Below are 219,857 nucleotides of genomic sequence, written 5' to 3' on the forward strand. Positions count from 1 at the left end.
GCCGTGCCAACGCCGTTGCCGAACGCCACAAAGCCACCGCCACTGCTTACCGCCCCGCCGTTCGAAATCGTTAGCGCTCCGGTGCCGGAGCCGCCGATTAAAAGCTCCAAGCCGGCGGTCCAGGTCGAGCCGGCGCCGCTTACCGTTACCGCGCCAGCAGAACCTAAGGAAAAGCCAATATAGCCTGAGTCGCCACTCACCCCACCGCCGTTCAAGACGTTCAGCGTGCCAGCGCCAGCAGACCCGACAGCGAGACTCAAGCTGTTTGTCCAGGTCGAGCCCGTGCCATCCACGGTCACCGCACCGATCGAGCCCGCTTGCGCGCCAATAGTTCCAGAGTCATTACTGACTGTGCCACCGTTCGAAATCGTCAGCGTGCCCGTGCCGAATTCGCCGACATCAAGGTCGCCGGTGTTGGTCCAGGTCGAGCCAGCGCCGTCGACCGTCGCCGTGCCAACGCCGTTGCCGAACGCCACAAAGCCACCGCCACTGCTTACCGCCCCGCCGTTCGAAATCGTTAGCGCACCGGTGCCGGAGCCGCCGACCAGAAGCTCCAAGCCGGCGGTCCAGGTCGAGCCCAGGCCGCTTACCGTCACAGCGCCAGCAGAACCTAAGGAAAAGCCAACATAGCCCGAGTCGCTAGTCACCCCAGCGCCGTTCGAGACATTCAGCGTGCCAGCGCCGGCATAGCCGACAGTGAGGCTCAAGTTGTTGGTCCAGGTCGAGCCGGCACCGTCGACGAACACCATGCCGGTCGAGCCGGCATTCGCGCCAATAACCCCAGAGCCGTTGCTGACGGCGCCGTGCGAGATCCCCAGCGTGCCCGTGCCCAAATCGCCGACGGTCAGCGATCCGCTGTTTGTCCAAGTAGAGCCCGCGTTGTCGACAAACACCATACCGGTCGAGCCTGCCTCCGCGCCAATAGTCCCAGAGACATTGTTGACCGTGCCGCCATGCGAGATCGCCAAGGTGCCTGTGCCTTGGTTGCCGACGAACAGGTCGAAATTGTTTGTCCAGCTCGAGCCTGAGCCATCGACGAACACCGTGCCGGTCGAGCCCGCCGAGTTGCCGACGTAGGCCGTGTCGTTGCTGACGGCGCCGCCTTGGCTGATCGCCAGGGCGCCTTTACCGAAATCGCCCACAATCAGCTTGGAGCTGTTTGTCCAGGTCGAACCGGCGCCATCGACCGTCGCCGTGCCGGTGGAGCCTTCATGCCAACCAATCGTACCGATCGCGGTGGTGGCTGAACCGGCGTTGGTGATTGTCAGATGGCCAATGCCGTTGTCGCCCACGGTCAGCGAGCCGCTGTTGGTCCAGGTGGAGCCGGCGCCGTCGATCGAGACCGTGCCGTTCGAAGCAATGCCCTTGCCGATGGACCCATCGGTGTCGCTGACCGTTCCGCCATTGGAAATGTTGAGCGTGCCGGTGCCGAAACGCGCAACCGCCAAGGTTGAGCTGTTGGTCCAGGTCGAACCCGCGCCGTCGACGGACAGGACCGCAACGGCGTCGTCGCTGTCGCCCAGGATGCCTCCCACATTGCTGATCAAGCCACCATTGAGAATGGAGACCGTCCCGGTGCCTTCGGCCCCGACATAGAAATCATCGGCATGCAGCCATGCCGATCCCGCGCCGTCCACCATGACCGTACCGGTAGAGCCTGCGAATCGGGCAACGGCCCCTTGTGAATCACTAAGAGTTCCGCCGTTGGTGATTGTCAGCAAACCGACGTCACCGGCATTCCTCCCCACGAAAACCACGAGCCCGTTGGCGCTAAGCCCGCTTATCACGGTGGGGTTCGGCGTGAGCGTGCCGAGCGTAACCCAAGTAGCTGCGTCGGGCAGCCCATTCGGAGTCCAGTTGCCGGGATCGGACCAATCGCTTGACGTTGCGCCGCTCCAGACCGCGTCCGCCGCCGCTGCCGGCAGCATCGCTCCCGCGGTGGCGATCATCAGCGCGAGCGAACTGACGCTGGCCATATGCTGAGGATTGCGTAAAGGATTGAGGTAACTCGTCAGCGCGGTCGAAGTTGGCGTGGCCTTGCGGCCGGCAAATGTATTCCGCAGCATTCAATCCCCTGAGATGACTGTTGTTTCGCCCTGAGGTCGATATGTCATTGGAGCCAGATACTGTCTTGGGCGGGACAGCACCGGAATTGGACTGGAGAGAAGTGCCATGGACTTTCTGCGCGTCGTGGTGGTTCTGCATCATCGATCGCGTTAGCGTCGCCCATTGCCTCGGCGCAGAGGGAACCTGAATCGCGTCGCCTGGCCATTGCCGGAGCCGTCCGCATCTATCTGGCGCTCGTCGGCGTGTAGCCGAAGCGACGGCGGAAGCAGCGATTGAAGTAGGACACGTCGCTGAAACCGCTCATCATCGCAATTTCGCTGACCCGCATACCGTCTTTGTGTCTTTGGGCGAGCATCTTATGTGCGCTTTGCAAGCGCAGCTCGAGCACACGCTCGGAGAAGCTGATACCCGTCTCCTGGAGGATGTCGTGGATATAGCGCGTCGACAGACGGAGTTCCTTTGCGACGCCCTGCGCGGAGATTTCTGGATCGGTGAAGCCGCTGCGAATTTTAGTCAGAATCGCTTGCGTCCGTACCGCACGTAGACCTCGCGCGTCCGCATTGTCGTCCGCCGTCACAGGTGCGGTAGGGGAAGCGGTGGCGGCGATCAGATCGGCAATATGATCGGCCACGAACTGCATGGTCAGTTGAGACTCGGCTTCTTTCTCATGGGCCAGAACGCCGACATAGGCACGAACAAGGGCGTTGATCATCATGGAGCTAGACACGGCCGTCATCAGGCGATCCTCAAACCCTGCACATCGCTGATGCACGCGTTCGCGATCGGTCTGCACGGCGATCAGGCCGCATTGTCCGTCGCTCACTCGGATGATTGACGGAGCGCTCTGCTCGACAAGAACGGACGCGCCTGGACTCAGATCGACGCTCCTTCCCGACTGGTCGACGCTGAGCGCGGAGTGTCCGGCATTGAGAAGCAACACGACATTGTTGGTACTCTGGGCCACAATGTCTTCAGTGGTTCTCGATATCGATTTGACAGTGCCGTGGATCGTGCCCACCGAAACGTCGCAAGTTCGAACAATCCTGAGTTCGCCTTCGAACGATCTGCCGACGGCCGGATCGGCACGCAGACGGGCGTAACCGGATGACAGCGTTGAGATCCACTGCTCTTTCTGGATTTGTTCGCCGCCGATCAGGTCGCTGGAATTGTAGATAATCCTGTGCAAGCATCCCTCATACTGCAAGCACGTTCCCCTGCCTGCATCGTAACAGCATCAAGACCTCAACCGGCGAGCCGATGAAAACACCGTCTTTCGTGACAAGGAAGCGCCCGCTAAAACCCGCAGTCTCAAAAAAATCGAACGCGACACTTTCCATTCCAGGAGTTACCAGCAACATTGAGCGGTCGGCGTTCAGCTGATTGAGCCCCTTAATCGAGCCCACCACGCTTGGCGTCACCCGAAAGTATGACGCCAGCAAAATCCTCCAGGCGGGATCGGTGTCCTTGCACCGGGCCGCTGTCAAAGTGCTGGTTTCATTTTTGCCCGCCATCCATCCTGTGAGGGGCGGGGCATGCCTGGATTAGGAGAAACGGTGGAAAGGCTTAGCAGCGAAGTCCTTTATTCGATTATCGGTGAAATTTATGATTGCGTTTTGAATCCGGAAGGCTGGACCGGAGTGATGACCCGGATCACCGAAGCTGTAGACGCTGCCTATACCACTGTCGCGCTGGCCAGCACTGCTGACAATCAGGGCCGTTTCGCGGCTCAATCAGCTTGGGATCCGGTGCAAATGCGCGCGCTCCAGGAGGATTATGACTTTGACGAAATTCCCGGATTGAAGGCCGCGGTCATTGGCGACATCGACACGCCTGTTGCGACGCTGTCGCATATGAGCGAGGCCGAGCTCCAGCAAACGCCGTTCTTCCAGAATTGGGCCGGACCGCAGGGATTGCGCGAGGCTTGCATCACCAAATTCGTTCACACGCCGGACCGGATTGGTCTCATGGGCTGCACCACGCGTGCCAACAGGGGTATCATAACCGTTGAAGAGCAGCGGTTCCTGGCATTGCTCTCGCCGCATCTGCGTCGCGCTTCCCTGATTGGAGATCTGCTCGATCAGACCCGCATTACCGCCAATTTCTATCGCGAAGCGCTCGACCATCTCGCCGTGCCTATCGTTTTTGCCGGCGCCGACGGAGCAATCCTCCATGCGAATGGGGCTGCCGACCGGATGTTTTCCGGGCAGGGTCCCATTCTTTCCAGGAAGGGCCTGCTCCAACCGCAGAATCCGGTGGTCGCCCGCGCTTTGGCGGAAGCATTAGCCAGCGCTGCCGGCGCAGATGCTTCGCTTGGCTCTCGCGGCATAGGGCTGCCCGTTTCAGCGCCGGGTCAACCGCCCGCCGTAGCCTATGTGTTGCCGCTGACCGAAGGAACTGCGCGCGCGGCTTTCCGGCCCGCCTGCGCTGCCGTCTTCGTATCGACCACGACGTCCTCTTCTCCGCTGCCGGAGGCCGTTCTCACGACGCTGTTCGATCTTACTCCCGCGGAGGCACGGGTCCTCCTGCGGATCGGCAGCGGATTGCCCGCGTCCAGGAGCGCCTCGTTGCTCGGCATCAGTGAAAACACGTTGAAGACCCATCTCAACCGGATATTCGCCAAGACCGGCACGAGGCGCCAAGCAGATCTCGTCAAACTGATTTCGGACATAGGCATGCCTTTCGTAACTGATCAGGCTGCCGCCCGCCGCTGAGCTGGCCGCGCCGAATTCCTCGTCGGCGCCGGGCGGTGCCAGGTAGAGTCTCACCCAACCGTTGCGTCCAGACCGGCAATCGACTGAGGCTGTATGGCCACACCGACCGGGAAAGCGTTGCGGCGCTCTCCAGGACAATTCAGGTGCGGTCCAGCCCAAGACGTCGCTGGCGAACAATGCAAAACCTCGACGACACCCGGATCGCCGCCGAGCATTTCGCGGCTGGGGAAGCAACATTGGGATAGCAAACAGTGAAAACGGTTCTTCTCGCCACGGCCTTCATTCTCGCGCCTGTCGGCATCGCGTCGGCGGCGGACATCAATGAAACCTTGCCCGTTGCCGCCGACTACGACTGGTCCGGCCTCTATGCTGGCGCTCACTTCGGTTACGTAGCGGCAAACTCCGATCTTACCGTCTTCAACTATGGCGGCGGGAGTGCCGATGTTGTCACCCCCATGGATTCGGACGGTTTTATTGGCGGCGTCCATATCGGCTTCAATCAGGAAATGGCAAACCGCTTCGTGCTCGGTGCCGAGGCTGACCTTGCGTACAGCAATGCAGAGGGACTGACGATGTTCGCCGGCGGCAGCACGTTGCTCAAGAGCGAACTCAAATGGTCGGGCTCGGCGCGGCTGCGGGCTGGCTATGCCTTCGATCGGACATTGCCTTACATCACTGGAGGCGTAGCAGCGGCAAAGTACGAAATCACCGGGACTACCGGCAGCGACAGCACGCTACTCCACGACGAAACCCATGTCGGCTGGACGGTTGGAGTTGGCATTGAGCACGCCTTCACCGAGAGGTGGATCGCTCGGGTCGAATATCGCTACTCCGACTTCGGCACTAAGGATCTCTCGGCATCGGATGGTATCAACACGGTGGCGGATGTCGATCTCCAGACGCACGATCTGCGGGTCGGCCTCAGCTACAAGTTCTGATCTGACAGACCGAACAAATCCCGGCCTCGCGCCGGGGTTTTGCTCGTGTCGTAAAGGCATTCACGCCGCCGACGCGGGCCGAGAAGATGATGCCGCGCGCTCGGCCCGTCGGCGCGACACCTGCCGCCGGCCAGGGCGGAGGCCGTCCCTGGCGTCGACCTCAGATCAGCTTCTCCAGCGTGATCGGCAGATCCCGCACCCTTTTCCCTGTCGCGTGGAACACTGCGTTGGCAATCGCCGGCGCGATGCCGACGATTGCCAGTTCGCCCACGCCCTTGCCCCCAAGGGCGGAGGAGTGCGGGTCGGGGATGCCGACCGAGATGGTCTGGATGTCTGGGATATCGGCATTGGTCGGCAGCATGTAGTCGGCGAAATTGCCGTTGACGATGCGGCCGTGGCGACGGTCGATGATGCCTTCCTCGAGCAGCGCCTGGCCGATGCCCATGATGATGCCCCCCTTCCACTGGCTTTCCGCCAGCTTCGGGTTGTAGAGCCGGCCTGAATCCAGCGCCGACACCACGCGCGACACGCGCACCGTGCCGAAATCCTCGTCGACGCGCACCTCGACGAAATGCGCGCACCAGGAATGGCGCGAATAGTCGCCCTCGGTGTGCGGGATCGACATGGCTATAGTGGTGTAGTTCTTGTAGCGCTCTTCCGGCGTCGTGCTGGCCGGCAGCGTGTCGCCCTTGGCTTCGATTTGGTCGCGGCCGATCGCCATCATGAAGTCAGCGATCGACAGGTCCGGCCCTTCGCCGCGCGGCGAGGCGATGCGGCCGTCCCTCACTTGCAGCGTGTTCGCCTGCAGCTGCTGGAACGGCGAGCGCGGGTCGGAAAGCGCCAGCCCGATCAGCTCGTCCAGCGCCTGGCCTGCCGCCTTGTGGACGGCGCCGGTCATGACGCCGGCAAGTCGCGAGCCGCCGGTGACGCCGGCGCGGGCGAAATGCGAGTCGCCGAGCTTCACCGACACCCGCTCCACCGGCACGCCAAGCGTCTCGGCGGCGGTCTGCGCCAGGATCGTGTAAGTGCCTTGGCCCATGTCGATAGACGAGCTTTCGACTTCGACCGAACCGTCGGAAAGCAGCTTCACCACCGCCTCGCCATGCGCGCGTCGCACCGGATAGGTGCCCGCCGCGACACCCCAGCCGATGAGCTGGCGGCCGTCGCGCATCGAGCGCGGCGCGTTGCTGCGCTTCGCCCAGCCGAACGCTTCCGCGCCGGCGGCAAAGGCCTCGCGCAACTGGCGTGTCGACCACGCCTTCTTCGCATGCGGGTCCTGCTCGGCATAATTGATCAGCCGCATCTCCAGCGGATCGATACCGAGCTCATAGGCAAGCTCGTCGATGGCGCTTTCGATACCGAAGGCGCTCGGGTTCTCGCCCGGCGCGCGTTTTGCGCCCGGCACCACCGTATTGACCCGCACCACATTCTGCTTCGAGGAGAAGTTGGGCGTGGCATACATGATCGAGGTGACCGACCCGAGCGGCTCAACCCACATGCCGTCGACCGCCGTCTCGTTGACGCCGCGATGCACGATCGATTGGATTTTGCCATCCCTGTCGGCGCCGATCGCAACGGTCTGACGCGTCGCCGCGCGACCGCCATAGGACGTAAAATTTTGCGGGCGGGTGAGCACCAGCTTCACCGGCCGGTCGAGCATCCTGGCGGCAGCCGCCGCCACCGCGCTGTGCGCCAGGGCCAGCGCCTTGGAGCCGAAACCGCCGCCGATATAGGGCGAGACCAGCCGCACATTCTCGAACGGCAGGCCGAACCACTCGGCATAGGTGCGCGCCATGCCATCGAGCCATTGGCTGGGCTCCCAGATGGTCAGCTCGTCGCCTTCCCAGCGCGCGATCAGCCCATGCGGCTCCATCGCGGCTTGGAATTCGCGCGGCGTGTTGTAGGCCGCGCAGATGCGCACAGGCGCTTCGGCGAAGGCGGCTTCAGCGTCGCCCCATTCCTTGGTCATGGCGTCGATCGGGATGCCGTCGCCCGCCTTGCCGTCGCTCAGGTCGACGATGGCCGGCGTCTCGTCATACCACACCTTGACCAGCGCCGCGGCGGCGACCGCCTGCTCGAATGTCTCGGCCACCACCGCCGCGACATGCTGGCCGGAAAAGGTGACCTCGCGCACGAGCGGCGCGTAGGTCGGCTGCGAGGGCGGGTTGCCGAGCCAGTCCGATGCGCCCCTCAATTCCATGATGGTGTCGGGCGTCAGCACGGCGAGCACACCGGGTGCGGTCTCGGCCGCGCGGGCGTCGATCGCCGTCACCTTGCCGGCGGCAATCGTTGCGCCGACCAGCACCGCATGCGTCAGCCCCTCGAGCTGCTGCTCGAAGGCATATTTCGCTGCGCCCGTGATCTTGGCCGGGCCGTCGACGCGCGACAGCCGCCCGCCGACCGCTTCGAGACGCGCGCTGTCGGACGCGGCGTGTTTCATGTCATGAACGGTCATGCCGTCTCTCCCAATTTGAGAATGGCGCGCGCGATCACGCGCGGCGCCAGCGCAATCTTGTAGTGGTTGGCGCCATGGTCGACGGCGCCGTCCATGGCGAGCTCGCTCGCCTTGCGGATCGTGGCTTCGTCGTGCGGCTTGCCTTTCAGCGCCTCTTCGACGGCGCGCGCCCGCCACGGTTTCGTCGCGACGCCGCCAAGCGCGACGCGGATGTCGCGGATGGTGCGGCCGTCGCCTTCAAGCTCCAGTCCGACCGCGGCGCTTGCCGCCGCGAACTCATAGGACTGGCGGTCGCGCACCTTGATGTAGGTCGAGCGTCTGGCCGCGGCCGAGCCTGGGATCTCTACTGCGGTGATCACTTCGCCGGGGCGGATGTCGTGCTCCTGCTCGGCGGTGGCGCCTGGCGCAAGGAAGAAATCCTCGACCTTGAGCTTGCGCCCGCCGAGATCGACCTCGGCGTCGAAGGCAACGAGTGCCACGGCGAGATCGCCCGGATACGTGGCGATGCAGGCCTCGCTCACGCCGAGCACCGCATGGCCGCGCGTCACGCCGCCGATCGCCGAGCAGCCGCTGCCGGGCGCGCGCTTGTTGCAGGCCGGGAAGTTTTGCGGATCGCGGAAATAGGGGCAGCGCGTGCGCTGCATCAGGTTGCCGCCGATGGTCGCCATATTGCGCAACTGCGCCGAGGCCGCCTGCCACAGGGCTTCCGATACGGCCGGGAAGCAGCTCTTCACGGAAGTATGGTCGGCGACATGGCTCATCCTGGCCAGCGCGCCGATCACGGCGCGGTCGGCGGTGACATCGATGGCGTTGAGCCCTTCGATGTGGCTGATGTCGATGACGGTCGAGGGTTCGGCGACGCCGCATTTGGCGAGGTCGATGAGCGTGGTGCCGCCTGCAAGCAGCATGGCGCCGGGAAGAGCGGCGGCATTGCGCGCGGCCTCGACGCTGTCGGCGCGTAGATAGGAAAAATCTCTCACGAGCGCAGCTCCTGTTCGGCTTGGCGAATGGCGGCGACGATGTGCGGATAGGCGCCGCAGCGACACAGGTTGCCGGCCATGTATTCGCGGATCTCCTCGTCGGAGCCGGCATGGCCCTCGCGGATGCAGGCCACCGCCGACATGATCTGTCCCGGCGTGCAATAGCCGCACTGGAAGGCGTCCTGCTCGAGGAACGCGGCCTGCACGGCATGCAGCGTGCCGTCCTCGCCGGCAAGGCCCTCGATGGTGGTGATCGAGCGCCCTTCGACTTGGGCCGCGAGCGTCAGGCAGGCCAGCACGCGCTCGCCGTCGACGTGCACGGTGCAGGCGCCGCACTGGCCCTGGTCGCAGCCTTTCTTGGTGCCGGTGAGGTGGAGCCGTTCGCGCAGCGCATCGAGCAGCGTCACGCGCGGTTCGATTTCCAGCGCGTGGGTCTGGCCATTGATGGTGAGGTGGAGTGAAAGCGTGGTGGGACTAAGGGTTGAACCGTTGGCGGCAAGACCGTTCCTGAAATGGCCGTCTTCGGGAGGATCGATGATGGTCTGGCTGGTCATGGGGCGTCGGGCTCCGATTGCTGGACGCTAGGGATGGAAATGGGACTTGGCAGGGGAGGGGCAAGGGCAACGTTTGAGGAAGGCGCCGTCGGCGGGGAGACTAATCTCCCCCGCAAGGAGGAGATCAGCAGCCTCATCGCCGCGCTCCACCGACCAGGGTGCGTTTCCCGTCCTTCTCTACGTGACATACCGCTTCCCCTGGTTATATGATAAAAGCACTCCACTAAAACGGAGGCGCCTCCGTTTATTTACGTGGGGTCTGGCCGGTCATGGTTCAACCCCCATATTGCGTTCGGTGGAGAAAAAAGTGCCTGACCAGGAAATGACCGCTGAAGCGAAGCGCGACGCGCATGCGCCAAAGCCGCTGCGCGCCGATGCGCAACGCAACCGCGACAGGCTGGTCCAGGTGGCGGCGCAGGCTTTCGCCACCGATGGCGTCGACGCCTCGCTGGAGGAGATCGCCAAGCGGGCAGGGGTCGGCATCGGCACGCTTTATCGCCATTTCCCAACCCGCGAGCATCTGGTCGAGGTCGTCTATCGCCGCGAGGTGGAAGGACTTTGCCACGCCGCCGAGGAACTCGCCCGGGAGCACACTGCCGATGTCGCACTGGAGCTCTGGATGCAGCGCTTCGTCGACTACATCGCCACCAAGCGCGGCCTCGCCACCAGCCTGCGCCTGTTGCTCACCACCAACTCGACGCTGTTCTCCGACACGTCCGGCCGCGTCTCGGGCGCCATGCGAAGCCTGATCGAGGCCGCCGCCGCCTCGGGAAAAATCCGCGCCGACGTCGACGCCTCCGATGTGATGCATGCGCTGGGCGGCATCTACTCGGCGCCGAACACGCCAGACTGGCGCGAGCGGTCGGGGCGGCTGGTGAAGCTCTTGATGGATGGGCTGCGGTTCGGGGCGAGGGGCTGAGGCGCGGGAACTGCTAATCTCCCCCCTCGTGGGGGAGATGTCCGGCAGGACAGAGGGGGGCGCCGTAGAGTAGAAACGTTGGTGACCCAACCCTTAGCTTGGTTGCGACCATGCCGCATACACCTCTTCCGCCCACACATCGCAACAACGCGAAATCTATGCGCAAGGTCATGACCGACGCAGAGTTGAAGCTTTGGAATGAGCTTCGTGCACATCGGCTGATGGGCCTGGGTTTCCGAAGGCAGTTCCCGATAGCTGGCTTTATTGTCGACTTCGCCTGTCCGGAGAAGAAGCTGGTCGTAGAAGTCGATGGCTCGCAGCATAGCGATGCAGACCGTGCGAATGCCGACGAGATCAGAACCAAGCGCTTGGAGCAGGATGGCTGGATCGTTCTACGCTTCTGGAATGACGACGTCACCCGAGATATCGACAATGTGTGCCAGCATATTGTTATAACGGCGGGACTGGCATCGGCGACCTGAGACGCTGGCGGGACAGCGCCCCCCTCTGTCCTGCCGGACATCTCCCCCACGAGGGGGGAGATCAGCAGCTTCGGCGCCGCGCCATCTTCCCTCTCCCTGACTGGCATTCCCCGACCCGTGGCCTACATAGTCGGCACCACCCTCCCTTCCAAAAGGAACCTCCCATGCCCGAACAGCTCAAATTGAACGACGGCGCCACCATCCCGCAGATCGGGCTGGGCGTCTGGCAGGTCGATCCGGAGATCACGGCCAAGGTTGTGCGCTGGGGCATCGAGGCCGGCTACCGGCTGATCGACACCGCCGAGGGTTATCGCAACGAGGAAGGCGTCGGCGAGGCGATCCGTGCTGCCGGCGTCCCGCGCGCCGAGCTGTTCATTACCTCCAAGCTGCGCAACGGCGCGCATCAGCGTGACGCGGCGCTGCGCGCCTTCGACGAGACGATGCAGAAGCTCGGCATTGACCAGATCGACCTGTTCCTCATCCACTGGCCGGTGCCCAGCCAGAACAAATATATCGAGGCCTGGAAGACGCTGATCGAGCTGCGGAAGGCCGGCCGTATCAAGTCTGTCGGCGTCTCGAACTTCAACCAGGACCATCTGGAGCGCATCATCGGCGAGACCGGCGTGACGCCGGTCGTCAACCAGATCGAATTGCATCCGCGCTTCCAGCAGCGTGACAAGCGCGATTTTCACGCCAGGCACAACATCCGTATCGAGAGCTGGAGCCCGCTGGGCAGCGGCCGGCTGCTGGCCGATCCGACGCTGGAGAAGATCGCGAAGAAGCACGGCAAGTCGGTGGCGCAGGTCATCATCCGCTGGCACCTGCAGGAGGGGCTGGTCGTCATTCCGAAGTCGATCCACCGGGAGCGCATCGCCGGCAATTTCGACGTCTTCGGCTTCGAGCTGGACGCGGACGATATGCAGACCGTTCACGGTCTGGATTCGGCCGACGGCCGGACGGGACCCGATCCGGCCACGGCGGCGTTCTTGTTCTGACGATTAGGCTCCACCTTCTCCCCTTGTGGAACCCCTGGGGAGAAGGGCGCTTAAATTCCCTCCCCGTCCACCAGCGGCACGTCATCTCCCTCCCACGGGCTGGGCATTGTCCCGCGTCCTGCGGTCGGCAGCGGCATCCAGCATCTGAGTTCCGGTTCTGCATATTCGACGATGCGGCCGGGCGAGGAGTCCGACGCCCGCCAGCCTTCCTCGCCGAACTGGTCGGCGCGCGACCAGTAGGCCATGTCGACCTCGGCCGGTCCCTGCTCGGAGGAACGCACCGTCACCAGGATGCGGCTGCCGTCCCGCGGCGCGCTCGCCATATTGCGCCACTGTTCGGTCTCGTCCATGCGATCTCCTCCTGCTGAACCAATTCCAGAAAACCGGCCGTCGCAATAGTCGCCGCCCGCCGGGAAGGGGTCAACCCGAACTTGGAGCGCGACAGGCAATTCATTCACAGCTAATATGTCATTGGCCGCAATCGGACAGACGACGATGGATGATGGATTGCTGTCTCCGGTGACCCGTCTCGGGCCGGTCCATCTCAAGGTGACCGACGTGCCGGCGGCCTTGAATGTTTGGCGCGACGCGCTTGGGTTGGCGCTGCTTGGCGAGGACGCCACCATGGCGAAGCTTGGCGCCGGCGGCCGGACGCTGATCGTGCTCCATGCCGGCGCGGAGGCACCGCTGCCGCAGAAGGCGCGCGATCTCTTCCACGTCGCCATCCATATCACCAGCCGCCGCGATCTCGCGCATACGGCCGCCCGCCTCAAGGCATCTGGCCTACGGTTCAGCGCCCAGGATCACCTGGTTTCGGAATCGCTTTATGTCTCCGACCCCTCCGGTAACGGCATCGAGATCTGCTTCGACACGCCGCAGCGCTTGCTGCGCCGCAACGTGTCGCCCAATGGCCGCGTGACTCTGATTGCCACCGACGGCAGCGGGCATTCGGGGCTCGAGCCGCTGGACGTATCGGGCTTGCTGCGCGACCTCGGCAATTCCGGCCATATCGAGCCGAAGATGGCGCAGGAAGCCTTTATCGGCCACATCCATTTGCGCGCCCGCGCGCCCGAGATGCTGATGAAATTCTATCTCGGGGTGCTCGGCTTCCGGCCGCATATCCAGTCCCGGACTTTCGGCATGTTCGACTGCGGCACGGCGCGCCGCGCCCATATGGTGGCCTTCAACATCTGGGCGCGCGACGAGCTGCGCGAGCCGCCGCCGGGTGCAGCCGGCCTCGACCATTTCACCATCGAGCTTGGCTCCGCGCAGGAGCTCGCCGCCGTGGAGCGCAGGCTCGAAGCGGCCGACATACCGGTGAAAAGGGACGGTCGCATTATCTCGACCGCCGATCCGGAAGGCAACCGCCTGCGGCTCGTGGTCCAGGGAGATTGATCGCAACGAAGGAGGAGGGGAAATGTCGCTCAAGGTGATTGGAACCGGCTTCGGCCGGACCGGGACGGATTCGATGCGCGAGGCGCTGACCATGCTGGGTTTCGGCCCTTGCCATCATATGTCGGAGGTGATGGCGCATGAGGAGCAGAAGCTGCTCTGGCGGGCGCTGGCCAAGGGCGCCGCGCCCGACTGGGACAAGCTCTTTGCTGGTTATAAATCCTGCGTCGACTGGCCCTCGGCGCATTACTGGCGCGAGCTGATCGAAATCTATCCGCAGGCGCGCGTCATCCTGACCTGGCGCTCGCCTGAAAGCTGGTGGGAGAGTTTCGAAAAAACCATCCTGCCGGCGATCGTCGGCAGCACGGACCAGGAGTCGCTCGGCATCTCGCTCATTTCGAAACAGGCTTTTGACGGCCGCCCGCAGGATCGCGCCCACGCGATCGCGATCTATCGGGACAATGTCGAGGCGGTGCTGAGTACCGTGCCGGCCGAACGTCTGCTGGTCCACAAGCTCGGCGACGGCTGGCCCCCGCTTTGCGCCCATCTAGGCGTTCCCGTGCCGGAAGAGCCTTATCCCGCCCGCAATTCGACCCAGGAGTTTCGGACGGCGCTGTCGCTGTAGGTGAGGGAGTAGGGGAGTAGGTCAAGAGTCTCAGGCCACGTAGACGCCGCGAACTCCCATCGCAAACTTACTCCCTACTCACTACTCCCCTCCCTCACACATGCACGTCGCCGAAGGACAGCTCGCCGTCATCGGCGCGGACCAGGAACGCCGCGGCGAGCAGCGCGAGGTAGCAGCCGGCCACGCCGCACACGACGACGACGCCGGGGATTGGGCCGAGCGTCGCCACCCGGAACGTGTCGACGAGCGAGGCGCCGAAGCCGAGGGGAGAGCCTTCGCGCGACAGGCTCGGCGTGGTGATCTTCAGGATCCAGGCAAGCAGCAGGATCGTGTACATGAAGATGTAGTTGCGGCGCAGCCGGCGGATCAGCGCCGCGCGCTGCGTGATCAGGAAACGCGGCGAGCGCAGGCCTTCGCCGAGGATCGCGAGCCAGTTGGAAGCATAGTCCGGCTGCGGCGAAAAGATCTGCGCGAAGTAGTAGCGCTCGAATTGCCGCACACGGGCGCGGTAGACGTCGAAGAAGCGGTAGCGCCTCGCCTCGATCCACAACAGCAGCGTGATCAGGAGCATGGCGAACAAAAGGACGCCATGATGCGCGCTGGGCGTCGACAGCGATACCGACAGCATCGCCGCCACCACCGTGATCGCCCAGTTGCTGGTGCGGTCGAGCCGGTCGCGCCAGCCCGCCATGCGCGCGATCTCGGCGCGATGGAAATGCGACAGCGTCGTGGTGAATTCAGGGGAGCTGAGCTTCAGCGCCAGCGTGTCGGAAGCGCGCGGCGGCGCGGCCTTCTCGGTGGATCTTGCCGGCGCAGCTGTCTCTGTCGGCCTTGCCACAGCTGCATCTGTGGATTTTGCGGCATTCGTCTGGGACATTCTGCCGGGCGCCTCCCACCGCCATGGCCGGTCCTCGCCTTGACATCGACCGGCCACACCCCTGTCGCTTCAACGTGCGGCCGGCCGGAATGTTCCCGCCTTTTCAGGCAGATAAGTCAGGTTGCAAGCGGGGGACACCACCATTCGCGCGCCGTGGAAAGGGCAGCACATCGGCCATCGGCCTGGCATGCTGGGCTGCCGCCACTGCCTCGATCACAAGGTCGAGCGCCGCAAGCGCCGCGCGGCTCGTTTCATCGTCGCCGCGCAGGTAGTGGCAGGCCCGGTCGAGGTGCAGGTGGGCGGCGGCAAAGTCGCTTTTCATTAGCTTCTCCTTATTGCCCGCCACGGCGCGAACATCGCCGAGTCGCTTTACCGGGAAGCAAAAATCCGCGGCGGCATTTGATTAGAATTGTAGGAAACGGCGCCCGAACTGCTGATCTCCCCCTTGTGGAGGGCAGAGGGGCGCCGTCTTGCTGCATGTCGCACGCCGGACCTGCAGATGTTAACGCTTCTGGCTGTGAAGCCGCGTTCCTTCGCGCCCCCCTCTGTCCTGCCGGACATCTCCCCCACGAGGGGGGAGATTGGCAGCTCCGACGCCGTGCAACCGAACCACCGGCCAAACCGTTATGACGCGAAATCGAGGGGAGACAGCTTGTCCAAAATACTCAATCGGCGCCGGTCGGTCGTGTTAGCCGCCGCTGCACTTCTGCTGATGCCCGTCGTCGCCTTCGCCGCCGAGAAGACCGGCATGTCCTCGGAAGGCATTTTCGTCGCCGAACTCATCCTGCTCCTTGTCGTCGGTCGCGGCATCGGCGAGGTTCTGGAAATACTGGGCCAGCCGGCGGTGATGGGACAGCTGATCGGCGGCATCCTGCTTGGGCCTTCGCTGCTTGGCTGGGTCTGGCCGGCGGCCGAGCGGCTGGTCTTTGCCGGTGACGCCTCGCAAAAGTCGATGATTAACGCCATCGCCCAGCTGGGCGTGTTGATGCTGCTCCTGCTCACCGGCATGGAAACGGATCTGCGGCTCGTGCGCCGCGTCGGCCGCGCCTGTTTTTCCATTTCGGCCGCCGGCGTGGCGGTGCCCTTCGCGCTCGGCTTCGTCGCCGCCCAGTTCATGCCGGCCACGCTGCTTGCCGCAGGCAGCGAACGAATCGTCGCCGGGCTGTTCCTCGGCACCGCGCTCTCCATCTCCTCGGTCAAGATCGTCGCCATGGTGGTGCGCGATATGAACTTCATGCGCCGCGACCTCGGCCAGATCATCGTCTCGTCGGCCATCATCGAGGACACGATCGGCTGGGTGATCATCGCCATCACCATCGGCATCGCCACCCAGGGGCGGATCCAGATCGGCAACCTGGCCTTCACGGTTGCCGGCGTCGCCCTCTTCATGGCGTTTTCCTTCACGCTCGGGCGCCGCATCGTCTTCGACGCCATCCGCTGGACCAACGACACTTTCCGCTCCGAATATGCGGTCGTCACCGTCATCCTCGCCATCATGGGCGCCATGGCCTTGATCACCGATCTGATCGGCGTGCACACCGTGCTCGGCGCCTTCGTCGCAGGCATCTTGGTCGGCGAGTCGCCAATCCTGTCGCGCCACATCGAAGGGCAGCTGCGTGGCATCATCACCGCCCTTTTTATGCCGGTGTTTTTCGGCGTCGCCGGACTATCCGCAGACCTCACTGTGCTTCTCGATCCTCAGCTTGCGCTGCTGACGGTGGCGCTGGTCATCATCGCCAGCATCGGCAAGTTTCTCGGCGCCTTTATCGGCGCCGAGGTCGCCGGCATGAGCCGCGCCGAGGGCGTCGCGGTGGGCTGCGGCATGAACGCGCGCGGTTCCACGGAGGTCATTGTCGCCTCGATCGGCCTGTCGATGGGCGTGCTGTCGCACAACCTCTTCACCATGATCGTCACCATGGCGGTCATCACCACCTTGGCCATGCCGCCGACATTGCGCTGGGCGCTGCGCCGCCTGCCGATGGGCGAGGGCGAGCAGAAAAGACTGGAGCGCGAGGAGATCGACCAGCGCGGATTCGTCGCCAATCTGGAGCGGCTGCTGGTTGTGGTCGACGAGGGTATCGTCGGACGCTTCGCCGCCTATCTCGCCGGCGTCATCGGCGCCGGCAAGCCGACGACGGTGCTGCATTCGAGCGGCGAGACCGATGCCGAACCGACCGAAGGGTTGCATCTGGAGGAAATCGAGAAAGGCGCCGAAGACAGCCGTGAGGCGGCGAAGCAAGGCGACGAGACGCCGGTGCGCGAGGCCCCGGTCACCCGCCGCCAGCATGAGGAGCTCTCGGCCGAAGCTGTCATCAAGGAGGCGCGCAAGGGCTACGGCATGCTGCTCGTCGGGCTCGGCCGCGCCGTCACTTCCAAGGGGGCCTTCTCGCATCGGCTGAACGAGGTCGCCGGCGCCTTCGACGGGCCGCTCTGCCTGGTGTTGAAGCCGGCCACCGCCGGCCGCCAGATGCCTCGGCTCGGCCCGCGATCGGGCAAGATACTGGTGCCGGTCAACGGCACGGCCGTTGCCCGCCGCGGCGCCGAACTGGCTTTGGCCGTCGCCGCCGTCACCGGCGCGCCCGTCAAGACGCTCTATGTCGCACGGGCCGGCCGCGACGAGCTGCGCGACACCGTCTCGCACCGCCGCAGGGAAGCCGTGCTGAAGGACATCGTCGCGCTTGCCGACCGCTACGGCGTCGAGATCGAGACGGCGATCCGCAGCAGAGCCGCCGCCGCCGACGCCATCGCCCGCCAGGCAGGCCGCAACGTGGCGTTGATCGTCATGGGCGTGGCGCGGCGCCAGGGCGAGGAGCTGATCTTCGGCGAGACGACGACGGCCGTCCTGCGGCGCAGCCCATGCCCGGTGGTGCTGATCTCCGACGAGCGGGTGAAGCGCGACGAGAGCGACCGCGAGGCGGTACGCACGGGCACGGGCACGGGGTGAGAGGACTGGCTAATCTCCCCCACAAGGGGGGAGACCATCAGCAGTTCTCAAGCCATCTGCAGTTTCTGCCGGCTCGGCTGCGGCGGGAAGGCGATCGCGATCCCGGCCGCGCCCAACCCGATCAGCGCCGAGCCGATGAACAGCCAGCGATAGCTGGCAGTGGCGTCGTAGATCATGCCGCCGGCGAGCGGCCCGAGCGACATGCCGAGGCTGGAGAGCATCGTGGCCGCGCCGAGGACGGTGCCGATGATGCGCAGGCCGAAATATTCGCGCGCCAGCACCGCATAAAGCGGCATCACGCCGCCATAGGTGGCGCCGAAGATGACGGCCAGAAGGTAGAACTGCTCGAGCTGGCCGACGGTGAGATAAGCGGCGATCACCAGGCCCTGGATAGCAAGCCCGGCGACCAGCACAGGCTTGACGCCCAGCCGGTCGCCGAGCACGCCGTAGAGCACGCGCCCGCCAAGGCCGGCCAGCCCCTCGACGCTGTAGATCGACACGGCCGCCATCGGCGCCACACCGCAGGACATGGCATAGCTCACCATGTGGAAGATCGGGCCCGAATGCGCCGCGCAGCAGGCGAAGAAGGTGAGGCCCAGCACGATGAATTGCGGCGAGCGCAGCGCCTGGCCGACGCTCATGCCTGGATCGTCGGTGACCGGCGCCGGCGTGCCGTCGCTGGCTGCGACCGCCGCCGGCGGCTGGCGCACCAGCAAGACGGCGGGCAGCAGCAGCACCCAGGCCATGACGCCGATATCGAACATGGCGGTGCGCCAGTCATAGGCCGTGATCAGCCAGCGGGCGAAGGGCGAGATCGTCATCGGCGCGACGCCCATGCCGGCCGAGACCAGTGAGACGGCAAGGCTGCGATTGGTGTCGAACCAGGCGGTGGTGAGCGCGATCATCGGCGCGAAGAAGGCGCTGGCCGCCAGCCCGACGATGACACCGTAGCTGAGCTGGAAGACCAGCAGCGAGGTCGCCCGGCTCGCCACCACCAGCGACAGTCCAAGCAGCACCGCGCCCGCAAGCACCACGGGCCTGGCGCCGACCCGGTCATAGATCGCGCCCCAGGCGAAGCCGCCGAGGCCCATCACCAGGAAATTCAAGGTCATGGCGCTGGAAATGCCGGTGCGCGACCAGTTCGTGTCGAGCGACATCGGCTCCAGAAAGATCGCCAGCGAAAACATGGCGCCGAGCGCCACGCAGGTCATCAGCGCGCCGGCCGCGACGATGACCCAACGATAGGAATGGTTCATGGTTTTCTCCATGCCGTAAGGCATCCTGTTTGATGCGGCACGGTTTTTCCAGTCCACCGGGCCGCTTGCGTCCGAAGGACGCCGGAGCGGGAGCCGATCCTACAATCTGGTTGCATTTTTTATCCGGATTTTTTTTGAGGGCCGATTTCGTTGTCCCAGGCCCTGTCCCGCGAGTGGCTGAAGTGTCAGCAGCCGGCAGTACCCGTCATTGACCGCACACCCGTCCCATCTAGATTTACCCTCTCAACCAGGAGCATCCCATGGAACTCTATCGCGGCCGGCTCATCGATCACCTTCACCTGGTGGTGCGCGACATCGAGGCCAGCCGGCGTTTCTACAGCAGCCTATTCGAAGTGCTGGGCATCCCCATCGGCGGTGGCGCTGAGGACCATTTCTGGGCTGACGAGCTGTTCGTCTCGACCCCCGACAGCCGTTCCGCCCAAGGCGTGCTCACCGGCCGTCACCATCTCGCCTTCCAGGCGAAGGACCGCGCCATGGTCGATGCCTTCTACCAGGCCGGGCTCGCCGCCGGCGGCAAAGACAATGGCGCGCCGGGCGAGCGGCGCTACCATCCGGGCTACTACGCCTGCTTCCTGCTCGACCCCGACGGCAACAACATCGAGGCGGTGTTTCATGGGCCGGCCAAGCGAAGCGCGGATGCGGTGGTGGTGAGTTTCTGAGGCCTATCGGCGCCAGAACGGTTTAGCGAGCTCCTCCCGCACCTCGTCCATGGTCAGACCGATATCGCCGATCAGATATGGCGTATAGCGTGCCTTGATCGCCAGCTCCTCGCGGAAGCAGGCTCGTTCGTGCCACACGGCCAAAAGGCCGAACACCCCGGGATGACGCGTCAAGCTTTCTCCGGCCGGCGGGTCGCGGAGGTCGAGCTGCACGGCGCCGTAAAAATCGGAAATCGTGTTCAATATGGGTTTCATCGTCGGCTCCTCGGAAGAACGGCCCTCATCGAGGGCACGCCGGGAGCCTGAACCGCCACGCTCGGTCGATCCATCGGCTGCATGCAGTGTTTTGGGTCCTGCATTTGTAGTATTTTGCGGGGGGCGGGGCATTGATAATGTCGCCGTCCGCGGGCAGGGAATCGAGATGAATCACGACGCTGCGTCCATACCGGCCGCGCTTTCAGCGCGCCAGCCTGTGCCGGCCTTGTCCGAGCGCGAGCGTGCGGTGGCGGAAAGGTTCGCGGCTGGCCTGACCTATCGCGAGATCGGCGAGGCGCTGTTCATCGCGCCATCCACCGTGCGCACCCATCTCGCCGCGATCTACGAAAAGCTCGGCGTTCGCAGCAAGATCGCGCTTGCCATGCATATCAACCCCGTCACAGCCATGCCGGCCGTGCCCGACACTTCGCCGGTCCTTGCGATATTTCCCATCGAATGCCTGAGCGCCGACGAGCAATGGCGCCGCTTTGCTCGCGGGCTGTCATCCGACATCACCATCGACCTTGCGCGCTACGCGGATCTGCCGGTCATTGCCTTCCACACCATGAAGGCGCTGGGCAGCAAGCCGGCCGATTTCACCACCGACGGCAAGGCCCTGGGCGCGGCCTATCTTCTGTCCGGTCAGTTGCGCGCCGACACCCAGCGAGTGCGGCTTACGATGGAGCTGGCCGATGCGCGAACCGGCGTCAGCCTGTGGAGCGAACGTTTCGACCGGCCCGTCGAGGACATCTTCGCGTTGCAGGACAGCTTGACCGAAAGCGTGATCAACGTGCTTGCCGGCTGTTTCGGAGCGATCGCCACGGTCGGCCGCAATGCAATCCTTCGCAAGCCGCCGGCCAGCCTGCGCGCCTATGACTGCTATCTGCTGGGCGTCGAGCAGCACAACACCTTCAGCCGCAGCGGCAACAGGGAAGCCATCAGGCTGTTTTCACGCGCGCTCGAGCTTGACCCGACCCTGGTCAAGGCCTGGACCGAACTTGCCTACGCCTACTCGATCGAGGCGTGCAACGGCTTCGGAGACAATCTGAACGCCTCGATCGCCAAATGGCGATGGGCGGCCGAGAATGCGCTGCGGCTCGACCCGAGCGACAGCACTGCGCACAACTGCTTCGGTGATCTCATGGGTTGCCTCGGCGATTTGGAGGCAGCTGAAAGGGCGCACCGGCGCGCCTTCGAATGCGGTTCCAACCATGCCGACACGCTGGCGCTGCTTGCCGGCAGCAAGGCGCTGGTCGCCGGCGATCCGGCGGAAGCCATCCCGCTCATCGAGCGCGCCATGCGACTCAACCCGCTTGCCCCGCCCTGGTATTTCGGCATGCAGGGGCGCGTCCTGTTCACGGCCGGCAGGCACCGGGAAGCCATAGCCGCGCTGCGACGGAGCACGCCGGATTCGCCGCACGTGCTGATCTTCCTGATGCTTGCCCACGCAACACTAGGCGAAGCTCGCGAGGCCGCAGCCATCGCGGACCGTCTGCGCACCGAATTCCCCGGCTTCTCGGTCGAGGGCTTCATCTCTGGCTATCCGGTCAGCAATCCGGGCGCCGCGCGAGCCATCCGCGAAGCGGCGAAGTTGGTGCCGCTCTGCTAGCCCGGTCACTAGCCCGACGCCACGTGCCAGGCGCTGATGCACTTCTATTCCTTCACCGCGCCCGTCATCGATGAAACATAGTGCTCGACGAAGAAGGAATAGAGCACCACCACCGGCAGCGAGCCGATCAGCGCGCCGGCCATGAGCGCGCCCCATTCATAGACGTCGGAGCGAACGAGTTCGGTGAGCACGCCGACCGGCACCGTCTTCTTCTCCGAAGACTGGATGAAGGTCAGCGCATAGATGAACTCATTCCAGGACAAGGTGAAAGCGAAGATGCCGGCCGAGATCAGGCCGGGCACCGACAGCGGCAGCACGATCTTGGTGAGGATCTGCCAGCGGCTTGCGCCGTCGATGAGCGCGCATTCCTCCAGCTCGAAGGGTATCGAGCGGAAGTAGCCCATCAGAAGCCAGGTGCAGAACGGGATGAGGAAGGTCGGATAGGTGAGGATCAGCGCGAACGGCGTGTCGTAAAGACCGAGATTGAACACCATCACCGACAGCGGAATGAACAGGATAGAGGGCGGCACGAGATAGGCGAGGAAGACGGCGAGGCCAACCTGCCGTGCCCCCGAAAACCTCAGCCGCTCGATCGCATAGGCGGCAAGCACGGCAGCCGCCAGCGACAGGAAAGTCGCGGCGGTCGAAATGATGATCGTGTTGAGCAACCAACCTGGATAGGAGGTCTCGAAGAGCAGGTAGCGGATGTGCTCCAGCGTCGGATGCACGACCCAGAACGGATTGTAGTTCACATAGTCGGTCATCTCGATATTGGGCTTAACCGCCGTGATCGTCATCCAGTAGAACGGAAACAGGAGGACGATCAGAAACACCAGCAGCGGCAGATAGACCGTCACCACCCGCCGCGGCAGGCTTTGCAGGTAGCCCATGCCGCCTTCGTCGGTGTCCAGGCGCTCGACTTCCTTGATCGCGGCCATGTCAGTCTCCGCCGCCTTGCTGCCATCTGCGCCGTTGCAGTCCGAAATAGCTGAACAGGATCGCGGCCAGCAGAAAGGGAATCATGGCAACCGCGATTGCCGCGCCTTCGCCCAGTTGGCCGCCGGCAATACCGCGCTGGAAGGACAACGTTGCCATCAGATGCGTGGCGTTCACCGGCCCGCCGCGGGTCAGCACGTAGATCAGCTGGAAATCGGTGAAGGTGAACAGAACCGAAAACGTCATCGTGATGGCTATGATGGGCGTCAGCAACGGCAGGGTCACGTAGCGGAACAGCTGCCACCGGCTGGCGCCGTCGAGCGTAGCGGCCTCGTAGAGCGATTGCGGAATGGTCTGCAGTCCGGCAAGCAGCGTGATGGCGACGAACGGAATGCCGCGCCACACATTGGCCGCGATGACCGAGGCGCGCGCATTGGTCGGGTCACCGAGAAAATTGATGCGGTGGTCGATCAGGCCCATCTGCTGCAACGCCCAGGACAGGATCGAAAACTGCGAGTCGTAGATCCACCAGAAGGCAATGGCCGACAGCACCGTCGGCACCACCCAGGGCAGCAGCACGACGGCGCGGAAGAACGACTTGAAGGGCAGGTTCTCGTTGAGGATGAGAGCCAGCCAGAGGCCGAGCACGAATTTTAGGATCGAAGCGCTGACCGTGTAGAGCAGCGTGTTGAACACCGAGAGCCAGAAGACGCTGTCGCTCCACAGATATTCGTAGTTCTCGGCGCCGATGAAGATGCCCGGCCGGCCGATGCGCGTGTCGGTGAAGCCGAGCCAGACGCCGAGCCCGAGCGGATAGGTGAGAAAGACCAGGAGCAGCGCCGCCGCCGGCAGCATGAAGCCGAAGCCGAGAACGTTCCTGCTCTCGGCGAGCCTCGAACGGATCGACGGGCGCGTCTGAACGGCAACGGACGGCACGGCCATGGCGCGGGCTCCTTCTTATGCGGGTGGAACTGTGGCTGACCGCGCTTGGCTCGAGTAAGCCGCAAAGCGCGGTCATCCTGCTTCAAACTGCGCCAGGATCAGACGCGGTAGTAGCGATTGGCGCGTTTTTCGGCCTCCTCCATCGCTTCCTGCGGCGTCGCCTGGCCCGTCACCGCCTTGGCGAACATGTCCACCAGCACGTAGTCAGCCATTGTCGCGGCGGATGCATAGCCGAGCGGCCCGGCATAGCCGTTGGGGCGCAGCGTCGCCGAGGCTTTCGCGTAGGCTGCATTGTTAGGATCGGCCTTCCAAACCGGGTTGTTGTCGAAGGCTTTCAGCGTTTGGCAGCAATAGCCCGCCGACGAAGTGATCCAGTCGGACATTTGCGGGTCCTCAAACATGAACTGCAGATAGGCTTTGGCGGCATTGGGGTAGGGCGTGTAGTTGAAGATGACGGCCGTGGTCACCTGGAAAAGCTCGACCGATTTGCCGACCGGACCGATCGGCATGTTGGTCGTGCGGATGTCCTTGGCGATCTCGGCCAGCTTCGGGTCCTTGTCCTTGTTGATCTTCGCTGTGTTGTAGGCTGAGATGCCGTTGGCGATCACGCTCACTTCCCCGGCCAGGAATGCGCGGTTGTTGTTGACGTCGAGCCAGCTTTCGGTGCCGGGGATGAAGGTCTTGTAGAGCTCCTGCGCATACTGGATCGCCTTGAGCGTCTCCGGACTGTTGATCGTCACCTTGCCGGCTTCGTCGACCATCTGGCCGCCGTGGCTCCACAGCAGCCAATGCGCGTAATTGTTGCCGTCGCCGACGCCGTGGCCATGGGTGAAGCCGGCGGGATGGCCTTTCGCCTTCAATGCCTTGCAAAGTTCCAGGAAACTGGCCGTGTCCTTGGGGAATTCGGAGAAGCCTGCCTCCTTGACCCAGCTTTCGCGGTAGACGATGGCGTTGCCGATGGTGGCCAGCGGCAAGCCGATGAACTTGCCCTCGCGCGTGGCATATTGTTTCGGGCCGTCGTACCAGCCGCCATGCTTCTTGCCGAGATGATCACCCAGTTCCGTCACATCGAGCAGCTTGTCGGGATACTGGTGCGGGTCGTCGAACCAGACGAACATCAGGTCGGGACCGGAGCCGACATTGGCGGCGACCGCCGCCTTGGGACGGATGTCTTCCCAGCTTTCCTTGTCGACGCGCACCTCCACGCCCGTCGCCTCGGTGAACCGCTTGGTATTCTTCAGCCACTGATCCTCGTCGCCCTGCACGAAGGGCGACCAGCGCAGCAGCCTGAGCTTGGCGCCTTCCTCGGGCTTGTAGGTCACGCCTTCCTGGGCGAATGCGCTCGAGCCGACGAAGCGGCTGCCCAAGGCTCCGGCCGCCGCGGCTGCGGTCGTGCGGATTACATCGCGTCTGGTGAACTTCATACTCGTTTCCTCCTGTTGCTCTGCCGTTGCCTGGTTTTATCGCGCCGTCTCGATTCGCTTGCCGGTCTCGCCGTGGAACAGGTGGATCGGACCAGGGTCGACCGACAGCCGAATGGTTTCTCCCGGCGCGAAGGAATGGCGCTCGCGGAAATTGGCGACGATGTCCTCCCCGCCGACCGTGCGGCCGATGATCTGCACTTCCGACCCGGTCGGCTCGATCACCGCCACCTTGACTGGAATGCCGTCGTCGGCCAGCCGCAGATGCTCGGGTCGTACTCCGAGCACCATGGCTTCGCCGTTGCCAATCGAGAGAGGCTTCGGCAAAGGCACGGAAATGCCTCCTGCACCCCTGAACAACGGTGGGCCATCATTGGCGAATGCGCCCTTGAGCAGGTTCATGGCGGGCGAGCCGATAAAGCTTGCCACGAACAGGTTGTTTGGCCGGTCGTAGAGCTCGAGCGGCGGTCCGATCTGCTCGACGAGGCCGTCATGCATGACCACGATCTTGTCCGCCATGGTCATAGCCTCGACCTGGTCGTGGGTGACATAGACCGTCGTGGTCTTCAGCCGCTGGTGCAGTTCCTTGATTTCGGCCCGCATCTGCACCCTCAGCTTGGCGTCGAGATTGCTGAGCGGCTCGTCGAACAGGAACACCTGCGGATTGCGCACGATTGCCCGGCCCATGGCGACGCGCTGGCGCTGGCCGCCCGAAAGCTGGCGGGGATAGCGCGACAGAAGCGGCACCAGCCCGAGGATTTCGGCCGCCCGTTTCACCCCGGCATCGCTTTCAGCCTTCGGGACGCCCTTGAGCATGAGCGAGAACGCCATGTTCTCGGCAACCGTCATGTGCGGATAGAGCGCGTAGTTCTGGAAGACCATGGCGACGTCGCGCTCCTTCGGCGCAACGTCGTTGACGATACGGCTGCCGATCGAGATATGGCCGCGCGAAATCTTTTCCAGGCCGGCGATCATCCTGAGAAGGGTCGATTTTCCGCAGCCTGAGGGCCCCACCAGCGTGACGAACTCGCCGTCGTCTATGTCGACACTGACGCCATGCAGGATCTGGGTGGCCCCGAACGATTTGTAGACATCGCCAATCGCGACAGACGCCATCGAACTCCTCCCGATGGTCCCTGCGAATCTCGCGGGGAGCCGTTCCAATCAAGGTGTGGCTGAAACGGGTGCCGGCAAGCACCCACCACTGGCGTCGGCGACGTTTGCCCCTATTCCCCCGGGGTCACGCGACTGTGAAACGGTAGCGCTACCACATCCACCTGTAAAGCGGCGGCGCGCCTTGCTTACTTCCATCGTTGAAGACAGTTGAGCGAAGGCTGCGCTGAAGCGAAGTGGATCCAGCCAGTCGCCGGAGGGCGGCCGATTGATCTTCAAACGCCGCCGGTAGATATTAGACATCGTTAATGTAATAGATTTCAGCGTGTCCGAGAAAAGCCGAATCCTGCCGATTTACATCGCCAACGGGATTGGTCGTTATCCATCCAGGACGCGCGCATTACTTCCGCCATAGCGCAAGGAGCAGGGCGGTCGCTGCCGCTCTTGCCTTCGTTGTCAGCCTCCGCCCAGAAACGCCGCGATCAGCTTCAGCATGTTGCCGTCTCGGCCGAACTCTATCTTGTCGAAATCGCGGCTGCCCTGGCGCTGCGCCTTCGAGAGTTGGTCGAGATAGGCTGTCAACTCCGCCCGGACCTTCTTGCAGCCGGGATCGTTCTGGGCTGTGAGGCCGGTGCTGAAGGCGACGATCTTGTCCACCATGTCGACGATGCCGGCGCCATGCACCTTCTCATGCGCGATCAGCCCGGCGGCGAAGGCGTCCCAGCGCGTTTGCAAGGCTGAGCCAAGTTTCCGCGCCGGCTTGGGCAGCGTATAGGTGATGATCAGCTTCGGCCGCGCCGTCCTCAGCACGCAGGCGCCGCCTTGCGGCTGGTAGTCGCGCTGCCAGGTCAGCTTGAAGAAAGTGTGCGCGATGACACGCCGTTCGTTGCCGGCCGAATCCTTGCCGATCACCGGGCCCTTCTTGCCGATCGAGAGATAGAGCTGCTCCGCGCTTTCGCCCGAGACGGCATAAGTCTCGATTTTCTCGACGGGCTTCCAGTCGGCGAGCGCCGGCGTGGACGAAAGCAGGGCGGCGAGGAGGAGGGCGGGCTTCATGGGCGAGCCATAGCATTGGGCCTCGTTTGGTAGAAGCCGGCCCGCGGATTTTCGGAACCGGCTTCACCGGTCGATCGTTTTCCTGGGCAATCGACCCATGGGGAAGGACAAGATGACCCGCAACGAGATCATTTCCGTGCTTGGACCGGTCGACGAGGCCGTCATCGCCGATATCGCGCTCACCGGCGCCAGCCTCGAGGAATTGCGCGAGGCCTTCGCCTGGATTGGCGCCGACGAGGCGCTAGTCAATGAAGGTCGCGCCATGCCTGGCGCCCGTGTTGCGAAACTGATCGAGATCCTCGAACCGCCCGAGGATGAGCCCGAGACGCCGGGCGCGATGGAGTAGGGCGGCTGCCCATAGGTGCTTCTCCCTACTTGCCGCTCGAACCCCTCCTGTCATAGCTTTTGCCGCCTTGGCGGGAGGAAAGCCATTTGGACACCAATGTCGTCATCATCGGCGCGGGTCCTGCCGGGCTCGCCGTTGCTGCCTGCCTCAAACAGGCGGGGCAGGACTTCATCATCCTTGAAAGGGCCAATGAGGTGGCGCCCGCCTGGCGGCGGCATTACCGGCGGCTGCACCTGCACACGGTGAAGTCCTTTTCGTCACTGCCGTTCGTGCCGTTCCCGAAAAGCCACCCGCGCTACGTGCCACGCGAGAAAGTGGTCGCCTATATCGATGCCTATGCCGGGCGTTTCGGGCTCAGGCCGCGCTTCGGCGTCACCGTCAAATCGGTCCGCCGCGAAGGCGAGCGTCTGCTGGTCCAGACCGACGCCGGGCTGTTCAATGCCCGCAAAGTGGTGGTGGCCACCGGCAACAATGCCGAGCCGATCACACCAAGCTTCCCGGGCATCGAAGCCTTCAAGGGCAAGGTGCTGCACAGCGCCGCCTATACCGAGGCCGCGCCTTATGTCGGCAAGGACGTGCTGGTCGTCGGCATGGGCAATACGGGCGCGGAGATCGCGCTCGACCTGGCTGAAAGCGGTGCCAGGCCCACAATCTCGGTGCGCAAGGGCGTCCACATCGTGCCGCGCCAGCTGTTCGGCGTGCCGATCCAGATGGTGGGGATCGCCAGCCGGGCAATACCGCAGGCGCTGAACGACTGGGTGTTCCCAAAGATCCTCGATCTGGCGCTGGGCCGGCTGGAGAGCTACAGCATCGTGCGGCCGCGGCAGGGCATCATGCGGGGGATCGAAGCCGGCCGCATTCCGGTGATCGACGTCGGCACGGTGGCGGCGATCAAGGCCGGCCGGATCGGCATCGCACCGGATATCGCAAGCTTCACCCCGGACGGTGTGAAATTCGCCGACGGGTTGGAGAAGAAATTCGACGCGGCTATTTTCGCCACCGGCTACCGCCCGGCCTATGACAGCTTCCTGCCGGCGGAGCTCAGGCCGGACAAGAGCGGCGTGAACGCCCGCGCGACGGAGCTCGGCGTCTATCTCGTCGGCTTCTACAATCCGGTCACCGGCCTGTTGCGCGAAATCGGCATCGAGGCGCAGGCGGTGGCGAAGGATATTGCGAGACGGTGAGGGTTCACGCGGCCACCATGATAGGCCGAGTTCCGTCACGGCGCAGACCTTTCTGCGTTGATCTGCGCCCCGCCTGAATCGGGTGGCGCCGTCATTCGCCGCATGGCAAGCCAATCCACCAGCGAGGAATGCACTCCATGCTCACGCTCTACGATTATCTCCCGTCGCAAAATGCCTGGAAGGTTCGCGTCCTGCTCGGGCTGCTCGGCATCGCCTACGACACCCGCATCATCTCGATCTTCGAGGGCGAGTGCCGCACCGAGACGTTCCTGAAGCTCAACCCGGCAGGCGCAGTTCCGGTGCTCGGGCTGGACAATGGCGAGGCGATCGCCGAGTCGAACGCGATCCTCGCCTATCTCGCCGAGGGCACACCCTACCTTCCGTCGGACCGCTTTGCCCGCGCCAAGGTGATGCAATGGCTGTTCTTCGAGCAGTACCATATCGAGCCGGTCATCGGCTCGTTGCGCTACTGGACGCTGACCGGTCGGCTGGAGCGTAACCAGGCGATGGTTGCCGGCAAGCGCGAGGCGGGCGTGCGCGCGCTTGGCGCGCTGGAGCGCAGCCTGGCCGACACGCAATTCCTGGTCGGCAACGCGCTCACCATCGCCGACATCGCCGTCTACGCCTACAGCCACCGAGCCGAGGACTGCGGTTTCTCGCTCGCCGACTATCCCGCTGTCGATGCTTGGATGGGACGCGTCAGCGAGACGATCGGCCCGGATTATCCTGTGCATCCTTACAGCATCGATCCGCATTCGCACGCCTGAGCCGCCGGAACACAGCGGCGGACAGGGCGTTTTCCAAAGGCAGCGTGTCGTGCGTCGCCCAATCGGCGCCCGCCTGTTTCGCGTTGCGTTCCAACCAGAGCCATGGAGGTCCGCAATGGTTCGCACCATCCTCGCCGCAATCCTCGCCACCGGCATCATGAGCCTACCGGTCATGGCAGCCGAGCAATACTGGGTCGCCAGAGACGCCGTGTCGAAGCAGTGCGAGATCGTGCCGAAGAAGCCCGACGGCACGCTTGTCGTCGATCTCGGCAAGAAGAAATACGCCAGCGAGGGTGAGGCGAGGAAGGCGATGGAGGCGATGTCGGACTGCAAGAAAAAATAGGGCCGTTGCCCAATCCTCCCGAGGGAGATTAGCCAGCTTCTACCGGTCCACCAGAGACATCGTCCGCTCGTTGTAGCGCGGCCCTGACACCTTGTCGGGCGTCAGTGCCATGTCGAGCCCCAGCATCTCGGTGGCGTCGAGCGCGATATCGGCCGCCGCGACGTTCTCTTCCAGATAGGCCCGGCGCTTGGTGCCGGGGATCGGCACGATGTCGATGCCGAAATCCGGGCCTTTGGCGAGCAGCCAGGCGATCGCGATCTGGCCGGGTTTGACGCCCTTTGCCGCGGCGATGTCGCGCACCGTGGCGGCCGCCGCGATATTCAGGTCGAAATTCTCGCCTTGGTAGCGCGGATCGCCGCGACGGAAATCGCCTTCGGGATACTCCTCCGCACGCCTGACGTCGCCGGCGAGGAAGCCGCGGCCGAGCGGAGCGAACGGCACCAGGCCGATGCCGAGCTCCTTCAGCGCCGGGATGATCTCGGGCTCGAGGTTGCGCTCCCACAGCGAATACTCGCTCTGCAGCGCCGAGACCGGATGCGCGGCATGCGCGCGGCGGATGTTGGCAATGCCCGCCTCCGACAGGCCGAAGAAGCGCACCTTGCCCTGCGCCACCAGTTCGCCGACCGCGCCCGCGACATCCTCCATCGGCACGGCGGGGTCGACGCGGTGCTGGTAGAGGAGGTCGATGCGGTCGGTGGCAAGTCGCGAGAGCGAAGCGTCGACCACCTCGCGTATATGCTCGGGCCGGCTGTCGAGCCCGGCCTGCTTGCCGTCGGCGATGCGGAAGCCGAACTTCGTCGCGATCGTCACCTGATCGCGCCGGCCTTGCAGCGCGCGTCCAAGCAGCTCCTCATTGGCGAAGGGGCCGTAGACCTCGGCCGTGTCGAGAAAGGTGCAGCCGAGCTCGATCGCCCGGTGGATCGTCGCGATCGACTCCGCCTCGTCGGCCGGGCCATAGGCCTGGCTCATCCCCATGCAGCCGAGGCCGATGGCAGAGACTTCGAGTCCCTGGCTGCCGAGTTTCTGTTTGCCGAGGCTCATGCGTCTTGCTCCGCCGAATTTTCGATCCGGCTAAATTATAGGGCCGGACATGAATGCGTCCAGCGCTGGCCCTATTGGCGGCGCAATCGTCGCCATCCTTGCCGGTGGCGATTCCACTGTGGTGACGGCCAATGCGGCACGACAGGCTTGTCCTAATATTGCTCTGGCGCGAGTTGGTCGCCGGCCTACGCGCAACGCGGCGCCGCGATCTCGCCTGGATTGCGCTCGGCGGCGGTGGACTTCTGGCCTATGCGATCGCGGATATCGTCGTCGCCCTGCATGCCGCGGGTCCGAAGCTGCGGCACGACCAGCTTCTGTGGATGCTTGGACTGCCAGTCGCTTTCGCCGCGCTGGGATGGCTGGCGGGCAATGCAATGTCGCGCCTTTGCCTTTCTCGCGCCTTTGCCCCCTTCCTCAAGGTACTGCCGCTCGCTTCGGCGGAGCGCCGTCGCATGGCGGCGGTGGGAGCTTTCGCGCTCGGCCTTCCACTCACGCTGATGATCGCCACGGCGGTCGGCTTCGCCTGCGCCGTCATCGGAAAGCCGTTGGCACCGGCCTGGGGCTTGGGCGCGGCCACCCTGTTTGCCTTGAGCTTCGGCACGGCAGGCCTTTGGCGCCTCCGGCGGCCACGCCTTCTCGTCGATGTGGCGGCGAGCGAGGCGGCGCCGGTCGGAAGGCCCTGGCTGCGTCGCCTCGACCGGGCGCGTCCAAGCTGGCTTTCCAGCTGGGCCTGGAAACTGCCGGCCGGCAATATACGGCCGTCTTGGAAGCTGGCGGCGGCCAGCCTGCTGCTCGGGCTCGCCACCATTCTTGGCGCCTGGGCCAGCCTGGCCGGCCATACGGCTGGGCCTGCGGCCGTCGCGGGCCTGGCGGGCGGCATTCTTGTTTTCATGCTCAGCCTGCGCTGCCAGCCGCTCGGCTCGCCGGTGCTGCGCACAGCGCCCATCGGTTTTACACGGGTATGGCTGCGGCTTGTGCGACTGCCGCTGCAATTGTCGCTCGCCTTCTTCCTGCTGCCGGCCGGCGCGGCGCTCGCGGCCGAACCGTCGGCCTGGTCGGTGCCGGTCGCGAGCGGCCTTTGGCTACTGGTGCTGAACGGCGCCTATGCGGTGTTCGGCGCCTTTTTCCTCAACACGCCCTTCGTCGCAATGCTGAGCTTCGCCGGCGCACTCGCCTATGCCGGCTACGAGACCCTCGAATATGGCCGTACCGTTCTGATCGGCCTGGCGGCGCTGGTGTTTTTCTTGTGGCACCGAACCCGACAGAGATATCGCAATGGCTGAAGTCCTCACCGTTAAAGAGCTCAGCGCCGGCTATCGCGGGCGCATTGTCGTTCGCGGCATCGATCTTTCGCTCCGTCGGGGCGATATAGTCGGTCTGCTCGGTGCCAATGGCTCGGGCAAGTCGACGCTCATCAGGGCGATCACCGGCCAGATCCCGTTGATCGGCGGCAGCGTGGTGATTGACGGCACCGATCTCGCCGCCGCGCCGGAACGCGCCAAAGCCGGCTTCGGCCTCGCCATCGAGCCGCACGAACTGCCGGCGCCGCTTTCGGGACGCCAGTACATCGAGCTCGTCGCCTCGATCCGTGGCTGCGCGCCAAACGACCTGCCAAGCGGCGACCTGCCGGGCGGCGATCTCCTGGAGCGACTAGACCTTGGACGCTGGATCGACCGCCCGATCGCCGAATATTCGCTCGGCACGCGAGCCAAGATCGCCATCGGCGCAGCGCTTCTCGGCGGGCCGCCACTTCTGATCTTCGACGAGACGCTGAACGGCCTCGATCCGGTCGCCGCCTGGGAGGTGAAACGCGTGATCACCGCGCTCTGCGCGAGCGGGCGGCATGCCGCCATCGTCTCGACCCATGTGGTGGAGGCCGTGCCGGCGCTCTGCAATCGCGCGGTGCTGATGGCCGACGGCAGCCTGAGCCGAAGCTGGGATGCGGCCCAACTGGCCGAAGCGGCCAGGGCGCCTGGGGTGTTTGAGGAAAGCGTCATGCAGGCGTTGCGCATGCGGGCCGCCGCCTGATCTAGAGCAATTCCAGGAAAAGTGTGAGCGGTTTTCCGCCTGGAATTGCGGCAAAACAAAGCTCTAAGCCATCGGCAGCATGCGGCGCATGATCAGCGAGGCGTGACCGCCGACACCGTGGGCCGCTTCCCGGCGTTCGACCACCTCGAAGCCGTGCTTGCGGTAGAAGGCGATCGCGCGGTCGTTGCCTTCTATCACCTCCAGCGCGATGCTGGGGATGCCGGCATGGGCGGCAAGCACAGCGTGCAGCAGGTCGACCGCGAGGCCGCTGCCGAACGCCTGCGGCTCGATGTGGAGCCGCTGCAGCATCACATCGCCTTTTCCGTCCATTGCCGCCATCGCATAGCCGGCAATCGAGCCATCGGCGCGCTCGGCGACGAAGGACATCTTGTCCTCGTCATCGAGCTCAGCCGCGAGCCTTTCCGGCGCGTGCCTTTCATCGGAGAGCCTGGCCACGGTCTCGTCGCCCATGATCGGCGCATAGGTCCGCCGCCACGATTGGCCGAGCAGCCGCGACACATCGGCCAGGTCGTTTCTCGTCATCGCCCGGATGCGGGTCATGGTCGCCATCCTTGTTGGAGTCTGAAGATAGGGCGAAGCGATGGGTACAGCCAATCTCCCCCCTTGCGGGGGAGATGCCCGGCAGGGCAGAGGGGGGCTGTCCCGCCAGCCTATCCGCGCTTGGGATCTCCGCTTTACGCCGCGCTCGGCGCCGGCAATTCTTCGCGACGGCTTATCTTGCGGCCCAGAATCACAAGCTGGCGCGCGGTGTTGTTGCGCAGGCGCGCCCAGCCGCCATTCGAGCCCTGTTTCCATGGCGATGCGCCTGGCGTAGACGCTGGAACGCATGCTGGCTTTGCCGGTCGCGACCTTCACCGGGTCCTCGTAGGATAATCCGCTTTGTGAGAGTCGCCATTCGATAGCCCGCCGCCGAACCGATAAAGGTGGCGGCGGGCCATTGGAGCGACGGGCGTGCTGTCCCGCCGAGCAGGAGACACTGCTCGCCACGATCTAAACCGGCTTTGCCAGGGACCGCGACTTACGGATTGGTAAGATCGCTCACGATCATGTTCCCAGGCCGGCCGGTGCCTTGCTGGTTTGGTCGAAAGCAGTTCCCTCTGGGCCAGGTCCGGCGTCACCCGATTTTCCCGCCTCGCGGAATCGACGGGCAAAGATCATCAAGCGCCGCGCGGTGTTGTTGCGCAGGCGGCGCAGCCGCCATTCAAGCCCCGTCTCGGTGGTTATCCGCTTTGCATAGATGCTGGCGCGCATGGCCCTGGCGTCGGCGGCGATCTTGGCAGGATCGTCGTAGAAGGCGCAGATCTTGTCGGCCGCCATGCCGGGCGTCTCGAGCCAGGCGGGGATATGCGTCGAGCTGAGGCAATAGACATCGGTCAGTACCCGGTGGATGCCATCGCCTTGCGCCGGGCAGGTCGTGGCGAACGCATCGCCGATGAGGACGACACCGTCGCGCCGATGGCCCTGCGTCGTTGTCAGGCCGACCTGCCTCACCTCGACCTCGCTGGCGACGACGAAGTTGCCGCATCGAGCCGCGATCTCCGGCATCAACGCCAGGAGCATCCTTTGCGGATCCTCACGGAACGACCGCACCCACGGATCGGCGACGGTCCGGTAGACGAACATGTTCGCGCGCATCCGCTCGCCGATCCGGAAGATGGTAAGAAAGGCAATGCGATCGGCGATCCGCCTTCCGTAGAAGGTGAGGGAGGGCAAGCCGAATTCCTGCGGCGTGACCGCGAGATCGAACCCCAACGTCAGCGAATGCGCCTTCGATTCCTCGACGCGCTCGACGCCGATCGCGCGCCGCACCGCCTCGCTATAGCCGGTGGCCACGACCAGCAGTCGGGCATCGATCACGGAGCCGTCGGTGAGCACCAGCCGCTGCCGGTCCGGTCCCGTCGAGACGTCCGCGACCTTGCCGATCGTCAGCGGCACTTGCGGAGGCAGCGCCGCGCGCAGGCCGTTGACCAGCGGCGTGTAGGAAAAGGCGTACTCCCAGCTTTGCTTGCGCTCGAACTGCTGGCCGAAGCGGAAGACATGAATGTCTGTCATCGGGGTGACGAGAGACCTGAAAACCGGGCCGAGGCCGAGTTTCTCGAATAGTCCCATCTGCTCCGCCCGGGTTTTCTCGGCCCGGAATTCGTCATGGTGGATACGATGCGGATCGATCAGCGCGATCTTGCGGCCCGCCTTGGCGAGCGACAGCGCCAGCACGGTTCCGGCGAGCCCCGCGCCGACGATCGCCACTTCGACCTCGGCCTGGCCGGCCGGCACGGCGGGTGCTTCGCGGTCTTCTATGATGCTCATTTGTGGTCTCCACGGCCCGCAGGCATGACGTCGCGCCGTTGGATCTGCTTCCAGCGGGGCGCCATTGCCGAACCATCTATGAATTCCAGCCCGCCCGCCTCGTTGAGCGTGTGCAGCTTGCGGCCGGCCCAGCCGGCACCGGGGTTGAGGATCGTTTCGACGACCTGACCAAAGCCGCTCTCGTCAAGCTGAGTGACGCGCGCTATGCCGAGCGCGGCGCCATAGCTCCTGCGGCAGTCCTGCACCGGGCGAAGGAGTTGGCCGCCGCGGCTGACCATGCGGCCCGCCGGCCGCGCCGAGGCGATGTCGATCATAACGGGGTTCTTCGGGTGCGGCGTCCACGGCCCGCGGAAATCCGGCGCCGACCACAGATGCAGCTGGTCCGAGAAGGCGCCGCCGCCGTCGCGCACCGTGGCGAACATCCACCAGCGCCCGTCATGCTCGGTGAGCGTGGCGTCGCTGGCGATGATGTCCGACAGAAGCGTCGCTTCCTTGACCCAGCCGCCCGGGAAGGCGGTGGCGCGGTAGAGGTCGACGGTCCGGTTGGCGGAGCTTTCCGGCACCATCCACATCTGGCCGTCGCGCTCGAACACGAAGGGGTAGGAGAGATGGTAGGGCAGCTCCAGAACCGGCTTCGGAGTGCCGACCGGGCCGGACGGGCCAAACGCCACTGCCGACAGGATCGCCTTGCCGGTGCGGTGGATGTAGTCTTCGACGAACAGCGTCACCTGGCCGAGGTAAAGCACCGGAAACGGGTCGGCGTAGAAGCGGCTGCCGTCGTCCGGCAAATCGCGCCAGCCGGATTGCGGATGGGCGCGCAGTTCGTAGAGATCCTTGCCGCCGGTCTCGCGCCAGCCGACCCGCCAATGTGGGGCGTTGTAGCACAGGTGGTAGATCTGCTGGATGATGCGGCGTGCCGTCGCCTTGGCCGCACGCACCCCGAGCTTCGTGGCCGACGGCATGGCTGGCGGCGCCGTCTCGCATGGCGGTTCGGGCAGCACCGGAAGCGATGAGCGGGTGGCGCCGTTGACCGCCGCGACGATCAGGCTGGCGCTGCGCGCCAGCATGTCCTGGAAGGAAGCCAGCGCGATCCCGTGATATTCGGTGCCGAGCCGTCCCTCGGCGACTGTCGCGCCGTTCTGTTCCAGGCGGGCCAGCGGCGTGCGGCCGGCAAGGATCAGCGCCAGGAGGGCCTCCTCGCCGCAGACGCCATCATAGGCGAGCCGCCAGACCCGTCTGCCCTGCGGCTCGACGTCGCCGATGAGATCGATTGTGAGGTCGGCCGGCGCGGACGCTCTCGCATGGCCGGCCAGTGCCGAAAGGGGCACACGCCTGGCCGTCCCATTGGCGGGCAGGCGATGGATCAGCGTCTCAAGCTGGAACAGCGCTTCGGCTGCGCGCGGCACGCCGCCCGCCGCCGGACGGCCGTCGACCGCAAGCTCCACGCCGGGCAGCAGCGACAACCGCTCGGCCAGCGCCACATGAAAAGCGCGCACGCAATCGCCGTCGAGGCGCAGGGTCAGGCGCATCGCCAGCCCCGGGCACATCCGGTGCCGCCGACCCGGCTGGCCAGATCAAATTCCCGCCGCATGCGCACGATGTCTCCAATTTAGGCTGCACTTAGATTCTACTGCGATGGTGCAAACTTCGTGCCAGAGCGGCCTCAATTTATGAACATAATTAACAGTGTTTTAATCGTTGCCGGGAATAGCTAGACCAACGCCGCATTTCTCGTTTGCCGGCCGATGGAGCGTTCTCGGAGCGACCTTTGCAATCACCCCTGCTCATGGTGCCTCAGCAGAACGCTCCGGAGGCGATCGCGCCGGCGCCGGCCTATCACGCGCCTGCGCCCGCGCCTGCCACGGTCGAGCTTGGCGATCTCGGCCGCATCCTGCTGCGCCGCCGCAAGCTGATCTTCGCCACCGTCGCGTTGCTCACTATCGCGACGCTGATCTACGCCTTCCTGACACCGGCGCTTTATTCCTCGACGGCGCAGATCATCATCGATCCGCAAGACCTCCAGGTCGTCACCAACGATGTCAATCCCAGTCGCATCTCGCCCGATGGCGGCATCACTCAGGTCGAAAGCCAGGTGAGTGTGGCGCAATCGAACGGCGTCCTGCTGCGCGCCATCAAGGCGACCAACCTGACCGAGAACCCGGACTTCAACGGGCAGGGCGGGCTCGGCGGCTGGCTGGGCATGTTCTTCGGCGCCAGCGACGGCGATAGGACGGCTGAAACGCTCGACGCGCTGCGCCGCCGCCTGGCGGTGAAGCGAGACGACAAGGTGCTGGTGCTCAACATCATCATCACGGCCAAGAGCGCCGACCTAGCGGCCGAACTCGCCAACGCCATCGCGCAGGCCTATCTCGACGACCAGGCCGAAGCGCGTTCGAAGGCCGCCGCCGACGCCTCCGACGCGATCAGCGCCCGGCTGGAAGACCAGCGCAAGCGCGTCGAGCAGGCTGCCAACGCCGTCGAGACCTACAAGGCCGAGCACAACATGGTGATGGCGGCCGGCAATTTGGTCAGCGATCAGGAACTGACCGACCTCAACACGCAATTGACAGCCGCCCAGACCCGTACCGCGCAGCTCAAGGCGCAGGTCGACCAGCTGCGCCGGCAGGGCGGCGCGCCGGACGCGACCTCCGAGGCGATGCGCTCGCCGGTCATTGCGAGCCTCAGGGCGCAGGAGGCGACGCTGGTCGACCAGATATCGCAGTTCGGCACCGAGCTCGGGCCGCGCCATCCCTCGATGATCTCCGCGCAGCAGCAGCTCAGCGATCTGCGCAAGCTGATTTCGCGTGAGCTCGGCCGCCTCGTCACTGCCGCCGAGACCGATTACGAGCGCGCGTCGGCCAACCAGAAGGCCCTGGAGGCCAAGGTGGCGTCCCTGAAAGGCAAGTCGCTCGACACCGACCAGGCCTCCGTCAGGCTGCGCGAGCTGCAGCGCGATCTCGACGCCGTGCGCACCGTCTATGCCAATTACCTGCAGCGGGCCCAGGAAACGCGCGAGCAGACCAACGTCAACAGCACCAATGCCCGCATCATCTCCGAAGCCATGCCGGCGCTGAAGAAGAGCTGGCCGCCGAAGGGGTTGCTTGTGTTTGGCGCCATCTTCGGCGGGCTGGCGCTGGGCATCGGCATGGCGCTGATCGCCGAATATCTCTCGCCGACCGTGTTGTCAGCCAACCAGATGCAGTCGGCCATCGAGGCGCCGGTGCTGGGCGTTCTGCCGGGCAGGGGGCGCCGCCGCTCCGGCGCTGCCGCCCAGAAGACCGACGCCGTGGCCGGGCTCGCGCTGCAGCGCATCGCCGCCGCCACCAGGCGCCCGCCGGACTGGCCGCTGGTACCCTCCATCCTGGTGGCGTCGCCGCCCGAGGATAAGGCTGAGCGGTCGAGGGTGGCATGGCAGCTCGCCAACGCGGCGGCGGCCAGGGGGCGCCGCGTGCTGTTCATCGACATCAATGCCGGCAAGGGCCAGAAGGACCCGCAGCCCGGCGTGCTCGACGTGCTGCGCGGCGAATATCCGCTCGACGCGGTCAGCCGCTATGCACCGGGCAGTTCCGTGGCGCTGGTCAGCCGGGGGCGGCCGACCGCGGTGTTCCAGGAAGCGCAGGCGCTCTATTTCGCCCATCGGATGTTGGCCGAGGCCAATCACAGCTTCGAGCTCGTCGTCATCGACGGCGGCGCTCTGGCGGACGACCTCAACGTCCTGCCGCTGGTCGCCATGGCCGACGAGATCCTACTCGTCGCCAGGCTGAATGCGACGCCGATGCGCGACGTCGCCGCGACCTCGGAAGCGGTCTCCGTCATGGGGCGGCTGCCGACCGGCGCCATGCTGGTCGACGAGGCGGCCTGACATGGCCTCGATCCTGGCTGGTACCGCCCGGCCTGTTTCGGCTTCGGGCTATGGCATGGCGGGCCCGCGCACTGTCCCAGTCGACACGCTGACCCGTCTTGGCCTGACTATCGCGGTGCTGTTTCTGTTTTCCGTCTCCGGCGGCATGCTGTGGCTCGCAGGCTATAATTACGACGGCTTGCAAGGCAGTCCGCTGAGCAAGATCCACCCTTCCACCTATCTCTTCGTGCTCGTCTTCGTCTGGCGCTCCTGCATCTTCGGCAATCCGGTCGGCTATGTGATCCATGTCACGAACAGGCGGCCGGCCACGATGCTGATGGCGGTGATCTCGACCGTGCTTCTCTTCGTCGTCATCCTCAGGCAGCGCCCCGGCATGGCCGGCATGATCGACACTTTCGTCGCCCCGGCGCTGATCGTGCTGCTGCTGAGCGAGGATGACGAGAAAACCTTTGCCTGGCTGCAGGCGGTCATCCATGTCGTCATGACGGCGAACGCGCTGCTGGCGCTGTTCGAGTTCGGCACCAAACATCTGGTGTTCCCCTACAGGTTCGACGGCGCGGTGTTCGTCAACGATCTGCGCTCCACCGCGCTGCAGGGGCACCCGCTCTCCAATGCCACGGTCACCTCGATCTATGTGCTGTCGCTGCTATCCGGCTCGCGTTCCCTGTCGACGCCGCTGAGGCTCGCGCTTGTCGGCCTGCAGTTCTGCGCACTGGTCGCCTTCGGCGGCCGCTCGGGCATGGTGCTGACGATCCTGCTCAGCGGCGTTTATTTGCTGATCCAGGGCCTGGCGCAGCTCAGCACCGGACGCGTCAACCTCTTGGGCGCCGCGCTGGCGATCATGCTCGCCGCGCTGCTGCCGCTGGCCATCGCGCTTGCCGGCTATTACGGCTTCTTCGACGCGCTGCTCGAACGTTTCGTCTCCGACAGCGGCAGCGCCAACGCCCGCGTCGAGATGTTCGATCTCTTCAGGCATCTGGAATTGCGCGACCTGATCGTCGGGCCCGATGTCGACCTGCTCGACAGCATGCGCCGCATCACCGGCCTTGAGCAAGGCATCGAGAACCCGATCCTGCGCCTGACGCTCTACCAGGGAGCGTTCTTCACGCTTTTGATCTTCTTCGGCTTCGCGCTGTTCATGCACGAGGTCGCGCGCCGCTGCCATTCGGGCATCTGGCTGCCGATGCTGGGTTGGCTCATCCTGCTCAACACCTCCGAAAGCATCGCCTCCAAGACGACGCTGATGACCAAATTCGTGGTCATCGCGCTGGCGCTTTATCGGCCGGCGAGGCCTGTTGCGCGTCAAAGGACGCAGGCGAAGGAACGCGGCGAGTCTCGCTATGCATTCGCCGCCAGATGGAAACCAAACCCTTAGCGCGGTTTGGTGATTCAGCAAGTCAAGCGCGCGGCATCCTCAGCCCGAGCGCCTCGACCATCGCGGGATCGAGCGCGCGCGTGGTGTCGTCCATCATGCCCATGCCGTCGAACAGGTCCCAGAATGCCCAGGGAAAGCCGAATGCCTCGGCGCTCTGCCGGACATCGCCGATGTAGCGGGCGCGGTCCGGGTTGGGCGCGGCTGTGTATCGTGCATCGGTTCGCAACGCGCCGAACTCGCCCATGATGATGCGCTCGCGCGCGATGCGATGGGTCTGCGCCCAGTCACTCACCTGCTTGAGGTAGCGGTCGATGAAGCGGCGGTCGGGCTGCGCATCGAAATAGACCTTTAACACCTTCTCTGTCTCGGCATAGGCGGCCTTCTTGGCTTCGTTGGACCTCTCGGAATCCTGCGCCATCCTTGTCCTGACAGAGGCCAGCGTTCTTTCCAGCGTCCCGGCGGAGGCTGGCCACGGCACATTGTTCAGCGCCCGGTAGACCGGCTCGCGCATCCACGGCGCGCCTTGATGGCTGAACAGGTAGGGCTCGTAGAAGTGGAACGTGAACAGGATCGGCTCGAAGGCCGCCAGCGGCGCCGGATCGAGCGCGGCGAGGCCCCGCACCATCGAGCCGCAGCCGCCGGTGGCGAGCAGCGGCAGGTTGCGCGCCGAGACCCGAGCCGCGCTCAGCAGAGCCGCCTGCACCTTGGGCCACAGCCCGGAGGAGCAATCCTGCGGCGGCTCGTTGATCGGCTCCAGCGCTATCCTGCCGGGCGCCATGTCCGCCAGCATGCCGGCAACCTCGCCGACGAAGACCCGGTAGCGCGCGAATTCCGGCGCGCCGGTGCTGGAATACATGCGATCGGGATTCCAGTAATGTGTGGCGCCGTTAGCCTGTATATTGACGATGACGCCGAGATCGGCGCTGAGCGCTGCCTCGACCGCCGCGCTCAGCATTGCTATGAGGTCGGCGCGCTGGCCCGCGTCGGCGGCCAGGAACGGCCCCGGATCGACAGGCAGGCGGATGAAGTCGAGCCCGCTGGCGCGCAGGCGGGCAAGGTCGGCCGGCGTCGGCACCGGCCGCTGCGACTGGAAAGGCGGCCAGTCATAGTCGGCGCGGGGGGCAGGAAATTCGCGCGTCAGCGCAAACCAGGGCCAGGTATTGACGCCGCGCCTGAAAGGCCATGCGCCAGCGGCACGCGCTGGAGATGACATTGGCGGAAGCGCGCTCGCCAGCGGCGCTATTGCCGCGACCAGCGCCGCGCCGAGGAGCCGGCGGCGCGACCAGCCGGTCATGCGTGCTTGGCGCGGTCGGCTTTCGCCGGCGCGGCGGTGGTGACGCCGAGTTGCCGCAGCGCTTCCTTCTCGTAGGCAATGAGCACGTCTTCCCAGCGGAAAGCCTCGCGGGCCCGCGTTCGCGCCGCCTTGCTGCAGCGCGCCACCAGCGCGTCGTCGGCCAGCGCCTCGTCGATCCGCTGGCTCAGGCTGTCGGTATCACTGAAGTAAATCGCCGCCTCGCCGGCGACCCAGCGATTATAGCGGTTATCATGCGCGATCACCATGTTGCCGGCGGCAAGCGCCTCGACCAGCGAGGGGTTGGTGCCGCCCACGGTGTGGCCGTGCATATAGGAGCGCGCGTGGTAGCGCAGCGCCTTCACTGTCGCCTGATCGTAGATCGCGCCGGGCATGATCACCGTGGTCCCTGCCGCCGCGCGCACGGCGCAGTGGTAGGGAATGTCGTCGTTGAGCGTGCCGAGCACCACCAGCTTCATGTCGCCGCGATCGCGGCTGCGGAAGGCTTCGATGATCGGCAGGATGTTGTTGTCGGGTTCGATCCGCGCGATCGAGATCAGGTATTTACCGGGTTCGAGCCCGAGCGCGCGAACGGGTTCTTCCGGCGCTGAGGTCACCGGGTCCGCGCCATAGGCGATCGTGACGATGGCGCCGCGCGGCCGCCTTGTTGCCAGATGGTCGGCGATCGCCGGGTGGTCGGCGATGAGCCGATGCGAGAGCCAGGCGCCGATCCATTCGTTGAGCCAGAACCAACTGCGCGCCGCCGGCCCCCATTTCGGCCGCCGCCACTCGATGCCGTCCATATTGGTGAAGATCTTGCGCCGCATGAGCCTGAGCCAGGTCAGGAACACCGCGCCATTGTAGCCGAGCACCAGGCACACGCCCGGCCGCCTGGCGGCGTCGAGCACGCATTGCCAATCGAATTCCAGTGTCGCGCGGGGACCCTTGGAGGCGACCTCGATGGTGATGAGCTCGATGCCGCGCCAGGTCTCGCTCGTCACCCTTTGCCCGACGCGCTCGACCTCCTTCTGGCAGTAGACGCCGACCTTCCAGCCGCGTCCGGCCAGGAAGAGCGCCAGGCGCTCAGCGAAAGTCTCGAAGCCGCCGTGAGAAGCCGGAATGCCGCGCGTCCCCAGGATCAGGATCGAAGGCTTTTCGATCAGGGTGGAAGGTCGTTCCGGTTTCAAAATAAAGGAATCCCCAGGGTCCGGTCATAGTTGTTGTTACGGCAATGACACGCCCAGCAACTTCCGTGCCAGGGTACCCCCAGGGCGAATATTCACATGAAGGTGTAAAATTTCTCTTCAAGCTACATAGCTTGCTTCATCATCGGTCAACTTTCGCGACGTATCTGTATCGATATGGGGCACGGCTGGGGTTCGTGGGTCGCGGCCGGACATTCGAGACCCGGCATGATCCTTGCTCCCGGCCTGCAGTGGCCATCGCCGGGTAGAGCGGCGTGCGGATTTGGCATGAAGTTCCTTCCGCGCTTTGAAAGGTCCGGTGCTGAGCGGACTCGGGGTGCAAGGTGGAAAGATAGCAATGCGCATAGCCTGCGTTCATCAGGGCTACGAGCTCTATGGTTCGGACCGCAGCTTCGCGGAGAGCGTGGCTGCGCTGCGCGCCGCGTTTCCGGCCGCCGAGATCGAGGTCGTGCTGCCGCGCGAGGGACCGATTGTCGATATCCTCAAGCCGCATGCCAGCCGCATCGTGTTCGAGCCGCTCTGGGTGCTCAGGCGCCAGGCGATGCTCAAGCTCGCCACCGTCGAGATGGCGCGGTTGCCGACGGCGCTCTGGCGCGCCTGGCGGCGCATGCGGGGCAGCGACCTGACCTACATCAACACCTCGATCATCGCCGACTATGCGCTGGCCGCGCGTCTCCTGCCGCGCAAGGCGCTGCTGCACATCCATGAGATTCCCGAGGGCATCCTGCGCAAGGTGCTTGTCGCGCTGATGCGCTGGAGCAAGGCGGATCTCATCTTCAACTCGCGCGCAACGCGCGCCACCTTCGGCGATCCGCCGGCCCTCGATGCCAAGGGGCGGCGCACGCATGTCGTCTATAACGGCGTTGCCGGTCCCGTCGCGGCACTGCCGATGACTTATGACGGCAACCGGCCGCTCAAGGTCCTGCTGCTTGGCCGCGTCAACCGCATAAAGGGGCAGGAGGTGCTGCTCGAAGCCGTCGCCTCGCTCCCCGCCGAGTTGCGCGACCGTGTCGAGGTCCGCCTCGTCGGTGGCGCCTTCGAAAGCGTCGAGCGCGAGCAGGCGTTGGCCGAGTTGGTTGGGCGCATGGGCCTGACAGGGCATGTCGAGGTGCTGCCTTTCGTCTCCGACCCAACTAACCATTATCGCTGGGCCGACATCGTCGCGGTGCCGTCGCGCCGCCCGGAATCGCTCGGCCGCGTGGCCATCGAGGCGATGGGCTGGGGACGGCCGCCGCTGGTCTCGGCGATCGGCGGACTGGTGGAAGTGGTGGCCGACGGCGAGACCGGCTGGCATGTGCCGCCGGGCGACGCGGCCGCCCTCGCCGGCAAGCTCAGCGAGATCATCCTGCGGCCGGATCTGTGGCGCGGCTTCGCCGCTGCCGGTCGCGCGCGCTACGAGGCGCTCTTCAGCGAGCCGATCGCCGCCGCCGCGATCGTGGCGATCGTGGCCGACAAGCTGAAGGCGACGCCGCCGCGGCAGGGGCGGGCGCGTGTCGCCCGCGAGGCGGAGACGAGCCCGTGAAGTTCACCTTCCCGGCCCATCTGGTGCGGCGCCTCATATTGATGATCGGCGGCGAGGCGATGCAGAGCGGTTTCCATTTCGCCCTGAACATCGCGCTGCTGCATCTTTTGTCGGCCGAAGGTTATGGGCTCTTCGCGCTGGCCATGGTGATGGGCGGCGTCGGCTTGTCCTATATCCGCTCGCTCACCGCCGTTCCCGCCACCATATGGATGAGCAAAAGCGCCAACAGCGCCGGCGTCGACGCCTACGACGTGACCTTCGGATCGGCGGCGCTTGTGGTGGCGCTGCTGATGGGATTGGGCACCGGGCTGCTGATGCGCCTCCTGGGCGACCCGAGCGGCATCGGCGCCGCCTGCTTCGTCGGGGCCTGGTCGCTGCGCAGCCATATGCGCACCGCCTTCTTCGCGCGCCGCATGCAGCTCGTCGTCTCCATCAGCGACGCCGCGTTCACGATCGCGGGCATAGTGCTCGCAGGAGCGGCGATCTGGTTCTTTGCGGACGCGCTTCAGGTCACCTTCTATGCGCTTGCCGTGGCCAATGTGGTCGGCATCGCCGTGCTGGTGAGACTGGCGCGCCGCAGGCTGCGTATCTCCTTTCGTGCGCCGACCTTGCGGCGCTATGCAAAGCTCTGGCCGCAGCTTCGCTGGTCGGGGTTCAGCGCCACAACCACCAACATCCAGGGACAATGCCTGGCCCTGCTGGTCGCCGGCATCGCCGGACCCGCGGCCTATGCGCCGCTGGCGGCGGTGCTGGTGCTGTTTGCGCCGCTGCGCATCTCCAGCCTTGCCTTCTCCAACATGACCCAGCCGGAACTCGCAAAGCTGGTGCGCAACAAGGAGTTCGACCGCGTGTGGACGCAGGCCAAGATCTGGGCGCTCGTCATGGGGCTCGGCAGCCTGGCCTATGGTTGCGGCATCCTGTTCATCCTGCCGATGATTAAATCCCAGGCGCTGCAGCATGCCTCGGTCGGGTTGATCGGGCTTTTCGCCATCGCCAACTTCGTGCCGATCATGGCCTATATCATGCCGCGCGTGGTCCTCGAGATCCTTGGCGATTTCCGCATCGTCGCCTTCATCACCATGGCCGGCGCGATTATCGGGCTGGCGGCGATTGGGATTCTGTTGGCCGTCGCCCCGTCGACATGGTCGCTGGCCGGAGCCGCGGTCTCCGAGATCTTCGTGCTAGTGGCCTCATGGTATTTCGCTGCTCACCGTATGTGGAACTCCAAGCACCCGAACGAGCAGCGCCCCAGCGTGTTCGGCGCCTGGCGCCGCGCGGCCACGCTGGCAGTGCAGAGACGATAGGAGAATGATGTGGCAAGCCAGGCAATGCCGATGGCCGCGATGACGACCGGCTTGGCCGGTGACGAGGCTGCAGTGCACGCCACCGGCGGCGCTTATGTGGCGCAGCTGCACACCAGCCTCGAAGCGGTCAAACCGCTCTGGCGGCGTCTCGAGACAGAGGGCGTGTGCACCGGCCACCAGCATTTTGCCTGGGCCGAAGGGATCGTCGAAGGGCTTGTGCCGCCAAAAGCCGATCTCGCCATCGTCGAGGTGAGGGACGCCGCTACGGGCGAGCCGAGGACGCTGGTGCCGTTGATGCGGCGCCGCGCATTCCAGCATTGGGTGATCGAGTGGCTGAGCTGCGGGGTGTGCGATTATTCCGCGCCGTTGCTCGCCGACGCGACGCCCTGGACCAGGCAATCAGCCGAGGCCGCATGGGCGGCGGTGCTTGCCGTGCTGCCGCCGGCCGACCGCATCCACATCGTCGGTATCCCGAAACAGATCGGCGGCATCGCCAATCCCCTGGCGCTGCTTTCTCCGGCGCGCGATTCCATACATTCCCACTACGGCATCGCCATGGATGGCGATGCCGAAACCGTCGTCAAGCGCATCTGTCGCCCGTCCTTCGTCAAGGCGCTCAACAAGGACCTGCGCCGGCTCGATCGCAATGGCGGCCTGGCCCTGGTCGAGGCCGACACGCCAACCCTGGTGGATTCCACCTTCGACAAGCTGGTCGAGATGCGGCTCAGCCGTTTTCGCGAGCTCGGCCGCTTCGATCTGCTGGCGCAGCCGCCGGTCGTCGATTTCTACCGCAAGGCCGCGCATCGCGGCCTGACCGACGGTTCGGTGCGGATCTTTGGCCTGCGCGCTGGCGACGTGACGGTCGCGGTCCAATATCTGGCGGTCCATCTGGGCACCCTGCACGCGCTGCTGGTCGCGATCGACCAGGGTGCGGTTCCCAATGTCTCGCCGGGACTTTGCATCATGGGCGAGCTGATCAGATGGGGGCGCGGGCAGGGGTTCGACTATTTCGACCTGTCGGTCGGCAACCAGAGCTACAAGGAACATATGGGCGCAGTGAAGTCGGTTCTGTCCGAACTTTGCTACGGCATCACGCCGAAGGGCATGGCGGCGAGCGAGGCCATCAAATACCGTGGCTGGGGCGTGGCTTTCGTGCGCGCCAACCCGCGCCTGTTCAAGGTCGCGCAGGAGGCGATGCAGCGCTGGCGGCGGCTGCGTGCGGGGCGGTGAATGGGCCGCCTTCACCCGGCAAATTGACTCACATCCCGCTCTCCGCCATCCTTATGGGCAGCCGCTATCGGAGCGGCAGCGTGCTCGAGTGAGGCCATGGCCAGTCCCGTTGCCAGAGAAAAGTCCCGCCGCGCCGCGGTGAAGACCGCGCTTGAGCGCCACAAGGTCTATGTCACCGCGCAGCGCTTCTCCGGCGGCTCCTACAGCGCCCGCGTGCTGGTCGACGGCGAGGCCTACTGGGTCGACGAGTTCCGGCTTTCGCAACTGAGGCAAGGGCTGACGCCGGCGGAGCTGGAGCTGACGCCGGCCGCCGACGATTGATCCCGCTCCCTTGCTCCGCATCGATGTAGAAAAATCCGAGATGCTGGCGGGACAGCACCCCCCTCTGTCCTGCCGGACATCTCCCCCTCTAGGGGGGAGATTGGCTGTCACGCCGGCTTTCGCCAATCGCCGACGTTGTAAGGGAAGCGCGAACGCGCGGTCTGCTAATCTCCCTGGAGGGGGAGATGTCCGGCAGGACAGAGGGGGGCGCGAAGGAACGAGGCGGTTGCCACTGTCCGCTCTGCGCCTCGGCGTCTGACTCATGCCCGCCAATCTCAAACCCTACCGCGCGAAGCGCGAATTCTCCCGCACCCCCGAACCGGCAGGCACCCTGTCCGCCGGTGCCGGCAACCGCTTTGTCGTTCACAAGCACCACGCCACCGCCGACCATTACGATCTGCGCCTGGAAGTCGGCGGCGTGCTCAAAAGCTGGGCGGTGCCGCGCGGGCCCTCGCTCAATCCGGCCGACAAGCGCCTCGCCGTCGAGACCGAGGACCATCCGATCGAATATATCGATTTCGAGGGCGTCATCCCCGAGGGCGAATATGGCGGCGGGCCGATGATCGTTTGGGACACCGGTACCTGGGCGCCGATGGAGGATGTCGAGAAAAGCCTCAGAACCGGCGCGTTCAAGTTCCGGCTGGCCGGGCAAAAACTCAATGGGGGCTGGATGCTGACCCGGCTGAAGCCGAAGCCGGGCGAGGATGAGAACAAGAAGAACTGGCTGCTCTTCAAAGAGCGCGACCTCGCCTCCGATACAAAGCTCGACATTCTCGAGGCGCGCCCGGAAAGCGTGAAGACCGGCCGCCGCATCGAGGAACTGGCGGCGCCGCCGAGGAAGCGCGAGCGCCTGCCGCCGAAAGCCGGCTCGCTCAAACCGGGCGTGCTGCCCGGCGCAATTAGGGCTGAGCCACCCGCCCGCATCGAGCCGCAACTCGCCAGCCAGGTGCCGAAGCCGCCGGGCGGCACGAGCGTTGCCGAGGACACGGGCGAGCTCTGGTTGCATGAGATAAAGTTCGACGGCTACCGCACCATGGCGCATGTCGTGGGCGGCGAGGTGCGGTTGATCACCCGCGGCGGCATCGACTGGACGAAACGCTATGGCGATCTGCCGCAGGCCTTTTCGCGGCTGCCGATCGCCCAAGCGATCATCGACGGCGAGATCATGGTGCTCGACGACAAGGGCATCTCGCGCTTCGCGCTGCTGCAGGACGCGCTGGCCGAGGGCGCCGGCTCCAAATTGCATTTCTACGCCTTCGACCTGCTCCATCTCGACGGCTGGGATCTGCGCAAGGTGCCGCTGCAGAAGCGCAAAGCCCTGCTCGCCGAGCTGCTCGCCGGTCAGCCCGCCAATTCCGCCATCCAGTACAGCGACCATGTCGAGGGCGACGGCCAGGGCCTGTACGATCAGGCTTCGGACCTTGGGCTGGAAGGTGTCGTCTCCAAGCGCGCCGATGCAATCTACCAGAGCGGCCGCACCAAGAACTGGACCAAGGCCAAGGCACAGAAGACGGACGATTTCGTCATCGCCGGCTATACCGTTTCCGACCAGGCGGAAGGGCTGGCGGCGCTCGGCATGGCTGAGTTCGAAAATGGTGAACTGCACTATCGCGGCAAGGTCGGCACCGGTTTCGACGCAGACATGGCGACGGACCTGCTCGCCCGTCTGGAGCGGCTGACCGCCGGCGCGACCCCGCCCGAAGGCGTGCCGCGCGAGATCATGCGCGAGATGCATTGGGTGAAGCCGCTGCTGTCGGCACGCGTCCGCTATTCGAACCGCACCGCCGATAATGCGATCCGGCACGGCGTCTTCCGCGGGTTGCGCGATATCGGCGGGCTGACCACGCCGGTGCCGGTCAAGCGAAAACGGCTGATCGCCGAATCCGACCTCGCCACCATCTGGGTCACCAATCCGGAGCGGCGGCTATTCGGTAGGACCGGGCCAACAAAACTCGACATCGCGGTGTATTACGCGCTGGTCGGCGATTTCATGCTGCCGCATATCATCGGCCGACCGGTGTCGCTGGTGCGCTGCCCGACCGGCAAGCCGCAGGACTGCTTCTTCCAGCGCCACGCCTTCACCGGCATGCCGCCTTCGGTTGCCGTGTTCGAGTCGATCAATTCGGAAGGCGAGACAAAAACCTATCTCTCGGTCGAGGACGCCAAGGGCTATCTGGCGCTGGCGCAATTCGGCGTGGTGGAATTCCATACCTGGGGCACGCACCGGTCAAAACTCGACAAGCCCGACCAGATCGTCTTCGATCTCGACCCGGGCGAAGGGATTTCCTGGCGCGAGGTGGTTGAAGCCGCGGTCCACATCAAGGCCGGGCTGGAGAGCCTGGGACTGGTCCCATTCGCCAAAACCTCCGGCGGCAAGGGCATCCACATCACCGTACCGGTGACGCGCAAGCAGAACTGGAAGAAGCTGCACCAGGCTTCGAGCGCGATTTCGACTTTGCTGGCGGCAAGCGCGCCCGACACCTTCACCACCACGATGGGCAAGGAAAACCGCAAGAAGCGCATCTTCATCGACTTCCACCGCAACGCGCGCGGCCACACTTCAGCCGCCCCCTATTCGCTGCGCGCCCGCACCAATCTGCCGGCCTCGACGCCGGTGAGTTGGACCGACCTGGAGACGATCGACGCGCCGGAGGACCTGAATTACGCCTCGCTGCCGGGGCTGTTGGAGACATCCGGCGATCCCTGGGCGGAGATCGACGAGGCGGCGCGGGATTTGCCTGTGTTTGAGCGCTAGTTCCTCGCCCCCACAAAGTGGGGGAGAGTTGGCCGCGTAGCGGCCGGAGAGGGGGCAGCGCCAACGTATGTGATCGAGGCGCCAAAAGATATTCAGCTCCGCGCCATTCCCCCTCTCCGTCTCGGCTTCGCCGAGCCACCTCTCCCCCGCCTCCGCGGGGGCGAGGAACGGCGTCAGGGCATCGACGCTTTCTACAATTTGAATTATTCTCCGCGCCAACCGTCCCCAGAACGTTTCGCTAGGAATTCGGCACTATCATCAGGGGTCGGTGTAGGATTTCCACGGCGCTGATCGTCCTACGGACGAAGCGCTGCAAAGAGCATGGTCCTAAAAAGGCCGGAACCGGTTTTTGGACAAGACCATGCTCCAACATAGTGTCAGTGCATGGCCGCGTAGGAGTTCATCATGGCGCCCAGGGCAAGTTGGAAAGGTTACCTCAAGCTCAGCCTCGTCAGCTGTCCGGTCCGGCTTTACCCGGCCACCAGCGCGAGCGAGCGCATTTCGTTCAATCAGCTGCACAAGAAGACGCACAACCGCATCAACATGAAACCGGTCGATCCCGAGCTTGGCCTTGTCGAGCGTTCGGACCTCGTGCGCGGTTACGAGTACGAGGACAAGCAGTACATCATCATCGATGACGCCGATCTCGATGCGGTCAGGATCGAATCCAACCACACGATGAACATCGAGGCCTTTGTCGACGAGGCCGAAGTCGACGTCATCTACCAGGACGCGCCCTATTATCTCGCGCCCGACGGCGCCATGGCGGAGGAGACCTTCGTCGTGCTGCGCGAGGCGATGCGCAAGTCCGGCAAGCTGGCGATCGCCCGCCTGGTGCTCTCCAGCCGCGAGCGCGTGGTGACGATCGGTCCGCGCGAGAACGGCATGTTCGTCTGCACCTTGAGAAACCCCAACGAAGTGCGCGGCACGGCTGAATATTTCGGCAACATCCCGGCCGGCAAGCCGGATCCGGAAATGCTCGAGCTGGCCCAGGCATTGATAAAGCAGAAGGAAACCCACTTCGATCCGAAGAACTACGAGGATCGCTACGAGGTGGCGCTGATGGCGATGATCCGCGAGAAGCTGAAGGGCCACAAGCCGATCATCGCGGCTGCGCCCGAGCGCGGCAATGTCATCAACCTGATGGATGCGCTGAAGGCGAGCCTGTCGCAGCAGGCGAAACCCCCGGCCAAGTCGAAGAGCAAGGCCGAGGAAGCGCCGGCGAAGCCGTCCAAGAAGGCGGCCGCGGGCGGTGCGCCTGAGAACCCGCTGAAGGCGAACCTGTTGAAGGCCGTCGGCAAGAGCAAGAAGTGACGGGAAATGCTGGGCCAGTGATCGTTCCCGGCGCCGTCTTCGGCGTCGTCGGCGCGCTGGCCGCCTTTCCATTGCGGCTCGCTGCCCGCGAGGTCGGGCGCCGCCATGCGGAGCTGAGGCGCGGCGTCACGCGCCGCACCACGCACGTCGTGTTCGGCCGCGCGCTTCTCGCCAAGGCGGCGAAATCCGGCGATGCCGAGATCGAGCGCCGCGTGAAAGCGGAGCGCGAAGCAGGCCGCCAACTCATCAGCGAGAACGGCTTCCTGCGCCTGCTTGGACTGATGAAGGCGCCCGATGCCTCGTCGCTCTCCAGGCAATCGCTCGTCGACCAGTCGCGGCTTGGCGGCGACGATCTCGACATGCTGTCACTGTTCGACGCCTTCGAGCATGATGGCGAACCTTACTCCTTCCGAGACCTGATCCTGGCCCGCAAATATGCCGGGCTGATCGCCAGCGGTGCCAGCTGGGGCGCGATCGCGCGCTCCGTGCATCGCTCCGGCCCGGTCGCCTCGCTCACGGCAAAATCGCTCAATCTCGGCTCGCAGCATGGCCGCCCGGATGCGATCTATCTCGACGAAGGCAGGAGCGAGCTCGACGGCCAGCTTTTGTTCGACCTCGGTTCACCCGAGGATGACACGCTGGAGGAATTGTTCGCCGAGGCCGAAATGGCAGAAGAGGAGGGGCGCCACGACGATGCGGCCGCGCTCTACCAGCGTTGCCTGGCGATCGATCCCAAGGATGCGATTGCCGCCTTCAACCGCGCCAATTGCCTGCGCGGCGCCGGCCGGGTTGCCGAAGCCGCGCATGATTATGCCCGCGCGATAAAACTCGATCCGGGTTTCGTCGAAGCCTGGTTCAACCTCGCCGGCCTGATGAGCGACGAGGGCAAGGTGGCATCGGCGCGAAGGCACCTTCAGAAGGCTGTTGCGCTCGACAAGAGCTATGCCGATCCGGTGTTCAACCTGGCTCGGCTGGAATTCGATGCGGGTAATCTGATGGAGGCCCGCCGGTTGTGGGTCCGCTATCTGGAATTGGATGCCGAGTCCGAATGGGCGCGGACTGCGCAGAAGGGAATCCAGTTCGTGGACCTGCACATGGCGCGCACGGCGGGGTGAGCGCCTTTTCCTTCTCCCCTTGTGGGAGAAGGTGGATCGGCGCGCCAGCGCCGAGACGGATGAGGGGTGCTGGAAGGAATGAGACGTTGGTGACCTTGTCGCAAGTAGGAGTATTGAAGGGCGTATCCGCCAAGCTGGAGCACCCCTCATCCGTCCGAGCTTCGCTCGGCCACCTTCTCCCACAAGGGGAGAAGGAGAGATTGGCGCTCCCATGACCCACTTCCTCTTCGACGGCTTCGACACCGCTCCCGTCACCGTCCTGCTCGCCCACGGCGCCGGCGCGCCGATGGATTCCGCGTCGATGGCCACCACCGCCAAAGCGCTCGCGGCCGCCGGCTTCCAAGTCGCACGCTTCGAGTTCCACTATATGGCCGCGCGCCGCTACGGCCATCGCAAGCCGCCGCCGCGCGCCGAGACGGTGAACCCGGAATATGTGAAGGCGATCGCCGATCTGCGCGCCAAGGGCGTGACCGGAAAGCTGATCATAGGTGGCAAGTCGATGGGCGGCCGCGTCGCCTCCATGGTCGCCGACGAGATGTTCGCCAAGGGCGAGATCGCCGGGCTCGTGTGCCTCGGCTATCCGTTCCATCCGCCGGGCAAGCCGGAGCAATTGCGGACGAAGCATCTGATCAACCTGAAGACGCCCACGCTGATCTTCCAGGGCACGCGCGACGAGTTTGGCACCAAGGAGGAAGTCGCGACCTACGGCCTTTCTCCTGCCGTCGAGGTGATCTGGCTGGAGGACGGCGACCATGATTTGAAACCACGCAAGGCGATCTCGGGTTTTACGGCGGGCGATCATCTGAAGACGGTGGCGGAGACGATCAAAATCCGGATGACGGACTGACTACGCCGCCAAGTCTGCCGAGATTCAGGTCAGGCCGAGTCGAAAATGGGTGGTTTCCGAGAACCGGAGCGGAGCGTACCTAAAGTACGTGAGCACCGGAAGCGCAGGAAGCCGCCATTTGCAGGCCGGCATCACCTGAATATCGACGGACTTGATGAAACTCGCCACCTTCAACATCAACAACATCAACACCCGGCTGGACAACCTGCTCGCTTGGCTCGCCAAGGCAAAGCCCGACGTCGTCTGCCTGCAGGAGTTGAAGGCGCGCGACACGCAGTTTCCGCTGACCCGGCTCGCCAACGCCGGCTATGGCGCTGTGTGGAAGGGCGAGCCGACCTGGAACGGGGTCGCGATCCTCGCGCGCGGCGCCGAGCCGGTGCTGACGCGCGATGCGCTGCCCGGCGACAATGCCGACCGCCAGGCGCGCTACATCGAGGCGGCGGTCGACGGCGTCGTCATCGCCTGCCTCTACGCGCCGAACGGCAATCCTCGACCGGGGCCGAAATTCGACTACAAGCTCGCCTGGCACGACCGCTTTGCCGCGCATGCGGGTGAGCTCCTCGACACCGGCCTGCCGGTGGCGCTCGCCGGCGACTTCAACATCGTGCCCGAGCCGCGCGACATTTATGAGACCCGCTCCTATGACGACAACGCGCTGGTGCAACCCGAAAGCCGCGCCGCCTTCGCCGCGCTGATCGCGCAGGGCTGGACAGACGCGTTGCGAAAGGTTTTTCCCAAGGAGGAGAGGCTCTATACTTTCTGGGACTATCGCCGGAACCGCTGGCCACGCGACGCCGGCCTGAGGCTCGACCACATTCTGTTGTCGAAGAAGCTCGCTCGAAAACTGAAAGGGGCGGGCATCGACCGCGAAGTACGGGGAGGGGACAATCCAAGCGACCACGCGCCGGTCTGGGTGGAGTTGGCAACCTGACCTTCTCCCACAAGGTGAGAAGGGAAAGCTGGCGCTGTCCCGCCAGCATCTCAATCCTGACTCGTCCATCGCAATGACTTGCGGCATCGATGCCCAACGCTAATCTGCTGCAAACTTGGATGGGGGGACAATTTCATGCACGCGGTCTTGAACGGCGATCTCCAGCCATCGCCTCTCCGCCATGGCTGACACCGCCCTCGTCGCGCTTATCTCAGCCCTTGTCCTTGCCGGCGCCATCGCTCTCATTGCGATCGCGCTGCGCCGGCGCCGCAAGCGCCGCAGGGCGCGCGGCAATCCCGATCCGGCGGGCGACTACGCGCCGCGCGCCGCGTGGGCGCCGACATCCGGCAAGCTCAACTTCTCGTCCTTCGTCTACATGGATGTCGACGGCGACGGCACCTATGGTCAAGCCGACCGGCCGATGGCGGGCATCGTGGTGCGGCTCTATGACGAGCGCGGCATTTTCCTGGCTTCGGCGCGCAGCAACGCCGCCGGTTTCGCCAATTTCCCGACGTCGTCGAAGCGCCGCAGCGCGGCGATCCAACGGCCCGGCAGCTACCGCTTTTCCGTCTCGGTGCCGTCCGGCTGGCGCGCCAGCAGCGCCAATCATGACCAGGCGGTGCGTATCGCGGATGCCCCCGGATCCATGGTCGGCCTCGCCGGCGAGGCCTTGCCGAAGCCGGTCGGGCTCGCGCCGGGGCGGACGTTGAACGGCAGGACGCCGGCCGCGACGGGCGTCACGCTGTCGGTCAAGGCCAAGGGTCAGTTGCTTGAGAGCCGGGCGCTGCCCGCCGACGCGGCCTTCCGCTTCCCGCTCGGCGTCGAGGCCGATGAAATCGTCATTGCCGGTTCGGGGCTCGACCGAAGGCTCAAGCTGTCGGCTTACCCGGTCGATCTCGGCCTGTTGGCGCGCGGCGCGCTCGCGCCCGACGCTGCGCTCAACGCCATCGGCTTCGACGACATAACCCCGCGCGGCCTGTGCAAGGTGCCGTCCGGCCATGCCGGGCTCGACTGGCGCAATCTCAACGCCATGGCGCGTGACCACACCGCCAACAGCGAGGGCTATGTCAACGGCAATGTCTCGGGCGCCTACATCGCCTATACCAGCAGCGGCCATCCGGCCGAGTTCGGTCGCGCCACACCCTTCGGCTTCCACTCGGTGATGCTGACCGCGGCCTGGCTGGCCTCGGAAGGCGAGACCGCGCTTGTCGAAAGCTGGTTAGGGGAGGAGCTGATCGCCAGCGATGAGATCGCGCTGTCGGCGCTAGCACCGGTTCAATACGCGCCCATGCTGCAGGCGGTGACGCGTGTCCGCATCTCCACCAGACACCACTGGCAGGCCGTGCTCGACGATCTGATCGTGGCGCTTTGACATATGCCGGCCAAAGCACGGCAATTCTTGCGAGTTCTCAAGCAAGACTAACCCGCGCCGCCTGAAGGCCTGTGCAAGGCGCCTTTGGCTCAGAATACGACGGAAGCTGCGCCGTTAGCGGTGATTGCCGAAAGCCTATCCTTCTTGACCAGCGTCGGCCTCACATAGGTCTTCCTCATCCACGCTCTCCCGAAAATTCCGCCGCATGATCTCATACGCACGTCTGCCATCAAGCAAACGCCCGAGCAAGCGCTTCCCCTTTGCGTATTCCTGCTACTGCACTGAAATTATATCGTCAGGTAGCGCCATTGGTGATGGCGAGCGACGGACTTGCCACCACCGTCGAAAGCTTGCCCTTGCGGACGAGAATCGGCTTCTCGTAAATCTTTTTCATCCCAAATTTCCCCCGTTAATCAGTGTCGGCAAAAGCACCGATGATTTCATCAAACCGGCGAAGGCAGCGAACCCGCCACAACCGCTGAAAGCTTACCCTTGCGGATCAAAACCGGCTTCTCGTAAGTCTTCTTCATAAGATTGCTCTCCTAGAAATCCCCGGCGGATAATCTCACATAGGCAATTTCTGTCAATCACCGGCTCCAGCGGGCTGTTCTGCTCCCGGGATAGCGTTCTACTGATAGAGCCGCCGCCCAATAGTGGGCGACCGCGCCGGCCGGAACCGGATGCGAAGGATATCGCCCGGCGAAGCTGTGTGACGTCTTGCACTTAGCCTTGGCCGCAAGCTCGGCTAGGATGCCGGGGCCGGCCCGCTGCCGCCGGTTGCAACGTGGCGGGGCGATGGGGGAGACCGATGAAGAGATCGACCGAAAGGCTGCTGGCGCTGGCGATGCTGATCGTCGGCATTGCCTGTTTCGCCAAGCTCTATGCGGCGCTGGACGGCAGGCCGCCAGCGACGGCGCGCCTGGAAGTCTTCGGCGCAGCCGGCGTGCTGTCGGTCCTTGCCGGGCTGCTTATCCTCGCCGGTCTGCTGCCGGGCGCCGTCAGGCACGATCCGGCCGCCCCTTTGTTCGGCCGCGACGCCGGGATCGCGCCGGCCGGCCATCCGCGGCTGCGCCGCGCAGAGCTCGCTTTGCCGCTGTTGGCCCTGATCGTCATCGTCGCCGACCAGTTCGGTTGGCGGGCGCCGGGCGCCGAACCGGCGAAGGAAGTCGCCACCGTGCCGGCAGATCCGGCGCCTCGATCGCCCAAACCGAGGCCCGAGCCGGAGGCGAGCGCAAAACCTACCACGCCCGAGTCGAGCATCGAGCCAGCCTTGCCCGCACCCGCACAGCAAGAGGCTGCAAAGCCCCCGTTGCCCGAGCCGGTTGCGGCTCCCGTTCAGCCGGCGCCGACAGCCGCTCCACCGGCCGAGTCCGCGCCGCCGCGGCCTGCCCAGCCGGCAGAGCCGGTCCAGCCAACCCAGCAGACGGCGCTCGCTCCCGCAACGCCGCCGCAGACGGTGGCGCCGCCTCCACCGGCGCCCCCGGCCCAGCCGACCGCGCTGGAAGGCCACCGCGACGCCGTCGTCTGGCTGGCGGTGTCGGCCGACGGCCACCAGATCATGAGCGCCAGCACCGACCGCATAATCAAGCTCTGGGATATCGAGGGCAAGCGGCTGATCCGCGACCTTGGTGAGCACAAGGACATGGCGCGCAGCGCGCTTTTCATGCCCGATGGCAAGACCGTGCTCACCGCCGGCGACGACGGCGAAATCGTGCTGCGCCAGCTATCCGACGGCACGGTGCTGCACGTCTTCTCCTCAGGGGCGAACGGCGGCGTCAGGCAACTGAAGATAAGCCTGAACGGCAAGCTCGCCGTTAGCGGTCACGACACCGGTTCCGTCGTCGTTTGGGACCTGGGGAAGGGAGCGGTCTTGCATGTGCTGCCGGGCCACGACTGGTCGGTGAGTTCCGTCGCCATCTCGCCCGACGGCACCAGGGCGCTCACCGGCAGCATCGACGGTGAGCTGAAACTCTGGGACATCGTTGCGGGCAAGCAACTGCGCAGCTGGCTCGGCCACGAGCGAGGCGCCTATGGCGCGGTCTTCCTGGCCGATGGTCACCACGCGGTGACCGGCAGCGGCGATTACACAATAAAGCTTTGGGACCTCGACACCTTCAAGGAGGTCCGCCGCTTCGAGGGGCATTCCGGCACGGTCTATGCGCTGGCCTTGTCGGCCGACGGCAAGCGCCTCGGCTCCGTCTCGCTCGACGGAACCGCGCGGATCTGGAACGTGGACACCGGCGCCGAGATCGCCGAATTCGACCCCGGCACTGGTCCCATGTACGCGGTCGCCTTCGCCGCCGACGGCACGCTATTGACCGGCGGCATCGACCGCGCCATCCGCGACTGGCCGGCGGCGGGCGGGGAGGGCACGGTGCTGTTTGCCGGGGCGCCGGAGTGAGTGTGACGTTAGAGGTGGGCGAAAAGCGGCCTCGACAGCCAATCTCGCCCAAGTGGGGAAAAATGCCCGGCAGAGGAGATGGGGCGCCACGAACGGCGCCTGTCAGAAGGAGACCTGTACAAGGACTCTCCGAGCAGCCATCGTCGCCGCATGAGCAACACTGCCGAATCCACTTATTTTGTCCTGCAGCAGATCGATCCTGCGACCGGTTCGGCTATCGCTGAGGCTCGAATCCGGGTCTTGGACCTGAAAAAGCTTGGCGCGGTTCTGGGTTGCGACAACACACAACTATCAGGCTCATGGGAATTGGACCCGGGAGATATTCAAAGGCTGGGCGCGATATGCATCCCACCTCGCGAGCTTGATCCGAGGCTCAATCGCATCGAGCCCTGGCATCCAATCCGCGAGACACCGTATCTCGTTCACACGAATTTCGAGCTGCCGCTGATGCTTGAAGGTCGCAAGCCTCTGGCGGTGTTCCAAGACGCCTATCCGGTGGAGTGGTTGACGGAAATGCTGGCCCGCTTCGACCCGTTCGTCCGTTCGGGTCGGTTGGTGCGCCGCATAATCGACACGCCCTTCACCGAGGCCGAGCGCGCCCGCTTCCCAAAGTTCGAAAGATGGCGACGCGCCTTCTTCGCACTCCCCTGCGAAGAATGGCGAATAGACGCATATCTGCTGGCATCGAAAGTCTCCGCCAAGACCGGCTGGAACGAAGCCCTCGATCGCATGGAGGGCTCGCTTCTCGGCTATGAGGATTGGCAGAATGACTGGTGGGTTGAGCGTAGAGCACGAGGGCGAGAGGCGGGCATTCGTCCGGAAAAATGAATAGCGCCCTTGGATTACCTGACAGGCCGGCTGGACAGCCCCCCTTGGCCTGCCGGGCATCTCCCCGCAAGGAGGAAGATTGGCAGTTCCTGCGACGGCACCCTCTCTGCAGCGTCGCCGATTGGCGAAGCCGTCGCGACATCCAATCTTCCCCCTTGCGGGGGAGATGCCCGGCAGGGCAGAGGGGGGTGTGACGGAACGCAGCTTCTGTAAGGGAATTCGCTCGCCATCATGCTCCACCTCGTCGAAGCCTCGATCGCCGATCTGCGCCGCGCGCTGGAAGATGGCACCGTCACCAGCGTCGAGCTTGTCGCTGCGTATCTGCGGCGCATCGCCCATTACGACCGCCACGGCATCGCGCTCAACGCCGTGCCCATCCTCAACCCGAAGATGTTCGAAGAGGCGGAAGCATCCGACCGGCGCCGGCGCGAGGGCAAGACGCTCGGATCGCTCGACGGCATCCCCTACACCGCCAAGGACAGCTACAAGGCCAGGGGGCTGGCGGTGGCCGCCGGGTCGCCGGCCTTCGAGCATCTCACGGCGAACGAGGACGCCTTCACCATCGCCAGGCTGCGCGCCGCGGGCGCGGTGCTGATCGGCCTCACCAACATGCCGCCGATGGCCAATGGCGGCATGCAGCGCGGCGTCTATGGTCGGGCCGAAAGTCCGTACAACAAGGATTTCCTCACCGCCGCCTTCGCTTCCGGCTCCTCTAACGGCTCGGGCACCGCGACCGCAGCCAGTTTCGCCGCCTTCGGGCTCGGCGAAGAAACGTGGTCGTCCGGGCGCGCGCCCGCCTCCAACAACGCGCTGGTCGCCTACACGCCTTCGCGCGGCGTGATCTCGGTGCGCGGCAACTGGCCGCTGGTGCCGACCATGGATGTGGTGGTGCCGCATACGCGCACCATTCCCGACATGCTGGAGCTGCTCGACGTCATCGTCGCCGACGATGCCGAGACGCGCGGCGATTTCTGGCGCGTGCAGCCCTGGGTGCAAATCCCGAAAGCCTCGGCGCTGCGGCCGGCGAGCTACACCACGCTTGCCGTGCAGGGTGCGTTCAAGGGCAAGCGGCTCGGCGTGCCGAAAATGTATATCGGCAAGGATGACGGCGCGGAGCGCCCGATCGAGACCCGCGCCTCAGTACTTGAGCTCTGGCGGCAGGCGGCGCGCGACCTTGAATCACTCGGCGCCGAGGTGGTCGAGGTCGATTTCCCTGTCGTCTCCAACTACGAACGCGACCGTCCGGGCGCGCTGTCGATGGTCGACCGCGGCTTGGTGCCGCCGGAATTCGCCGAACGCGAGATCTGGGACCTGTCCATCTGGTCCTGGGACGATTTCCTGCGCGCCAATGCCGATCCGGCGATCCCCGATCTCGCTTCGGTCGACGGCGCAAAGATCTTCCCGCAGCCGCCGGGCACGTTGCGCGACCGTTACGGCGAGGCCGATTTCGATCTGGCGAAGTATGTCGAACGAGCGAAGCGCGGGGTGGCGTCGCTTGCGGACATTCCCACCATCGAGGCGGGCCTGAAAGGCCTGGAAGCAACGCGCCGCGCCGACTTCGAAGACTGGCTCGATGCCAACCGGCTCGACGCCGTGGTGCTGCCGGCGGTCGCCGATGTCGGTCCGGCCGATGCCGACATCAACGAGGCTTCCGCCCGGCTTGCCTGGCGAAACGGCACCTGGGTCGCCAACGGCAATCTGGTCTGGCGGCATCTCGGCATCCCGACGGTGACGGTGCCGATGGGCACCATGGCCGATATCGGCATGCCCGTCGGCCTCACCTTCGCTGGCAAGGCTTATGACGACGTGGCATTGCTGACGATCGCCGGCGATTACGAGCGCTCCACAAGGCGCCGCACCGTTCCGCCGCGCACGCCGGCGCTGGCCGATGATGTGTTCGAGGGCAGGGGCGCGGCGAGTCGTGTTGGCGATCCCCCGCTCACGCTGACGCTCACGGCTGAGACGACCCGCGCCGGCGACACCGATGAGATCGCGATCGCGCTGGAGACCGGCGACGCGGCGGTGGTGAAAGTCCACGTCAACGGCGAGCCGGTTTCCATGCAAGGCAGCGCTAAGCGATTCACCGGTCGCGCGATCGTGCCGGCCACGACCCATCAAGGCTTCCACAGCGTCTGGCGCGGCGCCTATGGCTCCATCGTCACGGCCATCGCGCGCCTGCCCGACGGTTCCTGCAAGGGAACCTTCACAATCACCGGCGGGATCGGGTAACAGGCTGCGGCCGATCTGACAGAGTCAACTCACGAGGCCGCTGGACCCGCGCCCTGGGCGGCAGCGAGGGCACCGAGATGAAGCGCATCAGCGCCTACTGCCAGAATTTGCGCCGGCCTTCGGCAGTGCGAGGCAAGCTGGTCGCCGCCACCCGCGCGAATCCATAATGCATGGCCGATCCGAGGAGCGTCGGAAACGGTTGGCGACTACTCCGGTCCGCCCGCCAGATCGGCCGCCAGCGCGATGTTGTCGAACACAGCGCCCGCCGCGCACACCGCGTTCCGGCGTGACGATCGCCTCTTGCTCCGCCCTACGATGACGAACTCTGGGCCTGATGCCTGCAAGCCATCATTCCTCCTCGGGCTCTTTCCGCGCGCGGTGCCACGGTTGGCCCTTGCCTTCCCGCCATGCGCACCAGCCATAAGGAAGGTCCCAGAGTTCGCGGAGCGAGCTATCGAATTTCACCATCTCAGACAGCCCGATGAGCATGGCATCGGCCATCTTGAAATCGACAGCTCGGTTCAGGAACTGCCAAGCGCCATCATCGTCGTCGTGAGTAACGCAATCTACAATGTGCTCGCCCCTGATTATCTGATGAATCGTAATGACGGCCACATTTGGCGGATCGTCAAAAGGCCAATCAGGATCAGTGGCAGTCATACGCAAAATCCCGTGGGTTGGCGTATCGATGCTTCTCGTCAGGAAGGCAATGAAGCGAGCCAGGCGTCCCAGCATTCCTGTTGCATTCGTGGAAAGACAGGCACCACATCGAGGCCGTCGGCAAAGATGTTGACCAGATCGGTCCCTTTCGGCGGCTGCCCCATCTTTGCTTTGCAGGCAATTAGTCCGCGGCTCATCTCGATCACTGTTCCTTCCGGGTAGACTCTCCCGCTGGCGCCGTAACAGAAAGGCAGCAGTCCATCCAATTCAAGGCGCAGGCGAATCTGGAACAGCGCTTCGAAATAGTCGTCCTCTTCGGCCTCGATAACCTTGTCCTGATAACTGCAGATGAGTCGGCATTTTGTCCTCGCATCATGCAGCGTAAAGACAGCCTGCTCGTCATCGCCCTGTGTGCCTGCCCCGATCAGGAACACGGTGTGTTGTTCCATCATCTTCCCTCCTTGCTTTGGTGACGATAGTTGTATCGTGAGCAACTCAAGATTGTTTGTAGATCGCTTGTGTGTTGTACCTCGTCCTTGACCCGCCCCCCACCCACGCTATCTTCGCGCCATGCCAGGAACCGCCCCCTCCGCCGCCGCGCCACTGATCGTCATCGACCTGCAGACCGGCATGTTCGACGGTCGGTTCGATCCGCCGATCCATGACGCCGACACGATCGCCGAGCGTGCCCGTCGGCTGATCGACTGGGCAGGGCGTTCCGGCCGCAAAGTGGCGTTCATCCGCCATGACGGACCGGAAGGCGATCCGCTGGCGCCGGGCGCTTCCGGTTGGCCGGTGTGGCCGCTGCTCGGTCAGGCCGCCCACGAACCGACCTTCGGCAAGACCGTCGGCAACGCCTTCTCGAATCCCGAACTCGTTGAATGGGTGGCGGGACACGGCGCGAAGGACGTCGTGCTCCTCGGCGCCCAGACTGATTTCTGCGTCGCCGCGACCGTGAAGGGCGCCTTTGCCGAGGGATTTGGCGTCACCGTGGTTTCGGACGCGCATTCGACGCTGGATTCCTTGGAGGAAAACGCGCCAGACATCATTGCCCGCCACAACAAGGCTTTCGCGGGGCAGGGCGTGCGGATGGCGACGACGGCGGAGTTGATCGAAGGCTGAGCGCGCCTTCCCCTTCTCCCCTTGTGGGAGAAGGTGGCCGCGAAGCGGCCGGATGAGGGGTGTTCCAGGGAATGCCAGCGTCTCACTCCCCAGGAACACCCCTCATCCGTCTCGGCGCTATCGCGCCGATCCACCTTCTCCCACAGGGGAGAAGGGAGAACACCCAACCCCAGGAGCCCATCTTGCCAAGTCTTTCTCTTCCCGCCGAAGGAGGCTGCCGCTGCGGCCGCGTGCGCCTGAAAATCTCGGCAAAGCCGCTGCTCACCATGGCCTGCCATTGCACGGGTTGCCAGTCGATGTCGTCCAGCGCCTATTCGCTGAGCGCGGCGATCCCCTCGGAAGGTTTCGAGGTGACGAAGGGCGAGCCGGTGGTCGGCGGCCTGCATGGCGCCTCGAAACATTATTTCTGCGGCTACTGCATGACCTGGATGTTCACGCGGCCGGAGGGGGTCGACTGGTTCGTCAACCTGCGCCCGACCATGCTCGACGACCATGCGTGGTTCGCGCCCTTCATCGAGACCTGGACATCTGAGAAGTTGCCCTGGGCGGCGACGGCGGCCGTGCACAGCTACGAAGCGCTGCCGTCCTTCGAGGAATATGAGCCGCTGGTCGCCGAATACGCCGGCATCCAAGGCTGACTAAAAGCCGGGCCGGTCGAAAAACGGTGACCTAGGGCAAGGTCGCCATTACCATTTCCGTTCATGGTCGACGCGGCCGTTGGGGGCGCATTGTTGGGGATGTGCTTGGGCGTCCGCGTCGACCACGGCGGCCTCGTACCGCAGACGTCACCATGGCACATTTGCAGCCGGCTGAAACTTCCGCGAAAACGGTATATGGCGGGCGTGGAGCGCGAGGCTTTCATGGCCGCTATAGGTCGACGCCCAATGTGAGACGACCCCTCTGGCCGCTCCGCGGCCATCTCCCCTCAAGGTCCTCTCGGGGAGATGAATCAACCCATCAGGCGACGAGCCCAAGCGTCTGACATTGCAGGCCACGCAAGCTCTCAATTTTCACGCAGGCCGCGGGGCCGATCCCACAAACTAATTTGCATGCATATGTTTCAAGCCGTTCCGGCTTCGTGAAGCATTTCACCGTTCGCGCGCAATCCACCGGTTACAGACGCATCGCAAAAGCGACGCCGGGAAGAGGCGGCACCGGTTTTCCGCCGCTGATTTAGGAGGTTTTTCATGTTCAAAAGTCTCAACCGAATCCGCGCCGCCTTCGCGCAGGCCAGCAAGCGCCGCCGCACGGCGCGCGAGCTTAACGAGCTGCCGACGGAGATTCAGAAGGACATCGGCTGGCCTGACAGGACCGAGCCTGACGAGATCCGTTTGCCGTTCTAATCACGCGGCCGCCGGAGCCGGAGCGCCGCGGCCCTGGCAGGCCGATCCGGGTGGCCGCTACGCCAGCCACCACCACAGGGCGCCGATGGCCAGCGCGATCAGGACCGCCACGCCGGCAAGCATCAGATAAGATCCCACGATCATCTCGTTGATGATCTTCTTGATGCTGGCGCGGTCATTGAGATTAGGGAAGGGTTCGTTGGGCATCGCGACGCCAAGGAAATCGCAGAGCGGCGCCCAGCCGTCGCTGACCTTGAAGACAAGCAGCTTCTCAGGCGGCACCGCCGCCTTCACCTCGTCGACATAGGAATTGTAGCGCGCCACCGCTTTGTCGCGGTCGTTCATCACGCCCTTCAGCGTTCGGCCCCAGACCAGCTTGCGCGACATGTCGCCGAACTTGCGGCCGAACGGCGTCAGCCATTCCAGCACCCTAAACTGCCAGACATTCTCGGTGAAGTAGATCGTGTCGATGGTGCTGTCGTACCAGGCTTCGGCGCCGCGCGGATGCAGCGTCAGAAGCACCTTGGCTTCCGGATAGGCGGCCATCAGCTCGCGCCATACGCAGCAGCCCGGATTGTCGACGGTCGCCCGATAATTGGCGAAGACCCGGTTCCAGTCATGCTGCGCGCCGGGCGGGCTGTTCGCCACCTTGCGCCAGAAGTCGAGATGGCCCTTGTTGGCCTTGTTGATGATGACTTCCTGCATGTGGTAGCTCGGAAAGCCGAGCCTGTTCAGCGCGGCGAAAGTCGACCACGTGCCGGTGCGGCCAAAGCCGGCCCCGATGACCTCGAGCGTCATACGCGTTCCCCCATTTGTTCCGGATTGATTTTCTATCAACTTCCAGTTTCTGGTCATAATCGTGCGCTGGCCTTGCCGAGCGTGCAATGGCTTTTCATTAGCATTTGCGAAAATCTGTGGGCCAAATGTTGCCTGGACGATGAGCCATGACCGTTTTGTGTATTCACGCGAAAGGCCAGGCCTGATAATAGGTCAACTAAGCTGACCTAAATAGAAGCACGCTGCGGGAGGTGCGTCTTGACCCTGTTGAACCTTCTGGCCTCGCGTTCCTCGCGCATGAAGGCTTCGGAAATCCGCGAGCTGTTGAAGCTGCTCGACCAGCCCGACATCATCTCCTTCGCCGGCGGCATTCCCGACCCGTCGCTGTTTCCGGCCGAAGCTATCGGCGATGCCTACCAGGCCGTGCTGGGCGGCAAGGAGGCGGGCGCCGCGCTGCAGTACCAGGTCAGCGAGGGTTTCCTGCCGCTGCGCAAATGGCTGGCCGCCTATATGGGCAAGCTTGGCGTTCAGTGCGACGACGGCAACATCTTCATCACCTCCGGCTCGCAGCAGGCGCTCGACTATCTCGGCAAGCTCTTTTTGTCCCCCGGCGACACTGCGCTGGTGACATGGCCGACCTATCTCGGTGCGCTGCAGGCCTTCAACGCCTATGAGCCGCGCTACGACCGGCTGAACCCCGCCGGCGGCAACATGACGCCGGAAGCCTATCGCGCGGCAGCGGCGGCAAATGGCGGCAAGGTGAAGTTCGCCTATCTGGTGCCGGATTTCGCCAATCCGACCGGCAATACGCTGGATACCAAGCAGCGCGAGACGGTGCTCGACCTCGCCGGCGAGCTCGACATCGCCGTCATCGAGGATGCCGCCTATCGCGCGCTGCGTTACGACGGGGAGGGCGAGCCGCCGATCCTGGCGCTCGACTGCGCCCGCACCGGCGGCATCGATCATGCGCGCACGCTCTATTGCGGCTCCTTCTCGAAGATACTGTCGCCCGGCATGCGCGTCGGCTGGGTCTGCGCGCCGCGCCATGTGGTGGAAAAGCTGGTCCTGATGAAGCAGGCCTCCGACCTGCACAGCCCCTCGATCAACCAGATGGTCATGCATCGCGTCGCCGAAACCATTTTCGACGCCCAGGTGGAAAAGCTGATCGGCGCCTACCGAAAGCGCCGCGATGCGCTGCTTTCCTCGCTGAAAGCCGACATGCCCGCCGGCATTTCCTGGAACCGTCCGGACGGCGGCATGTTCGTCTGGCTGACGCTGCCGGAAGGCACGGATGCCACCGAGCTGCTGGCGCGCTCGATCAAGGAGGCGCGCGTCGCCTTCGTGCCGGGCAACGCCTTCTACGCCGACGGCACCGGCCGCAACACGCTGCGCATGTCATTCACGCTTGCCGACGACCGCGCGGTGAACGAAGGCGTGCCGAGACTGGCAAAGCTGCTGCGGGGCTGATCCTCAAGGAGAGATCAGCAGCCGGCCGTCCACTCGCGCAGGCGTGATTGGTCGTGCGCAGGCGTGATTGTCCGCGCGCCCGATTCCTCGGCTAGTGTCGCGATCGATCCAACCCCCTGGATCGACCCGGCCGTGGGGTCCCACCTCTACGGTCCGAACGAAAGAGCCCCGACGGCCTCCACCGGCGGGGCTTTTTCATTGTCCCGGCAGGCGGCCGCGCTAGCTTGCCCTTTTTCGGGCCGCTTTTCGGCTACGCTGCGTCATTCAGGGAGGATCAGATGACCTTGCGCCTCGGCTTCACTTTGCTTGCCCTTGTCGCCTTCGCCAGTTAGGCGGCGGCCTTCGAGATATCCAGCCCGTCGGTGTCGAACGGCAAATGGGACGCGAAATATCTCGGCGACAAAGCCGGCTGTGGCGGGCAGAGCGTCTCGATCGCGCTTGCCTGGAAGGATCCGCCGGCCGGAACGAAAAGCTACGCGCTGACCATGTTCGACACCGATGCCAATGGCGGCAAGGGCTTCTGGCACTGGCTGGCCTGGAACATCCCGGCGAGCGCCAAGGGTCTGCGCGAAGGCGCCGGCGCGCAGGGCGGCAAGCGCATGCCCAAGGGCTCCGTGCAGGGCAAAGGCGGCGTCGGTCGCGCCGGCTATTTCGGCCCGTGCCCGCCGCCCGGCAGCGGCGACCATCACTATGTCTTCACGCTCTATGCGCTGGGTGAAAAGACATTGCGCATACCGGCCAACCCCTTGCCGGAGATGATCTCGGTCGCCGCTAAAAGCTCTGCGCTCGGCCAGGCGACCGTGACATACACATATGGGAGGTAACGGGGCGGCCAATCTCCCGCACGAGGCGAGATTACATTACTCCGCCGCCTGCAGCTTATCCTGCGTCTTGGTCTCGAAGTCTCTGGCGTCGTGGCGCTCGCGCAGCTGGAAGGCCGGATCGCCGGACATGCGGTTGACCATGCGGCCGCGCTTCACCGCAGGCCGCGCGTCGATCGCGTCGGCCCAGCGCTGCACATTCTTGTATTCGTGCACCGAGAGGAACTCGGCGGAGTTGGTGTAGCTGCGGCCCTTGGCGAGCCCACCATACCAGGGCCAGACCGCAATGTCGGCGATCGTGTAGTCGGGGCCCGCGAGATATTCGCTCTCCGCCAGCCGGCGGTCGAGCACATCCATCTGCCGCTTGGTCTCCATGGCGAAGCGGTCGATGGCGTATTCGATCTTTTCGGGCGCATAGGCATAGAAATGGCCGAAGCCGCCGCCGAGATAAGGCGCCGAGCCCATCTGCCAGAACAGCCATGAGAAGGTTTCCGCGCGCGCCGCGCGTTCTGTCGGCAGGAATGCGCCGAACTTTTCGGCGAGATAGGTCAGGATCGAGCCGGATTCGAACACGCGCACCGGCTTTGGCTCGCTATGGTCCATCAGCGCCGGGATCTTCGAATTCGGATTGACCTCGACAAAGCCCGAGCCGAACTGGTCGCCGTCGCCGATCTTGATCAGCCAGGCATCGTATTCCGCACCCTTGTGCCCGAGCGCCAGAAGCTCCTCCAGCATGATCGTCACTTTCTGGCCATTGGGCGTGGCCAGCGAGTAGAGCTGCAGCGGATGCTTGCCGACCGGCAGTTTCTTGTCATGCGTCGGGCCCGCGATCGGCCGGTTTATCGAGGCGAACTCACCGCCATTCGGCTTGTTCCAGGTCCAGACTTTCGGCGGGACATATTGGTTCATGTTGAAGGCCTTGTGTTTCGTGAAGGGCGGCATCTGCCACGGATGCCGATAGACTTAGGTGCGGTTCCGCGCGCGTCAAAGAAAAAAGTTCAATCTTCATTGAACTAGCGCTTATGCCAGCTTGGGCGAGGGGAAATCCGCCCTTGCACGGCGCTCCTTCGGCCATACTTATAGGCAGAGACCCGCAATGCAGGATGGATCGATGACCATCGAGAAAATTTCGCGCTCCGTAATCGCCGTGCGAGCCACGGTTCCGGACGACGCCTTCACCGCCAATGCGCTGGGCACGCGCCGCGAGGGCAGCGGCGTGGTGATCCGCGACAATGGGCTGGTGCTCACCATCGGCTATCTCATCACCGAGGCCGAGGAAGTGTGGCTGACCGACCAGGATGGCCGTGTGGTGGCCGCGCATGCGCTGGCTTACGACCAGGAGACCGGCTTCGGCCTCGTGCAGGCGCTGTCGCCGCTCGGCCTGCCGGCGGTCCAGCTCGGCAATGCCAGGAAAGCCAAGATCGGCGATGCCGTGACGCTCGCCGACGGAATCGGCCAGCAGGTCGATGCCCACATCGTGACCAAGCAGGAATTCGCCGGCTATTGGGAGTATCTGATCGACGAGGCGATCTTCACGGCGCCCGCGCATCCGTCCTGGGGCGGCGCCGCGCTGTTCGACCGCGCCGGCAAGCTGCTCGGCGTCGGCTCGCTGCGCCTGCAGATGAGCCGCGCCGGCGAGGTGGCCGACATCAACATGGTCGTGCCTATCGATCTTCTGACGCCGATCCTCGACGATCTGATCAAGCGCGGCCAGGCGGCGAAGGCGCCGCGTCCGTGGCTCGGCGCCTTCTCGGCCGAGTCGAACGGCATGGTGGTGGTGATGAGCGTCGCCGAAGGCGGCCCGGCCGCACAGGCGGGCTTGCGCCAGGGCGACATCATCTCCGATGTGCGCGACGGCGAAGTCGATGGTCTGGCCGATTTCTACAGAAAACTCTGGCAGAACCCGGCCGGTGCGGAAATTCCGCTGCGCGTCGTGCGCGACGGCCGCGAGACCTGGCTGCGCGTCAAATCCGCCGATCGCAATTCCTTCCTGAAGAAGCCGCAGCTGCAGTAGGCACGGAGCGCCGGTGCATCCCAGGCTGCTGAAGACCTTTCTGGCGGTCGCGCGTACCCGCAACGTCACGCGCGCGGCGCGGGAGGTCAATCTCGCCCAGTCGAGCGTCAGCGACCAGATCCAGGCGCTGGAGACCGAGCTTGGCGCCAGCCTCTTCACCCGCTCGCGGCAGGGGCTCTCCCTGACGCCGGCCGGCGAGGCGCTGAAACCCTATGCCGAGGAGCTGCTGGCGCTCGCCGGCGACGCGCGGGCGGCCATCGATGCCACGAGGGCCGGGACGGCCGGCACAGTGTCGATCGGCACGCTGGAGACGATCGCCTCGGCAAGGCTGGCCGGCTGGCTTGCCGGTTTCCGCGCCGGTCATCCGGACATCGACATCAAGCTGAAGATAGCCGGAAGCTGCGAGTTGCTGCGCAGGCTGGGCGACGGCGAGATCGACGTCGCTTTCTGCTTCGAGCGGGCTATTGAGATCGATGCCCGTGAGACGGACCGTCGCCTTGCCAGGCGCGTCGTGGCGGTCGAGCCGCTGGCGCTGATAGTGCCGCCCGGCGACAATCGCGCGGATGTCGATCTGGCGACGCTGGCCGAGAAGCATTTCGTCGCCACCGAGACAGGCTGCGTCTACCGCGCCATGGTCGACAAGGCATTCGCCGAAGCAGGCCTCGGCAATCCCAACCTCGCCGCCGAAGCCGGCAGCATCGACGCAATTGCCGGGCTGGTGGCGGCCGGCGCCGGCTTCGGTCTCGTTCCGCGGATCGCGGTCGTCGCCGCGATCGATCGCGGCGAGGTGTCCGAGCTTGCCTGGCCTGGGCCGGTCCGCTCGGCGGACGTGGTGATGATCTGGCGCCGCCGGCGCGTCCAGCCGCCGGCGCTTAAGGCACTGCTCACCGCTTTAGGGGAGGGGTTCGCCTTGGTCACACCAGGCGATGCCCGCCCTCGACATGCAGCGTCTCTCCCGTCGTAAAGCCATTGCCGATCAGGAAGCGGATTGCGTCGGCGATGTCCTCCGGCTTTCCGACCCGACCCACCGGCAGTCGTTTCGCCATCGCCGCAAGCGTGTCGTCCTTTTTGTCGCCGGCGACGAACTCCCAGATCGGCGTGTCGACCCAGCCGGGCGAGACGGCGTTGACCCGGATCGGCGCCAGTTCGACGGCCAAAGCCCGCACCAGCCCGTCCAATGCGGCGTTGACGGCGGCGACGACCGCGCCGCGCGCCGCCGGCCGGTGGGCGGCAATGCCCGAGACGAAGGTGAGCGAGCCGGCTGGCGGCAGCTTCGGCGCGCCGTGCTTGGCGAGCAAAAGCGGCCCGTAGAACTTGCTCTCCACCACCTTTTGCGCGGCTGAAAGCTCGATCTCGGGCAACAGCCGGTAGGCGCCCTCGATATCGGCCGCCGTGCTGACGATGTGGTCAAGCCTGCCGATGCGCTGAAACAGTGCGGCGACCTCATCCTCGCGGCTGATATCGACCACGGCTGTTTCGAGCGTGCCCGGCTGGCCCAGTCCTTCCCGCGCCGCGTCCAGCTTCGCTTCGCCGCGCCCGGCGATGATGACGCGCGCGCCTTCCTCAAGGCATCGCCTGGCGAGCGACAGCCCCATGCCCGAGCTGCCGCCGGCGATCAGGATTTTTTGCTTCTCCATGTCCATGCCTTTCCTTTGCATGGACATGGCTTGGCAGGTCGCCGCGCGAAGCGGAAACGGAAGAAACCGATGGTGATATCGGCGCCTCCGATGGCGGTTCAGCCGATCTCTCCCCTTGTTGTGGGGGAGATGCCCGGCAGGGCAAATGGGCGAAGGAATGCGACCTTTCAGTTTCATCTCGATCGGATAGAACGAACGTCATTGTCGGTCGGCGGGACAGCGCCCCCCTCTGGCCTGCCGGCCATCTCCCCCACGAGAGGGGAGATTAGCAGCTTCGGCGCCGCGCAAGGAGAAACAACGATGGCCCCCATCAAGGTCGATCCGGGCAAGGTGCGCGAATTCGCGGATGCCGAAAGCTTCTATGCCTGGCTTGCCGACAACCACGCCAGCGAAAGCGAAGTCTGGATCAAGATCCACAAGGTCGGTTCTGGTCTCGCCTCGATCACGCCGAAGGAGGCGATCGATGTCGTGCTTTGCTTCGGCTGGATCGACGCGGTGCGCAAGTCGCTCGACGAGAAGAGTTTCCTGCAGCGCTACACGCCGCGCGGCAGGAAGAGCATCTGGAGCAAGATCAACATCGACAATGCCGCGCGCCTGATCGAGGCGGGCCGCATGACCGAGCATGGCCTCAAGCAGGTCGAGGCCGCCAAGGCCGACGGTCGCTGGGACCGCGCCTATGGCGGATCGAAGGAGATGACCATCCCGCCCGACCTGCAGGCCGCGATCGATGCCGAACCGAAGGCGAAAGCGGTGCTGGAGAAGCTTTCGGCACAGAACCGCTTCGCGCTCGCCTTCCGCGTCCACAATATGAAGACCGAGGCCGGCCGCAAGAAGAAGATTGCTGATCTGGTGGCGATGTTGAAGCGCGGCGAGACGATCCACCCGCAGAAGAAGTAAGGCATGATCCCGAAATGGTTGCAGGGTTGCCCACTAAGTCCGCAAACAAAAACGCCGCCCGGGAGGGAGGGCGGCGTTTTCGGGAAGCGATGATCCTGAACCCTTAGCAAGCGGTCTCGGATCATCCGGTCATGAAGGCCGCAACGCGTCAGGCCTTATGCGGCCTTCTTCGCAACATGCTTCTTCATCACATGGTGCTTGCGCACGTGGTGCTTCTTCACGTGATGATGCTTGCGAGCATGATGACGGTGGTGCTTCCTGAGCTTCTTGTGCGGGCCATTGGCGGCAGGCTTCGCCGTCTCGGTGGCCGAGGCCGGAGCAGTGGTCGTGGCAGTCGTCGTGGTCGCAGCGGGTGTGATTGCTGCGGCGTTGGCTTCGGTGGTGCCGAGCGCCGGCACCGCGAAAGCGAGAGCGACGGCGAGGCCGAGCGCGGAAAGAAGGGTCTTTTTCATAATCGGCATTCCTTGGGTTCGGATCAATGTCTGTTGTTGCGCGCCGTAGTGGGTCGGCTGCTGCGGGTACCGTTATGACACCGGCTCTTTTCGGGAGTTTTTCCCCACTGTTGAATCTTGTTTCCGGATTGTGTCTGGCGCTTTCCTCTTGTGGAATGGGATGGCCGCTTCGCAAGCGCGGGCCGCAACGGTCGCCTGGCGATCAAGCACCCACTTGTGATGAAGGCGGCGGTGCCCGGCTGGGAGCTTTCATGAACCCAATCGCACGACGCGTGCGAATTCCGCGCCCTAATCATTCGATCCGATCGATGCCATCTTGCTGCCGACATACCGAACAGGAGCAAGAACAATGACCCCCAACACAGATCATTCCGGCAAGGTGGCGCTCGTCACCGGCGGCAATCGCGGCATCGGTCTGGAGACGGCGCGCCAGCTTGCGGAACTCGGCTTCACCGTGCTCATCGGTGTGCGCGACCTCGCCAAGGGCGAGACGGCGGCAAGGACACTTGGCAGCGCCGTCGAAGCCATCGAGCTGGATGTCGCCGCGTCCGAGGCCGCAGACCGCGCCGCCGCCGAGGTCGAGAGCCGGTTCGGCCGGCTGGACGTTTTGGTCAACAACGCCGCCATCCATTACGACCCCTCGGCGCAGGCGCTCAGGCCCGACTGGACGGTGATCCGCGAAGCATTCGAGACCAATGTCTTCGGCGCCTGGCGCGTCGCTGCCGCCTTGGCGCCGCTGCTTGGCGCTTCCGGCCACGGCCGGCTGGTCAACGTCTCGTCGGAAGGCGGCTCGCTCGCTTCGATGGGCGCCGGCGCGCCGGCCTATTCGACCAGCAAGGCGACGCTCAACGCGCTGACCCGCATCCTGGCGGCTGAGCTGCGCGGTGCAGGCGTCCTGGTCAATGCGATCTGCCCTGGCTGGGTCGCGACCGACATGGGTGGCCCCGGCGGCCGTCCGGTCGCGCAAGGGGCGGCCGGCATCGTCTGGGCCGCTACCCTGCCGGACGACGGTCCGACCGGCGGCTTTTTTCGCGACGGCAAGCGGCTGGCGTGGTGAGCAGAAAATAGAAACTTAAGACAAGCCGTTGAAAAGTATAAATTTTCCACTCGGGCGTCGAAAAGTGAGCGTGAGGGTGGGAAAAGCCAGCCAATGCAATCACTTAGCCTGCATGTCGCCTGTCTGTTTTGGTAAACGCTGGTCTGCCGATAGCCATGCTACGAAAATAGCATTCTCGGCCCGCGACATGTGGTGCTAGGCTCGCGCCCGTGCACCCAAGGCACGCTGCGGCCCAGCCCGCAAACAGGAGGGCCCGCGAGAGGAGGAGCGGCAGAGCGGGATCGAGGCTCCAATCCAAAATCCGAAGGAACTGTTGAACCATCGCGAGGCAGCCGCGTTTCCCGTGGTTGCCACATGGGAGGAACCACAAGTGAAAGCATCCTATCTCGTCTCGGCCGCGCTCCTTGCGGCATCCGCAATGCCGGCCGCGGCTGGCGAAATCTCCGATGGCAAGGTCAAGATCGGCATCCTCAACGACCAGTCGGGCGTCTATGCCGATTTCGGCGGCAAGTGGTCGGTCGAGGCCGCCAAGATGGCGGTCGATGATTTCGGCGGCAAGGTGCAGGGCGCGCCGATCGAGATCGTCAGCGCCGACCATCAGAACAAACCTGACATTGCCTCCAACATCGCGCGCCAGTGGTACGACACCGAGCAGGTCGACGCGATCATGGAGCTCACCACCTCGTCCGTGGCGCTGGCCGTGCAGGGGCTTTCCAAGGAAAAGAAGAAGATCGACATCGTCACCGGGGCGGCTTCCACCGACCTCACCGGCAAGCAGTGCTCGCCCTATGGTTTCCATTGGGCCTACGACACGCACTCCCAAGCGGTCGGCACCGGCGGCCAGCTGGTGAAGCAGGGCGGCGACAGCTGGTATTTCATCACCGTCGACTATGCCTTCGGCTATTCGCTGAAGGACCAGACCGCCAAGCTCGTCGAGGCGAGCGGCGGCAAAGTGCTGGGCGAGGTGCGCTATCCGCTCGGCTCCACCGACTATTCCTCCTTCCTGCTGCAGGCGCAGTCCTCCGGCGCCAAGATCGTCGGGCTCGCCAATGCCGGCCTCGACACCTCGAACTCGATCAAGCAGGCAGCCGAATTCGGCATCGTCGCTGGCGGCCAGCGGCTGGCCGCGCTCCTTTTCACACTCGCCGAAGTGCACGGGCTGGGCCTGCAGGCGGCGCAAGGCGTGGTGCTAACCGAAGGGTTCTACTGGGATCGCGACGACAAGAGCCGTGAATTCGCCCAGCGCTTCTTCAAGCGCACCAACCGCATGCCGAACATGATCCAGGCCGGCACCTATTCGGCGGTGACGCAGTATCTGAAGGCCATCGACAAGGCAGGCACCGACGGGACAGAGGCGGTTGCCAAGGAGCTGCATGAGATGCCGGTCAACGACGTCTTCACCGCCAACGGCAAGGTGCAGGCCGACGGCTCGATGGTGCACGACATGTATCTCTACCAGGTCAAGAAGCCGGAAGAGTCGAAGAAGGACTGGGACTATTACACCTATCTGGCCACCATTCCGGGCGACAAGGCCTTCATGAAGGCCGAGGACAGCGGCTGTCCGCTCGTCGCCAAGTGACGCTCGACACCGCCACCGCTGTCCTCCCGGACAGCACGGACCAGATGCCGCGGGTGGTGCTTTCCGCCCGCGGCCTGCGGCGCGACTTCGCCGGCTTCGTCGCGGTGAAGGATGTCGACCTCGACGTCCATCACGCCAAGATCCATGCGCTGATCGGCCCGAACGGCGCCGGCAAGACGACCATCTTCAACCTCTTGACCAAATTCCTGCAGCCGACCAGCGGCAGGATCGAATTGCTCGGCACCGACATCACCCGCACGCCGCCGGCGAAAGTGGCGCGCATGGGGCTCGTCCGCTCCTTCCAGATATCGGCGATCTTTCCGCACCTCTCCGTGCTCGACAATGTTCGCGTGGCGCTGCAGCGTCCAAGCGGGCTGGGCTACCAGTTCTGGCGCCCGGTCTCGGCGTTGGATCGGCTTACGCCGAGGGCGCGCGAGCTGCTCGCCATCGTCGGCCTCGATGACGCCGCGCATCGTCTCGCCGGCGATCTCTCCTATGGCCGCAAGCGCGTGCTGGAGATCGCGACCACCTTGGCGCTCGACCCGAAGGTGCTTCTGCTCGATGAGCCGATGGCCGGCATGGGGCATGAGGATGTCGGCACCATCTCCGGCATCATCCGCGCGCTGGCAAAAGACCGCGCCGTGCTGATGGTCGAGCATAATCTGACCGTCGTTGCCGATCTCTGCGACTGGATTACCGTCATGCAGCGCGGCCAGGTCCTGGCGGCCGGCGACTACGCCGCCGTCAGCAAGGACGAGCGTGTGCGCGTCGCCTACATGGGGACCGAGCATGAATGAGCCGCTGCTTGCCGTGCGCGATCTCCACGCCTGGTACGGCGAGGGCCATGCGCTGCATGGCGTCAACCTCGACGTCATGCGCGGCGAGACCGTGACGCTGCTTGGCCGCAACGGCGTCGGCAAGACGACGACGCTGCGCGCCATCATGGGCCTGATCCGCAAGCGCACCGGCTCCGTCACCTTCAACGGCAAGGACCTGATCCGCCTGCCGTTGCACCGCGTCGCGCATCAGGGCATCGGCTTCGTGCCGGAGGAGCGCGGCATCTTCGCCACTCTTACCGTCGACGAGAACCTGATCCTGCCGCCGGTCGTGGCCAAGGGCGGCATGAGCGTCGAGGAGATATTCGAACTTTTCCCGAACCTCAAGGAACGCCGCAACAGCCAGGGCACGAAGCTGTCCGGCGGCGAGCAGCAGATGCTGGCCATCGCCCGCATCCTGCGGACCGGCGTCGAGATGCTTTTGCTCGACGAGCCGACGGAGGGCCTGGCGCCCGTCATCGTCCAGCGAATCGGCGAGTTGCTGGCGACGTTGAAGAAGCGCGGCATGACCATCTTGCTGGTCGAGCAGAACTTTCGCTTCGCCGCCCGCATCGCCGACCGCTTCTACCTGATGGACCACGGCAAGGTGGTGAAGGGTTTTGCCGTCGGCCAGCTGACGGCGCATACCGACAAGCTGCACGAGGTGCTGGGGGTATGATGGTGCCATGACCATGATCTTCGGCATCCCAATCCAGGCGCTCCTCGGCCAACTCCTCGTTGGCCTGATCAACGGCTCTTTCTACGCCATGCTCAGCCTCGGGCTCGCCGTCATCTTCGGCCTGCTGCGCATCATCAATTTCGCCCATGGCTCGCTCTATATGCTGGGCGCCTTCATCGGCTATCTGCTGCTGGTGCATTTGGGCATCGGCTACTGGCCGGCGCTGGTCCTGGTGCCGCTTGCCGTCGGCCTGTTCGGCATGGCGGTCGAGCGCATGGCCCTGTCGCGGCTCTACCGCCTCGACCCGCTCTATGGCCTGCTCTTCACCTTCGGCCTCGCCTTGGTCATCGAAGGCGTGTTCCGTTATTATTACGGCGTCTCCGGCAATCCCTATGCCGTGCCGACGCTGCTCGCCGGCGGCACCAATCTCGGCTTCATGTTCCTGCCCAATTATCGCGGCTGGGTGGTGGCGGCTTCGCTCATCGTCTGCATCGGCACCTGGCTGCTGATCGAGAAGACCAGGCTAGGCTCCTACCTGCGCGCCGCCACCGAGAACCCGGAACTGGTCCAGGCCTTCGGCGTCAACGTGCCGCTTCTGCTCACGCTCACCTACGGGCTGGGCGCGGCGCTTGCTGGGCTCGCCGGCATTCTCGCCGCTCCGGTCTACCAGGTCAGCCCGCTGATGGGCTCGGACCTGATCATCGTCGTCTTCGCCGTCGTCGTGGTCGGCGGCATGGGCTCGATTCTCGGCGCCATCGTCACCGGCTACTTGCTCGGCCTCGCCGAGGGCCTGACCAAGGTCTTCTATCCCGAGGCCTCGAACCTCGTCGTCTTCGTCATCATGGCGATCGTGCTTTTGCTCAGGCCCGCCGGCCTGTTCGGAAGGGACGCCTGAGATGAGCCAAGCGACCCTTCACGCAGAACGCGCCGCCGCCTCCTTGAGGCTCGAACGGGCGCTGGTGGTGCTGGGCATCGTGGCGCTGATCGCCGCGCCCTTCGTCATTTACCCGATCTTCGTCATGAAGATGCTGTGCTTCGCGCTGTTCGCCTGCGCCTTCAACCTGCTCTTGGGCTACACCGGCTTGCTTTCCTTCGGCCATGCCGCCTTCTTCGGCGGCGCGGCCTATTTTTGCGCCTATGCGGTGAAGGCCTGGGGCTGGCCGCCAGAGGCCGGCATCCTGCTCGGCACCGCAGGTGCCGCGGGCATGGGCCTCGTCATGGGCTTCCTCGCCATCCGCCGGCAGGGCATCTATTTCTCTATGATCACACTGGCGCTGGCGCAGATGTTCTATTTCTTCTGCGTCCAGGCGCCCTTCACCGAGGGCGAGGACGGCATCCAGGGCGTGCCTCGCGGCCACCTGTTCGGCGTCTTAGACCTCAACGTCACGATGAACATGTATTTCTTCGTGCTCGCCGTCTTCCTGATCGGCGTCTTCGCCGTCTGGCGCATCGTCAACTCGCCTTTCGGCATGATCCTGCGCTCCATCCGCGAGAACGAGAACCGCGCCATTTCGCTCGGATACTCCGTCGGCCGCTACAAGCTCGCCGCCTTCGTCATGTCGGCCGCGCTCGCCGGCTTTGGCGGCGCGACCAAGGCGATCGTCTTCCAGTTCGCCACGCTCACCGACGTCACCTGGCAGATGTCGGGCGAAGTGATCCTGATGACGCTGCTCGGCGGCATCGGCACCATGGCCGGCCCGGCGGTCGGAGCCGGCCTCGTCGTCGGACTGGAGAATACGCTCGCGACATCCGGCTTTCCGGTGACCATCGCCACGGGGCTGATTTTCATGGTCTGCGTGCTGGTATTCCGGCGTGGGATTGTCGGAGAGATCTATGCAAGATGGCTGGGGCGCGTCGATGCCGGCAGCGACAAGCCTTGATGCCCTGAGCGATCAACTGGCGAACACCTGGAGCTAGGCCGCGCGCTTCGGTTCGACCGCGAACGGGCTGAGCCCGAGCCAGCTTTGCATCTTCCTGCCAATGGCCTTGTCGCCGGTCAGGACGACCTTCACGCCGGCCTTCTCGACAGTCAGCACGCCCATCCAGATTGCGGTCATCGTGTGGAGATCGGTCGAGACGTAGAGGTCGACCTCGAAGCCCGGATCATACCAGCACAAATCGACCTCGCCATGCTTCTCGACGATCAGCCACCACGAGCGTTTCGAGGCTGGGAGGTCCTGATACAGAAATTGTATCACGGTTCTTCCATCGGGCAGCGGCGAGGGGTTCAGATTACGCCGCATATCCCACATCAGCAGCGATGGATCGAGGTTCTTCAACGACAGCCGGGACTCGACCCATTTCTGTCCCCAAAAACCCATCGCTTCGACAACAGGGCGCAAGTCGCGTCCCGCCTCGGTCAGCCGGTAGTCGAAGATACCCTTCTCGCCCGGGACTTCCCGGCGCTCCACGATCCCTGCCAACTCCAGCTCCTTCAGCCGTTGCGACAGAAGGGTCGGCGACATTTTCGGCACACCGCGGCGCAGGTCGTTGAAGCGGGTCGAGCCCGCCACCAGCTCGCGCATCAACACCATCGTCCAGCGGGTGCACAGCACCTCGGCGGCCATCGATAGCGGGCAGAACTGCTTGTAACCGTGCTGGGTCATGATCGGCGCCTCCTCCAGAGTTGGCCGGACATTAGACCTTCATGAATGAAGCGGCGAGTACAGAAACTGTACCGGGCCGGTACAGATCCAGGACTGGTTGGCGCGAGCCCTGTCGTGCGAGCCGTTTGGCCGACGCACGGGATATCCCTGTGCGCAGCAACCAGGAGAATGACCATGACCGCTTACCTTATCGCGGATATCAAGGTGAAAGATCCGAAATGGATACCGGACTACGCCGCTACCGTGCACGACCTCGTTCACAAGCACGGCGGCAGGTATCTGGCGCGCAGCGGCAATGTGAAGACGCTCGAGGGCAAGCCGCTCGACACGACGCTGATCGCGCTGATGGCCTTCCCATCGGAAGCGGCGGCGCACGCCTTCACCAATGATCCGGCCTACGCCCCCTTCGTGTCGGCCCGCCAGGGCGGCAGCGACAGCCGCTTTCAGCTGTTCGACAACACCGACCTAGCCGGAACGATTTCATACCTGCCGAAGGGATGATCGGCGGCCGCCGCATCGAACCCGGGATCATCAAGCACAAACAGCCACGGCGCTTGCACCTTCGCCGACATGAACCCGAAGGTGTCGTGCGAACACGCGGCGTCGCCGACCCAGTAGAGGTTGGAGATTAGCGAAAACCAGGACGGCAGCCGATCTCCCCACTTGTTGGGGAGGTCGGCAGCTTCGACGACTCACCCCACCGGCACTTCCAGTCCCACCTTCACCCGGTTCATCGCCACGAACGTGCGAAACCTTTTGACGTTGTTGTTCTCGAAGAACAGCCGCCTGGTCAGCGCCTCATAATCGGCCATCGTCGCCACCGTGACGACGAGGATGAAATCGGCCTCGCCGGTGACATAGTAGCATTGCTGCACTTCGGGCACTTGGGCAAAGCCGCGCTTAGCGGCGTCGATCAGCTCGGCGCGTTCGCTCTCCACCTCCACCTCGACGAAGATCGTGATCGGGTGGCCGACCTTGGCCGGATCGACCAGCGCTACATTGGCGCGGATGACGCCGGTCTCCTCCATGCGCTTGATGCGCCGCTGAACGGCGGGCGCCGACAGGTTGACCCTCTCGCCGATCGTGCGCTGCGGCGTGGCGTTGTCCTTCTGCAGGATGGTGAGGATGGCGCGGTCGAAGGCGTCGAGTTCGGGCGAAATGGACATGGCGGCGTTTCCCAACGAAACAAACTTGCAATTCAAGCGCCAAAACAGAGCGCCTTTCTCGCTTGGCCTGCAATAAATTTCAGTCGTCAAGAGGAGAAAGCCGACCATGTTCCTGCTCAACCGCCACCCGGACCATCGCCATCCGCTGACCGAGGAGGACGCCGCGACGCTTGGGCTCGCCGGGGCCGACGAGGCCGAGCGCTTCCTTGCCGCGCGCGACAACCATGCCGAGACGCCGCTGCACGCCCTGCCGGCGCTGGCGGGCGAACTCGGCATCGGCGCGCTGCACGTCAAGGACGAGGGCAAGCGCCTCGGCCTCGGCAGCTTCAAAGCGTTGGGCGGCGCCTATGCCGTCATGCATCTGGTGCTGGAGCAGGCAGGCAGGCAGCTCGGCCGCGCCGTCGCGGTCGAGGACCTGCACAAGCCTGAGGTGAAGGCGATGGCCGGGCAGATGACTTTCGCCTGCGCCACCGACGGCAATCATGGACGCTCGGTGGCGCAGGGTGCCGGCCTTGTCGGCGCGCGCTCCGTCATCTTCGTCCACTCCGGCGTCAGCAACGAACGCGTGGCGGCCATTGCCCGCTTCGGCGCCGAAATGGTGCGCGTCGCCGGCGATTACGACCAGTCGGTCAGGGAGGCCGCCCGCGTCGCCGCCGAGCGCGGCTGGACCGTCGTCTCCGATACGTCTTGGCCGGGCTATGAGCGCATACCCGGGGTTGTGATGCAGGGCTACACGGTGATCGTGCGTGAAGCACTGAAGCGTTTGCCTGAGCCACCCACCCACGTCTTCCTTCAGGCCGGCGTCGGCGGCTTCGCCGCAGCTGTGGGTGGCCATCTCGCCATCATGCTTGGCGAGGATCGCCCGAAGGCAATCGTGGTCGAGCCCACGCGGGCGGCCTGCGTCTATGAGACGGCCAAGGCCGGACGCCCGGTCACGATCGCGCACAGCAAGCCCACTGTCATGGCGATGCTCGAATGCTACGAGCCGTCTCTGGTCGCCTGGCGCGTGCTGTCGCGGATCGGCGATGCCTTCATGACCGTGGACGAGGAAGATGCCGTCGCGGTGATGAACCGTCTGGCGAGACCTGCCGGCAACGATCCGGCGATCGTCTCGGGCGAGAGCGGCGGGGCAGGGCTCGCCGGTCTGATCCGCGCGGCCGCTGACAAGACGATGCGCGCGGCGCTTGGTCTCGATGGGAATTCCCGCGTGCTGATCATCAATTCAGAAGGCGCGACCGATCCCGGCCGCTATGCCGAGCTGGTCGGAATGGCGCCGGAAGAAGTCGCGCAAGCGAGGCTGCCGGCATGAGCAATCTGATGATCAACGCCGACCGGCTTCTCGGCCGTATCCAGGAACTCGGCAGTATCGGCCGCGATGCGCAGGGGCGGCTGGTCCGCGTCGCCGCCTCCGAGATGGACCGGCTCGGCCGCGACCGCTTCGTCGGCTGGCTGGAAGAGGCAGGGCTCGAGGTCGCCGTCGACCGCATCGGCAACATTTTCGGCGTCTGGCGGGACGACGCCAATGCGGGCCAGCCGCCGGTCATGCTCGGCTCGCATATCGACACGGTGATCGACGCCGGCATCTATGACGGCTGCTATGGCGTGCTTGCCGGCCTCGAAGCGATCGAGAGCCTGAGGGAGGCCGGCTTCGCGCCGGCGCGCCCGATCGTGGTTGCCGCTTTCACCAACGAGGAGGGCGTGCGCTTCTCGCCCGACATGATGGGCTCGCTGGTCTTTGCCGGCGGTCGGAACCTTGAGGAAGCGCTGGCCTCGGTCGGCACCGACGGCACGGTGCTGGGCAAGGAGCTGGAGCGCATCGGCTATGCCGGTCGGCATCAGCCCGGCTTCCTCAAGCCGCATGCCTATGTCGAGCTGCATGTCGAGCAGGGGCCGGTGCTCGAGCGCGAGGGCATCGCCATCGGCGCGGTCGAAAACCTGCAGGGCATTTCCTGGCAGCGCGTTACCATCGACGGCGAGGCCAACCATGCCGGCACCACGCCGATGTCGATGCGAAAGGACGCAGGCGTCGCCGCCGCCCGCGTGATCGGCTTCTTGGCGGACCGGGCCAGCGCCTCGTCGACGCGCACCGTCGCCACCGTCGGCACCATCGCGTTCGAGCCGAACGCCATCAACGTCATCCCGTCGCGGGCGATCTTCACCATCGACCTGCGCGATCCCGACGAAACGCATCTTCGCGAAGAGGAGGCGGCGCTTGCCGCCTTCCTCGACAAGCTGGCCGCAAGCGCCGGCGTCACCGTCCATGCCGAAAGCCTGGCGCGTTTCGAGCCGGTGACCTTCGATGCCCGCATCGTCTCGCTGATCGAGGACGGCGCCAGGGCCGCCGGCCTTTCGTGCCGGCGCATGACCTCGGGCGCGGGCCACGACGCACAGATGATCGCCCGCATCGCGCCGTCCGCGATGATCTTCGTGCCGAGCCGGGGCGGCATCAGCCACAATCCTGCCGAGTTCACCGGTCCCGACGAGCTGGTTGCCGGCGCCAACATCCTGCTTAGCGTCGCCGCCCGGCTGGCGGCCGACTGATCGCGGGAGGAATCAGATAGGCGTGCCGCTGGGGGTGAAATACCACCAAAAATAGTCATGTTGGCTGGATCTGGTCGTCCGAAGTGAACATCCGGCGACATCCAATCGAAACAAACTTCAATCACTTAGCCAATTAAAGCATCCAAAATCGCGCCCGAATCGCTCCCGCCGACAGAGTTCAGTGCCTCGCAGGAAGACTAGCATGCTGCTTCTCAACCAACGTCCAGAACACAACCAGCCGTTGGTTGCCGCCGATGCCGAGTCGCTCGGCATCGCGGGGGGCGAGCGGGCCGAGCGTTACCTCGAGGCGCGCGACGATCATGTCGAAACGCCGCTGCACGCCTTGCCGGCGCTGGCCGATCACCTCGGCGTCGCGGCACTTTATGTCAAGGACGAAGGCCAGCGTCTCGGCCTTGGCAGCTTCAAGGCGCTGGGCGGCGCCTATGCCGTCATGCGACTGGTGCTGGAGGAGGCGGGCAAACGCTTCGGGCGCGATGTCGATATCGGCGAGATCAACGATCCCAAGCTGCGCGCCATCGCTGCTCAGATGACATTCTGCTGCGCAACGGATGGCAACCATGGTCGTTCGGTGGCGCAGGGGGCCGGCCTCGTCGGCGCGCGTTCGGTGATTTACGTCCATGCTGGCGTAAGCCGCGAGCGTGTTGCGGCCATCGCTCGCTTCGGCGCCGAGATTGTCGAGGTCGAGGGCGGCTATGACCATGCGGTGCGCGAAGTCGCCCGCGTCGGTGCCGAGCGCGGCTGGAAGATCGTCTCCAACACGTCCTGGCTCGGCTATGAGCGCGTCCCCGGACTGGTCATGCAGGGCTACACGGTGATCGTGCGCGAGACACTGCGGCGCTTGGCCGAGCCACCGACGCATGTCTTCCTGCAGGCTGGCGTCGGTGGCTTCGCGGCGGCGATCGCCGGCCATGTGGCGGTCATGCTTGGCTCCAGGCGGCCGAAAGCCGTGGTGGTCGAGCCGCGGCGCTCGGCTTGCCTCTATGCTTCGGCTGAGGCCGGACGTCCGGTGACGATCGCCCAGCAGCAGCCGACCGTGATGACGATGCTCGAATGTGCCGAGCCGTCCTTGGTCGCCTGGCGCGTGCTGGCGCGCGTCGGCGATGCCTTCATGACGGTCGAAGAAGAGGACGCGGTCGCCGTAATGAAGCGGCTGGCGCAGCCCTTGGGCAACGATCCGGCCATCGTCTCCGGCGAGAGCGGCGGCGTCGGGCTCGCCGGACTGGTCCGCGCTGTGGGCGACGGGCAGATGCGCGCGGCGTTAGGTCTCGATGCCGGCTCCCGCGTGCTCGTCGTCAACTCGGAGGGCGCCACCGACCATGGCCGCTTTGCCGAGCTGGTCGGGATGGCGCCGGCAGAGGTGTTCCTGCAGACTGCCTGAGAGCAATTCCAGGAAAACTTGCGACGGTGGTGCGAAGAAGGTTCGCAGTGGCTAGGCGATCGGCGACGGCGGTCGAGCGCTAAATTCCCTCCAAGAGGGGAGATGCCCGGCAGGCCAGAGGGGGCGCTGTCCCTCCGGCGTTTCAGTTTTTTGCAGTCACAGCCAAGCCGGTAGCGACCAGCTCCACCCCAACAAAATCAGCGCCGCGATCCTTCACGCCCCCCTCTGGCCTGCCGGCCATCTCCCCCTCTTGGGGGGAGATTAACTGAACCACTCCCGGTAACCCTTTTTTCTCTGCTTTCATGCAATATTGCCCGGACGGGATGGCAAGAACAAAGAATGGCGGACGACGATAAACGCAACGGTAAGTTCTGGGCGCTGGCGCTTGATCGCGCTCATCTCGGCCTATGGGACTGGAATTTGTCGACCGCCGATTGCTACTATTCGCCGACCTGGTCGAAGATGTTGGGCTATGAGGCGAACGAGCTCGCCAACACGCCCGATCTCTGGCTGAAGTTGACCCATCCCGACGATCGCCGGCGCGCGCAGGAAAGCGGCGACCGGCATATTGCGGGCCTCGTCGAATCCATCGAGACGGAGCTGCGCCTGCGCCACAAGGACGGCCACTGGGTCTGGGTGCTCGACCGCGGCGGCATTGTCGAGCGCGACGCCGACGGCAAGCCGCTTCGGATGATGGGCGTGCAGACCGACATCACCCGGCAGAAAGAGGCCGAGGCGGCGCTCGAGCAGGTCAACATCCGCTTCCGCCTCGCGATTGCCGCCAGCGGCACGGGCATCTGGCACCACGATATCGGTACGAAGAAGAGCTATTGGGACGCGCGCACGCGCGAGATCTTCGGCCTGATTGCCGATACCGATGAGGTGACGGCCGACCTCTGGCACACCTACCTTCATCCCGACGACAAGGAAGCTACCGAGCGAGCGCATCTGATCGCCCCCGGCTCGAACAGCGTCGTCGCCTCGCAATACCGGATCGTCCTGCGTGACGGCCAAGTCCGCCATCTCGAATCGCTGGTGCGTTTCATTGCCGGCGTCGGCTCGGCCGGCCAGATTTTGGGCACGGTACGCGACATCACCGAGGAGAAGACGCGCGCCGAGGAGCTTGCCTTCGCCGCGCGTCACGACGCGCTGACCGGGTTGCTCAACCGTTCGGCCTTCGACCGGCTGCTTGCCGAGAACATCGCCATGGCCGGGCGGCTGCCGCTTGCCGTGTTCTATGTCGATCTCGACTACTTCAAGGCGCTCAACGACTATGCCGGCCATGCCGCCGGAGACCTCGCGCTGAAGAGCGTCGCGGCGGGCATCCTCGCCAGCCTGCCCGCGTCGGCGCAGGCGGCGCGCCTCGGCGGCGACGAATTCGCGCTTTTGGTGCCGAACTGCAATGACGCCTGTGCCGAGCACCTTGCCCGCGCGGTGCTTGCCGCGGTGCGCGACGCCGATATCGGCACTGCCGTCACCTCGCGCAGGCTTGCCGCCAGCATCGGCATCGCCTTCGTGCGCGACCCCAACATGAGCGTGGCCGACGCGCTCGCCTGCGCCGACGATGCCTGCTACGCCGCCAAGGCCGGCGGCCGGGACCGCTTCGCGGTGTTCTCGCCGGAAACGACGTCGGGCGCCGGCCTCAATGCCGCGCGGCTGGCCGCGGACCTTGTCGATGCGATGGAGGACGGCCGGTTGAAGCTGTTCGGCCAGCAAATCCATCGGCTCGGCCAGCCATGGGAAGATAGCCGCCACGTCGAGGTGCTGGCCAGGCTCGAGGCCCGCAACGGCAAGATGATCCCGCCCGGCGATTTCATGCCGGTCGCCGAACGCTTCGGCCTTGCCGCCCGGCTCGACCGCTGGATCATCCGCACCGCGCTGACGCGCCACGGCGAGGCGATGCGCGCGGGCGCCATCTCGCTCGACTTCAATTTGTCGGCGCAGACGCTTTCCGATCCGCAGCTCTGGGATTTCGTCGACGATGCGATCGCCGACAGTGGCGCGCCGGCGCCGGCCATCGGCTTCGAGATCACCGAAACCGCCGCCGTCACCAATTTCGATGCCGCGGCCGAGTTCGTGCGCAAGGCCAGGCAACGCCGCTGCCGCGTCAGCCTCGATGATTTCGGTGCCGGGATGAGTTCGTTCGAATATCTCAGGCGCTTCCCCGTCGATGCTATCAAGATCGACGGCTCCTTCGTCGAGCACATCGCCGAAAGCCGGTTCGACCGCGAGATCGTTTCGGCGATCACTGGTATCGCCCGCTCGATGGGCGCTGCCGTGGTTGCAGAGAAGGTCGAGGAAAAGAACGCGCTGGAGATCCTCATGGGCATGGGCGTTGCCTATGGCCAGGGCTATTTCCTGCACCGGCCCGAGCCGCTGGAAGCAATCGCGGCAAGAGCCATAAGCGGCACTGTGTCACCGGCACGGCCGCATGCCAGTCGGCACAAATAAGGCATCCCTAAAATTGCAATCACTCACTTAAGGGCGCCGTAATCCGGCGCGACGATGATCCGATCTCACAAAACGGACCGGAGCGCGTGGATGAAAACCCTTCCCTTGTTTGCGGCAACTGCAATCGGCCTGCTCGGCATCTTCGCCACGCAGCCGTCTTATGCCGGCTCGGACCACGGTGGCGGGGTGACGCCATCCACGATCGAAGGTGACGACGATCAGGTCAATACATCCAGCGTCAGCGACGATCATGAGGCCGCGGAGAATGATGAGGCCGGGCACAAGGGTGACGGCGCCGCTACCGGCTCGCGTGAAGGCGACCAGGACGGCGATCATCAGGGCGACGATCATGACGGCGATCACGAAGGCGGGGACGGTGCCAGCCATGACGGCGGCGCAGACAGCGGCGGCCACGACGGCGGCGCAGACAGCGGCGGCCACGACGGCGGCGCAGACAGCGGCGGCCATGACGGTGGCGGGGACGACTGAGTCTTGGGGTGATAACACGCCCATCGTTAAAAGGTGAGCCATCCTTCTATCGAACTCTTAGGACAACTGGGCTAATTGCCTGTGAAACGCTTTGCTCGGAATATGACGTCTTGGCTCGACTGTCCGGCGTCCGAACCATGACGGAGGGCCGCCTGCGAGACCCGTAATGTCCTCGACCGTCAACATCGCCCTTGTGACCCTGCAGCCGCAGCGCCTGTTGCCGACGGCCAGGCCGGCTGCCAGTAGCCACAGCGCCGTCGGCGCCGCGGCTTCGCCGCTCATGCAGGCGGAGCCCACGGCCCCAGCATCCAAGTTCAGCCTCGACAACCTCAATATCACAGCGACGAAGGTCCGACTGATGGAACGTGCGGGCAATGAGTTCCGCATCGATCAGGCCGAATACGACTCAGTGTCGTCCTACGGTACGGCGATCAAGAACGCCGTCGAAGCGTTGAAACGGCAATCGCCGTCGGTGATCGCCGAGATCGAGAGACAGCTTGGCCTGGACCAGCTTGGCGTTTCTCTCGATACGCTCGTTGACGCGATAGTCGATCCGCGAGGCAGCGATAGCAAAAGGCTGGATGCCGCGTTGAAGCAGCATGCGGACGGACCGGGCGCAGGCAACGCCGCTTCGATCCAGCCGGGCGAGCTCGGGCTTTACGGCGGCTGAGGCAGCTAGCCTATAAGCCATCTCAGCATGCCCGCCGAAGCCACCCCGATCACCACCGTCGGCAGCATCGACAGCCGTGTCGCCGCCAGCACCGTGATTGCAAGCGCCGCCAGATCGGCCGGATTCTTCGAGACGAAATCCGGAGCGATCACCGAGATCAGCACGCAGCCGGGCGCGGCTTCCATCACCGCCGTGGCGCGCGGGCCGAGCACGCGGTTCCTCAGCACCACATAGCCGCCGACGCGGGTGAGATACGTCACGCCGGCCATCGCCAGGATGGCGAGCACGGTCATCGGATCGATCATCTCTCACCTGCCAGGAACCACGCGGCCATCAGGCCGGACAAGGCACCGGCCGCCACATACCAGGCGCCAGGCACGACGAGATAGGTGAGCGCCGCCACCGCCAGGCTGACCAGCCAGGGCCGCGCCGCGGCAAAGCCCGTCCACATGCCCCGAAGCAACACCAGGAAGACAGCAGGGAAAGCCAAGGCAAAACCGTAGGTCTCGACGTCGCCGAGCACCGGCCCGAGTGCCGCGCCGCAGGTCGTGAACGCCACCCAGGCGAGATAGAAGGGCAGGGCGGCGCCCAGATAAAAGGCCAGGCTGAAGGCCGGCCGCATGCCGGCGTCGGCGCGCTGCCGCGCATCCGCGAGGCCTACGGCCCAGCTCTCGTCGCACATCAGGAACAGCGCCGGAAAAACCTGCCGCTTCGGCAGATGGTTGATGAACGGCGCAAGTGCGGCGCCCATCAGGAAATGCCGGCTGTTGACCAGAAAGGTGATGGCGGCGATCAACAGGATATGCGGCGGCGAAGTCCAGAGCTGGATCGCGGCGAATTCTGAGCCGCCGGCGAAATTGAGGCCGGTCATCAGCGGCACCTCGGCCACGCTCAGGCCCTTCTGCGCGGCCTGCGCGCCGAGCACCAGCGCGTAGGGGATGATGCCGAGCAGCACTGGCGTCGAAGCGGCGAGCCCGCGCCGGAACTCGCCGCCGCGTCCATCGGTGCTTTGACCCTCGGCGAGGGCGATCTCGGAAACGCTCATGGCTTTGCTTTCGGCTGGCCTCGCGGCCGCCGTTCTCCCGCTCGGTTGTGGGTTGCCTATCGGTGGGGCACTATAGCCGAACGGCCTCGCAATCGGATTGCGAAGATGCCCCATTTTTGTCAAAATTCAGCATTGAATGGCGCATTCAAGCAAAAGATTGGAATTTGGCACTATGAAGCTAGATGAGATCGACAGGCGCATCCTGCGCGCCTTGCAGCGCGACGGGCGCATGGCCAACAACGATCTGGCCAAGGAAGTCGGCCTCTCTCCGTCGCCTTGCCTGCGGCGCGTCAAGTTGCTGGAGGAGGCCGGCGTCATCGACCGCTACGTCGCGGTGCTCAACCCGGCCAAGATCGGCCGCGGCCAGACCTTCTTCACCCGCATCTGGCTGAAGCAGCAGGATGAGGACACGATCGAGCATTTCGCCGCCGAGGTGGCGAAATTCCCCGAAGTGATGGAGTGCTATCTGATGCTGGGCGACTGCGACGCGATGGTACGGATCGTGGCGGCCGGCATCGACGACTACCGCCGCTTCCAGTCGGAGCATCTGAGCCGCATCAAGGGCGTGCAGAACGTCAAGACGGATGTGCCAAGCCAGACGATCAAGCAGACCTCGGAGATGCCGCTGTGAGGCTCTTGCCTTCTCCACAAGAAGGGGAGAAGGCAAAGTCCTCAATGATGGGCGTGGTGCTCCGCATTGCGCTTGCGCGTGGCCGCTGCCTTCTTCGCGGAAGCGGAGCGCGCGGCCGCCGATCGCTCGCCCGAAGCCTTGCCGCCAGCTTTCCCGCCCTTATGCGCCGCCGGATGGCCAGTGTGCTTGCCGCGGCCGGAGCCGCCTGCCTTCTTGCCGCCGGCGTCGTCCTTGTTGACCGTCGCCCAGGCGCGGCGCTCGGCTTCTTTCTCGGACACGCCGCGCTTCTCGTAGCCTTCGGCGATATGGTCGGCCTTGCGTTCCTGCTTGTCGGTGTATTTCGATTTATCTCCGCGTGGCATTGTCCTGCTCCTTGTTGCGCTGAGTGATTGAGAGTCTCAGGAACCCTTTTTCTTGGCGACGTCGCCGAGGTCGGCCCGTTCCGGATCCTTGTTGTTCTCGTCGGCCGCGTCGCGATCCTCGTCGGGATCATCCTTGGCCGGTAGATAGCCGCGCGGCTTGTTGGCTTTCGGGCCTTCCCAGCGCGGCCATTGATCGGAGGTTCCGGGACGTCCGGTATTGGGTGAATTGCTCATCTTAACCTCGCTTTCGAGAAGGCCGGTTGCCTCCGTCCTTGGAGAACCGTCAGCCTTCCGCTTTCATGGTCCGTGCGATCTTCAAGAGTTTGTCGCGGTCGTGCCCGTGCTCCCGGATCAGTTCACGTGCCTGCTTCGGCGACAGATCGGTGTTCTCCGCCAGGAAGCGCACGTCGGGATCGTCGCCGCCCTTGGTCGGCAAATTGCCGGTCGCCGTCGCATCGGCGGCGCCCGGCCGGTTCGGTATATTGTCGTTCGCCTGGGTCATCGCAGGCCTCCTTCGATTTCCGCCGTATCAGTTCGCTGTCTGGGAGTGCCTGCGGCGCGCTTCCTTCTTGCGGCGCAGCACCTCGTCGGTGCCGACGATGTCCTTCGAGCCGCCGGTGATCGCAGTCGAGACCACGGCCGGCGGATCGCTTGCCGGAAAGGAGTCCTCAAGGCCGGACTGCAACTGCTCCTCCAGCGTATCCGGGTCTTCCGAACGGCCTTCGGCGCGACGTCCGTCGATCTCTTCCAGATCTTGCTTGGCGTCGGGATGCTCGCGCACATTGCGCAGCGTCGACACGACGAGTTCTACGGCGAATTCCTTCATCTCCTCGCCGTGCGGGGCGGCGACGTCGGTCTCCTCGACCAGGCGAACAAGCGATTGTTCGAGCTTGTCCAACTCGCGCATGCCCTGGCAGTGCCCAAGTTTCTGCGCCAGTGCTTGGATCAGCAACGGACCGAAGGTCGAGTAGGCTTGCATGCGGGTCTCATCCACCTGTTCGGGATGAAGTGTTTGCAGCGACATTGATGCCTCCGTTCAAACATCCTGCGGCGGCAGCCTGGGCAACCGACTGAAGAGGAACTGGAGGGCGGGGCAGAAGTTCCATCGCGGGGTCGATCCCGCGGGCAGATGAAATGGCGTCCGTGAAGGACACGGACGCCATTGAATTCAGCGCTGACCGCCTTTACGGCCGGCCTCGGAGGCGCGCTGGCGGTCTTCGGCGAAGTTGCCGCTGCCACCTCGGTGCTGGCCGGCGCTCCGCTGACCCATGTTGCGGTCCTCGGCCTGCTGCTGCCCGCTGCCGCGATGCTGGTCTTCGCGGTTCTTGTGGCTCTGCTGGCCGGCCTTGACGTGCTGTTCGTGGGTTCCGCCTTGATTGGGCATATCGAATTCTCCGTTAATTCGGATTTTTCTTGAGGGTGAATTCAAGGACGCGTCCAACATCCCTGAGTAAGGGCAACAGGCGTCGGCAACCGATGTTCCGGTCGAAACATTTTGTGACTCGTCAGACTGAAGTCCGATCCGGCCAGCGCATTGGGCTGGCTTGTGCAACCAAACCTCCTTTTGCGAATTGGTGAGCGGCCGACGAGAAAGCCCCCTCCATCGCCGGCTATCATGGTGCCCGCCGGTCAGCCCCGCGCAATTCCGGCGGGCACCGTTATCCATAAACAGAAGGCCGCGCAGCCGACCTCGGAGCGAGACGACGTTTTGACCTATATCTCTGCAAAGCCCGCTCGGCAGGATGCCGAAAGCCTGCCTGCCAATGACAACCAGCGTACCACCCTTGCCGATCTTTCGTTCCTCGACATCATCAATGACGAGGACGAGGTCGCCGATATTGCCAGGCGCGCAGAGCGTCTCGGCCATGCCGCGCTCATCACAATGGCGATCGGCCTGGCGGCCCTGCCGTTGCTCTGGCTGATGCTGAGGTGAGCCAGGCCGACCGGCCGCTTGGCCGGCCGGCGCCATCTGCCGGAAAGGATCGTCTCTATCTTCCGGAAAAGAAGGCGTCGAGCGTGGCCGCCGTTTCGATCGGCGATTCCTCCGGAAAGAAATGGCCGCCGGGCATCGCCCCGCCGCTGGCATCGTCGGCCCAGTTCCGCCATATGCCCAGCGGTCCGTCTTCGTCCCGATACCATTCGGCCAGCGCGCCATGCTCGCTCCACAGCGCCAGCACGGGGCAGGATATACGCCGGCCGGCCTCGCGGTCCGCATGGTCGTGCAGCCGGTCGAGCGAAGCCGCCGCGCGATACTCTTCGCAGATGGCGTGGATATGCGCCGGATCGCGCAGCGCATCGACATAAGCCTGCCGTACGCCGGGCGGGAACGCGTTGGCTGCGGATCCCCAGCCGGAAAGCGCATTGTCGACGATTGCTTCGGCCGTCGCCGCCAATATCGTCTCCGGCAGCGGCTCGGGCTGCGCCAGCAGCGACCACGGCCAAAAACTTAGCGCCAGCCTGCCATCGGCCCGGTCCCAGACCTCGGCGGTAGGGACGATGTCGAGCACGGCGAGCTTCTCGACGCGGTCCGGATGATCGAGCGCCAGCCGGTAGGCGACGCGCCCGCCGCGATCATGGCCGGCGACCAGGAAACGTTGGAAGCCGAGGTCCCCCATGAGCGCCGCCATGTCGGCGGCCATGGCGCGCTTGCCGTAGGGCGCATGGTCGGTGGCCGATGGCGGGCAGGAGCTTTGCCCATAACCGCGCAGATCGGCACAGACGACGCTGAAATCCCGCGCCAGGCTGGGCGCCACGTCGCGCCACATCGCATGCGTTTCGGGAAAGCCGTGCAGCAGGAGCAGGCCGGGCCCGCTGCCGCCATGGCGGACGAAGATACGCGCCTCGCCGGTGTCTACTTCCAATGTGTCAAAATCGGCGAACATGCTTGGCTCCGGCGGGATGCGATGCTGATGGCAAAGGCCTCACTTCCAGGCCGAGTCCAGCGTCAGCGACGCCTCGAATATCTGCTCCTTCTCGGTGCGCAGCTTCACGGTGATCTTCAACTGTTCGGTCCCGGGCGCCTCGTCGCGGGCAATGTCGTGCAGGATGCGCAACGCCTCAAGACGGGCACGCTCGCGGTCGGCAAAAAGCTGCCCGTGGTCGTCAATCTGGCCATGCTCGGCGTTATGGAGGTCGAAATAATAGCGTTCCATCGGTGAAGCACTCCGGGCGTTTGGCAAGTTCAATCCCTGGCCCCGATCATGGTTCCAAGCGGTTGATCCTCAGGGAAATCCGCGGCGCGCCGGCCCTTGCTGCGCGGCCGCCTGCAACCGGCCCAGCCCTGCGGCGTTAGCTGTTGCCCATGGAGAACCGCGGATGCTGGAATCGCTTTACCTCAACCTCGGCCAGCATGACGTCCTGTCAGAAGAAGAGAAGGCGCTGCTCGCCGGCGCCATGTCGCTCGAAAGATACGTCGCCGCCGGCGAGGATATCGTCACGGAAGGCAGGCGGCCGACCTACAGCACGCTCATCATCGACGGGTTTGCCGCCCGCTACAAAGTGTTGGAGCACGGCGGCCGCCAGTTCACCTCGCTGCAGGTCGCGGGCGATTTCGTCGACCTTCATGCTTTTTTGCTGAAGACGATGGACCATGGCATCGTCGCGCTATCTCCCTGCCATGTCGCCGCAGCGGAGCATAGCAAGCTCAAGACGATTACCGAGCAGGCGCCGCACCTTACCCGGCTGTTGTGGCTGGACACGCTCGTCGATGGCGCCATTCACCGCGAATGGATCGTGGCCATGGGCCGGCGCTCCAAGACCTCTCATCTCGCGCATTTGATATGCGAGCTGTTCGTCAGGTTGCAGGTGGTGAAAAAGACGCGCGAGATGAGCTTCCATCTGCCGCTGTCGCAGGCCGAGCTCGCCGACGTGCTCGGCCTCTCCGTCGTCCATATGAACCGGGTCATCGGCACGCTGCGCCGCATGAACGTGGTCAACTGGACGAACCATATGATCACGATCCTCGACTGGGAGCGGCTGGTTGCGATTGCCGAATTCGATCCAACCTATCTCAGCATGACGCGCGAGCCGAGATAGGCATCTAGCTGCGCGGAGTCTTGGAGCGCGACCACAGCTCGTCCAGCATGGTAAGCGCGGCACTCGGCTGGGCAGGCCTCAGCAGGCCCTGCTGCGCGGCGACCTTCTTGAAGGCGGCAAAGGCGATTGCCGGACGGCAGGTGCCGGCGATCGCGTCGTCCACCAGCCGGGCCGCCTCGAGATAGGCCGGCGCCTCCTTGTTCTTCCATGCGCCTCCAAGCGCCTTCTTGGCCTCGGCAACGGTGGTGACCACCATCGTGCCGCCGCTGACGAAGCGTATGGTGAGGGGCAGGAAACGGCTCATCGGTCCTTCACCATCCGAGCCATTCGCGCGTGCGCCAGGCAAGACCGACAAAGGGAGCGGCCGTGATCATGGTGGCGGCGAGAATAAAAAGCGGACTGTTCGTACGCATGGATTTCATGTTTCACCGTAAAAATTGCGGATGGCAGTAAACGATGACTTCGGCAGTCGGTTGCATCCGGCCGGCTGGTCCGAGGCTGCAAATCCGAGGCTACATATTGCTCGCGGGCCGGGCCGGCGGCGCCGGGCGGTGCGGCGGACGTGGGCGCGGCCTGAGCGGCACCTCGGCCAGCGAAGCGCGGATCACCCTGACGGGGACTGGTGGCGCTGCGGCGCGCCGGCGCAGCATTGCGGCCGAGAGACTGCCGATGAGAGTTCGAACGTCCATGTGGACTCCTCCTGAAGAGTCCCCCAGCGACCAAGCGTTAGCACCGCGGCCGGGCGGCCGCATTTAACTTTGATGTACGCGCAGGCATCTCGGCGAGGTGCGGCGATCCAAGGGCCAACCTTTTCCGTTGGCATGCGTTGTCCTCCGAAAGGAGATGACCATGCCGACCAGCAGCCGAACGAAAATCGACACAGCCAGAAAATCAGCGACCGCCAAGAAGACAGACACGGCGAAGGCCGCGAACAGGCAGCGCGGCGTGCAGCGCAAGGTCGATGCCACGGACCGCAGCAAGCCGAAGCCGGAAGCGCCGGGCGCCATGCAGGCCGGCGCGCGCAAATACCCCACGCCGCCTTTCCCCAGGCAGCATCATCCCAAGCCCGGTGAGGAATGGGCGATCGAGCCCGCGCCGCTTTATGATGCGCCCTTCTGGCAAGGGTCGGGCAAGCTCAAGGACAAGGTCGCGCTGATCACCGGCGGCGATTCCGGCATCGGCCGCGCTGTGGCCGTGCTGTTCGCACGCGAGGGTGCCGATGTCGCCATCGCCTATCTCAGCGAGGACCGCGATGCCGAGGCGACTAAGCATGCGATTGAGGCGGAGGGCAGGCGCTGCATCACCTTGCGCGGCGATGTCGCCGAACGCGCCTTCTGCCGCAAGGCGGTGGCGGAGACGCTCAAGGCCTTCGGCAAGCTCGACGTGCTGGTCAACAATGCTGCCTTTCAAATCCACTCGGCCGATTTCGCCGATCTGACCGAGGAGCATTTCGACACCACGCTGAAGACCAATCTCTACGGCTATTTCCATATGGCTCAGGAAGCCGTGCCGCACATGGCGCCGGGTTCTGCCATCATCAACACCGGTTCGGTCACCGGCATCGAGGGTTCGAAGGAACTGGTCGACTACTCGATGACCAAGGGCGGCATTCACGCCTTCACCCGCGCTCTCTCCGGCAACCTCATCTCGAAGGGCATCCGCGTCAATGCGGTGGCGCCGGGTCCGGTCTGGACGCCGCTCAACCCATCCGAAAAACAAGCGGAAGACGTTTCGCAGTTCGGCGCCAAGACGCCGATGAAGCGGCCCGCCCAGCCGGAGGAGATCGCGCCGGCCTATGTGTTCCTGGCCTCGCCGCAATGCTCGAGCTACATCACCGGCGAAATCCTGCCGATCATCGGGGGTTACTGACACCCATGAGGAGGATCTCATGAAAAAAGCGCTTCTCATTGCAGCCGTCACCCTGACCCCGGCCCTGCCGGCGGTGGCCCAGAATGCCGCCCAGCCGAACGACCAGCAGGCGCAGAACTGCCAGGCCAAGCCCGACGCCAACGACCAGCAGCAGAAACAAAAGCAGCAGGCCGACACGGATGAGCTGTCGAAAAAACTCGGCAATTGCGGCGGCGTGCTGAAGCCGCCGCCGACCGGCGACAAGAACGCGACGCCGCCGCCCCCGACAGGCAGCGACATGCCGGTGATCAAGCCGGGCGAAATTCCGCCGCAGACCGGCCAATGAGGCCGTCTTCAACAACAAGGGTTCAATGCTTGCGCTTCTCGCCCTCGGTCGCCTTGGCGGCCGGCAAGTTGTGGGCCTCGCGTATCATCTGCAATGCCTCCTCACGCGTGAGGCCGCATTTGCGGGCAAAGTAGGCCGCTTCGAGGATCTCGGCCTCGGAAGCCACCGAAACAGTGGAAGCCGGCCGTCTGTGCTTCTTCTTGGCCATCGGGTTCACCGCGCCATGAATCACTTAGTCAGCTAAATATAGGCCCGTTGTTTCTCATTGCAAATTCACCGCTGCTTTTGGCGATCCTGCTGGGCTGCCTGTGCCATTGGGGAACCATTGCACCGGCACAGGATTGTGACTTGCGGGCCGCGTCAGCCGGACCTGGTGGCAAAGAGAACAGGGCTGGTTTCTCCGGCTTCCCGCCCTGGCCAACGAAAAGGCAGTCGAGCTCTTGTCCCACCCGGCCCGCTCCGAGCTTGGGGCAGTACATGGCAGTGGATACGGAATTAAACGGTGGCGGCGTCGAACCGCGCAAGGGCATGCCCAGCCCGCGTCTCGGCGAGAGCGAGTTCAAGCAACGCTACAGGAAGCTGTTCTACGATCCGGCCTTCGAGCCGGAGGCCGAAGCCATAGGCAGGCTGGCCGAAATCGCTTGGCAGGCCTATAGCGAGGAACGCAAAAGTCCGGTGACCCGCAAAGCGGGAGAGGGTTTTCACGACCCAAGCTACGATCTCTCCGTCGAATGGATCGCCGCTCACGATGCGGTCAAGGCCGCGCAACGGCGCCACGAGGACAGAACTGCACCCTCGCGCATCCTGATCATCAACGGCTCCTCACGCAGCGAGCATACTTGCCCGGGCGAAATGTCGAAAAGCTTTCGTCTCGTCGAACTGGCGCGCCGCGCCATTGCCGGCAGGCCGGGCTTTTCCGTTGAAGTGCTCGATCTGTCGCGGCTCGCTTCCGAATATGGCCGCAGGATCTACCCTTGCAAGGCCTGCTTCTCGACAGCGGCGGCGCTCTGCCACTGGCCGTGCTCGTGCTATCCGAACCATTCGCTCGGCCAGGTGCACGACTGGATGAGCGACATTTATCCCCTTTGGGTCGAGGCGCATGGCGTGATGATCATCACGCCCGTCAACTGGTATCAGACCTCCTCGCCGGTGAAGTTGATGATGGACCGGCTGGTCTGCGCTGACGGTGGCAATCCCGATCCGTCTTTGACGCAGGGCAAGGATGCAGCGCTTGCCAAGCAAGCCGAACTCGCTGGCTGGAGCTATCCCCGCCATCTCGAAGGCCGGTTGTTTTCGGTTGTCGTTCATGGCGATACGGAAGGCGCTGCGAACGTGCGGCATGCGCTTGCCGACTGGCTGCGTTCGATGAAGCTCGATCCCGTCGGCGAGATTGCCGAACTCGACCGCTATATTGGCTACTGGAAGCCCTATGCAACCAGCCATGACGAGCTCGACGCTGACAAGGACGTTCAGGTTGAAGTAACCAACGCCGCGCTAGCCCTGGCCGAAGCGGTGGCGAGGCGCCGGGCAGGGGAATTCCCCACCATCGGAGCCGACCTCAAGGATCCACGCCCAAAATAGAGGAAGAAGATGCCGCGCTGGGCCAACGAAGGCTGGACAATCCTCAAGGAAAGCGTCTCCGGCTATATTGCCGACAATGCGCTGAGCCACGGCGCGGCGATGGCGTTCTACGCCACCACCTCGCTGGCGCCGATCCTGCTGATCGTGGTCGCGATTGCTGGCTTCGTCATCGGCAATGATGCTGCGCAATTGGCGCTCTCGGCACAGATATCGGGCGTCATGGGACCGCAGAGCGCTGATCTTCTCAAGGCAACGGTCGAGACCGCCTCGCAGCGCGGGTCCGGTACTTTGGCCGCCTTGATCGGGCTGGTCACGCTTTTGATCACCGCGTCCGGCGTCTTCGGCGAGATGCAGCAGACGTTGAACGAGATTTGGAAGGTCAAGCCCACCAGCGTGTCGTTTTCGCGCCTGGTGCGGGCGAGGGCGGTGAGCCTCGGACTTGTGGCGGCGCTCGGCTTCCTGCTGCTGGTGTCGCTTGCGGCCAGCACTGCAATCGCCGCGCTTGGCGAAGTCATTAACCGCAGCCTGCCGTTTGGAACGCTGATCGTCAGCGGCATCAACACGGTCGTCTCCTTCGCATTGATCGCGCTGCTCTTCGCCGCGATCTACAAAGTCCTGCCGGACCGCACGCTCAAATGGCGCGATGTCGGCATCGGCGCTGCGGTCACGGCGCTGCTCTTCACCATCGGCAAGTCGCTGATCGGCTGGTACATCGGCACCAGCGCCATAGCGACGTCTTACGGAGCGGCGGGCGCGCTGATGGTGGTGCTGGTCTGGGTTTATTATTCGGCACAGATTTTTCTTTTCGGTGCCGAGATTACCCGCGCCTATTCGGTACGGCGCGGCAGCCGGCGCGACCTCGCGCCGGTCGTTGCGAATGCAACCGACCGGGCTGCGCCGCACCATGCCGAAGAAGTAGCCAAACCGGGGACGACGATGCCGGCCGACGCTGGTACAAGTGTCGGCGCGGCGGCGCCTCGGGCATCCGGCGGCGGGATCGTCCTATGGATTGTCCTCGGCAGCCTGATCACTCTGCTTGTCACGGGGGTCTTGCGCCGCTCAGGCTGACACGACCTCATCGCCGGGCTCGTGCCTTACCGCCGTTCTTCCTGCCGTTTCTCGATTTCGTAGGACAGCCAGCGGCAGAACATCCCGATAACCGAGCTAGCGGCTCCGCCGAGCAGACAAGCAATCAGCAACGGACTTTTCGAGGCATTGTCCCAGCTGGCGATCGCCAGCAGCGCCACGCTCACTGTGGAAATCAGATACCCTGTACCCTTGAGAAGATGAAGCGACGATCTGGTCATGTTGGCCCGCCTTCCAATGAACAGACAATCAGGATCGAGGTTCCATTTAGCCGATGTTCCTCCACGACGGTGGCGGCATGAGGCACTTGCTGGAAACCAGGGAAGGCAGGCTGGCCCGGCCGCGACATACAACTCACTTGGACTGAAGTCGCACGCAGCGCCGCTTTGGTCCAAGCAGTGAAACCTTGGCCCGCCGTTGGTGGTTGTGGGACGGTTTGACGGATATTTGAGTCCCTTCATCGTCAACTGTTTGAACGCCCATCATTCCCGCGACTGGTGGGCGTTCATTCGAGGCCAACGATCCAGTGCCAAGGGGCGGACCGGATGACATGCGGCACGCTGTGAGGCGCCCCGACAGCGGTCGCGGGGCGCGCGCCGATCCTCATCGATAATCTGACGGCCGAGCTTTTTCTATCGCGGGGGGGATTGGTCCGTCCTCGACAAGGATATCCTTCTTGCGCGCGAATGCGGCGAAAACGCCTCGCGCGGTTTCCGCGTCGACTTCGCCGACCAAAGCCGCCTTGCAGGCACGGATAGCCGCTTTCTGCTCCGGGCTATTGCCGCACCAGTCGGTCGCGAACTGATAGGCATCGACGACGGTGTTCAGTTGCCGGGGAAAGCCCAGTCCGACCCAAACGCGAAGGGGTTTCTCGAAAGGTTTGGAAAGCATCGCGAACTCCCATAACCGCGAAACTTTCAAACAGTCAGTCCGCCGCCGCGGCCGCCTTTGCCGGTCATCCATGGCAAGGGCATACTCACGTCCTCGAGAATTTTGACCGACCTTGCGAAACCGCTAAAGGCATCTCTGGCGGCAGTCAGCGGATAGCCGCTGTCGAATGCCCGCTGGCAGGCACGAAGTGCCGTTTCAAAGATGGTTCCGCGCCTGTTCTTGGGCCACGCGTAGAGAAATTCCAGGGCATCTTCCAGGCACGCGATTTCCTGGATGAGGCTGTCTTCGCTCTTCACGAAAACAGGGCTGTCGAACATGCGATCGTTCATAACGTCCTCCAATCGAACGAACAATTGAGTTCAGGCAACGGCTTGGTGCCGACAGCGGCCCAAGCTCAGCGGCGATATGGGTTTGTAGATCTTGACCGTCAAGAGGCCCGGGGTCGCTGCAAGAACCGGCGCGCCAATTCTGCCCTCCACGACGAATTATCAGTCCAACAAACAGCTAAGATCGTTGGTGGCGCGGGCAGCGGCCGCCGTCGTTCGATTAGACCTGCAATGTGGCAGAGACCCCTGGCAAGCTGCCGGGGCTCGGCGGCCGTCAGCGGATCGTCCGCTATGCGGCTTCAGCCGCGACGTTGACCGCGGATTCGGCAAGCTGGGTGAGCGCTGCGTCTGTTTCCTTTTCTTCGTTCAGCGTCTTGTCGAGCAAGGTGACGGCCTCCGTCAGGCCGAGTTCCTGCGCCCAGGTCCTGAGCGTGCCGTAGCGAGAGATCTCGTAATGCTCGACGGCTTGGGCGGCAGCCAGCAGGCCGGCGTCGAGCGAGGGCGAGCCCTTGTACTCGTCCATGATCTCGGCACCTTCCTCGGTGATGCCTATGATGGCGGCACAAGTCTTGCCCGCCGGTTTCTTATCGATCACCTCGAACACTTCCTCGAGACGGGCGACATGTTCCTCCGTCTGGTCGCGATGCTTCTCGAAGGCCATTTTCAGCGCGTCGTCCTGCGCCGCCTTCGCCATCTTGGGCAGCGTCGTCAGGATTTTCTTCTCGGCGAAATAGATATCCTTCAGCGTGTCATGGAAAAGTTCGTTGAGGCCCTTGTTCGAGGCCGCTTTCGTCGTCGCCATTCTGAATCTCCTGGTGCGGTTGGATTACCACCAACACGGCCCGACCAAAGTTGTTCCAGAAAGAATACATGCGGCGACACAGCTAAAAGCATCAATTGTTATTGACGGCGACGAAGCACCGCCGCGGCCAGGCAATTGGCCGGACCGACGCATGAATCGCCTGACTGTCGCATCTGAAAGGCCGCTTTCCCCTGCTCAGGATTCACGCAAACCACTGCGCGATGAGGCCCACCGACGAGGCTGCCATTGTGATTGTCGTTAGCCATCCCATCGCGCGCAGCCAACCCTGAACCGGGAATTCACCCATGATGTCCTTGCGGCCGGCCATTCGCATCATGACGATCAGCACGGGAACGGCGCATATGCCGTTGATGACGGCGCTCCAGTAAAGCGCCTTGATCGGGTCGATCGGGGTAAACATGATCCCGGTGCCAAGAGCGGTCGCGGCGGCGAGTGTGACGTAAAACGCCAACGCTTCCTTCGGCTTGCGCTGCAGGCCCACCGTCCAGTGCAGGGCTTCGCCGACGGCAAAAGCCGCTGACCCCGCCAGCACCGGCACAGCCAAAAGCCCGGTGCCGATAATTCCCATCGAGAAAATGATGAAGGCGAACTTTCCGGCGGCTGGCTCCAGAGCCTTGGCTGCGTCGGTGGACGAAGCAATGTCGGTCACCCCCGCCTTGTGAAGCGTGGCGGCCGTGGTGAAGATGATCGCGACGCCTATCAAATTCGAAAACGCCATTCCGACCAGCGTATCGGCGCGTATCCGCCGGAATGCCCTGGAAGCTTGCCACGGCGCCCATCGCAGCGGCTTGGCGCTTGGCTTGAGTTCCTCCTCCTCGACTTCCTGCGAGGCCTGCCAGAAGAACAGATAAGGCGAGATCGTCGTGCCGAGGATCGCGAGCAGCGTGGTGAAGAAAGCGCCACTCCATTCAATGTGCGGAACAAGCAGGCCTTTGGCCGCATCGGCCCAGGCTACATTCGCGGCGAACATGGCAATGACGTAGGCGAAGAGGCTCAAAGTTGTCCATTTGAGCACTTTCGCGTATCGGCTGTAGTCGATGAAGACGATCGCGCAGATACAGGCCATCGCGAATGCGATGACATAGAGCGGGCTCGGCCCGCCGATGAGCAGCTCCAACGCGTCCGCCATGGCGCTGAGGTCGGCACCAATATTGATGACGTTGGCGACGGAAAGCAGCACCACCACGACGTAGAGCAGCGGCGAGGGATAGTGTCTGCTGAGGTTGCCGGAAATCCCCCTGCCGGTGGTGCGGCCGATGCGGGCGGCGATCTCCTGGATCGCCGCCATCAGCGGGAAGGTGAACAGCATGGTCCAGCCGATATCGAAACCGAGCTGCGCGCCGGCTTGGCTGTAAGTTCCGATACCGGAGGGATCGTCGTCGGATGCGCCGGTGATAAAACCGGGGCCGATCATACGCAGGAACCGTTGCAGAGGTCCCTTCGCCGACGTGTTGCTTCGTTCTCTCTCGATGTGCGAACCGACTTCGGCCATCGTTGGTTCTTCCATGCCCGGGCGAGCGCTAGCGCAATGGCAGCCGAGGCCAGGGGTAATCGGAGCGACTTGCACGACAGGCTCGGACAGGTGTTTTCCGTAGATAAGCAAGAGCTAACGAAGATGGTGAGTAACTGGCGGCGATGACGTCGGTTCCGCGTCATCATCACTTTCGCATCAGAGGGCGGATCCGGTCGGGTGCCGAAAAGGGTCCTGCATAAATATATCGGGGGTTGTCTTGCCGGGAGTCAGTTTAAACGCTATATGTGTGACATCGATCTTGTTGAACGAACGTTGTTTCAGGGCCTTTGCGCCCGACGATCTTCCCTCTCAATTTCGAAAACCGTGACGTTTGGCATTCGGCCAAGCGGCGGTAATTTGCGTCGATTTGAAAGGAAATCGTATGACTACTGGAACCGTGAAGTTTTTCAACGCCACCAAGGGCTTTGGCTTCATCGAACAGGGCGGCGGCCAGCCGGACGTGTTCGTTCACATCTCCGCCGTGGAGCGCGCAGGGATGCGTTCTCTCGTCGAAGGCCAGAAGGTAAGCTTTGACGTCGTCAAGGACGCTCGCAGCGGCAAGAGCGCCGCGGAGAACCTCCAGGCAGCCTAAGCCATGCGTCGGCGCCTTTTACCACGGATGTACCGGCACTGGCGCTGGGGCTTTGAGGGAAGGTCGGGTTCGCCCGGCCTTTTTCGTTTGCATAGCGAGGTAGCACATGGCTGATACGAATGTGTTCAAGCCGAAAGGCGACGCCAAGAACGAGGCCACTACAAAAACCGCGCGCGCCATCATCGACAGCGAGGCGGCGGCCAGGGTTGCCAAAACGGCGCGTCTTCGCAAGGCCAGGCTTGCGCAGGAGCCGGTGGAGGAGCCGGCAAAGAAGGTGAAGAAGAAGGCCGCCGCCAAATAGGGGCGCGGCGTGAGCGGCGCCGTGGCGGCCGGGCTGGGTTCACCCTTTCCTGAGATGGTCGCCCCGGCTGCGGGAAAAATCCCGACAAGCCTTTGATCAGTGCCGTCCCTTGAGGAACCTCGCCTCTCTCACCAGTGAAGTCCAGTCAGGGCCGATAAGCTTGATCAGTTCGCGAGCTTCGTCCTCCGAGATGTCGGTATCCTTTGCCAGGCGGCGAGCAAGCAATTCCACATCGCCCTGTGCTGGTTGAGCCGCTTTGCCATCGCCGGGTTCGGCGCCGTCGCCTCGGTTGATCATGAGCCAACTCCTTCCGGTAGGAACTTTCGAGGCGGCGGCATGTTTCATGCGTTTCTGCAATTTTGATATCCGGGGGCGTCCCGCTGGCGGCGGACCATGAGATCCGTGGCTGATCCCCGATGCGGCGCCTTTCTGGAACTGGCGCAAGGCGGCGCGCCAGGCGCCTCGCGAAGGCAAGCCGATCCGGATAATCCAGCGCGCCTTCGGCGCGGGCGGAACTCGGCCATGGTAGCCCATCAGAGCCATTCATGCCGCCCGACCTGCAGGTCGAAACGGACACGCCGCCGTCGCGCGGGTGACCGGCTTACTCAAAGGCGCTGCCGCGAGGCAACGCCCTTCGTTTTGGGGAGCCGGCTGTCACCAGCCCTGCATCCTGTACCAGTCGTCGATGTCGCGGCGCACGCGATCCTTCTCCAGGCCGTAGCGTTCCTGGATTACGCCTTCGAGCTGGTCGCGCTTTCCGGCGATACGATCGAGATCGTCGTCGGTCAGCTTGCCCCACTGTTCCTTCACCTTGCCTTTAACCTGCTTCCAATTGCCTTCGACGCGGTTCCAGTCCATGGCCGGACCTCCTGTTGGACACGGAGGGCTAACGGCAACACGACCGCGAAGTTCCTGTCGAAAGCTCTTTCTGCGTCGAGGCAAGCACTGAGCACAACGACACGGACGAATGTGCCTTCATCTGGCCGTCATAATGAACCGCCAAATTAGCAAACGCTGAACGTGACCCCCGGTCAGCATGTTCCCAAGACCTCTCTTGCCCGGCTCCTGGTCCGGGCTTCTTTTTAATGCATGTCGCCCAGAATGCGCAGCGGTTCTGGGACGACGGGCATCAAAACAAAGACTTAAAGCGTGTCGTCTGAATTCATTTCAGCGACGCGCCTCCTGCTGGCATCCCGCCTGGAACGGGTGGCGCGGATTGGGGATGGCGCATCCTCAAAAATCCGGCAGCGTTGGAACATTAGGCCGGTGCCGAGGTTCTTGCGGCAGGGATGGCGCGCAGTTTCCCCGAAGGCCCGTCATCCGGACCGGGTTCCGACCCGAGCAAGCCCGCCTCGGCCGTCCCTCGCCGGGACGGGCTTTATCGTGACGAGATCGGAAGGACCATGCTTCACCAAGCCGCCAAAATCGCCGAGCAGGCCCATCGGGGTCAGAAAGACAAGACCGGCAGACCCTACATCGAACATCTGAGACGGGTTGCCGATGCGGTCGAAACGCTGGACGAAAAGACGGTTGCCTATCTGCATGACGTGGTCGAAAAAGGCGAGGGTTGGAGTCTCGAGCGGCTGCACGGCGCCGGCTTCGGCCTGCCGGTGGTGGCGGCGGTCGATGCGCTGACCAGGCGCATGGACGAGAGCGAGGAGGGTTTCATTTTCCGCGCCGCCTCGAACGAGCTTGCCCTGCCGGTTAAGATAGCCGACCTGCGCGACAATCTGTGGCAAGCTCATCAGGCGGGCGTTGCGCCGGACCGGTATGAGACGGGGCTCGACATTCTGGGCGAGTTGGCCGCCAGGGACTGAGCGGCGTTGGGGGCACCCGGCTGCTGCCGGCGTCGCCCCGCTATTCGTCTAGCTGCAGCAAATCGAGCCGCGCGTCGGGCAGCGCGTGCTCCCACAGGGCCCTTTCGAGGTCGTTGCGGTTGTCGCCGCCCGTGGCTTCCGGCAGATCGAGCGCCGTCAAGGCCTGGTCGTCGAACTCGATCGCCGCCCCGTAAAGTTGGGCGATTTGCATCACCAGGCTTTCTATGTCCTCGCGGGCGATGTTCTCGGCGAGGTTCTTGAGCCTGATTTCTTCCGCAACCCGGATAATGTTGACGATCCCGTCGATCCGCAGGGCCTGCTGGACCTTGCAGTGAGAGTCGTCGCGCAGCCGGTTGGAAAATCCTCGCATCATTGGAAAACCCTCCTTTCGCGGGGGTCTATCCCTCTGTTGCAACCATGCGCTGGAGCAGTGCGGTTGGCAATACACAAATCTTAAAAACAATAAATAAATCAGCCGGTTAGCAAAGTATATCAAACGCGGTTTCACCGCATCCTTAGCATCGTTTGCTTCATTGCCAGTCGGCAAATCATCCCCTCTTGACGCCTTATAGCCGCTTCCTATTTCTACTCACAGTTAGGCACATACTAACTCCCGGTATTCGGCTCGGATGGAGGCGGAAGTGGTTGAGCTTGAACGGCCGCAAAGGTTGCAGATCATGCTGACCGACGAGGAATTGGCGGCGCTGGAAAACTGGCGTTTCGAAAAACGCATGCCAAGCCGCTCGGCCGCCGTGCGCGAGCTTTTGCGCCGTGGGCTGGCGTCCGATGGGTTTCTGACCGCTGACCTGGGCGCGAAGTCGCAGGATTTCGGCGTGATATCGCTGGATCGGAAGGTCGCAGATGGCTCCAGCGACTCGAAACCCTGAGCAGATGCACGCTCGCTCGCGGCAGATTGCCTTGACCTCGGCCGGCCCTAATTACCGTCCATGACCAATCCCGGGGGGACGTTCCGACACGATCCGAACGCCGATGCGCGCTTGGCCGCGATCGTCGATTCTTCCTACGACGCCATCGTCGGCAAGACTCTGGACAGCGTGATCACCGACTGGAACCACGCGGCCGAACGCATGTTCGGCCATACCGCCGAAGAGGCCATCGGCCGGTCGATCCTGATGCTGATCCCAGAGCATATGCAAGACGAGGAAACCGAGATCATCGGCCGCATCCGCAAGGGGGAGCGCATTCCGAGCTTTGAGACGGTGCGCAGGCGCAAGGACGGCTCGCTGATCACCGTTTCACTGACGATTTCGCCGATCAAGAACAATGCGGGCGAGATCATCGGCGCCTCGACGATCGCCCGCGATATCAGCGCTGCCAAGGAAAGCGAGCGCCGCATCCGGCTCTTGATGCGCGAGGTCAATCACCGCGTGAAGAACCAGTTCGCCGTGATCCTGTCGATGATCAGGGAAACCAGCAAGCGCTCCACCGATCCGGGCGAGTTCGAGGAACTGATCCGTTCGCGCATCATGGCGCTGTCGCGCTCGCACGATCTCCTGGTCACCTCCGAATGGGCCGGCGCCAGCCTGTTCGACCTGATCCAGGAGCATCTGAAGCCTTTCGGCCATGAGGAGCGCATCTCGCTTTCCGGACCGCTCCTGACGCTGCAGTCCAACGCCGTGCAGAATCTCGGCATGGCCTTCCACGAGTTGGGCACCAACTCATCCAAATATGGCGCGCTGGCGGGCGAAGGCGGCCGTATCGAAATCACCTGGCAGGTCGAGCCCGGCCCCCAAGCGCAGCGGCGCTTTCATCTTCTGTGGCACGAGACATCCGGCGCGACGGCCGCTGGAGCTGAGCAGAAGACGAGTGAGCGCAAGGGTTTTGGCACCGTGGTGCTGCAGCGGGTGGCGCCGCAGTCGCTGAGCGGTTCCTCAAGCCTCGAACGCTCGCCCGGCAGCGTGAAATGGACGCTCGACGCGCCGCTCGAGGCAATCGTCGTTCCGCAGCTCGGGGCAGAGGGCGACACCGACTTCAGCGTCTGAGCGGCAGGCGGCGGGATTTCTGCCGTCCCACGCCGGCGACGCGCGTTTCGGGCCTGCCCGCCCGCCACTTGCAGCCTGATAGAAACGTAATTACATCAATCGCTAAGCGTGCAATGTCCACGCGGATACAGTTGCTTTGGTCAAGCTTCGTCTATGGAGGTTGTCATGCCAAGCAAACTGATGGAAGCAAGAAAGAGTCAGGACTGGATCACCCTGATCCTGGCGATTTGCCTGTTCATCTCACCATGGGTCATCGGATTCACCGCAGCGACGGTGCCCGCGTGGAACGCCTGGATTGTCGGCGTTCTTCTCGGCGCGCTGGCGCTCGCGACGCTCTCGGTGTTCGCCGAATGGGAAGAATGGGTAAACGTCGTCCTCGGGCTCTGGCTGATCGTGTCGCCCTGGTTGCTACACTTCGCGGCTGACACGTATGTCATGGCCACGCATGTCGTTCTCGGCGTGCTGGTGGTCGCGGCATCGGCCTGGGCTGTCTGGGACTTCCGTCATCCCCACGCTCATGCGTGAGCGGTGATTGAGCGGGAGCCCGCCGCGCAAGCGGCGAGCTCCTGCTACTGCGGCGTCTGGGCATCGGGCTGAGCGGCCATTGCAGCGTCTTCACGCGATTGCTGCAACGGGAAGCGTTTTGGTGCATTCTTGGGAATGGTCTCGATGCTTAACCCCGACACCCCGGCCAAGTGCTGCTCATACTGCGGCGGCCGCGACCATGATTTCGAGGAATGCCCGAAACGCAAGGCCGACGCTGAGAAGGAAAAGGTGGAGCGGGAGCCGGCCGTGATCAGGCTCCCATATTCTCGTCACGCGTCCTCCAACCAGTAGATCGCGCCTTGCGTCGCCATAAAGACACCATGCGGCGCGGGCCTGCGCGGCCCGCGTCCACGGCTCGATTGCCGACAGGGATACCGTCGAGCCGACGTCTCAATTTGGCGCTCGCCTTATCCCCTCAGCGCACGCGCCGCCGCCTCGGCGAACGAGATGTCGCCCTTGATCTCGCGCATCGCCATCGAAGTTACCGTGCGGCGCACGCCGGGCAGGCGGCTGAGTTCCTCGCGCAGCATCCGGTCGAGCGCCATCATGTCGACGGTGACGATCTGGAGCAGATAGTCGGCTTCGCCCGTGGTGGCGTAGCAGCGGCGGATCAGCGGGTGCTTCTTCACTGCCGCCTCGAAGGCATCCGACAGCTCGAAGTCGATCGACACCTGAATGAAGGCCTCGATGCCGAAGCCGATCCTGGCCGGGTCGATGCGGGTCGAATATCCGCGGATAACGCCGGCCTCTTCCAGCGCCTTCACCCGTTTCCAGCAAGGCGTCTTGCTCAAGCCGACCTCCTCGGCGAGTTCGCCGAAAGAGATGCGTGCGTCGCGCTCAAGCGCGGCGACTATTCTGCGGTCGAGAGCATCCAGCGTCATTCGTTCTCCAATATGACAGGATATGTCGACGATCGTCCTTCATTCAACGTCATTTGGATAACAGAAAGGAACAATGTTCAAGCCGAGAGCGCTATCCTTGTCGCCCGGTCGAAAAACCTGCCGCGAGGAGGAGAAGCCATGGACAAGAACGATTACCACGCCCGCATCGAGGCCCCCGAGATGCGCGACTACGGCGTCTATCTGAAATGCGATCAGCTGCTCGCCTGCCAAAAACCGCTCTCCGACATGGTCAACGCCGACGAGCTGCAGTTCCAGATCGTGCACCAGGTCGAGGAACTGTGGATGAAGCTCATCGCCTACACGCTGGTTGACGTCCTCGACTATCTGGAGAAACAGGACACGCATCGCATCGTCACGCTGATGGGCCGCGTACACCGGCTGATGCGCATGATGACGGCGCAGCTCGACCTCCTGGAGACCATGTCGCCCAAGGAGTATCAGCAGATCCGCCTGCAGCTCGGCAATGGCAGCGGCCAGGAATCGCCGGGCTACAAGCTTTTGCTGCGCCTGCCGCCGGACCTTTGGCGGGCCTTCAGGCATGCCTATCTCGACGGCCGCGGACTGACCGTGGAGGATATCTATGACGAGCATTACGACCACGGCGATTCCTACGTCGTCGCCGAGGCGCTGGTCGAGTTCGACGAGCTGTTCCAGAAATTCCGCGCCAATCACCTCTATCTGATCCACCGCTCGATCGGGCTCGGCGCGAAATCGCTGAAAGGCAGGCCGGTGGAGATCCTCGAAGGCGGCGCCCGCCACCGCTTCTTCCCCGAGCTCTGGGACATTCGCTGCGCCATGACGGACCGCTGGGGCGCCGAATACGGCACCGTTCGGGATTCGATCAGCCATCCGCCGCAACTTTCTCCTTCTCCCCTTGTGGGAGAAGGTGGCCGCGAAGCGGCCGGATGAGGGGTGTTCCAGGGAAAGCCAGCGTTTCACTCCGCTGGAACACCCCTCATCCGTCTCGGCGCTGAAGCTCCGATCCACCTTCTCCCACAAGGGAGAAGGAGAAAGTTGTGGCGCCCCGCCAAACAATTTTTCCGGCGCCTGTCGGAACCATCTCTCTCCGCCCGTCCTTGGGGCATCAACCGCTTCAACAATCCGGAGGACATCGTGGAAATGCAGTCGACCTGGCAGACCGCCGCCATTCTCATCGCCCGCCTGATCTTCGCCGCCATGTTCGCGATGGCCGTCGCCTTCAAGCTGATGGATATCGGCGCCACCGCAGGCTACATCGCGGCCGCCGGCTTCCCGTTCCCGCTGTTCCTGGCCTGGTGCGCGGCGATCCTCGAAGCGTTGCTGGTGATCGCCTTCCTCACCGGCGCTTATCTGACGCCCTTGTCGTTGATCGGCGCCGTCTACGTCACCTTCCTCGGCTTCGCCTTTCACGGCCCGTCGCACTGGGCCGGAAACCAGGCCGAGTTTGGCGCCTTCATGTCGCATTTCCCGTTCGCCGCCGGGCTGCTCTACGCTGCCGTCCACGGCCCGGGCAGCGTGCTGGCCGTCAAGCAGGGTTGGCCGGGCAGGGCGTGAACTTTCCTTCTCCCCGTTTCTACGGGGAGAAGGTGGCCGAAGGCCGGATGAGAGGCGGCGTCAACATTTCAAGACAAGGCGCCTTCCCACATGCTCACATCTGATCGTTATACGGCTCTTTCATCTGGCCGACCATGCGCGCCAGCTTCGAGAAGGACGGCATGTCGGCCTCCGGCTGGCATTGGTTGGCGAGTTCGAGCAGCCGGATCGGGAAGTTGACGGCGTCGCGGCTCGAGGCCGACATGCCTTCCGAGCGCTCCTCGCTGGTTTCGCTGGCCTCCGCCTTGCGCAGTGCGATGTCGATCTCCTCGACCGTCAGCACGCCCTTGCGCACCAGCACCTGGTTGACCGAAGCGACGGCCATCAGGAGGCCCTCGAGCTGCAGATTGGCGACATTCATGGCTTTTGCTCCCATTGACCGGGGTGAAACGCGCGAGCCGGGGTTACGATCCGGAGATGCGCGAGCCTCGCTTAGGCCTCCATCCACCGCTCTCCATATTCGCTCCAAAGCCGCCTGATCTCGCGGTTGCCGAGCGGCGGCGTCTGGCGGTCACCGTAGAAGACAGCGACGGCGCTGAGGTCATATTGGCCCTCGGCCTGGGCGATGAAGCGGATCGCTTCGCCGAGCGGTCTCGAATGGAAGATCGGATCGGCCTGGCCCCGGCCCAGGCTGCGAACGCCCGAAATGCTTGCTGGCACATGCCGCATCCGAAAGACGGATGCCATGGCAGGTTTGTCCATGCCTGCTCTCCGCGATTCCCCTTAGGGAATGATCCCATAAGCACCGGCTAATGACCAGCCCGGGACGGCCGCCGAAACAGAGCGGGCCCCAGCACAACCTCGAAAACTAAAAAGCCGGCGGGGAAAGAAAAAGGCCGGGCGCGACGGCCCGGCCTTTCCGCGCGGTTGCCGCAAAGCAACCCTCGCTCACTATTGTTTTCCAGCTCGGCTCTCTAGCCGGGCCGGAAATGTCTACCTGTGCCAACGATGCAGCCAGTCCGGCTCGGGGGCGGAGCTTCGGCTGATCGCCATGCCGGCCAGCAAGCCGACCAGCCCGCCGATCAACATCGCGGTCGAGAAGGTGCCGGGGTTCTGCTGCACGGTCTCCGAAACGCTCTGCGCCTGGCTGCGCAACTGGCTCGCCGCGCGCGACGCGCGGTCAGAGGCGCCGCTGTAGAGGTTCGAAGCCCGGTCGGCCGCGCCCCGATACCAGCCATGCGCGGTCTCTGCGGCTTCCCCGGCCTGTTCGGAAAGCGTGCGGTTCAGCCGGTTCACCTCACGCTTCAATTCGGCGATCTGCTTCTTCATCGCGTCTTCCGATGCCCGCGAGGCTCGTGCGCTGCTGCGGGACGCGGGACGGTTGCGCGTGGCGCGCGCGGCGGCGGTTTTCGCGTTGCCGTTGGCTGAATTGGTGGTGCTGGTGTCATTGTCTGCCATCGGTCTCTCCTTTTTGCCTCCTGGGAACGAACGGCCGAGCCGTGCCATTGTTCCCCCGCGGTTTTCCGCAGGCGCGCCGCCAGACCAAAAGACGAGGGCCGCGAAGCGAACTCCACGGCCCTTGGTCCAAGCCCGATGCCCTTGCTTGCCGCAGTTACTTGCCGCAGTTGTTGTCGTTCACGTTCGGCTGCACCGTGGTGGCGGTGCTGTTGTTGGCATCGCCCATTGCGCCCTGCGGATGATTCGCGCAGTTCTTGTCGGCGTTCGAATTCATGTCGCCGCCTGTGATGCTGCCGGTCGTGCCGGTATCGGGCGGAGCGGCCTGGTCAGGCGACGGCGCGGCCGGCGTCTTCGGCTCGACGGTAACGGCCCGTGCCGTCATTTCCGGCGGTACCCGCGTTCTGGGCTATCGCCGCCGTCGCGATCTGGCCCGGCGTTTCAATTGATAGGTGTGGCGCACAGGGCGCTTTGCTGCCGGTATTTTGAGAAATTTAGGAAAATGTACCTAGAAGCTATTGCCTCATGAAGGCAGCTATGCTACTATTTTGTCCATGGTGCTGATTTGCGCCAACGACCCGCCGCCGGCGGGTTTTTTGTTTTTCGCGCCATCCATTCTTTCGAAGCGCTGGCGGCGCCTTCCCTGTCCTGCGGCGCTTTCAACATTCTGCTGGAGGCCCAGATGCCACGCTATGCCACCATCGTCACCGCCGATGACGGCGCCGAGATCGTCAGCGCTATCGGCGAATTCGAAGGCACAAGCCTTCCGCACCGCTCGGGCCGTTTCGAGCAGGTCGCGCCGGGCGTGCGCATCGGTATGGTTCGCGGTTGCCTTGATGAAGCCGTCGCCGGTTTCGGTTTCCCGCGCCAAGTCCTCGGCCCGGCTGCGGTCCGCACAGCCACGGCGGGGCTGAAGGCAATGGCCGCGCCGTCCGCCGATGCCCGGCCCGCTAGGCCGGCCATGGCAAGGCCGCGCAGGAAGCCGGCCCGCAAGGTCCGCAAGGCGAAGGCGGCGAAAGCAGCGCCATCGGATTCTGTCACCCATGGCTGACGAAAACAGACGCCGCGAGCCCGTCGGCGCGAAGCCGGCGAGGCGAAAGCCGAAAGCTACCAAAGCCGCTGCCGCTCCGTCCCCCCGCCCCAAGCGCTCGCGAAGGACGCTCGTCGACGATTTCGCCGCCGCGCTTCGCGCCGATTTCCGCGTCCATGGCGCCGGCGTCATCGCCGCGGTGCGCGCCGAAAAACCCGAGCAGTATCTGAAGGTCGTGCTGACGCTGCTACCCAAGGACTTCTCGGCCAAGGATTTCTCGGAACGTGTCGATGCCAAGCAAACCAGCCTCGGGCAATTGAGCGATGAGGAGATCCGCAGCCGTATCCGCGGCCTCGAAGCGAGCCTCCGGCCGCTCCTGGACAGCGATGCAAACCTATCTGGCGCTTCTGGAGGAGATGGACCGTAGGCGTCGCCGTAACCTTCTTGCAGCCTACGCGCCATACAAGCGGCAGGCCGAATTTCATTCGGCAGGCGCGACGCACCGCGAGCGTCTGTTCATGGCCGGAAACCAGCTCGGCAAAACCAGGGCAGGGGGCGCGGAATGGGCCATGCACCTCACCGGTCGCTATCCGGGCTGGTGGAAGGGCAAGGTGTTCGGCCAACCCGTCAGGCTCTGGGCCGCCGGCGTCACCGGCGAGGGCACGCGCGACAATCCGCAGCGCGTGCTGGTCGGTCCGCCGCAGCAGCAAAGCGAGTGGGGCACCGGCATGATCCCGGCCGATGCCATCGCCGACACGGTAATGGGCCGCGGCGCGCCGGGAGCGCTGGACAGCGTCGTCGTGCGCTGGGGCGGTGGCGGCGATGTGCAGACCGGCGAGAGCGTGCTTTCCTTCAAGAGCTACGAAAAAGGCCGCGAGAAATGGCAGGGCGAGACGCTGCACGGCGTCTGGTTTGACGAGGAACCGCCGCTGGATATCTATTCCGAGGGCCTCACCCGTACGAATGCCATGGATGGCATTACGATCGTCACGTTCACGCCGCTGCTCGGCATGAGCGACGTGGTGTTGCGGTTTTTGAGCGCGGAGGCGGTTCAGGACTTGGGTTCCTCGCCCCCGCAAGGCGGGGGAGAGGTGGCCGCGCAGCGGCCGGAGAGGGGGGCTTCGTAGGGCGATAAGCTCTACGAATAGCTTTCCGCTCTTGCATCGAAGGCCGGCGCTGCCACCACTCCGTCGCCGCTTCGCCGCGCCATCTCTCCCTCACTTGCGTGGGGGCGACGAACTGGAGCTTGCCGTAGGCCCTGTCAAAACGATTTCCACCGCTTATGGTGCGCGAACGCGCGGTCGCGCGACTTGCATGCCGTAAGGGATTCCAGGAATGTATGTAGGCCGTTCTTACAGGTTGCTGGACTTCGCGCTCTGGTCGCGGCGCAGCGTCATCTACATGGTCGTGGTGAGCGGGTTGGCGATCGCCGCCTACCGCCTTCCGGCGACCGCGGGCTTCTCGGTGCCGTGGTCGGTCGTGCTGGTGCTCGGCACCACGGTGTCGCTCGTCGCCGGATTCAAGAATTCGCAGGTCTTCACCCGCGCCAACGAGGCTCTGCAGGCCTTCTCGCAGATCACCGCCAGCAGCCGGATGCTGTCCGGCTTCTGCCGGGATTTCATGGATGCTGCCACCGCCCGCCAGCTGATCTACCGTCATCTCGCCTGGCTGACGGCGCTGCGCTTTTCGCTGCGGCGGCCGATGCCCTGGGAATCGCTGGCGAAAGCGGCCAACATCGAGTTCCGGCGGCGGCGCTATCACATCCAGGAGGATAAGACCTCGCTTGCCGAGGAACTGCGTAGGTTGCTGGGCGAGGAAGCCGAAAGCGTGCTGAAATCGCCACAGCCGGCGATAGAGCTTCTCGACAGGCAATTGGCCGAGGTCAACGGCTTGTTGAAGAGTTCAGCCGTTCCGACGCAGGTCTACTCCGAGCTGATCAAGCTGATACGCGACTTGCAGGACCAGCAGGCGCGTTGCGATCGCATCAAGAACAATCCCTATCCCCGGCAATACGCGATCGTGAGCTCGATGTTCATGATCATCTTCTGCACCTTGCTGCCCTTCGGCGTTGTTCCGGTCTTTGCCGACATGGCCAAGCTAGGCGGCGTGCTCGGCTGGATCTCGATCTGGCTGACCATCCCGTTCAGCGCGCTGCTGGGCTGGGTCTACATGTCGCTGGACCTGGTCGGCGAAAGCAGCGCCAATCCGTTCGAGGGCAACGCCAACGACGTGCCGATCTCGCAAATCTGCCGCGACATCGAGATCGAGCTGCGCCGTGGCCTTGGCGAGGCCGCGCTTCCCGCGCCGCTGGCGCCGGTCAACGACATCGCGACGTGAAGTTCTTTCCTTCTCCCCTTGCGGGAGAAGGTGGCCGCGAAGCGGCCGGATGAGGGGTGCTCCAGGGAATGCCAGCGCGTCTCTCCGCTGGAACACCCTCATCCGTCTCGGCGCTGCGCGCCGATCCACCTTCTCCCACAAGGGGAGAAGGGAAAGGTTTGCCATGTCCCGACACGTCACCTTCATGACCATCGACGATGCCGGGCACTATTCGTCCGAACAGCGCGCTGAGATCATCGCGGCCTATCCCGAGCACGAGCGCGAAGCCCGCGCGAAGGGCATTCCGGTGCTGGGTTCCGGGCGCATCTTCCCGGTGGCTGAAGAGCTGATCGCCTGCGAGCCGTTCAAATTGCCGCGCTGGTGGCCGCGCATCGGCGCACTCGATTTCGGCTGGGACCACCCTTCCGCTGCCGTCGAGCTTGCCTGGGATACGGAGGCGGATGTCGTTTACGTTACGAAGGCGCATCGCGCCTCCCAGCAGACGCCGGCCATGCAGGCGCTGGCGCTGAAGGCCTGGGGTGACTGGCTGCCCTTCGCATGGCCGCGCGACGGCCGGCGCGAAACGCTGGAAGGCGCCGGCGTGGCGCTGGCAATGCAATATGCCGCCCACGGGCTGAACATGCTGACCAGCCACGCCCGCTTCGCCGACGGCTCGGTTTCGGTCGAGGCCGGGCTGATGGAAATGCTCGACCGCATGCAGTCCGGCCGCTTCAAGGTGTTTTCCACCCTTCACGCATGGTTTGAGGAATTCAGGCTTTTTCATCGAAAGAACGGCCAAGTGGTGAAGCTGCGTGACGATCTCATGGCCGCGACACGCTATCGGAAGCTTACGCTCGCCTATGTCAGCGGCGCCGGCACCTTGCCGACCAGCACCGACGGCATCTGGCTGATCTTCACCCGCGCTGGCGACAAGGGCGCGGATGGCACCGGCGTGGGTGACTTCACGGGCCCGGCCTCCTCGGTGACCGATAACATCGTCACCTTCGCCGGCACCACGGGGAAGGCCGGTAAGGACAGTGGGGTGGCAGTGGGAAGCCTGGTGGCAGGACCGGCCTCGGCCGCGGCCGACAACATCGCCACATTCAACGGCACGACGGGCAAACTGGTGAAGGACAGCGGCGTAGCGGTGGCAAGCCTGGCGCCGAAAGCCAATGCCTCTTTCACCGGCACCTTCAGCCCGCCGGCGAACGCCATAGCACTGAACACCCTGGCTGACAGCGCTGCGGTGTCGGTCCTCGGCCGATCGGCCAATTCGAGCGGCACGCGCGCGGATATCGCGGCCGGGTCGGATGACACTCTGCTGCGGCGCGTGTCCTCGGCGCTGGGTTTCGGCCAGTTGACGGCAGGCATGGTGCCGGCCGGGCTGGTGACCTATGCCATGCTCGCTTCGGCGGCGATCGCTTCGAACAGCGAATTCCAGCTCGGCACGGCAAACAAGCTTCTCACGGCGGCCGCATTAAAGTCGACCGTAGCCTACCAGACACTTACGTCCGGCGCGTCGGTCTCGTGGGATATGTCGCTTGGCAACAACGCTTCATTGGCTGCGTCGACGAACGTGACGATCGGCAATCCGACAAATGCGGTGCCCCAGTTCGGCTTCGTACTCAAGATCACCGCCGTGACGTCCGCACGCACCGTGAGCCTAAGCGCAAATCTTGTGCCAGCGGCCGGCGTCGAGAGCTTTCCGATCACCATCCAGACGACGGAAACCGTCTTCCTGGCCGGCTTTGTCGACACGGCGAGCCGCCTTGTCATCACCAGCGTTTTGAGAACCTAACAGGAGAACCCGATGTCCCTTCTCGTTCGCAAGATCAATGACGTTTGGCAGGAGTGGCACGCCTCCTCGATCGTGACTCAGATGGTCGGTACCTATACCGCCATCTACGGGGATGGCCGGCAAGTGGAGACGCCATGCGATCCTTATCCTGTCGAAATCCAGATGAACGGCGACAGCCTGCGCGGCTTCTACGACCAGGGCCTTTGGACGATCGACGAAGTCGAGGCGGTGGGCGGCAGGATTGCCGTGCCGTTCGTAGTGCCGGAAGGAAAACAGGTCGTCGGCGCACCGTCCTATGTGGAAACCGGTGAAGTGATCCAACAGGTCTACCAGGTCGAGGATACCCCGCCGCCACCGGAACCGCCGACGGCAGAGGAGAAGGTGGGTGCTATGCTGGCGGGATCCGGCGTCTCGATCAGCGAACTGAAGTCGGTCCTCGGGCTGGGCATCTGATGTTGCTTGGTCTAACTCCTCTCACCGCAAGTCAGCAAAACCCGACCTTCTATGACGCGCTGCGACAGGTCGGCCTCGCTACCAGCCTTGGCCTCGTGGTCGATAGCGGGGATATCAAAAGCTATACAGGAAGTGGCCAAGTCTTTACCGACGTCTCGGGAAACGGCATCAACTTTAATCTTGGTGCAACGTCGTCATCGGAGACCTCCGATCCGACGTTTGGCGGAACAGCGGGCAGGCGCTCGCTTAGTGAAGTCTTCACTCTTGATGGTGCCGACTACTTCACCTTGGCTGCTTCAAACCCACCTTGGGTTCAGAGTATGCACAAAGATAATGCCTTGTGGTCTGCTGCGTTTTGGTTCAACAACGCCACTTGGGCTAACGCTCTTTTCGGCACCCTCGGTAGCACAACCGGCAACACCGGCGTCCGCTATGGCTATGACAGCCTTGGAAGGGGGACTCTATATATCCGCAACGCCGGCAATGGCCCCCTCACCATATCAAGCACAACCGTCATCGTCGCGGGCTCATGGAACTTTCTAGGGCTGTCTATGAACGAAGCACTTGGAGTGAACGGGTGTCTCGTTAATACCAATGGGACACAGGAGAGCTTTACGTCGACCTATTCGTCGCCGGCTACCGGTAACGCTACGTTCACACTTCAGCTTGGCTGCGGCGGCAACAACCTGATCCCATTGGCGAACGGTAGTCAGATAGCTTGCGCGGCTTTCTGGACAAGCAAAGCCCTGACACATAGTGAAATGGAATCCATTCGACAGATAACCCGCGCTCGTTTCAAGGTCTAGATGCCGCTTGCAGGGTTTGTCGGCCCTTATCGCTCAGCACAAAAAGATAGCTTGGGCCGAGGTCTCCTTCTACATCAATAGCATCGACGAAACCGGCATCGGACAACCTCAACCAGTCCCGGACGGCACCGCCAGATAGTATCTGCTGAGGTAACTTTTGCAACAGATCCAGGTCGCCCGCCTGGAGCTTTGACTTTGCATTGGACCGCCGCAACGACACGATAGCGGCCACTATTATTACTGCTATCACTGCGGTTGCGGTAAGCAAAAATGGATTAGTGAGCATCCGTTTTATCTAGGCTTTGGCAGCGGCCAACGCAACCAGAACTCATAACACCCCACCACAAATCACTTTGATCCGGCTCGCTCCCAGCGGAAAGGAACCCCCATGGACCGCAACTTTGCGCGTGCCCTTTCGCTCGTTCTCACCTCTGAAAGCGGCTGGTCCGACAATCCCGCCGATCCCGGCGGTGCGACCATGAAGGGTGTCACGCTCGCCAATTTCCGCCGCTACGTCAAAGCAGACGCCACGAAGGCCGATCTGCGCGCCATCTCGGATAACCAAGTCGCCACCGTCTACCGCCGTTTCTATTGGGATGCTGTAATGGGCGCTCAGCTCCCCGGCGGCATCGACTACGCGCTCTTCGACTTCGCCGTGAACAGCGGGCCGGGCAGGGCTGCGAAGTATCTTCAGGGTGTGCTCGGTGTTGTTCAGGATGGCCGCATTGGCCCGGCCACGCTGGCGGCGATGAGGGCAAAACCTGCCGGCGTCGTCATTGATGCGCTGTGCGACGCGCGGCTCGCCTTCCTGAAAAAACTGTCGACCTGGCCGAGCTTCGGCCGGGGCTGGAGCGCCCGAGTCGCCTCCGTGCGCCGGCAGGCGCTGCTGATGTCGGCCGCGCCGTCGGCGACTGAGGGATCCGCTTCGCCGGGGCCTGCATCCCCCGATGATGTCCCGCTAGCCGCAACCCCTGCCGGCGCCGGATTGCCTGCCGCCGGCGAGGCGCCCGCTGCGCCACACAAATCCGCATCAGCTGCCAAGGCAGCCGGCGTCTTCGCGCTGATCACGCTGGCGCTCGGCTCGCTCACCGCCTGGACCGCGCATCTTTCCTGCAATCTTTTCGGAGTGCTCTGCCAATGATTGCCGTCATCATCCGCGTCGCCCTGCGCTATTGCGCGGGCGTGCTTGTCGCGCGCGGCCTTCTGGGCGCCGACGACGCCTCGGCATTCTCCGCCGATCCCGACATTCAAATGGCGCTGGAGACCGGCCTCGGTCTTGCCATCGCCGCCGCGGCCGAGTGGTGGCATCTGCTCGCGCGCCGCTTCGGCTGGGAGCATTGACCATGGAAAATCTGAAAGGTCTGCTCACCGCCTGTATCGAAGCCGCCAGCCCGTATGTCGTCATCGGCGCCGCCTGCTTTATCGCCGGGCTTCTCATCGGAGCGCTGCTATGAGCGCGCTGCTGGCGTGGTTTCTCACCAATCCGTCAATCCTGGCGATCGGCGCCGGCCTTGTCGGCGCGCTCGGCTGGGGCTTCCGCCAGCGCCTCGCAGGCGCAAGGGCTGAGCGCAGCAAGCAGGCCGACGCCGAGGCCGCGGCCCGGGATGCCGCCGACCAGGTCGACAACGATGTCGGCGCTTTGCCGGCTGACGCGGTCAGAAAGGAGCTGAAATCATGGGCAAGGGATTGATCGTCGCCGCCATCGTCGCCGCGCTCGCCGGCTGCACGACGGCCAGGGGCAGCTTCTGCGCCGTCGCGCCGCCGATGCGCCTCTCTGCCAGCGCGGTCGATGCCTTGTCCGACCAGGAGGCGAGGGCGCTGCTTGCGCACAACCGCAAGGGCGAAAAACTCTGCGGCTGGAGGCCGTGATGCATGACATCTTCGATCTTCTCGGCATCAAGGGCCAGGTCGTGGCAGCGGGGCTCGCCGGCGGCGTGCTGCGGGCGCTGTCGCGCCATCGCTACAAGCTGCGCGAGATGATTGCCTCGCCCATCTGCGGCGCCTTGGCCGCCGCCTATCTGACATTGCCTGTCGTCGCCTGGGTCCGGGCAAGCGGCCTGCCAATTCCCGCCGCCGACGACACCACCACGCTCGCCGCAGCCTTCCTCATCGGAGTCTCGGCAATGTGGATCTCGGACATCGTTTTCGAGGTGGTCGTGCGAAGATTCAAACAAACGCCGGATTCCTGATCGCGGCGGGCCGAAGCCGCGCGGGCATCGAGACATCGACCGGCGGATCGTCCACACCGGACCAAGATGCCGGTGTCAGCGGTTGGCCCGCTTGAGCCGCTGGAAGAATCCAGGTGCAACGCCTATCTATGGAGAATCCAAAGGAGGTACGACATGGCTTCTTCCACCGAGCGCGCGGTCCTTGCCGGCGGCTGCTTCTGGGGCATGCAGGATCTGATCCGGCGCTTGCCCGGCGTGATCTCGACGCGAGTGGGCTACAGCGGCGGCGGTGTCCCCAACGCCACCTACCGCAACCACGGCACCCACGCCGAGGCAATCGAGATCATCTTCGATCCGGCCAAGACCAGCTTCCGCACGCTGCTCGAATTCTTCTTCCAGATCCACGATCCGACGACGAAGAACCGCCAGGGCAACGATATCGGCGCGAGCTATCGCTCGGCGATTTTCTATACCAGCGATGAACAGAAACGGATCGCCGAGGACATGATAGCCGATGTCGACGCGTCCGGCCTGTGGCCTGGCAAGGTCGTCACCGAGCTCGCTCCGGTCGGGCCCTTCTGGGAAGCCGAGCCCGAGCATCAGGACTATCTCGAGCGCTATCCCAACGGCTACACCTGCCATTTCGCACGGCCGGGCTGGAAGCTTCCGGTTCGTCAACAGGCGGCCGCGTCATAATCAGCGACCGCGGTGTGTTGACATAGTCTTCACGCGCTTTGATCTGCCCGCCGTGCCGGAAGGCATGGCGGGCTTTTTTGCGTTCCGGCTGGTTGTCCCGGCCCGGCAGGCCTTAGCCCTTGGCTCGGCGGCCTTCGTGTTCGTGGTTGCCGATCCAGTGGGCGCGGATGCGGTCGCTGGCTTCGAGATAAGCCATGTCGATCAGGTAGGTCAGAAGCTTCTCGCCATCGGCCTCCGCCTTCTGGCGAAGTTCTCGCAGGATTCCCTGCGCAAATTGCAGGTTTTCCATTTTGCTAGGCTGGTCCATGGGTGCCCCCAAATGTCGGTGCGGTAAGTTTGGCTCACTATGCTTGTACGAAGATTATCGCCTCGCTCGCGGTGAAGCTGTACTCGGTTGCACTGAGGACGCCCGATCAACGAAGCTGTTGGACATCGCGCGGAAATGTCGATATTTTACGCGCCCAATCGGATGGCGACCATGCACGAAGACGAGGGCAGCACTCCCGACAAGTTGCAAGCCATGCTTGACGTGATCGCCAGGAGCGAGCCCCCAAGCGAGAGCGGGCAAGCCGATTTCGGCCGATTGAAAGCCGACGCCGCCAAGGCTGCCGGCGTGTTGATCGAATTTTACGGCGATGCAGCCCTGGAGCGGGCCAAGCTCATAGAGCGCCGGTCGCCCCAGTCGCATTTTGCGCGCATGGTCGTGGCTGAAGTCGGCCGGCGCGGCAAGCGAAATTGACCCGCGAGCAATCGGCGAAAGCTGCTTCAAGACGATCTTCGCCTCCCCAGCCTTGCGCTAAGCCGCTGCTCGACCTCTTCCTCGATGTTGTCCAGGAGATAGGACATCAGGTCGTGTCCGATCGACCGCGCTAGGTCCTTGGCTTGCCCGACATGGTTGCGGATCTCGCGCAGCGCCTGCTCTTCGCACGCGGCGTCGTCCGTCAAATCGACGAACCAGCCGGGATAGAGCGCTGCCTCGCCCGTCCCGTCAACATAGCATTGGCCGACGGCCAGGATCTTGCGCAACCCCATCTTTTCGGAATGGACCCTATAGACCTCCCTGAATGCGGACCTGCGCTCCACGGCCTTGCGGATCGCCAGCCGAACCCGTGAACGATCGTCCTGATCGATGCTTTGCATGCATCGTTCAAGCGAAGCGCCATGAGAGAACTCATCGAGTGTCAGACCGAAATAATCTGAAAGATTGGCGTCGCCATAAACGCGGTCGCGCTTGATGTCCCAGGTCCAGAACCCGTCGATCGGTGGATACCGCATGTGCATGTTGCGGCCGTGTTCAGGCGCCGACGTCATGAAAACCGCCCCGTCCGGTTTCAAGCTTTGGCAGCACTATGTCGCAAAAACGGTAAGAAACAAACATGGCCTTTTGTACAAGGCCGGAAGTCATAAGACTTGCTGCCACTGGCAATTCGGGGATGTCATGCTGATATAACCGGAAAGACGGCGAAGAAAAATTTCTCGAGCCGAAAGAATTTTCACTTTGATGTTGCAACTGCCGCCTGGCGTTTTACGCGAAAACGCGGCGGACAAGCAGGCGAAACAACCCCAGAGGCTGTATTTCCGCAAAAGGCATGGTTGAAAATTCTTATATTTTGTAAAAAGAATAAAACTCTTTGCGTGCTGCTGCAGGGAGCCAAGCCGGCTTGCCGCCTCATATTTGCAGCATATCTAAATGCTAGCGTCAGCCGATTGACTGGCAAACCGACCGGTGGTTGAAAAACGCGAAACTTCGAGAAAAGCCCGCGCATATCAATCCGCGGCTGGGCGTCCTCCCGGACGTCCGAAGCCGTCACCAGACTGAAGGTTTCTGTCGTTCAGACTAAAGTCTGCCAAGAGATCAACCTAAGCCAGTCTTTGCCGCGGCTCCAGGTCGGCTTCAGCGCTTGCGGCCGAATCATCGGCGATTCGGTCATGCTCGAACTGGCGCGCCGTGGGCAGGGCCTGCAACCAGGGCTCGCGGCGTCCGATCCAGAGTTCATAGCTCGGCACCAGCCCTTCGGTTGGCGCAACGTCCAGGCTACCGATCGTCACTTCGGCCTCGTCGTCGCCAACGAACGGAACGCGGCTTCCGCAGGTGGGGCAAAAGCTCCGAGCGCCATAGCTGCTGGTGATGCCGGTGGTTTCGAACGCTTTTAGCGGCCATACGGCGTAGGCATGGAAGGCCGATCCGCTTGTCTTGCGGCAGTCCTTGCAGTGACAGAGGCCGACCCGGAGCGGCTCCCCAGTGACGCGGAACTGCACCCCGCCACACAGGCAACTCCCGCTGCGCGCGATTTCAGGCATTGCTGTTCCTCCTGCGGCTATGCACAGAGCCAATTTCGCTCGCCCCGGCAGGTCCCGCTGCCCGCTGCTAAAACCCGCAACAAGTTGCGATGGTTCCACGCCTGCGTGCAAGAAGCACGGTCAGTCGGGGAGGTTGATCGGCTCCTCGCACCGATAGACGCGGCACTCGCCGTCCTTGGTGGGAACAGTCGTCGACACAGGCACTTCCGGCCAGTCGCACTCATTGCCGAATTGCCGAACGAATCGGTCATAAGTATCCGCGCCTGTGCTCAAGACCACGGCACGATCACTTTTGATCAGCGTCTGCGTCTGCTCGCAAGTCATCGCGCGTGTGTCCGGCCGGGCGTAGGCGGCGCTCACGGTGCACAACATTGGGCCGGCGCACAACATTTTGCCTGCGGCAAGTGCAATCAACAGGGTTCTCATGGGGACGCCAGGTTTTTGAAGTTTCCGGGTGTCGAATATGGATCGCGGCTAGAACACCGCAAGATATTTGAGCAGCGAAACGATTCCGATGATGATGACGATGATCTGCGCGATCTGGCGCGCGCGGGCATCGAGCGGCAGGCGTTGCACGAGGTAAAGCACCAGGATCACCACCAGGAAAGTGATCAATATGCCGATAAGGATCGATACGCCCATTTGCCTGCCTTCTTATCAAGATTGCCCGGATGGGCAGGCTCCAACGTTGCCGGCTGCGAAATGGTTCCAAGCGGATTGAGCCACCGATCGTGTCGTCCGAAAGCAGAAGCCGGCTTCGACGTCGGCGGAACATGCGCGCGGCTTGCGAGTTCACTTCCTCGATAGCAATGCGCGGGATCGCACTGTCAGAGAGGAAGAAACCATGGGCCTCGGCACGATTCTCATCATCATTCTCATTCTTGCCCTGCTTGGCGGCTTCAGCGGCTTAGGCGGAGGGCCTTTCTACGGCACCGGCTATTATGGCGGCGGCGGCCTCGGACTCGTCCTGGTCATCGTGATCATCCTGGTGTTGCTCGGCCGCATCTGACGGCCCACGATGCGACCAGGCCTCGGAGTGTCGCCAGCGCGTCCCTCAGCTTCGCCGCCGGGCGATTGCCTCGCGGCTGGCGTCGCGGTTCCCGATCTGCGTTTCGGCGAGTTTTGGCGGGCTAGGCGGCGATCAGCGCGACTACGGCAAGGAGCGGAAGCATTTGCCGTCGCAGGGCGCATCGCAGGCAGATGATCATTGCTGCCACAGAACAGGATTCGGCAGCGTTGCGGTCGACCGGCGGCAGATCGGCGAATCCCGCTAGCCCTCGCGCCCACTGCATTCGAGGCACACGATACTGTGTCCCGGACAATTCAGCCGGTGCGTGCCCTCTGGGCAGCAATGGCCGTTCGAGCTCAGCCAGCGCGCGCAAACGAAAACCTTCTTGGCCCCGTGACAGCGGGAGCATTCCTGCGGGCGCATCAGTTCCTCCCGTGACGGGACGCCATGTTCCGCTTCAACGACCGTGTTCATCCGTTTAGACCCCAACGCCTGGATTATCGGTCACATATGTTAATTCACTATTCTTTACATTAGGGTTTATGAATGTGAAAGGCGTGAAAGCGACATAAGGCTTTCACGCGCTTGTGCGCTTTCCCTTTGCGCTGGCGTTGTTAAATGTGGTGCCGCCCCGATGCGTCGACGGATCAGGGCACGCAAAGGGAACCTTCTTGCAATGACATGGACCGGCGCGGGCGCGCTTTTCATCCTCGTGCTCACCTATGCCGGCGTCGCCGTCGGCCGTATTCCGGGCCTGCGGCTCGACCGCGCCGGCATCGCGTTGCTGGGCGGCGCCGCCATGATCGCAATCGGCGCGATCGGCATCGAGGATGCCTACAGAGCCATCAATTTCGACACCATAACCTTGCTGCTCGGCATGATGATCGTCGTGGCGCATCTGAAGGTCTCGGGCGCGTTTCGGGCGCTCGGCGGCTTTGCCATCGAGCATGCCCACGCGCCCTTCATGCTTTTGGTAATGGTGACGCTGCTGACCGGCGCGCTCTCGGCCTTCCTGGTCAATGACGCGATCTGCCTGGTGATGGCGCCGATCGTCGTGCACGTCACACGAGTCATCAACCGCAACCCTGTGCCTTACCTCATCGCTACCTGCACGGCCTCGAACTGCGGCAGCGTCGCCACCATCACAGGCAACCCGCAGAACATGGTGATCGGTGCGCTGTCCGGCATTTCCTATCCGGCTTTCACGCTGGCGCTCGCGCCGGTGGCGCTGTTCGGCCTGCTCTGCGTCATCGTCATCGTGCGCATCGTCTACCGGGCCGAATTCTCCCGCCCTGCCGAGCTCAGCCCGGAAGTCTATCGCGGCCGCATGCTGCCCGGGCAGGTCCTGAAGGCCACCATCATGTGCGTGTTGCTGGCGCTCGCCTTCTTCGCCGGCGTTCCCGTCGCGAAGGCGGCGCTCATTGCCGGCGCCTTCCTGCTGGTCACGCGGGCAATCAAGCCGCGGCGCATTTACCGCGAGATCGATGGACCGCTGCTCTTCATGTTCGCCGGCTTGTTCGTGGTGGTGGCGGGTGCCGAGCGCACCTTGCTCACGCCCGACATGATCGCCTGGGCCAAGAACATCGGACTCGACGATGTCTGGCGGCTCTCCGGCTTCACCGCGGTGCTTTCCAACATCATGAGCAATGTGCCGGCGGTGCTGGCGCTCCGGCCCTTCGTTCCTGGGCTGGAAAACCCGGCGCGCGCCTGGCTGGTCGTGGCGATGAGCTCGACGCTTGCCGGCAATTTCACGCTGCTCGGCTCGGTTGCCAATCTGATCGTCGCCGAGCAGGCAAAAGCTGCCGGCAAGGAGCTTTCCTTCTCGGCTTTCTTTAAGGTCGGCCTGCCGCTGACGCTGGTGACGCTTCTTGCCGGCACCGCCTGGCTAGCCTGGGCCTGAAGACGCTGTCCCTTCGGACCGCCTGATCGAGGGCGCCGCGGCGACATGACCGGCGGCAGCGTCTCGACCTGGCAGCCGGCTTGCCGGGTGAGGGCCTTGCTTAGGCCACCGCTTTCAACGGCGCCCTGTCTGCCTGCTGCAGGCGTGCGGCGGCCGCGAGCAGGTCGGTCTGGGTGATCAGGCCGAGGATGCGCCGCTCGGCATCGACGATCACCACGGCATGGCTGCGGCCGTCGGTCAGCACCGGCAGCAGACTCATCGCCGGGGTGTCGGGTGAGGCTGTGCCGGCCTTAGACATCACCCCTTTGACCGTGTCGGTCGCCCTTGTCAGCTCGCGCAGACCGACCGCGCCGGAGAGCCGTCCGTCCGCGTCGATCACCGGCAAGGTGCGGATGTTGTGGTCGATCAGCTGTTTGCGCGCGTCGTCGGCCGACGCCTTTTCCGCCACGGAGATCACATCGCGCGACATGATGTCTTTGCAAAGCAGCGTACGCTGCGAGCGCACCATGGCCTGCAACTCGACCTGGCGCAGCAGGCGCTCCAGGTCGTCACGGTCGATGTCGAAGGTCTCGTCGAGCGCCGAGAGGGCGGCGTCGACATCCTCGGGCCGGAAGCCGACGCGCTCGGTCGGCGGCCGGTCGGCGGTGCCGTGGCCGCGGGCGGCGGGCACGTGCACATGGGGATAGTTGCGCCGCGACAGCTTGTGGAAAAGGAAGCCGAGCGCAACCAGGATGGTCGAGTTGAGTGCTACCGGCACGAAGGGAAACAGGAAGCCCGCGGCGGCGACGGCCGGCCCGCCGAGCACGCCGGTAAGCGCCGCTGCGCCGCCCGGCGGGTGCAATGAGCGCGTGAACGACATGGCGGCGATCGCCAGCGCCACCGCTAGGCCGGAGGCGACCACCGTGTCATGCACAAAATGCGCCACGGTCACGCCAACCAGCGCCGAAATCGTGTTGCCGCCGATGATCGACCAGGGCTGCGCCAGCGGGCTCGAGGGAACGGCAAAGAGCAGCACTGCCGAAGCGCCCATTGGCGCCACCAGCATCGCCACAAGCGGGCCGCTACCCATGGCGAGCCCGCTAATCATGCCGGTGAGCGCGATACCGATGGTAGCGCCGATGCAGGCAAGCAGCCGTTCGCGAAGCGTCGCACCGGCAAGGATCGGAACGAAAAGGCGAAACGCCATGGCAGGCCCTGGATCGAAGAGGTGGAATTGCGTTGCCCGCAATGCCGCTGAAGCCGCGGATTTGAAAGCCAAACCAATCCGTAGATTCGCCGCTGAAGAGAATATTATTGCACAGCGATCCGCGCCGGACGCGCCGCCAGCGGCCTCGGCTTTCTCAATCGCGCCAAGCCTTTACGACGGTTTGCAGAGTCGGTTCGGCAATTCGCCCGAATGAAATTGTACGAATGCGGCGCGTGGCGCTGAGGCTGCTTTCGGCATGGGATTGCTGCAAGGTCAAGCGAGGCGCTGCGCGCGCCTCGCTCTCGGATAGCTAGGGCGCCACCTCGACATGGCCCTTCATGTTGGGATGGAAGCGGCAGAAATAGTCCGCTGTCCCCGCCGCCTCCAGCGTAATCTTGCCCTTCGACTTTGCCGGGATCATCACGTCCCAGCCGCCTTTCACTGTCGCGGTGTGGGCGATCACATCCTTATTCGTCCACTCGATCGTATCGCCGACCTTGGCCTGAATGTTTGCGGGCGAGAAGACCAGCTTGTCGATCGTTATCTCGATCGACGCCGCGAACGCCGGCGATGCGATGAGCGCCAGTGCTAGGGTGACCGGAGCAATTCCTGGAAAAGTGTGGAACGATTGGGCGCAGCGACTTCGCCGTAGCCTTCCGTCAGGAATTGCCTCAAAACAAAGCAAAAGCGGCCTCATTTCAACATGCCGGCGACGTGTTCGGCATGCTGCTGATGTCCCTGGAAAACCTTGAGGCCGGTCTCCAGCAGGCTCTTCAGCTCAGCATTGCTGGCCGAGGGGATGAGCAAGGTTTCGAGCGCGCCGTTGACCTGTTTGTGATAGGCCACTTCGTTCTCAATATAGGCCTTGTCGAAGGCGGCACCCTTGAGCTTCGCCAGCTTGGCGTCCTCTTCCTTCGCAGCCTTGGTCAGGGCCTTGCTGGTGTCGTTGTCCTCGGGCGTGACCTTCAGCTTCTTCACGAGCTCGAGCGCCTGCTTGTTCACCGCCTCGTGGTCGCGCTCCATGTCTTTGGCGAAGTCGACGACCTCCTTGTTCTTGGACTTCTTGATCGCCAGCTTGGCCGCTTCGATGTCGAGCGTGCCGGCCGTATAGGCAATGTGGGCGATCTGCGGATCGGTGGGCTTTTCGGCGGCTAGCGCCAGCGGCGCCGTGCTCACGAAGGAAAGGGCGGCGAGGGCGGCGGTTAATCGCATGAACATGGCATCTCCTTTGCCCGACGGCGCTTGCCTCGGGCTTCATTTGAGGTTGACGGTAGATTGGATGCCGGACGCGTCGAAACGTTCCCGGGAAGTTAGAGCTCGAAATCCAGCCTTTTCATCACCGCCTGCGTCAGCCGCTCGCAACGCCGGCCTGCAAAGGGGAAGGCGTCGAGCAGCACCGGACCGATCTCGTCGTCCAGTGCCTTTCGCACCAGCGTTCGCGCCCGGTGCAGCCTGGTCTTCACCGTCTCGGGCCTCACGCCGAGAAAATCGGCGGTTTCCTCGATGCTCAGGCCCTCGATGACGCGGGCGACGAAGACGGTGCGATAGACATCGGGGAGGCTGTCGGTCGCCCGTTCGACAAGCCTCAGAATCTGCCGCTGCGCCATCGTCCGCTCCGGATCGTCGCCTGGGTTCAAGTCGGTTGGATTCAAGGGAAACCGGATGATCTGCGCCTCCGGGTTCTCATGCATGGCCGCGACGCGCTTGCGCTTGCGCAGCCGGCCGAGCGCTTCGTTGATGACGATGCGCGACAGCCACGTGGAGAGCGAAGCCTCGCCGCGAAAGCTGCTGAGACTGGCGAAGGCGCGCAAATAGGCCTCCTGCACGATGTCCTCGGCCTCAGCGTCGTTGCGCACCACGCCGCGCGCGATGCGGTAGAGTCGCTGATTGTACGTCTTGATGATGGCACGGAACGCATTCGGATCGCGCGCAAGCGCCCGGCGAACCAATGCCATGTCGCCGGCTTCGGCCATACCGACCTCGGCGGTTTCGATGGCGGGCTTTATCATCGCGCCCGATCTCCCGACAGATGTAGCACCCACGGTTGGATGCGCCTGCCGACAAAAGGTTCCCGAGCTGGTTGCACGGACCATGCTACCGCTTCGACCGGGGCTTGTCTGCCGCCGGTGCGGATTCCCGCGCCGATCAGCCTGTCATCCGGCTGCGGCGGCCGCCGCGAGCCCGCGCAGAATGTCGGTCTTGAGATCTTCGACATCCTCGAGCCCGACCTGCAGGCGGATCAGCGAGCCGGCATACGAGCCTTTGGCAAGCATGCGGTCGCCGAGGAAGACCGGAACGGCGAGGCTTTCATAGCCGCCCCAAGAATAACCGAGGCCGAAGATCTTGAGCGCATCGAGAAAGGCGTGCTGGGCCTTCTGGCCGCCGCCGTTGAGCACGATCGAGAAGACGCCGCTCGAGCCGCAGAAATCGCGCTTCCAGAGCGCATGGTCGGGATGGCTTTCCAGCGCCGGATGCAGCACCTGCGCGATGCCAGGCTGCTCCTCCAGCCAGCGCGCGATGTCGAGCGCGCTCTTGCGGTGATGCTCGAGCCGCACGCCCATCGTGCGCAGGCCGCGCAGCACTTGGTAGATATCGTCGGGACCGGAACAGCAGCCCAACGCGCAAAACCCATCATAAAGCTTTGTCCAGCAGGCGTTGTTGGCCGAAACCAGGCCGAGCAGCACGTCGGAATGACCGGCCGGATATTTCGTCGCCGCGTGGATCGAGATGTCGACGCCATGGTCGAGCGGCTTGAAATAGAGCGGTGTCGCCCAGGTGTTGTCCATCATCACGATGGCGTTCGCCGCATGTGCAGCCTTGGAGATCGCCGGGATGTCCTGCACCTCATAGGTGTTCGATGCCGGCGATTCGGTGAACACTACCCTTGTGTTTGGCTTGATCAGCGAAGCGATGCCGGCGCCGATGCGCGGCTCGTAATATTCGATCTCGACGCCGAGCCGCTTCAGCATCGTGTCGGCGAAGTGGCGCGTCGGGTGGTAGACGCTGTCGACGATCAACAAGTGATCGCCCGCGGCAAGGAAGGTGAGCAGCGGCACCGTCACCGCCGCCAGTCCGGAAGGCACCGCGATCGTGCCGGCAGAGCCTTCCAGCGCATCGACGGCGAGCGTCAGCGCGTCCATCGTCGGGGTGCCGCGGGTGCCGTAAGTGTATTTCTGGCTGCGCCCAGCCATCGAAGCGGCGTCGGGATAAAGCACTGTCGAGGCATGCACGACCGGCGGGTTGACGAAGCCGAAATAGTCGCGCGGGTTGTTGCCGGAATGGGCAAGCAGCGTGTTGATGCCCATCTCGATGCCGTCTCTAGCCATGGTTCGTCGCCTATCGAATGATGTCAGGGGACCAGCCATAAAGCGGCTGCAAAGCCGGCGCAACCGCGCCGCGCCATCCAAAAGTCGGTCTTCCGCTGGGCCAATCCAAAGGCGCTCAAGCCCAGTAAAGAACGCTATTGCCGCAGCGGATTCTGCCGCAGGAGCACGGATTCGCGACGCCGCGACTTGACTGATTTGTTCGCATCGCCTGCCGGTTTCATGTGCTCTTGTCCGCAATTCTGGCATTTGCGGCAATTGCTTTCAAACCTCTGAGGAATCGGTCATTTCCCTTGACCTCACAGGAATAATCGCCTTCGATGCGTTTCGTGAATGGGAGGCAGCGCATCGCAACCGATGCGGGTCCCGGGAGTGGGCCTTGGAGTGGGAGCTGCATTCACAAACGAAAAAAGATCAAGCGTCGCCTGGCGATAGGGGCGCCTGTAACAGAAAAGGGTCTGTGGGTCATGAAACACATTGCAATCGGCATTCTTGGCGTCGCCGCGCTCGGGTTCATGGCGTCTGCCGCCTCGGCCGGCACGCTCGATACCGTGAAGCAGAAGGGCTTTATCCAGTGCGGCGTCTCGACCGGCCTCGCCGGCTTCTCGGCGCCGGACGACAAGGGCGACTGGAAGGGCATCGACGCGGACTTCTGTCGCGCCGTTGCGGCCGCTGTCTTCGGTGACGGCTCCAAAGTGAAGTTCACGCCGTTAAGCGCCAAGGAGCGTTTCACCGCCTTGCAATCGGGCGAGATCGACATCCTGTCGCGCAACACCACCTGGACCAGCAACCGCGACAGCGCGCTCGGCCTCGATTTTGTCGGCATCACCTACTATGACGGCCAGGGCTTCATGATCAACGCCAAGAAGCTGCCCGGCGTGAACTCCGCGCTGCAGCTTTCGGGCGCCGCCGTGTGCGTGCAGAGCGGCACCACCACCGAGCTCAATCTCGCCGACTACTTCAAGAAGAACAAGATGGAGTACAACCCCGTCGTGTTCGAGAAGCTCGAAGAGGTCAACGCCGCCTATGACGCCGGTCGCTGCGATGCTTACACCACCGACCAGTCCGGCCTTTATGGTATCCGTCTGACGCTCTCCTCGCCGGCCGACCATGTCGTGCTGCCCGAGATCATCTCCAAGGAGCCGCTCGGCCCGGCCGTGCGCCAGGGCGATGACCAGTGGGCGCATATCGCGCGCTGGACGTATTTCGCGCTGCTCAACGCCGAAGAAGCCGGCATCACGCAGGCCAATGTCGATGAGATGAAGACGTCAACCGACCCGAACATCCAGCGCCTTCTCGGCACTGAACCGGACGGCAAGTATGGCGCCGATCTCGGCCTCTCCAACGACTTTGTCGTCAACATCGTCAAGGCTGTCGGCAACTACGGCGAAATGTTTGAGCGCAATGTCGGCTCGGGCAGCCCGCTCAAGATCGCGCGCGGCATCAACGCGCTGTGGACCAAAGGCGGCCTGCAATACGGTCCGCCGATCCGCTGATTGAAACGTGATCCGGGAGGCAGGTCGTCTGTCTCCCGGTTTCTCTTTCCAGAGGACGGTCCATGGCTTCGCAGGAAATCCTTCGCGAGGAGCCGAGTCGCGGCTCCTTCATCAATGACCCGAGAATTCGCAGCCTGTTCTTTCAGACGCTGGTCGTGATCCTGCTGTTCAGTTCGATCTGGTGGATCGTCCACAACGTCATCGAAAACCTCCAGCGTCTGCACATCGCGTCGGGCTTCGGTTTTCTCAGGAGCAGGGCCGGCTTCGACATTTCCGACACGCCGATCGCCTATACGTCCGATTCGACCTATTTCCGCGCGCTGGTCGTCGGTTTGCTCAACACGATCATTGTCGCCGCCGCCGGCATCGTGCTTGCGACCATCGTGGGCTTCGCCATCGGCATCGGCCGCCTGTCGCAGAACTGGCTGATCCGCAAGATCTGCACGGTCTATGTCGAGATCTTCCGCAACATCCCACCGCTGCTGGTCATCTTCTTCTGGTATTCCGGCGTGCTGGCCGTGCTGCCGCCGCCGCGCGAGAGCATCCACCTGCCTTTCGGCTCGTTCCTCAACCAGCGCGGCTTCTATTTTCCGCGCGCCGTTTGGGGCGATGGCTCCTGGCTGATCGGCGTCGCACTGCTGCTCGCCATTGCAATGGTCTGGTTCGTCGCCCACAGGGCGCGACAGCGGCAGAAGGCGACGGGCCAGCAATTTCCGGTCTTCTGGACATCGGTCGCACTTATCGTCGGCCTGCCGGTGCTGGCCTTCCTGCTCGGCGGCATGCCGCTCACCTTCGATTTTCCGAAGCAGTCGACCTTCAACCTGACCGGTGGCTTCTGGGTCAAGCCGGAATTCCTGTCGCTCTTGCTGGCGCTCTCCTTCTACACGGCGGCCTTCATCGCTGAGATCGTGCGCGCCGGCATCAGGGGCGTCAACAAAGGGCAGAGCGAAGCGGCGGCGGCGCTGGGCCTCCGCTCCGGTCCGATCCTGCGGCTGGTGGTCATCCCGCAGGCGATGCGCATAGTCATCCCGCCGCTCACCAGCCAGTATCTCAACCTGACCAAGAACTCCTCGCTGGCGATCGCTATCGGCTATCCGGACCTTACCGCCACCGCCGGCACGGTGCTCAATCAGACCGGGCAGGCGGTGGAGGGCGTTTTCATCATGATGATCGCCTATCTGGTGCTGAGCCTGGTGACGTCCTTTGTCATGAATATCGTCAATGCCAGAATGGCGCTGGTGGAGAGGTAGGGCCATGCAGGAACATGACATGTCCTGGGTGCGCACCGAGATGGCGCTTGCCCAGCCGGCCCCGCCTACCGAACGCGGCGCCTATGCCTGGGTGCGCAAGAACCTGATCGGTTCGGTCGGCGACACCGTCCTCACAATCCTCGGCATCGCCATCGTGCTTTGGATCCTGCCGCAGGTCATCAGCTGGGCCTTTCTCAATGCCCAGTGGACCGGGCCGGATCGCACCGTCTGCACCACCGTCACGCAAGGCGGCATCCAGCCCGACGGCTGGACCGGTGCCTGCTGGGCTTTCGTCAACGCCAAGTTCGGCCAGTTCATGTTCGGCACCTATCCGATCGAGGAGCGCTGGCGGCCGATCCTGGTCGCCATCCTGTTCGTGGCGCTGTTGGTGCCGATGCTGATCCCGCGCGTGCCGCGCAAGGGATTGAATGCGGTGCTGTTGTTCGTAGCGCTGCCGATCGTCGCCTTCTTCCTGCTGCTTGGCGGCGTGTTCGGCCTGCCGGTTGTCGAGACCTCGCGCTGGGGCGGGCTTCTCGTGACGCTCAGCCTCTCCTTCGTCGGCATTGCGGTGTCGCTGCCTTTGGGCATCGTGCTGGCGCTCGGGCGCCGTTCGAAGATGCCGATCATCAAATGGCTTTGTATCGTCTTCATCGAGACGGTGCGCGGCATTCCGCTGATCACGGTGCTGTTCTTCGCCAGCGTCATGCTGCCGCTGTTCCTGCCCGCGGGCGTTACTTTCGACAAGTATCTGCGTGCGTTGATCGGTGTGTCGCTGTTTGCCGCCGCCTACATGGCCGAAGTGATTCGCGGCGGCTTGCAGGCGATCCCGAAGGGCCAGTATGAGGGCGCCGATTCGCTCGGCCTCGGCTACTGGCAGAAGATGAGCCTGATCGTGCTGCCGCAGGCGCTGAAGCTGGTCATTCCGGGCATCGTCAACACCTTCATAGGCATGTTCAAGGACACCAGCCTGGTCCTGATCATCTCGATGTTCGACCTGCTCGGCGTGGTGAAGCAGAATTTCGCCGATGCCAACTGGGCAACCCCACAGACCGCGAGATCCGGCCTGATCTTTGCCGCCTTCGTTTTCTGGCTGTTCTGCTTCGGCATGTCGCGCTATTCAATGTACACCGAACGCCGGCTCGACACCGGTTATAAACGATAAAAAGGGAACAGGTTATGGCCACCGAAAACGCCGTCAGCGCGGAAGAAATCAAGGTCAACGCCGCCAAGATGCACATCTCCACCACCGATGTCGCCATCGACATCGTCGGCATGCACAAATGGTATGGCGAGTTCCATGTGCTGAAGGACATCAACCTCAAGGTGATGCGTGGCGAGCGCATCGTCATCTGTGGTCCGTCCGGCTCCGGCAAGTCGACCATGATCCGCTGCATCAACCGGCTGGAAGAGCACCAGAAGGGCAAGATCATCGTCGACGGCAAGGAACTCACCAACGATCTGAAGAAGATCGACGAGGTGCGCCGCGAGGTCGGCATGGTGTTCCAGCATTTCAACCTGTTCCCACATCTGACCATCCTGGAGAACTGCACGCTGGCGCCGATCTGGGTGCGCAAGATGCCGAAGAAGCAGGCCGAGGAAATCGCCATGCATTTCCTTAAGCGCGTCAAGATACCGGAACAGGCCAACAAATATCCGGGCCAGCTCTCCGGCGGGCAGCAGCAGCGCGTTGCGATCGCGCGCTCGCTGTGCATGAATCCGCGCATCATGCTGTTCGACGAGCCGACCTCGGCGCTCGACCCGGAAATGATCAAGGAAGTGCTGGAGACGATGGTGGGGCTGGCGGAAGAGGGCATGACCATGCTTTGCGTCACCCACGAGATGGGCTTTGCCCGCAAGGTGGCCAACCGCGTAATCTTCATGGATCAGGGCCAGATCGTCGAGCAGAACACGCCGGCCGAATTCTTCGACCATCCGCGCCATGAACGCACAAAGCTTTTCCTGTCGCAGATCCTGCACTGAGCGGGCGCAACGCTAAATTTTCGGAAGCCCGGCTGGAAACAGCCGGGCTTTTTTGCATTCGGGCGATCGGACAAGGATCGGCTCATTTTTGGTTGACGCTGCGAAATCGTCTAGCCTGATCGTCCAGGTTATCCTGGGGTTGACGCAGACGAGACGGAACGAACGCACCCGATGAGACGAGTCCTGCGATATATGGTGATGCTGTTGGGAGCGGCGGTGCTTGCCGCCGCGCTCGGCACGCTGGTGCCGCGTCCGTTCTGGCCGGCGGCACGGGCCGAAGGCCAGGGGACGCGGCACATATTGGTGTTGAAGAACCCGATCCACACCGACATCGCCGTGCCCCTCGATGACGGCGTGCGCCGGCGCTTTGCCTTTCTCGCCGATACCGGCCTGCCGATCGAGGCTCCGGGGGCGCGCTACATCGTCTTCGGCTGGGGCGGCCGCGCCTTCTATCTGGAGACGCCGACCTGGTCGCAATTGAAGACGATGCCGGTGCTGAAGGCGCTTACGCTCGACGCCTCGGTGATGCATGTCGATGCTGCGGGGGCTATTCTTGAGCCGCATCCGGATGTCGCCGGTTTTGACGTCGATGAGGAACATTTCTCGGCGCTGCTCGACTATATCGCGGCAAGCTTCCGGCAGGGAGAGGCGGGCGGGCCGAGGGCGATTGAAAATGCGGGCTATTCAACTTTCGACCGTTTCTACGAGGCCAACGGCCATTTCAACGCGCTGGTCGGTTGCAATACGTGGACCGCGGCGGCGCTGCGCACCGCCGGTCTGCGCACCGGCTGGTGGAACCCGCTGCCGGTATCGCTGGGGTGGTCATTGAGGTTGTATGATTGAGGGTTGATGGGAATTTGCAAACGCCGTTCCGTCACACCCCCTCTGGCCTGCCGGCCATCTCCCCCACAAGGGGGAAATCAGCTGTCGTGGCTGCTTTCGCCAATCATCAACGTCGCAAGGCGGGAGCCAGCGCCCAAGCTGCCAATCTCCTCCCTTGCGGGGGAGATGCCCGGCAGGGCAGAGGGGGGGTGCTGTCCCGCCGGCCTATCCAGCTGGTGGCAGACGCTACCGCCGCACAACCTCCCGGTCCTCCCACCCATAGAGCCAGTCCAGGTCCGCCGCGAGCTTTTCCGCCGGTCGCGCCGCCAGCACGAGATTGCGTGTGATCGCCACCGGTCCCCACGCGTGCCAGGCCAGCCGATTGAGAGCGCCGCGTTTCAGCACCTTCTCGACGCGCGGGCGTCTGAGATTTTCCCATATGGCAAGGCCTTGAGCTGGATCGCCGGGGAAGTCGGCAACGAGATTGGCGAGCATCGAGGCATCCTCGATCGCCATGGCCGCGCCCTGCGCCGCGAACGGCGTCATGGCGTGCGCGGCATCGCCGATCAGTGCCACTCCCTCCGACATGGTCCAGCGCCGCTGCGCGACCGTGTGGATGGGGAAGGCCGTCCACGGCCCGGCCAGCGCCGCCAGCTTCGCCAGCGTTGCCGCCGTGCCCCGCATCGCTGCCGAAAGTACGGCGGGATCCGCATGCCCGGACCAGCCTTCGGCGATGCGCTCGCCCCTGGTGAAGGCTGCCAGATTGAAGGCGCTGCCCTTGCTCACCGGATAGGCGACCATGTGGAAGCCGGGATGCAGGAAAGTGGTGACGCTGTCGGTGGCTCCGATTTGCATAAAAGCCTGGCCGGCGGCGCTTTCCGCCGGGACCGTCGCGCGCCAGGCGAGTTCGCCCGAAAAGCGGCTTGCCGCAAAGCCGGCCGTCCGGGCAAGCTTGGCGCGAACCGACGACCAGACGCCGTCGGCTGCAACCAGCAAACCGCATGCGACATCCGTCGCCTTGCCGTCGATCTCGACCGTCGCGGTAACCCTTTGCGGGTCGACGGCAAAGCCGGTAACGCGCGCACCGGTGACAAGCGCGATACCGGGCCGTTCCGCCACTGCCGCCTTCAGCGCCGCCTGCAGGTCGGCGCGGTGCGCCACGAGATAGGGCGCCCCCCATCGCTTTTCTGCGGTTTCCCCAAGCGGCACGCGCGCCAGCTCTCGCAGGCTCCTTGCGTCCTTCAGCACCACCGCTCGCGGCCGGATCGCGTTGGGCAGCAGGCGATCGAGCACGCTGAGCCGCCGCAGGATCCGGGTCGCGTTGGGGGAAAGCTGGAGGCCGGCGCCGGCCGCTTCGAGTTGCCTGGCCTGCTCGAACAGTGTTACCGGGAAGCCACGCTCGGCAAAGGCAAGCGCCGCCACGAGCCCGGCAATGCCAGCCCCGGCGATGACGATCTGCCGGGACCTTATTTCAGTCATGGTTGATCGGGGTGATCAGGCGGCCTGATCGACATAGAGGCAGCCGGCCGGCTGCGTTTCCGTCGCCTTCAGCGACGGTGAATAGCGGTAGAGCGTCGAGCAGTAAGGGCAGACCTTTTCATTGTCGTCGCCCATGTCGAGGAACACGTGCGGATGGTCGAAAGGCGGGTTGGCGCCGGTGCACATGAATTCCTTGACGCCGATCTCGATGACCGGATGGCCCGCGTCGTTCTGGAAATGGGGAATGCTGCCGCCTGCCATCGTCGTCTCCAATTGGTTCGGCCAGTGGGTGTGACCAGTTTGCATCTGGAGCATAACAGGCCAGTTTGCAAGATCGATGAAATCAAACTGTCGCAAAAGGCTGGCAGAGGATAAGTTGAGCCGGTTAAGCGCATGGGGCCGGTGCCGGAGCGATTCCGTGACGATCATGCGTCATAAAGACATGCTAGAGCGTCGTTGAACGGCAGTATGCGGCGCCTCCTGGGAACGGTTGCGGGCAAGAGCAGGAAACCATGAACGAACTGAAGCCTGTGCAGAGCGAGTTCATCACCGTCGAGGCCGCAAGCCCCGACGGCGGCAATCCCGATCGTTTCGTCAACCGCGAATTCTCCTGGCTGCAATTCAACCGCCGCGTGCTGGAGGAATCGCTGAACGAGCATCATCCGCTGCTTGAACGCGTCCGCTTCCTGTCGATTTCTGCCGCCAATCTCGACGAGTTCTTCATGGTCCGCGTCGCCGGCCTTGCCGGCCAGGTCCGCGAGGGCATCGCGCTGAAGAGCCCGGACGGCCGAACGCCCGAACAGCAGCTGGAACAATTGCTGCGGGAGGTCGAGCGCCTTCAGGAAGACCAGCAGAAGAGCCTCTCGGCGCTGATGACGCTGCTCAACAAGGAAGGCATCGAGAGCATCACCCGCGACGCGCTGAGCAAGGATGAGAAGGCTTGGCTGGAGGAGCATTTCCAGGAACAGGTTTTCCCGGTGCTGACGCCGCTGTCGATCGACCCGGCGCATCCGTTTCCGTTCATCCCCAATCTCGGCTTTTCCATCGCCCTGCAATTGCGCCATCGCAAGAATGGCGAGGAGATGAGCGCGCTGCTGCGCCTGCCGGTGGCGCTCAGGCGTTTCATCCGCCTGCCCGACCGCAAGAACCATGTCCGCTTCATTCCGCTGGAGGAAGTGGTCGGCATCTATATCGGCAAGCTTTTCCCCGGCTACGAGGTCAAAGGCTCCGGCACGTTCCGCATCATCCGCGACAGCGACATCGAGGTCGAGGAAGAGTCGGAAGACCTGGTGCGCCTGTTCGAAACGGCGCTGAAGCGGCGCCGTCGCGGCTCGGTGATCCGCATCGAATTCGACACGCTGATGCCGGCTGCGTTGCGGGACTTCGTCGCCGGCGAGCTCGGCGTGTCATCGAGCCGAATCAGCGTGCTCACCGGCCCGCTGGCGCTCAACCAGATCTCCGAGATTGTCGCCATTCCGCGCGACGACCTCAAATTCACCCCCTACAATCCGCGCTTTCCCGAGCGCATCCGCGAGCATGGCGGCGACTGCTTCGCCGCCATCCGCGAGAAGGACATCGTCGTCCATCACCCCTACGAGTCCTTCGACGTGGTGGTGCAGTTCCTGCGCCAGGCCGCCGCCGACCCGGAAGTGGTGGCGATCAAGCAGACGCTCTACCGTACCTCTAACGACAGCCCGATCGTGCGCGCGCTGATCGACGCCGCCGAGGCCGGCAAGTCGGTCACGGCACTTGTCGAGCTCAAGGCGCGCTTCGACGAGGAAGCCAACATCCGCTGGGCGCGCGACCTCGAGCGCGCAGGCGTCCAGGTCGTGTTCGGCTTCCTGGAGCTGAAGACCCACGCCAAGATGTCTTTGATCGTGCGCCGCGAGGATGGCCGGCTGCGCAACTACGTGCATCTCGGCACCGGCAACTACCACCCGGTTACCGCCCGTATCTACACCGACCTGTCCTTCTTCACCACCGACCCGACGATCGCGCGCGATGTCGCGCAGCTCTTCAATTTCATCACCGGCTATGCCGAGCCCGCCGAGGAGATGCGCCTTGCCGTATCGCCCTTCACGCTGCGCAAGCGCATCCTGAAACACATCTCGGACGAGATCGTTCATGCCCGCGACGGCCGACCGGCGCGCATCTGGATGAAGATGAACGCGCTGGTCGATCCGACCGTCATCGACGCGCTTTACGACGCCAGCCGCGCCGGCGTCGAGGTCGACCTCGTCGTGCGCGGCATCTGTTGTCTGCGGCCGCAGGTGCCGGGTCTTTCCGAGAACATCAGGGTGAAATCGATCGTCGGCCGCTTTCTCGAGCACAGCCGCATCTTCTGCTTCGGCAACGGCCACGGCCTGCCGTCCGACGAGGCGGTCGTCTACATCTCGTCGGCCGACATGATGCCGCGCAATCTCGACCGCCGCGTCGAGACCCTGGTGCCGATCACCAACCCAACTGTGCATGAACAGGTGCTTGGCCAGATCATGCTGGGCAACATCATGGACAACCAGCAAAGTTTCGACGTATTGGCTGACGGCACCTCCCGGCGCGCTGTGCTGGAGGAGGGCGAGGAGCCGTTCAACGCGCAGGAATATTTCATGACCAATCCGAGCCTCTCCGGGCGGGGCGACGCGCTGAAATCGCATGCGCCCAAGCGCATTGCCCAGTTCAAGCGCCGCAAGAAGAACAGCGCCGCGTGACTGCAGTTTCCCAGGGCCGGCTTCAGGACCGGCGGCCGCTGTCGATCATCGACATCGGATCGAACTCGATTCGCCTTGTCGTCTATGAGGGGCTGGCGCGCTCGCCCACGCTTCTGTTCAACGAGAAGATGCTGGCCGGCCTCGGCCGCGGCATCGTTTCGACGGGCAAGCTCGATCCCGAGGCGGTGACGCGCTCGATGGAGGAATTCCGCCGGTTCCGCGCGCTCTCGGACCAGGCGGGTGCCGAGCACATCTATGTGCTGGCGACAGCCGCCGCGCGCGAGGCGGGCAACGGCCCCGATTTCATCCACCGTGCCGAGGAGGTGCTGAAGACCGAGATCCGCGTGCTCACCGGCCGTCAGGAGGCCTATTATTCGGCGCTCGGCGTCATTTCCGGTTTCCATCCGGCCAATGGCATCGCCGGCGACCTTGGCGGCGGCAGCCTCGAGCTGATCGACATCAATGGCGAAGCGATAGGCGACGGCATCACGTTGCCGCTCGGCGGCCTGCGCCTGCAGGACATGGCCAGGAACTCGCTCGTGCAGGCCCAGAAGATCGCGCGCCAGGAACTGGCGCGGGCGAAGCTTCTGAAGGGCGGGCAGGGCAGGGTTTTCTACGCAGTCGGCGGCACCTGGCGAAATCTTGCCCGGCTGCATATGGAGATGAACAACTACCCGCTCGGCGTCATGCATCACTACGAGATATCGGCCGACAGCGCGCAGACTTTCCTCAAGCAGGTCGCCCGCAGCGAGGTCGAGAAGGTGAGGGGCATCGAGGGCGTTTCCAAGAACCGCCGCTCGCTCTTGCCCTACGGTGCCGTCGTGCTGCAGGAGATCATGTCGGCCATGCAGCCGTCGAAGATCGTCGTCTCGGCGCAGGGCGTGCGCGAGGGTTTCCTCTACTCGCTGCTCGACGCCGCCGAGCAGAAGGCCGACCCGCTGATCTCGGCCGCCGAGGAACTGGCGCTATTGCGCTCGCGCTCGGTGCATCACGCGCACGACCTGGTCGAATGGACCGGCAAGGCCTTCAAGGCCTTCGGCATTGATGAGACGGAAGACGAGGCACGCTACCGCCATGCCGCCTGCCTGCTTGCCGATATCGGCTGGCGCGCGCATCCGGAATATCGCGGCCGGCAGTCGCTCAACATTATCGCGCATGCCTCCTTCACCGGCGTCGACCATCCGGGCCGCGCCTATCTGGCTCTGGCCAACGCCTATCGCCATGACGGCGTCTTCAACGACGGCATCGCACCCGAGATCAAGGCGCTGGCGCCGCCGCGCCTTCTGGAACGCGCCCGCACGCTGGCGGCCATGATGCGCGTCGTCTATCTGCTGACGGCGGCTATGCCGGGCGTGATGCCGAGGCTGAAATGGGAGAACCGCGGCAACGGAGCGCTCGCGCTGGTGCTGCCGGCCTCGCTTTCCGACCTCTATGGTGAGCGCCCGGCCGGCCGGCTGGCGCAACTGGCGCGTATCACCAATCGCCGCCTGGTGCTCGCGGTCGAGGGCGGGCCGAGCGTCTCGGTGAAATAACGGATCAGCTGACGTCGGCGCCGATTCCGAAGCCACGCCCGTCCGCCGACCATGCGCCGGCGCCGGCCATGGCCAGCGCCAGAAAGCCGCCGGCAATGGCGATGTCCTTCATCAGCATCTGCTGGTGCATGAAGGACAGCGTGGCGTCGTCCGCGCCCTGGCCGTAATGGCCGATGAAACCGGCGACTACGCTGAAGGCGGCAAGCAGCAGCGCCACGATCCGCGTCTGGAAACCGACGAGGACCAACAACCCGGCGATCAACTCGAACAGGCCTGTGCCCCATGCCGCCAAGGTCGGCAGCGGCAGGCCGAGGCCAGCGAAGTAACTGGTCGTGCCGGCGATATTGGTGAGCGCCTGGAAACCGGAGGGCACGAACAACGCGGCGAGCAGGAGCCGCGAGACGAGAAGCAATGCGTTGCGGGGCATTGGTCATCTCCCTTGCCGGCATCAGGCCGGCTGCCGGCGCAGTCTACGCCTACAACCGGAAAACGAAAAAGCGATGCGGAAAATTCCGCACCGCTTTCGTTTCAGTTTGGGAGGATTGCTTCAGTATGGGAGGAAAAGATCAGCCGCGCTTGGCGTCGATCGAATAGGCGCCGGCGCCGGAGGAGGCGAGCAGGATGAAGCCGCCGGTGATGGCGAGGTTCTTGAGGAACTGGATCATCTGCATCTGGTCGGCCCAGCCGGTGTGAGCGACCAGCCCAGTGGCGATCGTGAAGATGGCGAGCACCCAGGCAGCGATCCGGGTCTGGAAGCCGACGAGAATGGCAAGGCCGCCAAGCAGCTCGATCAGCCCAACAACGACGGCCGTTACGGTCGGCACCGGCAGGCCGAGAGCGCCGAAATAGCCGGCGGTGCCGGAAATCGCTGTGAGCTTGCCGAAGCCGGAAAGCAGGAAGATGATGGCAAGCAGGACGCGACCCAACAGGATTGTCGTGGAGCTGCTGGATGTTGCGCCGTTGCCGGCGACGGAAGAGTTGATGGACATGGCGGTTCTCCGAACGGTTGAATGGCCCGTCAGATAAACGATAGAGACTGTTCACCAGAAGCCGCCTATGTGGCGACACATTGTTCACAGAATCTTCATTCTTAGATTACGCGGCGCGCGCGAAATTCATGTCGCGAGAATCGGCAGTGGGAGCAAATTCTCCCCCTGCAAAATGGTTCGTACGCTTCTTCCTAAGAAGAGATGCAATCGTCAGCCCGGATGCGTCATATCCTCGGGCCGCACCAGCCGATCGTAATCGGCTTCGCTGACCAGCCCGGTGGCCAAGGCCTCCTCGCGCAAGGTCGTTCCGTTCTTGTGCGCGGTCTTGGCGATCTTGGCGGCGTTGTCGTAGCCGATAGTGGGGGCCAGCGCCGTCACCAGCATCAGCGAGCGTTCGAGCGCCGCCTTGATATTGTCCTCGCGCGCCTCGATGCCGACCACGCAATTGTCTGTGAAGGAAACGGAAGCATCAGCCAGCAGCTGCACCGACTGCAGGAAATTATACGCCATCAGCGGGTTGTAGACGTTGAGCTCGAAATGGCCCTGGCTGCCGGCGAAGGCAAGTGCTGCATTGTTGCCGAACACCTGGACGCAGACCTGCGTCAGCGCCTCGCACTGGGTCGGGTTGACCTTGCCCGGCATGATCGAGGAGCCCGGTTCGTTTTCCGGCAGCGAGAGCTCGCCGAGACCCGACCGCGGGCCGGAGCCGAGCAGGCGGATGTCGTTGGCGATCTTGAACAGCGCCGCGGCCGCCGCGTTGATGGCACCATGCGAGAACACCATGGAATCATGCGCCGCCAGCGCCTCGAATTTGTTCGGGGCAGTGACGAAGGCGATGCCGGTGATGGCGGCGATACGGTCCGCCACCTTTTCCGCGAAGCCGACCGGCGCGTTGAGGCCCGTGCCGACGGCGGTGCCGCCCTGCGCCAGCTCCTGCAAACCGGGCAGCGTCAGCTCGATGCGCTTGATCGAGGAGGCGACCTGCGCGGCATAGCCGGAAAATTCCTGGCCGAGGGTCAGCGGCGTGGCGTCCTGGGTATGGGTGCGGCCGATTTTGATGATATGGTTGAAGGCGCGGGCCTTGGCGCCGAGCGCCTTGTGCAAATGGTGCAGTGCTGGGATCAAGTGGTGCGCGACCCGCTCGGCGCAGGCGATATGCATGGCCGTCGGATAGGTGTCGTTGGACGACTGGCTCATATTGACGTGGTCGTTCGGATGCACCGGCTTCTTCGAGCCCATCACCCCGCCGAGCATCTCGATCGCCCGGTTGGAGATCACCTCGTTGGCATTCATGTTGGACTGCGTGCCCGAGCCCGTCTGCCAAACCACCAGCGGGAAATGATCGTTAAGCTTGCCGTCGATCACTTCCTGCGCCGCCTCGACGATCGCTTTGCCGATGACCGGATCGAGCCGTTTCATCTCCATGTTCACTTCGGCCGCGGCGCGCTTGACGATGCCGAGCGCGCGCACGATCGAAGCCGGTTGCTTCTCCCAGCCGATCTTGAAATTGCCCAGCGAACGCTGCGCCTGCGCGCCCCAATAGCGGTCGGCCGCCACCTCTATGGGGCCGAACGTATCGGTTTCGGTTCTGGTCTTTTCAGCGCTCACGGCAAGTCTCCGTCTGTCGATTTGGGCAAGGGCGTATCGCGTTGCACAAACCGCTTCAAGCGGAGATTGCGGTCGGGGAAGATGCAAATCGGTTGAAGAGAGGCCTCTTCTTCTCGCTCTGGGCGAGACGGCGGTGACGGCCAATCTCCCCCTTCTTATGGGGAGATGCCCGGCGGGAGATCAGCGCTTCAGCGGCGGCCCGACAATATCGATGCCGTTCTCGGCGCACAGGCTCGTCAACACCTCAATCATCTCCGGCGTCGGCGCTGCCGCCGGCGGCAGTTCGGCTCGCTCCGCAGGGCGACTAGCCTTGCGCACCATCGTCTCGAAATCCGAACCGCGCGTGACGGTGAGCGTATGGGCGCCTTCGAGAGACTCGACCTTGTAAGTGTGCGGCAGGCCTTTCGGAGCGAGCACCGTTTCGCCGGCGCCGGCAAGCCGCTCGCGGCCGTCGACGACAAAACGTATCCGGCCTTCGAGGATATGAAACACCTCGTCCTCATTGCGGTGCACGTGCAGCGGCGCGGAATCGCCGTAGGGCTGGCGGTGCTCGATGATGCAGATGCCGTCCTCGCCGTCGGCCGACGAAACCTGGATGGTAACGAGCGTGTTGTTGAACCAGAGGAGTTCCTTGCCTGCGATCGTCGTGTTGATCATTGTGATCATTGCTCTCCCTTATTGAGTGCCGACAAAGCGGCTTCGACGGCGACCTAAGCAAGGACGAGCCGGTGATGGAAATCGAATGATCGTATGGGGCGGATTGATGCGATGAATTTGAACGCGCTCGACCTCAATCTGGTGAGGGTGCTCGACGCGCTGCTGCGCGAGAAGAGCGTGACGCGCGCCGGCGAGCAGATCGGCCTCAGCCAGCCGGCTGTTAGCGCCGCGCTCAACCGCCTGCGCCATGCGCTCAACGACCAACTCTTCGTGCGCCGCGGCAACGACATGGTGCCGACGCCTCGCGCCGAAAGCCTCGCGGAGCCGGTGCGTGCAGCGCTGCGCGAGATCGAGCGCGCCTTTCAGCCGGCGACCGATTTCGATCCGGCAAGGCTGGAACGGACCTTCACCTTCATGGGCGCGGATTTCTTCTCAATGCTGCTTATGCCGCCCTTCGCCGCGCGCATTGCGGCGGTGGCGCCCGGCATATCGTTCCGTTTCCTCGACAGCGCCATCGGCGACGTCTCGAAGCTGTTGCAGGACGATCGGATCGACCTTGCGCTGGAGCGCCCGCTGGAGGTCGCGGAGTGGGTCTCAAGCGTGGCGCTGTTCGGCTCGCCCTTCGCCATTGTCGCGGCGAAGGACAATGCGGCGCTCGGCCAGGCCGGCATCGCCGAGGGCGAAGAGGTGCCACTCGACCTGTTCTGCGCGCTGCCGCATGCGCTGCGCTCCATCGATGGATCAATGTCGGGCTTCACCGACGATGCGCTGGGCAGGATGGGCCGGGCGCGTCGCGTCATGCTTGCTTTGCCGCACTTCCAGGCCGTCGCGCTGGCCGTGGCGAACGGGCCTTATCTGGCTGCGGTTCCAACGCAGTTCGCTGTAGCGGCGGCAAAATCCCTGCCGATCGGCATCTATCGGGCGCCGATCCCGATACCATCGCCGGCGGTCAGAATGTACTGGCACGCCCGCCGCGATGATGAGCCACCGCATCGCTGGATCCGCGAGCAGATACTCGATGAGGTGGGAACGCTCGGCTTCAAGGACCGGGACGGCACCGCAAGTGCTCTCCCGGGGGTATAGCTGCCGTTGGAGCGGGAGTGCAGCGCTGAGCAACGCGGACGGTCAAGCGCGGGAGCGATCGCCGGTATGAACCTTATCCGGCTGAGGCTAACCCGACCGGCGCGGGCTGGGGCAGGCCCAGCCGGCCCGCGACGAAATCCTTAACCTGGCGCACGGCCTGCTCGCGCGTGACGCTGCCCGGCTGCAGGCCAAGCCTGAGCCACAGTCCGTCGATCAAAGCGGTGACGCCGAGCACGATCTCTTCGGCCAGTTCGGGCGAAGCGAGGCCGCGCAGGCCGGACAAGAGGTTCGAGCGCATGCGGGCGTGGATGACCTTCTGGATGCGCGCCAGCTTCTCGTCGCGCGGCACCTCGGCGCAGAGCGACAGCCATGCGTGGCAAAGCGGCGGCAGGAACAAATGCTCCTCGAAATTGCCCTCGATCACGGCGTCCAGCCGTTCCGTCGGCGTTCGCGCCCGCTGAAGCCGGGCGACGACGGCGTGACAGAGCACGGCGTTCGCCTCGCGCATGGCGTGCTCGAAAAGCTCCTGCTTGTTGCGGAAATAATGCAGCACGATGCCCTTCGAGGCGCCGGCCTGGGCCGCGACCTTTTCCAGCGTCGCCCCGGCGATGCCTTCGCGCTCCAGCACCGCGAAGGCCGCCTGCCGCAGTTCCTTGCGGCGAATGTCGCTGAGACGGGTGAGTTTCACCGGACCGATCCATGCATAACGAATCCACGTTGACATTTTCGTCCGCTCAGATCAATGATTGACCAATGGGACAATAAAATGACCATAAGGTCAAAAAAGGATTGAAAGAGGAGAACCGGAATGTTGCGCATGCTTGCGAGAGGCGTCTGTGTCGCGGCGCTAATGGCGGCTTCCCAGGCGGCCGGCGCCGCCGAAGACGAAGGCTGCAAAGCGGTTCGCATGGCTGAACCCGGCTGGAACGATCTCGCCTTCACCACGGGTGTGGCCAAGGTGCTGCTCCAGGCGCTCGGCTACGAGCCGCAAAGCGAGGTGCTTGGCATCAACGTCATCTATGAAGGGATGAAGAACAAAGACCTCGACCTGTTCCTCGGCTACTGGGATCCGGCGATGGTCACCTATTATGAGCCCTACAAGAAGGACGGCTCGATCGAGAATGTGCGCGTCAACCTGGTCGGCGCCAAATACACGTTCGCCGTGCCGACTTATGTCTGGGATGCCGGCGTCAAGGACCTGTCGGACCTGCACAAATTCGCCGACAAGTTCGGCAAGAAGATGTACGGCATCGAGCCCGGATCCAATCAGCTCATGATGGATGCCATTGCCGATCCGCAATATGGTCTGGATGGCTGGCAAGTGGTGGAGTCGAGCGAAGCCGGCATGCTCTCGGAGGTCGGCTACGAGATCAAGGAGAAGCAGTTCATCGTCTTCCAGGGTTGGGCGCCGCACCCGATGAACACGATGTACGACTTCAAGTACCTGACCGGCGGCGACAAGTTCTTCGGCCCGAATTTCGGCGCCGCCACCGTGACCACCCAGGTGCGCAAGGGTTTCCTGCAGGAATGCCCCAAAGTCGCGCAGTTCCTGAAGAACCTTGCCTTCGACATCGACATGGAAAATGTCGGTATGGGCTATCTCATCAATGACGGCATGAAGCCGGAGGATGGGGCGCTGAAGTCGATCACCCTGCACAAGGATCGGCTCGATGCGTGGCTCGCCGGCGTCACCACCTTTGACGGCAAGCCCGGCCTTGCCGCGGTCAAGGAAAAGCTCGGACTGTGAGGTCGGCAGCCTTGGAACTGACGGATCAGGAGGTCGAGCAGGCGTCTTGGGCCGGGCGCAAGCGGATCGTCGATATCGGCGGTCTCGACCTTGCCTATGTCGAGATCGCCGGTGCGGAGCCGCCGCTGCTGCTGATTCACGGCTTCACCGACACCAGCCGCAGTTTTTCTCTGCTGGCGCCGCATCTTCCCGGCCGCCGGCTGATCATGCCGGACCTGCGTGGCCACGGCGGCTCGCAGGCGGGCGAGGGCTGCGGCGTCGCCGATTTCGCCGACGACATTGCCGGGCTGATCCGGCGCCTGCGGCTCGACCGGCCGGTCGTCGTCGGCCATTCACTGGGTGGCATGGTGTCGATCGCGCTGGCCACACGGCATCCGGAACTGGTCGGCGGGCTGGTGATCCTGGCAAGCGCGCTGATGCCCGGTTTCGAACAGGATCACCAACTGATCGATGAAGTCGCGGCGTTGCGCGATCCGATCTCGCCGGTCGATCCCTTCTATGATTGGTGGCATGCCTGCCGGCCAGGCGTGCCGCGGGCTTTTCTCGCCGGCCTGGCGAAAGACGCGTCCGCGATTCCCGCAGCGTGCTGGCGCGCCGTTCTCGAAGAAGTCCGCCGCACCGATCTGACCGCCGCGGCGCGCGCCGTGCAGGCCCCGACGCTGATCATTGCAGGCGGGCGCGATCCGCTTTTTGGCGAAGCGCATCAGCGGGCGATGGCAGGGGCGCTGGCCGGATCGCGCCTGGTGTGGGCACAGGATTGCGGCCACAACCCGCATTGGGAAGATCCGGCCTTTGTCGCCGAGGCAATAGCCGGCATGTTGCCGGCAGCGTGACTATCGCAACAGCGACCGGGTCGTGGGCATCAGGCGCAACGTCTCGGTCGGCTTCGTCGAAACAGCTTGCAGGGTTTCGCGAACCACTTGCCATTCCGGCGAAGCGGCGAGAGCGGCCTGATGGCCCGCGTGGGCATCGCCATCGTCGAAACCGGTAATGGCGATGAAGACATTTTCGCCAGCCCGCACGGGCAGCCGAGGAAATGTGTTTTCGGAACGCTCGCTGACGAAGGCGCCACGCAGCCGGGCGCCGTTTGCCGCAAGCAACGGAACGGCCTCAGCCTGGAAGCGTTCGGCAAAGCCGGCCTCGGCACCTGGCCGCAAATGGTGAATCGAAATCTCAACAAAGCCGGGCAACCGGCTCCCATTGCTCATGGTTTCGGCCTCGGTGGCTATCGGCCGCTGCAACCCTGACAGGTCGAACCCCGCGCCCCGCCAAGCCGGTTTGAGCAGCAACACGTCGTCGGAATCGATCATCGTCGCATTGGCGGCATCGCGATGCGCTGCCCACACCGGGCCGCCATAGAAGGCGCTCAGCGCGTCCTTTCTCGTTGCCATGTCCTCAAAACCGCGCAGCCAGACGAACATGTCGGGGCGATCGAGATCGCGGAACTGGCCGATGACGGTCATGCCCGTCGCTTCCTGCATTTCGACGAGCTCCCGCTCGAACAGCGCGATCAGCGTTTCGCGCTGTCCGGGCTTCAACGTGTATTGCCGAAGCTCGACGACGGGCGAGGCAAGGCGGGAAGGTCGGTTCATGGCCAGAATCGCAAAACAGGGTGATCGTCCTGTTTATAAACAGACCGGTTGTCCTGTTTTGTCAATCTGCTATCTTCTTCCCTTCTCCCCCTGTGGGAGAAGGTGGATCGGCGCGTAGCGCCGAGACGGATGAGGGGTGGGTGACGGATCGCCGTCATGGCCAAGCTGGAGCACCCCTCATCCGTCGCCTTCGGCGACACCTTCTCCCACAAGGGGAGAAGGCGGAGATGGCGATAGGCAAAAAGCGCACCAACGATCCGGAAGGCATGCGCCGGCGCGTCCTCGACGTGGCGGAAGGCGCCTTCCAGGCGCGCGGCTATCACGCCTCGAGCCTTGGCGATCTGATGGCGGCGGCCGGTGTCACCGGCGGCGCGCTGCACCACCATTTCCCGACCAAGAAGGCGCTGGCGCTCGCAGTGATCGAGGAACGAGTGGCGGCGGCGGTCCAGGAGACCTGGATCGACCCGATGCTGGCGGCGTCATCGGCCCGCGAAGGCGTGCGGGCCGTGTTCGAGGCGGTGGCTGCGGAGCTAGAGCGACAGGGCTATGTCCGCGGCTGTCCGCTCAACAATCTCGCGCATGAACTGTCGCTGGCCGACGACGAGTTTCGCCTGGCGCTTGCCAAGATTTTCGCCGGCTGGCGGAGGGCGATCGCCGACAAGATCCGAGCCGACCAGCAGGACGGCGGGGAGGGTGGGACCGATCCCGACCGCTTCGCCGCGCTTGCGGTGGCTGCTTATTCCGGCGCCATGTCGATGGCCAAGACATCGCAGGATGCCGGGGTGTTGCTGGAGTGCTTGACGGGGCTGGAAAGCGTGCATCCGTCTTCGGGCGGATTGGCAACGAGACGACGCCGCAGGGTGTTGTTGCGATAAATGCTGTCAGGACAGAGGGAGTCGGTCCGAGGGTGTTTAATCGGGTGACGATGAATCGCTCTTCGCCAGCAACCGTTTCGCGCCGCGTCTTCATCGCCGGAGGTCTCGCTGCTGCCGGCGCGCTGCCTCGCGTCGCCTTCGGCCAGACCGGCAGGCGCATCCAGCCGATCGACGCCACTTTCCTCTTCATCGCCGATATTCATGCCTGCCGCATGGCGAACGGGCTCAGTCCCAACTGCCTGCAGGAAGGCAAGACCGATGCAGCACTTCTGCGCAACGTCGCGGCCTTGAACGCGATTGCCGACAAGAAGTGGCCGGCCGAGATCGACGGCGTTGCCACTGGCCTGCATTCGGCCGGCACCCGCATCGGCACGCCGCTCGGCCTCGTCACCGGCGGCGATATCACCGACGATGGCGGCGGCCAGGTCACCGAGCCTAGCGAAGGCACGCAGCTTCTGCAGTTCTCCAAGCGCTATCAGGAAGGTGTCGGGCCGGACCGGATCCACATCCCGGTCTATGTCGGGCTCGGCAATCATGATCTCGACCAGAACGGCTCGCCGCCGCACGTCGATTGGTATCGCCGCGAATTGCGCGATTATGTCGAGGTCAACCATCGTCCCGGCGTGTTCTTCAAACCGCCGGTGCCCGCTACCGAATACGATGTCGATACCGACTGCTATTCTTGGGACTGGGGCGGCCTGCATCTCGTCCAGATGCACCGCTTCGCCGGCGATACCGGCCATGGCGCGCCAAGCAGCCTGCCTTGGCTGAAGCAGGACCTCGCCACTTATGCCGGCGACGGCCGGCCGGTCATCCTGTTCCAGCATTATGGCTGGGATTCTTTCTCTACGGAGCGCTGGGATCCGGTGAAACGCACCTATGATGACGATGGCTCCGGCCGCCCGCATTGGTGGGGCGAGGCCGACCGCCAGGCGCTGCTGGCCGCGATCAAGGGCTACAATGTGATTGCCGTCTTCCACGGCCACCAGCACGAAGTGCCGATGATCTACCAGCGTGACGGGCTCGACATCATCAAGCCGAAGGCGGCCTATATGGGCGGCTTCGCGCTGGCCAGGGTCACTGCCGGCAACATGGATGCGGTGTTGGGCGAGGCGGCCGGTGACCACGGCGAGATCGTCTTCACTAACGCTTTCGCCAAGCAATTCCAGACATGAAAAGGCCGCCTCGCGGCGGCCTCTTGCCTACCTCGCCATCAAGACAAGACGGCCTCAGAACGCTTTGCGAACCTTCTCCTTCACGTCGCCATAAGCCTTCTGCATCTTGCCGGCGATGCCTTCAGCCTGGGTCCGCTTGTTGCCGGTGGCCTTGCCGGCCGTTTGCTTGACTGAGCCCTTCATCTGCTTGGCGATACCGGCGACCTGATCCCTGTTCACCATGCGTGCATCTCCTGGGTCTGGAAGGGAAACTGGACACGAGAACCGCATCCGGGTCTGACAACGTGCCGGATCCGTTTGGATTCCAGGCCGCGGCGATCTCTCTCTCGGTGCGGTTGCATCCGATAACGCAATCCGGTTAGGGTCTGCCGCGGCTGCGGAGAGGGCAGTCCTAGGGGAAACGAGTTTGCGTCTTCGTGTGGCCTTTGTCGCAGTTCTGGTGGCCGTCGCCGACGATGTCGGGCCGATCAACGTGCTGAGCACAGAAGTCGGCCACCCGTCGCCCACCTACATTCCCGTCGCCGATGTCGATCCGGCGGTGCAGACGAAGCTCAACGAGATCCCGACCAGGCTGCGGCTGCCGATCGACCAGGTAGATCTCGCGATCGAGGCCGGCCGCAAGGCGATCGAGGTCAACCCCGACATAAAGGCAGCGGTCGCTGCGATCCATGCCCGCGCCGGCGTCAGGCCGGCGGCGATCATGACGGCCGCAGCGAATTGACATCATCAGGAGACGGTCTTGGCGGAGTTCACCCTCTATATCGGCAACAAGTGCTTTTCCTCATGGTCGCTGCGGCCATGGGTGGCGATGAAGCACCTGGATATCCCTTTTGAGGAAGGCTTCGTGCGGCTGCGCACGCCCGAGACGGCGGCAAACCTCGCCAAGGTGTCGCCGACCGGCCTCGTGCCGGTCTTGAATCACAATGGAAGGATTGTCTGGGAAACGCTTGCCATCCTTGAATATCTGGCCGATCTCTATCCGGAAAAAAGGCTTTGGCCCACCGATCTCGGCGCCCGTCAACTGGCGCGCTCGGTGGCGACGGAAATGCATTCGGGCTTCCGCGAGGTCCGCTACGGCTGGCCGATGAACCTGCGCCGGCCGAAATCCCATAAGCCGCTCGATGCCGAGGGCGAGGCGCAGCGGGCGAGGATCGAAGCGATCTGGCGCCAGTGCCGCGAGCAATATGGCGAGGGCGGGCCGTTCCTGTTCGGCCATTTCACCGCGGCCGATGCCATGTATGCGCCGGTGGTGACGCGCTTCGACACCTATGGCGGCGAACTGGCGCCCGTCACCCGCGCCTATGTCGACGCGGTCTTGGCGACGCCCGCGATGCGGCACTGGTATTCGGAAGCCGCCAGGGAGCCCTGGCCGGAGCCCGGCCCGCACGAACAGGATTGAGCCCGGGGTCGGCTCGGCAAATTGCGTCGACTGCTCTGATGGGGTCTTCAAGCCCCGGCGGCGCGGCCTATGTGAAGGGGCGGGCCGGGCTCCTGGAGATTTCTCATGACAACCGCAAATTCACCACTCACGGGCAAGGTCGCGCTCGTCACCGGCGCTTCGTCCGGCATCGGCGAGGCCACCGCCGTGGTCCTTGCCGCGGCCGGCGCGAAAGTCGTGGTCGCCGCCCGTCGTGCGGATCGCCTCGAAGCATTTGGTTGCGCGCATCGAACAGGCCGATGGCGTCGCGCTCGCCATTGAAGCCGACATCGCCAAGCCCGGCGACATCACCGCGATGGTCGACAAGGTCGTATCCGAATGGGGGCGGCTCGATATCCTCGTCAACAATGCCGGCGTCATGCTGCTTGCTCCTGCGGCCGAAGCCGATCTAGACGACTGGCGCCAGATGATCGAGCTCAACCTTATCGGTCTGATGGCGACCACCAAGGCGGCGCTGCCGCACCTGAAGGCTTCAAAGGGTCATATCGTCAACGTCTCCTCGGTCGCCGGCCGGGTCGCAAATCCCGGCGCCAGCGGCTATGCGGCGACAAAGTTCGGGGTGGTGGCTTTTTCGGAATCGCTGCGCCGCGAGGTCTATGCCGATAAGGTGCGCGTCACCGTCGTCGAGCCGGCCTTGTGCGTACTGAGCTCGGCGATCATATCACCAACGTGCAATCCAAGGCCGGACTCGAACACCGTCTCGCCACGATGGAAGCGCTGACCGCGGAAGACATTGCGAACGCGATTTTCTATGCCGTCAGCCGCCGAGGGTCAATGTCAACGAGATACTTATCCGTCCGACCGATCAGGAGCGGTGAACAATAGAAAACGCCTCTCGCGCTTGTTATGGCGCGGGAGGCGCTTTTGCCGTCAACCGTTCTCGATTGCTCGTGAATTGCTGACGGCTTGAGTGAAAACGGCCCGCCACGACATTGGTTCCGCAGCCGACGAATTTTTTGCCCTTTTTTGCGGATAGCCCCAACGTCCGCCGCGATGTGATAAGGATGCTGCAAGGCCAGGGATGCGGACGTCCGCAATTTAATCCGACGCCAATGTTGCTTTGTGCGTGGTCATGGCCGAAAGACGCTCTGCCATTTCGGCATCAACCTGCGGGCAGGAGAAGATTTTGACCGCTAGCTCGAATGAATCATGTGGGCAGGCTTTGCCGAAACCGGCAGGCGCACGCTGATGGCCGCCAAACGCGTGCCATCTACGCCGATCGCCGCCGATGCGACCATCGCCGATATGGTCGACACCCTCGACAAGCCGATCGAATATGTTCGCCGAGTGCTGGAAAGGCTCGAACGCTGCAAGCGCGCGCATGGCGATGCTCAGGTGCGCGTTGGCGTGCGCGGCCGCGCCGAAGCCCCGAACTATCTGATCGAGTATGTACGGGAAGACGCCAAGACCCATCAACGCACCAGCTATCAGGATGCCGCCTACAGCGGCAGCACGCATCGTGAGCTGGCGCCGCACCACATCGAGGACGCCAGGAACTGGTCGCCCGAGGAAATGAACATCACGGCGGTCTCGGCGCTGATCGGCCGCTTGCGCAATCCGAATGCGCCATCATCGCGCTTTTCTGACGAGGACTGACATGGCCATAAAATTCTCCGCCAAGGACCAGCCGGCAGCTCCGCCCGCCGCGGCCAAGCCAGCCAAGCCGGCGGCAAAGCCGGATGCGCCCGCAGAGGTTGCGACCGATCTGTTCAAGTCGCCGGCCGAAGCGCCGCCGCGCAAGACCAGGAAGAAGTAGCGCCCTTGCCGCAGGACGGCGGTCGCACAGCCGGGCCGCTCGGCCTGCTCGGTCAGCCCTCTGTGTCTGTCGACGAGGATGGCGGCGCGGTCGCCGTCTTCGACTGTCAGAGCTGCGGCGCCTGCTGCTCCTACTCGGCGGACTGGCCGCGCTTTTCGACCGAGGAGGATGAGCAGCTCGACCGCATCCCGGCCGAGCTGGTAGCGGCCGACCAGTCCGGCATGCGCTGCGAGGGCGGCCGATGCTCGGCGCTCACCGGCGAGGTGGGCAAGCACACGGCCTGCGGCATCTACGAGCTGCGCCCCGACGTCTGCCGGGCCTGCATGCCCGGCGGCGGCGACTGCCTGATGGCGAGGGCGGCGCATGGGCTGGCGGTCAGCTAGTTTCCTTGCCCCCGCATCGCGGGGGCGAGGAAAAGCGCCCCGCTTGCCCTGTTGCACGCCTCCCGGTACCTTCCCGCCGGGCAGGGCAGCGGAGGAAATCCATGAGCATTGAATTCCTGTTGACGTCGTTGATCATCGTGGCTTCGCCCGGCACCGGCGTCATTTACACGCTTGGCGCCGGCCTCGCGCGCGGCGCGCGCGCCTCAATTGTCGCGGCCTTCGCCTGCACGCTTGGCATCATCCCACATATGGCGGCCGCCATCACCGGCCTCGCCGCAGTGCTGCACACAAGCGCCATCGCCTTCGAGACGCTGAAATATCTCGGTGTCGCCTATCTGCTCTACATGGCCTGGAACACATTGAAGGAAAAAGGCGGCCTCAGCATCGACGAGGACGCCGCGCCGCGCTCGACCGCCAGAACGATCACCTCGGGCATCCTGATCAACATCCTGAACCCGAAACTGTCTATCTTCTTCTTTGCCTTCCTGCCGCAATTCGTCAGCACCACCGAGCCGCACGCGCTGTCCAAGATGCTGGAGCTCTCCGGCGTCTTCATGCTGATGACGTTCATCGTCTTCGCCATCTACGGCGTCTTCGCGGCATCGGTGCGCAGCCACATCGTGTCGCGGCCGAAGGTGCTGACATGGATGCGCCGCAGCTTTGCCGCCGCCTTCGTCATGCTCGGCGCGAAGCTGGCGCTTGCCGATCGGTAGCCTTTTGGCGCCAACCCCACATAGCCAATGGTCGAGCCTCGGGGAGCTTTTGGGCTGATGGGGCTCGAGAGATTCAGAAATCCGGATAAGGCCGGAAATCCGAGTAAGAAAGGCGGTCGCAATGACGCTTGAATGCATCAATCCCCAGGATCTGCCCAAGCCTGACACATACAGCCAAGTCGTCGTGGCGAAGGGCACCAGGCTGATATTTATCGCCGGCCAGGAACCTGAAGACCTGAACGGCAAGCTTGTCGGCGAGGGCGATTTCACGGCTCAAACGCGCCAGGTATTCGCCAATCTCGGTCGGGCTATTGCCGCCGCAGGCGCCCGTCCCAACGACGTGGCGAAGATCATGATCTACGTCGTCGGCTACCGGCTCGATGACCATTACCCGATCATCGATGCCGCCCGCGTGGCTCTGTTCGGGGACCACAAGCCGGCCAACGTCGTGTTGGGAGTGGCCAGCCTGTCGCCTGGATATCTGATCGAGGTCGATGCGGTTGCGGTGGTCGACGCCTAGCCTTTCACATAGCCCATCGCCTCGACGATTTGCCCATCGGCGACACGCATCAGGTTGACGCCGCGCAGCGATCTGCCGTCGGCCATCCAGAAGCGCCAGCGGATCGTGGCGCGGTCGCCGGCGACGAACGTCTCTTCGATGTCGAAGCGGGTATCGGGTCCGGTAGCGATCGCCGACCACAATTCGACGCAAGCCGCCTTGCCGGTGCGGCGGGCGCCGTCGGGCGCCGGCGTGGTGTTCTCGATCACGCAGTCCTGCGCCACCAGTTCGTTCAGTGCCGAAGGGTCGTGGCGCTGGAAGACGTCGTTGTAGCGCCGCATGATTTCCGCCGTCTCGGCGGAGCGTTTGGCCGCGGCGATGTCGATGATGTGTTCATGGGTCATTTGATCTTCTCCTGTCGTTTCATTGAGCTACGAGGCTCGCCTTGAGCGTGATGGTGGCGACGCCCGCCAGCGCGCGCGAGACGAGACAGGCCGCCTTGGCCTTTTGCGCCAGCCGCTCGAAATCCTCGGCCGATATGCCGGCGATGCGCGCCTGAGTTTCGAGCTCGATGCGGGTGATCGTCGGCCCGGCCGTGGTCGCGCCGAGATGCACCTTGGCGATGGTGTGGATGCTCTCGGCCGTGTGGCCTTCGGCGCCGAGAATGGCGGTAAGCGCCATCGAAAAGCAGCCGGCATGGGCGGCCGCGATCAATTCCTCTGGATTGGTGCCTGGGCCGTTCTCGAAGCGCGACGGGAAGGAATAGGCGCCTTCGAAAACGCCGCTGCCCAGCCGCAGCCGGCCGGATCCTTCCTTGAGCGTTCCTTGCCATTGGGCCGAGGCTTCGCGGATTGTCATGGCTGATCTCCTTTCTGTTTGCGGGAAAGCATGATGGTCACGCGCCGTCGATGACGACCTTGCCGAAGACGTCGCCCAGCTGGAAATGGCGGTAAGCCTCGCGCGCCTCGGCGAACGGGAAGACCTTGTCGATGATCGGTCTCAGCCGGTGCGTGGCGACCGCGGCAAGCATCGTCTCGAGCCCGTTGCGGCTGCCGACAAAGAGACGGGCGATGGTAACGAGGCTGCGCTGATAGACGGCGCCCGGAATTTCGACCGACTTGCCGTTGCGGTCCTGCACGGTGAGCAGCACGATGCGCCCGTGAAGCGTGCTGGCGATCAGCGAATGCGCAAAAGTCGCCGGGCCGCCTGTTTCGACGACCAGGTCGATGCCGCCGGTCGCCTCGCGCAGCTTCATGCCCCATTCCGGTGTCTCGGCTGCCGCGACGACGAGGTCGGCACCGAGCGCCCGCAGCCTGTCGGTCTTCTCCGCCCGCGAGGTGACAGCGGCCACACGGCAGCCCATGAGCTTGGCGAACTGCAAGGCAAACAGCGCAACACCACCTGAGCCAATGGTGAGAACCCATTGCCCCGGCTTCGGAATCTCGGCGTGCGTCAGCGCGCTCCAGGCGGTCAGCCCGGCGCAGGTGAAGGTCGCAGCCTCCTGCCAGGAAAGATGGTCCGGCAGTCGCACCGCCCATTGCTCGTCAAGCAGCGCATATTCGCTCAGCACGCCGTCCAGTGTGCAGCCGAGCTGGTCGATCACGCCCGGATGGATGCGGCCGTCGATCCAGCGCGCGAAATAGCTGCCGGTGATGCGGTCGCCGACGGCAAAGCGAGTGACGCCGTCGCCGGCGGCCACGACTTCGCCGGCACCGTCGCTCAGCGGCACGATGCCCGCGCGGGGTGCCAAAGGATAAGTGCCGTTGAGGATCATCGTGTCGCGGCGGTTGAGCGAGGCGGCGCGCACTCGTACCAGGATCTGGTTTGCACCCGGCTTGGGCAGCGCTTCCTTGCGCATGACCAGTCCCTCGATGTCGCCGAATTCCTCGAGCCGGTAAGTCCGCATTTTTGTCTCCAGTATATGTAGACCGATTTACATATTATGTAGACCGATTGTCATATTCAGGGCAAGTCCTATAATGCGCGCTCCTGACAAAGGTTGACATTTTGAGAGGTCGACGTGGCGACTGACACACGCACCCGCATGATCGAGGCGACGGCGCTGCTCATCCGCCAGCGCGGCTATCACGGCACGTCGCTGAACGACATTCTAAACGCCAGCGCAGCACCGCGCGGCTCGCTCTATTTCCATTTCCCGGGCGGCAAGGACCAACTGGTCGTCGAGGTGACGCGCGCCAGTGTCGCCGACGTGACGGAGCGGCTGGGCGCCGCGCTGTTGGAGGAAAGCGATCCCGCCGTTGCCGTCCACCACATCTACCAGTCGGTCGGACGCATGCTGGAGGAGAACGAATTCTCGCTCGGCTGTCCGGTCGCGCCGGTGGTGCTCGACGCGCCGAACGACGTGCCGGACCTGGTTGAAATCTGCCGCTCAGCCTTCGAGCAGTGGATCGGACTGCTGCGTCAGGCATTCGTCAGGGCAGGGGTGCCGGAGCGGCGCGCTCAGGCGCTGGCCCTGCTGGTCGAATCCTCGCTGGAAGGTCTGATGGTGATCGCCCGCGCCACCCGCGACCGTACCCCGGTCCAGGCGGTTGCCGACGAGGTCGCTGCGCTGGTCGAGCAGGCGGTGCTTGCCGGAAAGGCAGCACGGCAGGCGGAGAGTGCCGCCTGAGGACTCGGATTTGATCTCCAAATGCAAAACAAAAAGGGCGCCTTTCGGCGCCCTTTCGTATGCATTGGCTTGGTAGCCTGGATTTAGAAGTCCATGCCGCCCATGCCGCCCATGCCGCCGCCGCCCATGCCGCCAGGCATGCCGCCGCCAGCCGACTCCTTCTTGGGAGCTTCGGCGATCATGGCTTCGGTCGTGACGAGCAGGCCGGCGACCGAGGCCGCGTCCTGGAGAGCCGTGCGCACGACCTTGACCGGGTCGACGATGCCCATGGCGATCATGTCGCCATACTCGCCGGTCTGGGCGTTGTAGCCGAAGGTCGCGCCCTTGTTGTCGAGGATCTTGCCAGCGACGATCGAGGCTTCGGCACCGGCGTTGGCCGCGATCTGGCGGGCCGGAGCCTGCAGCGCGCGACGCACGATGTTGATGCCGGCGGCCTGGTCGGAGTTGGCGCCGGTGGCCTTGAGGTTGCCCGAAGCGCGCAGGAGGGCGACGCCACCGCCGGCGACGATGCCTTCTTCCACGGCCGCGCGGGTCGCGTTCAGGGCGTCATCGACGCGGTCCTTCTTTTCCTTGACTTCCACTTCGGTCGCACCGCCGACGCGGATCACGGCAACGCCGCCGGCGAGCTTCGCCAGACGTTCCTGCAGCTTCTCCTTGTCGTAGTCCGAGGTGGTCTCCTCGATCTGCTGCTTGATCTGGGCGACGCGGCCCTGGATCTCGGCCTTCTTGCCGGCGCCGTCGACGATGGTGGTGTTCTCCTTGGAGATCGACACCTTCTTGGCGCGGCCGAGCATGTTGAGGCCGACATTCTCGAGCTTGATGCCGAGGTCTTCCGAGATGACCTGGCCACCGGTGAGGATGGCGATGTCTTCCAGCATGGCCTTGCGGCGGTCGCCGAAGCCCGGCGCCTTGACGGCGGCGATCTTCAGGCCGCCGCGCAGCTTGTTGACGACCAGCGTGGCCAGGGCCTCGCCTTCGACGTCTTCCGAGATGATGAGCAACGGCTTCGAGGTCTGGACGACGGCTTCCAGGACCGGCAGCATGGCCTGCAGGTTGGAGAGCTTCTTCTCGTGCAGCAGGATGTAGGCGTCCTCGAGATCGGCGACCATCTTGTCGGCGTTGGTGACGAAGTAGGGCGACAGGTAGCCGCGGTCGAACTGCATGCCTTCCACGACTTCCAGCTCGGTTTCGGCGGTCTTGGCTTCCTCGACGGTGATGACGCCTTCGTTGCCGACCTTCTGCATCGCTTCCGCGATCATCTTGCCGACCGACTCGTCGCCATTGGCCGAGATCGTGCCGACCTGGGCGACTTCCTCGGAAGTCTTGATCTTCTTGGCGGCCTTGCCGAGCGCCGTGACGACTTCGGTGACGGCGAGGTCGATGCCGCGCTTCAGGTCCATCGGGTTCATGCCGGCGGCGACCGCCTTGTGGCCTTCCTGGACGATCGACTGCGCCAGGACCGTTGCGGTCGTGGTGCCGTCGCCGGCGATGTCGTTGGTCTTCGAAGCGACTTCGCGGACCATCTGGGCGCCCATGTTCTCGAACTTGTCCTCAAGCTCGATTTCCTTGGCGACGGTGACGCCGTCCTTGGTGATGCGCGGGGCGCCGAACGACTTGTCGATGACGACGTTGCGGCCCTTGGGGCCGAGGGTGACCTTCACCGCGTCGGCGAGGATGTTGACACCGCGCAGCATGCGCTCACGGGCATCGCGGGAGAATTTTACGTCTTTGGCAGCCATGTTTTAGCTCCTGGCAGGGGCTCGGGAAGAGCCCGAAGATGAAGATTCAGGTGAGGCCGATGATCAGCCGATGATGCCCATGATGTCGGATTCCTTCATGATCAGAAGGTCTTCGCCATTGAGCTTGACTTCAGTGCCCGACCACTTGCCGAACAGGATGCGGTCGCCGGCCTTGACGTCCAGCGGCACGAGCTTGCCGCTTTCGTCGCGGGCACCGGAGCCGACGGCGATGATCTCGCCTTCCTGCGGCTTCTCCTTCGCCGTATCCGGGATGATGATCCCGCCGGCGGTCTTGGATTCGGATTCGACCCGGCGAACGACCACGCGGTCATGAAGCGGGCGGAACTTGGACTTTGCCATGTTTTCTTCCTCGAATGAGAACGGTGAGAACTGTTCCTCCATCCGGCGAGGCCGCCGGATATAAGTTAGCACTCACCAAAGGCGAGTGCTAACGTGGCGCTGAGATAGGCCGCTGGGTTGCCGGAGTCAAGGCGCGCGCAACGGGGCAGCGGCGCGAAATTTTTTTCGTGCGAGACGCAAGGCCGAAATGCACCGGCCATCGCGAGGCGCCGACGAGCAACCCGCCCGTTAGTCCAGGCGCCTCGGCGAACGCAGCACCAGCAACGGGCAGCGTTCTGCGAGCCCGTATGTGCCGGTCGAGGCCAGCCGGACGTCATCGAAGAAGGTCTGGGCTTCCTTGATCAGCGCTGCCGCCGGGGCGAAGCTGTAGACGACGGACGAGTTCCGGTAGACGTCGATGGTCCCGATGGTCGGCAGCTCCCACCCGGTTCGAGCCGACAGCTCCTCGCGGTCGGGAAACATCCTGTCGAATTGTTCGAGGATGCCCCTCACCGGTATCGTGTAATCAGGCGCTCCGCCGATGGCGGTCATTGCCACGCGCCATTTGAGTTCATGGAAGGTCGAGACGCCGCCGCTCAGCGCCAGGGCGCGGACATCCTTCGGGTCGTCTGGAGTTCCGGGGGAAGCATAAAGCCTGATGGCGGCACGGCCGACGGATTTGAGTGAACGCGCAATCGACGCGAACAGCGTGCGTCTGAGTCAGCGGCGCCGATGACGGAGAGACATCCATCGCCGATCAGCGCTTCGATGCTCGCGCCGGGAAACGGCAAGTCGAACCAGTCGCCCTGCACCGCCTTGCGCATATCGGTGTCGCCCGGCCAGATGCCGGCAATCATGTCGGGAGACTCGTCGACCGCCGTCATCGTGGCGCCGAGCCCGGCGAGCTCTGGCGTCACGCCGAGCATGACGACGTGCGATTGCGAAAGCTCGAGCTCACGTTCGTAGGCCTCGACCACCTGAGCCGGCGGCCGCAGCGGCGAGCCGAGCAACTGCCAGTGCTTGCGAATTGCATTCCAGTGCTCGGTCATGCAAACCCTGTATCGGTTAGGGCATTGTGTTCGTCGCATAATCGAAGGCGCATGATAAGCCAAGTGGGGCGCATGGCACGCATCGCCGTCATCACGCATGAACAAGACCGCTTCCACACCCGGCGCGGGCTGCTGCTGCGCCGTGACACCCGTATATGCTCTTCGACCTGCTGGAGGAGCTGAAGCGCCGCGGCCATTCGGTGCGGGTCCTGCGCGGCACCTCGGCGAAGCCGGCCGCCGACATCGCGGTGCTGCATCTCGACGCGACCGTGACGCCGCGCGATTATGTCGACTATGCGCGCCGCTTTCCCTTCTGCCTCAATCTTGGGGCCGCCGACATCTCGAAACGCCGCGTCAGCGGCGCCGTGATTGGCCAAGGCGACGACTGGCAGGGACAGGTCATCGTCAAGAGCAGCCTCAACCATCGGGGAACGCCGGAACAGCAGCTGAACCGGCGCGCGCGGCGAGCCGGCAGGCCGGAGCCGTTTCCCGGCGTCCAAGCCTTCGAAAAATACGAGATCCATGCCTCGCTCGCCGATGTTCCGGCCGCGGTCTTCGAACGCCGGGATCTGGTCGTCGAGAAATTCATTCCCGAGCCGGAGCCGGACGGTTTTGGCGCCCGCTTCTGGCTGTTCTGCGGCGAGCGCGAGCGCTGCACCCGTCATGTCTCGCCGCAGAGCCTGGTCAAGGGCGACGACACCATCCGCCGCGAGGCGGTGCCCGTGCCGGACGAGCTGCGCGCGCTGCGGCGCCAGCTCGGCTTCGATTACGGCAAGTTCGACTTCGTCATGCATGAGGGCAGGGCGGTGCTGCTCGATGCCAACAAGACCCCTGGGCGTGCCAGGAACCTGTCGAGCTTCATCGCCGCCGGCAATGCCAATCTTGCCGACGGCTTCGAAGGACTGATCCGCCAGGTCAAGTGACCGATCGTCTAGATATTCATGCCCCCAGACACCTCGATGCGCTGGGCGTTGACCCAGCGATTGTCGTCGGAGAGCAGCGAGGCGATCATCGGCCCGATATCGTCGGGGACGCCGACGCGGCCGAGCGCGGTGACGCCGGCCACCATGCGGTTGATCTCGGCATTGTCGCGCACATGGCCGCCATTGAAGTCCGTGGCGATCGCGCCGGGCGCCACGGTGTTGGCGGTGATGCCGCGCTGGCCGAGCTCCTTGGCGAGGTAGCGCGTGAACACCTCGATGCCGCCCTTCATCATCGCATAGGCCGACGATCCGGGAGCAGCAAAGCGGGCGAGCCCGCTCGAGATGTTGATGATGCGTCCGCCATCATTGATCAGCGGCAGCAGCGCCTGGGTGAGGAAGAACACGCCCTTCAGATGGGTGTTCATCAGCGTGTCGAATTCCTCTTCCGTCGTTTCGGCGATCATCTTGCGCAGGCCGGTGCCGGCATTGTTGACGAGATAGTCGAAGCGGTCGCGCTGCCAGGTGTCCTTGAGGGTCTTCTTCAACGCCGCAACGAAAGCCGGGAAGCTGGCGACGGCGCCGGCGTCGAGCTCAAGCGCCGCTGCTCGACCGCCGGCAGCCTCGATCTCGGCGATTGCGCTCTTCGCCTCGTCGGCGCGCGAGCGATAGGTGACGATGACGTCGACGCCCCTCCGGGCAAGGTGGATCGCGGTGTTGCGGCCGAGGCCGCGGCTGCCGCCGGTGATGAGAGCAATGGGACGAGTGGTCATGGCGAATCTCCTTCTTTTGGATGGAGATGCATATACTCGCCTGCCTGATCGATATAATCGGCCATGGATTGCCAACACTATTCAGTCTGTGCGAACAATCGGCGATGGACCGGTTCGACAGCATGCGGCTCTTCACTCGCGTTGTGGAACGGCGCAGCTTCACCGCGGCCGCCGCCGATCTCGGCCTGCCGCGCTCCAGCGCCACCGCCGCGATCAAGCAGCTCGAGGAGCGGCTCGGCGTACAATTGCTGAGACGCACAACGCGCCACGTCACCACGACGCTGGACGGCGAGGCCTATTACCAGCGCTGCATCGGCATCCTCGCCGACATCGAGGATGCCGAGGGCAGCTTCGGCGCGCATGAGGTGCGCGGACGTCTGAGCATCGACATCAACGGCAACATGGCCCGCACCTTCGTCATTCCGGAACTGCCGGCGCTGCTCGCCCGCTATCCCGGGCTCAGCGTGCATATCGGCGAGGGCGACCGCTTCGTCGACCTGGTGCGCGAAGGCGTCGATTGCGTGGTCCGCGCCGGCACGCTGCCCGACAGCGACATGATCGCGCGCCGCATCGGCATGGCGCGCGAGGCGACGGTTGCCAGCGTCGCCTATGTCGAGCGCTACGGCCTGCCGCGCACTCTGGACGAGCTTGCCGGGCACGTCATGATCGGCTTCGTCTCGTCCCGCACCGGCCAGGTGATGCCGCTGGAGTTCACCGTCGATGGAAAGATCCGCGAGATCGTGCTGCCGTCGCGCGTCACCGTCTCCAATTCCGACACCGCCGCCACGCTCGTGCGCCAGGGTTTCGGCCTCTACCAGGCGCCGCGCCGCCGCTTCGCCGCCGACATCGAAGCGGGCCGGCTGGTCGAGGTGCTGCCGGACAATCCGCCGACGCCGACGCCGATCTCGGTGCTTTATCCGCCGAGCCGCCAGCTTTCGCCAAGGGTGAGAGTGTTTGTGGATTGGCTGGTGGAGATTCTGGGGCCGAAGCTGGAAGCGGGCTGAGGCAGCCAGGCGCGGCCCCGAGTATGGCGTCGGCTACAAAAACAGCTTCAACTGCGTATGGATGATCGACCGATAATCCTCGATCGTCCTCCGTCCCTCCGCTTCGTCCTGTGTCAGCGCCAGCCGCACGACGCTGCCGGCGAGCTGGAAGATCAGGAACACGACACGTCCGAACGCCTCGCGCTGCTCCGCTTGGAGCATCGGCCCGACCTTATCGCAGAACATCTTCGCCTGTTGCCTCGTCTCGGCGATGTCGAGATGCTGCAGCGCCTTGTCGGCCTGGATGGCGTTCTGCAGGTCCTGGATGGCTGGGTCCGCGGCGACACGGGCATGATAATCGTCGAGCAGCTGGTCGGCCGCGGCGGTCACGTCGTCCAGCCGGGCTATCCTGGCGATGATCGCGCCGAAGCGTGCGCGGCTTTCCTCGGAGAACCGCTCATAGAGCATCGCCAGGATCGCCGACTTGCTGGGGAAGTAATGATAGACGGTAGCGATCGGCCCGCCGGCCAGCGCGCCGACTTCCTTCATCGTCACCGCGTCGATGCCCTTCTCGCCGATCAGTCGCATGGTCGTGGCGAGGATCGCGTCGATGCGCTCACGGCTGCGCTCCTGCTTCGGCCTGCGCCGCGGTTCCGTCGCTGTTCGCCTTGTCTGCGTCATGCGCCAAATCTCGTGAAAGCCGCGAATTCGCGGTTGACAAGAAACATGATCAAGTATCAGTTCCGCCAAATGCTGACAACCTGTCAGTTTTTCGAGCGAGCTGCAAGGGAGAGCGCCTCGTGACTGCATCGCAAGCCGCGCAAGCGGAAGATGGCGATTGGCTTGTCGGCAATCCGACGGGCCTGCAGCTGGCCTCGGCGCTGTGGATCGGCTCGGTCGGCCTCCTCATCCTCGGACTGCAGCCGGTGCTGCTCGGTGCGCTCTACAGCGAAGGCCATGTCACCGGCGACGAGCTGGCGCTGGTCGCCACCGCCGAGATGATCGCGATCGCTATCGGCTCGGGCGTGGTGGCGATGCTCTTGCCGGCGCGCAACATGCGCTGGAAAAGCACGGTGCTGCTTGTCCTGCTCGCGCTCGCCAATGTCTGGACCGCTTATGCCGGCAGCCCCAATGCGCTGATTGGCGCGCGCACGCTGGCTGGCCTGGCGGAGGGCGGGCTTGTCGCTGTCGCAACCGAGCTGATCGCCCGCTCGCGCCGGGCCGAGCGCATCGGCGGCTATTTCGTCACGCTGCAGACCTTGGCGCAGTGCGCGCTGGCGCTGATCCTCGCGCTCTTTGCCGTGCCGAGAGCGGGCTCGGCCGGCGGCTTCATCGCGCTCGGCATCGTCTGTCTGCTTTCGCTCGTCGTGGCATGGACCGTGCCCGACGACTATGCCGACCTGCCCAAGCAAGAACAGTTCGCCAACGTGGCGACCGTGCCGGCGATCGCCGCGCTGCTGTCGATCTTCTGCTATTTCATGTTCTTCGGCGCCGTCTGGGCTTTTCTCGAGCCCATCGGCGCACAGTTCGGCATCGATGGCCGCACCGTCGGCTTGATGGTTTCGGCGAGCCTTGCCGCGCAGGTGCTCGGCGCGATGACCGCGACAAGCTTCGAGGCGCGCATCGACTATCGTTTTGCCATCACCGTCATCGGGATCGTCGCGGCGATCAGCTCGCTGCTGCTTGCGTCCGGCCCGGGTCTTTCGGTGTTCTGGGCCGTGGCACTGGTGATGGGCTTCATCCTGCTCTTCATCGTGCCTTACCAGATCCGGCTGGCGATCACCGCCGAGGAGACGCGCACCGCGGTGCTGCTGGTGCCGGCCGCCCAGCTCTTCGGCCTCGCCATCGGCCCGGTCGCCGCTTCGCTGCTGATCGACGGCGCGGACTTCCGGCCGGTGCCCGAATTCGCCGCCGCCGCCGCTTTGGCGAGCGTGCTTTTGCTCGGCATTTTCGTGCCCGTCGCGCGGCGGCGCGGCCGGGTCTGAGCAAAGGGGTCAAGATGGCAACCGCCTGGAGCAACTGGTCTGGTTTCGTCACGGCTTCCCCGAAATTGATCGCGGCGCCCGCCGATGCCGGCGAGCTGGCCGAACTGGTGCGCTCGGCGCCCGGTCCGCTGCGCGTCGCTGGCGCTGGCCATTCCTTCACGCCGTTGGTGCAGTCCGACGGCACCATCGTCTCGCTGGAGAAGATCGAGGGGCTGGTCTCGCACGATGCCGCGAACAACCGGGCGCGGGTGAGGGCAGGCACGCGGCTCGGCGCCTTGATGCACATCCTGCAGGACATCGGCCAAGGCCTGCCCAACATGGGTGACATCGACCGCCAGGCGATCGGCGGCGCGCTGGGCACGGCAACGCATGGGTCGGGCCCGACGCTCGGCGCCTATCACACGCAACTCGAGGCGCTGCAGCTCATCGATGGGCAAGGCGAGCTGCGCGAGTTCAGCCGAGCAGACGACCTGGACATGATCCACGCCACGGGCGTCGCGCTCGGCGCCTTCGGCGTGCTGACCGAAGTGGCGATGAACAACATCGCCACCTACCGGCTGCGCCGCCGCAAATGGGTGCTGCCGATCGGCGACATGCTCAAAAATTTCGAGACGATGATGGCCGCGCATCGCTCGGCCGAGTTCTACTACATTCCATTTGCCGGGTATGCCCAGTTCATCGCCAGCGATCTCAGCGACGCGGCACCGACTATGCGGCCGACCGAGGACGACGAGGAAGGGCTGGCGACTTTACGCAAGCTTCGGACCGCGTTGCACTGGCTGCCGCGGTTGCGCCGCGCGCTGATCAGAGGGGCGGTGAAGAAGGTGCCGGCGGAAGACTATGTGCAGGACTGGCTCAACGTCTACGCCAGCGAGCGTCGCACCAAATTCAACGAGATGGAGTATCACCTGCCTTACGAGGAAGGTCCCAAGGCGTTGGCCGAGATCATTGCGCTTACGGAAAAGCATTTCCCGGAAGTCTATTTCCCGATCGAGGTGCGCTCGGTGGCGGCCGACGAATTCTGGCTTTCGCCATTCTACAAGAGGCTGACCTGCTCGATCGCAATTCACCACGATGCGGCGGACGACCCGCTGCCTTTCATGCGCGCCGCCGAGCCGATCTTCCGCAAGTATGGCGGCAGGCCGCATTGGGGCAAGATGCACAGCCTGAAGGCGGCGGACTTCAAGAAGCTTTATCCGCGCTGGGACGATGCGATGGCGGTGCGGCGCGACATCGATCCGCAAAACCGTTTCGTCTCGCCCTACATGGCCGGCCTGTTCGGCATCCAACAATGAGCGCCTATTTCGCCGCCCTGGCCGATGCATTGATGGCCGCCGAGATTTTCCGACCCTGCCTTGTCCTCGATGCCGACCGGCTGGACGGCAACGTCGCGCTGGTGAAGCAAAGGCTGGCGCCGGGCCTTGGCGTGCGGCTGGTCGACAAGTCGCTGCCTTGCGTGCCGTTGCTTTCGCATATCGCCAAGGCGCTTGGCACCAACCGCTTTATGACCTTCCATCCGCCGGTGACGCAGGCCGTGCTTGACGCGTTTTCCGAGGGCGATCTGCTCTACGGCAAGCCGATGCCGGTGGGTGCCGCCAGGGCCGCGCTGACCAGGGGTGGCGCCGGCTGGTGGTCGCGCGTCTGCTGGCTGATCGACACGCCGGAACGGCTGGCGGAATATGGCGCGCTCGCTGCCGCGCTCGACACAGAATTGCGCTTCGCTTTCGAGGTGGATGTCGGCCTGCATCGCGGCGGTTTTCGTGATCCCGCCGAGATTAACGCGCTCACGATTCCAAAAGGTCTGCTCTGCGACGGCATCATGGCCTATGAGGCGCATGCGCCGGAGATACCGGGCCTGTTCGGGGGCGCGGCCAAGGCGCTGAAGCAGGCCTCTGCAAAAGCCGCCGATTTTGCCGCCGTCCTCGATCCGGACCAGCGCCGCATCCTCAACATCGGCGGCTCCAAGACCGCGCTGCTGCATGGCGGCGGCGTCGCCAACGAAGTGTCGATCGGCTCGGCCTTCGTGCTGCCAAAGGATTTCGACACGCCTGGCTTGGAGGGCTTCCAGCCGGCGGCCTTTATCGCCACGCCCATCCTCAAGGCGCTCGATCCGATGCTGCCCGGCCCGCCGGCGGTTTCCAGGGCGCTGCAGGGGCTTGGCCTCTTCCCGCGCAAGGGCTGCTATCTCTATGGCGGCAAATGGATGGCCGAGCCGGTGTTTCCCGAAGGCATGAAACCGAACGGATTGATGGGCCTGTCGTCCAACCAACAATTCATGGGCCTGCCGGCGGGCGCAGATGTGAAGCCCGGCGACTATGCCTTCCTGCGGCCGACGCAGAGCGAGGCGGTGCTGCAACATTTCGGGGCGATCGCTGTGTTCTCGGCCGGGCGTATTGTGGAGTTTTGGCCAGTGCTGCCGTTGGGTTGAGAGGCGCTTCAGACGCTCGCGACTAGCGCCGGCTACCGTGACGTCGTCATTCTAGGGCGGAGCGACGCGAAGCGGAGCGGAGACCCTAGAATCCATTCCGTTCCACCTGCCGAAGAACGAATACGGCGCAGAAGAAGGTATCCTATGCCAGCGTTTTGGCGTCAGGGTCCGCATCGTTGTATCGATCGTAGGTAACGGCATGGATTCCAGGGTCTGCGCGCGTCGCTTCGCTCCTTGCTCCGCCCTGGAATGACGAAGGCGCGGTGATCATTTCATTGACTCAGTCAACTAAATGGTTGATCCTGTCCATGACAGGAGGACTTCCCATGACCATCCACGACCATCCCGGCAAGGAGCGCATTAATAGTGTGCGCGCCTTCAACCGCTTCTATACCCGCCAGCTCGGCCTGCTCGACGAGGGCCTCCTGAAAAGTCCGTTCTCGCTGACCGAGGCGCGGGTGCTTTACGAGCTCGCCCATCGCGATGGGCTGGTCGCAAGCGACCTGGTGCGCGACCTCGGCCTCGACCCCGGCTATGTCAGCCGGCTGTTGAAGAAATTCGAGGAGCGCGGCCTGGTCGGACGCGAAGCTAGTGAGACCGACGCGCGCCGCGCCTCGATCGCGCTGACGCCAGCCGGCAGGGAAGCCTTTGCGCCTCTCAACCAGGATTCGCATGACCAGGTGCGCGCGCTGCTCGATCGCCTGGCGCCGGCCGAACAGGAGCGGCTGGTCAACGCCATGCGCACCGTCCAGGACCTGCTCGGCGACAGACCTGAAGCCAAGGTTCCCTATATCCTGCGGCCGCTGCAGGTCGGCGACATCGGCTGGATCACGCACCGTCAAGGCCTCATCTACGCGCAGGACTATGGCTGGGACGAAACTTACGAGGCGCTGGTCGCAGAGATCCTCGGTGAGTTCGTCAAGAACTTCGTCCCGCAATGGGAGCGCAGCTGGATCGCCGAGCGCAAAGGCGAGGTGGTCGGCTCGGTCTTCGTCATGCGCAAGTCACCCAAGGTCGCGAAGCTCAGGCTGCTCTACGTCGAACCGTCGGCGCGCGGCCTCGGCATCGGTCGGCGGCTGGTCGACGAATGCATCACCTTTGCTCGAGCCAAGGGCTACAAGACGCTGACGCTCTGGACCAACGACATCCTTGGCTCGGCCCGCCGCATCTACCAGGCCGCGGGCTTCAAGCTGGTCGAGGAAGAACGCCATCATTCCTTTGGCAAGGATCTTGTCGGGCAAACGTGGAATCTCGAGCTTTAGCGCTTTTCCTTCTCCCCTTGTGGAAGAAGGTGTCGCCGAAGGCGCGGGGTGCTCCAGGCAATGCCAACGTCTCACTCCGCTGGAACACCCCTCATCCGTCTCGGCGCTGCGCGCCGATCCACCTTCTCCCACAGGGGGAGAAGGGAAAACCATCACCCCTTGACCGGCACCCAGATCTCCAGCCCGCCATTGCCGGTGCGCGCGTCGAATTCGGGCCCGTAGCGCTCGAACTCGGGCGCATCGGCGATCTCGTGGCCGGAGGCCGGCAGCCAGCTGTTCCAGATGGTGTTGACGGTGCGGCGGATGGTCGAGATGTGCTCGCGATGCGAGAACACCGCATATTTCTGCGCCGGCACCCGCACGCGTTGGAAATCTTTCGGCAGGTCGGAGAAGTCCGTCACCTCGACGCCGACGACATAGTCGAAATTGCCGGCATCGTCGCCATTCGTGCACACGCCATAGAAGACGCCGGGCACTTCGCCCGGAATGTTGCCGATATAAGGGGCGAAGCGCTGCCACTGCATCGGGATGCCGGCGCTGGTCTCGCAGCTGTAGCGCTCGCCGAGCCCGGCGACGAGGAAGGGGCGGCTGGTCTCGAAGCGCGGCGGCTCGAGTGTGGTGAGAAGCGAACTGTCCATCAGAATGGGCTCCACGAGGTCGAGGTTTTCGGTCGAGCCTCGGGCGCGCACCAGCTCCGGCGTGGTGCCGAACTCATCGCGAAAGGCCCGCGTGAACGCCTCATGCGAGCCGTAGCCGGCATCGAGCGCGACCGAAAGAATGTCGCGCGCGCCGCCGGCCAGCTTGCGCGCCGCTTCGCTCAAGCGACGCGCTCGCATATAACCCATCACCGATCGTCCCGTGGCCGCGCCGAAGGCGCGCGTCACATGGAAGCGCGACACGCCGCTGCTTGCCGCTATCTCGTCGAGGCTGATGGCGTCGGGCAAGTGGCTTTCGACAAACCATAGCGCCTTCTCGGTCGGGTTCATGGCTCCTCGCATTTGGCGGGACGATATTAGCCCTACGCCGCCGGCCAGTTTGATCGAAATTGCGCTCTGGGCAATAATGGTGATGTGCGAGCCGGGTCGAGCGGGAAGGGCTGACATTGTGCACGATAGGCGGGAAGGGGTGTTCCCGATGACGACGGCGACGGCCGATCAGGTGTTCCGGTTTGGCGGGTTCACGCTCGACCTTGCCATGGGTACGCTGCGCGGCGTCAACGAGCCGCTGTTCCTGCGCCCGAAAGCCTATGCGCTGCTGTCGCATCTTGCCCGCAACATGGGCCGCGTCGTGCCGAAATCGGAACTGATGGATGTCGTCTGGCCGGGCGTCTACGTCACCGAGGATTCGCTGACGCAATCGGTACGCGAAATTCGCAAGGTGCTGGGCGAGGATATGGTGCGCACCATCTCCAAGCGCGGCTACATGCTTGCCGCCGAGGCCGAAGCCGCGCCCGAGATCAGTTCGCAGCCGATCGTGGCCGTCGTGCGCTTTCGTAACGATAGCGGCGATCCGGCCGACGAGGCGATGGTCGACGGCTTTGCCGAGGACCTGATCAACGGCGTAGCGCGGTTTGGCACGGTCACGGTCCTGGCGCGCAATTCGAGCTTCTCTTTCACCTCCTTCGGCCGCGCCGAGTGGCCGCAGATCCGCGCCCGCATCGGCGCCGACTATCTGGTCGAGGGGTCGCTGCGTCGGCAGGGCGAGCATGTCGTGGTGGCCGTCAGCCTTGTCGACATCGCCAGCGCCAGACAGCTCTGGGGCGACCGCTACCAGTCCCAAGGCGCCGGGCTGTTTGCCATCGAACGCGAGATCGTCGAGCAGATCGTCAGCCGCCTGGTGACGCGGGTCACCAATGCCGGGCTGGAGCGAGCTTCACGCAAGCCGGTGACCAGCCTCGCCGCCTACGAGCTTCTGCTGCGCGGTTTTGCGCTGTTGCGCGATCCGGCTCAGACCGACCAGCGCGGCGCCGAGGCCTTGTTCGAGGCGGCGATCGCCAAGGACCCGAATTACGGGCTTGCCTACTCCTATCTCGCTTTGGCGCGCTCGCTGGACGGGGAGTTCGGGCGCGCCAACGATGCCGTGCTGGAGAACGCGCGCGACCTTGCCGACAAGGGCCTGGCCTTGTCGCCCGATCAGCCGACCGGCCATCGCGTGCAGTCCCTGATCCGCCTCTATATGCGCGATCACGAGGCGGCCGAGCATCACATGCGCATCGCGCTTGAGCTCAACCCCTACGACGCCGACAGCATAGAGCAGCTCACCATGCGCGGCCGGCCGCTAGAAGCGCTGACCTGGCTGGCCCGCGGCATCCGCATCGATCCCTTGCATCCGCACTGGTACCAGTTCGACCGCGCGCTGGCGCTTTATATGATGGGAGAGTACCGGCAGGCGGCAGAGGCGCTGGAATTGGCAACGCGCCCGGCGCCTTGGATTCGCACGCGGCTGGCGGCCTGCTATGCCCAGATGGGAGATATGGAGAAGGCGCGTCGGCAGATCGCCCTGATCGACGAGGGCGTTCCGTTCTCGCCGCTTGACTATGCATTGCGCGGCGTTCCGTTCGAAAGCCAGGCGGATGCCGAGCATCTCGCCGAAGGCGTTAGGCTTGCCCTCGGCTAAATGCATGTCGCTCAGACGTGCAGGGTTCCGAGACAACGTGCACCAGAAACAAAGACCTAAAGCGCGTCGCCCGACTCCGTTTCAGCGCGCGACGCGCTTTATGTCGTGCTCGGGACCAATCAATCGGCCACGACCACGACGTAGCGACCCTGGTAGGCGCGGTAGTAGGTGCCGCCGCAGCGCCAGACGTCAAAACCGTTGACCTTGGTGCGGACGCAGCCGGCGGGGAGCGTCGCGACCCAGGCTGTCGTATGCCGCAGCACGCGCCAGGTGGTGGTGCGGCGGGCAACGCCCGCTGCGCTGCGCGGCGTCCAGGGCGCGCCGATTCGTGCCTCGGCAGTACTGACCAGCGACAGGGCCGGAACGGCGCTGCCGACGATCTCGACGGCGGTGATCGCGAGGGCGAGCAACGCTGCCGCCGAACGGCATTTCCTGAGGGATTTCATAGGCATGTTGGTTTCTCCAGATGTTGGTGAGGTCTAGTGGGAGGATGCAGCGGCAAACCCGGGCCGAACCCGCCAATGCCGCCAGGTGAGCAACCACGAACAGCCAGTGCGCCGCGGTTGTGAGGTAGCCGACGACGAGCACGTCGGCGGCGATGAAGAACTGCCAGAACAGAAGGTTCGCCGTTCCGAGCAGCACATGCACGGCAGCCATCACGGCATGCCAGATGCGGGAGTAGGCGATACGCCAGAGCGTCACGCCGATGATCAAGGCGAGCCCATGCGCTTCGATAAAGCCGATGCCGGTGCCGGGCGCGTTGTTGAGCAGCACGGCCTCGGCGCCGCGGCCGAAGAAGGAGCCGGCGATGTCGGTGGCGAGCCCGCCGACCGATGCGAGGATTAGGAAGCCGGCGTTGAAGCGAACCAGAAGATTGCCAAAGAAGGGTGTCATGATCGTTCCTTTCCGTGTTGGATGAAGGGTCGCCACGGCGGCATCCGCCGTGGCTGTTGGAGGAAGCGCCGGTCAGGCCGCCAGCGGTTGGGGCTCGGCGGCGGCCGTGGTCGGCTCGGCCGCGGGAGCGCTCTCGACCGGCGCCTTGATGCCGAACCAGGTGACGTAGAGCGTCGGCAGAAAGACCAGCGTCAGCACGGTCGCGACCAAAAGGCCGCCCATCACGGCATAGGCCATCGGCCCCCAGAACACGGTTGGCGCGATAGGGATCATGCCGAGGATGGCGGCCGCCGCCGTGAGCAAGATCGGCCGCAAGCGATGCGTGGTGGCGCTGATCACCGCCGCCCAGGGTTCCTCGCCGGCGGCGATATGCTGGTCGATCTGCGCGATCAGAATGACCGAGTTGCGGATCACCATGCCGATCAGCGACATCACACCGAGGATCGCGACGAAGCCCATCGGTGCTCCCGACAGAAGCAGTGCGCCGGCCACGCCGATGATCGCCAGCGGAGCGGTGAGCAGCACCAGCACCAGGCGCTGGAAGCTCATCAACTGGATCATCAGCACGGTGGCCATGATGAACAGCATCAGCGGGAAGACCACGAAGATGCTGGCCTGCGCCTTGGCGCTGTCCTCGATCACGCCGCCCTGCTCGACGCTGTAGCGCGCCGGCAGCTCCGCCTCGAAGGTGGCAATGGGGCTCGCTAGCCGCTTCGACACGGTGGTGGCGTTCTCGCCAGGTGCGACGTCGGCCTGGACGGTCACGGTCGGCAGGCGGCCGCGGCGCCAGATCAGCGGCGGCTCGGTCTGGTAGCTGAGCTTCGCGGCCTGTTCGAGCGGCACCCGCCGTCCGCCCGAAGCGCCGATCGTCAGACCGCGCAGCGTGTCGATGCTGGCGCGTTCGCTGTCCACGGCACGTGCGACAATGTCGACGAGATAGGTGTCGTCGCGCATCTGCGTGATTTTGGAGCCGGACAGCACTGCGTTGATCGTCTCCGACAGCTGCTGCGAGGAGATGCCCAGCGCGCGCGCACGATCCTGGTCGACATCGACCTTGATCACCTTGGCCGGCTCGTTCCAGTCGTAGTTGATGTTGCGCACGGCGGCATCGCTGCCCAGCACCTGCGCGAACTGCTGCGCGAGGCTGCGCGTCATGTCCGGGTCCGGACCGCTGACGCGGAACTTCAGCGGCCAGCCGACCGGCGGACCGAGCTCCAGCGGCGTGACGCGGGCCATAACGTCGTCAAAGCCGGTCGACAGCTTTTTCTCCAGCCGGTCGATGACCGCCTGGCGTACGGCGTGGCCCTTGGTGACGACCACGGCCTGGGCGAAGAAGTCGTTGGCGAGCTGCGCGTCAAGCGGCAGGTAGAAGCGCACCGCGCCCTGGCCGACATAGAAGCTCCAGTGGTCGATATCTGGATCGGCGGCGAGCAGCTTCTCGACGCGCTCGACCACGGCATCCGTCGACTTGATCGAAGCAGTGCGCGGCAAGGTGAGGTCGAGCATGACCTCGGGTCGGTCGGACTTCGGGAAGAACTCCTGGTCGACGAAGCCCATCGCCACGACGGAGAGCGCGAACAGTCCGGCCGTCGCCGACAGCACCAGCCACTTCGCCCGCATCGCCATTTCGAGCAGCGCCTGGAAACCGCGGGCGATGCGCGAGGGATGATTGCTGCCACCATGACCCTTTATGCGATCGGGCAGCAGGAAGACTCCGGTCAGCGGTGTGAACAGCACCGCAACCACCCAGGATACAACGAGCGCGATCGCCACGACAGCGAACAGCGAGAAGCAGTATTCGCCGGCGCCGCTCTTGGCGAAGCCGACCGGCACGAAGCCGGCGATCGTCACCAGCGTGCCGGTGAGCATCGGGAAGGCGGTCGAGGTGTAGGCATAGGTGGCGGCCGAGATCTTGTCGTAGCCTTCCTCCATACGCGCGATCATCATCTCGACCGCGATCATCGCATCGTCGACCAGCAGGCCGAGCGCGATGATCAGCGCGCCGAGCGAGATGCGCTGCAGCGAGATGCCGAAATACTCCATGGTGACGAAGGTGATCGCCAGAACCAGCGGGATGGCGACCGCCACGACGACGCCGGGACGCCAGCCGAGCGCCAGCAGCGAGACGGCGAGCACGATGGCGATCGCCTCGCCGAGGCTCTTGGTGAACTCGCCGACGGATTCTTCCACCACATGCGACTGGTCGGCGACCAGGCCGAGTTCGGCGTCGAGCGGCAGCTCGCCCTCCATTTCATGCATCTTCTCCTTGACCGTCTCGCCCAGGGCCAGCGCGTCGCCGCCCGAAGTCATCGAGATGGCGATGCCGACCGCCGGCTTGCCGTTGAAGCGGAACATCGGCTGCGGCGGGTCGGAATAGGCGTGCTTGACCTCGGCGACGTCGCCCAGCCGGAAGTAATGGCCGTTGGCATAGAAGTTGATCGCCTTGAGGCTTTCCTCGGAGGTGAAGCTGCCCGAGACGCGGATGGCGATGCGCTCGGGGCCGGCATCGACCGTGCCGCTCGGGGTCAGCGCGTTCTGCGCCTGCAGCGCCTGCGACAGCGTGCCGACATCGAGGCCGAGCGCCGCCACCTTCTGCGTCGAGAATTCGAGATAGATCTTCTCGTCCTGCTGGCCGATGAGGTCGACCTTGGCGACATCTTTCACCGTCAGCAGCCCGGCCCGCAGGCTGGTGGCGAGATCCTTCAACTCGCGATGGCTGAGGCTGTCGGAGGTGAGCGCATAGATCAGCGAATACGTGTCGCCGAACTCGTCGTTATAGAACGGGCCCTGCACGCCTGACGGCAGCGTCGGCTTGATGTCGTCGAGCTTCTTGCGCACCTGGTACCAGAGCGGCTGCACCTGGTCGGCGGCCACCGTGTCCTTGAGATTTACGAAGACGACGGATTCGCCGGGTTTCGTGTAGCTCTTGACGTAGTCGAGGTCCGGCAGTTCCTCGAGCTTCTTCTCGATGCGGTCGGTGATCTGCTCCACCGTGTCGCTGGTGCCGGCGCCCGGCCACATCGTCTTCACCACCATGGTTTTGATGGTGAAGGGCGGGTCCTCCTCGCGGCCGAGGCCGCCATAGCCGTAGAGGCCGGCAAGTGCGGCCGCGATCATCAGATAGACGATGAAGCTGCGGTGGCGCAGCGCCCATTCGGAAAGATTGAAGCTGGTCATGATGCGGTTCCTTTTCAGGGCGCGCGCAAGCGCGCTCCGCCGGCGCTTGCCGGCTGGCCAAAACAAATGACGGTTTGGGTTCAGTCAGCGCCCGCCGCTCGGCGGGCGCCGTCGCAATTCAGGCCAGGCTGTGCATTGTGCCCGGCACACGGTAGGGCGCGCGTTCGGCGGTCCTCGGTCGGATGGCGAGGCCGGCGAGATAGCGCTGGAAAACGGCGGCTTCCTGAACCGGCGAGGCGAGCGCGACATGCCCGTCCGGCCTCACCAGATAGGCTGCGTCGCGCTGTAGCCCGGCTTTCCCGGCTGCGTCGGTCCAAGCGAAGGCATGCACTGCAATTCCTGTCGGCGCGAGCATCGCCCGGAAATCGCAATTGACCTCGCCATAAACATGGATCTGCCAGTCGAGCGACCGCAGCGGCTCGAAATTGTCGCCGCCCGCGCCCATGATGTTGCAAGCGACATAGGGCAGGCGATCGCCGCCGCTGACCTTGCCCGCCACCCCCGAGCTGATCGGCCCGGCGCGATACTGGATCGCCGCCTGCGAGATCACGCCGAAGAAGGCGCGCGAGCCGATCGAGGTGTGCAGGGCGATGTTCAGGATCTTCGGCATCAGGTAGCGCCGGAACAGGCCGACGAGCCGCGAGCGGCTGGTAATGAAACGGAAAGCGGTGTCGGTGCTCTCGATCAGCTTGTGCGCGAAGGCAATGCGTTCCGGTTCGTAGCTGTTGAGCAGGCGCGCATCGGCCCGGCCCTGTACGACCGCCGCGAGCTTCCAGGCGAGATTCACCGCATCGCCCATGCCGGTGTTCATGCCCTGGCCGCCGGCCGGGCTGTGGATGTGGCCGGCATCGCCGGCGAGGAAGACGCGGCCGACGCGGAAGCGCTCGGCGACCCGGTGATGGACGCGGTAGGTCGAGAACCAGTTGACCTCGTCGACCTTGACGCCGGTGTCGCGCTCGACATCGGCGCGGATCGTCTCGAAGCTGATCGTTTCGTCGGCTTCATGCGCCTTCGGCACGATGCCAATCAGCCGGACCGAACCGGACTGCCGCACCGGCATGACGATTGCGAAGCCGTAGGTGCTGATCGTCGTGTCCATGCCGTTGCGGGTGATATCGCCGCTACCTTTCACGTCTGCGACGTAGAAGGACTGCTCGTAGGTGCCACCGGGGAAGCCGATGTTCAGCCCGTGGCGCACCGCGCTGCGGGCGCCGTCGCAGCCTGCGAGATAGGCGGTGCTGACGGTCTCGATCCGGCCATTCCTGCTCAGCGTGGCGATGACCGCCTCGCCCTTGTCCTGGAAAGCGACGAGCTCCGTATTGCGCTCGATCTCGACGCCGGCGCGCTCCAGATGCGTGATCAGCACGCGCTCGTGGATGTCCTGCGGCAGCGCGAAGGCGAAGGAGTAAGGGCTGATGCCGCGGCCGAAATCCGACAGCGGCAGCCTGGCGGCGACGCCGGCCGGCGTGTGCACGGTAAGCCGCTCGAGCTTCACGCCTGCCGCCAGCACGTCGTCGACGATGCCGATCTGGCGGTGGAACTCCAGCGTGCGCGCCTGGACGGCCAGCGCCCGCGAGGTTTCGCCGGGAGCGGCGGCCTTGTCGAAGATGCGCACCGGCACGCCGAGCCTTGTCAGCCACAGCGCGAGCGTCAACCCTGTCGGGCCGGCACCGGCGATGAGGACCTTTGCCTTGGACATGGTCATTTTCCTTCTCCCTCGATGATACGAACTTTTTCGTGCTCCCGCAGCCGGTTCACGCCGGCGGTGACGACCATATCGCCCTTGGCGAGCCCGTTGCTGACCACCACGCGGTCGGTCTCGTAGCGGGCGACCGTGATGGGCTTGAGTTCGACAGCGGACGAAGAGGTGACAACCCAGACTGCCGGCTTGCCGTCCTTGTCGAAGAGCGCGCTGCCCGGCAGCACCATGACCGGCGCGCCACCACCCATCTCGGCGCGGCCGGCGACGCTTGCGCCGAAACGCATCTCGTCGGGTGCATTGTCGATCGAGACCTTCACCTGGAAGGTGCGGGTCGCGGCATCGGCCATCGGCGCGATCTCGCGGATGGTGCCGACGGCCGTGATCGCCGGATTGCTGAGTAGAGAAACGGTCACCTGCGGCGGCCGCTTGGTGTCGGGAGCGTTGGCGAAGGCGGCTTCCGCGATCGAGAACACGGCGTCGCGGCTGTCCGGATCGGCGACGCGCACCACCATCTGTCCGACATTGACTGACTGGCCGGCTTCGGCGCCGGCGGCGGTGACGATGCCGTCGAATTCCGCATGCAGCTCGGTATAGCCGAGCTGGTCCTTGGCCATATCGGAGGCAATGGTCGCCGATTTGAGCTTGGCTTGCGCCGAGCGCAGGTTCTTCAGCGTCGCGTCATAATTGGCCCGCGTCGTAAAACCCTTGGCGAGCAGCGCGCCGATGCGCGCCTCGGCGGCATTTGCCTCGACAAGTACGGCCTGCGCCGCCGCGACATCGGCCTCGGCGCTGGCGAGCCGGTTGCGATAGTCCTGATCGTCGATGCGGGCGAGCACGTCGCCCTTCTTCACCGTCGCGCCGATCTCGGCGATGCGTTCGATGAGCTTGCCGGATAAACGAAAGCCGAGGTCGCTTTCGAGCCTCGGACGGATCTCGCCGACGGCGGTGCGGGTGTCCGCGCCGAGCATCGGGGCGACCGCTATCGCCTTGACGAGCTTCGTCTCAGGCGTCGCGGGTTTGGCGTTCGAGGCCTCGCTTCTTGCGCCGTGCCAGGCCATTGCGGCGCCGCCGGCAAGAACGGCGATCGATCCGGCGACAAGGCGGCGCCTCAGCGGCCTATTGTGGAAGAGTGCGGCAATCATGTTGTCTCCATGCCCAGGGTTGCGGCCGCGCTGGGAGGATGCGGCCCGGGAAATATGTTGGCTGGAGAGGGGATCGGGCGTTCGCGGGCCTGTCTTTCACCAGCCCGATCTTCTTGCGGTTTCCGGCCTGGGAAATCCCGAACGGTTTCTGAAAATTTTCCGATGTTTGTCCGAGAGACAGGCTTGACGTCGGCGCTCCAAATGTATGGCGCCCTTCGATCGACATCATCACGAACTCGCTCGGCGCCTTCTTCGTCGTCACCATGCTGATGCGCAACCGGCCATGATCTCCTGGCCTTGGGATGGGCCTACCGGCACCGACCCCTGCACGTTCATCGATCGCTAACCGTAAGGGAGCTTGCCTTGCTGCAACGTCGATTTGCCGGCTTCTCGAACAACGCAGCCTCTTGAATAGTAAGCACGCTTATTATATATACCGCTCATGGTTTCCGACGGTATCGACAGATTGGGATTTTTGATCCACGACGTGCAGCGCTTGATGCGCAAGCGTTTCGAGGCGCGCGCCAGCGGGTTGGGTCTTTCCTCGGCGCAATGGCGGCTGCTCGTGCGCGTTGCCAAGGAGGCGGGCGTCGCGCAGGCGCGGCTTGCCGAGCTCCTCGAAATCGAGCCGATCAGCGTTTCTCGCCTGGTCGACCGCATGGAGGAGGGCGGCTGGATCGAGCGCCGCCAGGACGCGACCGACCGGCGCGTGCGCATGATCTTCCCGACCGAGAAGGCGAACGCGGCCTACGCCGACGTCAAGAGCCTTGCCGGCGAGGTCTATGAGGAATCGCTGACCGGCGTGTCGGCGGAAGAGCGCCGCGTCCTGATCCGAGTGCTGGACGCCATCGTGCAGAATTTGACGGACGCCGAGACGTCCCTGGAAAAGATGAAGAATACGGAAGGGGCAGCAGCATGAACGCGGCAGCCAAGATAGAAGACGACAATGTCACCAAGCTTGCGCCGGCCCAGCCGGTCGTTAATGCGCCGGCGCAGCCGGTCGCTGAAGCGCCGGCCCAGCCGGCGGCCGCTCCGGTTGCGGCGGCTGCCGAGCCGCGGCTCGCTCCGGCGCCGAAGAAGAAGCGCCGCCCCGGGCGCTTCCTGTTGATGGTCGCCCTGCCGCTGGCCCTGCTTGCCGGCGGCGCGTATGTCTGGATCACGGGCGGCCGCTATCAGGAAACCGAGAACGCCAACCTGCAGCAGGCCAGGATTTCGGTCGCCTCCGACACGGCCGGCCGTATCGTCCAGGTCGGCATAGCCGACAACCAGCTGGTCAAGCAGGGCGACCTTCTCTTCGTCATCGACCCCGAGCCTTACAAGATTGCGCTCGCCCAGGCCGATGCGGCGGTCGCCGCCGCGCGCCTCAATGTCGAGCAGCTGCGCGCCGCTTACAGCCAGGCGATGGCGCAGGAAAAGTCCGCCTCCAGCGAGGTCGACTATGCGCAGTCGCAATATGGCCGCGCCGCCGATCTCGCGCAGAAAGGCATCAACGCCAAGTCGTCGCTCGACGAGGCCCGCAACGATCTCGACAAGGCCAAGCAGCAGCTCGCCGTCGCACAGCAGGGCATCGTCAGCGCCAAGGCAGCGCTCGGTGGCAATCCGGATATCGAGACCGACAAGCATCCGACCGTGATGGCGGCGCTCGCCGCGCGCGACAAGGCCGCCTACGATCTGGCGCAGACGACAGTCAAGGCGCCGGCGGACGGCATCGTCTACCAGGCCGCGTCGTTCAAGGTCGGCCAGTATGTCGGCGTCGGCACGCCGCTGTTTGCTCTGGTCGAGACGGGCGACACCTGGATCGACGCCAATTTCAAGGAGACCCAGCTCACCAACATGAAGCCGGGCCAGAAGGCCGAGATCGTCGTCGACACCTATCCGGGCCGCACCTTCGAGGCGACCGTGAAAGCCATCGGCGCCGGGACGGGCGCGGAGTTTTCGCTGCTGCCCGCGCAAAACGCCACCGGCAACTGGGTCAAGGTCACGCAGCGCATTCCCGTGCGCCTGGAATTGACCGACCCCGACGCCAAGATGGCGTTGCGCACCGGCATGAGCGCCACCGTCACCGTCGACACCGGCGTGGCGCGCGGCCTGCCGTCGATCTTCGGTCCCGCCACGGCAGGGGAGCAGGCGCGGTAAGACAGCGAGCCCGTCGCGATCCGTCGGGCATTGAGGGGATTGGTCCGGTGGAGACGTGGCAAGGATCAGCAAGGCAAGCCGCATGGCGGCTCGTTCGAAAGCTGAGGCCCGGCCACGGACCCGTTGGTCCTCAGGTTTCCGGGCGGCAGGGATCCGCTCCAACAGAGACTTTCAGTCGATGTAACCCCCACATCGATAGTCGCGTCCCACCGCGATGAAGGTCTCTCAACGAAGGCTTGCCGCCCGGAAACCTAGAGCCGGATGATTTCGGGCCTGTTCGACCTGAAATCTGAATCCGCCTCTAATCAAAGAGATAGAGCAGGATACTTCAGCATCATGCTCTAGCGTACATGTTTTTGTTACCTGCTGGAAGTTCAGCATCATGAGCACGCCCGAACCTTTCAAGGAAGTGCCGCACCGCGGACTGATCACAGTCGCGCTGATGCTGGCGACGATCATGCAGGCGCTCGATACCACGATCGCCAACGTCGCGCTGCCGACCATGACCGGCGACCTCGGCGCCTCGCCCGACAACATCAACTGGGTGCTGACCTCCTATATCGTGGCGGCGGCGATCATGACGCCGGTTACCGGCTGGCTCGCCGACAGGCTCGGCCGCAAGGAGCTGTTCCTCACCGCCGTCGTCGGCTTCACCATCTTCTCCATGCTCTGCGGTCTTGCCTGGAGCCTCGAGACCATAGTGCTCTTCCGCCTGCTGCAGGGCGTGTTCGGCGCGGCCATCGTGCCGCTGTCGCAGACCTTCCTGCTCGACATCAACCCGAAGGAGCGCCATGGCCAGGCAATGGCGATCTGGGGCGCCGGCATCATGCTCGGGCCGATCCTGGGGCCGACGCTCGGCGGCTGGCTGACGGAAAACTTCAACTGGCGCTGGGTGTTCTTCATCAATCTGCCGGTCGGCATCCTCGCCTTCCTCGGCATGGCCGCCTACCTGCCGGTCATCGCCAAGCGCGTGCGCGGCTTCGACTTCTTCGGCTTCGCCATGCTGTCGCTCGGTGTCGGCGCGCTGCAGCTTCTGCTCGACCGCGGCGGCGAGGTCGACTGGTTCAACTCGGCCGAAATCTGGATCGAGCTCGCGCTGTCGCTCACCGGCTTCTGGGTGTTCATCATCCACACGGTGACGGCCGAGCATCCCTTCATCGATCCGAAGATATTCCTCGACCGCAATTTCGTGACCGGGCTGGGCTTCATCTTCGTCATGGGCGTACTGATACTGGCCTCGATGTCGCTGTTGCCGCCGATGCTGGCCAACATCTTCGGCTATCCGACCGTGACCATCGGCGTCGTGCTGGGTCCGCGCGGCATCGGCACGATGATTTCGATGCTGGTCGTCGGCCGCATCATGCACAGGATCGATGCCAGGATCCTCGTCGCCATCGGCTTCCTGCTCACCGCGCAGTCGCTCTACACGATGGCGAGCTTCACGCCGCAGATGGACAATTGGCTGATCATCTCCTCGGGCGTCATCCAGGGTCTCGGCATGGGCATGGTGTTCGTGCCGCTGTCGACGGTCGCCTTCGCCACGCTCGACGCGCGCTACCGCACCGACGCCACCTCGCTGTTCAGCCTGGTGCGCAATCTGGGCTCCTCCATCGGCGTATCGGTGGTCGCGGCGCTGATGGTGCGCAACACCCAGGTCAACCACACCGAGCTGTCGGCGTTCATCAATCCATACAACCCGAATCTGTGGGCCGCTTCTCCGGCGGCCGCCGCCGGCGATCCCGTAGCACTTTCGCAGGTCGACCGCGCGGTGAATGCCCAGGCGATGATGATTTCCTATATCAACGACTTCAAGATCCTGATGGTGATGACGCTGGCCGCCATTCCTTTCGTCATTCTGCTGCGCAAGCCAAAAGCGGCACCGGCGGGCGGGGCGCCGGCCGCGCATATGGATTGATAAAGTCGCTGCTCTCAGCCGGCCGCCTTTTCAGCGGCCCAGCACCAGCGCCCAATAGCGCAACGCCGGATCGCGGCCGTCCCGCACGTAAGCCAGCCCGAAGCGGCTGAAGTCCTGATCGAGCATGTTGCGGCGGTGGCCGGCCGAATGCATCCAGATGTCGAACAGCTTCTCAAGGTCGAAACGGCCCTCGGCGATGTTTTCGGCGGCGGCGCCCCGCACGCCATTGTCCTTCATGCGCGAGGCGAAATCCTTGCCCCAGCCGGTGGTGTGGCTCATGCGCTCGCGCGAGGCCATATAGCCGGCCTGCTGCAGCGCCGCCTGTTCGAGCTGCGCGTCCGGCGTCAGCGTCGGCAGACCGGCGGAGCTGCGGATACTGGCCAACGTCGCTGTCGCGGACGAAGAGACACCCGCGCCTTCGCCGGTTGGCACGGAGACGGTGCTGCAGGCGGCTATGCCGGCAAGCGCCACCAGGCCGGCGGCCGCGAGCAACGTGCGGCGGTTGAAATCGGGGGAGGTGGTGATCGAGGTGGTCATGCGGCCTCTGATACCGGCGATCGTGGCTTTTGCCGGGCAGGGCGATGAAAATCGCATGAAGCGCGACATTCCCCGGAAGATCGGTTATCATCCCGGCGTTCTTGAAAGTGGCAGCCACGGGCGGCCACCCAGGCGGTGACCGCCCCCGGTATAAAACGGAGGACGGTTATGGCTGGTTTTCATGTCATGGCGGACGCGCGCGGGATGCATGTGCAGCCCACGGTGCGCCACATCACCACGTCGGATCTCTGGGATGCGTTGAGGCTCGGCGCCGAGGATTTCTGGGCCAAGCCGTCGCATTATGTGTTCCTGTGCCTGATCTATCCGATCGTCGGCCTGATCCTGACCCGGTGGAGCTCCGGCTCCAACGCCATCCAGCTCGTCTATCCGCTGATGTCGGGCTTCGCGCTGATTGGGCCCTTCGCGGCCATCGGCCTTTATGAGATCAGCCGCCGGCGCGAGCTCGGCATGAGCAGCCGCTGGCATCATGCGCTCGACGTGCGCCACTCGCCGGCGCTGCCGTCGATCGCCGTCATCGGCGTCCTGCTCTTCGCGCTGTTCCTGTTGTGGCTGTTCGCCGCGCAGTCGCTCTACACCAGCCTGTTCGGCGCCGAGCCGCCCGCTTCGGTCGGCGCCTTTTTGCGCGATGTGCTGACGACCGGCAGGGGCTGGACGTTGATCCTCGTCGGCAACGCCGTCGGTTTCGTTTTCGCCGCCGTCGTTTTGGCCACCACCGTCATTGCCTTTCCGCTGCTGCTTGACCGCGATGTCGGCGCCGTCTCGGCAATTGAAACCTCGGCCCGTGCCGTCATGGCCAATCCGCTGACGATGGCGCTTTGGGGGCTTACGGTCGCCGTGTTGCTGGTGGTCGGCTCGATCCCGCTGTTTGCCGGGCTTGCCGTCGTCATGCCGATCCTCGGCCACGCGACCTGGCATCTCTACCGCAAGGTGGTCGAGCCGGAGCAGATCCGGCCTGTACGCCGGCCGATGTAGATCTGATGGCTCGCCCTTAGGGTGCGTTGAGATTCAGGTCAGGCGGACCCGAGAATGATGGCCGTCGAGAACCGGCCTACGCCGGCCGTAGCCTTCATAGAGCAAAGACACTTATGAGGGCTTCGGCCGGCGAAAGCCGGAGCGGAGCGTACTGCTGTACGTGAGCACCGGAAGCGCAGACAGCCGTCATTCGCAGGCCGGTCTCACCTGAATATCAATGTGCCCTAGCGCTGCGCCTCGGTCGCCATCTTCAAGGCCAGGGCGGTCAGCACCGTGCCCATCATCCAGCGCTGCACGACCAGCCAGAACGGCCGTCCGGCGAGGAAATTCGCGATCGAGCCGGCCGTCACCGCAATGATGGCGTTGACAGTGAGGCTGATCGAGATCTGCGTCACGCCGAGCACCAGAAGCTGCGACAGAACATGACCCTTGGCCGGATTGATGAACTGCGGCAGCAGCGACAGGTAGAGCACGGCCACTTTCGGATTGAGCAGGTTGGTCATCAGCCCCATGACGAAGAGCTTGCGCGGCCTGTCCCTCGGCAACTCGCGGACCTGGAAGGGCGAGCGCCCGCCGGGCTTCAGCGCCTGCCAGGCGAGCCACAACAGATAGAGCGCGCCGGCGAAGCGAAGCGCGTCGTAAGCGTATGGCACGGCGAAGATGAGCGCCGTGATGCCGAACGCTGCCGAGACCACATAAAACAGGAAGCCCAGCGCCACGCCGCCGAGTGAGATCAGCCCGGCTTTCGGCCCTTGCGACAGCGAGCGCGAGATCAGGTAGATCATGTTTGGCCCAGGCGTGAGCACCATGCCGAGGCAGATCAGCGCGAAGGTAAGATGATTGGCGGCGTCGGGCATCGGAGTCTCCGGTGGCGACGTGACAATCATCACGCGCCTCGGCGTTAGCAAGAGCATGATTGCGGGAGCTTTTGCGCCAGCGCGGACAATTGGCGAAATCGGCGAAGCTGCCAATCTCCCCCTTGCGGGGGAGATGCCTGGCAAGGCGGAGGGGGGTGCTGTCCCGCCGGCGTCAACAATTTCATATGGTCTAAGCAGTGGCCGATTGACAAGGGATGGCGTTCCTTCACACCCCCCTCTGGCCTGCCGGCCATCTCCCCCGCAAAGGGGGAGATGGCAGCTCAGCGCCGGCCCCCTTACCCAACCACGCGCAAATTGGAAAGCTCGTTGGCAATCTCCTTGAAGTTGTCGGAGAGCGTTGCGCCGGTGGCGTTCCAGAACAGCTTGGCCGGTTTACTAGGGTCGGTCGGATCCTTGCGGAAGCGGGAATCGGAAGAGCAGGCCTTCAGCGCGGCCATCGCCTTCTGGTCGCTTGAACTGATAGACGACATGTCGAGCGCCACCGTCATCACCATGATGTTGGCCGCCTTGGCATTGTCGCACAGCTTCGCCATCTGCTCGTTCATCGCCGCGGTGTAGTTGCTCGACGAATAGTTGAACTGGCCGATGGCGCTCGACGTGCCGCCGAACAGGCGGGTGACCGATGTGCCGTTATAGCCGACGCCGGTGTAGCCGTAGGCGGCATAGGTCGACTTGTTGCCGGCCGGATCGGAACTGACCGTCGAATAGGTGTTCTCGCCGTCGGTGAGCACGATGACGACCTTGTCGTTGCCGCGCTCGGATTCCGGACGGCCTTCGGTGAAGGGTTCGGCGCTCGAAACCGTGCGCCAGCCCCAGGCCATGCCTTCGGGCACATTGGTGTTGCCGTTGGGCTGCATCAGGTCGATCGCCGCCTTGATGGCGGCAAGCCCATCTGTTTGGGTGACATCGGTGAGCGGCGTGATCGGTGTGGTGGTGCAGCTGTAATTCGGCCCGGCGCCCGAGCTCAATACCGGAGCATTGATCGGCCGTGGCATGAAGTATTTGGCCATATTGGACTGCCTGGTCTTGCCGGTGGTGCTCGACGGATCGTCGTTCCACCAACTGTTGGCGGCGCCATAGGTGACCGGCCTCGGTTCGTCAGGATCCTGTGTGACATACCAATGGTTGCCGGGCTCGTCGGGCGCGAACATCGGCACGAACATGGTCGCCGGATCGCCGACGCCGATGCCCGTGTTGTTGGGCCCGCCGGAGGCCGGCGTGTCGTTGACATTGTAGGGATAGGGCCGCACTTCCACGCAACCCTGCCAACTGGCGAACGGGCCATAGGTGTCGTTGTAGTCATATTCGTTGTGGCTGCGCTCGCAGGTATGGTTGTCGCGATATTCGTCGCAGACGACGCGCTTGCTGCCGGCGATGCGTTCGTGGCTGGTGACGACCTTCATATCCCGATAGAGCTCGAAACGGGTTAGTATTTGCCCTTCCTCCGCGCCCCAGCCGGTGCCCTTTTTATACCAGATGCCGTTGATTTTCTGGGCGTATTTGGCGGGAGCGTTCAGCGTCGACCAATCGAAATTCTCGTTGGCGATCGGCGACAGCCCATAGGTGTCCATCCAGGAGGCGTTGTCGTTGTTCGGCCCGACATTGACCGATGCCGCGAACGGCACGAGGCTGAACTGGACCGGCTTGTCGATCTGCTTAATCTGCGCTGCCTGCTGCCCCAGCGTGTCGACGAGCTGCTTGGCCGCCTGCTTGAGCAGGTCGATGCGCTTTTGTCCCGTGCCTGTGCCCGGTGTTGTCATGGAGCCCGAATTGTCGAGCGCCATCGCCACTTCCAGCGTGTTCTTCAGCCGCACCTGGGAGTTCATGGCGAGGTTGATCGGCTTGTTCGCATCGACCGTGGATGCGCCGACGAGCAGCGAGGAGGACGGGTAGAAGTAAGGGTGATAGTTCAGCGTCGCGCTCATCGTGAGCAGACCGCCGCCGGCCTGGCTGGTGGGCAGCGTGATGTTGAGCGAGATGTCGGCGGGATCGATGTTGTTCAGGTTGGCGTTGAAGAAGTCGACCGCATAGGCTCTGATCTGGTCATCCGTGGCGCCTTCGGCAAGCCGCCGCGCCGCGGCGAAATTGGCGGCGTCGAGCGCGTTGAGCACCATCTGCTTCTGGCGGTTGAGCTCGCTGAAATCGACCGCCATCGCCACTGCTCCCATCAGCGGCACCATGGCGATTGCGGTCATGAGCGCATAGTTGCCGCGGCGGTCACGGCAGAATTGATGCCAGAATTTGCGCATTTTTCTCGAGCGGCCCCCCGCCGGCGGATTCTCTGTCGGGCGACATTTCCACAAAACGCTGAAGGACCGGTTTGGCAAACCCCTCGATTGCTTAACGGCGACTTCACCAGCCGCTAACCAAATCATTTCCGATGGTGCGCTGCACGATGAAAACGCCCGCCTGGAGGGCGGGCGTCATCGATTGCTTGTCCGAGCAGATCAGCTGACGATGCGCAGGTTCGACAATTCGTTGCCGATCGCCTTGAAGTCGTCCGACAGCGTGGCGCCGGTCGAGTTCCAGAACAGTTTCTTCGGCGTCTTGCCGGTCGGGTCCGCTGGATCCTTAGCGTAGCGCGAATCCGACGAGCAGGTCTTCAGCGCTGCCATCTGCGCCGCTTCGGCCGTGTTGGTTGAATCGAGATCGAGGGCGATGGTCATAACGACGATGTTGGCCGCCTTGGCGTTGTCGCATAGCGTTGCCAGATGCTCGCTCATGGCCTTGGTGTAGTTGGCGTTCGAATAATCGCTCTTGCTGACATTGATGCTGGTGCCGAGGAATGGCCGGCCATAGGTGTAGGTGCTTCCGAACGGCTTGGTCTGGCTGCCGTAGGCAAGATATCCAAGCGCGGAATAGATGGCCTTGTTGCCGGAAAGATCGTTGCCGCCGCTCCTGTAGTAGGTGCCGGAGTACGACTGGGCACTCACCGAATCCGGCGTGTAATAGGTATTGGCCCCGTCGGTCAGCACAATCAGAACCTTGTCGTTGCCTTTTTGTGTTTCCGGGCGTCCCTCGGTGAAGGGCGCGGTGCTGGAAAGCGTCCGCCAGCCCCAGGCCATACCTTCCGGCACGTTGGTGGCGCCGACATCGACCATGGCGTCGATCGCGTTCTTGACCGTGGTGGCGCCGGCAGAGGTGGAGACATCGGTCAGCGGCGTGATCGCGGTCGTGCTGCAACTGGTGTTCGGGCCGGCATTGTTGCCGTAGGCGGGGGTGACCTTGTTGCCGTAGTTGAAATATTTCGGCATGTATTTCTGGCGCGTCGGTGTCGGGCTGTCGCTGCTGGACGTCACGTCGAGATGCCAGTTGTTGTTTGCGGGCCGGGAGTAGCCGTCGGTATAGTCGGTCTCGTCAGGCGCGAACATCGGCACGAATAACGTCGCCGGTGTGGAGGTCGAGGCGGCCGTATCCTGGATATTGTACGGATAGGGGCGCGACTCGACGCAGCCGCTCCAGCTCGCGATCGGCGCGTAGGTTATGTTGGACGTGCAAACATTGTTCGAATCTTTGGTGCAAGCCGAAATTCGCTGCATCCATTTGTAGAGCGAGAAGCGCGTCAGCGGCTTGTCTTTTTGGGTGGGATCCCAATCGGTGCCGCGCGCATACCAGATGCTGCCGACCTTCTCGACATATCTCTGGGGCCAGGGCGAATTCCCCTGGGTCATCGTTGTCCAGTCGAAATTCTCGTGCTGGATGGGCGAGATGCCATCCTGATCCATCCACGCCGCCGTCGAGTTGGCCGGGCCTATATTCACCGAGGCGGCGAACGGAACCAGGCTGAACTGAACCGGCTTGGAAATCTGCTTCATCAGCTGCGCTTGCCCCGACAACTGGTCGACAAGCTGCTTGGCGGCACTCTTCAGAAGGTCGAAACGTACTTGATTCGAGCCGTGGCCGAGTTCGGCCATCGAGCCAGAATTGTCGAGCACCAGCGACACTTCCAGCGTGTTCTTGAGGCGGATTTCAGATCTGGCCGAGAAGTTGACGTTCGTCTGGCCCGGCGTTCCGCCAAGCAATGCGACCGCGGCCGGCAGGAAGTAAGGTTGGTACTTCAGGGCGGCTTCGAGCACCAGCGTGCCGCCGCCCGCATTGTTGTTGGGCAAGGTGACCGTCAGCGTGGCGTTCGCCGGAAGGACGTGCCTCAGATTGGCCTCGAAAAATGTCTTGGCATAGGCCTTGGCTTCAGCGTCGGTGGCGCCGGCGACGATATGCTGTGCCGTCGCGATGCCGGCGGCGTCCAGCGCGTTCAGCGTCTCCTGCCGCTCCCTTATGAGCTCGGTATAGTCGACCGCAAGCGCCACGCCGCCCATCAGCGGTATCATGGTGACGGCCGTCATCAAGGCATAGTTGCCTCGTCTGTCGCGTAGGAATTTGCGGATCAATGCCCTTAGCCCCCGCCAGAATCCTATAGTTTCTCGTTTAGCATGATCCAAGAATCGTTAAATTTTAGCTCCCTCGAAGCGTCAAGATCGCACGGTCGTTTGACTGGGCATTAACCCTGTGCACCGACGCGCCGTCGAAGGCCGATGCCGGAAAGCTGGTGACAGGATGAAGCGCTTCGGTTATGCGGGACCGGCCGTGGCGTCCTCTGAACTGAAGAATGGCTGTCGCGGTCTTGTCAGGATCGAAATCAGGGACACGGCATGGCGGATTCGCCTGACATTATCGCTTCGCTCGATGATCTTGCAGGGCGCTACGCCGCCATACTGTGCGACGTATGGGGCGTCGTGCACAATGGCGAATGGCACTTTCCGGCCGCTGCCGCGGCGCTTGCAAGGGCGCGCGCGGCGAATGTGCCGGTCGTGCTCATCACCAATTCGCCGCGCCGCAGCGCCGATGTCGTCGCCCAGATGAAGGTCATCGGGGTACCCGCCGACGCCTTTGACCACGTCGTCACATCAGGCGATGTGACCCGCGACCTGATCGCAGAAGGACCGAGGAAGATCTTTCACATCGGTCCCGAGCGCGATTTCAGCCTCTATGATGGGCTCGACGTCGATCTCGTCGAGGAATTCGAGGCCTCGGGCATCGTCTGCACGGGCCTCTATGACGACGAGGTCGAGAAGCCCGCCGACTATGCGGAAATGCTGCACCGGCTGCGTGCCCGCAATCTGCCGTTCATTTGCGCCAATCCGGATATCTTGGTGGAGCGCGGCGAGCGCACCATCTGGTGCGCCGGCGCGCTCGCGCGAGATTACGCGCAGCTGGGTGGCCGTACGTTGATTGCCGGCAAGCCCTTCGCGCCGATCTATGATGTCGCCATGAAGGAGGTCGCCGGCCTTCTTGGCCGCGCCGTCGAGCGCAGCGAGGTTCTCGCCATCGGCGACGGCATGATGACCGACGTCAAGGGCGCGGCCGACAACGGCTTTGACGTGCTCTATGTTTCGGGCGGCATCCACGCTCGCGACTATGGCGATCCGCTCCGCCCCGATCCTGAAAGGCTGGCCGGCTTCCTTGAAAAGCACGGCTACCGGCCGGTCGCCGTCATTGCGCGTCTGCAATAGGTTGGTGGTCTGGCCATGACGGGCGCCTCGACATGAACCAAGCCTTCCAACGTCTTTCGGCGGTCGCGCCGCTGCCCGCGCATCTGCGCGGCGGCGTCGTGGCGATCGGTAATTTCGACGGTGTCCATCGCGGCCATCAGTCCGTCCTGGAACGCGCGCTGAACGAAGCAACCCGCAATGGCGTGCCCGCTTTGGTGCTGACTTTCGACCCGCATCCGCGCAAGGTATTCCGGCCACAGGTGCCGCTCTTCGTGCTGACGCCGCCGCCGATGAAGGCGCGGCTGCTCGCCGGGCTTGGCTTTGCCGCTTTGGTCGAGCAGCCGTTCACGCGCGATTTTGCCTCGCTCTCGCCTGAGGCTTTCGTGACCGATGTGCTGGAGAAGAACCTCGGCATCCGCCACGCCGTCACCGGTTTCGACTTTCATTTCGGCAAGGACCGCCAGGGCGGGCCGGCCTTTCTGATGGCGGCCGGCGAACGGCACGGCTTCGGCGTGACGCTGGTCGACGCCTTCCGCGATGAAGGCGCGGAGGTGGTTTCATCGAGCCGCATCCGGGACCTGCTCGCCGAAGGCAAGGTGGAGGAGGCCGCCGGCCTGCTCGGCTACCGTTTCACCGTCGAGACTGAGGTGATTGGCGGTCAGCGGCTTGGTCGCACTCTCGGCTTCCCGACCGCCAATATGCGGCTTTCGCCGGAAGCGGCCTTGAAGGAAGGGATTTATGCCGTCCGCTTCCGTCGCGCCGACGGCGCGCTTCATGACGGAGTTGCCAGCTTCGGCCGGCGTCCCACCGTGGACGACAATGGCGCGCCGCTGCTCGAAACCTACGTCTTCGATTTTTCCGGCGATCTCTATGGCGAGACCTGCCAGGTGTCGTTCTTCGGCTTCCTGCGCCCGGAGCTCAAATTCGATGGTCTCGACGCGCTGGTGGCGCAGATGAAACAAGACGAGGCCGAGGCGAGAGCGCTGCTCAAGGGCGTGCGCCCGCTCTCGCAGCTGGACGCCGAAATCGCGTTCTAGGCTGCGTTGATATTCAGGTGATGCCGCCCTGCGAACGACGGTTTCCTGCGCTTCCGGTGCTCACGTACGAAAAGTACGCTCCGCTCCGGTTCTCAGAAACCACCGTTCTCGGCTCGGCCTGACCTGAATCTCAACACACCCTAGATCGCCGCTTGCTGCTACCGCTTCAGCGCCAGCCCGATGGCAATGAAGCTCCATCCCTGGAACACCAGGTCGATCGCCAGGAAGAGGCCAAGCACCCAAAGGCTGTTCACCGGCCAGCCCATGGCGATCATCAGGCCGAGCAGAATGGTGATGATGCCGGCGGCCAGCAGCCATCCCCAGCCTTGCTGCGGCCGATGATTGAAGGCCACCCAGGACCGCAAAAGTCCCGAAGCGACGAGCGCGATGGCCAATAGCAGCGTCAGCACCGCCGAGGCGAGCAACGGGTTGTCGAAGGCGAAGAAGCCGGCGACGGCGTAGAGCAGGCCGCTCAGCAGCCAGTAGAAGAAACGTCCCCAGGTCTTGACCCCGAAGGCGTGGATGATCTCGATGACACCTGCCATCAGCATCAGCCAGCCGACGACATAGACGGAAGCGACGGTGGCGATGAACAGATTGCCGAAAGCGATGCCGCCGAAGATCAGCAGCAACACGCCGAGCGCCACGAACCATCCCCATTTGTCCCGCGTCTGGCCGATCGCGTCTTTCAGAGCATCGCCTTGCAAGGTCATGATCTTTCCCTCCGATGTCGCCGCGCCGCTTGCGGGTGAAAGGAAGGTAGTCCCGATGAACTTGAGCGTCCAGCGAGCAGCGCGGCGCGTGCGAAGCGCCTTCGTCAGGCCGCCATTTGCCGACGAACCGACTTGGCCGGCGTCGGCCGGATGACCGCGATCGGCGGGCGTGCAGAGATCGTCAACCTGGCGGCGGCTGGACTTCGTCCGGGAAGGGCGCCAGCGTCGCCTCCAGCGTCTCCCGGCCGGCCTGCCCCCAGCTTCGCGCCACGAAATCTGTGGCCTTCGCTTCGTACGGAGCACGGGCCGCGGGCGAAGTGATCCACTCCCGCATCGCGTTTTCCCATCCTTCGACGTCGAGCGGATCAAGGCAGAGTCCCGACGAACCGACTACTTCGGCAATGGCTCCGCCCGTCGAGGCGATCAGCGCCTTGCCGTAGGCCAGCGCCTCGACAGGCGGCAGCCCATATCCCTCATAGAGCGACGGGTACACGCAGAACGCGCTGTTGCGGTAAAGAAGGGACAGCGTACCGTCATCGACGTTGTCGAGATGAACGAGGCTCTTGCCGTAGGCAGGATGGCCGTGAAGCTTGGCCAGGATGCCGTCGACCATCCAGCCGCTGCGGCCGACGAAAACCAGCTTCATGCCGCTACGCGCGACTGTTCCGTCCAGGACGAGGCGCGTCCAGACATCCATGAGCAGCGAATGGTTCTTGCGCGGTTCGATGGTGGAAACGAAGACGACGTAGCGATCCGTCTCGAGCCCATCCGGCAGGCGGCCGTCCGCCTTCGATTTGCGGGCACTGTCGCAGCCGAGAGGGACATGCTCCAGCTGCGGCAGGTGGATGCCGCGCTTGGCGGCATATTCCTCGACATCGGTGGTGACGCGCCTCGAGGTCAGGATGAAACGGTCTGCCAGCCTCATCGCCAGATCCACATAGTCCGTGAATCTCTTGACGTCGTGCGGCTTGTACCATTCGGGAAACTGGATCGGAATGATGTCGTTCAACAGCACGATCAGCTTTGCGCCGGCCAAGCGCGCCTCGCGCGAAATGACCTCGATATCGGTGTGCGCCCAGTCGTTGTTCATCAAGAGCAGATGGTCGCCGGGCGAAAGATCGTACTTGTTGCCAGCCACGGTCCTGAGCGGGACGATCCGGGCGCGTGAACCGCCCACGCCAGCGACTTGCCGCCGCTCGGTTTCCTTCATCAGCCGGTTTTCGATCCGCTCGAGGAAACGAAGCAAAGGGCTGCCGGGATTGCGCAGGCCGAACGCGCCGATTTCCATTATCAGGATCCGGCGCGGTCTGATGATCGCCATCAGCGACCGCCGTGCCCAGTTCGGCCAGCGATCGTAAAAACGCGTCTTGAAGCGGGCAGGGTCCGGGTAAAAGCTCATGTCGCACGAAATGTCGCCGGCGATGATCTCCGCCGCCATGGTCGGCGAAACCTGTCTAAGCACCCGCTCGATCGGGTCGAACACCGTGAATGCCACCTCGGAGGCCTTGAATGCGGCCGCCGCGGCTGCGTAGTGGCGTTGCACGCGGACCAGGCCGACCGGGGGGCCGAGCCAGCGCACCATGCTCGAGAGATCGACGACGAGCCGCATCAGCTGGGCCGAATTCTTGCAGGGCGCGCGATCATCCTGCGCCAGGCCAGTCGAGGTCCCAGCGCAAGCGTCCTGAAGGAAGGGGCGCCGACAGCCGCCAGGAACAGCAGCTTGCAAGTGACGGCCATGGGTATGCCCGCGGTTCGCAACAGCAACTCGATGTCGCGTCTTTCCAGGCTGGAGATGCCGGCCCCTGTGGCGGCGCGCGATGCCAGAAAGCTCGCGATGGCCTGCGCGGGTTGGCTGTTGGCGTCGAACGGCTCGGCGCGATTGCGGCGCAGCAACGCCGACTGCCGGGCCAAGGCCGCTGCCGCCTTCTGCTGATCCTGCTTCATGCGCGATACCTGTCCCGGATGCGATCTCAGCTTCACGAGCCGCGCATCCATGTTGGCCAGTTTTCCGGTCTCGGAAAGCCGCAGCCAAAGATCGTAGTCCTCGGCATAGGTGAACGCCCGACGGTAGCCTCCCGCGCGCCGGACAGCCTCGGTCCGGAACATCACCGTCGGATGAAGCATCGGATTGTACCTGGCAAGCGCGTCCCGCAACTGGTCGTTGCCGGCCGGAACGTCTATCGGCCCCAACGGGTTTCCGTCCCGGTCGATCTGCAATCCCGCCGTGCCGAGCAACTGCAAATCGGCGTCGGCCTGGAAACACGCCACCTGCAGGCGCAACCTGTCGGACAGCGAGATATCGTCGCAATCCATGCGCGCGGCAAGAGGGGCCCGCGCGAGCGAAATCCCCATGTTCAGCGCATCGACGATCCCCTTGCCGTGATTGGCGACAACTTTGACGCGGCCATCACGGTTGCCGATCGATGTCGCGATCGCGGCGCTGTCGTCGCAAGATCCGTCGTCGACAACGATGATTTCGATATCCGCCAGATCCTGGTCCAGGATGCTTTGCAGGGCCTCGCCGACATATTGCGCGCCGTCTCGCACCGGAATGATGACGCTTACTGTCGGCAATGGAACTTTCCTTGCGATGATTGGTCGCGACCGAATGGCCGTTGAATTCTCGGATGTCGGCAGCCTGGCTTCAAAATTCCAATTCCAAAGTTTCCTCGGTCTGTCGACCGTCAATTTCCTTGTCGCGCCGATCCGAGCGGGACCTCAAGTGCGGGCGCGAGCAGCCGCAGCACCGCCTCACGCTTTTTCGCCTTCAACGAGAGGTCGCCATCGAGGCCGACTTCATGAAGCCAGCTTCCCCGCCATTCGCAATAGGCCCGTCTGAGTTCAACCCCAGGCAAGGCCGCGAAAGCGGTTATCGGCCGTTGCGGAACTGTGCTCGGATCCACATACCGATAGAGCACCTCCCAGTTGGCTCCGCCGGTGTCTAGGCCGGCGAACCAGTCGAGCCCGAAATCGAGAGGCTTGCGGCCGACGGCGTCGAATCGGAAGAAGCAATAGCCAGCCCACAAATACCATCGCGAGCCTGCCCTGCGGAGGTCGCCGTGAAACGGCGCAACTTCAAGAGGCTCGAAAGGGTCGCATGGCTGCGTCGGGAAAAGATCCTGGTCCAGGAATCCGAACGCGGTCGGCGCGGCAGGCTTCAGAATATTGTGCCACATCCAGTTGAGCGCCGCGCCATGGGACCGGCTCGGGCTTCTTGCGGTCCACGGATTGGTCGGCAGCCTGACATGGGCGGCGCCATGGGTTGCGCATACCTGCCTGTTGTCGCCTGCGGAAGCTTCGCTGATGCTGTTGTCGGCAACGATGTGGAGATCATGGCGAACGAATCGTCTCGTCAGCCGCAACTGCAATTCCAGGCACTGAGCATCGCCGAAAGCGACGGTAATCAGGACATGGCGATCGCGGGCGGCGGCACGGATCCCTTGGATGTCGCCATTCTTGAGCGGCTGACGCAGAAACCTTCGGTCGATTTTCCGGTAACGGGCACTCTTGACGGCATGCAGCAGCGGCTGCAGCCTCAGCCATTGCCGCAAGTCATATTCGCGCAGGGCCTTTGGCACGGCCGCCGCGGCTTTCAGTCGGACCCGGCTTGGTAGCCACGATCGCCGCGTGGAATTTTCATGCGCGCTCCAATTGAGTTTTTTGAAAAAGCTCGAATGCAACAGCATCCAGGTCTCTTGATAACGGGCTATATACAGCATATGCGTCTTTTCAACACGACCAACATTTGAGCGCCCGGTGTGTTTGTTTGAATGGGGAAGTCTGGGGCGCACCCGGGGTCTCTCTCCGATCTGACTTGGGGGTGGGGCGGCGCTCCGGAAAACGCGATGAGAATCTGTTGCGCAATCTCTACCCTCTTCATGAATGGGGGTCTGCAGAGGGATTGTCTCAATATCAGCGACCGATTGGTCGGGCGCGGCCACAGCGTGACGATCCTGACGACGCGCCAGGTCGGTCATGTCGAGAGTTCGGCTACGATAAAAATCCAGCCGGCAAGGGTTCTCTCCAATCCGGGCACCGAATATGCGCTGGGAAGGTCGGTGCTGACGGCCAGGCGCGACTTCGACTGCGTGGTCGGTTTCAACAAGATGGCGGGTCTGGACATCTACTATGCCGGCGATCCGCCCTATTTTGTGTCGAAGCTCGGATGGTGGCGGCCGTTTTCGCCCCGCTTCATGCGCCAGCAGAATCTCGAATCGATGATCTTTGCCCCTGGCAACACCGTGCAGATCATTGCGCTCAGCGAAAACCAGGCAGCGCTTTACCGAGACTTCTGGCGAACCGAGGAATCGCGCATTCACGTCGTCGGCCCGACGCTCGATCCGAAACGCCGCAGACCGGAACTGCTCACTGTCGACCGCAATGAGATCCGCGATCGTTTTGGGCTTCCCCGCAAATCCGTCATTGCCTTGACCATCGCCAACAGATTGAAGGTGAAGGGTCTCGATCGGGCGGTAAAGGGCCTGCAGCCGTTCCCGGATATCCATTGGCTGATCGCCGGTCTTCGAAAAGGCAGCGAGGAGGAAACGCGACTTCGCGCCCTGATTGCCAAATCCGGCATGTCGGAACGGGTTACCCTGCTGGGCATCCAGGAAGACATTCCGGCGATTGTGGTTGCAAGCGATTTCATGCTGCATCCGGCTCGTCTTGAAAATACAGGCACGGTGATCCTCGAGGCACTCGCAAACGGCTTGCCCGTCATCGCATCGGACGCCTGCGGATATGCAAAATATGTCGAAGCCAGCGGAGCGGGGCTGGTTGTGGCCAACCGCGACGATCCTGAAATCTGGCGGCAGGCAATCCTGAAGGCCGGCAACCCGGCGGTCCCCGCGCAATGGCACAAGGCGGCTCTTGCCTACGGGGCATCAAATCCGCTTACCGGCGGACTGGAAGCGGCCTGCGATCTGATAGAGACGTCTCGCCGCACCCGGCGTGTCGCCTAATTCGTCCGTCGATTCCGCTGGTTCCGACGTCATGACTTTAAGTCAAATTTTACCGAACGCACGGCATGGCTTGAGCGCTGGCAGGTGGTGCTGCCGGCGCGTTTCGCGTAAGGGGTGACGATGCGTATTGTCGGGACGATTCCGCTGGCCGTTGCCATGGGCCTGTCCACCGCGCCCGTCGCCCAGGCGGGCGAGGGCAGCTGGATATCCGGCGACTGGTATCTGACGCTCGGCGCCACAGCACTGGTCGCGCCGAATTTCGAGGGCGGCAAGAAATATATGCTCAGCGCCCAGCCGATCATTTCGCTCGGCAAGGTCGGTCCGGAGGCGCGTTTCACCTCGCGCAACGACAACATCTCGCTGGCGCTGATCGATGACGGTTCCGTTCGCGCCGGCTTGACCGGCAAATTCATATTCTCGCGCGAGAGCAAGGATGAGCTCAAGGGGCTCGATCCGGTGCGCTTCGGCGGCGAGGTGGGCGGCTTCTTCGAATTTTATCCGCTGGACTGGTTGCGCGCGCGGGCCGAGTTGCGGCATGGCATCCGCTCCCACAACGGCTTCGTCGCCGATATCGCGGCCGACGCCTTCTACGACATCACGCCGACCGTTCGCATTTCCGGCGGTCCGCGCGTTTCCTTCGCCTCGTCAGACTATTTCGACGCCTATTACGGCGTCAATGCCAAGGAAGCGGCGGCTTCGGGCTTGAGCGAGTACCATCCGGGCGGCGGTGTGAAGTCGACAGGCCTCGGCGGCGCGATCACCTGGAAGGTGACCGAGCCGATGACGGCGAGCGTCTTCACCGAATATTCGCGCCTGATGGGGCCGGCTGCCGATTCCAGCCTGGTCAAGGAACGGGGCGACCGCAACCAGTGGACCTTCGGTGTCTCGACCACTTACCGCTTCAATTTCACGATGTAGGTCGCGAAAGCGGCCTCATGCCTTGAAATCCGCGCTTTATTCCTGCCGCGCCATCCGCTAAAAGCCACGCCATGACGAGCTTTTCGCGCCTTTTCGCGATCGCGATACGAATTACGGGCCCGGTGTTCCGGGCGGCCTGAGCGCCGCTGGAGCCGCCGGGAGTTTTCGCGCGCGCCCCTCGCGTGTTTCATGAACATCAACGCATATCGCCCAAAGGTGGCTTCGTTTTTGGGAAAACGATATGCGTCAAGGCAAGACCTGAACGCCCGGCTTTTGTCGTCGGGTACCCTGAGATGGCAGATCAATGACCGACACTGTTGAGACGATCGACTATTCCAAAACGCTTTATTTGCCGCAGACGGATTTCCCCATGCGCGCCGGCCTGCCCGAGAAGGAGCCTGGCCTGGTCAAGCGCTGGCAGGACATGGACCTTTACAGAAAGCTGCGCGAGGAGGCCGCCGGCCGCGAGAAATTCGTGCTGCATGACGGCCCGCCCTACGCCAACGGCAACATCCATATCGGCCATGCGCTGAACAAGATCCTCAAGGACGTCATCAACCGCTCCTTCCAGATGCGCGGCTATGACGCCAACTACGTGCCGGGTTGGGACTGCCACGGCCTGCCGATCGAATGGAAGATCGAGGAGCAGTATCGCGCCAAGGGCAAGAACAAGGACGAGGTGCCGGTCAACGAGTTCCGCAAGGAATGCCGCGACTTCGCGGCTCATTGGATCAAGGTGCAGGGCGACGAGTTCCAGCGCCTCGGCGTCATCGGCGATTTCGACAATCCCTATACGACCATGGCTTACCATGCCGAGTCGCGCATTGCCGGCGAACTGTTGAAATTCGCCATGTCCGGTCAGCTCTACCGCGGCTCGAAGCCGGTGATGTGGAGTGTGGTCGAGCGTACCGCGCTCGCCGAGGCCGAGGTCGAGTATCAGGACTATGAGAGCGACACGATCTGGGTGAAGTTTCCGGTCGCGAGTCTTGCCCAGCCGGTCGCGGGCGCCGCGCCGGCGCTGGACGAGGCCGCGCTCGATCTGGTCGAGGCGCATGTTGTCATCTGGACGACCACACCCTGGACCATTCCCGGCAACCGCGCCGTGAGCTATTCGCCGCGCATCGCCTATGGCCTCTATGAGGTGACGGCGGCCGAGAACGCCTTCGGTCCGCAGCCCGGCGAGAAGCTGATCTTTGCCGACGCGCTGGCCGAGGACTGTGCGGCCAAGGCCAAGGTCACGTTCAACAGGCTTCATAGCGTCTCGGCCGAACAGCTTGGGAAGCTTACGCTTTCGCATCCTTTCAAAGGGCTCGGCGGCGGCTATGAATTCCCGGTGCCGATGGTTGCCGGCGAGCATGTCACCGACGATGCCGGCACCGGCTTCGTGCACACCGCGCCCGGCCATGGCCGCGAGGACTTCGATGCCTGGATGGAAGCCGCAAGCCAGCTGAGGGCACGCGGCGTTGATACCGCGATCCCCTTCACGGTCGACGATGCCGGCTTCTTCACCAAGGACGCGCCGGGCTTCGGCCCCGGGCGCGAGGGCGGTGCGGCGCGCGTCATCGATGACAACGGCAAGAAGGGCAACGCCAATCAGGCGGTCATCGACGAGCTGATCAAGCGCAACGCGCTCTTCGCGCGCGGCCGGCTGAAGCACAGCTATCCGCACTCCTGGCGCTCCAAGAAGCCGGTCATCTTCCGCAACACGCCGCAATGGTTCGTCTATATGGACAAGGACCTTGGCGACGGCACGACGCTGCGCGGTCGCGCGCTGAAGGCGATCGACGACACCCGCTTCGTGCCGGCGGCGGGCCAGAACCGCATCCGCGCCATGATCGAGGAGCGCCCGGATTGGGTGCTGTCGCGCCAGCGCGCCTGGGGTGTGCCGATCGCCGTCTTCGCCGATGAGGACGGCAATGTGCTGAAGGACGAGGCCGTCAACCGGCGCATCATGGACGCTTTCGAGAAGGAAGGCGCCGACGCCTGGTTCGCCGAAGGCGCCAAGGCGCGCTTCCTCGGCAATCACGATGCCTCGAAATGGCACCAGGTGATGGACATCCTCGACGTCTGGTTCGATTCCGGCTCGACGCATGTCTTCACGTTGGAAGACCGTCCGGATCTCAAATGGCCGGCCGACGTCTATCTCGAGGGCTCGGATCAGCATCGCGGCTGGTTCCATTCCTCGCTGCTCGAAAGCTGCGGGACCAGGGGCAGGGCGCCTTACGACACGGTCATCACCCATGGCTTCACCATGGACGAGGAAGGCCGCAAGATGTCGAAGTCGCTCGGCAACACTGTCGTGCCGCAGGACGTCATCAAACAGTCCGGCGCCGATATCCTGAGGCTCTGGGTGGTGACGACCGATTATTGGGAAGACCAGCGCCTCGGCAAGAACGTGCTGCAGACCAATATCGACGCCTACCGCAAGCTCAGGAACACCATCCGCTGGATGCTGGGCACGCTCGCCCATGACGACGGCCAGGATGTGCCGGTCGAGGCGATGCCGGAACTGGAACGGCTGATGCTGCATCGGCTGTCCGAGCTGGACGAGGTGGTGCGCCAGGGCTACGACGCGTTCGAGTTCAAGCGCATCACCCGCACGCTGCTCGACTTCATGGTGGTGGAGCTTTCGGCCTTCTATTTCGACATCCGCAAGGACGCGCTCTATTGCGACGCGCCGTCGAGCCTGCGTCGCAAGGCGGCCGTGCAGGTGGTGCGCCACCTCTTCGAATGCCTGGTGAAATGGCTGGCGCCGATGCTGCCCTTCACCACCGAGGAAGCCTGGCTCGACCGCCATCCGCAAGCCGTATCGGTGCATCTCGATCAGTTCCCGGCGATCCCGCAGAACTGGCGCAACGAGGCGCTAGCCGAGAAATGGCGCAAGGTAAGGCAAGTGCGCCGTGTCGTCACCGGCGCGCTGGAGATCGCGCGCGCCGAGAAGCTGATCGGTTCGTCGCTCGAGGCCGTGCCGGTGGTGACGCTCGACGACGCCGCGCTGGAGGCGGCGATCGCCGATGTCGACATGGCCGAGATGGCGATCACCAGCGATCTCGTCGTCAAGCATGGCAAAGCCCCGGAAGGCGCCTTCACGCTCGACGACGTCAAGGGCGTGGCGGTGGTGGTGGAGAAAGCCGAGGATCGCGGTCTGGTCAAATGCGCGCGCTCCTGGCGCTACACCGCCGATGTCGGCCAGGACCCGGAATTCCCGGACGTTTCGGCCCGCGATGCGGCCGTGCTGCACGAGCTGAAGGCGCTTGGCCGTCTATAAGCCGGTGCAAAAGCAGCGCGCCGGGTGGCCGGAAACCGCCCGTGCGTTGCCCTTGACGAGCGGTTGAGGTAAACACGCGACACTCCGGCAGACAAATTGTCGCCGGATTTCCATCGCAAATGCGGGGAAGCAGGGGACCGTGCCCTTGGCCGGTGGCGACCGAAAGGCTGTTAGAGTGGGACTTTTTGGCATGACCGACAGAACGTTTGCGCGCGCCGCGCTGATGGCGCCGCTTGTGGTATCGGCCATCGCAATGTCCGGCTGCGTGAGCTCGCCCACCTACGGGACCGGCAAGACCGCTGCCGCGCAGCTCTTCGATGATGTTTCCGGCGCTGCCGCGATCACGCCGAAGCGTCGCGATCCGATCGACTACAAGCCGCGTCCTGAACTGGTGAAGCCAGCTCCTGGGCAGAAGGAAAGCTTGCCCGCGCCGCAGCAGAGCATCCAGACGGCGAGCGCCGACTGGCCCGAATCGCCGGAGGCGCGCCGCGCCCGCATCCGCGCCGACGCCACCGCGCACCAGAACGATCCGAACTACCAGCCTGAAGCGGCCGAGGATGTCCAGACCGATCCCGAAGCGGTGAAGAAGGCGATGGCGGACTCGGGTTCCAGCCACCCGCCGCGCTGGTCGCCGGATGATTCCAGCGCCACGCGCCGCGCCGAGGTTCAGCGCCGGCTGGCCGAACAGAAGCAGGGCGATCCGACCACTCGCAAATATCTGAGCGAGCCGCCGCTTGCCTATCGCCAGGCGGCCGCCACCGCGCCGCAGAACGAGCTCGGCGAGGACGAGTACAAGAAGGAGCGCCGTCTCAAGGCGCAGGCCGAAGGCAAGAAGGGCGGCTGGTTCGACTGGCTCGGCCTGTGAACAGTCAGTAGTCAGTAGTCAGTAGTCAGTAGTGACCTACTCACTACTCACTAACCACTACTCACTACACCTCACTCGCCATCCCGTTTCTCGCGAAAAAAATCCTTGAGGATGAGGGCGGCGTCGCTTTCGCCGATCCCCGCATAGACATCCGGCGCGTGGTGGCAGGTGGGCGAGGCGAAGAAGCGCGCGCCGTTGACCACCGCGCCGCCTTTCTCGTCGGCGGCGCCGAAATAGAGCCGCCGCAGCCGGGCGAAGGAGATCGCGCCGGCGCACATCGCGCAGGGCTCCAGCGTCACATAGAGATCGTGGCCGGTGAGACGCTCGCTTGCGAGCTTCCGGCAGGCCTCGCGGATCGCCAGCATCTCGGCATGCGCGGTCGGGTCCGCCAGCTCGCGCGTGCGGTTGCCGGCTTTCGCGACCACCGTGCCGCCATTGGCGATCACGGCGCCGACCGGCACTTCGCCGCGGCCGGCGGCCGCTTCGGCCTCTTCAAGCGCCAGGGCCATGAAATCCGGTCGTTTCAAGCGGTCTCCATTCCGATTACTCCTCGCCACCCGACAGCGATCCTGTTATCTAGCGCGAGACCTTGAAAACCGGAATCGGTTTTTGCCGCGCTGGCATATGCGCAATAATCAAGATGACACCGCCTGCGCTGGGCGTCCGAAAGGGCGTGCTGCGCTGTAGCAGGTGAAGACGAGCGAAGTAATGAACGACGACAAGAAATCTTCACGCGGGCCGCGCAAAGGCGGCTCGAAACCGGCGGGCCGGCGAGACGGCAAGCCGGCCTATGGCACCAAGAAGCCGTTCGCCAAGCGTGAGCGGCCCGCGGCTGCCGAAGGCGAGCGCCGCTATGGCGAGCGTAGCTATAAGCCACGCGAAACGAGCGAGGGTGCCGGGCGCGCCGAAAAGCCGTTCAACAAAGGTCCGCGTCCCGACGGCAAGCCCTTCGAGAAGCGCGATGGCCGCAAACCTTACACGCCGCGCGGCGACCGGCCGATGGCGGCCGAAGGTGAGCGCCCGGCCCGCGACTTCAAGCGCAGCTACAAGCCGCGTGAAACGGGGGAAGGCGGGGAGCGAGGCGACAGGCCGTTCCGCAAAGGTCCGCCGCGCGACGGCAAGCCCTTCGACAAGCATGAGAGCCGCAAGCCCTATACGCCGCGGGGCGACCGGCCGGTAGCGGCCGAAGGCGAGCGGGGCGAACGACGTTTCGACCGCCCCAAGCGCGCGTTCGATGACCGCCCCAAACGCGATTTCGCCGACCGGCCGAAGCGAGACTTCAGCGATCGTCCGCAGCGCGATAGCGTCGCAAGAAAACCGGAAGGCGGCTTCAAGCCGCGGCCGCGGCCCTCGGAAGCCGCGCCGGAAAGCGGCGAGCGCATCGCCAAGCGGCTGGCGCGCGCCGGCATCGCCTCGCGCCGCGACGCCGAGGAATTGATCGCCGCCGGGCGCGTCAAGGTGAACGGCAAGGTGCTGGACTCGCCGGCCTTCAATGTCGGCGCCAACGACGTTATCCATCTCGATGGCACCGAGATCCCGCCGATCGAGCGCACGCGCCTCTTCCTGTTCCACAAGCCGGCGGGCGTCGTCACCACCAACCGCGATCCGGAAGGCCGCAGGACCGTCTTCGACGTGCTGCCGCCCGACCTGCCGCGGCTGATGACGATCGGCCGGCTCGACATCAACACCGAGGGCCTGCTGCTCTTGACCAATGACGGCGGGCTGTCGCGCGTGCTCGAATTGCCGGCGACCGGCTGGCTGCGGCGCTATCGTGCGCGCGTCCACGGCAAGGTCGAGGAGAGCGCGCTCGCCGGCCTGCGCGAAGGCATCGCCGTCGACGGCGTCTTCTACGGCTCGATCGAAGCCTCGCTGGATCGCGAGCAGGGCTCCAATGCGTGGCTGACGCTCGGCCTGCGCGAAGGCAAGAACCGCGAGGTGAAGAACATACTCGGCGCGCTTGGCCTCGACGTGACGCGGCTGATCCGCATCTCCTACGGGCCGTTCCAGCTCGAGGACCTGCCGGAGGGCCATGTGCTCGAGATCAAGGGCCGCGTGTTGCGCGAACAGCTTGGCGAGCGGCTGATCGAGGAGTCCGGCGCCAATTTCGATGCCGAAATCCAAAAGCCGTTCTCCAACAAGCCGGTGCGCGGCGGCGGGCCTCGCCGTGAAGAGACCGACCGGCCGAAATTCACGCGCGACGGCGACCATCGACCGATCGGCGAGGGCGGGCTGATCAAGGCGCGCAAGCGCCGCGAAGGCAGCCGCGACGAGGCGCTGAGCAAGCTCTCGACAAAGCCGGACAGGGCATTTGGGCCGGACAGGACGTTCGGCGAGCGCGGCCCGAAATCCGACCGTGGCGGTTTCGGCGACAAGCCGCGGTTTGGGGGCAAGAAATCCGAGCGCGAGCAGCGGCCGATCGAGCCGCCGGGCCAGCGCAAGGCCAATGTCTGGATGGCGCCGGGCGCCCGGCCGATCGGCAAGGGCAGGGCGGAGGCCGATGCCGCCAAGGCCGCCGAGGCGAAGGCGCGCAAGGCATCCTACAAGCCGGGCGGCAAGGGCAAGCCGGGCGCGAAGCCGTTCGGCAAGCCTCGCGGCGAGCGTCCTGAAGGCGATGGCGGCGACAGGCCGCGCGGTCCGAAGAGGGGCGGCGATGCGGATCGTGGGCGGTGAGTTCCGCGGGCGTCCGCTGGCGACCCCGAAAAGCAACGCAATCCGCCCGACCACCGACCGCACCCGCGAGGCGGTGTTCAACGTCCTGGCGCATCGCTACGCGGAAAAGCTCGAGGGCGGCCGCGTGCTCGACCTTTTCGCCGGCACCGGCGCGCTCGGACTTGAGGCGCTGTCGCGCGGCGCCTCCTACTGCGTCTTCATCGAAGAATCGACCGAAGGGCGAGGCCTGATCCGCGAGAACGTCGAGACCTATGGGCTCACCGGCCGCACCAAGATTTTTCGTCGCGACGCCGCTCATTTGGGCGAAGCCGGCACGATCTCGCCCTTCGGCCTAGTCTTCGCCGATCCGCCCTATGGCAAAGGGCTCGGCGAACGCGCGCTGCGCTCGGCCAAGGCCGGCGGCTGGCTGCTGCCTGGCGCGCTCTGCGTCGTCGAGGAGGCTGCCTCGGCGGCGTTCGAACCGGGCGCCGGTTTTTCCGTGATGGACGAGCGCAATTACGGCGAAACGGTCATCCGCTTCATCGAGGCCAACTAGCCTCGCCTCGAAAATGCCGAACAAATCACTTTGCCTCACCAGCGAACCTTGCCTATCGTCGCGCAACCGCGACCGGAGAACTTGATGAGACAAACAGGGATTGGGCTGCGCGCAGTGCTTCTGGCGGGCGCGCTGGCGCTTGCCGCGGCCGCTCCGGTCCGCGCGGCCGATGACGGCGAGGTCAAGGATTTCCTGCTCGACAACGGCATGGAAGTGGTCATCATCCCGGACCATCGCGCCCCGATCGTCACCCACATGGTCTGGTACAAGATCGGCAGCGCCGACGAGCCGCCCGGCAAATCCGGCATCGCGCATTTCTTCGAGCACCTGATGTTCAAGGCCACGACAAATCACGCCGCCGGCGAGTTCGACCGCGCCGTGTCCGAGATCGGTGGCTCCAACAACGCCTTCACCTCTTACGACTACACCGCCTTCCACGAGACGGTGCCGCCTTCGGCGCTCGAGCAGATGATGGGCTTCGAGGCCGATCGCATGCGTAACCTCATCCTGACCGACGATGTCATCAAGACCGAGCGCGACGTGATCCTGGAGGAGCGCCGCTCGCGTATCGACGGCAACCCGCAGGCGGTGCTCGACGAGGAGGTCGAGGCGACGCTCTGGCAGAACCAGCCTTACCGCATTCCGGTGATCGGCTGGATGCAGGAGATGGAGCAGTTGAACCGTCCGGACGCGAAAGCCTTCTACGACGCCTATTATCGGCCGAACAACGCCGTGCTGGTGGTGGTGGGCGACGTCGATCCCAACGCGGTGAAGGCGATGGCCGAAAGGACCTACGGCAAGGTCGCCCGCGGCCCGGACCTGCGGCCGCGCATCCGTCCCGTCGAGCCCGAGCAGAACACGAAGCGCACGGTGACGCTGACCGACGCGCGCGTCTCGGTGCCGAGTTTTTCGACGCAGTGGGTGGTGCCGTCCTATCACACGGCCAAGCCCGGCGAAGCCGAGGCGCTCGACCTGCTTGCCGAGATCCTCGGCGGCGACAACCGCAGCAGGTTATACCAGCAGCTCGTCGTCAAGCAGGGTATCGCTTCCGAGGCCGGCGCCTACTTCCAGGGCACCATGCTCGACGCTACCAACTTCACCGTCTATGGCGCCCCGCGCGGCGACGCCAAGCTTGTCGATATCGAGGCGGCGGTCGATGCCGAGATCGCCCGCATCGTCAAGGACGGCGTGAGCGACGATGAGCTGGAGCGGGCCAAGACCCGCTATGTGCGCTCCATGATCTTTGCGCGCGACAAGCAGGACGACATGGCCAACATGTACGGCTCGACGCTTGCGACGGGCGGCAATGTCAAGGACGTCCAGGAATGGCCCGACCGCATCCGCAAGGTAACCGCCGATGAAGTCAAGGCCGTCGCCGCCCGTTATCTTGTGCTCGATCGCTCCACCACCGGCTACCTCTTGCCGCAGCAGCAGGCGGGGAATTGATGATGAGCATGGTTCTTAGCCTCACGAGCACCTTTCCTTCTTCCACAAGGGGGGAAGGAGGGCGCATTTATCGCGCCTGCGTCACCCTTTGCTTCGCCCTGTTCTTCCTTTTGCTGCCGGCGCTGGCGCATGCCGAGATGAACATCCAGGAGGTGAAGTCCAAGAAGGGCGTCACCGCCTGGCTGGTGGAAGACCATTCGATCCCGCTGGTTGCGATCCGTTTCGTCTTCGACGGCGGCACGGCGCAGGATCCGGCCGGTAAGGAAGGCCTGGTCAACCTGATGACCGGGCTGTTCGACGAGGGCGCCGGCGACCTCGACAGCGAGGGCTTCCAGGTGAAGCTCGACGATGCCGGCGCCGAGATGAGTTTTCAGGCCGCCCGCGATGGCACCTATGGTTCGATGCGCATGTTGTCCCAGCAGAAGGACGAGGCTTTCGGCCTGCTGAAGCTGGCGGTGAACAGTCCGCGCTTCGACCAGGCGCCGATCGACCGCATCCGCGCCCAGATACTGTCCGGGATCCTCGCCAACGAACGGGATCCCAACACGATCGGCCAGCAGCGCTGGCTCCGCGCGATCTATGGCCAGCATCCCTATGCGCGGCCGGACGAGGGCAACAAAGACAGCCTCGCCACCATCACTGCGGACGACCTCAGGGCCTTCCACAAAGCAAATTTCGCCCGCGGCGGCCTGCATGTGGCGGTGGTGGGCGATATCGACGCCGCCACGTTGAGCAGCAGGCTCGACGAGGTGTTCGGCGACCTGCCGGACAAGCAGGCGCTGGCGCCGATTGTCGACGTCACGCCCAAGCTCGGCCAGCAGCTCGAAGTGAATTACGACTTGCCGCAGACCTCCCTGCAGCTTGCCTGGCCGGGCGTGAAGCGAAGCGATCCCGACTTCTACGCCGCCGCGCTGATGAACGAGATACTCGGCGGCTCGACATTCACGTCGCGTCTCTACGAAGAGGTGCGCGAGAAGCGCGGCCTTGCCTATAGCGTCAGCTCCGATCTCGTCGATCACGAGCATTCCAACGCGCTGCTGGTGACGACGGCGACGCGTTCCGACCGCGCGGCCCAAACGCTTGCGATCGTGCGCCAGGTGGTGAAGGACATGGCCGAGAACGGCCCCTCGGAGGAGGAGCTCGCGGCGACCAAGAAATACATGGTCGGCGCCTACGCCATCAGCAATCTGGATTCGTCCAGCTCCATTGCCGCGACGCTGGTGGAGCTGCAGATCGATCATCTCGGCATCGATTATATCAAGCGGCGCGCGGCTCTCATCAACGCGGTGACGCTGGCCGACGTCAAGGCGGCGGCAAAGAAGCTCCTGTCGTCCGATCCGGCGGTGATGGTCATCGGGCCGCCGCTGGTTCAGGTGGCGGGAGGCCGCAAGGGATGAGCCCGACCTTCGGGGTGGCCTTCGGCGGCGGCGGCGCGCGCGGTCTTGCGCATATCCATATCATCGAGGCTCTCGACGAGCTTGGCATCAAGCCGGCGGCGATTGCCGGCTCGTCGATCGGCGCCATCATGGGCGCCGGCATGGCGTCGGGCATGAAGGGCGCCGAGATTCACGATTATGCCCGGTCGATCCTCGGCAGCCGGGCCGAAGTAGCGGCGCGCATGTGGCGGTCGCGGCCGGGCACGATCGCCGAAGCCATGCAGGGCGGCATCCGCGTCGGCCAGTTCAATATAGAGCGCATCCTGAAGGCGTTCCTGCCTCAGGATATCCCCGCCACCTTCGAAGAGCTGAAGATTCCGCTCAAGGTGACGGCGACCGACTATTTCGGCCACAAGCTCGCCGTGTTCGCCGAGGGTGAATTGCATTCGGCGCTTGCGGCCTCGGCCGCCATTCCGGCGGTGTTCCGCCCTGTGGTGCGCAATGATTGCCTGCTGATCGACGGCGGCATCTACAATCCCGTCCCCTTCGATCTCCTCGAAAAGGATGCCGATATCATCATCGCAATCGACGTGGTCGGTGCGCCGAGCGACGCCGAGCGCAAGCATCCGACTACGGTCGACCTGATGTATGGCGCCTCGCAGCTGATGATGCAGTCGATCATCGCCAACAAGCTGCAGCAGTCCAGCCCCGACATCCTGATCCGCCCAAAAGTCTCGAAGTACCGCGTGCTCGATTTTCTCAAGATCGAGGCGCTGATGGCCGAGACGGCGGAGATCAAGGATGAGCTGAAGCGCGCCGTGGAGAAGGCCGTGGAAGCGCATGGCGGCAGGCAGGACAACAAGAAGGCGGTTTGAGAGCCTCCTCCAGCCGCCTCGGTTCAGGTGCATATGACGTCGACGAAGGTCCGACAACCGAAGCCTGAATGGTCGGCGCAAAGGTCCCTTATAAAATAAGACCTAAGAATAGAGCACAGTATTCTTTATGCCGAATGGTCGAATTCGCACCCGGATTTGAGTTCTGTCATTAACTCTTCATCGAATTGCCCGTTGACGCACGCTGCGGTAGAGTTAATAATATCCTAATATAGTAGCGTGAACAATCTCGAGATCGGCAACAACGAGATACTGCGCTACTGGGGTAGGGGAACGCAGCGCGGCATCTGTGCCGCTACAGCCATCACATCGAGCCACCAGCAGTCGTGAGCAGCCATCTTGTATGTGGCGCTTGCTGCCGGCCGGTGGTCGCTGCTTGCTGAATGCCACGTCGATCCTCCTCCCGCACGGAATTGGGCGCCGATCTCGGTGCTATTGGCATGGGGTAAATCAGCCGCCTTAGGCGGCCAACAAGTGGCGCGCCTAGGCGCTAAGGGAGTTGAACATGGCCACAGTGGTTGATCTGACCAACGGGACAACGTCGCAGACTTTGACCGACGGCACCGTATTTTCGGCTGAACAGCAAAGCGGTGCTGGCACGGGCAACTACAATAGCTTTCTCGTGCTTGGCGCGAACGGCACCGAGAGCGGCTTCAACACCGATGGTTCTCCGCTGCCGCTGGATGATAAGCAGCAGGAGCACACCAATGCGCTTCTCCTGAGCGATATGCAGGTAGTGTCCGTGAACGGCCACGATTACTACGTCTTCAAGCTCGACGCCAATGAGCCGAACAGCGACAAGGGATCGCTGCTGTCGCTCAACTCATTACAGATATATTCGGCGACGGATCCAAATATCACCACCCTTGCGACGCTTCAGGCGCAGCAACTACTCTATAATGTTGATGGAAATGCCACCGACGGTGACGTGACGGTTCAGTTGGACGCTGGAAAGGACGCGCCCGCAGGCAGCGGGGTGGGCGATCTGTTTGTCTACATTCCGACCAGTTTCTTCGCCGGGGCAACCGGTAACTACGTCTATCTCTATTCGGCTTTCGGGAACCCAAGTGACTCGGATGGCGGGTTTGAGGAATGGGGCGTCATCGCAAAAGCCAGCGTGGATCACGCTCCCGCGGTCGCGGTCGAGAAGACGGTCGATCCGACCTCAATAGATGAAGGCGAGTCGACGACGGTCACCTACACCTACAAGGTGACCAATACGAGCGCTGATGGCGCCGGTGATCCTCTGACGCTGACCTCGCTGGTAGACGACAATGCGACGCCGGGAGACACCAGCGACGATATCAACCTGTTGAGCGGTTTCGTCGCCAACAGCTCGCATGGCACCCACTACGTGTCGGGCGATACAGACAACGATTACCTTGTCGACAGCAACGAGACCTGGATATTCAGCGCTGACGTCAACATTGACGCTCATGCCACCGGCAGCACCATCACCAACACGGTGGTGGTACATGCTCACGACGACGACAGCACCAATGACGTGTCCGCCAACGACACTGCGACCGTGACGGTCAACGACGTCGCGCCATCGATCGCCATTGAGAAGACCGCCGACCCGATTTCGATCAACGAGGGCTCGGCCGCTGACGTCACCTACACCTACGAGGTGACCAACACGAGCGCGGCCGGCGCCTTCGATCCGCTGATGCTGACTTCGTTGATCGACGACAATGCGACACCCGGCGACACCAGCGATGACATCGACCTGCTGACCGGCTTTGTCGCTGGCTCCGACCATGGCACGCACTATGTGACAGGCGACACCGATGGCGACTATCTCGTCGACAGCGACGAGAAGTGGGTGTTCAGCGCCACCGTCGGCGTCGGTGCTCAAAATGCCGGCACCATTACCAACACTGTGGTGGTGCACGCCCATGACGACGATAGCACCAGCGACGTGCATGCCACTGACGACGCGACCGTGACGGTGAAGGACGTCGCGCCGTCGATTGCCATTGAGAAGACCGCCAACCCGACTTCGATCAACGAGGGCTCGGCCGCTGATGTCACCTACACCTATGAGGTGACCAACACGAGCGCGGCCGGCGCCTTCGATCCGCTGACGCTGACTTCGCTGATCGACGACGATGCGACACCCGGCGACACCAGCGATGACATCGACCTGCTGACCGGCTTTGTCGCCGGCTCCGACCATGGCACGCACTATGTGTCGGGCGACACCGATGGCGACTACCTTGTCGACAGCGACGAGAAGTGGGTGTTCAGCGCCACCGTCGGCGTCGATGCTCACAATGCGGGCAGCATTACCAACACGGTGGTCGTGCACGCCCATGACGACGACAGCACCAGCGACGTGTATGCTACCGACGACGCGACCGTGACGGTGAAGGATGTCGCGCCGTCAGTGGCCATTGAGAAGACCGTCGATGCCGATCATGACGGTATTTTCCACTCGTCCGAAACGGTCCAGTCGGGTGCACAGAACGTCACCTATCACTATGAGATAACCAACACGAGCGCAGCCGGTGCGTTCGACCCGCTCACGCTGACCTCACTCGTCGACGACAACGGCACACCGGGAAATACCGGTGACGACATCAACCTGCTCAGCGGCTTCGTGGCCAACAGTTCGCATGGCACTCACTATGTGTCCGGCGATCTCGACAACGACTATCAGGTCGACAGCAACGAGACTTGGGTCTTCACGGCCAACAGCTCGTTCAACTTGCTTCCCAATGCCGACTCGCGAACCAACACGGTCGTGGTGCATGCCCATGACGACGATACCACCAATGACGTTTCCGCCAATGATACCGCGACGGTCCAATCATTCGCAGGTCCCGGCGTGCGCACGCCGGGCTTCTGGACCAATCTCGGCAAATCATTCTGGGATGGCGTCGCAGGCGCCGACAAATCCGGTCCGAACTTCGCCTCCGGTGAATTGCGCTATGTTGTCGATGCCGATCACAACGGAACGCTGGATCCGGGCAAGCCAGGCCTCTTGATCGGCGACTACAACAAGAACGGCTTGACCGACGCCGGTGAGGATACGTTCTTCATTTCCTACGCCGATGCGCTCAAGGTGATCGATGCGTCCGTCAAGGATCAGCAGGATACACGCTTCGTCCTTGCCCGCGACGCGGTCGCGACTTGGCTCAACTACCTCGCCGGGAATCCGATCGGCGATGCCTCCGATCCCAACAGCCCGCACAAATATCTCGACCAGGCGATCGACTGGCTGCAGGTGACGAATGGCGGGAATTCTTCTTCTCACTTCGAGGACTGGGGCGGTGGGAGTGCAGTGAAGGCAAGCAGCACAGCCTGGAACGTGGGACTGGATGCCGAATCCGTCACTGCCGGGTCCGAGCTTGCCGGAAACCTCATCCACCAGGAGCTCGATTTCTACAACAATACCGGCATGACCTTCGAAGGGGCGATACTGCATGTCTACGCCAATGACGGCGGCTGAGGCAGCGGTCGGCCTGTCGAGCCATGACGTGCGACAGGCAGGTTGGATGACCGGAGTGTTTTGTTCAGTGTCGCTTCGACAATGGTAGCCAAGGCAGCATCTGGTTCAGCGCAGGCAAAGGTAAGGCTCGTCGGCCTCGTCCTAGTTGCTTGCGCTGTGCTGCTCCTTCTCGGCGGCAACGGCTGGCTTTCGCCAGGACGGCCCGGGTCGATGGGGGAGACGCTTTTTGGTGCGGTAATGGTGGGCTTCGGCGGCTTGGCTTTGTTTCGCGCGCGCCGGCCCACGCCGGACAGCAGCATCGGCGATATCGCCAGGCAAACCAATGCGCCTATAGGCGGCAAGCGGCCGGCAAAACCGACAGGCCGGCGAGCGCAATCCGCGCGCTCCGAACTCGCCGAGGCGCTTCGCTCCTGCCGGTCGGCTTTCCTCGCGGTCGGGTTGTTCAGCGGCGTGCTCAACGTGTTGATGCTTGCGGGCTCGCTCTACATGCTCGAGGTCTATGATCGCGTGTTGCCGAGCCGCAGCCTGCCGACACTCATCGGCATCACCGTGTTGTTGGTCATCCTCTATTGCGGCCAGGGCATTCTCGATTTCGTGCGCGGTCGCGTGCTTGTGCGCATTGGCGGAGCCTTGGATGAGGCGCTGGGCCGCCGTGTCTATGCGTCGATGCTGCAGTTGCCGCTGAAAAACGGGCGCGCGGGCGATAGCCTGCAGCCGATGCGCGACCTCGACAGCGTGCGTGCTTTCCTGTCCGGCATGGGGCCGACGGCGCTCTTCGATTTGCCCTGGCTGCCGCTCTACCTTGTCATCATCTTCATGTTCCATTGGTTGCTAGGCGTGACAGCGCTGCTTGGGGCGATCGTGCTGGTGGCTCTGACCGTGCTTGCCGAGCGATTGACGCGAAAGCCTGTGTCGTCCGGGACTTTGACCGGTATTCGGCGCAACGGTCTGATCTCGGCTGGGAGCCGCAACGCCGAGGTCGTTGCCGCCATGGGCATGGCAGGCGGTCTGACCGCGCGGTGGGAAGACGCCAACCTCGATTACATCGCCGAGCAGCGCAAGGTGAGCGACGTGGCCGGCGGCTTCGGCGCGATATCGAAGGTCCTGCGCATGCTGCTGCAGTCGTCGATGCTCGGCCTCGGCGCCTGGCTGGTCATCGAGGGGCAGGCAACGGCGGGTATTATCATCACCGCCTCGATCCTCAGCGGCCGCGCGCTGGCTCCGGTCGATCTTGCGATCGCCAACTGGAAGGGCTTCGTCACCGCGCGCCAGGGCTGGCAGCGGCTGAACAGGGTGCTGGCGGCGCTGCCGGCTGAAACCGAGCCGATGTTGCTGCCGCCGCCGAGCGCGAATGTCGGCATGCAAAACGTCTCGGTCGGCGCCCCGGGCACGCAGAGATTGCTGGTTCACGATGCAAGCTTCGCTCTGGAGGCGGGCCACGGCGTCGGCATCATCGGACCGAGCGGGTCGGGAAAGTCCACGCTGGTGCGCGCGCTTGTCGGCGCCTGGCAACCGGTCGCCGGCCGCATCAAGCTGGACGGCGCCGACCTCGATCAATGGTCTCAGGCCGAGCGCGGCCGCCATATCGGATACCTGCCGCAAGATGTCGAGCTCTTCGCCGGCACCGTGGCCGAGAACATCGCGCGCTTCGAGCCGGACGCGGACCCCGGCGCCATCATCGCCGCGGCGAAGGCAGCGGGCGCGCACGAGCTCATCGTCGGTTTTCGCGAAGGCTACGAAACCGAGATTGGCGAGCACGGCGAGGCGGTCTCGGCCGGTCAGCGCCAGCGCATCGCGCTGGCGCGCGCGCTCTATCGCGATCCTTTCCTCGTGGTCTTGGACGAGCCGAATTCCAACCTCGATATGGACGGCGAGCAGGCCCTGATCAAGGCCATGTTGGGCGTCCGCGAACGGGGCGGGGTTGTCGTGCTCGTCGCGCACCGGCCGAACGTGCTGGCGGCCGTCGATTTCGTGCTGGCGATGAATCAGGGACGCGTCCATGCCTTCGGCCCGAAAGACGAGGTGTTCGCCAAGATGTTCCCGACGCTGCGGCCGGTGCCGACCGGCGCCCCGCAACTGAGAGTGGCTTCCGACGGTCCCCATCTGGCCGTTGCCGACGGAACCGAGGCAGGGCGCTGACATGGCTATATCAGGCGCCTCGCATTTATCCATCCGCTTCTACACGCGGCTTGGCGTCGGCGTGGTGCTCCTGCTTGCGGGCGGCGTCGGTGGCTGGGCATCGGTCACCGAGATCGCCGGCGCGGTCATCGCCCCCGGCGCCCTCGTCGTCGATTCCCACGTCAAGGACGTGCAGCATTCCACCGGCGGCATCGTTGCGGAGATCGACGCCCGGGACGGCGACCACGTGAAAGCGGGAGATCTTCTGGTCCGTCTCGACCGCACCGTGCCGGCAGCCAACCTTGGCGTGGTGAGCAAGGCGCTCGACCAGCTCGCCGCGCGCAAGGCGCGCCTCGATTCGGAGCGCCGCGGCAGCGACGCCATCATCTTTCCGAACGAGCTTTTGGACCGCATTGCCGATCCCGACGTCGCCGAGGCGGTGGCCGGCGAGAAGCAGCATTTCGAGACACGGCGCACGTCCCGCGCCGGCCAGAAGAGCCAGCTGGAGGAACGCATCGCGCAACTCGAAAAGGAGATCGCCGGCGACACGGCGCAGGCTGAGGCCAAGAGCAAGGAGATAGAGCTGGTGCAGAAGGAGCTTGCCTCGGTGCGTACGCTCTGGGCCAAGAAGCTCATTTCCATCGACCGGCTGACCCAGACCGAGCGAGAGGCCACGCGCCTCGACGGCGAGCGCGGCCAGCTGATTGCGGCCCAGGCTCAGGCGCAGGGACGGATTGCCGAGATCAAGCTGCAGATCATCCAGATCGATCTCGACCTCAGCACCGAAGTGAACAAGGACCTGCGCGACGTCGACGGCCAGATGGGCGAGCTTCTGGAGCGCAAGGTCGCCGCCGAGGACCAGTTGAAGCGGGTCGACATCCGCGCGCCGCAGGACGGCGTCGTGCAGCAGTCGATCGCCTATACGATCGGCGGCGTGGTGAAGCCGGGCGAGACGATCATGCAGGTCGTGCCCGACAATGACAGCCTTGCGGTGGAAGCCAAGATCGCGCCGAGCGACATCGACCAGCTGTGGGTCGGCCAGCCCGCTTCGCTGCGCTTTTCGGCCTTCAACCAGCGCACTACGCCGCAGATCAACGGCGTCGTCGAGCGGACCTCGCCCGACATCACCACCGACCAGCGCACGGGCGTCAGCTATTACACGGTGCGCATTACCACGACGGCCGCGGAGGTCGCGCGGCTCGGCGAGGTCAAGCTGGTTCCCGGCATGCCGGTGGAATCCTTCATCAGGACCGAGGATCGCTCGGTGATGTCTTATCTGGTCAAGCCGCTGCAGGATCAGATCAGCCGGGCATTTAGACAGTAGGCCACTAGTGCGTTTCACCGTTTCACGGAAACGGCGAAACGCCTATCTCTTTGTTTTGACGCAATTCCGGACGGAAAACCGCCGCTCTAGAGCATGATCCCGAAAAGTGGGAACCGGTTTTCGGAGAAGATCATGCTCCAACAAAGAGTTAGATCAGGATGGCGATTCAACGAAACGTCATCCTGATCTAGTCTAAGCTTTCGCGACCGCCCTGTATTCCATCGCCACCACGCCATTGCTGAACGGCACGGCCGAGACAAGCTCGAGTGCTGTCGGTTTGTCCGAAGGAAAAAGCCCTTCGCCCTGGCCTGCGGCTGCCGGATAAACGAGCAGTCTGAGGGTATCGACAAGGCCAACGCCGAGCAGTTGCCGGGCGAGATTCACGCTGCCATGCACATAGATGTTGCCGCCGCTTCGTTGCTTCAGCCGGGTGACCGCATCGGTAAGGGGGCCTTCGAGCAATTCGGCCGGATGCCAATCGAGGCCTTTCAAGGTCGTCGAGGCGACATATTTCGGCAGTGCGTTGAAGCGGTCGGCGAAGTCGCCTTTTTCCGCAGGCCAGTGGCCGGCAAAGATTTCGTAGGTCACGCGTCCGAGAAGCATGGCGCCGCTGTCGGCAAGCTCATCCTCCTTGAAGGCCTGCATCTCGTCGGTCCAGGCGACGTTCGGCAGCCTCTCGTGCTCGGCGATTCCGTCGATGCTGATGAATTCGGTGACGATGAGCTTTCTCATGGCATCCTCTATTGGTTAGGTCTCGCACCATAGGACGGCCACGCCGGCGCGTTCCCGACAAAACAAAAAAGCCCGCCGGAATGACCGGCGGGCTTTCGCTTTGGCTGGAGGCCTTGGCTTAGTTGAACTTGTACTTGGCGTCGATCCGAACGGTGTGGAAGGACGGCGTCGCCATCGCGAGACCGCTCGGGATCGGCAATGCATCCGAGAAGTCTTCCTTCTCGAATTGCGAGTAACGGTATTCGATGCCGACGGTCATCTTGTTCGACAGGGCAGTTTCCAGGCCCGCGCCGACCGAGAAGCCACTGGAGCCCCAATCGGCGTCGAGCGGTGCCGGAGCATCGAGCTTGAAGTGCTGCCAGCTGTAGCCAGCGAGCGCGTAGGCCAGCGTCGCCTCGTTGACCTTCATGCCGATACGGCCGAGCACGTCGAAACCATAATCGGTATTGAGGTTGATCGAATCGACACCCAGGAACCCGCCCAGCTCAAGCTTCGACTTGATGCCGGAGAGACGAGCGTCGACGAGGCCGCCGACCACCCAGCTGCCCATGTCCTGGTCGTAGCCGATGCTGGCTTCGCCGAACACGCCTTCGCCGCCGAGGCCATTGAACTTGGCGCCGGCGAGGGGCGGAATCTCGATCTGGTGCACGACCGCGCCGGCGCCGAGCCCACCGCCGACATAGAAGCCGGTCCAGTTATAGGAAGGCGTCTCGAAGCTGGCGCCGCCGCCGTCATTGGCGTTGAAGCGATAGCTGGCGGCGACCTCAAACGTATGGCGCGAGGTGTCCAGGTTGAGCGTGCCGTCAGGCACCGGCAGGCCTGCATCCGAGAGCAGGCTGTCGTTGGTGCTGAAGCGGGTGTAGCGATACTCGCCCTTCAGCGTCCAGTTGCTGTTGATCGCAGTTTCGACACCGGCACCGACAAAGTAGCCGCCCTGATCCCAATCGAATCCAATACCGGCATTGCTGTCGAGCTTGTACTTCTGCCAGGCGTAACCGCCCAGAACGTAGCCCAGCGTGCTCGGCGTCAGCAGATAACCGGCGCGCATGCCGACGTCGAAACCGTAGGTCTCCTTGATATCGGCATTGAAGCCGCCGGCATCGAGCGAAGTCTTGATCGTGCCGACATGCGTGTCGATCAGGCCGCCGAGCAGAAAGCGCTGCGAGACCATGTAATCATAGCCGGCAGTCACCTGGCCGTAGACGCCTTCGCCACCGATGCCGTTCAGTGAAACAGGCACAAAATCGCTGCTGAGCTTGTGCACATTGGCGCCGGCGCCGACGCCGAAGCCGACATAGACGCCGCTCCAGTTGAAGCCCGGAGCCGCCTGCTCTTGGACCACGTCGGCGGCCTGCGCGGCCGACATCAAAGCGACGGCCGAAACGGCGCCCAGCAAAACGGATTTCGCAGAAATACGAAGAAGCATAGCCCATAACCCCAAGTTAAAACCCGACGAGGTTCTAGCAGGGGTTGCGGGAATTTGGGGTGGCAAAAATACCACACCCATGGGCAAACTGCCGTTACGACAGGTGCAAGCAGGCGATGTTCCCAAAATGGCCAGCTCGAGGCGGTAATCACTCCAGCGCGGGCGATGCGCAGGGCTCTTTAGACCTCGGATAGGTTTTGCCGGTATCTATCGGCAAAAAGGAGCTGGAAAGTCATGACCGAGATCTGGCGCTCACTCCTGGGCAATCTTGCCCTGCGGCGCGAAGAAATAGGCGCGGCCGACCCGCTCAGGCCAGCGCCATTCACGCCAGCGCCCGCTCGATCTCAGCGATAAGCGCATCCAG

Annotated in this window: 232 protein-coding genes and 1 pseudogene (1 of these 233 running past the window's edge); 131 read left to right on the plus strand and 102 right to left on the minus strand. The window is 64.0% G+C overall.

Going from position 1 to position 219,857, the window contains the following annotated elements:
• The 3 genes and pseudogenes from LB520_RS08770 to LB520_RS08780 all read right to left on the minus strand — a co-directional run.
• Positions 1-2,066: pseudogene (locus tag LB520_RS08770) on the minus strand (autotransporter outer membrane beta-barrel domain-containing protein); the annotation flags it as partial.
• A 224-nt stretch (positions 2,067-2,290) separates the two neighbouring features.
• Positions 2,291-3,253, minus strand: coding sequence for an AraC family transcriptional regulator (locus LB520_RS08775; protein ID WP_224637231.1), 963 nt, complete (start codon positions 3,251-3,253; stop codon positions 2,291-2,293).
• A 7-nt stretch (positions 3,254-3,260) separates the two neighbouring features.
• On the minus strand, positions 3,261-3,578 hold the full coding sequence (locus tag LB520_RS08780; RefSeq protein ID WP_224548908.1) for a hypothetical protein: 318 nt from the start codon (positions 3,576-3,578) through the stop codon (positions 3,261-3,263).
• A gap of 42 nt (positions 3,579-3,620) precedes the next feature.
• Here LB520_RS08780 and LB520_RS08785 point away from each other — a divergent pair, with 42 nt between their 5' ends.
• A complete protein-coding gene (locus LB520_RS08785) occupies positions 3,621-4,778 on the plus strand; it encodes a helix-turn-helix transcriptional regulator (RefSeq protein ID WP_224548910.1) in 1,158 nt (385 codons plus the stop codon).
• Between the two features lie 251 nt (positions 4,779-5,029).
• The gene (locus LB520_RS08790) at positions 5,030-5,716 is read left to right on the plus strand and encodes an outer membrane protein (RefSeq protein WP_224548912.1); all 687 of its coding nucleotides are present in this window, start codon (positions 5,030-5,032) and stop codon (positions 5,714-5,716) included.
• A 160-nt stretch (positions 5,717-5,876) separates the two neighbouring features.
• Here LB520_RS08790 and LB520_RS08795 read toward each other — a convergent pair whose 3' ends face one another.
• The 3 genes from LB520_RS08795 to LB520_RS08805 are packed head-to-tail and all read right to left on the minus strand — an operon-like array spanning position 5,877 to position 9,597.
• Positions 5,877-8,171 carry a xanthine dehydrogenase family protein molybdopterin-binding subunit gene (locus LB520_RS08795; RefSeq protein WP_224548914.1) on the minus strand — a complete coding sequence of 765 codons (2,295 nt, stop codon included), beginning with the start codon at positions 8,169-8,171 and terminating at the stop codon, positions 5,877-5,879.
• Positions 8,168-9,151, minus strand: a complete 984-nt coding sequence (locus LB520_RS08800; RefSeq protein WP_224637232.1) for an FAD binding domain-containing protein — start codon at positions 9,149-9,151, stop codon at positions 8,168-8,170. Before LB520_RS08800 ends, LB520_RS08795 begins: the two co-directional genes overlap by 4 nt.
• A complete protein-coding gene (locus LB520_RS08805) occupies positions 9,148-9,597 on the minus strand; it encodes a (2Fe-2S)-binding protein (RefSeq protein ID WP_318012086.1) in 450 nt (149 codons plus the stop codon). Before LB520_RS08805 ends, LB520_RS08800 begins: the two co-directional genes overlap by 4 nt.
• 430 nt (positions 9,598-10,027) lie before the next feature.
• On the opposite strand from LB520_RS08805, the gene LB520_RS08810 reads away from it, so the two are divergent.
• The 3 genes from LB520_RS08810 to LB520_RS08820 all read left to right on the plus strand — a co-directional run bounded on the left by LB520_RS08810 (position 10,028) and on the right by LB520_RS08820 (position 12,101).
• Positions 10,028-10,624 carry a TetR/AcrR family transcriptional regulator gene (locus LB520_RS08810; protein WP_140845469.1) on the plus strand — a complete coding sequence of 199 codons (597 nt, stop codon included), beginning with the start codon at positions 10,028-10,030 and terminating at the stop codon, positions 10,622-10,624.
• Positions 10,625-10,734: 110 nt separating this feature from the next.
• Positions 10,735-11,106, plus strand: a complete 372-nt coding sequence (locus LB520_RS08815; RefSeq protein WP_224637234.1) for an endonuclease domain-containing protein — start codon at positions 10,735-10,737, stop codon at positions 11,104-11,106.
• Between the two features lie 164 nt (positions 11,107-11,270).
• Positions 11,271-12,101 carry an aldo/keto reductase gene (locus tag LB520_RS08820; RefSeq protein ID WP_224637235.1) on the plus strand — a complete coding sequence of 277 codons (831 nt, stop codon included), beginning with the start codon at positions 11,271-11,273 and terminating at the stop codon, positions 12,099-12,101.
• Between the two features lie 50 nt (positions 12,102-12,151).
• Here the strand turns inward: LB520_RS08820 and LB520_RS08825 are convergent, their stop codons facing one another.
• Complete coding sequence (locus LB520_RS08825) at positions 12,152-12,451, minus strand: hypothetical protein (RefSeq protein ID WP_095768322.1); 300 nt, start codon at positions 12,449-12,451, stop codon at positions 12,152-12,154.
• 145 nt (positions 12,452-12,596) lie between these two features.
• Here LB520_RS08825 and LB520_RS08830 point away from each other — a divergent pair, with 145 nt between their 5' ends.
• Together LB520_RS08830 and LB520_RS08835 are read left to right on the plus strand one after the other, a co-directional pair.
• Entirely contained in the window at positions 12,597-13,496 is a 900-nt protein-coding gene (locus LB520_RS08830; RefSeq protein ID WP_224529514.1) for a VOC family protein, read from the plus strand.
• A gap of 22 nt (positions 13,497-13,518) precedes the next feature.
• Positions 13,519-14,118, plus strand: a complete 600-nt coding sequence (locus LB520_RS08835) for a sulfotransferase family protein (RefSeq protein WP_224548923.1) — start codon at positions 13,519-13,521, stop codon at positions 14,116-14,118.
• 94 nt (positions 14,119-14,212) lie between these two features.
• On the opposite strand, the gene LB520_RS08840 is transcribed toward LB520_RS08835, so the two are convergent.
• Both LB520_RS08840 and LB520_RS08845 read right to left on the minus strand, forming a co-directional pair.
• Positions 14,213-14,995: a DUF2270 domain-containing protein gene (locus tag LB520_RS08840; protein WP_224548926.1), complete on the minus strand. Its 783-nt coding sequence runs from the start codon at positions 14,993-14,995 to the stop codon at positions 14,213-14,215.
• A 103-nt stretch (positions 14,996-15,098) separates the two neighbouring features.
• Positions 15,099-15,317 (minus strand): hypothetical protein, encoded by a 219-nt coding sequence (locus tag LB520_RS08845; protein WP_224548928.1) that lies wholly within the window; start codon positions 15,315-15,317, stop codon positions 15,099-15,101.
• 390 nt (positions 15,318-15,707) lie between these two features.
• Between LB520_RS08845 and LB520_RS08850 the strand changes: the two genes are divergently transcribed.
• Positions 15,708-17,939 carry a cation:proton antiporter gene (locus tag LB520_RS08850; protein WP_224529767.1) on the plus strand — a complete coding sequence of 744 codons (2,232 nt, stop codon included), beginning with the start codon at positions 15,708-15,710 and terminating at the stop codon, positions 17,937-17,939.
• A 47-nt stretch (positions 17,940-17,986) separates the two neighbouring features.
• Here LB520_RS08850 and LB520_RS08855 read toward each other — a convergent pair whose 3' ends face one another.
• Positions 17,987-19,195 (minus strand): MFS transporter, encoded by a 1,209-nt coding sequence (locus tag LB520_RS08855; protein ID WP_224637236.1) that lies wholly within the window; start codon positions 19,193-19,195, stop codon positions 17,987-17,989.
• A 260-nt stretch (positions 19,196-19,455) separates the two neighbouring features.
• On the opposite strand from LB520_RS08855, the gene LB520_RS08860 reads away from it, so the two are divergent.
• Positions 19,456-19,875: a VOC family protein gene (locus tag LB520_RS08860; protein WP_224637237.1), complete on the plus strand. Its 420-nt coding sequence runs from the start codon at positions 19,456-19,458 to the stop codon at positions 19,873-19,875.
• Between the two features lie 3 nt (positions 19,876-19,878).
• Here the strand turns inward: LB520_RS08860 and LB520_RS08865 are convergent, their stop codons facing one another.
• A complete protein-coding gene (locus LB520_RS08865; protein WP_224637238.1) occupies positions 19,879-20,130 on the minus strand; it encodes a DUF1127 domain-containing protein in 252 nt (83 codons plus the stop codon).
• Between the two features lie 166 nt (positions 20,131-20,296).
• On the opposite strand from LB520_RS08865, the gene LB520_RS08870 reads away from it, so the two are divergent.
• The gene (locus LB520_RS08870; RefSeq protein WP_224637239.1) at positions 20,297-21,739 is read left to right on the plus strand and encodes a LuxR C-terminal-related transcriptional regulator; all 1,443 of its coding nucleotides are present in this window, start codon (positions 20,297-20,299) and stop codon (positions 21,737-21,739) included.
• Between the two features lie 44 nt (positions 21,740-21,783).
• Here LB520_RS08870 and LB520_RS08875 read toward each other — a convergent pair whose 3' ends face one another.
• From LB520_RS08875 to LB520_RS08895, 5 genes are all read right to left on the minus strand, one after another.
• Positions 21,784-22,677, minus strand: coding sequence for a carbohydrate ABC transporter permease (locus LB520_RS08875; RefSeq protein ID WP_140699578.1), 894 nt, complete (start codon positions 22,675-22,677; stop codon positions 21,784-21,786).
• 1 nt (position 22,678) lies between these two features.
• Positions 22,679-23,617, minus strand: a complete 939-nt coding sequence (locus tag LB520_RS08880; protein ID WP_224637240.1) for a carbohydrate ABC transporter permease — start codon at positions 23,615-23,617, stop codon at positions 22,679-22,681.
• Positions 23,618-23,715: 98 nt separating this feature from the next.
• The gene (locus tag LB520_RS08885) at positions 23,716-25,041 is read right to left on the minus strand and encodes an ABC transporter substrate-binding protein (protein ID WP_140840573.1); all 1,326 of its coding nucleotides are present in this window, start codon (positions 25,039-25,041) and stop codon (positions 23,716-23,718) included.
• A 36-nt stretch (positions 25,042-25,077) separates the two neighbouring features.
• Positions 25,078-26,154: an ABC transporter ATP-binding protein gene (locus LB520_RS08890; protein ID WP_224637241.1), complete on the minus strand. Its 1,077-nt coding sequence runs from the start codon at positions 26,152-26,154 to the stop codon at positions 25,078-25,080.
• Positions 26,155-26,607: 453 nt separating this feature from the next.
• Positions 26,608-27,207: a DUF922 domain-containing Zn-dependent protease gene (locus LB520_RS08895; RefSeq protein ID WP_224637242.1), complete on the minus strand. Its 600-nt coding sequence runs from the start codon at positions 27,205-27,207 to the stop codon at positions 26,608-26,610.
• A 112-nt stretch (positions 27,208-27,319) separates the two neighbouring features.
• On the opposite strand from LB520_RS08895, the gene LB520_RS08900 reads away from it, so the two are divergent.
• From LB520_RS08900 to LB520_RS08915, 4 genes are all read left to right on the plus strand, one after another.
• Positions 27,320-27,553, plus strand: coding sequence for a hypothetical protein (locus LB520_RS08900; RefSeq protein ID WP_095768487.1), 234 nt, complete (start codon positions 27,320-27,322; stop codon positions 27,551-27,553).
• A gap of 86 nt (positions 27,554-27,639) precedes the next feature.
• Positions 27,640-28,737 carry a flavin-containing monooxygenase gene (locus LB520_RS08905; RefSeq protein WP_140840579.1) on the plus strand — a complete coding sequence of 366 codons (1,098 nt, stop codon included), beginning with the start codon at positions 27,640-27,642 and terminating at the stop codon, positions 28,735-28,737.
• Between the two features lie 137 nt (positions 28,738-28,874).
• Positions 28,875-29,504, plus strand: a complete 630-nt coding sequence (locus LB520_RS08910; protein ID WP_140840581.1) for a glutathione S-transferase family protein — start codon at positions 28,875-28,877, stop codon at positions 29,502-29,504.
• A gap of 115 nt (positions 29,505-29,619) precedes the next feature.
• Positions 29,620-29,847, plus strand: coding sequence for a hypothetical protein (locus LB520_RS08915; RefSeq protein ID WP_140631530.1), 228 nt, complete (start codon positions 29,620-29,622; stop codon positions 29,845-29,847).
• A 39-nt stretch (positions 29,848-29,886) separates the two neighbouring features.
• Here the strand turns inward: LB520_RS08915 and LB520_RS08920 are convergent, their stop codons facing one another.
• Entirely contained in the window at positions 29,887-30,888 is a 1,002-nt protein-coding gene (locus tag LB520_RS08920) for an aldo/keto reductase (RefSeq protein ID WP_140840583.1), read from the minus strand.
• Between the two features lie 131 nt (positions 30,889-31,019).
• Between LB520_RS08920 and LB520_RS08925 the strand changes: the two genes are divergently transcribed.
• Both LB520_RS08925 and LB520_RS08930 read left to right on the plus strand, forming a co-directional pair.
• On the plus strand, positions 31,020-32,171 hold the full coding sequence (locus LB520_RS08925; protein WP_224637243.1) for a hypothetical protein: 1,152 nt from the start codon (positions 31,020-31,022) through the stop codon (positions 32,169-32,171).
• Positions 32,164-32,916, plus strand: a complete 753-nt coding sequence (locus LB520_RS08930) for an ABC transporter ATP-binding protein (RefSeq protein ID WP_224637244.1) — start codon at positions 32,164-32,166, stop codon at positions 32,914-32,916. Before LB520_RS08925 ends, LB520_RS08930 begins: the two co-directional genes overlap by 8 nt.
• A 63-nt stretch (positions 32,917-32,979) precedes the next feature.
• On the opposite strand, the gene LB520_RS08935 is transcribed toward LB520_RS08930, so the two are convergent.
• The 3 genes from LB520_RS08935 to LB520_RS08945 all read right to left on the minus strand — a co-directional run bounded on the left by LB520_RS08935 (position 32,980) and on the right by LB520_RS08945 (position 36,773).
• A complete protein-coding gene (locus LB520_RS08935) occupies positions 32,980-33,477 on the minus strand; it encodes a GNAT family N-acetyltransferase (RefSeq protein WP_095768490.1) in 498 nt (165 codons plus the stop codon).
• 504 nt (positions 33,478-33,981) lie between these two features.
• Entirely contained in the window at positions 33,982-35,244 is a 1,263-nt protein-coding gene (locus tag LB520_RS08940) for an FAD-dependent oxidoreductase (protein WP_224637245.1), read from the minus strand.
• On the minus strand, positions 35,241-36,773 hold the full coding sequence (locus LB520_RS08945; protein WP_224637246.1) for a formyl transferase: 1,533 nt from the start codon (positions 36,771-36,773) through the stop codon (positions 35,241-35,243). Before LB520_RS08945 ends, LB520_RS08940 begins: the two co-directional genes overlap by 4 nt.
• A 239-nt stretch (positions 36,774-37,012) precedes the next feature.
• Here LB520_RS08945 and LB520_RS08950 point away from each other — a divergent pair, with 239 nt between their 5' ends.
• Together LB520_RS08950 and LB520_RS08955 are read left to right on the plus strand one after the other, a co-directional pair.
• The gene (locus LB520_RS08950) at positions 37,013-39,106 is read left to right on the plus strand and encodes a GumC family protein (RefSeq protein WP_224637247.1); all 2,094 of its coding nucleotides are present in this window, start codon (positions 37,013-37,015) and stop codon (positions 39,104-39,106) included.
• A 1-nt stretch (position 39,107) separates the two neighbouring features.
• On the plus strand, positions 39,108-40,481 hold the full coding sequence (locus LB520_RS08955) for a VpsF family polysaccharide biosynthesis protein (RefSeq protein ID WP_224637248.1): 1,374 nt from the start codon (positions 39,108-39,110) through the stop codon (positions 40,479-40,481).
• 22 nt (positions 40,482-40,503) lie between these two features.
• On the opposite strand, the gene LB520_RS08960 is transcribed toward LB520_RS08955, so the two are convergent.
• Both LB520_RS08960 and LB520_RS08965 read right to left on the minus strand, forming a co-directional pair.
• Complete coding sequence (locus tag LB520_RS08960; RefSeq protein WP_224637249.1) at positions 40,504-41,775, minus strand: glycoside hydrolase family 5 protein; 1,272 nt, start codon at positions 41,773-41,775, stop codon at positions 40,504-40,506.
• Positions 41,772-42,959, minus strand: coding sequence for a DUF1972 domain-containing protein (locus tag LB520_RS08965; RefSeq protein ID WP_224637250.1), 1,188 nt, complete (start codon positions 42,957-42,959; stop codon positions 41,772-41,774). Before LB520_RS08965 ends, LB520_RS08960 begins: the two co-directional genes overlap by 4 nt.
• A 355-nt stretch (positions 42,960-43,314) precedes the next feature.
• Between LB520_RS08965 and LB520_RS08970 the strand changes: the two genes are divergently transcribed.
• From LB520_RS08970 to LB520_RS09015, 10 genes are all read left to right on the plus strand, one after another.
• Positions 43,315-44,499, plus strand: a complete 1,185-nt coding sequence (locus LB520_RS08970; RefSeq protein ID WP_224637251.1) for a glycosyltransferase family 4 protein — start codon at positions 43,315-43,317, stop codon at positions 44,497-44,499.
• Entirely contained in the window at positions 44,496-45,803 is a 1,308-nt protein-coding gene (locus tag LB520_RS08975; RefSeq protein WP_224637252.1) for a hypothetical protein, read from the plus strand. The genes LB520_RS08970 and LB520_RS08975 overlap by 4 nt, the downstream gene beginning before the upstream one ends.
• Positions 45,804-45,812: 9 nt before the next feature.
• Positions 45,813-47,033, plus strand: a complete 1,221-nt coding sequence (locus LB520_RS08980; protein ID WP_224637254.1) for a GNAT family N-acetyltransferase — start codon at positions 45,813-45,815, stop codon at positions 47,031-47,033.
• A 96-nt stretch (positions 47,034-47,129) separates the two neighbouring features.
• The gene (locus tag LB520_RS08985) at positions 47,130-47,354 is read left to right on the plus strand and encodes a hypothetical protein (RefSeq protein ID WP_027165877.1); all 225 of its coding nucleotides are present in this window, start codon (positions 47,130-47,132) and stop codon (positions 47,352-47,354) included.
• 262 nt (positions 47,355-47,616) lie between these two features.
• Positions 47,617-50,109 (plus strand): DNA ligase D, encoded by a 2,493-nt coding sequence (gene ligD / locus LB520_RS08990; protein ID WP_224637255.1) that lies wholly within the window; start codon positions 47,617-47,619, stop codon positions 50,107-50,109.
• Between the two features lie 405 nt (positions 50,110-50,514).
• Positions 50,515-51,423, plus strand: coding sequence for a Ku protein (locus LB520_RS08995; protein ID WP_201414768.1), 909 nt, complete (start codon positions 50,515-50,517; stop codon positions 51,421-51,423).
• 17 nt (positions 51,424-51,440) lie between these two features.
• Positions 51,441-52,538: a tetratricopeptide repeat protein gene (locus LB520_RS09000; protein WP_411969870.1), complete on the plus strand. Its 1,098-nt coding sequence runs from the start codon at positions 51,441-51,443 to the stop codon at positions 52,536-52,538.
• A 211-nt stretch (positions 52,539-52,749) separates the two neighbouring features.
• Positions 52,750-53,385, plus strand: coding sequence for an alpha/beta fold hydrolase (locus tag LB520_RS09005; RefSeq protein ID WP_224637257.1), 636 nt, complete (start codon positions 52,750-52,752; stop codon positions 53,383-53,385).
• 154 nt (positions 53,386-53,539) lie between these two features.
• Entirely contained in the window at positions 53,540-54,316 is a 777-nt protein-coding gene (locus tag LB520_RS09010) for an exodeoxyribonuclease III (protein WP_224637258.1), read from the plus strand.
• A gap of 181 nt (positions 54,317-54,497) precedes the next feature.
• The gene (locus tag LB520_RS09015; RefSeq protein ID WP_224637259.1) at positions 54,498-55,688 is read left to right on the plus strand and encodes a hypothetical protein; all 1,191 of its coding nucleotides are present in this window, start codon (positions 54,498-54,500) and stop codon (positions 55,686-55,688) included.
• Between the two features lie 89 nt (positions 55,689-55,777).
• On the opposite strand, the gene LB520_RS09020 is transcribed toward LB520_RS09015, so the two are convergent.
• Together LB520_RS09020 and LB520_RS09025 are read right to left on the minus strand one after the other, a co-directional pair.
• Positions 55,778-55,867, minus strand: a complete 90-nt coding sequence (locus LB520_RS09020) for a hypothetical protein (protein ID WP_095768352.1) — start codon at positions 55,865-55,867, stop codon at positions 55,778-55,780.
• A gap of 116 nt (positions 55,868-55,983) precedes the next feature.
• Positions 55,984-56,082: a putative RiPP precursor gene (locus LB520_RS09025; RefSeq protein WP_140840615.1), complete on the minus strand. Its 99-nt coding sequence runs from the start codon at positions 56,080-56,082 to the stop codon at positions 55,984-55,986.
• Positions 56,083-56,496: 414 nt separating this feature from the next.
• Here LB520_RS09025 and LB520_RS09030 point away from each other — a divergent pair, with 414 nt between their 5' ends.
• The 3 genes from LB520_RS09030 (at position 56,497) to LB520_RS09040 (ending at position 61,146) form a co-directional block, all read left to right on the plus strand.
• Positions 56,497-58,089, plus strand: a complete 1,593-nt coding sequence (locus LB520_RS09030; protein WP_224637260.1) for a WD40 repeat domain-containing protein — start codon at positions 56,497-56,499, stop codon at positions 58,087-58,089.
• Between the two features lie 150 nt (positions 58,090-58,239).
• Entirely contained in the window at positions 58,240-58,917 is a 678-nt protein-coding gene (locus LB520_RS09035; protein ID WP_224637261.1) for a hypothetical protein, read from the plus strand.
• A gap of 231 nt (positions 58,918-59,148) precedes the next feature.
• On the plus strand, positions 59,149-61,146 hold the full coding sequence (locus LB520_RS09040) for an amidase (RefSeq protein WP_224637262.1): 1,998 nt from the start codon (positions 59,149-59,151) through the stop codon (positions 61,144-61,146).
• Positions 61,147-61,494: 348 nt separating this feature from the next.
• On the opposite strand, the gene LB520_RS09045 is transcribed toward LB520_RS09040, so the two are convergent.
• Positions 61,495-61,881, minus strand: coding sequence for a hypothetical protein (locus LB520_RS09045; RefSeq protein ID WP_224637439.1), 387 nt, complete (start codon positions 61,879-61,881; stop codon positions 61,495-61,497).
• Positions 61,845-62,255, minus strand: coding sequence for a hypothetical protein (locus LB520_RS09050; RefSeq protein ID WP_224637264.1), 411 nt, complete (start codon positions 62,253-62,255; stop codon positions 61,845-61,847). The genes LB520_RS09045 and LB520_RS09050 overlap by 37 nt, the downstream gene beginning before the upstream one ends.
• 121 nt (positions 62,256-62,376) lie before the next feature.
• Between LB520_RS09050 and LB520_RS09055 the strand changes: the two genes are divergently transcribed.
• The 3 genes from LB520_RS09055 to LB520_RS09065 all read left to right on the plus strand — a co-directional run bounded on the left by LB520_RS09055 (position 62,377) and on the right by LB520_RS09065 (position 64,271).
• The gene (locus LB520_RS09055; RefSeq protein ID WP_224637265.1) at positions 62,377-62,928 is read left to right on the plus strand and encodes an isochorismatase family protein; all 552 of its coding nucleotides are present in this window, start codon (positions 62,377-62,379) and stop codon (positions 62,926-62,928) included.
• A 182-nt stretch (positions 62,929-63,110) separates the two neighbouring features.
• A complete protein-coding gene (locus tag LB520_RS09060) occupies positions 63,111-63,566 on the plus strand; it encodes a GFA family protein (protein ID WP_224637266.1) in 456 nt (151 codons plus the stop codon).
• Between the two features lie 549 nt (positions 63,567-64,115).
• On the plus strand, positions 64,116-64,271 hold the full coding sequence (locus tag LB520_RS09065) for a DUF1127 domain-containing protein (protein ID WP_095768360.1): 156 nt from the start codon (positions 64,116-64,118) through the stop codon (positions 64,269-64,271).
• A 57-nt stretch (positions 64,272-64,328) separates the two neighbouring features.
• Here the strand turns inward: LB520_RS09065 and LB520_RS09070 are convergent, their stop codons facing one another.
• Positions 64,329-65,069, minus strand: coding sequence for a sulfotransferase family protein (locus LB520_RS09070; protein WP_224637267.1), 741 nt, complete (start codon positions 65,067-65,069; stop codon positions 64,329-64,331).
• 276 nt (positions 65,070-65,345) lie between these two features.
• On the opposite strand from LB520_RS09070, the gene LB520_RS09075 reads away from it, so the two are divergent.
• On the plus strand, positions 65,346-66,515 hold the full coding sequence (locus tag LB520_RS09075; protein ID WP_224637433.1) for a PLP-dependent aminotransferase family protein: 1,170 nt from the start codon (positions 65,346-65,348) through the stop codon (positions 66,513-66,515).
• Positions 66,516-66,877: 362 nt separating this feature from the next.
• Positions 66,878-67,339 (plus strand): YbhB/YbcL family Raf kinase inhibitor-like protein, encoded by a 462-nt coding sequence (locus tag LB520_RS09080; protein WP_224637268.1) that lies wholly within the window; start codon positions 66,878-66,880, stop codon positions 67,337-67,339.
• Between the two features lie 36 nt (positions 67,340-67,375).
• Here the strand turns inward: LB520_RS09080 and yghU are convergent, their stop codons facing one another.
• Entirely contained in the window at positions 67,376-68,245 is an 870-nt protein-coding gene (yghU, locus tag LB520_RS09085; protein WP_224637269.1) for a glutathione-dependent disulfide-bond oxidoreductase, read from the minus strand.
• A gap of 202 nt (positions 68,246-68,447) precedes the next feature.
• On the opposite strand from yghU, the gene LB520_RS09090 reads away from it, so the two are divergent.
• Both LB520_RS09090 and LB520_RS09095 read left to right on the plus strand, forming a co-directional pair.
• Positions 68,448-69,350 (plus strand): S1C family serine protease, encoded by a 903-nt coding sequence (locus LB520_RS09090; protein ID WP_140840637.1) that lies wholly within the window; start codon positions 68,448-68,450, stop codon positions 69,348-69,350.
• A 13-nt stretch (positions 69,351-69,363) separates the two neighbouring features.
• Positions 69,364-70,314 carry a LysR family transcriptional regulator gene (locus LB520_RS09095; RefSeq protein ID WP_224637270.1) on the plus strand — a complete coding sequence of 317 codons (951 nt, stop codon included), beginning with the start codon at positions 69,364-69,366 and terminating at the stop codon, positions 70,312-70,314.
• Here LB520_RS09095 and LB520_RS09100 read toward each other — a convergent pair.
• On the minus strand, positions 70,265-70,993 hold the full coding sequence (locus LB520_RS09100) for an SDR family oxidoreductase (protein ID WP_224637271.1): 729 nt from the start codon (positions 70,991-70,993) through the stop codon (positions 70,265-70,267). The two genes, LB520_RS09095 and LB520_RS09100, sit on opposite strands and share 50 nt — an antisense overlap.
• A 294-nt stretch (positions 70,994-71,287) precedes the next feature.
• On the opposite strand from LB520_RS09100, the gene LB520_RS09105 reads away from it, so the two are divergent.
• Positions 71,288-71,884 (plus strand): YdeI/OmpD-associated family protein, encoded by a 597-nt coding sequence (locus tag LB520_RS09105; protein WP_224637272.1) that lies wholly within the window; start codon positions 71,288-71,290, stop codon positions 71,882-71,884.
• A 155-nt stretch (positions 71,885-72,039) separates the two neighbouring features.
• Here the strand turns inward: LB520_RS09105 and LB520_RS09110 are convergent, their stop codons facing one another.
• Complete coding sequence (locus tag LB520_RS09110; RefSeq protein ID WP_224637273.1) at positions 72,040-72,336, minus strand: hypothetical protein; 297 nt, start codon at positions 72,334-72,336, stop codon at positions 72,040-72,042.
• A gap of 349 nt (positions 72,337-72,685) precedes the next feature.
• Between LB520_RS09110 and LB520_RS09115 the strand changes: the two genes are divergently transcribed.
• From LB520_RS09115 to LB520_RS09140, 6 genes are all read left to right on the plus strand, one after another.
• Positions 72,686-73,393: an SDR family NAD(P)-dependent oxidoreductase gene (locus LB520_RS09115; RefSeq protein ID WP_224637274.1), complete on the plus strand. Its 708-nt coding sequence runs from the start codon at positions 72,686-72,688 to the stop codon at positions 73,391-73,393.
• Between the two features lie 370 nt (positions 73,394-73,763).
• A complete protein-coding gene (locus tag LB520_RS09120; RefSeq protein ID WP_140840649.1) occupies positions 73,764-74,972 on the plus strand; it encodes an ABC transporter substrate-binding protein in 1,209 nt (402 codons plus the stop codon).
• 44 nt (positions 74,973-75,016) lie between these two features.
• Entirely contained in the window at positions 75,017-75,769 is a 753-nt protein-coding gene (locus tag LB520_RS09125) for an ABC transporter ATP-binding protein (protein WP_224544796.1), read from the plus strand.
• Positions 75,762-76,466 carry an ABC transporter ATP-binding protein gene (locus LB520_RS09130; protein ID WP_224637275.1) on the plus strand — a complete coding sequence of 235 codons (705 nt, stop codon included), beginning with the start codon at positions 75,762-75,764 and terminating at the stop codon, positions 76,464-76,466. Before LB520_RS09125 ends, LB520_RS09130 begins: the two co-directional genes overlap by 8 nt.
• 7 nt (positions 76,467-76,473) lie before the next feature.
• Positions 76,474-77,361 carry a branched-chain amino acid ABC transporter permease gene (locus LB520_RS09135; protein WP_224637276.1) on the plus strand — a complete coding sequence of 296 codons (888 nt, stop codon included), beginning with the start codon at positions 76,474-76,476 and terminating at the stop codon, positions 77,359-77,361.
• A gap of 1 nt (position 77,362) precedes the next feature.
• Positions 77,363-78,346: a branched-chain amino acid ABC transporter permease gene (locus LB520_RS09140; protein ID WP_224637277.1), complete on the plus strand. Its 984-nt coding sequence runs from the start codon at positions 77,363-77,365 to the stop codon at positions 78,344-78,346.
• 33 nt (positions 78,347-78,379) lie between these two features.
• Here the strand turns inward: LB520_RS09140 and LB520_RS09145 are convergent, their stop codons facing one another.
• Complete coding sequence (locus tag LB520_RS09145) at positions 78,380-79,072, minus strand: winged helix-turn-helix transcriptional regulator (RefSeq protein WP_140840661.1); 693 nt, start codon at positions 79,070-79,072, stop codon at positions 78,380-78,382.
• A 174-nt stretch (positions 79,073-79,246) separates the two neighbouring features.
• Here LB520_RS09145 and LB520_RS09150 point away from each other — a divergent pair, with 174 nt between their 5' ends.
• Positions 79,247-79,573, plus strand: a complete 327-nt coding sequence (locus tag LB520_RS09150; protein ID WP_140840663.1) for a DUF1330 domain-containing protein — start codon at positions 79,247-79,249, stop codon at positions 79,571-79,573.
• 191 nt (positions 79,574-79,764) lie between these two features.
• Here LB520_RS09150 and LB520_RS09155 read toward each other — a convergent pair whose 3' ends face one another.
• Complete coding sequence (locus tag LB520_RS09155; protein WP_224637278.1) at positions 79,765-80,238, minus strand: Lrp/AsnC family transcriptional regulator; 474 nt, start codon at positions 80,236-80,238, stop codon at positions 79,765-79,767.
• Between the two features lie 106 nt (positions 80,239-80,344).
• Here LB520_RS09155 and LB520_RS09160 point away from each other — a divergent pair, with 106 nt between their 5' ends.
• The 3 genes from LB520_RS09160 to LB520_RS09170 all read left to right on the plus strand — a co-directional run bounded on the left by LB520_RS09160 (position 80,345) and on the right by LB520_RS09170 (position 84,178).
• Positions 80,345-81,547 carry a diaminopropionate ammonia-lyase gene (locus LB520_RS09160; RefSeq protein ID WP_224637279.1) on the plus strand — a complete coding sequence of 401 codons (1,203 nt, stop codon included), beginning with the start codon at positions 80,345-80,347 and terminating at the stop codon, positions 81,545-81,547.
• The gene (locus LB520_RS09165) at positions 81,544-82,779 is read left to right on the plus strand and encodes a Zn-dependent hydrolase (protein ID WP_224637280.1); all 1,236 of its coding nucleotides are present in this window, start codon (positions 81,544-81,546) and stop codon (positions 82,777-82,779) included. The genes LB520_RS09160 and LB520_RS09165 overlap by 4 nt, the downstream gene beginning before the upstream one ends.
• 202 nt (positions 82,780-82,981) lie before the next feature.
• Positions 82,982-84,178, plus strand: coding sequence for a diaminopropionate ammonia-lyase (locus LB520_RS09170; RefSeq protein ID WP_224637281.1), 1,197 nt, complete (start codon positions 82,982-82,984; stop codon positions 84,176-84,178).
• Between the two features lie 142 nt (positions 84,179-84,320).
• Here LB520_RS09170 and LB520_RS09175 read toward each other — a convergent pair whose 3' ends face one another.
• The gene (locus tag LB520_RS09175; protein WP_224637282.1) at positions 84,321-84,482 is read right to left on the minus strand and encodes a hypothetical protein; all 162 of its coding nucleotides are present in this window, start codon (positions 84,480-84,482) and stop codon (positions 84,321-84,323) included.
• A 35-nt stretch (positions 84,483-84,517) separates the two neighbouring features.
• Between LB520_RS09175 and LB520_RS09180 the strand changes: the two genes are divergently transcribed.
• From LB520_RS09180 to LB520_RS09190, 3 genes are all read left to right on the plus strand, one after another.
• Positions 84,518-86,629: an EAL domain-containing protein gene (locus LB520_RS09180; RefSeq protein ID WP_224637283.1), complete on the plus strand. Its 2,112-nt coding sequence runs from the start codon at positions 84,518-84,520 to the stop codon at positions 86,627-86,629.
• Between the two features lie 90 nt (positions 86,630-86,719).
• A complete protein-coding gene (locus LB520_RS09185) occupies positions 86,720-87,118 on the plus strand; it encodes a hypothetical protein (protein WP_224637284.1) in 399 nt (132 codons plus the stop codon).
• A 166-nt stretch (positions 87,119-87,284) separates the two neighbouring features.
• Complete coding sequence (locus LB520_RS09190) at positions 87,285-87,788, plus strand: hypothetical protein (RefSeq protein ID WP_224637285.1); 504 nt, start codon at positions 87,285-87,287, stop codon at positions 87,786-87,788.
• A 5-nt stretch (positions 87,789-87,793) separates the two neighbouring features.
• On the opposite strand, the gene LB520_RS09195 is transcribed toward LB520_RS09190, so the two are convergent.
• Both LB520_RS09195 and LB520_RS09200 read right to left on the minus strand, forming a co-directional pair.
• The gene (locus LB520_RS09195; protein WP_224637286.1) at positions 87,794-88,093 is read right to left on the minus strand and encodes an AzlD family protein; all 300 of its coding nucleotides are present in this window, start codon (positions 88,091-88,093) and stop codon (positions 87,794-87,796) included.
• On the minus strand, positions 88,090-88,833 hold the full coding sequence (locus LB520_RS09200; RefSeq protein ID WP_224637287.1) for an AzlC family ABC transporter permease: 744 nt from the start codon (positions 88,831-88,833) through the stop codon (positions 88,090-88,092). Before LB520_RS09200 ends, LB520_RS09195 begins: the two co-directional genes overlap by 4 nt.
• A 172-nt stretch (positions 88,834-89,005) precedes the next feature.
• Here LB520_RS09200 and LB520_RS09205 point away from each other — a divergent pair, with 172 nt between their 5' ends.
• Positions 89,006-89,464 carry an Lrp/AsnC family transcriptional regulator gene (locus tag LB520_RS09205; protein WP_040981044.1) on the plus strand — a complete coding sequence of 153 codons (459 nt, stop codon included), beginning with the start codon at positions 89,006-89,008 and terminating at the stop codon, positions 89,462-89,464.
• Positions 89,465-89,505: 41 nt separating this feature from the next.
• Here the strand turns inward: LB520_RS09205 and LB520_RS09210 are convergent, their stop codons facing one another.
• The 5 genes from LB520_RS09210 to LB520_RS29350 all read right to left on the minus strand — a co-directional run bounded on the left by LB520_RS09210 (position 89,506) and on the right by LB520_RS29350 (position 91,210).
• Entirely contained in the window at positions 89,506-89,826 is a 321-nt protein-coding gene (locus LB520_RS09210; protein ID WP_095768382.1) for a plasmid stabilization protein, read from the minus strand.
• A gap of 36 nt (positions 89,827-89,862) precedes the next feature.
• Entirely contained in the window at positions 89,863-90,060 is a 198-nt protein-coding gene (locus LB520_RS09215) for a hypothetical protein (protein WP_140543043.1), read from the minus strand.
• A gap of 49 nt (positions 90,061-90,109) precedes the next feature.
• Positions 90,110-90,328, minus strand: coding sequence for a hypothetical protein (locus tag LB520_RS09220; RefSeq protein WP_140840683.1), 219 nt, complete (start codon positions 90,326-90,328; stop codon positions 90,110-90,112).
• Positions 90,329-90,355: 27 nt separating this feature from the next.
• Positions 90,356-90,850, minus strand: coding sequence for a hypothetical protein (locus LB520_RS09225; RefSeq protein WP_140840685.1), 495 nt, complete (start codon positions 90,848-90,850; stop codon positions 90,356-90,358).
• A 144-nt stretch (positions 90,851-90,994) separates the two neighbouring features.
• Complete coding sequence (locus tag LB520_RS29350) at positions 90,995-91,210, minus strand: KGG domain-containing protein (protein ID WP_095768385.1); 216 nt, start codon at positions 91,208-91,210, stop codon at positions 90,995-90,997.
• A gap of 324 nt (positions 91,211-91,534) precedes the next feature.
• Here LB520_RS29350 and LB520_RS09235 point away from each other — a divergent pair, with 324 nt between their 5' ends.
• The gene (locus LB520_RS09235; RefSeq protein WP_140840687.1) at positions 91,535-91,759 is read left to right on the plus strand and encodes a hypothetical protein; all 225 of its coding nucleotides are present in this window, start codon (positions 91,535-91,537) and stop codon (positions 91,757-91,759) included.
• A gap of 55 nt (positions 91,760-91,814) precedes the next feature.
• Here LB520_RS09235 and LB520_RS09240 read toward each other — a convergent pair whose 3' ends face one another.
• Together LB520_RS09240 and LB520_RS09245 are read right to left on the minus strand one after the other, a co-directional pair.
• Positions 91,815-92,708: an alpha/beta fold hydrolase gene (locus tag LB520_RS09240; protein WP_224637288.1), complete on the minus strand. Its 894-nt coding sequence runs from the start codon at positions 92,706-92,708 to the stop codon at positions 91,815-91,817.
• A gap of 39 nt (positions 92,709-92,747) precedes the next feature.
• On the minus strand, positions 92,748-92,978 hold the full coding sequence (locus LB520_RS09245) for a DUF6894 family protein (protein WP_095768388.1): 231 nt from the start codon (positions 92,976-92,978) through the stop codon (positions 92,748-92,750).
• Positions 92,979-93,141: 163 nt separating this feature from the next.
• Between LB520_RS09245 and LB520_RS09250 the strand changes: the two genes are divergently transcribed.
• The gene (locus LB520_RS09250; RefSeq protein ID WP_224637289.1) at positions 93,142-93,861 is read left to right on the plus strand and encodes a Crp/Fnr family transcriptional regulator; all 720 of its coding nucleotides are present in this window, start codon (positions 93,142-93,144) and stop codon (positions 93,859-93,861) included.
• Between the two features lie 4 nt (positions 93,862-93,865).
• On the opposite strand, the gene LB520_RS09255 is transcribed toward LB520_RS09250, so the two are convergent.
• Entirely contained in the window at positions 93,866-94,165 is a 300-nt protein-coding gene (locus tag LB520_RS09255; protein WP_095768390.1) for a DUF982 domain-containing protein, read from the minus strand.
• Positions 94,166-94,710: 545 nt separating this feature from the next.
• On the opposite strand from LB520_RS09255, the gene LB520_RS09260 reads away from it, so the two are divergent.
• Entirely contained in the window at positions 94,711-95,730 is a 1,020-nt protein-coding gene (locus LB520_RS09260; protein ID WP_224637290.1) for an SDR family oxidoreductase, read from the plus strand.
• 19 nt (positions 95,731-95,749) lie between these two features.
• Entirely contained in the window at positions 95,750-96,055 is a 306-nt protein-coding gene (locus LB520_RS09265; RefSeq protein WP_224637291.1) for a hypothetical protein, read from the plus strand.
• A 22-nt stretch (positions 96,056-96,077) separates the two neighbouring features.
• On the opposite strand, the gene LB520_RS09270 is transcribed toward LB520_RS09265, so the two are convergent.
• The gene (locus LB520_RS09270) at positions 96,078-96,263 is read right to left on the minus strand and encodes a hypothetical protein (protein ID WP_224637292.1); all 186 of its coding nucleotides are present in this window, start codon (positions 96,261-96,263) and stop codon (positions 96,078-96,080) included.
• A 269-nt stretch (positions 96,264-96,532) separates the two neighbouring features.
• On the opposite strand from LB520_RS09270, the gene LB520_RS09275 reads away from it, so the two are divergent.
• On the plus strand, positions 96,533-97,636 hold the full coding sequence (locus LB520_RS09275) for a flavodoxin family protein (protein WP_224637293.1): 1,104 nt from the start codon (positions 96,533-96,535) through the stop codon (positions 97,634-97,636).
• Between the two features lie 9 nt (positions 97,637-97,645).
• Positions 97,646-98,704, plus strand: coding sequence for a YihY/virulence factor BrkB family protein (locus LB520_RS09280; protein WP_224637294.1), 1,059 nt, complete (start codon positions 97,646-97,648; stop codon positions 98,702-98,704).
• Positions 98,705-98,730: 26 nt separating this feature from the next.
• Here LB520_RS09280 and LB520_RS09285 read toward each other — a convergent pair whose 3' ends face one another.
• The 5 genes from LB520_RS09285 to LB520_RS09305 all read right to left on the minus strand — a co-directional run bounded on the left by LB520_RS09285 (position 98,731) and on the right by LB520_RS09305 (position 102,254).
• Entirely contained in the window at positions 98,731-98,943 is a 213-nt protein-coding gene (locus LB520_RS09285) for a hypothetical protein (protein WP_224637295.1), read from the minus strand.
• Positions 98,944-99,325: 382 nt separating this feature from the next.
• On the minus strand, positions 99,326-99,613 hold the full coding sequence (locus LB520_RS09290) for a DUF982 domain-containing protein (protein ID WP_140841064.1): 288 nt from the start codon (positions 99,611-99,613) through the stop codon (positions 99,326-99,328).
• Positions 99,614-99,639: 26 nt separating this feature from the next.
• Complete coding sequence (locus LB520_RS09295) at positions 99,640-99,942, minus strand: DUF982 domain-containing protein (protein ID WP_224637296.1); 303 nt, start codon at positions 99,940-99,942, stop codon at positions 99,640-99,642.
• A 286-nt stretch (positions 99,943-100,228) separates the two neighbouring features.
• Positions 100,229-100,741: a ferritin-like domain-containing protein gene (locus LB520_RS09300; protein WP_224530884.1), complete on the minus strand. Its 513-nt coding sequence runs from the start codon at positions 100,739-100,741 to the stop codon at positions 100,229-100,231.
• A 202-nt stretch (positions 100,742-100,943) separates the two neighbouring features.
• Entirely contained in the window at positions 100,944-102,254 is a 1,311-nt protein-coding gene (locus tag LB520_RS09305) for an Nramp family divalent metal transporter (RefSeq protein WP_224637297.1), read from the minus strand.
• Positions 102,255-102,657: 403 nt separating this feature from the next.
• Between LB520_RS09305 and LB520_RS09310 the strand changes: the two genes are divergently transcribed.
• Entirely contained in the window at positions 102,658-102,867 is a 210-nt protein-coding gene (locus tag LB520_RS09310; protein WP_095768399.1) for a cold-shock protein, read from the plus strand.
• A gap of 106 nt (positions 102,868-102,973) precedes the next feature.
• Positions 102,974-103,168 carry a hypothetical protein gene (locus LB520_RS09315; protein ID WP_224544639.1) on the plus strand — a complete coding sequence of 65 codons (195 nt, stop codon included), beginning with the start codon at positions 102,974-102,976 and terminating at the stop codon, positions 103,166-103,168.
• Between the two features lie 96 nt (positions 103,169-103,264).
• Here the strand turns inward: LB520_RS09315 and LB520_RS09320 are convergent, their stop codons facing one another.
• Both LB520_RS09320 and LB520_RS09325 read right to left on the minus strand, forming a co-directional pair.
• Entirely contained in the window at positions 103,265-103,465 is a 201-nt protein-coding gene (locus LB520_RS09320) for a hypothetical protein (RefSeq protein WP_095768501.1), read from the minus strand.
• 357 nt (positions 103,466-103,822) lie between these two features.
• Positions 103,823-104,026 carry a CsbD family protein gene (locus LB520_RS09325; RefSeq protein WP_095768401.1) on the minus strand — a complete coding sequence of 68 codons (204 nt, stop codon included), beginning with the start codon at positions 104,024-104,026 and terminating at the stop codon, positions 103,823-103,825.
• 545 nt (positions 104,027-104,571) lie between these two features.
• On the opposite strand from LB520_RS09325, the gene LB520_RS09330 reads away from it, so the two are divergent.
• Complete coding sequence (locus tag LB520_RS09330; RefSeq protein ID WP_140840707.1) at positions 104,572-104,985, plus strand: HD domain-containing protein; 414 nt, start codon at positions 104,572-104,574, stop codon at positions 104,983-104,985.
• A gap of 40 nt (positions 104,986-105,025) precedes the next feature.
• Here the strand turns inward: LB520_RS09330 and LB520_RS09335 are convergent, their stop codons facing one another.
• Entirely contained in the window at positions 105,026-105,358 is a 333-nt protein-coding gene (locus LB520_RS09335; protein WP_224637298.1) for a hypothetical protein, read from the minus strand.
• A gap of 268 nt (positions 105,359-105,626) precedes the next feature.
• On the opposite strand from LB520_RS09335, the gene LB520_RS09340 reads away from it, so the two are divergent.
• From LB520_RS09340 to LB520_RS09350, 3 genes are all read left to right on the plus strand, one after another.
• On the plus strand, positions 105,627-105,872 hold the full coding sequence (locus LB520_RS09340) for a hypothetical protein (RefSeq protein WP_095768404.1): 246 nt from the start codon (positions 105,627-105,629) through the stop codon (positions 105,870-105,872).
• 60 nt (positions 105,873-105,932) lie between these two features.
• Positions 105,933-106,988, plus strand: a complete 1,056-nt coding sequence (locus tag LB520_RS09345) for a PAS domain S-box protein (RefSeq protein ID WP_224637299.1) — start codon at positions 105,933-105,935, stop codon at positions 106,986-106,988.
• A 165-nt stretch (positions 106,989-107,153) separates the two neighbouring features.
• Positions 107,154-107,513, plus strand: a complete 360-nt coding sequence (locus LB520_RS09350) for an SPW repeat protein (protein WP_095768502.1) — start codon at positions 107,154-107,156, stop codon at positions 107,511-107,513.
• Between the two features lie 428 nt (positions 107,514-107,941).
• Here LB520_RS09350 and LB520_RS09355 read toward each other — a convergent pair whose 3' ends face one another.
• A complete protein-coding gene (locus LB520_RS09355; protein WP_224637300.1) occupies positions 107,942-108,415 on the minus strand; it encodes an Lrp/AsnC family transcriptional regulator in 474 nt (157 codons plus the stop codon).
• Positions 108,416-108,553: 138 nt separating this feature from the next.
• Here LB520_RS09355 and LB520_RS09360 point away from each other — a divergent pair, with 138 nt between their 5' ends.
• Together LB520_RS09360 and LB520_RS09365 are read left to right on the plus strand one after the other, a co-directional pair.
• The gene (locus LB520_RS09360; protein ID WP_224637301.1) at positions 108,554-109,345 is read left to right on the plus strand and encodes a tryptophan 2,3-dioxygenase family protein; all 792 of its coding nucleotides are present in this window, start codon (positions 108,554-108,556) and stop codon (positions 109,343-109,345) included.
• A gap of 210 nt (positions 109,346-109,555) precedes the next feature.
• The gene (locus LB520_RS09365) at positions 109,556-109,969 is read left to right on the plus strand and encodes a DoxX family protein (RefSeq protein WP_224637434.1); all 414 of its coding nucleotides are present in this window, start codon (positions 109,556-109,558) and stop codon (positions 109,967-109,969) included.
• 94 nt (positions 109,970-110,063) lie between these two features.
• Here LB520_RS09365 and LB520_RS09370 read toward each other — a convergent pair whose 3' ends face one another.
• From LB520_RS09370 to LB520_RS09385, 4 genes are all read right to left on the minus strand, one after another.
• On the minus strand, positions 110,064-110,369 hold the full coding sequence (locus LB520_RS09370; protein WP_095768409.1) for a hypothetical protein: 306 nt from the start codon (positions 110,367-110,369) through the stop codon (positions 110,064-110,066).
• A gap of 71 nt (positions 110,370-110,440) precedes the next feature.
• Entirely contained in the window at positions 110,441-110,710 is a 270-nt protein-coding gene (locus LB520_RS09375; protein ID WP_095768410.1) for a hypothetical protein, read from the minus strand.
• Positions 110,711-110,941: 231 nt separating this feature from the next.
• A complete protein-coding gene (locus LB520_RS09380) occupies positions 110,942-111,406 on the minus strand; it encodes a hypothetical protein (protein WP_224627271.1) in 465 nt (154 codons plus the stop codon).
• 154 nt (positions 111,407-111,560) lie between these two features.
• The gene (locus tag LB520_RS09385; protein WP_224637302.1) at positions 111,561-111,788 is read right to left on the minus strand and encodes a hypothetical protein; all 228 of its coding nucleotides are present in this window, start codon (positions 111,786-111,788) and stop codon (positions 111,561-111,563) included.
• Between the two features lie 297 nt (positions 111,789-112,085).
• Here LB520_RS09385 and LB520_RS09390 point away from each other — a divergent pair, with 297 nt between their 5' ends.
• The 13 genes from LB520_RS09390 to msrA all read left to right on the plus strand — a co-directional run bounded on the left by LB520_RS09390 (position 112,086) and on the right by msrA (position 120,670).
• Positions 112,086-112,454 carry a hypothetical protein gene (locus tag LB520_RS09390; protein ID WP_224637303.1) on the plus strand — a complete coding sequence of 123 codons (369 nt, stop codon included), beginning with the start codon at positions 112,086-112,088 and terminating at the stop codon, positions 112,452-112,454.
• Positions 112,447-112,860, plus strand: coding sequence for a hypothetical protein (locus LB520_RS09395; RefSeq protein WP_140840715.1), 414 nt, complete (start codon positions 112,447-112,449; stop codon positions 112,858-112,860). The genes LB520_RS09390 and LB520_RS09395 overlap by 8 nt, the downstream gene beginning before the upstream one ends.
• Positions 112,820-113,560: a terminase large subunit domain-containing protein gene (locus LB520_RS09400; RefSeq protein ID WP_224637304.1), complete on the plus strand. Its 741-nt coding sequence runs from the start codon at positions 112,820-112,822 to the stop codon at positions 113,558-113,560. The genes LB520_RS09395 and LB520_RS09400 overlap by 41 nt, the downstream gene beginning before the upstream one ends.
• A gap of 208 nt (positions 113,561-113,768) precedes the next feature.
• A complete protein-coding gene (locus tag LB520_RS09405) occupies positions 113,769-114,770 on the plus strand; it encodes a bestrophin family protein (protein ID WP_224530922.1) in 1,002 nt (333 codons plus the stop codon).
• A 163-nt stretch (positions 114,771-114,933) separates the two neighbouring features.
• Complete coding sequence (locus LB520_RS29270; RefSeq protein ID WP_411969868.1) at positions 114,934-116,547, plus strand: terminase large subunit domain-containing protein; 1,614 nt, start codon at positions 114,934-114,936, stop codon at positions 116,545-116,547.
• Between the two features lie 12 nt (positions 116,548-116,559).
• The gene (locus LB520_RS09415) at positions 116,560-117,000 is read left to right on the plus strand and encodes a hypothetical protein (protein WP_224637305.1); all 441 of its coding nucleotides are present in this window, start codon (positions 116,560-116,562) and stop codon (positions 116,998-117,000) included.
• Positions 117,000-117,806, plus strand: a complete 807-nt coding sequence (locus LB520_RS09420; RefSeq protein WP_224637306.1) for a hypothetical protein — start codon at positions 117,000-117,002, stop codon at positions 117,804-117,806. The genes LB520_RS09415 and LB520_RS09420 overlap by 1 nt, the downstream gene beginning before the upstream one ends.
• 388 nt (positions 117,807-118,194) lie before the next feature.
• Positions 118,195-118,947: a glycoside hydrolase family 108 protein gene (locus LB520_RS09425; protein WP_224637307.1), complete on the plus strand. Its 753-nt coding sequence runs from the start codon at positions 118,195-118,197 to the stop codon at positions 118,945-118,947.
• Positions 118,944-119,147, plus strand: a complete 204-nt coding sequence (locus tag LB520_RS09430) for a hypothetical protein (protein WP_140697169.1) — start codon at positions 118,944-118,946, stop codon at positions 119,145-119,147. The genes LB520_RS09425 and LB520_RS09430 overlap by 4 nt, the downstream gene beginning before the upstream one ends.
• A 109-nt stretch (positions 119,148-119,256) precedes the next feature.
• Entirely contained in the window at positions 119,257-119,496 is a 240-nt protein-coding gene (locus LB520_RS09435) for an ABC transporter permease (protein WP_224637308.1), read from the plus strand.
• A complete protein-coding gene (locus LB520_RS09440) occupies positions 119,481-119,675 on the plus strand; it encodes a hypothetical protein (protein ID WP_224601467.1) in 195 nt (64 codons plus the stop codon). The genes LB520_RS09435 and LB520_RS09440 overlap by 16 nt, the downstream gene beginning before the upstream one ends.
• Positions 119,675-119,995, plus strand: coding sequence for a hypothetical protein (locus LB520_RS09445; RefSeq protein WP_140545448.1), 321 nt, complete (start codon positions 119,675-119,677; stop codon positions 119,993-119,995). The genes LB520_RS09440 and LB520_RS09445 overlap by 1 nt, the downstream gene beginning before the upstream one ends.
• Positions 119,996-120,148: 153 nt before the next feature.
• Entirely contained in the window at positions 120,149-120,670 is a 522-nt protein-coding gene (gene msrA / locus LB520_RS09450) for a peptide-methionine (S)-S-oxide reductase MsrA (RefSeq protein WP_224637309.1), read from the plus strand.
• A 112-nt stretch (positions 120,671-120,782) separates the two neighbouring features.
• Here msrA and LB520_RS09455 read toward each other — a convergent pair whose 3' ends face one another.
• Entirely contained in the window at positions 120,783-120,959 is a 177-nt protein-coding gene (locus tag LB520_RS09455; RefSeq protein ID WP_176477083.1) for a hypothetical protein, read from the minus strand.
• Positions 120,960-121,148: 189 nt separating this feature from the next.
• On the opposite strand from LB520_RS09455, the gene LB520_RS09460 reads away from it, so the two are divergent.
• Positions 121,149-121,409: a hypothetical protein gene (locus LB520_RS09460; RefSeq protein ID WP_210200012.1), complete on the plus strand. Its 261-nt coding sequence runs from the start codon at positions 121,149-121,151 to the stop codon at positions 121,407-121,409.
• A gap of 26 nt (positions 121,410-121,435) precedes the next feature.
• Here the strand turns inward: LB520_RS09460 and LB520_RS09465 are convergent, their stop codons facing one another.
• On the minus strand, positions 121,436-121,981 hold the full coding sequence (locus tag LB520_RS09465) for a hypothetical protein (RefSeq protein ID WP_095768417.1): 546 nt from the start codon (positions 121,979-121,981) through the stop codon (positions 121,436-121,438).
• 99 nt (positions 121,982-122,080) lie between these two features.
• Between LB520_RS09465 and LB520_RS09470 the strand changes: the two genes are divergently transcribed.
• Positions 122,081-122,404 (plus strand): hypothetical protein, encoded by a 324-nt coding sequence (locus LB520_RS09470; protein WP_224637310.1) that lies wholly within the window; start codon positions 122,081-122,083, stop codon positions 122,402-122,404.
• A 126-nt stretch (positions 122,405-122,530) separates the two neighbouring features.
• Here LB520_RS09470 and LB520_RS09475 read toward each other — a convergent pair whose 3' ends face one another.
• The 3 genes from LB520_RS09475 to LB520_RS09485 all read right to left on the minus strand — a co-directional run bounded on the left by LB520_RS09475 (position 122,531) and on the right by LB520_RS09485 (position 123,613).
• The gene (locus LB520_RS09475) at positions 122,531-122,971 is read right to left on the minus strand and encodes a GFA family protein (protein WP_095768418.1); all 441 of its coding nucleotides are present in this window, start codon (positions 122,969-122,971) and stop codon (positions 122,531-122,533) included.
• A gap of 120 nt (positions 122,972-123,091) precedes the next feature.
• Entirely contained in the window at positions 123,092-123,397 is a 306-nt protein-coding gene (locus tag LB520_RS09480; protein ID WP_224637311.1) for a hypothetical protein, read from the minus strand.
• 48 nt (positions 123,398-123,445) lie between these two features.
• Positions 123,446-123,613, minus strand: a complete 168-nt coding sequence (locus tag LB520_RS09485) for a Thivi_2564 family membrane protein (RefSeq protein ID WP_095768420.1) — start codon at positions 123,611-123,613, stop codon at positions 123,446-123,448.
• Positions 123,614-123,815: 202 nt separating this feature from the next.
• Here LB520_RS09485 and LB520_RS09490 point away from each other — a divergent pair, with 202 nt between their 5' ends.
• Together LB520_RS09490 and LB520_RS09495 are read left to right on the plus strand one after the other, a co-directional pair.
• The gene (locus LB520_RS09490; protein WP_095768421.1) at positions 123,816-123,980 is read left to right on the plus strand and encodes a DUF3309 family protein; all 165 of its coding nucleotides are present in this window, start codon (positions 123,816-123,818) and stop codon (positions 123,978-123,980) included.
• A gap of 676 nt (positions 123,981-124,656) precedes the next feature.
• Positions 124,657-125,880 carry an anion transporter gene (locus tag LB520_RS09495; RefSeq protein ID WP_224637312.1) on the plus strand — a complete coding sequence of 408 codons (1,224 nt, stop codon included), beginning with the start codon at positions 124,657-124,659 and terminating at the stop codon, positions 125,878-125,880.
• Between the two features lie 100 nt (positions 125,881-125,980).
• Here the strand turns inward: LB520_RS09495 and LB520_RS09500 are convergent, their stop codons facing one another.
• The 5 genes from LB520_RS09500 to LB520_RS09520 all read right to left on the minus strand — a co-directional run bounded on the left by LB520_RS09500 (position 125,981) and on the right by LB520_RS09520 (position 130,392).
• Positions 125,981-127,066, minus strand: a complete 1,086-nt coding sequence (locus LB520_RS09500) for an HPP family protein (protein WP_224637313.1) — start codon at positions 127,064-127,066, stop codon at positions 125,981-125,983.
• 310 nt (positions 127,067-127,376) lie between these two features.
• Positions 127,377-127,763 carry a cupredoxin family copper-binding protein gene (locus tag LB520_RS09505; protein ID WP_224637314.1) on the minus strand — a complete coding sequence of 129 codons (387 nt, stop codon included), beginning with the start codon at positions 127,761-127,763 and terminating at the stop codon, positions 127,377-127,379.
• Entirely contained in the window at positions 127,760-128,284 is a 525-nt protein-coding gene (locus tag LB520_RS09510) for a DUF4142 domain-containing protein (protein ID WP_224544660.1), read from the minus strand. Before LB520_RS09510 ends, LB520_RS09505 begins: the two co-directional genes overlap by 4 nt.
• A 92-nt stretch (positions 128,285-128,376) precedes the next feature.
• Positions 128,377-129,075 carry an RNA polymerase sigma factor gene (locus tag LB520_RS09515; protein WP_224637315.1) on the minus strand — a complete coding sequence of 233 codons (699 nt, stop codon included), beginning with the start codon at positions 129,073-129,075 and terminating at the stop codon, positions 128,377-128,379.
• Between the two features lie 144 nt (positions 129,076-129,219).
• Positions 129,220-130,392 carry a cystathionine beta-lyase gene (locus tag LB520_RS09520; protein ID WP_224637316.1) on the minus strand — a complete coding sequence of 391 codons (1,173 nt, stop codon included), beginning with the start codon at positions 130,390-130,392 and terminating at the stop codon, positions 129,220-129,222.
• Positions 130,393-130,856: 464 nt separating this feature from the next.
• Here LB520_RS09520 and LB520_RS09525 point away from each other — a divergent pair, with 464 nt between their 5' ends.
• The 5 genes from LB520_RS09525 to LB520_RS09545 all read left to right on the plus strand — a co-directional run bounded on the left by LB520_RS09525 (position 130,857) and on the right by LB520_RS09545 (position 135,958).
• The gene (locus tag LB520_RS09525; protein ID WP_140545460.1) at positions 130,857-131,885 is read left to right on the plus strand and encodes an amino acid ABC transporter substrate-binding protein; all 1,029 of its coding nucleotides are present in this window, start codon (positions 130,857-130,859) and stop codon (positions 131,883-131,885) included.
• A 62-nt stretch (positions 131,886-131,947) separates the two neighbouring features.
• A complete protein-coding gene (locus tag LB520_RS09530) occupies positions 131,948-133,135 on the plus strand; it encodes an amino acid ABC transporter permease (protein WP_224544663.1) in 1,188 nt (395 codons plus the stop codon).
• Between the two features lie 4 nt (positions 133,136-133,139).
• Positions 133,140-134,297 carry an amino acid ABC transporter permease gene (locus tag LB520_RS09535; RefSeq protein WP_095768429.1) on the plus strand — a complete coding sequence of 386 codons (1,158 nt, stop codon included), beginning with the start codon at positions 133,140-133,142 and terminating at the stop codon, positions 134,295-134,297.
• 68 nt (positions 134,298-134,365) lie between these two features.
• Positions 134,366-135,115, plus strand: a complete 750-nt coding sequence (locus LB520_RS09540; RefSeq protein ID WP_176477089.1) for an amino acid ABC transporter ATP-binding protein — start codon at positions 134,366-134,368, stop codon at positions 135,113-135,115.
• A gap of 171 nt (positions 135,116-135,286) precedes the next feature.
• Positions 135,287-135,958: a TIGR02117 family protein gene (locus tag LB520_RS09545; protein ID WP_224637317.1), complete on the plus strand. Its 672-nt coding sequence runs from the start codon at positions 135,287-135,289 to the stop codon at positions 135,956-135,958.
• A gap of 225 nt (positions 135,959-136,183) precedes the next feature.
• Here the strand turns inward: LB520_RS09545 and LB520_RS09550 are convergent, their stop codons facing one another.
• Both LB520_RS09550 and LB520_RS09555 read right to left on the minus strand, forming a co-directional pair.
• Positions 136,184-137,416, minus strand: a complete 1,233-nt coding sequence (locus LB520_RS09550; RefSeq protein ID WP_224637318.1) for an FAD-dependent monooxygenase — start codon at positions 137,414-137,416, stop codon at positions 136,184-136,186.
• A gap of 15 nt (positions 137,417-137,431) precedes the next feature.
• Complete coding sequence (locus tag LB520_RS09555; protein ID WP_027169907.1) at positions 137,432-137,677, minus strand: zinc-finger domain-containing protein; 246 nt, start codon at positions 137,675-137,677, stop codon at positions 137,432-137,434.
• A gap of 251 nt (positions 137,678-137,928) precedes the next feature.
• Here LB520_RS09555 and LB520_RS09560 point away from each other — a divergent pair, with 251 nt between their 5' ends.
• Both LB520_RS09560 and ppx read left to right on the plus strand, forming a co-directional pair.
• Complete coding sequence (locus tag LB520_RS09560) at positions 137,929-140,124, plus strand: RNA degradosome polyphosphate kinase (protein ID WP_224637319.1); 2,196 nt, start codon at positions 137,929-137,931, stop codon at positions 140,122-140,124.
• The gene (gene ppx / locus LB520_RS09565) at positions 140,121-141,656 is read left to right on the plus strand and encodes an exopolyphosphatase (RefSeq protein ID WP_224637320.1); all 1,536 of its coding nucleotides are present in this window, start codon (positions 140,121-140,123) and stop codon (positions 141,654-141,656) included. The genes LB520_RS09560 and ppx overlap by 4 nt, the downstream gene beginning before the upstream one ends.
• A 4-nt stretch (positions 141,657-141,660) precedes the next feature.
• On the opposite strand, the gene LB520_RS09570 is transcribed toward ppx, so the two are convergent.
• The 4 genes from LB520_RS09570 to LB520_RS09585 form a co-directional block, all read right to left on the minus strand.
• A complete protein-coding gene (locus tag LB520_RS09570; RefSeq protein WP_224637321.1) occupies positions 141,661-142,083 on the minus strand; it encodes a DoxX family protein in 423 nt (140 codons plus the stop codon).
• A gap of 139 nt (positions 142,084-142,222) precedes the next feature.
• Complete coding sequence (locus LB520_RS09575) at positions 142,223-142,645, minus strand: DoxX family protein (RefSeq protein ID WP_224637322.1); 423 nt, start codon at positions 142,643-142,645, stop codon at positions 142,223-142,225.
• A 210-nt stretch (positions 142,646-142,855) separates the two neighbouring features.
• On the minus strand, positions 142,856-144,253 hold the full coding sequence (fumC, locus tag LB520_RS09580; RefSeq protein WP_140840772.1) for a class II fumarate hydratase: 1,398 nt from the start codon (positions 144,251-144,253) through the stop codon (positions 142,856-142,858).
• A gap of 180 nt (positions 144,254-144,433) precedes the next feature.
• Complete coding sequence (locus LB520_RS09585) at positions 144,434-144,919, minus strand: cupin domain-containing protein (protein ID WP_318012085.1); 486 nt, start codon at positions 144,917-144,919, stop codon at positions 144,434-144,436.
• Positions 144,920-145,021: 102 nt separating this feature from the next.
• Between LB520_RS09585 and LB520_RS09590 the strand changes: the two genes are divergently transcribed.
• A complete protein-coding gene (locus LB520_RS09590; protein WP_224637323.1) occupies positions 145,022-145,993 on the plus strand; it encodes a LysR family transcriptional regulator in 972 nt (323 codons plus the stop codon).
• Positions 145,994-146,066: 73 nt separating this feature from the next.
• Here the strand turns inward: LB520_RS09590 and betI are convergent, their stop codons facing one another.
• Positions 146,067-146,717, minus strand: coding sequence for a choline-responsive transcriptional repressor BetI (gene betI / locus LB520_RS09595; protein WP_224637324.1), 651 nt, complete (start codon positions 146,715-146,717; stop codon positions 146,067-146,069).
• 84 nt (positions 146,718-146,801) lie between these two features.
• Between betI and choX the strand changes: the two genes are divergently transcribed.
• Positions 146,802-147,740, plus strand: coding sequence for a choline ABC transporter substrate-binding protein (gene choX, locus LB520_RS09600; protein ID WP_224637325.1), 939 nt, complete (start codon positions 146,802-146,804; stop codon positions 147,738-147,740).
• Between the two features lie 11 nt (positions 147,741-147,751).
• Positions 147,752-148,573 (plus strand): alpha/beta fold hydrolase, encoded by an 822-nt coding sequence (locus LB520_RS09605; RefSeq protein ID WP_224637326.1) that lies wholly within the window; start codon positions 147,752-147,754, stop codon positions 148,571-148,573.
• Here LB520_RS09605 and LB520_RS09610 read toward each other — a convergent pair whose 3' ends face one another.
• Positions 148,574-149,332 carry an NIPSNAP family protein gene (locus LB520_RS09610; RefSeq protein WP_224637327.1) on the minus strand — a complete coding sequence of 253 codons (759 nt, stop codon included), beginning with the start codon at positions 149,330-149,332 and terminating at the stop codon, positions 148,574-148,576.
• 227 nt (positions 149,333-149,559) lie between these two features.
• On the opposite strand from LB520_RS09610, the gene LB520_RS09615 reads away from it, so the two are divergent.
• On the plus strand, positions 149,560-150,207 hold the full coding sequence (locus LB520_RS09615) for a TetR/AcrR family transcriptional regulator (RefSeq protein WP_140840784.1): 648 nt from the start codon (positions 149,560-149,562) through the stop codon (positions 150,205-150,207).
• Positions 150,208-150,257: 50 nt separating this feature from the next.
• Positions 150,258-151,382 (plus strand): metallophosphoesterase, encoded by a 1,125-nt coding sequence (locus LB520_RS09620; RefSeq protein ID WP_224632246.1) that lies wholly within the window; start codon positions 150,258-150,260, stop codon positions 151,380-151,382.
• A gap of 54 nt (positions 151,383-151,436) precedes the next feature.
• Here LB520_RS09620 and LB520_RS09625 read toward each other — a convergent pair whose 3' ends face one another.
• The gene (locus LB520_RS09625) at positions 151,437-151,604 is read right to left on the minus strand and encodes a CsbD family protein (RefSeq protein WP_224531034.1); all 168 of its coding nucleotides are present in this window, start codon (positions 151,602-151,604) and stop codon (positions 151,437-151,439) included.
• Between the two features lie 184 nt (positions 151,605-151,788).
• Between LB520_RS09625 and LB520_RS09630 the strand changes: the two genes are divergently transcribed.
• The 9 genes from LB520_RS09630 (at position 151,789) to LB520_RS09665 (ending at position 156,192) form a co-directional block, all read left to right on the plus strand.
• Complete coding sequence (locus LB520_RS09630) at positions 151,789-152,103, plus strand: hypothetical protein (RefSeq protein ID WP_224637328.1); 315 nt, start codon at positions 151,789-151,791, stop codon at positions 152,101-152,103.
• A gap of 18 nt (positions 152,104-152,121) precedes the next feature.
• Positions 152,122-152,781, plus strand: a complete 660-nt coding sequence (locus LB520_RS09635; RefSeq protein WP_224637329.1) for a glutathione S-transferase family protein — start codon at positions 152,122-152,124, stop codon at positions 152,779-152,781.
• A gap of 105 nt (positions 152,782-152,886) precedes the next feature.
• Positions 152,887-153,081: an SDR family NAD(P)-dependent oxidoreductase gene (locus LB520_RS29120; RefSeq protein WP_263483663.1), complete on the plus strand. Its 195-nt coding sequence runs from the start codon at positions 152,887-152,889 to the stop codon at positions 153,079-153,081.
• Positions 153,035-153,541 (plus strand): SDR family oxidoreductase, encoded by a 507-nt coding sequence (locus LB520_RS09640; RefSeq protein WP_263483664.1) that lies wholly within the window; start codon positions 153,035-153,037, stop codon positions 153,539-153,541. The genes LB520_RS29120 and LB520_RS09640 overlap by 47 nt, the downstream gene beginning before the upstream one ends.
• 467 nt (positions 153,542-154,008) lie before the next feature.
• On the plus strand, positions 154,009-154,416 hold the full coding sequence (locus tag LB520_RS09645; RefSeq protein WP_224637330.1) for a hypothetical protein: 408 nt from the start codon (positions 154,009-154,011) through the stop codon (positions 154,414-154,416).
• Position 154,417: 1 nt separating this feature from the next.
• Positions 154,418-154,576 carry a hypothetical protein gene (locus LB520_RS09650; RefSeq protein ID WP_181174749.1) on the plus strand — a complete coding sequence of 53 codons (159 nt, stop codon included), beginning with the start codon at positions 154,418-154,420 and terminating at the stop codon, positions 154,574-154,576.
• A 44-nt stretch (positions 154,577-154,620) separates the two neighbouring features.
• Positions 154,621-154,959: a YkgJ family cysteine cluster protein gene (locus LB520_RS09655; protein WP_140841072.1), complete on the plus strand. Its 339-nt coding sequence runs from the start codon at positions 154,621-154,623 to the stop codon at positions 154,957-154,959.
• A gap of 101 nt (positions 154,960-155,060) precedes the next feature.
• The gene (locus LB520_RS09660) at positions 155,061-155,672 is read left to right on the plus strand and encodes a LysE family translocator (protein ID WP_224637331.1); all 612 of its coding nucleotides are present in this window, start codon (positions 155,061-155,063) and stop codon (positions 155,670-155,672) included.
• Positions 155,673-155,793: 121 nt separating this feature from the next.
• Positions 155,794-156,192 carry a RidA family protein gene (locus LB520_RS09665; RefSeq protein WP_224637332.1) on the plus strand — a complete coding sequence of 133 codons (399 nt, stop codon included), beginning with the start codon at positions 155,794-155,796 and terminating at the stop codon, positions 156,190-156,192.
• Here LB520_RS09665 and LB520_RS09670 read toward each other — a convergent pair.
• Genes LB520_RS09670 through LB520_RS09680 form a run of 3 tightly spaced genes read right to left on the minus strand, consistent with a single transcriptional unit; the run spans position 156,189 to position 158,077 of the window.
• The gene (locus tag LB520_RS09670; protein WP_224601521.1) at positions 156,189-156,575 is read right to left on the minus strand and encodes a nuclear transport factor 2 family protein; all 387 of its coding nucleotides are present in this window, start codon (positions 156,573-156,575) and stop codon (positions 156,189-156,191) included. The genes LB520_RS09665 and LB520_RS09670 overlap by 4 nt on opposite strands.
• A gap of 19 nt (positions 156,576-156,594) precedes the next feature.
• On the minus strand, positions 156,595-157,029 hold the full coding sequence (locus LB520_RS09675) for an OsmC family protein (protein WP_224601523.1): 435 nt from the start codon (positions 157,027-157,029) through the stop codon (positions 156,595-156,597).
• A gap of 37 nt (positions 157,030-157,066) precedes the next feature.
• Entirely contained in the window at positions 157,067-158,077 is a 1,011-nt protein-coding gene (locus tag LB520_RS09680; RefSeq protein ID WP_224637333.1) for a zinc-dependent alcohol dehydrogenase family protein, read from the minus strand.
• Between the two features lie 114 nt (positions 158,078-158,191).
• Here LB520_RS09680 and LB520_RS09685 point away from each other — a divergent pair, with 114 nt between their 5' ends.
• Positions 158,192-158,800 carry a TetR/AcrR family transcriptional regulator gene (locus LB520_RS09685; RefSeq protein WP_224637334.1) on the plus strand — a complete coding sequence of 203 codons (609 nt, stop codon included), beginning with the start codon at positions 158,192-158,194 and terminating at the stop codon, positions 158,798-158,800.
• 83 nt (positions 158,801-158,883) lie between these two features.
• Here the strand turns inward: LB520_RS09685 and groL are convergent, their stop codons facing one another.
• The 4 genes from groL to LB520_RS09705 all read right to left on the minus strand — a co-directional run bounded on the left by groL (position 158,884) and on the right by LB520_RS09705 (position 161,927).
• Positions 158,884-160,539, minus strand: coding sequence for a chaperonin GroEL (gene groL, locus LB520_RS09690; protein ID WP_095768453.1), 1,656 nt, complete (start codon positions 160,537-160,539; stop codon positions 158,884-158,886).
• A 63-nt stretch (positions 160,540-160,602) separates the two neighbouring features.
• Positions 160,603-160,899 carry a co-chaperone GroES gene (gene groES / locus LB520_RS09695; RefSeq protein WP_010915433.1) on the minus strand — a complete coding sequence of 99 codons (297 nt, stop codon included), beginning with the start codon at positions 160,897-160,899 and terminating at the stop codon, positions 160,603-160,605.
• A 228-nt stretch (positions 160,900-161,127) separates the two neighbouring features.
• On the minus strand, positions 161,128-161,430 hold the full coding sequence (locus LB520_RS09700; RefSeq protein WP_224637335.1) for a hypothetical protein: 303 nt from the start codon (positions 161,428-161,430) through the stop codon (positions 161,128-161,130).
• 44 nt (positions 161,431-161,474) lie between these two features.
• Positions 161,475-161,927, minus strand: a complete 453-nt coding sequence (locus LB520_RS09705; protein ID WP_224637336.1) for a class I SAM-dependent methyltransferase — start codon at positions 161,925-161,927, stop codon at positions 161,475-161,477.
• Positions 161,928-162,082: 155 nt separating this feature from the next.
• On the opposite strand from LB520_RS09705, the gene LB520_RS09710 reads away from it, so the two are divergent.
• Positions 162,083-162,850, plus strand: a complete 768-nt coding sequence (locus LB520_RS09710) for a hypothetical protein (protein ID WP_224637337.1) — start codon at positions 162,083-162,085, stop codon at positions 162,848-162,850.
• Positions 162,851-162,858: 8 nt separating this feature from the next.
• On the opposite strand, the gene LB520_RS09715 is transcribed toward LB520_RS09710, so the two are convergent.
• Complete coding sequence (locus LB520_RS09715) at positions 162,859-163,620, minus strand: SDR family NAD(P)-dependent oxidoreductase (RefSeq protein ID WP_140840809.1); 762 nt, start codon at positions 163,618-163,620, stop codon at positions 162,859-162,861.
• 104 nt (positions 163,621-163,724) lie between these two features.
• Here LB520_RS09715 and LB520_RS09720 point away from each other — a divergent pair, with 104 nt between their 5' ends.
• Positions 163,725-164,624, plus strand: coding sequence for a LysR family transcriptional regulator (locus LB520_RS09720; RefSeq protein ID WP_095768457.1), 900 nt, complete (start codon positions 163,725-163,727; stop codon positions 164,622-164,624).
• 33 nt (positions 164,625-164,657) lie between these two features.
• On the opposite strand, the gene LB520_RS09725 is transcribed toward LB520_RS09720, so the two are convergent.
• A complete protein-coding gene (locus LB520_RS09725; protein WP_224610639.1) occupies positions 164,658-165,284 on the minus strand; it encodes a TetR/AcrR family transcriptional regulator in 627 nt (208 codons plus the stop codon).
• A gap of 119 nt (positions 165,285-165,403) precedes the next feature.
• On the opposite strand from LB520_RS09725, the gene LB520_RS09730 reads away from it, so the two are divergent.
• The 4 genes from LB520_RS09730 (at position 165,404) to LB520_RS09745 (ending at position 170,278) form a co-directional block, all read left to right on the plus strand.
• On the plus strand, positions 165,404-166,588 hold the full coding sequence (locus tag LB520_RS09730; protein ID WP_224637338.1) for an MFS transporter: 1,185 nt from the start codon (positions 165,404-165,406) through the stop codon (positions 166,586-166,588).
• Between the two features lie 14 nt (positions 166,589-166,602).
• Entirely contained in the window at positions 166,603-167,883 is a 1,281-nt protein-coding gene (locus tag LB520_RS09735; RefSeq protein WP_224637339.1) for a D-arabinono-1,4-lactone oxidase, read from the plus strand.
• Complete coding sequence (locus LB520_RS09740; protein WP_224637340.1) at positions 167,880-169,016, plus strand: alanine racemase; 1,137 nt, start codon at positions 167,880-167,882, stop codon at positions 169,014-169,016. The genes LB520_RS09735 and LB520_RS09740 overlap by 4 nt, the downstream gene beginning before the upstream one ends.
• A 326-nt stretch (positions 169,017-169,342) precedes the next feature.
• A complete protein-coding gene (locus LB520_RS09745; protein ID WP_224637341.1) occupies positions 169,343-170,278 on the plus strand; it encodes a helix-turn-helix domain-containing GNAT family N-acetyltransferase in 936 nt (311 codons plus the stop codon).
• Positions 170,279-170,430: 152 nt separating this feature from the next.
• Here LB520_RS09745 and LB520_RS09750 read toward each other — a convergent pair whose 3' ends face one another.
• Positions 170,431-171,264, minus strand: coding sequence for an AraC family transcriptional regulator (locus tag LB520_RS09750; protein ID WP_224637342.1), 834 nt, complete (start codon positions 171,262-171,264; stop codon positions 170,431-170,433).
• Positions 171,265-171,412: 148 nt separating this feature from the next.
• On the opposite strand from LB520_RS09750, the gene LB520_RS09755 reads away from it, so the two are divergent.
• A complete protein-coding gene (locus LB520_RS09755) occupies positions 171,413-172,894 on the plus strand; it encodes a winged helix-turn-helix domain-containing tetratricopeptide repeat protein (protein ID WP_224637343.1) in 1,482 nt (493 codons plus the stop codon).
• A gap of 189 nt (positions 172,895-173,083) precedes the next feature.
• Here LB520_RS09755 and LB520_RS09760 read toward each other — a convergent pair whose 3' ends face one another.
• The 4 genes from LB520_RS09760 to LB520_RS09775 form a co-directional block, all read right to left on the minus strand.
• Entirely contained in the window at positions 173,084-173,788 is a 705-nt protein-coding gene (locus tag LB520_RS09760; RefSeq protein ID WP_224637344.1) for a hypothetical protein, read from the minus strand.
• Positions 173,789-173,860: 72 nt separating this feature from the next.
• Complete coding sequence (locus LB520_RS09765; protein ID WP_263483665.1) at positions 173,861-176,965, minus strand: efflux RND transporter permease subunit; 3,105 nt, start codon at positions 176,963-176,965, stop codon at positions 173,861-173,863.
• 118 nt (positions 176,966-177,083) lie between these two features.
• Entirely contained in the window at positions 177,084-178,670 is a 1,587-nt protein-coding gene (locus tag LB520_RS09770; RefSeq protein WP_411969869.1) for an FAD-dependent monooxygenase, read from the minus strand.
• Positions 178,667-179,809, minus strand: a complete 1,143-nt coding sequence (locus tag LB520_RS09775; RefSeq protein WP_140840829.1) for an efflux RND transporter periplasmic adaptor subunit — start codon at positions 179,807-179,809, stop codon at positions 178,667-178,669. The genes LB520_RS09770 and LB520_RS09775 overlap by 4 nt, the downstream gene beginning before the upstream one ends.
• A 442-nt stretch (positions 179,810-180,251) precedes the next feature.
• Here LB520_RS09775 and LB520_RS09780 point away from each other — a divergent pair, with 442 nt between their 5' ends.
• The 3 genes from LB520_RS09780 to LB520_RS09790 all read left to right on the plus strand — a co-directional run bounded on the left by LB520_RS09780 (position 180,252) and on the right by LB520_RS09790 (position 183,860).
• Positions 180,252-180,728 carry a MarR family winged helix-turn-helix transcriptional regulator gene (locus tag LB520_RS09780; RefSeq protein ID WP_095767923.1) on the plus strand — a complete coding sequence of 159 codons (477 nt, stop codon included), beginning with the start codon at positions 180,252-180,254 and terminating at the stop codon, positions 180,726-180,728.
• Positions 180,725-181,945, plus strand: a complete 1,221-nt coding sequence (locus LB520_RS09785; protein ID WP_224637346.1) for an HlyD family secretion protein — start codon at positions 180,725-180,727, stop codon at positions 181,943-181,945. The genes LB520_RS09780 and LB520_RS09785 overlap by 4 nt, the downstream gene beginning before the upstream one ends.
• A gap of 382 nt (positions 181,946-182,327) precedes the next feature.
• The gene (locus tag LB520_RS09790) at positions 182,328-183,860 is read left to right on the plus strand and encodes a DHA2 family efflux MFS transporter permease subunit (RefSeq protein ID WP_224544701.1); all 1,533 of its coding nucleotides are present in this window, start codon (positions 182,328-182,330) and stop codon (positions 183,858-183,860) included.
• 30 nt (positions 183,861-183,890) lie between these two features.
• Here the strand turns inward: LB520_RS09790 and LB520_RS09795 are convergent, their stop codons facing one another.
• The gene (locus tag LB520_RS09795; RefSeq protein WP_224610657.1) at positions 183,891-184,397 is read right to left on the minus strand and encodes a CAP domain-containing protein; all 507 of its coding nucleotides are present in this window, start codon (positions 184,395-184,397) and stop codon (positions 183,891-183,893) included.
• 168 nt (positions 184,398-184,565) lie between these two features.
• Here LB520_RS09795 and LB520_RS09800 point away from each other — a divergent pair, with 168 nt between their 5' ends.
• On the plus strand, positions 184,566-185,390 hold the full coding sequence (locus tag LB520_RS09800) for a DUF2189 domain-containing protein (protein ID WP_095767874.1): 825 nt from the start codon (positions 184,566-184,568) through the stop codon (positions 185,388-185,390).
• A 224-nt stretch (positions 185,391-185,614) separates the two neighbouring features.
• Here the strand turns inward: LB520_RS09800 and LB520_RS09805 are convergent, their stop codons facing one another.
• From LB520_RS09805 to LB520_RS09815, 3 genes are all read right to left on the minus strand, one after another.
• A complete protein-coding gene (locus tag LB520_RS09805; protein ID WP_140656967.1) occupies positions 185,615-186,247 on the minus strand; it encodes a LysE family translocator in 633 nt (210 codons plus the stop codon).
• Positions 186,248-186,543: 296 nt separating this feature from the next.
• Positions 186,544-188,517: a pilus assembly protein gene (locus tag LB520_RS09810; RefSeq protein WP_224637347.1), complete on the minus strand. Its 1,974-nt coding sequence runs from the start codon at positions 188,515-188,517 to the stop codon at positions 186,544-186,546.
• 198 nt (positions 188,518-188,715) lie between these two features.
• Complete coding sequence (locus tag LB520_RS09815; protein WP_224637348.1) at positions 188,716-190,611, minus strand: pilus assembly protein; 1,896 nt, start codon at positions 190,609-190,611, stop codon at positions 188,716-188,718.
• Positions 190,612-190,917: 306 nt separating this feature from the next.
• Here LB520_RS09815 and LB520_RS09820 point away from each other — a divergent pair, with 306 nt between their 5' ends.
• Together LB520_RS09820 and LB520_RS09825 are read left to right on the plus strand one after the other, a co-directional pair.
• Complete coding sequence (locus LB520_RS09820; RefSeq protein ID WP_224637349.1) at positions 190,918-191,778, plus strand: TIGR01459 family HAD-type hydrolase; 861 nt, start codon at positions 190,918-190,920, stop codon at positions 191,776-191,778.
• Between the two features lie 32 nt (positions 191,779-191,810).
• On the plus strand, positions 191,811-192,794 hold the full coding sequence (locus LB520_RS09825) for a bifunctional riboflavin kinase/FAD synthetase (RefSeq protein ID WP_224637350.1): 984 nt from the start codon (positions 191,811-191,813) through the stop codon (positions 192,792-192,794).
• Between the two features lie 158 nt (positions 192,795-192,952).
• On the opposite strand, the gene LB520_RS09830 is transcribed toward LB520_RS09825, so the two are convergent.
• From LB520_RS09830 to LB520_RS09845, 4 genes are all read right to left on the minus strand, one after another.
• Positions 192,953-193,507 (minus strand): HdeD family acid-resistance protein, encoded by a 555-nt coding sequence (locus tag LB520_RS09830; RefSeq protein WP_224610665.1) that lies wholly within the window; start codon positions 193,505-193,507, stop codon positions 192,953-192,955.
• Positions 193,508-193,688: 181 nt separating this feature from the next.
• Positions 193,689-195,116 carry a glycosyltransferase family 4 protein gene (locus LB520_RS09835; protein ID WP_224637351.1) on the minus strand — a complete coding sequence of 476 codons (1,428 nt, stop codon included), beginning with the start codon at positions 195,114-195,116 and terminating at the stop codon, positions 193,689-193,691.
• Entirely contained in the window at positions 195,116-196,081 is a 966-nt protein-coding gene (locus LB520_RS09840) for a glycosyltransferase (protein WP_224637352.1), read from the minus strand. Before LB520_RS09840 ends, LB520_RS09835 begins: the two co-directional genes overlap by 1 nt.
• Positions 196,082-196,191: 110 nt before the next feature.
• A complete protein-coding gene (locus tag LB520_RS09845) occupies positions 196,192-197,193 on the minus strand; it encodes a hypothetical protein (protein ID WP_224637353.1) in 1,002 nt (333 codons plus the stop codon).
• Positions 197,194-197,385: 192 nt separating this feature from the next.
• Here LB520_RS09845 and LB520_RS09850 point away from each other — a divergent pair, with 192 nt between their 5' ends.
• The 4 genes from LB520_RS09850 to LB520_RS09865 all read left to right on the plus strand — a co-directional run bounded on the left by LB520_RS09850 (position 197,386) and on the right by LB520_RS09865 (position 203,519).
• Positions 197,386-198,468 carry a glycosyltransferase family 4 protein gene (locus LB520_RS09850; protein ID WP_411909048.1) on the plus strand — a complete coding sequence of 361 codons (1,083 nt, stop codon included), beginning with the start codon at positions 197,386-197,388 and terminating at the stop codon, positions 198,466-198,468.
• 120 nt (positions 198,469-198,588) lie between these two features.
• On the plus strand, positions 198,589-199,386 hold the full coding sequence (locus LB520_RS09855) for a MipA/OmpV family protein (protein WP_095767864.1): 798 nt from the start codon (positions 198,589-198,591) through the stop codon (positions 199,384-199,386).
• A gap of 304 nt (positions 199,387-199,690) precedes the next feature.
• On the plus strand, positions 199,691-202,654 hold the full coding sequence (gene ileS, locus LB520_RS09860) for an isoleucine--tRNA ligase (RefSeq protein ID WP_224637354.1): 2,964 nt from the start codon (positions 199,691-199,693) through the stop codon (positions 202,652-202,654).
• 223 nt (positions 202,655-202,877) lie between these two features.
• Positions 202,878-203,519: a hypothetical protein gene (locus tag LB520_RS09865; RefSeq protein WP_411909049.1), complete on the plus strand. Its 642-nt coding sequence runs from the start codon at positions 202,878-202,880 to the stop codon at positions 203,517-203,519.
• Between the two features lie 71 nt (positions 203,520-203,590).
• Here the strand turns inward: LB520_RS09865 and LB520_RS09870 are convergent, their stop codons facing one another.
• The gene (locus tag LB520_RS09870) at positions 203,591-204,046 is read right to left on the minus strand and encodes a nucleoside deaminase (protein ID WP_224637355.1); all 456 of its coding nucleotides are present in this window, start codon (positions 204,044-204,046) and stop codon (positions 203,591-203,593) included.
• A 181-nt stretch (positions 204,047-204,227) separates the two neighbouring features.
• Here LB520_RS09870 and LB520_RS09875 point away from each other — a divergent pair, with 181 nt between their 5' ends.
• The 8 genes from LB520_RS09875 to LB520_RS09910 all read left to right on the plus strand — a co-directional run bounded on the left by LB520_RS09875 (position 204,228) and on the right by LB520_RS09910 (position 217,335).
• Positions 204,228-206,189, plus strand: coding sequence for a pseudouridine synthase (locus LB520_RS09875; RefSeq protein ID WP_224637356.1), 1,962 nt, complete (start codon positions 204,228-204,230; stop codon positions 206,187-206,189).
• Complete coding sequence (gene rsmD, locus LB520_RS09880; protein ID WP_224637357.1) at positions 206,170-206,724, plus strand: 16S rRNA (guanine(966)-N(2))-methyltransferase RsmD; 555 nt, start codon at positions 206,170-206,172, stop codon at positions 206,722-206,724. The genes LB520_RS09875 and rsmD overlap by 20 nt, the downstream gene beginning before the upstream one ends.
• 84 nt (positions 206,725-206,808) lie before the next feature.
• A complete protein-coding gene (locus LB520_RS09885; RefSeq protein WP_224637358.1) occupies positions 206,809-208,170 on the plus strand; it encodes a M16 family metallopeptidase in 1,362 nt (453 codons plus the stop codon).
• An 8-nt stretch (positions 208,171-208,178) separates the two neighbouring features.
• Positions 208,179-209,567 (plus strand): M16 family metallopeptidase, encoded by a 1,389-nt coding sequence (locus tag LB520_RS09890; RefSeq protein ID WP_411969871.1) that lies wholly within the window; start codon positions 208,179-208,181, stop codon positions 209,565-209,567.
• The gene (locus LB520_RS09895; RefSeq protein WP_140840862.1) at positions 209,564-210,421 is read left to right on the plus strand and encodes a patatin-like phospholipase family protein; all 858 of its coding nucleotides are present in this window, start codon (positions 209,564-209,566) and stop codon (positions 210,419-210,421) included. Before LB520_RS09890 ends, LB520_RS09895 begins: the two co-directional genes overlap by 4 nt.
• Positions 210,422-210,944: 523 nt before the next feature.
• Complete coding sequence (locus LB520_RS09900) at positions 210,945-213,893, plus strand: hypothetical protein (protein ID WP_224560574.1); 2,949 nt, start codon at positions 210,945-210,947, stop codon at positions 213,891-213,893.
• Between the two features lie 210 nt (positions 213,894-214,103).
• Positions 214,104-216,032, plus strand: a complete 1,929-nt coding sequence (locus LB520_RS09905; RefSeq protein WP_224637360.1) for a type I secretion system permease/ATPase — start codon at positions 214,104-214,106, stop codon at positions 216,030-216,032.
• Between the two features lies 1 nt (position 216,033).
• Positions 216,034-217,335, plus strand: coding sequence for an HlyD family type I secretion periplasmic adaptor subunit (locus LB520_RS09910; protein WP_224529259.1), 1,302 nt, complete (start codon positions 216,034-216,036; stop codon positions 217,333-217,335).
• Positions 217,336-217,527: 192 nt separating this feature from the next.
• On the opposite strand, the gene LB520_RS09915 is transcribed toward LB520_RS09910, so the two are convergent.
• From LB520_RS09915 to LB520_RS09925, 3 genes are all read right to left on the minus strand, one after another.
• The gene (locus LB520_RS09915; RefSeq protein ID WP_224529254.1) at positions 217,528-218,067 is read right to left on the minus strand and encodes a dihydrofolate reductase family protein; all 540 of its coding nucleotides are present in this window, start codon (positions 218,065-218,067) and stop codon (positions 217,528-217,530) included.
• Positions 218,068-218,185: 118 nt separating this feature from the next.
• The gene (locus LB520_RS09920) at positions 218,186-219,493 is read right to left on the minus strand and encodes an outer membrane protein (protein WP_224637361.1); all 1,308 of its coding nucleotides are present in this window, start codon (positions 219,491-219,493) and stop codon (positions 218,186-218,188) included.
• 322 nt (positions 219,494-219,815) lie between these two features.
• Positions 219,816-219,857 carry the 3' portion of an Hpt domain-containing protein gene (locus tag LB520_RS09925; protein ID WP_224637362.1) on the minus strand. 282 nt of this gene lie beyond the right edge of the window, so the window shows 42 of its 324 coding nt (coding positions 283-324); its start codon lies beyond the right edge, outside the window; it ends in the stop codon at positions 219,816-219,818.

Source organism: Mesorhizobium sp. CA12 (genome assembly GCF_020165255.1).
Taxonomy (GTDB): domain Bacteria; phylum Pseudomonadota; class Alphaproteobacteria; order Rhizobiales; family Rhizobiaceae; genus Mesorhizobium.

Excerpts from the sequence above, each read along its gene's own strand:
- LB520_RS08885 (WP_140840573.1), bottom strand. The coding sequence starts at position 25,041 with ATGAAGTTCACCAGACGCGATGTAATCCGCACGACCGCAGCCGCGGCG.
- LB520_RS09715 (WP_140840809.1), bottom strand. The coding sequence starts at position 163,620 with ATGACCACTCGTCCCATTGCTCTCATCACCGGCGGCAGCCGCGGCCTC.
- LB520_RS09815 (WP_224637348.1), bottom strand. The coding sequence starts at position 190,611 with ATGACGGCCGTCACCATGATACCGCTGATGGGCGGCGTGGCGCTTGCG.
- LB520_RS09625 (WP_224531034.1), bottom strand. The coding sequence starts at position 151,604 with ATGGTGAACAGGGATCAGGTCGCCGGTATCGCCAAGCAGATGAAGGGC.
- LB520_RS09305 (WP_224637297.1), bottom strand. The coding sequence starts at position 102,254 with ATGGCCGAAGTCGGTTCGCACATCGAGAGAGAACGAAGCAACACGTCG.
- LB520_RS09755 (WP_224637343.1), top strand. The coding sequence starts at position 171,413 with ATGACGACGGCGACGGCCGATCAGGTGTTCCGGTTTGGCGGGTTCACG.
- LB520_RS08960 (WP_224637249.1), bottom strand. The coding sequence starts at position 41,775 with ATGACCGGCTGGTCGCGCCGCCGGCTCCTCGGCGCGGCGCTGGTCGCG.
- LB520_RS09850 (WP_411909048.1), top strand. The coding sequence starts at position 197,386 with ATGAATGGGGGTCTGCAGAGGGATTGTCTCAATATCAGCGACCGATTG.
- LB520_RS09005 (WP_224637257.1), top strand. The coding sequence starts at position 52,750 with ATGACCCACTTCCTCTTCGACGGCTTCGACACCGCTCCCGTCACCGTC.
- LB520_RS08875 (WP_140699578.1), bottom strand. The coding sequence starts at position 22,677 with ATGGCCGCGATCAAGGAAGTCGAGCGCCTGGACACCGACGAAGGCGGC.
- LB520_RS09590 (WP_224637323.1), top strand. The coding sequence starts at position 145,022 with ATGAATTTGAACGCGCTCGACCTCAATCTGGTGAGGGTGCTCGACGCG.
- LB520_RS09160 (WP_224637279.1), top strand. The coding sequence starts at position 80,345 with ATGTTCCTGCTCAACCGCCACCCGGACCATCGCCATCCGCTGACCGAG.
- LB520_RS09225 (WP_140840685.1), bottom strand. The coding sequence starts at position 90,850 with ATGTCGCTGCAAACACTTCATCCCGAACAGGTGGATGAGACCCGCATG.
- LB520_RS09280 (WP_224637294.1), top strand. The coding sequence starts at position 97,646 with ATGCCGCGCTGGGCCAACGAAGGCTGGACAATCCTCAAGGAAAGCGTC.
- LB520_RS08935 (WP_095768490.1), bottom strand. The coding sequence starts at position 33,477 with ATGACCCGCATCCGGGCGATGACGAGAAACGACCTGGCCGATGTGTCG.
- LB520_RS09345 (WP_224637299.1), top strand. The coding sequence starts at position 105,933 with ATGACCAATCCCGGGGGGACGTTCCGACACGATCCGAACGCCGATGCG.
- LB520_RS09145 (WP_140840661.1), bottom strand. The coding sequence starts at position 79,072 with ATGACCCAGCACGGTTACAAGCAGTTCTGCCCGCTATCGATGGCCGCC.
- LB520_RS08845 (WP_224548928.1), bottom strand. The coding sequence starts at position 15,317 with ATGAAAAGCGACTTTGCCGCCGCCCACCTGCACCTCGACCGGGCCTGC.
- LB520_RS08830 (WP_224529514.1), top strand. The coding sequence starts at position 12,597 with ATGGATGATGGATTGCTGTCTCCGGTGACCCGTCTCGGGCCGGTCCAT.
- LB520_RS09105 (WP_224637272.1), top strand. The coding sequence starts at position 71,288 with ATGGCCCCCATCAAGGTCGATCCGGGCAAGGTGCGCGAATTCGCGGAT.
- LB520_RS09825 (WP_224637350.1), top strand. The coding sequence starts at position 191,811 with ATGAACCAAGCCTTCCAACGTCTTTCGGCGGTCGCGCCGCTGCCCGCG.
- LB520_RS09035 (WP_224637261.1), top strand. The coding sequence starts at position 58,240 with ATGAGCAACACTGCCGAATCCACTTATTTTGTCCTGCAGCAGATCGAT.
- LB520_RS09405 (WP_224530922.1), top strand. The coding sequence starts at position 113,769 with ATGTATGTAGGCCGTTCTTACAGGTTGCTGGACTTCGCGCTCTGGTCG.
- LB520_RS09155 (WP_224637278.1), bottom strand. The coding sequence starts at position 80,238 with ATGTCCATTTCGCCCGAACTCGACGCCTTCGACCGCGCCATCCTCACC.
- LB520_RS09215 (WP_140543043.1), bottom strand. The coding sequence starts at position 90,060 with ATGAGCAATTCACCCAATACCGGACGTCCCGGAACCTCCGATCAATGG.
- LB520_RS09820 (WP_224637349.1), top strand. The coding sequence starts at position 190,918 with ATGGCGGATTCGCCTGACATTATCGCTTCGCTCGATGATCTTGCAGGG.
- LB520_RS09750 (WP_224637342.1), bottom strand. The coding sequence starts at position 171,264 with ATGAACCCGACCGAGAAGGCGCTATGGTTTGTCGAAAGCCACTTGCCC.
- LB520_RS09395 (WP_140840715.1), top strand. The coding sequence starts at position 112,447 with ATGGCTGACGAAAACAGACGCCGCGAGCCCGTCGGCGCGAAGCCGGCG.
- LB520_RS09045 (WP_224637439.1), bottom strand. The coding sequence starts at position 61,881 with ATGCTGGGACGCCTGGCTCGCTTCATTGCCTTCCTGACGAGAAGCATC.
- LB520_RS09610 (WP_224637327.1), bottom strand. The coding sequence starts at position 149,332 with ATGAACCGACCTTCCCGCCTTGCCTCGCCCGTCGTCGAGCTTCGGCAA.
- LB520_RS09015 (WP_224637259.1), top strand. The coding sequence starts at position 54,498 with ATGGCTGACACCGCCCTCGTCGCGCTTATCTCAGCCCTTGTCCTTGCC.
- LB520_RS09785 (WP_224637346.1), top strand. The coding sequence starts at position 180,725 with ATGAACGCGGCAGCCAAGATAGAAGACGACAATGTCACCAAGCTTGCG.
- LB520_RS09895 (WP_140840862.1), top strand. The coding sequence starts at position 209,564 with ATGAGCCCGACCTTCGGGGTGGCCTTCGGCGGCGGCGGCGCGCGCGGT.
- LB520_RS08910 (WP_140840581.1), top strand. The coding sequence starts at position 28,875 with ATGCTCACGCTCTACGATTATCTCCCGTCGCAAAATGCCTGGAAGGTT.
- LB520_RS09205 (WP_040981044.1), top strand. The coding sequence starts at position 89,006 with ATGAAGCTAGATGAGATCGACAGGCGCATCCTGCGCGCCTTGCAGCGC.
- LB520_RS09920 (WP_224637361.1), bottom strand. The coding sequence starts at position 219,493 with ATGCTTCTTCGTATTTCTGCGAAATCCGTTTTGCTGGGCGCCGTTTCG.
- LB520_RS09360 (WP_224637301.1), top strand. The coding sequence starts at position 108,554 with ATGGACAAGAACGATTACCACGCCCGCATCGAGGCCCCCGAGATGCGC.
- LB520_RS09375 (WP_095768410.1), bottom strand. The coding sequence starts at position 110,710 with ATGGACAAACCTGCCATGGCATCCGTCTTTCGGATGCGGCATGTGCCA.
- LB520_RS08995 (WP_201414768.1), top strand. The coding sequence starts at position 50,515 with ATGGCGCCCAGGGCAAGTTGGAAAGGTTACCTCAAGCTCAGCCTCGTC.
- LB520_RS09500 (WP_224637313.1), bottom strand. The coding sequence starts at position 127,066 with ATGGCGTTTCGCCTTTTCGTTCCGATCCTTGCCGGTGCGACGCTTCGC.
- LB520_RS09295 (WP_224637296.1), bottom strand. The coding sequence starts at position 99,942 with ATGAACGATCGCATGTTCGACAGCCCTGTTTTCGTGAAGAGCGAAGAC.
- LB520_RS09425 (WP_224637307.1), top strand. The coding sequence starts at position 118,195 with ATGGACCGCAACTTTGCGCGTGCCCTTTCGCTCGTTCTCACCTCTGAA.
- LB520_RS09055 (WP_224637265.1), top strand. The coding sequence starts at position 62,377 with ATGCCAGGAACCGCCCCCTCCGCCGCCGCGCCACTGATCGTCATCGAC.
- LB520_RS09195 (WP_224637286.1), bottom strand. The coding sequence starts at position 88,093 with ATGATCGATCCGATGACCGTGCTCGCCATCCTGGCGATGGCCGGCGTG.
- ileS (WP_224637354.1), top strand. The coding sequence starts at position 199,691 with ATGACCGACACTGTTGAGACGATCGACTATTCCAAAACGCTTTATTTG.
- LB520_RS09835 (WP_224637351.1), bottom strand. The coding sequence starts at position 195,116 with ATGCGGCTCGTCGTCGATCTCTCGAGCATGGTGCGCTGGCTCGGCCCC.
- LB520_RS08825 (WP_095768322.1), bottom strand. The coding sequence starts at position 12,451 with ATGGACGAGACCGAACAGTGGCGCAATATGGCGAGCGCGCCGCGGGAC.
- LB520_RS09725 (WP_224610639.1), bottom strand. The coding sequence starts at position 165,284 with ATGACGCAGACAAGGCGAACAGCGACGGAACCGCGGCGCAGGCCGAAG.
- LB520_RS09885 (WP_224637358.1), top strand. The coding sequence starts at position 206,809 with ATGAGACAAACAGGGATTGGGCTGCGCGCAGTGCTTCTGGCGGGCGCG.
- LB520_RS09770 (WP_411969869.1), bottom strand. The coding sequence starts at position 178,670 with ATGACCATGTCCAAGGCAAAGGTCCTCATCGCCGGTGCCGGCCCGACA.
- LB520_RS09775 (WP_140840829.1), bottom strand. The coding sequence starts at position 179,809 with ATGATTGCCGCACTCTTCCACAATAGGCCGCTGAGGCGCCGCCTTGTC.
- LB520_RS09285 (WP_224637295.1), bottom strand. The coding sequence starts at position 98,943 with ATGACCAGATCGTCGCTTCATCTTCTCAAGGGTACAGGGTATCTGATT.
- LB520_RS09520 (WP_224637316.1), bottom strand. The coding sequence starts at position 130,392 with ATGGCTAGAGACGGCATCGAGATGGGCATCAACACGCTGCTTGCCCAT.
- LB520_RS08890 (WP_224637241.1), bottom strand. The coding sequence starts at position 26,154 with ATGGCGTCTGTCGCGATTGGCGATGTCTACAAATCGTTCGGGGCCACC.
- LB520_RS09570 (WP_224637321.1), bottom strand. The coding sequence starts at position 142,083 with ATGCCCCGCAACGCATTGCTTCTCGTCTCGCGGCTCCTGCTCGCCGCG.
- LB520_RS09050 (WP_224637264.1), bottom strand. The coding sequence starts at position 62,255 with ATGGAACAACACACCGTGTTCCTGATCGGGGCAGGCACACAGGGCGAT.
- LB520_RS09245 (WP_095768388.1), bottom strand. The coding sequence starts at position 92,978 with ATGGAACGCTATTATTTCGACCTCCATAACGCCGAGCATGGCCAGATT.
- LB520_RS09430 (WP_140697169.1), top strand. The coding sequence starts at position 118,944 with ATGATTGCCGTCATCATCCGCGTCGCCCTGCGCTATTGCGCGGGCGTG.
- LB520_RS08850 (WP_224529767.1), top strand. The coding sequence starts at position 15,708 with ATGCCCGTCGTCGCCTTCGCCGCCGAGAAGACCGGCATGTCCTCGGAA.
- LB520_RS08815 (WP_224637234.1), top strand. The coding sequence starts at position 10,735 with ATGCCGCATACACCTCTTCCGCCCACACATCGCAACAACGCGAAATCT.
- LB520_RS09445 (WP_140545448.1), top strand. The coding sequence starts at position 119,675 with ATGCATGACATCTTCGATCTTCTCGGCATCAAGGGCCAGGTCGTGGCA.
- LB520_RS09780 (WP_095767923.1), top strand. The coding sequence starts at position 180,252 with ATGGTTTCCGACGGTATCGACAGATTGGGATTTTTGATCCACGACGTG.
- rsmD (WP_224637357.1), top strand. The coding sequence starts at position 206,170 with ATGCGGATCGTGGGCGGTGAGTTCCGCGGGCGTCCGCTGGCGACCCCG.
- LB520_RS09710 (WP_224637337.1), top strand. The coding sequence starts at position 162,083 with ATGCTCTTCGACCTGCTGGAGGAGCTGAAGCGCCGCGGCCATTCGGTG.
- LB520_RS09275 (WP_224637293.1), top strand. The coding sequence starts at position 96,533 with ATGGCAGTGGATACGGAATTAAACGGTGGCGGCGTCGAACCGCGCAAG.
- LB520_RS09805 (WP_140656967.1), bottom strand. The coding sequence starts at position 186,247 with ATGCCCGACGCCGCCAATCATCTTACCTTCGCGCTGATCTGCCTCGGC.
- LB520_RS09555 (WP_027169907.1), bottom strand. The coding sequence starts at position 137,677 with ATGGCAGGCGGCAGCATTCCCCATTTCCAGAACGACGCGGGCCATCCG.
- LB520_RS09065 (WP_095768360.1), top strand. The coding sequence starts at position 64,116 with ATGTTCAAAAGTCTCAACCGAATCCGCGCCGCCTTCGCGCAGGCCAGC.
- LB520_RS09465 (WP_095768417.1), bottom strand. The coding sequence starts at position 121,981 with ATGACGTCGGCGCCTGAACACGGCCGCAACATGCACATGCGGTATCCA.
- LB520_RS09650 (WP_181174749.1), top strand. The coding sequence starts at position 154,418 with ATGGCCATAAAATTCTCCGCCAAGGACCAGCCGGCAGCTCCGCCCGCC.
- LB520_RS08970 (WP_224637251.1), top strand. The coding sequence starts at position 43,315 with ATGCGCATAGCCTGCGTTCATCAGGGCTACGAGCTCTATGGTTCGGAC.
- LB520_RS08940 (WP_224637245.1), bottom strand. The coding sequence starts at position 35,244 with ATGAGCATCATAGAAGACCGCGAAGCACCCGCCGTGCCGGCCGGCCAG.
- LB520_RS09190 (WP_224637285.1), top strand. The coding sequence starts at position 87,285 with ATGTCCTCGACCGTCAACATCGCCCTTGTGACCCTGCAGCCGCAGCGC.
- LB520_RS09530 (WP_224544663.1), top strand. The coding sequence starts at position 131,948 with ATGGCTTCGCAGGAAATCCTTCGCGAGGAGCCGAGTCGCGGCTCCTTC.
- LB520_RS09240 (WP_224637288.1), bottom strand. The coding sequence starts at position 92,708 with ATGTTCGCCGATTTTGACACATTGGAAGTAGACACCGGCGAGGCGCGT.
- LB520_RS08855 (WP_224637236.1), bottom strand. The coding sequence starts at position 19,195 with ATGAACCATTCCTATCGTTGGGTCATCGTCGCGGCCGGCGCGCTGATG.
- LB520_RS09390 (WP_224637303.1), top strand. The coding sequence starts at position 112,086 with ATGCCACGCTATGCCACCATCGTCACCGCCGATGACGGCGCCGAGATC.
- LB520_RS09440 (WP_224601467.1), top strand. The coding sequence starts at position 119,481 with ATGGGCAAGGGATTGATCGTCGCCGCCATCGTCGCCGCGCTCGCCGGC.
- LB520_RS09740 (WP_224637340.1), top strand. The coding sequence starts at position 167,880 with ATGAGCGCCTATTTCGCCGCCCTGGCCGATGCATTGATGGCCGCCGAG.
- betI (WP_224637324.1), bottom strand. The coding sequence starts at position 146,717 with ATGTCAACGTGGATTCGTTATGCATGGATCGGTCCGGTGAAACTCACC.
- LB520_RS09030 (WP_224637260.1), top strand. The coding sequence starts at position 56,497 with ATGAAGAGATCGACCGAAAGGCTGCTGGCGCTGGCGATGCTGATCGTC.
- LB520_RS09175 (WP_224637282.1), bottom strand. The coding sequence starts at position 84,482 with ATGAAAGCAGAGAAAAAAGGGTTACCGGGAGTGGTTCAGTTAATCTCC.
- LB520_RS08810 (WP_140845469.1), top strand. The coding sequence starts at position 10,028 with ATGACCGCTGAAGCGAAGCGCGACGCGCATGCGCCAAAGCCGCTGCGC.
- LB520_RS09670 (WP_224601521.1), bottom strand. The coding sequence starts at position 156,575 with ATGACCCATGAACACATCATCGACATCGCCGCGGCCAAACGCTCCGCC.
- LB520_RS09435 (WP_224637308.1), top strand. The coding sequence starts at position 119,257 with ATGAGCGCGCTGCTGGCGTGGTTTCTCACCAATCCGTCAATCCTGGCG.
- LB520_RS09400 (WP_224637304.1), top strand. The coding sequence starts at position 112,820 with ATGCAAACCTATCTGGCGCTTCTGGAGGAGATGGACCGTAGGCGTCGC.
- LB520_RS08835 (WP_224548923.1), top strand. The coding sequence starts at position 13,519 with ATGTCGCTCAAGGTGATTGGAACCGGCTTCGGCCGGACCGGGACGGAT.
- LB520_RS09075 (WP_224637433.1), top strand. The coding sequence starts at position 65,346 with ATGAAGGCTTCGGAAATCCGCGAGCTGTTGAAGCTGCTCGACCAGCCC.
- LB520_RS09460 (WP_210200012.1), top strand. The coding sequence starts at position 121,149 with ATGCACGAAGACGAGGGCAGCACTCCCGACAAGTTGCAAGCCATGCTT.
- LB520_RS09575 (WP_224637322.1), bottom strand. The coding sequence starts at position 142,645 with ATGTCCATCAACTCTTCCGTCGCCGGCAACGGCGCAACATCCAGCAGC.
- LB520_RS09040 (WP_224637262.1), top strand. The coding sequence starts at position 59,149 with ATGCTCCACCTCGTCGAAGCCTCGATCGCCGATCTGCGCCGCGCGCTG.
- LB520_RS09255 (WP_095768390.1), bottom strand. The coding sequence starts at position 94,165 with ATGAGCCGTTTCCTGCCCCTCACCATACGCTTCGTCAGCGGCGGCACG.
- LB520_RS09790 (WP_224544701.1), top strand. The coding sequence starts at position 182,328 with ATGAGCACGCCCGAACCTTTCAAGGAAGTGCCGCACCGCGGACTGATC.
- LB520_RS09210 (WP_095768382.1), bottom strand. The coding sequence starts at position 89,826 with ATGCCACGCGGAGATAAATCGAAATACACCGACAAGCAGGAACGCAAG.
- LB520_RS09200 (WP_224637287.1), bottom strand. The coding sequence starts at position 88,833 with ATGAGCGTTTCCGAGATCGCCCTCGCCGAGGGTCAAAGCACCGATGGA.
- LB520_RS09140 (WP_224637277.1), top strand. The coding sequence starts at position 77,363 with ATGAGCCAAGCGACCCTTCACGCAGAACGCGCCGCCGCCTCCTTGAGG.
- LB520_RS09485 (WP_095768420.1), bottom strand. The coding sequence starts at position 123,613 with ATGGGCGTATCGATCCTTATCGGCATATTGATCACTTTCCTGGTGGTG.
- LB520_RS09260 (WP_224637290.1), top strand. The coding sequence starts at position 94,711 with ATGCCGACCAGCAGCCGAACGAAAATCGACACAGCCAGAAAATCAGCG.
- LB520_RS29270 (WP_411969868.1), top strand. The coding sequence starts at position 114,934 with ATGTCCCGACACGTCACCTTCATGACCATCGACGATGCCGGGCACTAT.
- LB520_RS09490 (WP_095768421.1), top strand. The coding sequence starts at position 123,816 with ATGGGCCTCGGCACGATTCTCATCATCATTCTCATTCTTGCCCTGCTT.
- LB520_RS09680 (WP_224637333.1), bottom strand. The coding sequence starts at position 158,077 with ATGCGGACTTACCGGCTCGAGGAATTCGGCGACATCGAGGGACTGGTC.
- LB520_RS09290 (WP_140841064.1), bottom strand. The coding sequence starts at position 99,613 with ATGCTTTCCAAACCTTTCGAGAAACCCCTTCGCGTTTGGGTCGGACTG.
- LB520_RS08945 (WP_224637246.1), bottom strand. The coding sequence starts at position 36,773 with ATGCGCCTGACCCTGCGCCTCGACGGCGATTGCGTGCGCGCTTTTCAT.
- LB520_RS09765 (WP_263483665.1), bottom strand. The coding sequence starts at position 176,965 with ATGACCAGCTTCAATCTTTCCGAATGGGCGCTGCGCCACCGCAGCTTC.
- choX (WP_224637325.1), top strand. The coding sequence starts at position 146,802 with ATGTTGCGCATGCTTGCGAGAGGCGTCTGTGTCGCGGCGCTAATGGCG.
- LB520_RS09875 (WP_224637356.1), top strand. The coding sequence starts at position 204,228 with ATGAACGACGACAAGAAATCTTCACGCGGGCCGCGCAAAGGCGGCTCG.
- LB520_RS09760 (WP_224637344.1), bottom strand. The coding sequence starts at position 173,788 with ATGACACCCTTCTTTGGCAATCTTCTGGTTCGCTTCAACGCCGGCTTC.
- LB520_RS09330 (WP_140840707.1), top strand. The coding sequence starts at position 104,572 with ATGCTTCACCAAGCCGCCAAAATCGCCGAGCAGGCCCATCGGGGTCAG.
- LB520_RS09315 (WP_224544639.1), top strand. The coding sequence starts at position 102,974 with ATGGCTGATACGAATGTGTTCAAGCCGAAAGGCGACGCCAAGAACGAG.
- LB520_RS09865 (WP_411909049.1), top strand. The coding sequence starts at position 202,878 with ATGGCGCCGCTTGTGGTATCGGCCATCGCAATGTCCGGCTGCGTGAGC.
- LB520_RS09545 (WP_224637317.1), top strand. The coding sequence starts at position 135,287 with ATGAGACGAGTCCTGCGATATATGGTGATGCTGTTGGGAGCGGCGGTG.
- LB520_RS09645 (WP_224637330.1), top strand. The coding sequence starts at position 154,009 with ATGGCCGCCAAACGCGTGCCATCTACGCCGATCGCCGCCGATGCGACC.
- LB520_RS08955 (WP_224637248.1), top strand. The coding sequence starts at position 39,108 with ATGGCCTCGATCCTGGCTGGTACCGCCCGGCCTGTTTCGGCTTCGGGC.
- LB520_RS08780 (WP_224548908.1), bottom strand. The coding sequence starts at position 3,578 with ATGGCGGGCAAAAATGAAACCAGCACTTTGACAGCGGCCCGGTGCAAG.
- LB520_RS09675 (WP_224601523.1), bottom strand. The coding sequence starts at position 157,029 with ATGACAATCCGCGAAGCCTCGGCCCAATGGCAAGGAACGCTCAAGGAA.
- LB520_RS09510 (WP_224544660.1), bottom strand. The coding sequence starts at position 128,284 with ATGTTCATGCGATTAACCGCCGCCCTCGCCGCCCTTTCCTTCGTGAGC.
- LB520_RS29120 (WP_263483663.1), top strand. The coding sequence starts at position 152,887 with ATGACAACCGCAAATTCACCACTCACGGGCAAGGTCGCGCTCGTCACC.
- LB520_RS29350 (WP_095768385.1), bottom strand. The coding sequence starts at position 91,210 with ATGCCCAATCAAGGCGGAACCCACGAACAGCACGTCAAGGCCGGCCAG.
- LB520_RS09905 (WP_224637360.1), top strand. The coding sequence starts at position 214,104 with ATGGGGGAGACGCTTTTTGGTGCGGTAATGGTGGGCTTCGGCGGCTTG.
- LB520_RS09025 (WP_140840615.1), bottom strand. The coding sequence starts at position 56,082 with ATGAAAAAGATTTACGAGAAGCCGATTCTCGTCCGCAAGGGCAAGCTT.
- LB520_RS08895 (WP_224637242.1), bottom strand. The coding sequence starts at position 27,207 with ATGAAGCCCGCCCTCCTCCTCGCCGCCCTGCTTTCGTCCACGCCGGCG.
- LB520_RS09535 (WP_095768429.1), top strand. The coding sequence starts at position 133,140 with ATGCAGGAACATGACATGTCCTGGGTGCGCACCGAGATGGCGCTTGCC.
- LB520_RS09800 (WP_095767874.1), top strand. The coding sequence starts at position 184,566 with ATGGCTGGTTTTCATGTCATGGCGGACGCGCGCGGGATGCATGTGCAG.
- LB520_RS09270 (WP_224637292.1), bottom strand. The coding sequence starts at position 96,263 with ATGGCCAAGAAGAAGCACAGACGGCCGGCTTCCACTGTTTCGGTGGCT.
- ligD (WP_224637255.1), top strand. The coding sequence starts at position 47,617 with ATGCCCGCCAATCTCAAACCCTACCGCGCGAAGCGCGAATTCTCCCGC.
- LB520_RS09325 (WP_095768401.1), bottom strand. The coding sequence starts at position 104,026 with ATGGACTGGAACCGCGTCGAAGGCAATTGGAAGCAGGTTAAAGGCAAG.
- LB520_RS09355 (WP_224637300.1), bottom strand. The coding sequence starts at position 108,415 with ATGACGCTGGATGCTCTCGACCGCAGAATAGTCGCCGCGCTTGAGCGC.
- LB520_RS09220 (WP_140840683.1), bottom strand. The coding sequence starts at position 90,328 with ATGACCCAGGCGAACGACAATATACCGAACCGGCCGGGCGCCGCCGAT.
- LB520_RS09300 (WP_224530884.1), bottom strand. The coding sequence starts at position 100,741 with ATGGCGACGACGAAAGCGGCCTCGAACAAGGGCCTCAACGAACTTTTC.
- LB520_RS09185 (WP_224637284.1), top strand. The coding sequence starts at position 86,720 with ATGAAAACCCTTCCCTTGTTTGCGGCAACTGCAATCGGCCTGCTCGGC.
- LB520_RS09110 (WP_224637273.1), bottom strand. The coding sequence starts at position 72,336 with ATGAAAAAGACCCTTCTTTCCGCGCTCGGCCTCGCCGTCGCTCTCGCT.
- LB520_RS09515 (WP_224637315.1), bottom strand. The coding sequence starts at position 129,075 with ATGATAAAGCCCGCCATCGAAACCGCCGAGGTCGGTATGGCCGAAGCC.
- msrA (WP_224637309.1), top strand. The coding sequence starts at position 120,149 with ATGGCTTCTTCCACCGAGCGCGCGGTCCTTGCCGGCGGCTGCTTCTGG.
- LB520_RS09350 (WP_095768502.1), top strand. The coding sequence starts at position 107,154 with ATGCCAAGCAAACTGATGGAAGCAAGAAAGAGTCAGGACTGGATCACC.
- LB520_RS09370 (WP_095768409.1), bottom strand. The coding sequence starts at position 110,369 with ATGAATGTCGCCAATCTGCAGCTCGAGGGCCTCCTGATGGCCGTCGCT.
- LB520_RS09505 (WP_224637314.1), bottom strand. The coding sequence starts at position 127,763 with ATGAGGCCGCTTTTGCTTTGTTTTGAGGCAATTCCTGACGGAAGGCTA.
- LB520_RS09020 (WP_095768352.1), bottom strand. The coding sequence starts at position 55,867 with ATGAGGAAGACCTATGTGAGGCCGACGCTGGTCAAGAAGGATAGGCTT.
- LB520_RS09830 (WP_224610665.1), bottom strand. The coding sequence starts at position 193,507 with ATGACCTTGCAAGGCGATGCTCTGAAAGACGCGATCGGCCAGACGCGG.
- LB520_RS09130 (WP_224637275.1), top strand. The coding sequence starts at position 75,762 with ATGAATGAGCCGCTGCTTGCCGTGCGCGATCTCCACGCCTGGTACGGC.
- LB520_RS09705 (WP_224637336.1), bottom strand. The coding sequence starts at position 161,927 with ATGACCGAGCACTGGAATGCAATTCGCAAGCACTGGCAGTTGCTCGGC.
- LB520_RS09560 (WP_224637319.1), top strand. The coding sequence starts at position 137,929 with ATGAACGAACTGAAGCCTGTGCAGAGCGAGTTCATCACCGTCGAGGCC.
- LB520_RS09135 (WP_224637276.1), top strand. The coding sequence starts at position 76,474 with ATGACCATGATCTTCGGCATCCCAATCCAGGCGCTCCTCGGCCAACTC.
- LB520_RS09700 (WP_224637335.1), bottom strand. The coding sequence starts at position 161,430 with ATGACCGCCATCGGCGGAGCGCCTGATTACACGATACCGGTGAGGGGC.
- LB520_RS08985 (WP_027165877.1), top strand. The coding sequence starts at position 47,130 with ATGGCCAGTCCCGTTGCCAGAGAAAAGTCCCGCCGCGCCGCGGTGAAG.
- LB520_RS09310 (WP_095768399.1), top strand. The coding sequence starts at position 102,658 with ATGACTACTGGAACCGTGAAGTTTTTCAACGCCACCAAGGGCTTTGGC.
- LB520_RS09100 (WP_224637271.1), bottom strand. The coding sequence starts at position 70,993 with ATGGACATGGAGAAGCAAAAAATCCTGATCGCCGGCGGCAGCTCGGGC.
- groES (WP_010915433.1), bottom strand. The coding sequence starts at position 160,899 with ATGGCAAAGTCCAAGTTCCGCCCGCTTCATGACCGCGTGGTCGTTCGC.
- LB520_RS09900 (WP_224560574.1), top strand. The coding sequence starts at position 210,945 with ATGGCCACAGTGGTTGATCTGACCAACGGGACAACGTCGCAGACTTTG.
- LB520_RS08915 (WP_140631530.1), top strand. The coding sequence starts at position 29,620 with ATGGTTCGCACCATCCTCGCCGCAATCCTCGCCACCGGCATCATGAGC.
- groL (WP_095768453.1), bottom strand. The coding sequence starts at position 160,539 with ATGGCTGCCAAAGACGTAAAATTCTCCCGCGATGCCCGTGAGCGCATG.
- LB520_RS09855 (WP_095767864.1), top strand. The coding sequence starts at position 198,589 with ATGCGTATTGTCGGGACGATTCCGCTGGCCGTTGCCATGGGCCTGTCC.
- LB520_RS09010 (WP_224637258.1), top strand. The coding sequence starts at position 53,540 with ATGAAACTCGCCACCTTCAACATCAACAACATCAACACCCGGCTGGAC.
- LB520_RS09615 (WP_140840784.1), top strand. The coding sequence starts at position 149,560 with ATGGCGATAGGCAAAAAGCGCACCAACGATCCGGAAGGCATGCGCCGG.
- LB520_RS09365 (WP_224637434.1), top strand. The coding sequence starts at position 109,556 with ATGCAGTCGACCTGGCAGACCGCCGCCATTCTCATCGCCCGCCTGATC.
- LB520_RS08900 (WP_095768487.1), top strand. The coding sequence starts at position 27,320 with ATGACCCGCAACGAGATCATTTCCGTGCTTGGACCGGTCGACGAGGCC.
- LB520_RS09180 (WP_224637283.1), top strand. The coding sequence starts at position 84,518 with ATGGCGGACGACGATAAACGCAACGGTAAGTTCTGGGCGCTGGCGCTT.
- LB520_RS09795 (WP_224610657.1), bottom strand. The coding sequence starts at position 184,397 with ATGACCACCTCGATCACCACCTCCCCCGATTTCAACCGCCGCACGTTG.
- LB520_RS09335 (WP_224637298.1), bottom strand. The coding sequence starts at position 105,358 with ATGATGCGAGGATTTTCCAACCGGCTGCGCGACGACTCTCACTGCAAG.
- LB520_RS08820 (WP_224637235.1), top strand. The coding sequence starts at position 11,271 with ATGCCCGAACAGCTCAAATTGAACGACGGCGCCACCATCCCGCAGATC.
- LB520_RS09250 (WP_224637289.1), top strand. The coding sequence starts at position 93,142 with ATGCTGGAATCGCTTTACCTCAACCTCGGCCAGCATGACGTCCTGTCA.
- LB520_RS09320 (WP_095768501.1), bottom strand. The coding sequence starts at position 103,465 with ATGATCAACCGAGGCGACGGCGCCGAACCCGGCGATGGCAAAGCGGCT.
- LB520_RS08795 (WP_224548914.1), bottom strand. The coding sequence starts at position 8,171 with ATGACCGTTCATGACATGAAACACGCCGCGTCCGACAGCGCGCGTCTC.
- LB520_RS09735 (WP_224637339.1), top strand. The coding sequence starts at position 166,603 with ATGGCAACCGCCTGGAGCAACTGGTCTGGTTTCGTCACGGCTTCCCCG.
- LB520_RS09455 (WP_176477083.1), bottom strand. The coding sequence starts at position 120,959 with ATGGAAAACCTGCAATTTGCGCAGGGAATCCTGCGAGAACTTCGCCAG.
- LB520_RS08920 (WP_140840583.1), bottom strand. The coding sequence starts at position 30,888 with ATGAGCCTCGGCAAACAGAAACTCGGCAGCCAGGGACTCGAAGTCTCT.
- LB520_RS08930 (WP_224637244.1), top strand. The coding sequence starts at position 32,164 with ATGGCTGAAGTCCTCACCGTTAAAGAGCTCAGCGCCGGCTATCGCGGG.
- LB520_RS09415 (WP_224637305.1), top strand. The coding sequence starts at position 116,560 with ATGTCCCTTCTCGTTCGCAAGATCAATGACGTTTGGCAGGAGTGGCAC.
- LB520_RS09540 (WP_176477089.1), top strand. The coding sequence starts at position 134,366 with ATGCACATCTCCACCACCGATGTCGCCATCGACATCGTCGGCATGCAC.
- LB520_RS09890 (WP_411969871.1), top strand. The coding sequence starts at position 208,179 with ATGGTTCTTAGCCTCACGAGCACCTTTCCTTCTTCCACAAGGGGGGAA.
- LB520_RS08925 (WP_224637243.1), top strand. The coding sequence starts at position 31,020 with ATGCGGCACGACAGGCTTGTCCTAATATTGCTCTGGCGCGAGTTGGTC.
- LB520_RS09115 (WP_224637274.1), top strand. The coding sequence starts at position 72,686 with ATGACCCCCAACACAGATCATTCCGGCAAGGTGGCGCTCGTCACCGGC.
- LB520_RS09165 (WP_224637280.1), top strand. The coding sequence starts at position 81,544 with ATGAGCAATCTGATGATCAACGCCGACCGGCTTCTCGGCCGTATCCAG.
- LB520_RS08860 (WP_224637237.1), top strand. The coding sequence starts at position 19,456 with ATGGAACTCTATCGCGGCCGGCTCATCGATCACCTTCACCTGGTGGTG.
- LB520_RS09090 (WP_140840637.1), top strand. The coding sequence starts at position 68,448 with ATGACCATCGAGAAAATTTCGCGCTCCGTAATCGCCGTGCGAGCCACG.
- LB520_RS09150 (WP_140840663.1), top strand. The coding sequence starts at position 79,247 with ATGACCGCTTACCTTATCGCGGATATCAAGGTGAAAGATCCGAAATGG.
- LB520_RS08865 (WP_224637238.1), bottom strand. The coding sequence starts at position 20,130 with ATGAAACCCATATTGAACACGATTTCCGATTTTTACGGCGCCGTGCAG.
- LB520_RS09475 (WP_095768418.1), bottom strand. The coding sequence starts at position 122,971 with ATGCCTGAAATCGCGCGCAGCGGGAGTTGCCTGTGTGGCGGGGTGCAG.
- yghU (WP_224637269.1), bottom strand. The coding sequence starts at position 68,245 with ATGAACCAATATGTCCCGCCGAAAGTCTGGACCTGGAACAAGCCGAAT.
- LB520_RS09910 (WP_224529259.1), top strand. The coding sequence starts at position 216,034 with ATGGCTATATCAGGCGCCTCGCATTTATCCATCCGCTTCTACACGCGG.
- LB520_RS09620 (WP_224632246.1), top strand. The coding sequence starts at position 150,258 with ATGAATCGCTCTTCGCCAGCAACCGTTTCGCGCCGCGTCTTCATCGCC.
- LB520_RS09480 (WP_224637311.1), bottom strand. The coding sequence starts at position 123,397 with ATGAGAACCCTGTTGATTGCACTTGCCGCAGGCAAAATGTTGTGCGCC.
- LB520_RS08840 (WP_224548926.1), bottom strand. The coding sequence starts at position 14,995 with ATGTCCCAGACGAATGCCGCAAAATCCACAGATGCAGCTGTGGCAAGG.
- LB520_RS09170 (WP_224637281.1), top strand. The coding sequence starts at position 82,982 with ATGCTGCTTCTCAACCAACGTCCAGAACACAACCAGCCGTTGGTTGCC.
- LB520_RS09915 (WP_224529254.1), bottom strand. The coding sequence starts at position 218,067 with ATGAGAAAGCTCATCGTCACCGAATTCATCAGCATCGACGGAATCGCC.
- LB520_RS09665 (WP_224637332.1), top strand. The coding sequence starts at position 155,794 with ATGACGCTTGAATGCATCAATCCCCAGGATCTGCCCAAGCCTGACACA.
- LB520_RS09845 (WP_224637353.1), bottom strand. The coding sequence starts at position 197,193 with ATGCTGTTGCATTCGAGCTTTTTCAAAAAACTCAATTGGAGCGCGCAT.
- LB520_RS09265 (WP_224637291.1), top strand. The coding sequence starts at position 95,750 with ATGAAAAAAGCGCTTCTCATTGCAGCCGTCACCCTGACCCCGGCCCTG.
- LB520_RS09585 (WP_318012085.1), bottom strand. The coding sequence starts at position 144,919 with ATGATCACAATGATCAACACGACGATCGCAGGCAAGGAACTCCTCTGG.
- LB520_RS08870 (WP_224637239.1), top strand. The coding sequence starts at position 20,297 with ATGAATCACGACGCTGCGTCCATACCGGCCGCGCTTTCAGCGCGCCAG.
- LB520_RS09660 (WP_224637331.1), top strand. The coding sequence starts at position 155,061 with ATGAGCATTGAATTCCTGTTGACGTCGTTGATCATCGTGGCTTCGCCC.
- LB520_RS09550 (WP_224637318.1), bottom strand. The coding sequence starts at position 137,416 with ATGACTGAAATAAGGTCCCGGCAGATCGTCATCGCCGGGGCTGGCATT.
- LB520_RS09495 (WP_224637312.1), top strand. The coding sequence starts at position 124,657 with ATGACATGGACCGGCGCGGGCGCGCTTTTCATCCTCGTGCTCACCTAT.
- LB520_RS09720 (WP_095768457.1), top strand. The coding sequence starts at position 163,725 with ATGGACCGGTTCGACAGCATGCGGCTCTTCACTCGCGTTGTGGAACGG.
- LB520_RS09525 (WP_140545460.1), top strand. The coding sequence starts at position 130,857 with ATGAAACACATTGCAATCGGCATTCTTGGCGTCGCCGCGCTCGGGTTC.
- LB520_RS09745 (WP_224637341.1), top strand. The coding sequence starts at position 169,343 with ATGACCATCCACGACCATCCCGGCAAGGAGCGCATTAATAGTGTGCGC.
- LB520_RS09810 (WP_224637347.1), bottom strand. The coding sequence starts at position 188,517 with ATGCGCAAATTCTGGCATCAATTCTGCCGTGACCGCCGCGGCAACTAT.
- LB520_RS09070 (WP_224637267.1), bottom strand. The coding sequence starts at position 65,069 with ATGACGCTCGAGGTCATCGGGGCCGGCTTTGGCCGCACCGGCACGTGG.
- LB520_RS09125 (WP_224544796.1), top strand. The coding sequence starts at position 75,017 with ATGCCGCGGGTGGTGCTTTCCGCCCGCGGCCTGCGGCGCGACTTCGCC.
- LB520_RS08880 (WP_224637240.1), bottom strand. The coding sequence starts at position 23,617 with ATGGCCGTGCCGTCCGTTGCCGTTCAGACGCGCCCGTCGATCCGTTCG.
- LB520_RS09420 (WP_224637306.1), top strand. The coding sequence starts at position 117,000 with ATGTTGCTTGGTCTAACTCCTCTCACCGCAAGTCAGCAAAACCCGACC.
- LB520_RS09380 (WP_224627271.1), bottom strand. The coding sequence starts at position 111,406 with ATGGCAGACAATGACACCAGCACCACCAATTCAGCCAACGGCAACGCG.
- LB520_RS09385 (WP_224637302.1), bottom strand. The coding sequence starts at position 111,788 with ATGACGGCACGGGCCGTTACCGTCGAGCCGAAGACGCCGGCCGCGCCG.